We start from the raw sequence: 227,028 nt of genomic DNA, 5'->3' as shown, positions 1-227,028 counted from the left end.
TGCGGATGTTGCCCGGGTTGACCCGGACGGCCGCACAGCCGGCGTCGATCGCGGCGAAGACGTACTTCGGCTGGAAGTGGATGTCGGCGATGACCGGGATCTGCGACTTGGTCGCGATGGCCGGGAGCGCGTCGGCGTCGTCCTGGCTGGGGCACGCGACCCGGACGATGTCGCAGCCCGATGCGGTGAGCTCGGCGATCTGCTGGAGCGTGGCGTTGATGTCCGAGGTGAGCGTCGTGGTCATCGACTGCACCGAGATCGGCGACTCGCTGCCCACGCCCACGGACCCGACCTTGATCTGGCGGGTCTTGCGACGGGGAGCCAGGACGGGGGGCGGGAGCGCGGGCATGCCCAGGCCGACGGAAGTCATGCTCCCAGTCTAGGAGGCGACACCCCGCGGGGCCGACTCGGCAGGACTCCGCTCCGACCTAGCTCAGGCGCAGGGGCACCACGATGTCGGCGACGATCAGGATGACCCCCATCACCAGCATGGCGAGCCCCACGACGTAGGCCACCGGCAACAGCTTGGCCACGTCGACGTGACCGGGGTCGGGGCGTCCGCGGAGGCGGGCCAGGCCGCGCTTGAGGCCCTCGAAGAGGGCGCCGGCGATGTGGCCGCCGTCGAGCGGGAGGAGCGGCACGAAGTTGAACATGCCGATGAAGAAGTTGAAGCTCGCGACGAGGAAGAGCAGCGTGACGAGCTTGTCGGTGATCGGGAAGGCGTCGCTGGCGGCGGCTTCACCGGCGAACCGGCCACCACCGACGATCGAGACCGGGCTCTCGGGGTCTCGCTCCTGGAGCCCGACGATCGCGCGGCCGACGTCGTAGACCTTCACCGGCAGCTGGGCGAGTGCCTTGCCGGTCTCGACCGTCATCGTCCCCATCTGGATGGCGGTGTAGATCGGCCCACCGGTCGCGAGGTGGGTGTCGGGCTGCACGCCGAGGAAGCCGACCTCGGTGAGCGTGTCGTCCTCGAGCGAGGTCTGGCGCAGCGTGACGGTCGTGTTGGTGGTCAGCGTGAGGGTCTGGCCGTCGCGGCGCACCTCGATGACGGCGTCGCCGTCGGCGTTGCCGCGGATCTCCTTCTGGAAGCTGTCCCAGTCGGTGAACGGCGTGCCGTTGAAGCTGAGGATCTCGTCGCCGGGCTGGATCCCGGCCTCCTTGGCCGGCGTCGGCGGGTCGTCCGCGGTGCACGCGCGCCCCTGCTCCTCGACGGGGATCACGCAGGCGGGCACGGCGGCGACGGTCGGCTCGACGACCTCGTCGCGCGGGTTGCCGTAGGTCGCGAAGAGCAGCACGAAGAGGGAGAAGGCGATGGCGATGTTGACCATCGGCCCGCCCGCCATCACGATCACCTTCTTCCACCACGCGAGGCGGTAGAACAGCCGGTCGGTGTCGTGCTCCTTGACGTACTCCCACTCGGCGGCGCGCGCGTCGGAGATGAGCTGGGTGAACATCCCGGTGTTGGACCGGCGCACCTTGTGCACCGCCTCGCCGTCCTCGTCGTACGTCGTCTCCTCGACGAGCTCCTGCGCTCCCGGTGGGAGCATCCCGACGATCTTGACGTAGCCGCCGAGCGGGATCGCCTTGACGCCGTACTCGGTGTCGCCGATCTGCCGGCTCCACACGGTGGGCCCGAAGCCGATGAACCACTGCGGCACCTTGCACCCGAACTTCTTGGCCGGGATGAGGTGGCCGAACTCGTGCAGCCCGATGGAGACCAGGATCGCCACCACGAAGGAGACGACACCCAGGGTGTAGAGGATCGGGGTCACGAGGGGTTCCTTGTCGGGCAGGGTCAGACAGTCTGGAGACGTGTGGCGACCTCGTCGCGGGCCCACGCGTCGGCCGCGAGGACGTCGTCCACTGTCAGGTGCTCAGACGAGCGTACGTCGTGGTCGGCAAGGACCGCGGCAACTGTGGGAATGATGTCGACGAAGCGCAGGCGTCCGGTGCGGAACGCCTCGACGCACTCCTCGTTGGCGGCGTTGTAGACCGCCGGCGCGGTGGCGCCCCGCTCCCCCGCCGCGCGGGCCAGCTGCACGGCCGGGAAGGCCTCGTCGTCGAGAGGGAGGAAGTCCCAGCTGCGCGCCTGCGTCCAGTCGTAGGCCGGCGCCGCCTCCGGGACCCGCTCGGGCCACGCCAGACCGAGGGCGATCGGGATCATCATCGTGGGCGGGCTGGCCTGGAGGATGGTCGAGCCGTCGGTGAACTCGACCATCGAGTGGACGTCGCTGGTCGGGTGGACCACGACGTCGATCCGGTCGAAGGGGATGTCGAAGAGCAGGTGTGCCTCGATGACCTCGAGGCCCTTGTTGACCAGGGTGGCGGAGTTGATGGTGATGACCGGACCCATCGACCAGGTCGGGTGCTGGAGGGCCTCCTCGACGCTCACGTCGGCGAGGTCGTCGCGGGTGCGGCCGCGGAAGGGTCCGCCGGACGCGGTGAGCACGAGCCGGCGCACCTCCCCGCGCGACCCGGCGCGCAGGCACTGGGCCAGCGCCGAGTGCTCGGAGTCGACCGGCACGACCTGGCCGGGCTTCGCACGGCCGGTGACCAGCGCGCCGCCCATGATCAGTGACTCCTTGTTGGCCAGCGCCAGCGTGTTGCCGGCGTCGAGGGCGGCCAGCGTGGGTCGAAGGCCCACCGCCCCGGTGATGCCGTTGAGGACGACGTCGCACTCGCGACCGGCGGCCTCGGTCGAGGCGTCCTCGCCGAGCCCGGAGTACGCCGGCGCGAACTCGGCGACCTGTGCCTCGAACAGCTCGCGGTTCGACCCGCCGGCGGTGAGCCCGACCACCCGGAAGCGGTCGGGGTTGGCGCGGACGAGCTCGAGGGCCTGGGTCCCGATGGAGCCGGTCGAGCCGAGGATCACGATGTCGCGGACGGTCACCGGTCCAGTTTGTCAGGATGGGCGCCGTGGACGGTGGCGGGGCGGACTGGCGGGCGCTGGCCCGTGCGGAGTCGTTGCTGGACCTGCGCCGCCACGCCGAGGCCGAGGCCGCGTTCCGCGACGTGCTCTCCCGCGACCCCGGGTCGGTGCCGGCACTGCTGGGCCTGGGCCGCGCGCTCAACCACCTGGACCGCCAGGATGAGGCGGAGGAGGTCGTGCGGAGCGCGCTGGCGATGGGCCCCGAGCACCCCGGCGCTCACCACGTGCTCGTCGACGTCCTCTGCGAGCGCCACGACGGACCCGCCGCACTGGCCGCCGCCGAGAGCGGGCTCCGCCTCGCGCCGCACGACCACGCCTCGCACTACCAGCACGCGCGCGCCCTCCTCGCCCAGCCCAGGCCGCGGGTGCGTGACGCCTACGAGGCCGCGCTGCGCGCCGTCGACCTCGCGCCGCACGACCCCGACGTGCACAACCTGGTCGGCATCTGCCTCGACGCGCTGGGCAACCGACCGGCCGCGCAGCTGGCGTTCCGCAACGCCCTCGCGATCGACCCGGTCCACACGCTGGCGCAGAACAACCTCGCCGCCACCGAGATCGACTCCGGAAGGCTGCGCCGCGCCGCCGGCCTGCTGCGCGCGGCCGTCGGCAACGACCCGCAGGACAGGCGGCTGCACGACAACCTCGACGTCGTCGTGCTGGTCCTGGGTCGCCGCGTCGTCCTCTCCCTCCTCGGTGCGGCGATCGTCCTCGGCGCGCTGCTGGTCAACGAGGCGCCGTGGTGGACCCGCGCGCTCAGCGGAGCGGCGTACGTCGTCGTGGTCGCGGTGCTCGTCCGCGGTGTGCGCGACCTGCTGCCACCCGGGGTGGGTCAGTGGGGCCGCGGCATGTGGAGCCGCACCCAGTGGCGTGGGAAGTACCTCGTCGGGCTCCTCGCGCTGCTCTCGCTCGGAGTGCTGCTCCTGGCCTTCGCGCCCCATCCGGTCGCCGCGGCGGCAGGGATCGTGCTAGCGACCGTGCTGCGAGTGCTGGGGCTGGTGTGCGTCCTCGGCTGGATCGGGATGGCACTGGTCAACCTCGTGCGCGGCCGATGACCCCTCTCTAGGCTGGCGGTGTGGACGACCGACTGATCGAGAGCCTCACCGCCGCCGTCACCTCGGCACCGGCCGACCTGACCCTCCGGCTGCACCTGGCGAGCCTGCTCGTCGAGGCCGGTCGCGGGCCGGAGGCGATCGAGCACGTGGCGACCGCACTCGCCGCCGAGCCGACCTCGGTCGAGGCGCGCGAGCTGATGGCTCGGGCGATGGGGACGTCGCCGGCTCCGGCCCCTCCCTCCGCCCCGACACCTGCGGCCGAGCCGTCCGAGCCGTCCTCCGGGTTCGACTGGCACGCCGCCGAGTCCGACCTCGGGGAGCGGGTGGGCCCGATGTTCGTCGACGGCACGACCGAGGACCCCGGCCCGGCGCCGTACGACGTCGAGCAGGTCGGCGTCCGCCTCGCTGACGTCGGCGGGCTGACGGAGGTGAAGAAGCGACTCGAGGCGAGCTTCCTCGCACCCCTGCGCAACCCCGAGCTCCGCGCGCTCTACGGCAAGTCCCTGCGCGGCGGGCTGCTCCTCTACGGCCCGCCCGGGTGCGGCAAGACCTTCCTGGCCAAGGCCGTGGCGGGCGAGCTCGGCGCCTCGTTCCTGCACGTCTCGCTGGCCGACGTCCTCGACATGTACATCGGCCAGAGCGAGCGCAACGTCAAGGAGCTCTTCGAGGTCGCACGCAGCTCGGCACCGTGCGTGCTGTTCCTCGACGAGCTCGACGCCATCGGCGGCAAGAGGTCGCTCAACCGGAGCTCCGGCGCCCGCACCACGGTCAACCAGCTGCTCACCGAGCTCGACGGCGTGGGGTCGGACAACGAGGGCGTCTTCGTGCTGGCCGCGACCAACCACCCGTGGGACGTCGATCCCGCGCTGCGCCGGCCCGGGCGGCTCGACCGGACCCTCCTCGTGCTGCCACCTGACCGCGACGCCCGTGAGGCGGTGCTGCGCACGCACCTGCGCGGCCGGCCCGTGGAGCGCATCGACACCCGCAGGCTCGCCAAGGCCACGGACGGCTTCAGCGGTGCCGACCTCGCCCACCTCTGCGAGTCCGCCTCGGAGAACGCCCTGATGGACTCGGTCGGCTCAGGACAGGTGCGGATGATCGGGATGACCGACTTCGACGCCGCCCTGGCCGAGCTCCGGCCGTCGATCGGCCCCTGGATGGAGACCGCGCGCAACGTCGCGCTCTATGCCAACGCCTCGGGCGAGTACGACGACCTCGCCACGTGGCTGCGCAAGCGGCGCTGACCTGACCCGCCTGCGATGAGCGACGTCGACCACCTCCTCGAGCGCGCGTCCGCGCTGCTCGAGCTCGGTCGGCCCGCCGACGCCGAGCACGCGGCCCTGGAGGCGCTCGCCGCGGATCCGACGTCGGCGCCGGCGTTCGTGGTGCTGACGCGTGCCCTCGACGGACAGCGACGTTTCGACGAGGCGGTCGGGGCCGGCCGCTCCGCCGTCGCCGCCGACCCCGACCTCGCCGACGCCTACGTCGCGCTGGCGTGGGCGCTGGTCGGTGACGGGCGGGCCGACGACGCGGTCGCGGTCGCAGGGAGCGCAGTCGCCCTCGAGCCGCACGAGCCGGCCTGCCACCACGCGCTCGGCTGGGCGCTCCTGAGCTCGAGCCCGCCCCGTCACCAGGAGGCGCACGACGCGGCCGCCCGGGCGATCGAGCTCGAGCCGGGTGCCACACCGGCCTACAGCGTGCTCGGACTCGCCCTGGCCGGTCTCGGGCGACGCCGGGAGGGTCGCAAGGTGCTGCGGGAGGGTCTCCGGATCAACCCGCACGACCCCTACCTCCACAACAACCTCGCCAAGATCGACCTCGACCGGGGTCTCCGGATCGGACGCACGGGACGCCACCTGAGCGCGGCGGCCGGGGCGATCCCGCAGGAGCCGGTCGTGCACCGCAACCTCGACACCCTCCTGGTGCGGTTCGCGATGCGGCTGGTCTGGCCGACGCTCGTGGCCCTCTCGGTGCTGCGGCTCCAGGTCGCCCTCGACGCGCCCTGGTGGTCGCGCGCGGTGACCGGCGCGGTGTACGCCGGGCTGGCCGGCCTGATGGTCGCGTGGTTCTCCCGCCAGGTGCCACGCGGCCTGCGCTTCTGGGCGCGCGGAGTGCTGGCGCGGGTCGCCCTGCCGGTGCGCCTCATCGCCCTCGCGATGCTCGCCTTCGCCGCGTGCGTGGTCGCCACCGCGTTCGCCCCGACGTCGCTCGCCGCGGTCACCGAGCAGGCGGCCGGGGTGCTGCTGCGACTGGCGTTCGTGCTGGCCGCCGTCCTCTTGGTCGCCCACCTGGTGCAGCGGCGACGGCATCGTCGCGGCTAGGCGCCGGGCGGCTCGAACGACCAGATCTGCAGGCCGGCGACCTCGAGCAGCGTGGCGCCCGGAGGCGTCGGCGGCGTCGGGACGTCGGAGGCGCCGAGCGCGGCCAGGACCGTGAGCTCGTCACTGCCGTGCCGGGCCAGGACCGCGTCACCGCGGACGTCGGCGCAGCCCGCCGGGTCGGTGCGCCCCGCCCGCATCGCGACGTCCCACGGGATCTCGTCGCCACCGGCGGCGAAGACCACCTCACCACCGCCGGCGCGGACCACGACCTTGCCTTCGGCGCCGGGCGAGTCGTCGTACTGCACCACGGCGCCGACCCGGGCGGCCGCGAGCACCACCAGGACGCCGGTCTCGCGCGAGACCGCGCCGAGGGCGACCTGGTCGCCGGTCTCGACACCGAAGGCGCGCAGCACCCCGGCGCAGGCCGCCACCTCGGTGAGCAGGCGCGCGAAGGTGAGGTCGCTGCCGCCGACCGAGAGCGCGACGTCGTCGGAGCGGCCACGGATGACGTGGACGTCGAGGGCGTTGTAGCAGGCGTTGAGGGTGCCCGGGTCGTCGCCGGCGGGCGCCCTGAACCAGGCGATGTCCGTCATCGGCTCGGCTCAGCCGAGACCGTTGTCGGCGGTGGCCGCGGGCTTGGCCGGAGTGCGCAGCCAGGCCTCGAAGAAGGCGGTGAGGTCCTGACCGCTGACGCGCGCGGCCGTGGCCTCGAACTCGTCGGTCGCACCGTTGCCACCCTTCTGCTCCTCGAGCCAGGTGCGCACGACCTTCCAGAAGACCTCGTCCCCGAGGCGGTTCCGCAGAGCCTGGAGCGCCATGCCGCCGCGGCCGTAGACCGCGGAGTCGAACACCTTGTCCGCACCCGGGTCGCTCACCACGACCTTCCAGAAGTCCGAGGCCGCGTCGGTGTTGTCGTAGTAGCTGCGCAGGATCCGGTCGGCCGAGCGCCCTCCGTGGGTCTCGTTCCAGCGCCACTCCATGAAGGTGGCGAAGCCCTCGTTGAGCCAGACGTCGCTCCAGTGGTGCACCGCGACGTCGTCGCCGAACCACTGGTGGGCCAGCTCGTGCACCACGAGGCTGGTGTTGCTGCTGCCGACCGCCGGGTAGGTCGGGCGGGTCTGGTTCTCCAGCGCGAACCCGGGGTTGAGGCCGGTCGTCAGCCCGCCGACGACCGAGAACGGGTAGTCGCCGAGGTCCTTCTCGAGCCAGCTGACGACCTGGGGCGTCTTCTTCATCAGCTTCATGCTCGCGGCCCGGTCGGCCGGGGCGAGGCCGTCGGAGACCGCGACCAGCCACGGCAGCCCGCGGTGCTTGCCCTTCGCGATCGTGTAGTCGCCGGCGGCGAAGAACGCGAGGTAGGGCGCCATGGGCTCGTCGGCGCGCCAGTGCCAGGTGGTCGACCTCTTGCCGGTCGTGCGGCCCTTGAGCTTGCCGTTGGCGATGACCTCGCGCCCCTGGGGCACGGTGACCTTGACGTCGACGACGGCCTTGTCGAGCGGGTGGTCGTTGGCCGGGAACCACCACGGCGCCATGTGGGGCTCGTTCATCGCGACGACCTCGGTCCGGCTCGCCAGCCAGTTCTTCTCACCCGCGTAGGAGTGCCGGTCGGGGTGGTCGTCGTAGGTCACCACGACGGAGTGCTTCGACCCCGCGGCGAGGGGCTGGGTGGGGGTGATCCGCAGCTCGTGGCCACCGTCGGTCTTCGTGAAGGCGGCCTTCTTGCCGCCGACGGTGACCTTCGAGACGTCGAGCAGGAAGTCGAGGGAGAAGCTCGCGAGGTCCTCGGTCGCGGTGAGCTTCACGGTGGTGGTGCCACGCAGCCGCTTGGTCGCCAGCCCGTAGCGCACGTCGACCTTGTAGGTCGACACGTCGATGCCGCCGTTGCCGTCGAGCGGCCAGTAGGGGTCGCCGATCCCCGCAGCACCGTCGACCGGCACAGCGGCGGCCGTGGCGGGCGCACCGGCGAGTCCGGCCAGCAGCGTGGCGGACGCGGCGACGGAGAGCAGGGTCCGGGGCAGGGAGCGTGTGGTCACCGTCCGAACCTAGCGGACAAAATCGGATGCGGTGCGCGCCCAGGTGCCCCAGACTGACCGGCGTACTCCCCGGGCGGCGAGACGCGCCGCCCGTGACGTGAGAGGAGCCGTGACATGTCCATCACTGTCCTCGGCCTGCCCGCCGACCACCTTTCACACCACCGGAGTCACCGTGTCGCACACCCCGCACCACCAGTTCCCGGAGGACTTCCTCCGGCCTGACGACCGTTCGCCCACCGAGGGCATCGACGAGTCGTTCGTCTTCTCCTACGACACCTACGCCGACGAGCTCGGCGAGGGTCGACGATGGTCCCGCTGGGAGGACCTCGAGGCCCTGATGAAGGGCCCCGAGCCGCGCCCCGACTGGGTCGTGACCTCCAGCGGCGCCATCGACACCGACCTCGGCATCCTCAAGACCGGCAAGGAGGCCAACGTCTTCCTGCTCGAGCGCGAGGACCCGCACGTGTCCGGGTCCGACGTCGTGATGGCCGCCAAGCGCTATCGCGACACCGATCACCGCACCTTCCACCGCGCGGCCGCCTACACCGAGGGACGCTCGATGAAGCGCTCCCGCGACGAGCGCGCGCTCAAGCGCAAGTCGACGTGGGGCAAGCAGGTCGCGGCCGGGGAGTGGGCGATCTCGGAGTGGAACGCCCTGCGCCGCTGCTGGGAGCTCGGACTGCCCGTCCCCTACCCGGTCCAGATCGACGGGACCGAGATCCTCATGGAGTGGATCACCGTCGACGTCGACGGTGTCATCGAGACCGCACCGCGTGTGGCGCAGGTCCGCCCCGAGCGGGAGGTGGTCGAGGGCTACTACGAGCAGCTGCGCGACGCACTCGCGACCCTCGTCCAGGCCGGGCTCGTGCACGGTGACCTCTCGCCCTACAACACCCTCGCCGCGGGCGACCGGCTGGTCGTCATCGACCTGCCGCAGGTGGTCGACCTGGTCGGCAACCCCCGCGGCATGGACTTCCTGCTGCGCGACTGCGCCAACATGTGCGCCTGGTTCCGCTCGCGCGGGCTCGAGGTCGACGAGCACGACCTGTTCGGCGAGCTGATGGCGCACGCCTTCTGATCGGCCACCTAGGTTGGGCTCGTGCTGCACTCCCAGGGACGTGTCCTCGACGTCACGACGCTCGCCGACCTCGACCGCCGCCTCGCCGCCGGCGCGCGCTCCCTCGCGGGGTGGCGCGTGGTCGGGCTGGACCTGACCGCGCGGGGCCCGGACCTGTTGCGGTGCTCGCTGGCGCAGTCGCTGTTCCTCGGGTGCGAGTTCGCCGACGGTGACGACGACGCCGTACGCCGTGCGGGCGGGGTGGTGCTGCCGCAGATCCCCGGCATCCCGGTCGACCCCTACCGGTCCTCGCTCTACTCCCCCACCGACCTCTACGACGCTCCCGACTACCCCGACACCCTCGATGCCCGCGCCTACGCGTGGTCACGCAGCGGCACCCGGTCCGAGGACACGTTGGCGCGAGCGCTGCACGACCACCACGTCGACGACGCGCTGGCCGCCTGGGTCGCCGGCCGCGACGTCGTGGGCGTGATGGGCGGGCACGCGGTCGAGCGCGGGAGCCGGGCGTACGCCGATGCTGCCCGGCTCGGACACACGCTGGGCTCCCGGCTGACCGTCGCCACGGGTGGCGGCCCGGGCGCGATGGAGGCGGCCAACCTGGGGGCGTTCGTCCCCGACGACCTCGAGGCCGCACTGGACGTCCTCGCCCGGGTGCCGTCGTTCCGACCCGACATCGGCGCGTGGGTGCGAGCGGCGTTCGACGTGGTCGAGACGACTGCCGGTGGCCGGGAGTCGCTGGGCATCCCGACGTGGCACTACGGACACGAGCCGCCGAACCCGTTCGCGACCGCCATCGCGAAGTTCTTCCGCAACGCGCCGCGCGAGGCCGTGCTGCTGGAGGTCTGCAACGCTGGGATCGTCTTCCTGCCTGGCGCCGGCGGCACCGTGCAGGAGATCTTCCAGGACGCCTGTGAGAACTACTACGCCGACGAGTCGGCCGTCGCGCCGATGGTGCTGGTCGGCCGTCACCACTGGACCGAGGAGCTCCCGGCGTGGCCGCTCCTGCAGGCCCTCGCCCGCGGTCGCGCGATGGAGCCCTCCGTGCACCTCGTCGACACGGTCGACGAGGCGGTCGAGATGGTCGGGGCGCTCAGCTCGCGCGTCGGCGGCTGACGGACGGCGGCGCGCTGACGTCGCGGTAGTGCTCGACGAGCAGCTCGTTGACGGCCTGCCAGGTGCGGTCGCGCACGCTGGCGCGTGCCGCGATCGACATCCTCCGTCGCAGCACCGGCTGGGTGACGAGGCGCTCGACGTGGGCCACGAGCTCCTCGGCGTCCCCGGGCTCGTAGAGGTAGCCCGCGACGGTGTCGTCGACGACGTCGATCGGCCCACCTGCGCGGGGCGCCACGACCGGCACACCGCTCGCGAGCGCCTCCTGGGCGGACTGGCAGTAGGTCTCGTGGCGTCCCGTGTGCACGAAGACGTCCAGCGTCGCGTACGCGCGGGCGAGCTCGTCGCCGTGCAGCAGGCCGAGGAAGGCCGCGCCGGGCAGCAGCGCCCTGAGCCGCTCCTCCTCCGGGCCGCCGCCGACCAGCACCAGGCGCACACCCGGGAGCCGGTCGACGTGGGCGAGCAGCTCGAGCTCCTTCTCGGGCGCGAGCCGGCCGACGTACCCGACGAGCAGCTCGCCGTTCGGGGCGAGCTCGGCGTGGAAGGCCTCGTCCCGCTTGGCCGGCTCGAAGAGGACCTGGTCCACGCCGCGCGGCCACCGGGCGACGGCATCGATGCCGAGGCGACCGAGCTGGTCGATGCTGGCGCTCGAGGGGGCGAGGGTGCGGTCCACGCCGAGGTGGATCCGGCGGGTCAGGCCCTCCATGGCGCGGGCGCCGCCGGGAATGGCGTACCGGTCCGCGAAGCCGACGAGGTCGGTCTGGTAGATCGCGACGGTCGGGATGCCGAGCGACCGCGCCGCCCTCGCGGCCTGGTAGCCCAGCGTCGCGGGCGAGGCGATGTGCACGACATCGGGACCGAAGCGCTCCATCCCGGCGCGCAGCCGACGGCGGGTCTCCAGGCCGATGCGGAACTCGGCGTAGAACGGCAGGTTCGCGCCGCGGGCGTGGGTGACGGGAAAGCCGGCGTACGTCGCCGGGCCGGTCGGTGCGACGAGCTCGGCCTCGTGACCCTCGGCGGCGAGGTGCTCGAGCACCCGGCGCACGGAGTTGGTGACGCCGTTGACCTGGGGCAGGAAGGACTCGGTGACGACGAGGACGCGGAGCCGGCGGGCGCCGGCGGCACGGGTCAGCGGGAGGGTGAGGAGGGGTGCCGGGACGGTGCGGCTGCGACGCCGCCTCTCGAGCAGGTCCATGGCACGGACGCTAGGAAGCGTGCCGCAACGGACGCACCGCTCCACGCAAAGGACACGTGAACGCTCACCGACGCTCAGGGAGCGGGGTCGGCGCCTGCCAGCAGCTGTTCGCGCAGGATGTCGGCATGCCCCGCGTGGTGGGCCAGCTCGCGCAGCACCTGGAGCTGGAGCGCCCACACCGCCCGCTCCCCGCGGCCGGTCACCGTGTCGGCGAGCGAGAGGTCGGCCATCGTCCGTCGGGAGCGCTCGCACCGCTCCGCGTGCGCGGCCAGGACCGACTCGATGGTGTCGGCCTTCGTCAGCGTGAACGAGCGGTCGGGACTGCTCGCGATGCCGATCTCCTTCGTCGAGCGAGCGCTGACGGCCTGGTCGAACCAGACACCCTCGACGTAGGTCACGTGCTTCAGCAGTCCGAGCAGGGTGGTCTTCGAGGGCACGAGCCGGGCGCGCGCCTGCTCCTCGGTGAGGCCGTCGAGACTCGCCCGCAGTGCCGTGCGGTACTCCTCGATGAGCTCGTCGATCCGGCCGCGCAGGTCGGCGGTCCACGTCTCGGCCACGGCTACTCCTTGGCGGCGAGCTGACCGCAGGCGCCGTCGATCTCACGGCCGCGGGTGTCGCGGACCGTGGTCGGGATGCCCTTGGCCTCGAGCCGACGGACGAACTCGCGCTCGTCGGCCGGGTCGGAGGCGGTCCACTTCGAGCCCTCGATCGGGTTCAGCGGGATCAGGTTGACGTGCACCCACCCCCAGTCGCCGTAGGAGTTGAGGACGTCGGCCAACAGGTCGGCGCGGTGCGCCTGGTCGTTGATGCCGCGCATCATGGCGTACTCGATGGAGACGCGACGCTTGGTCTTGGCGGCGTAGTTCCACGCGGCCTCGACGGTCTCGGCGACCGAGAAGCGGGTGTTGATCGGGACCAGCTCGTTGCGCAGCTCGTCGTCAGGCGCGTGCAGGCTGAGCGCGAGCGTCACCGGGATGCCCTCGTCGGCGAGCTGGTTGATCCGCGGCACCAGGCCGACCGTGGAGACGGTGATCCCGCGGGCGCTCATCCCGAGGCCGGCCGGCGAGGGATCGGTGAGGCGGCGTACGGCACCGATGACGGCCTTGTAGTTGGCGAGCGGCTCGCCCATGCCCATGAAGACCACGTTGGACACGCGTCCCGGGCCGCCGGGGACCTCGCCGCGGGCCATCGAGCGCGCGCCGGCGACGACCTGCTCGACGATCTCGGCGGTCGACATGTTGCGCTCGAGGCCACCCATGCCGGTGGCGCAGAACGGGCAGGCCATGCCGCAGCCGGCCTGGCTGGAGACACAGACGGTCGCCCGATCGGGGTAGCGCATCAGCACCGACTCGACGAGTGCCCCGTCGAAGAGCTTCCAGAGCGTCTTGCGGGTGGTGCCCTTGTCGGCCTCCATGGTGCGCAGCGGCGTCATCAGGTCGGGCAGCAGAGCCGCGACCAGGTCGTCGCGCTGGGCGGCCGGGAGGTCGGTCATCTCGGCCGGGTCGTCGACGAGCCGCCCGAAGTAGTGCATGGACAGCTGCTTGGCGCGGAAGCCCTGCAGCCCCATGTCCTCGAGCAGCGCCTTGCGGCCCGCCTCGTCGAGGTCGGCGAGGTGCGCGGGCGGCTTCTTGCGCCCCCGCGGCTCCTTCATGACGAGCGGGAGGGTCTTGATGGGCTCAACAGTCTCGGACATCGCTGCGAGTCTCCCATCCCGGGCGCTGCCGGGGCGATTCAGCGCCGGGTCAGGTGCCCGCCATGAAGTAGAGCACCAGCGAGGCCACGCCGAGCGTGGCGAGCGCGGTGACGACCATGCCGATGAACATGAACTGCGCGAACCGCCGGGTCTTGCGCTTGACCAGCATCGTGATCGGCAGCACGAGGGCGATCAGCACGAGCGGGAAGAGGCTGCTGGCGGTCTCGTAGCTGAAGAGCAGCCGCAGGATTCCGATGAACGCCCCGGGCAGGGCGGTGACGAACAGCATGCCGGCGAAGAACCCGGTGATGCCGGCGAAGGTGGGGTGGCTGTGGTGCCACCACTCGAAGTGCTGCTTCTCCGGCCGCTCCACCTGCTGGGCCTCGTCCGTCTCCACGCCTCCAGACTAGGTGCTCGGAGCGGCTGCGCGCGGCGAGGCACGCGGTGACACGGATTTCCGCGCACACGCACGGAGGGTCACAGGAACTCCCGCGCACCGCGCAGGCGCGTGGAGAGCACCTGTGCGGCGAGGGTCGAGTCGAGGCGTACGTCGACGGGACCCGGGACGGCGAGCGCGACGCGGCTGGTCGGGCGCAGCGTCTCGGGATCGAGGCCGTCGCGCCGCGCGATCAGGCGGCCGAGCTCGTAGCGGCTCATGCCGTCGGCGCCCGCGACGTGCAGGACGCCGCGGACGTCGTTGCCGGCCAGCTCCACCAGGGCCTCGGCGAGATCGACCACGTGGACCGGGCACCGTCGCTCGTCCTCGAACAGGCCGCCGTCGGCCCCGGCTGCGAGCGAGCGGACCAGGCGCTCGTGGGGCGAATCACTGTCGCCGAGGATCAGCGAGGTGCGCGCCACCACCGCGGCCGGGCACGCGGCGAGGACGGCGCGCTCGGCGACGACCTTCGCCTCCCCGTAGGGCGAGACGGGATCGGTGGGAGCGGTCTCGGGATACGGCTGGTCGGCGCCGCCGAAGACGACGTCGCTGGACACCAGGACCATCCGGGCGCCGTGGGCCGCCGCCGCCGCGGCGACGTGCGCCGATCCTGTCGCGGTGACCTCCGGGTCCGCCTGGACGTAGGCCGTGTGCACGAGCGCGTCGGGGCGGAGCCGCTCGACCAGGGCGTCCACCGCCGCGCGGTCGCGTACGTCGGCGTCCGCAGACCCGACCGCCAGCACGTCGTGGCGCGCGGCCGCGGCCACCCGGACGACATGACGACCGAGGTAGCCGGTCCGACCACCCGTGACGAGCAGACGCATCGCGAGGCGCTCAGTAGACCAGGTAGTGGAGGATCAGCCAGATGGGCGCGATGGTGGCGAGCAGCGAGTCGAGCCGGTCCATCAGGCCGCCGTGGCCCGGGATCACCTGGCTCATGTCCTTGATGCCGAGGTCGCGCTTGATGACCGACTCGCAGAGGTCGCCGAGCGTGGCCATCGCCGCCGTGATGAGGCCGAGCAGCAGGCCGACCCACCAGTCGCCGCCGAGGAACGCGGTCACCAGCCACACCCCCACCGCGACGCAGGCGACGGCCGAGCCCGCGAATCCCTCCCACGACTTCTTCGGCGAGATGACCGGGGCCATCGGGTGCTTGCCGAAGAGGACACCGGCGACGTAGCCCCCGGTGTCGGAGGCGACCGTGATGGCGATGAAGGTGATGATGCCCCGCACGCCCAGGTCGTCCAGGTCGAAGCCGAGGGCGGGGCTGGTTCCTCCCTCGCCGAGCAGCAGCGCGACGAACGACCCGAGGAAGGGGACGTACACGAGGGTGAAGACCGCCGCGGTCGCGTTCTTGACGTAGCCGTCGACCCCCCGGCGCAGCAGCCAGAGCATGATCACCAGCGCGGTGACGGCGGTGGCGGTGACCAGGGCGGGCGCGCCCCAGAAGTAGGCGACGACCACCATGACGGCCCCTCCGAGCATGAGCGGCTGCTCGGGGATGTCGATGTCCTTGGCGCCCAGGCCCTTGTGCAGCTCCCAGATCGCCACGACCACCGCCGCCACGACGATGACCATGAACGCGGTCTTCCAGAAGAAGAGCGACAGCAGGATCGCGCCGATGAGCACGACCGCCGACCCGATGGCAGCAGGCAGGTCACGTCCGGCCCGACCGTGGTCCTTCGGCGGCGCGGTCGTGGGATCGGGCGCCGGCGGTTCGGATGTCGTCATGGGGGCAGCGCTCAGACCTCGAGCAGCTCGGCTTCCTTGTGCTTGAGCAGCTCGTCGATCTTGTCGGTGTGGCTCTTGGTGGATGCGTCGAGCCGCTTCTCGGCGCCCGTGACGTCGTCCTTGCCGACCTCGCCGTCCTTCTCGAGCTTCTCGAGGGCCTGCTTGGCGGTGCGGCGCACGTTGCGCACCGAGACGCGACCGTCCTCGGCCTTGCCCTTGGCGAGCTTGATGTACTCCTTGCGCCGCTCCTCGGTCAGGGCCGGGAAGACGCAGCGCAGCACACGGCCGTCGTTGGAGGGGTTCACCCCGAGGTCGGAGTCGCGGATCGAGCGCTCGATCGCGCCCATCGCGCCGAGGTCGAACGGCGCGATCAGGATGGTTTGCGCATCCTGGGAGGTGAAGCTCGCCAGCTGCTGCAGCGGGGTCTGGGTGCCGTAGTAGTCGGCCGTGATCTTCGCGAACATGGCCGGGTTGGCGCGGCCGGCGCGGATCGCGGCGAACTCCTCGCGGGTGGCCTCGACGGACTTGTCCATCTTGGCGTCGGCATCGTTCAGGACGTCGTTGATCACGGTGGCTCTCTCTCGTCGTACGTCGGGTGCGGGGCGGTCGTCGGCCCGGTCAGGCCGAGCTGCTCACCAGCGTGCCAATCTTCTCACCCCGCACGGCGCGCCCGATGTTGCCGGGGGTGGAGAGGTTGAAGAAGACCATGTCCATCCGGTTGTCACGGGCCATGGCGATGCCGGTGGCGTCGGCGACCTTGAGGTCACGCGCGAGGTACTCGTCGTAGGTCAGCTCGTCGAACTTGACCGCCGCCGGGTTCGACTTGGGGTCGGAGTCGTAGACGCCGTCCACGCCCTGCTTGCCCATGAGGATGACCTCGCAGCGGGTCTCGAGCGCGCGCTGCGCGGCGACCGTGTCGGTCGAGAAGAACGGCATCCCGGCGCCCGCGCCGAAGATCACGACGCGGCCCTTCTCCATGTGCCGGATCGCGCGCCGCGGGATGTAGGGCTCGGCGACCTGTCCCATGGTGATCGCGGTCTGCACCCGGGTCTCGACCCCGTGCTTCTCGATCAGGTCCTGGAGCGCCAGGCAGTTCATCACCGTGCCGAGCATGCCCATGTAGTCGGCTCGCGCGCGCTCCATGCCGCGCTGCTGCAGCTCGGCGCCGCGGAAGAAGTTGCCACCGCCGACGACGATGGCGATCTGGACGCCGGCCTTGGCGACGTCGGCCACCTCGGCCGCCAGGGCGTTGATGACGTCGAGGTCGAGCCCCACCTCTCCCCCGCCGAACACTTCACCCGAGAGCTTGAGGAGGACACGGTCGTAGGCCGTCACTGACGATCCCTTCACACGGCTGGGTGGGTCAGACGAAACCTACCGGCCGACGGCTCGCCGGTCGAACCCGCGTCCCCCACGCGGCGGTGCGTGCGGAGGGATTCACACCCTCGGCACGAGGGTCGGTGGAGCACCGCCCGAGATGCGAGCGGGGCCCGTACGCCGATGCGTACGGGCCCCGTCGATGCGCGGGTGGAGCGTGCGTCAGGTGTCCTGACGTGTCGGAGTGCGTGCGAGGCAAGGCGGAGGAGGGAAGGCGGGGCGGGTTTCCCCGTCGACCGACGACAACGCTGCCGCGTGCGTGCTCCGGTGCGTCAGGCGCCGACCTCGAAGCGGGCGAAGCGGGTGACCGTGGTGCCGGCGGCGTCCAGGACGGCCTTGACCGACTTCTTGGACTCGGTGACCGACTCCTGCTCGAGCAGGACGATCTCCTTGTAGAAGCCACCGAGGCGACCCTCGACGATCTTCGCGATCGCCTGCTCGGGCTTGCCCTCCTCACGGGTCTTCTGCTCCGCGATCGAGCGCTCGGACTCGACGACCTCGGCGGGGACCTCGTCGCGGGTGAGGTACTGGGCCTTCATCGCGGCGATCTGCATGGCAGCGGCGCGCGCGGCGGCCTCGTCACCCTCGAACTCGACGAGCACGCCGACGGCCGGCGGCAGGTCGGCGGCACGCTTGTGCATGTAGGTCACGGTGGTGCCGTCGAAGTAGGCGACCTCACCCAGCTCGATCTTCTCGCCGATGGTGATCGCCAGGTCCTGCACCACCTCGCCGACGGTCTTGCCGTCGAGCTCAGCGGCCTTCAGGGCGTCGGTGTCGGCGGCCTTGACCGTGTTGGCGACCTCGGCGATCTGCTGCGCCTTGGCGATGAAGTCCTCGTTCTTGGCGACGAAGTCGGTCTCGCTCTTGAGCTCGACCAGCGCGTTGCCGGCGGTGGCGACGAGGCCGGCAGCGGTCTCGCGCTCGGCACCGCGGGCGGCGGCCTTGGCCGCACCCTTGACGCGAAGCAGCTCGACGGCCTTGTCGAAGTCGCCGTCCGTCTCGGTCAGCGCCTTCTTGCAGTCCATCATCCCGGCCTGGGTCAGCTCACGGAGCTTCTTGACGTCGGCAGCGGTGAAGTTGGCCATGGTCCTTCTTCCTCGAGTTCGGGGTGCCCGCTCCCTGCGGGGGCGTCGGGCGAGTGGGTGGGGGACGACACGTACGCCGGTCACGGGCGGTGGCCCGTGACCGGCGTGCGGGCAATCAGTCCTGCTTGGCGGCCTCGGCCTCGGCGGGCACCTCGGCAGCAGCGTCGTCGGCAGGCGCCTCGGCGTCGGCAGGGGCCGCGGGGGCCGCCTCAGCGTCGGCAGGGGCCTCGGCAGCAGCGTCCTCGGCGGGGGCCTCGGTCGCGGCGTCGGCAGCGGCGTCGGCCTGCGGGGCCTCGGACGCGGCACCGGTGGCCTCGGAGGCCGGGGTCTCGGCGGCGGCGTCGCCGGTGGCGGCCGCAGCGGTCTTCTCGGCGTCACCGGCGAGGAGCTCGCGCTCCCACTCGGCGAGGGGCTCCTCGGCACCGACGGACTCACCGGCGTCGCCGGCCTTCGCGCCGGACCGGGCGATGAGGCCCTCGGCGACGGCGTCGGCGACCACGCGGGTCAGCAGGCCGACCGCGCGGATGGCGTCGTCGTTGCCCGGGATCGGGAAGTCGACGAGGTCGGGGTCGCAGTTGGAGTCGAGGATGCCGATGATCGGGATCCGCAGCTTGCGGGCCTCCTCGACGGCGAGGTGCTCCTTGTTGGTGTCGACGATCCACACCGCGGAGGGGACCTTGGTCATCTCGCGGATGCCGCCCAGGGTCTTCTCGAGCTTGGTGTGCTCCCGCTTCATCTGCAGGAGCTCCTTCTTGGTGCGACCCGAGCCGGCCACCGTCTCGAAGTCGACGTCGTCGAGCTCCTTGAGACGGTTGATCCGCTGGTGCACGGTCTGGAAGTTGGTGAGCATGCCACCGAGCCAGCGCTGGTTGACGTAGGGCATGCCGACGCGGGTGGCCTGCTCGGCGATGGCCTCCTGCGCCTGCTTCTTGGTGCCGACGAACATCACGACACCGCCCTTGGCGACGGTCTCCTTCACGAAGGCGAAGGACCGGTCGATGTAGGCGAGCGACTGCTGCAGGTCGATGATGTAGATGCCGTTGCGCTCGGTCATGATGAAGCGCTTCATCTTGGGGTTCCACCGACGGGTCTGGTGACCGAAGTGGACGCCGCTCTCGAGCAGCTGGCGCATGGTGACGACTGCCATGGGATCTCCTGTTGTTGCGGAGGCCCACTCCTCGACGGCGCAGTGCCGATGTGCGCGACCTTGGGACAGGCCGTGCCGGGAGCGTGACTCCTGTTGTTTTCAGTTGCTGCGCCCGACGGGTGCCGGGAGCCCTGACGCTCACACGCCGACCCGATCCGCACCCGCTCCGATCGACCTGGAGCTGGTGGGAACTGAGGGACGACGTCCACGGTCGGTGCGGAACCAGGGATGCGTTCCGCCGCGGTCGGTGGGCGTGCGAAGTCAGTCCGTGAGGACTGCTCCGCACATCGTAGGCCAGAGACCCGCGCCGGGCGAATCGCCGGACGCCGCCGGGCTGAGCGTGGGCTGAGCGTGGCCAACGCCTCCGCGGCACGGCCACCAACCGTCCCCGGACCGGCTCCGCGGGCCCTCCTCCACAGGCCCGGCCGGTCGGGCTGGCGGTCGGGTCGGCGACCGGTCAGTCTCGGGCGATGAGAGCCCGCCTCGTCCCTGCTCTGCTCACCCTGGTCGTCCTGCTCCCGGCGCCCGTGCACGCGGGTCCGGACGAGCCGCGCGGGGTGTGGCCCCTCAGTCCCGAGCCCGAGGTCGTGCACGGCTTCGAGCCGCCACCGAACCCGTACGCCGCCGGCCATCGCGGTGCCGACCTGGCGGGATCACCGGGTCAGGCCGTGCGGACGGCACTGCCCGGCACGGTGGCCTTCGCCGGCGCGATCGGCGGCAAGCCGGTCGTCACGGTGCGCCACGATGGTCGGCGGACGACCTACGAGCCCGTCGTCGCCTCGGTCGAGCGCGGGCAGCAGGTGTCCGCGGGCGACGTGCTCGGTCGTCTCGTCGTCCCCCACAGCCACTGCTTCCCGGCGGCGTGCCTGCACTGGGGACTGATCGAGGGCACCGGGGACGACGAGACGTACGTCGACCCGCTGACGCTCGTCGGCGGTGGTCCGATCAGGTTGCTGCCGCTGTGGCGCGACGCCCCGACGAGCACACGTCGGCCGTGGACAACCCGCTGGGCTCCCCCGATCGAGCTGTGGCGGCGTCCGGTGGACTGGGCCGCCTGAGCGACCGGTCCGATCAGGGGCTGACGACTCCGGCGGGAACGTCATGGGCGCTGGTCGGCCGGACGACCGATCGCCATGACGCTGTGGACGTACGTCATGTCGGCCGGTCGCGGGCACGACCGCCGGCCATGACGTCCCGGACGTGTCTGCGCTCAGGCGCGTGGGTGGGCCTGCTGATAGGCCCGGCGCAGGCGGTCCGTGGTGACGTGGGTGTAGAGCTGCGTCGTCGCGAGCGAGGCATGGCCCAGGAGCTCCTGGACCGAGCGCAGGTCAGCGCCGCCCTCGAGCAGGTGCGTCGCGGCGGTGTGGCGCAGGCCGTGGGGACCGATGTCGGGCGCGCCGGGTACGTCGGCGACGCGGCGGTGCACGAGGTCGCGGACCGCGCGCTGGTCGATGCGACGCCCGCGCACGCCGAGGAAGAGCGCGGCGCCGGACCCCTCGACCCGCAGGGCCGGTCGCCCTGTGGCGAGCCACCGGTCGATGGCCCGGCCGGCAGGCGTGCCGTAGGGGACCGACCGCTCCTTGCGTCCCTTGCCGAAGACCCGCACGACGCGGCGCCCGTCGTCGACGTCGTCGATGTCGAGGCCGACCAGCTCGCCCACCCGGATGCCGGAGGCGTAGAGCAGCTCGAGCATCGCGACGTCGCGCAGGCCCACCGGGGTGCCGTCGTCGGCGCGCTCGGCGGCCGCCCGGATCAGCGACTCGGCCTCGTCGGCGCGGAGCACGGGCGGCAGCGTCTTGTGCTTCTTGGGCGACCCCAGCGCGGCGCCCGGGTCGGTCGGCAGCCGGCCCGTGCGGTGGAGCCACGCGGTGAACACCCGTGCGGCGGTGGCGCGACGGGCGATCGTGGTCCTGCTGCGCCCCGTCGTCTGCATCCGGGCCAGCCAGCTCCGCAGCGCGCGCAGGTCGAGGTCGGTGACGTCGTCGAGCCCCAGCCGTGTGCAGTGGTCGAGCAGCCCGGAGACGTCGCCCAGGTAGGCCCGCACGGTGTGGGGTGTGAGGTCGCGCTCGGAGACGAGGTGGCGCTCGTAGTCGCCCAGCAGCCGGACCATCGACTCGGGCAGGCCGGGCTCCTCCGGCTCCTCGGCCGCCGGCTGACCCGTGGTCTCCTGCTCGCTCACGCTCCGAGCCTAGGCGGGCCGGGGCGGCCTCACACGTCAGGCGCGAGCCGCCATCCCTCGTCGGTGAGTCGGACGAACCTCTTGTCGCGCAACCGCCGCAACGTGCTGGTCGCGTCGCGGACGTGCATCGAGGCGAGCCGTGCGATCGAGTCCGCGCCGACGGACGCACTGACCGGCACCCACTCCAGGACGTGCTGCTCGACCTTCGTGAGGGAGTCGCGCGGCCGCTCCTCCCCGCGCGGCTCCTCCACCAGGTGCTCGCCTGCCTCGCCGATCAGCTCGAGCACCTCCGACCCGTGGGTGACCACGGTGCCCCTCCCCTGCCGGACCCAGTTGTTGACCCCTCGGGACGTGTAGCTCGTCACCGGGCCGGGGACGCACATCACCGGCCGGCTCAGCAGCTCGGCCCAGCCGGCGGTGTTCAGGGCTCCGCTGCGCAGGGCGGCCTCGACGACCACCGTGCCGCGGGTCAGGGCCGCGATCAGCCGGTTGCGGGCGAGGAAGCGCGGTCGTGTGGGTGCGGACCCCGACGGCTGCTCGGACACGACGGCGAACTCGGCCGCGAGGTGCTGCAGCAGCACACGGTTGGCCTCCGGGTAGACGCGGTCCACACCGCAGGCGAGCACCGCGACGGTGGCGCCGTGGGCGCCCAGCGTCGCGTCGTGGGCCTCGAAGTCGATGCCCAGCGCTCCACCGGACACGACCGGGATGCCGGACAGAGCCAGGTGCGAGGCCAGCATCCGGGTCATCTCCCTGCCGTAGACGGAGGACGACCGCGATCCCACGACGGCCACGGAGGTCTCGAGCTCGGTCAGGGGCATCGGCCCCTTGACCCAGATGCCCGGAGGGGTGCCACCGAAGGTGCCCTCCACCATCGCGTGGTCGAGGTCGTCGAGGCGCGTGGGCCACTCGGGGTCGCCGGGGACCAGGAACCGGATCCCGCACCGCGCGGCCTGCTCGAGGCACCGCACCGGGTCGACCTCGCGCAGCCGATCGGCGAGCCCACTGCCGGCCTTGGGGTCCAGCGATGCCTCCCGCGCCTTCTCGGCGCCCAGGTCGAGGATCATCGTCGAGGTGGTGCGGTCACCCGGCTCCACCGCGCAGCTCAGCGCGACCCGGGCGAGCCGCTCGGACTCGGTCACCGCGCCGGCCGTGGGCCCGGTCACGACGCAGCCACCGGGACGGCTCGGGTGGGAACGGGGCGGCTGGCGTCGTCGGAGCGAAGCGCCAGGGCGATGGCGGCCTCGGGCTCGCCAGGACGCGCGACACCCGCCAGGTCGGCCACCGTCCAGGCCAGCCGCTGGACCCGGGTGAGGCCCCGACGGGTCAGCCTGCCGTCGGAGAGCTCGACATCGATCGCATGCTGGCCGTCCGGTTCGAGTGGCCAGTGCTCCGCGAGCACCGGACCGGGACACGAGGCGTTCAGCAGCCACGGACAGTGGCGGAAGCGGCGCGCCTGTCGCTCCCGCGCGTCGGCCACGCGTGCCCGCACGTCGGCCGACGACTCCGGACCCGGCCCGAACGAGCCGCGCCGGCCGGCCTGGGAGCGGACCTCCATCCAGATGTCGACCCGGTCGAGGATCGGCCCGGTGAGCTTGCGGCGGTAGTGGACCCGCTGGACCTCCGAGCACTCGCACGCGCCGCCCGAGGTCCCGTGGAAGTTGCCGCACGGGCACGGGTTGGCCGCCAGCACCACCAGCGAGCGCGCCGGATAGGTCGCGGACTCGTCGCCGCGGGCGATCGACACCTCACCTGACTCGAGCGGTTGGCGCATCGCCTCGATGACGTCGGAGCGGAAGTGCGGGAACTCGTCGAGGAAGAGCACCCCGTGGTGGGCCAGGCTGACCTGCCCCGGGCGCACGCGACCCGTGCCCCCTCCCAGCACGCTGGCCGCGGTCGCGGAGTGGTGCGGGGCGAACCACGGTGGCCGGCGCAGCAGACCGCTGCCCTCCGGCAGGATGCCCGCGACCGAGTGGAGCGCGGTCACCTCCAGGGCCTGCTCGGTGCTCAGGTCGGGCAGGATCGTCGGGATCCGCTCGGCGATCGACGTCTTCCCCGTGCCACGCGGGCCGATGAGCATCAGGGGATGAGCGCCGGCCGCGGCGACCTCGACGGCGTAGCGGACGTCGTCCAGCCCGTCGAGGTCGCGCAGGTCGAGGTGGTCGAGCCGGTCGTCTCCACGCCACGTCGCGAGCGGACTCGCCGAGGGCGCTGCGACCGGGTCCGCCTCGGGGACCTCCACACCCCGCAGGACGGCCGCGACCTGCGCCAGCGAGCGCACACCGAACACGGTCATGCCCGGCACCAGAGCGGCCTCGGCCGCCTGCGGCTCCGGGACGAAGACCCGCTCGAGCCCGTGCGCCGCGGCGGCGATCACCATCGGCAGCACGCCGGGCACCGGACGCAGCCCACCCGACACCGACAGCTCCCCCACGAAGGCCCATCCCTCGAGGTGCTCGGGCAGGAGGTCCTGCTGCTGCTTGTCGGCGGCCAGCACGGCGACGGCGATGGCCAGGTCGTAGTGGGTGCCGCCCTTGGGGAGGTCGGCCGGAGCGAGCAGGATCGTGACCCGCTTGGTGGCCGGCCACCGGCCGCAGTCGTTGTTGATCGCCATCCGCACCCGGTCGCGGGCCTCGGAGAGTCCTTTGTCGACCCGTCCGATGATCGTGGTGGTGGGCAGGCCGGGTGACACGTCGACCTGCACGTCGATCACGTGCCCGTCAGCGCCCTTGAGCGCGAGCGACCGGGCGGTGGCGAAGGCCATCAGCCGATCCCCTCGACGTGCTCGACCTCGACCGGCCGTCCGGGTGGGGCCAGCACACCGACCAGGTCGATGCGGACGTCGTCGACGTGGTGGTCGTGCGCGCGCAGCCACCGGGCCCCCAGTCGTCGCAGCCGATCGGCCTTGCGCCGGTCGACCGCCTCCAGCGGTGCGCCGTAGTCGGTCGAGGAGCGGGTCTTGACCTCGCAGATGACCAGCACCCGCCCGTCGCGGAGGACGAGGTCGATCTCGCCGGCGTCACAGCGCCAGTTGCGGTCGAGCACGACCATGCCGCGACCCACCAGGTGGCGCGCGGCGATCGTCTCACCGCGCTCACCGAGCAGGCGCTTGCGCGCCGCCGCGGGGTCGGGGACGAAGGGGTGGGCGGGTGCCGGTCGAGCCATCGTGGTCGCCTTCCGGGTGCTGGATCGGGAAGGCACCAGCACATCGCGGCGCACCGACGACGCCGGCGAGGTCGGCGTACGGGCTGTGGACAGGCAGCGCAAAGGGCGGCCTGTGGACGGTTCGTGGCCCGGGATCAGTCCTTGAGCGGATCGATCTCCGCCGACGCGAGCTCCTCGACGTTCACGTCCTTAAAGGTCAGCACCTTCACGTTCTTGGCGAACCGGGCGGGGCGGTACATGTCCCACACCCACGCGTCGGTCATCGACACCTCGAAGAAGACGTCGCCGCTCTCGGAGCGGGCCTTCACGTCGACCTGGTTGCAGAGGTAGAAGCGGCGGTCGGTCTCCACGACGTACTTGAAGATGCCGACCACGTCGCGGTACTCGCGGTAGAGCGTGAGCTCCATCTCGGTCTCGTACTTCTCGAGATCCTCGGCGCTCATGCGTCCTCCTCCATGCTGTCGAGTCCGGTGCCGGTCTGCTCGGTGCCGACACTAGTGGCCCGGTCCTCGACGGGCTCGAGGCCCGCCGCGCGGCGCACGTTGACGAACCGCATCCGGTGCACGGGCGAGGGGCCGTGCTCGGCCAGGGCCGCCTCGTGGACGTCGGTGATGTAGCCCTTGTGGGTCCGGAAGTCGTACGCCGGCCACTCCTCGTGGAGGCCGACCATCAGCCGGTCGCGCGTCACCTTGGCGATGACGGAGGCCGCGGCGATGCAGGCGGCGACCCGGTCGCCCTTCCACACCGCGAGCCCGGGCACGCCGAGCCCGTCGACGGGGAAGCCGTCGGTGAGGACGTAGGACGGCCGGGTCCCGAGCCGCGCGACCGCGCGGCGCAGCGCCTCGACGTTGGCGACGTGCATGCCGAGCCGGTCGCACTCCTCGTTGTCGACCACGACGACCGACCACGCGAGTGCCCGCCGCACGACCTGGGCGTAGACGCGCTCGCGCGCGGCCTCCGTGAGCAGCTTGCTGTCGGCCAGCCCCGGGACGATGCCGGCCTTGCCGGACGGCAACACGACCGCCCCGGCGACCAGGGGCCCGGCGCAGGCGCCACGTCCCGCCTCGTCGACACCGGCGATCGGGTCGAGCCCGGCCCGGCGCAGGGCGCGCTCGTAGCCGTAGATCCCGGCGTCACGGCGTACGGTCACGCCGCCCGGCACAGGTTGGGGCGGAAGCGTCACGACGGGTCCGGGATGTCCTCGAACACGTCGGGGCGGGTGTTCCAGCGGAACCGGTCGGCGGGCCACAGGAGCACGAAGACCTTGCCGACCACGAGGTCGGCCGGCACGAACTCCTCCCCGGGCACGCACTCGGTCTCGTCGGGGCGGCACATCTTCTGCGACGAGTCGGCCGAGCGCGAGCGGTTGTCACCCATCACGAAGATGTGGCCCGCAGGGATCGGTCCGGTCTTCCAGTCCTCGTCGCAGGCGCCGTTGGTGGGCATCGGCCCGTCGCACGTCGCGCCGCCGCGGCGCACGAACGCGCTCTCGTCGATCGGCTCGCCGTTGACGATCAGCCGCCCCTGGTCGTCGCAGCACTCGATGGTGTCGCCGGCGACACCGATCACGCGCTTCACGAGGTGGCCACCGGTCGGATACAGGCCGATCTTGGCCATCACCTGGGCGACGGGGTTGGTGGGGCCGGCCGAGTCCTCGGGAGGCAGCCAGCCACCGGGATCCTTGAAGACCACGACGTCGCCGCGCTCGGGCTCCCCGCCGCCCCAGTAGGAGACCTTCTGGATGAGGATCCGGTCGTTGAGGATCAGGCCCGGCTCCATCGACTCCGAGGGGATGTAGAAGGCCTGGACGAAGAACGTCTTGATCACGACGGCGAGCACCAGGGCCACCGCCAGCAGCAGGATGGTCTCCTGCCACAGCGGGAGCTGCTTGCGCTTGGGCTTGGTCCTCGTCTTCGTCGAGCCGCTCACCGGGTCGTCCACCGGCTCCCCGGAAATGGAAGACCGCGGTTCCTCGCCCGGTGAAATGGACGAAGAACCGCGGTCATCTGAAGTCACCCGCAGAGACTAACCAGTCCCTGGTCGAGCCCGTGCCACAAGGGCCGAGGTCGCGACGATCCGGTGGGGATCAGGCCTCGCGGCGCTCCTTGATCTTGGCTGCCTTGCCGCGCAGGTTGCGCAGGTAGTAGAGCTTGGCGCGGCGGACGTCACCGCGGGTCACGACCTCGATCTGCTCGAAGATCGGAGAGTTGATCGGGAAGGTGCGCTCGACGCCGACGCCGAAGGAGACCTTGCGGACGGTGAAGGTGCGACCGATGCCCGAACCGTGGATCCGGATCACGACGCCCTGGAAGATCTGGACACGCGAGCGGCTGCCCTCGATGACCTTCACGTGGACCTTCACGGTGTCACCGGCGCGGAAGGCCGGGACGTCGTCGCGCTTGTGGACGTTGCCGAGTTCGGCGATCAGGTTGGTCATGATGTTGCTCCTCGCGAGTGCCACAGGTCAGCCGCGGACATAGTGGTGGTGTCTGTCGGTGCTCGACCCGACCGGCCGGCGCGCCCCCTGTGGCAGGTGCGGTTCGGCGGGACCCCGGGGCGGTGCATCGGTGATGCGTCCGGGCGACCCTGGTCACGAGCAGACCAAGGGTGAAGTCTGCCAGAGCGGGTCGTCAGCGTGAAATCCGCTGTCCCGCGCGCTTGGTGAGCACCACCGCTCCCGGAGGCGCCTGCCGGTCGGGCCGCATCCGGAAGCCTGCCTTCTTGTACATCCGCTGGTTGTCCAGCGACCCGGCGCCGGTGAAGAGGACGTAGGTCGCCACGTCCGGTGGCGCGAGGTCCTGGACGAGCTCGAGGAGGGCGCGACCGAGGCCGCGGCCCTGGAGGTCCGGAGCCACCATGACGCGACCGATGTCCCACTCACCGGCCGGGTCCACGTGGGTGTCCAGGCGACCACGGACGGCCCCGACGAGGCGCCCGGAGGACGGCTCGCGCACGACCCTCACGGTCCACTCCCCCAGCCCGCGGCGTACGTCGTCGAGCGACTCGTCCAGCGCCGGGATGACCACCCCGGGGTTGGCCTGGAGCTCCTGCAGCCAGCACGCGCGTTGCAGCGTGTAGAGCTCGCCGGCGTCGGCGGGCACCGCCGGGCGTACGTCGAACCCGTCGAGGCCGCGGCCCACGCCGGTCGTCGGCAGCAGGTCGGGTCGGCGCTCGGCGGTGCGGCGCTCGGCCTGCTCGCGACGCCAGGTCGCGATCCGGCGGTGGTCGCCCGAGAGCAGGACGTCGGGGACGTCGCGGCCCTGCCAGGAGGCGGGCTTGGTGTAGACGGGGTACTCGAGCAGGCCGTCGGCGTGCGACTCCTCGACGAGCGACTCGGCGTTGCCCATGAAGCCCGGCAGCAGGCGGACGACCGCCTCGGTGATCGCGAGCGCGGCGACCTCGCCGCCGTTGAGGACGTAGTCGCCGAGGCTGATCTCCCGGACCGTCCCCAGCGTCGCGGCGTGCTCGATGACGCGTTGGTCGATGCCCTCGTAGCGACCGCACGCGAAGACCAGGTGCTGGTGGCCGCTGAGCTCCTCGGCCACCTGCTGGGTGAAGGGCTCCCCGCTGGGTGTCGTGAACACGATCGTGGCGCCTCGTGCCACCGCCTCCAGCGCCTGGCCCCAGGGCTCGGGCTTCATCACCATGCCAGCGCCGCCGCCGTACGGCGTGTCGTCGACCGTGTGGTGGCGGTCGGTCGTCCACTGGCGCAGGTCGTGCACCGCGACGTCGAGGAGTCCCTTGTCGCGCGCCTTGCCGGTGAGGCTGAGCCCCAGCGGGGCGAGGTAGTCGGGGAAGATCGAGACGACGTCGATCCTCACGAGGAGACCTCGGGCACGTCCTCCGGGAACGGCGTGACCAGCCCGGGACGGTCCGCGACCACCAGCCGGCCGCCCTCGAGGTCGACCTCCGGCACCAGCGCGGCCACGAAGGGCACCAGCGCGTCACGACCGTCGGTGGTGCGGACGGTGAGGAGGTCCTGCGCCGAACCGTGCACGAGCGCCTTCACCGTGCCGAGAGCCGTGCCGTCGAGATCGACCACCGCCAGCCCGACGAGCTGATGGTCGTAGTACTCCTCGGGGTCGTCGGGCACCTCGTCGTGGGCGATCGTGGCGTGCAGGACGGTGCCGCGGACCGCCTCGGCCGCGTTGCGGTCGCCGAGCTCCTCGAAGGTGACCAGCAGCGTGCTCTGGTGCCACCGGGCGCGCGCGACGGTGAGGGTCGTGGGGCGACGGTCGGCGCCGGCCGGGGCCTGCGCACGCAACGTCGTGCCCGGGGCGAAGCGCCGATCCGGCTCGTCGGTGCGTACGTCGAGGGTGACCTCGCCGCGGATGCCGTGCGGCTTGCCGATGCGGCCGACCACGACCTCGATGCCAGCCGGTTCCAGTGCGCTCACCGGGCCAGACTAGAGGGGCCGGGACGCGCACTCGGCGTTGAGTCTCTCGGCGACTCAACGCTTGGGGTCGCCGGCACTGGGCCATGAGTCTCTCGGAGACTCAACGCCGAGAGTGGCGGCGGACGACATCGAGATCAGGGCTACGGATGTCGCGCGCCGCCACCCTCGCGGCAGAACCGAGCGCCGACCGGCGAACGCACGACGGGCGCCACCCCAGAGGGGTGACGCCCGTCGTGATGATGAAGCAGGTGCTATCGACGCCGATCGGTGTCCACGAAGTCGACCCGCGCGCCGCCCTTGCCCGCGAGGGCGGAGACGACGGTGCGGAACGCGGTGGCCGTGCGGCCGTTGCGACCGATCACCTTGCCGAGGTCGTCGGGGTGGACCCGGACCTCGAGGATCGAGCCGCGACGCAGCTGCTTGTCGCGGACCACGACGTCGTCGGGGTGGTCGACGATGCCGCGCACCAGGTGCTCGAGAGCGTCGGCGAGCACGTCGCTCACGCCTCGCTCTTGCCGGCGTCCTCGGCGGTCACGGTCTCGGCAGCCTCGGCGGCCTCGGCAGCGACCTCAGGGGTCTCGTCGGCAGGAACCGCGGCAGGCGCCTCGGACTTCTCGGCGGCAGGCTCCTCGGTCTTCTTCTCGGCCTTCTTCTTGGTGGTCGTCGCCGAGCCCTTGGGCTCGGAGGCGGCCTCCTTGAGGGCCTCGTTGAAGATGTCGAGCTTGGAGCGCTTCTCCTCCTTGACCTTCAAGGTGCCCTCGGTGCCCGACTGGCCCTTGAACTTCTGCCAGTCACCGGTCACCTTAAGGATCGCCTCGACGGCCTCGGAGGGCTGCGCACCCACGCCGAGCCAGTACTGCGCCCGGTCGGAGACGACGTCGATGAGCGACGGCTCCTCCTTCGGGTGGTACTTGCCGATCTCCTCGAGGACCTTGCCGTCGCGCTTCTTGCGCGAGTCGACGACGACGATGCGGTACTGCGGCACCCGGATCTTGCCCAGGCGCTTCAAGCGAATCTTGACGGCCACGTTTGTGGTGTCTCCTCAGAAATTGTCGTGGGTGAGCGACCCTCGCCAAGGTGGGGTACCCGGTCTGGTCACTCGATGGGCGCTGCGTCGCTCGGATGAGAGGGTCCGGGCGCGCAGGACACGAGCGGAGATTCTGCCAGACACCCGGCCCGCACGACCAATCCGGTCGCGCCGTCGCGCGCGGCGGTGCTCAGGCCTCGTCCAGGCCGATGAACGAGCGCACGGCGTCCGCGCCCGTCACCTCGATCGGCGCGTCGCCCCGCACGAAGGTCTCCGGCGTGAGCACCAGCCCCTGGTTCAGCGCGAGCTCGCCCTCGCGCCGCTTGATCCTGGTGACGGCGGTCGGCCGGTAGCCGACCTTGCGCGAGACCCCGAGGGAGGCAGGGTTGTCGAGGAACGCCGCTGAGGTGATCTCCTCGAACCCGAGGTGGTCGAAGAGCAGCTCGCAGAAGGCGCGCCGCATCGCGGTCCCGAGTCCGCGGCCCTGGAACTCACGACCGATCCACGACCCGGTCTCGCCGGTGCGGGTCACCGGGAAGTTCTTCGCCGCGACCCCCTGGGCGCCGATGACCCGGCCGTCGAGGAGCACCGCGAGTTCGAGGCAGAAGTCGTCCGGCGCGAAGGTCGAGCGCTTCCCCCAGTGGTACGCCGCGGTGTTGCGCGACAGCTGCCCGGCCGGCGCGGTCGACCACGGGACGTAGAACGGCATCCGGTCGGGGTCGTGGATGCCCGCCTCGGCGACGTCGCACAGCTCGAGGACCAGGTCGTCGGTCAGCCCCCGCAGCTCGAGCGGGCCGGCGACCACGCGCAGGCCGAAGGGCGGGTAGAGGTCGACGAGGGTGCGCATGACCACATCCCATCCCGACGGCCGCACGGACCACAAACCGGTTTCGTGCAACCGGCCTGCAGCCCGCCGCGTCCTACGGACATGACGACCGCGCACGTCGAGCCGCTGGAGCTGCCGGCCCGGCTCACCGCTCCCCCGCGCCTGACCCAGCGGCACCCGTCGCTGCTGCCCGTGGCGATGGCCGCGCACCGCGCGAGACGTCGTACGCAGTGGGTGCGGGACGCGTGGGCCGGCCGGCTCGTCTGGGCGCGGCGCCGCACCGACGTCGACCTGCCGGTGCGGCTCAAGCAGCACGGCTCCCTGCTGCTCCGCGAGCTCGCGCCCGACCAGATGCAGCTCCAGCACAACAAGGTCACCAACCTCCGCCTCGCCGCCGAGCGGATCGACGGGCTCGTGATCGCACCGGGCGAGACGTTCTCCTTCAACCGGGTCGTCGGCAGCTGCACGCGACGCAAGGGCTACCTGGACGGGATGAAGCTCTCCAACGGCGAGGCGGAGGCCGGTGTCGGCGGCGGGATCTGCCAGATCGCCAACCTCGTGCACTGGATGGTGCTGCACTCCCCGCTCACCGTGGTCGAGCGCTCGGAGCACTCCTTCGACCCGTTCCCCGACAAGGGACGGGTGCTGCCGTGGGGCGTGGGCTGCTCGATCGTCTACAACTACGTCGACCTGGTGGTCCGCAACGACACCGACCACCCGTTCCAGCTCCGCACCTGGGTCGGCGACCGCTACCTCCACGGCCAGCTGCGCACCGACGAGCGCCCCGCGCACTCCTACCAGGTCGAGGCGCGCGGCGAGCAGTTCCTGCGGCGCGAGGGGCAGGTGTTCCGTCGCAACCAGGTCTGGCGCCGCGTGATCGACCGCCGCACCGGGGACCAGGTCGGCGACGAGCTGCTCATGAGCAACTGTGCCCTCGTCGTCTACGAGCCCGGCCCGGCCGTCGCGGTCATCGACGTCCCATGAGGGCGCTGCTGGCCGTGCCCCTGACTCTGGCGTCCCTGCTCGTCGCCGGGTGCAGCGGGAGCGACGACGGCACCCTCACCTGCACCACGCCGGCCCACTCCCCCGACGACTACTCCTACGTCGACGCGGTCGCCTTCACCACCACCGACCCGGAGGACGACCTCCTGTCCGCGGTCGACGGCTGGGAGAGCGGTGACGGCATGGAGTTCCGCTACGCGACGAAGCGGATCGACGCCGGGTGGGCGGTCGTCATGGCGGTGGCACCGACCGCGGGGATACGCGACGGCCTCGACGAGCTGGAGGGCTTCGACGCCTACGGCAGCGCCGAGGTCTTCGACCGCAGCTACGAGTGAGCCCCCGGGCGTCGCGCCACGCCGCGCAGCACGACCGCTGACGGCGTGCGCAGCACCGACAGGTCGTCGACCGGGTCGCGGTCGTAGACCACGAAGTCGGCCGACGCGCCCTCGACGAGTCCGTCGACCCCGAGCCACTCGCGGGCGCGCCAGCTCGCGGCACCCAGCGCGTCGAAGGCCGACATGCCGATCCGGGCCAACGCCTCGACCTCGCCGGCGATGTTGCCGTGGCGGCTGATGCCGCCGCCGTCGGAGCCGGCGTAGATCGGCACGCCGGCCTCGTGGGCCGCCATGATCGTGGCCGGCATCCGGTCGTAGAGGTCGGTCATCGTGGCGGCGTAATCGGGAAACCGCTCCACCCCCGCGGCGGCGTGCTCGGGGAACTTGTCGAGCTGCATCACGGTCGGCACCAGGCGCGTGCCGCGCTCGACCATCGCGTCGATGAGGTCCTCGGTGAGGCCGGTGCCGTGCTCGATGCAGTCGATGCCGGCCTCGATCAGCCCGGGCAGCACGCCGTGGCCGAAGCAGTGCGCGGTGACCTTCGCCCCCTCGGCGTGTGCGGCGTCGATGGCGTCGCGGAACGCCTCGGCGGGGAACGACGGCGCGAGGTCGCCCTCCTCGCGCGAGATCCAGTCGCCGACGAGCTTGATCCAGCCGTCGCCGTTGCGCGCCTCCTGCGCGGCGTACGTCGCCAGGTCGGCCGGCTCGACCTCGTGGGCGTAGCCGCGGATGTAGCGCTTCGTGGCGGCGATGTGACGACCGCAGCGGATCAGTCGCGGCAGGTCCTCGCGGTCGTGGATCCACCGGGTGTCGGAGGCCGATCCGGCGTCGCGGATCAGCAGGGCTCCGCCGTCCCGGTCGTCGACGGCCTGCTGCTCGGTCGCCTCGTCGTCGGTGGCGCCGAAGTCGTCGAGGCCGAGGTGACAGTGGGCGTCGACCAGCCCGGGGACGATCCACCCCTGGGCGACGGTGTCGGCGCCGGCCTGCGGCTCGAACGTCACGCGTCCCTCGACGACGTAGAGGTCGCGGGGCTCGCCGTCGGGCAGGACCTGTCCGCGGTAGCGCTGGGCGGGCTGAGAGGGCATGTCGCCGACCCTAGCGAGGCGGGGGCGGACGCGGGACCGCGACCAGTGGGGTGATGCACGTCACACGGTCGGGAGCGGAAACCGCTAGGGTGCGGCGTTGTCGCCAGGTCGCCGCGAACTCGGACGCACGGCCGGCCCCCGCAGAGAAGAGTGCGCCCGTGCCGACCCCTCCCCCGTCCCGAGCGCGCGGCGGCTCGCTCGAGGACCTTCGTCGCGCCAACCGCCGCCTGATCCTCGCGCACCTGGTCTCGGACGGGCCGCGCAGCCGCGCCGAGCTGTCCCGCGCGACCGGGCTGTCGGCCACCACCGTGTCGAGCCTGGTCAACGAGATGCTCGAGACCGGGCAGATCCGCGAGACCGACCGCGGCCGTCCGCACAAGGGCGGCTCCGGCAGGCCACCGGTGCTGGTCGAGCTGGCGACCCCGCCGGGCGGGGTCGTCGGCGTGGACGTGGGCCACGGGCACGTGCGGGTGGCGGCCGCCGGCCCGACGGGCGACGTGCTCGCCGAGGACGTACGCCGCTTCGACGTCGACGCCGAGGGCCCGGCAGCGCTCGACGTGGCGGCCGCCATGGTCCGCGAGACGCTCGTCGGCGCCGGGCTGGATCCCGACGACGTCCACGGCGTCGGGATGTGCGTGGCCGCGCCGATCGACCGCGAGGACGGCGTGATGCGCACGATCCTGCCGCGCTGGCGCGGGGTCAACCCGGCGCGCGAGCTCGAGCAACGCCTCCACGCCCCGGTGATCGTCGACAACGACGCCAACCTGGGCGGGCTCGCCGAGGTGCGGCACGGTGCGGCTCGCGGCCACCACGACGTGGTCTACGTGAAGCTGTCGGGCGGGATCGGTGCCGGGCTCGTGCTGGGTGGCCGCGTGCACCGCGGCGCCACCGGCATGGCCGGCGAGCTCGGCCACGTCCAGGTCGAGGAGAACGGCGACGTGTGCCGCTGCGGCAACCGCGGGTGCCTCGAGACCCGGGTGTCCTCCCACCGGTTGCTGGCGGCGCTGCAGCCCGCCCACGACGACGACCTCACCGTGGCTCGCGTCCTGAAGCTCGAGGAGGCCGGGGACGCTGACGTGCGCCGTGTACTCGCCGAGGCGGGTGCCGCCGTGGGTCGCGCCCTGGCCGACCTCACCACGAGCGTCGACCCGTCGATGATCGTGCTCGGCGGACCCCTCGGGCGCTCACCGGCGGTCCTCGACGGCGTCCGCGGCTCGATCGACCGGTTCGCCCAGCCGGCGACGGCGGAGGCGGTGCAGGTCACGTCGGGCGAGCTGCACGACCGCGCGGAGATCATGGGCGCGGTCACCATGGCGGTGGCGATGGTCACCGCGGGCGACTGACGCCCTCAGAGCCGGTCCAGCAGCCAGGACGGGCTGAGGACCTGCGCCGGCGACACGTTGGCGGCGAGAGCCCGGTCGGCGGTCACCACCACGACCCGGTGGCCGGCGTCCGCCGCGAGTCGGGCCTGGGCGCGGATCTCGGCATCCCCGTCGCGGGCGGCGTGGACGGTGCGCACGTGAGCGTCTCGACCGGCCCGGACCCCGCCCTTGGCCTGCCCCTCGAGCACCAGCACGATCTCGTCGTACGACGTGTCCGCGACCAGCAACCGCTCGTGGAGGCGGCGGGCCGCGCCGGCACGGTCCTTCCACCACCCGTCGGGGACCGATCCGACGACGTTGGCGCCGTCGACGACCAGGACCGTGCTCACTTGAGGAACTGGGAGAAGTCCTTCGGGAGGTTGAGCTGCTCGGCAGCCTTCTCGTAGTCGATGCCGGCGCCGTCGGGGTCGCCGAACGGGTTGCCGGCCTTCTCCTTGGCAGCCGCGTCCTGGGCGGACTTCTGCTGCGCGGCCTTGGCGGGGTTGCCGGAGACCCGCTTCTTGCCCTTCTTGCCCTTCTGGGCGGGCTGGCGGGCGCCCGCGCGCTTGCCGCCGCCGAGACCGGGCATCCCCGGCATGCCCGGCATCCCGGGAACACCTCCGCCCTTGGCCATCGACTCCATCATCTTGCGCGCCTCGAAGAAGCGGTCGACGAGCTGGTTGACGTCGGAGACCTGACGGCCCGAGCCCTTGGCGATGCGGGCGCGACGAGAGCCGTCGATGATCTTGGGGTTGTCGCGCTCGGCGGGCGTCATCGACTGGATGATCGCCTGCAGCCGGTCGATCTCCCGCTCGTCGAAGTTCTCGAGCTGGTCGCGGAACTGGCCCATCCCGGGCAGCATCCCCATGATCTTGGTCATCGAGCCGAGCTTGCGGATCTGCATCATCTGCTGGAGGAAGTCCTCCAGGGTGAAGCCGCCCTTGGTGCCGAGCTTCTCCGCGGCCTTCATCGACTGCTCGGTGTCGAAGGCCTTCTCGGCCTGCTCGATGAGGGTGAGCATGTCGCCCATGTCGAGGATGCGCGAGGCCATCCGGTCGGGGTGGAACAGGTCGAAGTCGGTCATCTTCTCGCCGCTGGAGGCGAACATGACCGGCTTGCCGGTGACCGAGCGGATCGACAGGGCGGCACCACCGCGGGCGTCACCGTCGAGCTTGGTGAGCACGACGCCGTCGAAGCCGACGCCGTCGAGGAAGGCCTGCGCGGTGGTGACCGCGTCCTGGCCGATCATCGCGTCGACGACGAAGAGCACCTCGTCGGGCTGGACGGCGTCGCGGATGTCGGCGGCCTGCTGCATCAGGGTCTGGTCGACGCCGAGGCGGCCGGCGGTGTCGATGATGACCACGTCGTGGAGCTTGCGCCTCGCCTCCTCCAACGAGGCGCGGGCGACGTCGACCGGGTTGCCGGTGCCGTTGCCCGGCTCGGGCGCGAAGACCGGCACGCCGACGCGCTCGCCGTTGACCTGGAGCTGCTGGACCGCGTTGGGGCGCTGCAGGTCGGCCGCGACGAGCATCGGCGTCTTGTCCTGGCCCTTGAGCCAGAGTGCGAGCTTGGCGGCCAGCGTGGTCTTGCCCGCGCCTTGGAGGCCCGCGAGCAGGATGACCGTCGGGCCCGACTTGGCATAGCGCAGCCGGCGGGTCTCGCCGCCGAGGATCGTGACGAGCTCCTCGTGGACGATCTTGATGATCTGCTGCGCGGGGTTCAGCGCACCGCTGACCTCCTCGGAGCGGGCCCGCTCCTTCACCGCGGCGACGAACTCCTTGACGACCGGCAGCGCGACGTCGGCCTCGAGCAGCGCGATCCGGATCTCGCGCGCGGTGGCGTCGATGTCGGCCTCGGAGAGCCGACCCTTGCCCCGCAGGTTCTTGAAGGTGTCGGCAAGGCGGTCGGAGAGTGTGGCGAACACGGTGTGGGTCTGTCCCTCGCATCGGTGGTGGATCAGGGTCGTACGACGCTCCAGCCTAACGGCCAGGGCCCATCCAGCAGGTCTCGACGGCGCCCGACGGGCGTCGGCGCTCCGGCGGCGAGCGGCGGCTCAGCCCCCGAGTGCCGTGCGCACGGCGTGCGCCGCCGCTGCGGCACGCTCCTCGGTCGGGCGTACGCCGCCGACCTCCTGGACGTAGAACACGTCCACCGCCTGCGGACCCAGCGTCGAGACGTGCGCCGACGCGACCGTCAGCCCGAGCCCGGCGAGCGTCGTGAGCACCCGGTGGACCACACCGGGTCGGTCCGAGGTGCGGATCTCCAGCACGAGCGAGGCGCGCGACGCGTCGGGACGCACCTCGACGATCGGCGGCAGCTCGCCCTCGGGACGCGGGGGGAGGTCGGGGAGACGCTGGCTGCCCTCGACGACCCGGCGGATCCGGTCGCGCACGACCGACGGGTCGAGATAGGCGTCCGACACCTCCCACGCGCTGATGCCCCACTCACCCTCCGCGTCGACCTGGGCCCAGGCCCGGGCCGCGTGCACGGGCACCCGCATCGCGGCGAGGCCACCGGCGACGTCGGCGAGCAGCCCGACCCGGTCCGCGGCGACGACGGTGACGGTGGCGCCCACCTCGTGGGGGACGACCTCGACGGACACCGCGGCCGGGTCGCGTCGTACGGCGTCGGGGACGGGGAGCGACTGCGTGGGGGTCACCGGGGTGATCTCGGCGCCGAGGGCGTGACCGGCACGCGAGACGAGCCGGTCGACGAGCGAGGCCCGCCAGGTGGTCCAGGCGGCAGCGGAGGCGGCCCTGGCATCGGCCTCGGTGAGCGCGCGCAGGAGCTCGAGGCTGGCGGCGTCGGGGACGTGCGTCAGCAGCTCGGCCGTGGTGGCCGGGTCGTCCGGGTCGCGGGTCGTGGCCAGGGTCGCGAGCAGCAGGTGCCAGCGCACGAGCGAGGCGACGACCTCCGCGTCGAGGTCGGTGAACCCCATCCGGGCCACGACCTTGCGGGCCGTCGGCTCCCCGGCGACCGAGTGGTCCTGGAGCGAGCCCTTGCCGATGTCGTGGAGCAGCGCGGCGACCAGCAGCAGGTCGGGTCGTCGGACCGAGCGGATCAGCGCTCCCGCCTCCGCGCACGTCTCGACGACGTGCCGGTCGACGGTGAAGCGGTGGATCGCCGAGGCGTGCGGCAGCAGCCGGATCTGCTCCCACTCGGGCAGGAAGGTCTCGATGCCCTCGACCTCGTCGAGGGTCTCCCAGACCGGGAGCAGGCCCGGGCCGCTGGCGAGGAGTCGCACCAGCGCGTCCCGGGCGGGAGCCGGCCACGGGACCGGCAGCTCGCCGCCCTCGCGCACCAGCCGGGCCGCGGTCGTGGGGGCGAGCACGACGTCGCGACTCGCCGCCTCGGCGGCCGCCCGCAGGAGCAGGGTGGGGTCGTCGCCGGGCCTGGTGCCGGCGTCGAGGACGATCTCGCCGCGGGACAGGGCGATCCCGGGCGCGACCCGCTGGAGGGCAGGCGTACGCCGCCCCTTCTCGCCGGTGGTGCGCGCCACCACCGCGTCGGTACGTCGCCAGGCCAGGCGCGAGAGGTGCCCGATCCGACGCCCGAGCGAGCGCACGTGGCGCTGCGCGGCCTCGGCGTCGGGCAGGTCGAGGCGTTCGGCCAGCGGGCCCCACATCTCGGGAGCGATCCGGTCACTGGGCCGTCCGGCGAGGTCGTGCACCTCGTCGCGCACGTCGAGCAGCAGCTGCCGGGCCGCCTCGGACGCAGGTGTCGAGGCGTCGACGAGCCAGCTGGCCTCGATCGCCTTGAGGACGCCGGCGTCGCGGAGACCGCCCTCGGCCTCCTTCACGTCGGGCACGGACGCGTGGGCGAGCTCGCCGGTGACGTCGTGGCGCTTGTGCGTCATCGCCTTGAGCTCGGGCAGCCGCGTGCGGGCCTGGCGGCGCCAGTCGGCCAGCATCGTGGCGCGCAACCGCAGGCTCAGGCCGGGGTCGCCGGCCAGGTGGCGCGCGTCGAGCAGCCCGAGCGCCACCCGGAGGTCGGCGGCCGCCTCGAGCACCTCCGACATCGAGCGCACCGAGTGGTCGAGCCGGCGCCCGGAGTCCCAGAGGGGATACCAGAGCGTGCTGCCGAGCTCGCCGATGTCGACGCCGTCGTCGTGGACGAGGATGACGTCGAGGTCGGAGTGCGGTGCCAGCTCGCCGCGCCCGTAGCCGCCGACCGCGACCAGGGCCACCCCGGTGGCGGGCCCCGAGGAGGCGGCGTACGCCTCCCGGCAGAGCTCGTCGGCCGAGGTGGCCCTGGTCTGTCGTCGCTCAGCGGTCATGCGGGGTCCTGCGTCATGACCACGCGGGTCCCGAGAGGGAGGGTCATCAGAGTGCCGATGCGTCCTGCTCGCCGGTCCGGACACGGACGACGGTCTCGACCGGGCTGACCCAGACCTTGCCGTCACCGATCCGACCGGTCTGCGCGGTCTTCACGATGATCCCGACGATGTCCTCGGCGTCGGCGTCGTCGACGACGATCTCGATCCGGATCTTGGGCACCAGCGCGATGTCGTACTCCGCGCCGCGGTAGACCTCCGTGTGACCCTTCTGGCGGCCGTAGCCGCTGACCTCGGAGACCGTCATCCCGGCGACCCCGAAGGTCTCGAGGGCCTCGCGAACGTCCTCCCACTTGTGCGGCTTGATGACCGCGGTCACGAGCTTCATGCGTGCGCTCCTTCGTTCTTGGAGGTGGGTGCCTTCGCGGTCGGCCCCGCCGTGGCCGCGGCCAGGACGCTCGACGAGCCGCCGCTGGTCCCGGCGTGCAGGTCGTACGCCGACTCGCCGTGAGCAGCGAAGTCGATGCCGTCGACCTCGGCCTCCTCGTCGAGACGCAGGCCGATCGTGTACTTGATGGCCAGCGCGATGACCGTGGTGAGGATGCCCGAGTAGAGCACCGCCACCACGACGCCGAGCGACTGGTCGGCGAGCGAGCCGAAGCCGCCGCCGTAGATGAGGCCGTCGACGCCGCCGGCGCCGTCAGCGGTGGAGAACACGCCGATCAGCACGGTGCCGATGATGCCACCGACCAGGTGCACGCCGACCACGTCGAGCGAGTCGTCGTAGCCGAGCTTGAACTTCAGGCCCACGGCCCAGGCGCAGACGGCGCCGGCGATGGCGCCGATGGCCACGGCACCGCTGAGGTTGACCGCTCCGGCGGCCGGGGTGATCGCCACCAGGCCGGCGACGATGCCGGAGGCGGCGCCGAGGGAGGTGGCCTTGCCGTGCATGATGCGCTCGACCACGAGCCAGCCGAGGATCGCCGCCATCGTGCACAGCGTGGTGGTGGCGAAGGTGCGGCCGGTCTCGAGGGGGAACTGGGTCGTCGGGTCGTCACCGAAGACGATCGAGCCGACGTTGAAGCCGTACCAGCCCATCCACAGCAGGCCGGCGCCGAGCATGGTCAGCGTGAGGTTGTGCGGTCGCATCTGCTCCTTCGGCCAGCCGATGCGCTTGCCGAGCAGCAGCACCAGCACCAGCGCCGCGACGCCTGCGTTGATGTGGACGGCCGTGCCACCCGCGTAGTCCTGCGCGCCGATGCGACCGCAGATGAGCGAGTCGTCGGTGCAGCTGAAGACCATGTGGGCCATCGGGAAGTAGACGATCACGGCCCACAGCGGGACGAAGACGACCCAGGCCGAGAACTTCAGGCGATCGGCGACCGCGCCGCTGATGAGGGCGGCGGTGATGATGGCGAAGGTCATCTGGAACATCACGAAGATGTAGTCGCCGGTCGACACGCCGTCGAGCCAGAACAGCTCGAACGGGTTGGCGAAGAACGTGCCGTCGCCGCCGAAGCCCATCGACCAGCCGATGGCGACGTAGAGGATGCCGACGATGGCAGCCGCCACGTAGGACATCATCATCATGTTGAGCACTGACTTCGACCGAGACATGCCGCCGTAGAACAGGGCCAGCGCGGGCACCGTCATCATCAGGACGAAGGCAGTCGCCACCAGCATGAAGGCGTAATAGCCGTCCACAGGACCTCCAGGAAACGTACGTGGGTGTGGCACCGGACCAGGACGTCGCTGTCATGACGGTGCTCACGCGTTGCCCCGCAGCCTGCGGGGACGAGGTTTCACCGCGTCACGGCGGATGTTGCTGGCAGGCAACGGAATGGGCCCTTGTGTTACAGGTGTGTGAACGGACCGGGTGGCGACCGCCCCTTGTTAGTGTTCGGCCGTGTCCAGACTTGCCGTGATGGCGCACTACGACGTCGCCGGGGAGCTTCGGCCCCACGTGCGAGGTCAGGTGGAGGCGCTGGCCGCGTCGGTCGACACGTTGCTGGTCTGCACGACCGCCCAGCTGCAGGACTCCGCCCGCGCCTGGCTGTCGGAGCGGGCGGTCCTCGTCGAGCGCGCCAACTACGGCTACGACTTCTTCAGCTACAAGGTCGGCCTCGACGCCGCCGGCGACCTGACGGCGTACGACGAGGTGGTGGTCTGCAACGACACCTACGTCTTCGCCCTCGACTCCTACGAGCCGGTCTTCGCGGAGATGGCGACCCGGCCGTGCGACTTCTGGGGCCTCACCGCCGCCGAGCGGCTCGCCCCGCACATCCAGTCGTTCTTCATCGCCTTCCGCCCCTGGGTGGTCTCCTCGCGCGCCTTCACGACGTTCTGGGAGGAGATGGAGCCCATCTCCCGACGCCGTCAGGTGATCCGACGCTACGAGATCGGCATGTCGCGCCGGCTCTACGACGCGGGCTTCACCTCCGACACCTACTTCGTCGAGACGAGCGAGGACCGTCGCATCGCCCGCGAGCGGATGCGCTGGTGGGCGGCGCACCGCTCCCACTTCCCCCGCACCCGCACGGAGGTGCGGGAGTGGCGCGAACGCGCCAACGAGCCGTGGAACCCGGCCCGGAGCCTCGCCGACCGCGTGCTCGACGACGCCCGGCTCCCCTACGTCAAGATCGACACCCTGCGCTACGACCCCTACAACCTCGACGCCAAGCGCCTGCTCGACCTGTGCGAGCGACGCTTCCCCGAGCGCTTCGCGGGTGTGCGCGAGTTCCTCGACGACACCGCCCAGTACTACCCGCTGCGCGACACCGAGCGGCTCCTGCCGACCCCGCTCGCGCTGGAGCCGCTGTTCCCCCGCGTGAGGTACTCCGATGCGCGGTGAGCGCCGCCGACAGGCGCAGGTGAGGTACGACGACGCGGCCGAGGTGCTCGTCGACGCGGGCCTCGTCGACGTGGACTACGTCGCGGCCCAGCTCGGCACCACCTTCGCCTCCGCGCAGGAGGCGGCGCGGGCGGTCGTCGACGCCGGCGACGTGTCGCCACACCCCCTCTTCGAGGCACAGTGGATCGGCCGGCGCCGCTCGTGGCAGCGTCTGGGACAGCACCCGGCGCTCTGGTACCTCTCCGAGCGTCGCCGCCGCAACCGGATCGCGCCGCACCCGCTCTTCGACCCTCGGATCGTGTTCGCGGCCTACCCCGAGGCCCGGCACCACCCCTACGGCGCGCTGTCCTACTGGTTGTCCGTGACCGGACCCGGGGCAGCCCTGCCGACGCGGATCCTGCCCAAGAAGGTCTCGTGGGGCACCTACCGGGCGGCGGCGATCGGGGCGGCGGTCGAGTGGCGCGAGGAAGTCGTGCGCGAGCGGCCCGAGCTGGTCGGGCCGGCTCCTGCCCTCCCAGCCACGCTCGGCACCTCGCCTGCCGTGACGGTGGTGATGGCGACCCAGGACGAGGGACCACTCGTCCACGAGACAGTCGCGTCGCTGCAGGGACAGACCTTCACCGACTGGCACCTCGTCGCCGTCGACCGCGGCTCGCTCGACGACACCGCGGCCGTGCTGCAGGGCATGGCCGCCTTCGACGACCGGATCACCCTCGTGCGCGAGTCCCGCTGCGGGCACGCACGCGCGCTCAACGTCGCGCTCGAGCACAGCACTGCCGAGCACGTCGCGTTCCTTCCGCTGGGACGCGAGTGGCTGCCCGGGATGCTCGGCGAGATGCTCGCCCACGCCCACGAATCCGGTGCGTCGGCCGTCCTGGCAGGCGTGGGCTCCGTGGGCCGGTCCCGCGTCGAGCTCCTCGCCGGTCGACCGGTCGACCTGGCCACCGCCCTGGTGCGCCGTGCCGCGATCAAGGACGTCGGAGGCTTCGACGAGACCCTCGGCGGCTCGGTCGAGCGTGACCTGCTGCTCCGGCTCACGCGCGACCACGAGCCGCTCGCGATCGACGTCCCCGTGCTCAAGCGGCCGGACCCTGCCGCGCCCGGCTTCGGCGACGACTGGGACTCGGTGGTCCTCGAGAGCCAGCTCGTCGACTGGGACGCGGCGGCGGCGCGCCGGCACTCCGAAGACCTGGTCAGCCACGTCCTGCCCCTGGGCACGGAGCCCCGGCGCACCGTCGAGTGGCTGGGCTCGGTGCCCCGGGAGGGCTCGGAGCTCATCCTGGTCGGTGTCCGCCTGCGTCGTGCGCACCACGTGCTCGCCGCCTCCATCGCCGCCGTCATCTCGGGTGCCCGCTTCGTGTCGGTGCCGGCGAGCGTGTCGACCTCGGCGGCGACCAACATCGGGATCGCCCGGGCCGCCGGCGCCACGGTCGTCCTGGTGCGTCCCGAGGCGATGCCGCCGCGCCAGCCGATCGCCGAGCGCCTGGCCGACGTCGTGCGCGGCGGAGAGGTCGCGGTCGCCCAGCCCCTCGTCGTGGACCTCGATGGCGTCATCCTCAGCGCCGGCGCCCGCTTCGCGACAGCCAACCCGCAGCCCGACCTGTTCCTCGCCGGTCTGCCGACCAGCGACGCGGTCCGCATCGGTCCGTGCGAGGTCGCAGCGCCCGCCTCGCCCCTCGTCGCGCTGCGCACCGACACCGCGGTCGCGCTGCGCGGTCTCCGCGGGCGGTTCCACTCGGTCCTCGCGGAGACCGACCTCGGGCTGCGAGCCCGGCAGGCCGGCCGCGGCCGCTCCGTCGTCGTACCCGACGCGGTCATCACCTCGCGCACGGCGTACGCCGCTGCCGATGCGCTCATCGGCGCGATGACGTCCCTGCGCGCGAGCGCCCTGACGCCGCCGCCGGACCGGGCCGCCGAGCTCCTGGTCGGGGCGGGGCTGGAGGTGACCGACCAGCGCAACCGGCGGGTCACGGTCGATCCCGAGGACCGCTCGGCTCCCTCCGCGCTGGTCCCCGAGCTCGTCGTGCGAGCGATCGAGGGCATCCACGAGTCACCTCCGCGGCTGCGGTGGGCCGTCGACATCGCTGCACCAGCGGCCCAGCGCGGCGACCGGTGGGGCGACACCTACTTCGCACGGTCGCTCGCCGAGGCCCTCGAACGACGCGGCCAGCACGTCGCCATCGACCGGCGCGACGCCCGCGACCGCGACTCCCGCGACCTCGACGACGTGCTCCTCGTGCTTCGCGGCCTGGACCGCGTCACCCCCCGCCCGGGACTGCTCAACGTCGAGTGGATCATCAGCCACCCCGACATGATCACGCCCGACGAGGTGGCGGCCTTCGACCTCGTCTACGCCGCCAGCACGAGCTGGTCCGAACGCGTGAGCCGCGAGTGGGGCACGCCTGTCGAGCCGCTGCTCCAGTGCACCGACACCCGGTGGTTCCACCCCGACCGGGCCGAGCCCGACACCGGTCCGGCGCTGCTCTTCGTCGGGAACTCGCGCGGCGTCTACCGCTACGCCGTCCGCAGCGCGTTCGCCGTCGGGGCCGACCTGACGCTGCACGGCAACGACTGGACCGAGTTCGTCGAGCGCGACCAGATCGCCTCCGGCGGCGTCGCGAACCAGGAGGTCGGCGTGCTCTACGCCTCCGCCGGCGTGGTGCTCAACGACCACCACCTCGACATGCGGCGCGACAGCTTCGCCTCCAACCGCCTCTTCGACGCGGCCGCCTGCGGTGCCCGGATCCTCAGCGACCGCATCGACGGGCTCGAGGAGACCTTCTCCGGGCTGGCGCTGCCCTTCGACAACGAGCACGAGCTCGCGCGGCTGGTGCAGCCGCCCTACGACGCCTTCCCCGACAACGAGGCGCGCCGCCGGATCGCGATGCGGATCATGGCCGAGCACAGCTTCGACAAGCGCGCCGAGACGCTGATCGACGACGCCGTGCGCCACCTGCTCGACCGCCGCTGACCGCGGCGGGCTCGTCAGCCGAGCAGCGCGTCGACGAACGCCGCAGCGTCGAAGGGCGCCATGTCGTCGGCGCCCTCGCCCAGGCCGACGAGCTTGACCGGGACGCCGAGCTCGCGCTGGACCTGGACGACGATGCCGCCCTTGGCCGAGCCGTCGAGCTTGGTGAGCACGATGCCGGTGACGTCGACGATCTCGCTGAACACGCGCGCCTGGATGAGGCCGTTCTGACCGGTCGTGGCGTCGAGGACGAGCAGCACCTCGGTGACCGGCGCCTGCTTCTCCACGACCCGCTTGATCTTGCCGAGCTCGTCCATCAGCCCGGCCTTGTTCTGGAGCCGGCCGGCGGTGTCGACCAGGACGGTGTCCACGCCGTCGTCGATGCCGTGCTTGACGGCCTCGAACGCGACGCTGGCGGGGTCGCCGCCCTCGGGCCCCCGGACGACCTCGACGCCGACGCGCTCGCCCCACGTGGCGAGCTGGTCGACAGCAGCGGCGCGAAAGGTGTCGGCCGCGCCGAGGGTGACGCGCAGGTCCTCCGCGACGAGGATCCGGGCGATCTTGCCGACGGTGGTGGTCTTGCCGGCGCCGTTCACCCCGACGACCAGGACCACGCCGGGCTTGCCGTCGGTGCCGGTGACCTGCACGCGACGGTCCATGTCGGTGCCGACGAGCTCGATCAGCTCCTCGCGCAGGACGGCGCGCGCGTCCGGCGCCTGACCGCCCTCGACCCGCAGGCGGGCGCGGAGCTTCTCGACGAGCGCCTGGGTGGGCGCGACGCCGATGTCGGCGGTGAGGAGGGTGTCCTCGATCTCCTCCCAGGTGTCCTCGTCGAGCTTGTCACGGCTGAGGAGGGCGAGCAGGCCCTTCCCGAGGCCGCCCTGGGAGCGCGAGAGTCGCTGGCGCAACCGCACCAGCCGGGACGCCGTGCCCTCCGGCCTCTCGACCGCCGGGGGCTCCTCGACGAGCGGCTCGGCCGTGTCGACCGCCGGCTCCGGCGGCGCATCGGTGACGGTGTCGACCTCGGTCGGCGGCGGTGCGATCACGTCGGTGCCGCCCGACGGCAGGTCGCCGCGGCGGCGTCGGCCGGAGGTCAGCAGCCCGGCGAGCGTGAGCACGCCGACGACCGCGATGCCGATGATCAGATAGAGCCAGTCACCCATGGGCCCAATCCAATCAGAGGGCCACGGCGCGGCGCAGGCGGGTGAGCACCGCTCGCCTGCGTGCGGGCCGGACCGCGGCGAGCTGCGCGCGCAGCTCGTCGCTCCGGGCGGCCAGCCGGTCCGCCCGGGCGCGCGCTCGCCCCAGCTGGTGCTGAGCCTGGTCGAGGTCGGCGATCAGGGCGTCGAAGGCCGCTGCCAGGCCCGAGGCGGGGTCGCCGGGCAGCATCGGCGACACCGTCCCGCGGCCCGGGCGGACGAGCCACACCACCTCGTGGGCCATCAGGCGGAAGCGGTCCACCGCCGCCTCGCCCACCAGCGACGGCGGCGTCACCCGCGTGGAGGCGAGGCCGGCCGCCGAGAGCCGGTCGTCGAAGTCGTCGCCGTACCACCGCACGTGGTCGCGTTGCCCGAACCGGCGCGCGCACTCCTCCGGCGACGCCGTGAGGTCCTCCTCGGTGTCCACGCCCAGCTTGATCGGGACCTCGACCAGGGCGATGCCGCGCGGGCTCAGCACGCGGGCGATCTCGCGCATGGCAGCGCAGTCGTCCGGGACGTGCTCCAGCACGTGGTAGCAGACGAGGAGGTCGACCGAGCCGTCACGCAGCGGCAGGTCGGTGAGGCTGGCGAGCGCGTCGACCTCGCGGGCGTCGTAGCCGGCGTCCAGGCTGACCCGGTGCCGCGCCTCGAGACGGTCGAGCAGCAGCTTCGACTGCCGAGATGGTGCGATCTCGACGATCGTGTCGAGGTCGCGCAGCTCGGGTGCCAGCGCCCCGAGGAGCAGGGAGAGGAACCGGTGGCGTTCGAGGCTCCTGCACTTCGGGCAGGTCGCGCGCGGGCGACCGTCGGGGCCTGGGCGGAACTCGCGGGTCACCCTCTCCCCGCACGCCGCGCAGTACGCCCGCGAGACGTCCTGGCGTGAGCCGATCACCCTTCGCACGGTAGTGCGCGGACGACCGAGCGCGAGGTGCCGCGCCGGGGCGTCAGCAGGTCGTCGGGGTCAGACCCGCGACTCGGAGTCCTCCAGCACGGGCATCGAGTCGACGCCCCTGCGCATGGCGGTGCCGAGCTGCGGCGCGACCGGCAGCGCCTTGCCACGGTGGGGGAACGCGACGTAGGCGGCGACGCCGCCGGCGACCAGCAGGCCGAGGGCCATCATCAAGACGATCACGAGCACGGTGTCCTCCGAGGTGCGTGGTGCTGCAGGGGAAGTCCCTCCAACATGACACACCGGTGGTCCTCGGGTCCGCAGACCCGCGGCCCGGCTGCGTGTCGGTCAGCGCAGCAGGGGCACCACGGCCGCGCGGATGATCTCGGGCACGGGAGTCACCGGACGCTCGCCCGCACCCCGGGAGTTGTCGACGTACACGTGCACGAAGCGTCCCTCCGCGGCCGCCTCGTCCGAGGGCCCCTGGAACAGTCCGATGCGGTAGATGATCGAGCTCGTGCCGACCTTGTCCACGACCAGGCCCATCTCGACGGGCTCGGGGAAGCCGATCTCGCGGAAGTAGCGGCAGCCGGTCTCGGCGACCACCCCGATCTGCGGGAGCGCCCGCACGTCGACACCGGTCACCTCGTAGAGGTGGGCGTTGACCGCGGTGTCGAACAGCTCGTAGTAGGTCGCGTTGTTGAGGTGGCCGTAGGCGTCGTCGTCGCGCCAGCGCGTGGTCGCGGTGCGCCAGGCGACGTAGTCGTCGCGGGTCGGGACGTCCTGGGGCATCGGGCCGGCCTCAGGCTGATTCCGCGTCACGCAGACGCTGGCTGATCACCGCGGACACGCCGTCGCCGCGCATGGTCACGCCGTAGAGGGCGTCGCCGACCTCCATCGTGCGCTTCTGGTGGGTGATCACCAGGAGCTGGGAGTTCTCGCGCAGCTCCTCGTAGATCTCCAGCAGTCGGCCCAGGTTGGTGTCGTCGAGCGCGGCCTCGACCTCGTCGAGGATGTAGAAGGGCGACGGGCGCGCCTTGAACAGCGACACCAGGAACGCGACGGCCACGAGCGACCGCTCGCCACCGGACAGGAGCGAGAGCCGCTTGACCTTCTTGCCGGCCGGCCGCGCCTCGACCTCGATGCCCGTGTTCAGCATGTCGTCGGGGGCGGTGAGGACCAGCCGGCCCTCACCGCCGGGGAAGAGCCGCGCGAACGTGGAGTCGAAGGCCTTCTCCACGTCGGCGTAGGCCTCGGTGAAGACCTGCTCCACGCGAGCGTCGACCTCGTGCACGATGTCGAGGAGGTCCTTGCGGGTGCGCTTGAGGTCCTCGAGCTGCTCGGTGAGGAACTTGTGCCGCTCCTCCATCGCCGAGAACTCCTCCAGCGCCAGCGGGTTCACCCGGCCCAGCATCGACAGCGAGCGCTCCGCGGTGCGGAGGCGCTTGACCTGCTCGTCGCGGACGTACGCCGTCGGCTCGGGCGCCTCCTCCCCCTCGGGCACCTCGCCGGTGAAGGGGACGAGGGTCTCCGGGCCGTAGTCGGCGACCAGGCCGTCGGGGTCCAGGCCGAGCTCCTCGAGCGCGCGCTCCTCGAGCTGCTCGATGCGCATCCGCTGCTGGGTGCGGGCCATCTCGTCGCGGTGCACGGAGCTGACGAGCTCGTCGTGCTCGCGCCCGAGGTCGCGCAGACGAGTGCGCACGGTCATCAGCTGCTCCTCGCTCCCCCGTCGCGACTCCTCGACCGCGGCCCGCTCGTCGGCGGCCCGCATCACCGAGCGCTCGAGCTGGTGGAGCACCACCCGCACGGCGACCGCGACCGCCTGCGCGGCGCGTCCCTCGCGGATCAGGCGCTCGCGTCGCTCGGCGGCGCGGGCGCGCGACTCCCGCTCGGCCTGCGCGGCACGCAGCAGCGAGTCGGCGCGACCGTGGAGTGCACGGGCGCGTTCCTCGGCGGTGCGCAGCGCGAGCCGTGCGTCCATCTCGCCCTGGCGGGCCTCGCGGGCTGCCTCGGCGAGCCGCTCGCGCTCGGATGTGTCGGGCTCCTCGTCGGTCACGTCCTCGGCCGCGGCCAGGCGTTCTTGGAGGTCGGCCAGTCCGGCGAGGTCGGCCTCGCGGGCCTCGCGCGCCGTGGCGATGCTGCGCTCCAGCCGCTCGGCCTCGCCCTTCGCGGCGCGGGCCTGCGAGCCGTGCTGGCCGAGCTCCTCCGCCACGGCGGCGAGCGTCGCGTCCGACTCGTGCAGCTGCGCGAGCGCCACGTCGACCCGCTTGAGGGCGTCGTGGCGACGAGCCTCGAGGCGGGAGATCTCGAAGCCGAGCCGCTCCGCGGTGGCGCTCGCCTCGGCCAGCCTGGTCGTGGCCTCGTCGACGGCCGCCTGGACCTCGATCAGGCTCGGCTGGCTCGTCGAGCCGCCGGCCGCGAAGTGGGCACCGAGCAGGTCCCCCTCACGGGTCACCGCGACGACGTCGGGGAGCTCGCCGACGATCTGACGGGCCGCCACGAGGTCGTCGACGACGGCGACACGCTGGAGCAACCGCGCCAGCGCCGGGCGTACGTCGTCGGGCGCGGACACCGTGTCGATGGCGTAGCGGACGCCGTCGGGCAGGCCCGGCCAGTCGCGCTCGATCGCGGGAGCCCCGCCGAGCACCAGCCCGGCGCGTCCGAGGTCGTCGACCTTGAGGTGGCCGATCGCGTCGACGGCGGCCTGGGAGTCGGTGACCACGACGGCGTCGGCGGCCGTGCCGAGGGCCGCGGCCACGGCGGTCTCGAAGCCGTGCTCGACGTCGAGCAGCGCGGCCACGGACCCGAGCAGTCCACCGACCGTGTCGGAGGCGGCGAGCAGCGCGCCGTTGCCGTCCTTGCGGTTGAGACCGATCTCGAGCGCGTCGCGGCGAGCGACCAGACCGGCACGCTCACGGTCGGCGTGCTGGGCGTCCTCGCGCGCCGTGGCCAGCAGCTCCTCGACCTCGTCGAGGGCCGCGACGGCCTCCTCGTGCTCGGAGTCGAGGCCCTCCTCGCCGGCGTCGAGCCCCGCGACCCTGGTCTCGAGCGCGGTGAAGTCCCGCTGCGCGCGCTCGGCGCGGGTGGCGGCGTCCTCGCGGGCCTCGGTGAGGCGCTGGATCTCGGCGTCGGCGGCCTCGGCCCGCGAGGTGAGTGCGTTGACCTGTCCGGTGAGGCGGGCGAGGCCCTCGCGCCGGTCGGCGGCGGCTCGCTGGAGACCCGTGATGCGCTTCTCCTCGGCGGCGGCAGCCTCCTCGGCGGTGCGCTTGGCGACGACCGCGGCGTCGAGCGCGGAGCGGTGCTGGTCGACCTGCTCGGCGATTTGCGCCTCCTGCTCGCGCACGCGACCGGCCTGGGCCTCGAGGTCGTCGGGGTCGCGCCCGGAGTCGACGGTGTCGCCCTCGGACGCGCCGGCCGCGTTGCGGATCCGCTCGTCGGCCAGCGAGCCGGTGCCGCGCAGGCGCTCCTTCAGACCGGACAGGGCGAACCAGGTCTCCTGCGCAGCGGCGAGCCGGGGCAGGTCCTCGCGCAGGGTGGCCTCGAGGCGCGCCTCGTTCTCCCGACCGGCGCTCATCTCGGCCTCGACCTGCTCGCGCCGCTCCTTGAGCAGCGTCTCGTCGGCCATCTCCGACTCGAGGGAGGTGCGGGCGGTGACGAGGTCGTCCGCGAGCAGGCGGGCGCGCGCGTCTCGCACGTCCATCTGCACCGTCTGGGCCTGGCGGGCCACCTCGGCCTGACGGCCCAGCGGCTTGAGCTGGCGGCGGATCTCGGAGAGCAGGTCGGCGAGCCGGGTCAGGTTGCCGTCGGTGGCGTCGAGCTTGCGGAGCGCCTTCTCCTTGCGCTTGCGGTGCTTGAGGACGCCGGCGGCCTCCTCGATGAAGCCGCGCCGGTCCTCAGGCGTGGCGTGCAGGATCGAGTCGAGCTGGCCCTGTCCGACGATCACGTGCATCTCGCGGCCGATGCCGGAGTCGCTGAGCAGCTCCTGCACGTCGAGCAGCCGGCAGCCGGTGCCGTTGATGGCGTACTCCGAGCCGCCGTTGCGGAACATCGTGCGGCTGATCGTGACCTCGGCGTAGTCGATCGGCAGTGCGCCGTCGGAGTTGTCGATGGTCAGCTGCACCTCGGCGCGGCCGAGCGGTGGGCGCCCCGAGGTGCCGGCGAAGATGACGTCCTCCATCTTGCCGCCGCGCAGGCTCTTGGCGCCCTGCTCGCCCATCACCCAGGCGAGGGCGTCGACGACGTTGGACTTGCCGGAGCCGTTGGGGCCGACGATGCAGGTGATCCCCGGCTCGAGCTGCAGCGTCGTCGAGGACGCGAAGGACTTGAACCCCTTGAGGGTCAGGCTCTTCAGGTACAACGCGGGCTCCTCACCGGATCATGACTGGCGGACAGCTGCCACTGGAGTCTGGGGAAGCGCGGCGCGGCTCACCCTACCCGCGGGTGAGGCTCACCCACGGGAGGTGGGCGTCACCGCCCGAGCACGTCCTTCAGCGCGGCCAGCACGAGGAGCACGGCGTCGGGGCGGGCGTTGCGGCCCATCAGCCCGATGCGCCACACGCTGGCGGCGTACGCCCCCGCGCCCGCACCGATCTCGATGCCGTGCCTCGCGAGGAGCTCCTTGCGGACCGCGGCGGAGTCCACGCCCTCGGGCACCTTGACGGTGGTGAGCTCCGGCAGACGGCTGCCCTCGGCGGCGAACAGCTCCAGGCCCATCTCCTCCAGGCCCGCCTGCAGCGCGTCGCCGGCAGCCTGGTGTCGCGCCCAGACCGTATCGAGGCCCTCCTCGAGGATCCGCGTGAGACCGCCGTGGAGGCTGTTGACCATCGCGGTCGGCGCGGTGTGGTGGTAGGTCCGCTGGCCCGCGCCCCCGTCCTTCACACCGGCTTCTCCGACGTAGCCGCCGAGCATGCCGAGGTCGAGGTACCACGAGCGGGGCTTCTCGACGCGTCGCTCGAAGGCGCGGTCGTTGATGGTGAAGGGCGCGAGGCCCGGCGCGACGCCGAGGCACTTCTGGGTGCCCGCGTAGCCGAGGTCGATCTCCCAGTCGTCGGCCCGCAGCTCGATCCCGGCGATGGAGGTGACGGCGTCGACCAGCAGGAGCGCGTCACCCTTGCCGGCGCCCAGCGCGGCGACGTCGGAGCGCACGCCGGTCGAGGTCTCGGCGTGCACGGCCGCGATGATCGCCGGCGACGGGTGGGCGGACAGCACCCGGTCGACGTCGACCGGCCGGCCCCACTCGTGCTCGACCGCGACGACCTCGGCACCGCAACGTGCGGCCACGTCGGTCATCCGCTGCCCGAAGAGTCCGTTGACCGCGACCACGACGACGTCACCCGGGTGGACGGTGTTGACGAACGCCGCCTCCATCCCGGCCGAGCCGGTCGCGCTGAGAGGGAGCGTGCGGGTGTTCGAGGTGCCCCAGACCGTGCGGAGCATCTCGCACGTCTCGTCCATGATCCGGAGGAACTCCGGGTCGAGGTGGCCGAGCAGCGGCTCGGCGAGCGCGCGCGTGGCCTCGGGGTAGGGGTTGGACGGGCCGGGACCGAAGAGGTGGCGCTCGCGGATCATGCGGTTCTCCTGTGTCGGGAGGGGTGGCACACGATGACGGTCACGAGCCCGTGACGCCATCGATGGCTTCCCTCATGAGGTCGGCGTGGCCGTTGTGCCGCGCCGTCTCCTGGACCATGTGGGTCAGGATGGCACGCAGGTTGACCTCGGCCCCCCAGGGCGTGGTGACGACGTCGTCGAGCTCGCCGCCGGCGACCACCTCGTCCGCCCGCGCGCACGTCTGGCGGTACAGGTCGAGCACCTCCGCCGTCCGCTCGTCGTCACCGACCCGGAACTCCGCATCCGGCTGCTCGTCGAGGTGCGCATAGGGGTCCGGTGTGCCACCGAAGATGCTGAGGAACCAGCCGTGCTCGGTCACCGTGAGGTGGCGGACCAGGCCGAGCAGGCTGAGGCCGGACGCGGTCATCGCGCGCCGGAGCTCCTGGTCGTCGAGGCCCTCGAGCTTCATCAGCAGGGTCGCGCGCTGGTAGGCGAGGTGCTGGGTCAGCGCGCCGCGCTCGTCCGCGAGCCGGTCAGGATCATGCCGCGTCACAGGACCGCGCCCGGGTTGAGGATCCCGCCCGGGTCGAGGGCGTCCTTGACCAGTCGGCTGAGCGCCATGACGTCCTCGCCGAGCTGGGCAGGCAGGGCGGCCTTCTTGGTGCGGCCCACTCCGTGCTCGCCGGTGATCGTCCCGCCGAGTGCGATCGCGGCGCTGAGGATGTCGTCGAAGGCGGCACGGGCGCGACGCTCGGAGTCGGGGTCGGCGGCGTCGTAGACGATGATCGGGTGGGTGTTGCCGTCGCCGGCGTGCGCCACGGTCGGGATCTCGATCCGGTGCTCGACGGCGATCGCGGCGACCGCGGCGAGCAGCTCGGGCAGCAGCGGCACCGGAGCACCGACGTCCTCGAGCAGGAGCGCGCCGCGCGCCTCGACGGCCGGGAAGGCCAGCCGACGCGCCTGGACGAACATCTCCCCCTCGTCGGGGTCGTCGGTCACCACCACCTCGGCGGCACCCGCCGAGAGGCAGGCGGCCTCGACGACGGCGATCTCCGCCGAGCGGGCGTCACCCGGGGCGTCCGACTGCACGACCAGCAGCGCACCGGCGGTCCGGTCGAGCCCCCGCGGGGAGAAGTCCTCGACCGCGTTGATCGACGCCTGGTCCATCAGCTCCATCATCGAGGGCCGCAGCGTGCGGCGTACGTCGACCACGGCCCGCGCCGCGTCCGCGACCGAGGCGAAGGACGCGACCAGCGTCGCCGGCGGCAGGGGCAGCGGCACCAGCCGCAGGACCGCTCGGGTGACGATCCCGAGCGTGCCCTCGGAGCCGACGAACAGCTTGAGGAGCGAGAGGCCGGCGACGTCCTTGATCCGCTTGCCGCCGAGGGTCACCAGGGTGCCGTCGGCGAGCACCACGTCGAGCCCGAGGACGTAGTCGGTGGTCACGCCGTACTTCACGCAGCAGAGACCACCGGCGTTGGTGGCGACGTTGCCCCCGATCGAGCAGATCTCGTAGGAGGACGGGTCGGGCGGGTACCACAGGCCGTGCTCGCGCGAGGCGGCCTTGACCTCGGCGTTGAAGGCGCCCGGCTCGACCACGGCCACCTGGCAGTCGGCGTCGATCTCGATGGCGCGCATCCGCTCGAGGCTCAGCACGATGCCTCCGTCGACCGCGCTCGCGCCGCCGGACAGTCCAGAGCCGGCCCCCCGCGGGACGACCGGGATCCCGTGGCGAGCGGCCCAGCGGACGGCGGCCTGGACCTGGCCGGCGTCCTCCGCGCGGACGACCGCGACGGGCGTCCCGGCTCCCGCGTCGCGGGACCAGTCGAACCGGTAGTTGTCGACGGTGGCCGGATCGGTCGCGACCACCCCGTGCGGCAGGGACTCCACGAGCTCGGCGAGGATCTCCATCCGCCCATCGAACCACTCGACGGACGAGGCCGGGGAGGTCACGCGCCTGCGGACGACCCGTGCCCGTCGGTCTGGTGGTCGGCGACCTCCGCCTCGGCGGCGTGCTCCTCCACGGCCTGCTCGTCGGCGTGCGCGATGTGGCCGAGCGAGCGCCACACCAGTGCCAGCGTCAGGCCCGCACCGAAGAACGCGAACCACCACGGTGCGGTGAGCCCCCAGAAGTGTGCGATCACCCCGCCGAGCAGCGAGCCGACGAGCATCCCGCCCATCACGCAGATCATGTAGACCGATCCGACCCGCCCCTGCAGCTCGCGGGGCACGGCGCGCTGGCGCACGGCCATCGACAGCGTCCCCCACACGAACGCGTAGGCGCCGAAGAAGAACATCAGCGGGTACGCCGACCACGGCGAGGTGGTGAACGCCATGGCCAGGTGGAAGAGGACCTCCGCCAGCAGCACTGCTCGCATGAGCGTGGCCAGCGGCACCGTCCTCTCCAGCCAGCCGTAGGAGAAGGTCGCCAGCAGGCCGCCCAGGGCGGACGCCGTCGTCAGGAGGCCGAACCCGGCCTCGCCGATGCCGACCCGCTCCAGCGCCCACAGCACGAGCACCGCCCACGGTGCGGCCCAGGTGACGTTGAAGACGACGATGATGAACGCGAGCGTGCGGACCGGCGGGTTGCCCATCAGCCAGCGCACGCCCTCGGCGATGTCTTTGCGGATGTGCGTGTCGACCTCGCCGCGGACCGCTCCCGGCGCGGTGCCGATCCGCGAGACCAGCGCCACCCCGACGGCGATGCAGACGACCGTGAGCGCGAACGGCACGACCATCCCCATCGAGAACAGCAGGGCGCCGACTGCCGGTCCGACGAGCTGGTTGCCGGTGATCATCCCGGCCATCAGTCGGGAGTTGGCGATGCCGAGGTCGCGCTTGTCGACCAGCATCGGCGTGAGCGTGCCGGAGGTGGCGTCCACGAACGTCTCCGCCGTGCCGAGGAGCACCATGGCCACCAGGACCAGGGCGATGTTGACCTGCCCGGTGACGATGACGGCGCACATCGCGGCGAGGACCGCGCCGCGCACCGCGTTGGCCGCCATGATCACCTTGCGCCGGTCGAGGCGGTCGGCCAAGGCACCGGCCAGCAGCCCGAAGAGCAGCCAGGGCGTGGTCAGGGCCAGCATCGCACCCGAGACCAGGATCGGGTTGCGGGTCTGCGAGGCCACCAGCAGCGGTCCCGCGGCGATGAGGATGCCGTCACCCAGGTTGGTCGTCCAGGACGAGCCGACGAGCCAGCGGAACCCGGTGCCGAGTCGCGCCGGGAAGACGGTCTCGACGATTCGGCTCACAAGGTCGTCAGCCTACGACGGCGGCGGCCGACGTCGCACGTCATTGCGGAGGCGGGGTCGCTCGGTCAGGCGGGCTGGAGGTCCTCGGCGGCGCGCGCACGGTCGCGGGCGGCCGCCTCGAGCCGGTCGTTGTCGGCCTGGAGCCGCAGGACCATCGTCTCGAGGTCCTCGACGCGGCGACGAAGCCGCCGGTTCTCCACCGACAGGGCGGGGGTCGTACGCAGCTCGTTGGTCACATGACCCATCAGAGCCTTGGCCATGGGGCGCCTTTCGGATGTCCATCAGGTGGCAGGGCGGTGGCCGCGAAGCGGCCGTCTACAAGAGTCCCACCGCGACGGCGACGGGTCAACGTGGCGGGGGTCCGCCGCGTCGATGCTGCACCGTCCGCCGTGGCGGGCGCTGGCACCGTGGGCAGAAGTAGGACGAACGGTTCATGAACGCCACCCGCCGGATCGGGGTGCCGCAGCGTCGGCAGGGCCGGCCCTCCTGGCCGTAGGCGTCGAGCGAGCGGTCGAAGTAGCCGGACTCGCCGTTGACGTTGACGTAGAGGGCGTCGAACGACGTCCCGCCCTGCGCCAGCGCCTCTCCCATCACCGCGCGCACGTGCGCCAGCAGCTCGCGCAGCACGGGGCCGGTGAGCCGGTCCCCCGGTCGCTCGCCGTGCAGCTTCGCCCGCCACAGCGCCTCGTCGGCATAGATGTTGCCCACGCCGGAGATCAGGCCCTGGTCGAGCAGCAGTCGCTTGATGCCGGACGTACGGCGGCGGGCGCGCCGCACGAACTCCCGGTCGTCGAACGCCGGGTCGATCGGGTCGCGCGCGATGTGCACGATCTCGGTGGGGAGCTCCGCACCACCCGCCGAGACGACGAGGCCGCCGAACATCCGCTGGTCGGCGAACCGCATCTCGAGCCGGTGCGCCTGCGGGGTCACGAGGACGAAGCGGACCCGCAGGTGTCGCTCGTCCGGGGCGCCGGGCTCGTGGAGGAGCATCTGCCCGCTCATGCCGAGGTGGCCGAGCAGGGCGTCCCCGTCGTCGTGCCCGGGCAGGCGTGCGAGAGCCAGCCAGAAGTACTTGCCGCGCCGTCGGACCGCGTCGATGCGCTGGCCGACCAGCGCGGCGGTGAAGCCGGACGGCCCGCGGTGGTCGCGGCGTACGGGTCGTGGGTGGAGCACCTCGACGGCCTCGATCGTGCTGCCGACGACATGGCGCTCGAGGCCCGCTCGGACGACCTCGACCTCGGGGAGCTCGGGCACGGATGCTCAGACGTCTCAGGCGTCGGCGGCAGCGGGGTCCGCGTCGGGCGCGGGGTGGGCGGCCTTGATCTCGCGGTAGGCGGTCTCGGCGGCGCCCTGCTCGGCCTCCTTCTTGGAGCGGCCCCTGCCGTTGCCGAGGACCAGCTCGCCCACCCGGACGCGGGCGGCGAAGGTCTTCATGTGGTCGGGACCGTCGTCCTCGATGAGGTACTCCGGGACGCCGAGGCCGAGGTTCGCCGAGAGCTCCTGCAGGGAGGTCTTCCAGTCGAGGCCGGCGCCCATCGAGGCGGCCGCCTCCATCACCGGGTCGAAGAGCCGGTGGATGACCTTCGCGGCCTCGTCCATGCCGCCGCTGAGGTGGATCGCGCCGATGACGGCCTCGACGGTGTCGGAGAGGATCGAGGCCTTGTCACGGCCGCCGGTGGTCTCCTCACCACGGCCCAGCATGATGTGCTGGCCGAGCCCGATCTGCCGGGCCACGTCGGCCAGAGCGCGGGCGTTGACCACAGCCGCGCGCAGCTTCGCGAGCCGACCCTCGGAGAAGTCCGGGTGGGTGCGGTAGAGGGTCTCGGTGACCACCACGCCGAGCACGGAGTCCCCGAGGAACTCCAGGCGCTCGTTGGTGGGGATCTGACCGTTCTCGTAGGCGAACGAGCGGTGGGTCAGCGCGCGCTCGAGCAGCTCGGGATCCAGGACCGGATCACCGAGCGCCGAGCGGAGCTCGTCGGTGGTCAGAGGACCTGGCGACGGTCGGCGCGGGCGCCGTACTGGCCGCACTGGCCGCACGCGCGGTGCGGGAGGTGCTTGGCGCCGCAGGCGGGGTTGGCGCACGTCGCCAGGGTCGGCGCGACGGCCTTCCACTGCGAACGGCGGTGACGCGTGTTGCTGCGCGACATCTTCCGCTTCGGAACAGCCATGGTGTGTCTCCTGTTGCTCGTTGCTCCACCGGGGTCTCCCGGCGAGGTGGTCAGTCTGTGGGGTTCTGCAGCTGCTGGAGTCCCGCCCAGCGGGGGTCGATCGGTGCATCGTGCGCGTGGTCCGGGTCGTCCGCGAGCCGGGCACCACACTCGGTGCACAACCCGGGGCACTCGTCCATGCACAGCGGCTGGAACGGCAGTGCGAGCACCACCGCGTCCCGCAGCAGGGGCTCGAGGTCGAGCAGGTCGTCGTCCTCGAGCCGGCTGGTCTCGTCGTCGAGGTCGCGGTCGTCGTGCTCCGTGGCCTTGTCGTGCTGGTCGGGATAGACGAACAGCTCCTGCAACCGCACGTGGATCTCGTCCTCGATCGGCTGCAGGCACCGCACGCACTCCCCCTCGAGCGCGGCCGTGGCCGTTCCCGTGAGCAGCACGCCCTCCATGACCGCCTCGAGACGCAGGTCGAGCTCGACCGGCGATCCCTCGGGGACAGAGAGGACTTCGATACCTAGCTGTGCCGGCGCCGGAACCGAGAGCTCGAGCTCACGCTGGGACCCCGGGCGGCGGCCGAGCTCGCGAGTATCGAGCACGAGCGGCGCCCTCGGGTCCAGGCTGCTCACGTCGAACTCCTGCTTCTGGACACCAACACAACCTCGGAATCGTATCCGCCGTGCCACCACCGGGGCAAAACGAGTGACGGGAGTGATCGGAACGCGACTCCCCTGGACCTGCCGCGCCAGCCTAGGCGGTGCGCTCCGCGAGCCGGCGCACGAGCTGCTCGAGCACGGCGTCGGGCACCAGGCCGCGTACGTCGCCACCGAGGGTCGCGACCTCCTTGATCAGGCTGGAGGACACGAAGGCGTTGCCGACGGCTCCGGGCAGGAACACGGTCTCGACGTCGGTGAGGTGGGAGTTCATCTGGGCCATCGGGAGCTCGTACTCGTAGTCACCGGCACCACGCAGACCCTTGACGATGGCGACGGCGTCGATCTCGCGGCAGAAGTCCACGATGAGGCCCTCGAAGCCCGCGACCCGGACGTTCGCGATGCCGGCAGTGGTCTCCTCGAGCATCGCGATGCGCTCCTCGGGGGTGAAGAGCCGGCTCTTCGACGCGTTCACGCCGATCGCGACGACGACCTCGTCGAACAGCTTGGCGGCCCGCCCGACGATGTCGAGGTGGCCGTTGGTCACCGGGTCGAAGGACCCGGGGCAGACAGCGCGACGCACGGGCACGACCTTCCTTCGATCGGGTGGGGCACGAGCCCCGAGGTCAGGCAGCCGGGGTGGCGTGACCGTACCAAAGCGCGGTCTCGCCGTAGCGCTTCGTCCGCTCCCCCTCGATGCCGTCGGGCCAGGTGACGACGGTCCGCTTGACGGCCCGCTCGACGACGACGAGGGCGCCGGGGACGAGCCAGCCCTGGGCGACCAGTGCGGCCAGGTCGGCGTCGACGTCCTCGTCGGGAGTCGGGTAGGGCGGGTCGGAGAAGACGATGTCGTAGGGGGCGGCCGGTGGGGTGGCGAGCACGGAGGCGACCGCGTTGGCGATGACCCGCGCCCGGGAGAAGCCGAGGGTCGCGGCGTTGCGGGTGATGAGGGCTGCCGTGCGTCGGTCCTGCTCGACCATCGTCACGACGCCGGCACCCCGTGACCACGCCTCGAGCCCCACCGCACCGGAGCCGGCGTAGAGGTCGAGGAAGCGCAGCCCGTCGAGCGAGCCCGTGCGCGACTCGATGGCCGAGAACAGTGCCTCGCGCACGCGGTCGCTCGTGGGACGGGTCGTCTGGCCGCGGGGCGTCTCCAGGCGTCGGCCGCCGGCCGTGCCCGCGATGATGCGCGTCATGTCCCCGTGGTCAGCCCTTCTCCATGAACCCCGACACCGCGGAGCGCTCCACCTCGGCGACGGCGTCGGCCAGGGCGGGCGCCTGCTCGAGCGCAGGGTCCTCGGAGAGTAGCGCCTCCGCGGCCTCGCGGGCACGGACGATGGTCTTCTCGTCGCGCAGCACCCGCAGCGACACCAGGCTGGACCGGAAGCCCGACTGGTTCGCGCCCAGCACGTCGCCCTCTCGCCGCTGCTCGAGGTCGACGCGGCTGAGCTCGAAGCCGTCGGTCGTGGACGCGACGGCGTCGAGGCGCTCGCGCGCGGGCGAGCCGACCTCGGCGTGCGAGACCAGCAGGCACAGCCCCGGCAGTCCCCCTCGTCCGACGCGGCCGCGCAGCTGGTGGAGCTGGGAGACGCCGAACCGGTCGGCGTCCAGCAGCACCATCGTCGTGGCGTTGTGCACGTCGACGCCGACCTCGATCACCGTCGTGGAGACGAGGACGTCGACGTCACCGTCGGCGAAGGCGCGCATGGTGCGGTCCTTGTCGTCGGGAGCCAGCCGGCCGTGGAGGACGGCGGTCCGCAGGCCCGCGAGCGGGCCGGCGGCCAGCTCCTCGCGGACCTCCTCGACCGCGGCGAGCGACCGCTTCGGGGCGACCTCCTTGCCCTCGTCGTCGAGGTCCACCTGGTCGCTCTCCCCCTCCTCGGCGTTGTCCCCGGAGATGCGCGGGCAGACGACGTAGACCTGGTGGCCCTTCTCGACCTCCTCGCGGACCCGCTGCCAGACACGCTCGATCCAGGCGGGCTGCTCGGCCAGTGGCACCACGTTGGTCTGGATCGGTGCCCGGCCGGCAGGCAGCTCAGCCAGGACGGACGTCTCGAGGTCGCCGAAGACGGTCATCGCGACGGTGCGCGGGATCGGGGTCGCGGTCATCACCAGCACGTGGGGCGGCGTGCCGGCCTTGTCGGTCAGGGCCGCACGCTGCTCCACGCCGAAGCGGTGCTGCTCGTCGACCACGACGAACCCGAGGTCGGCGAACTCGACGCGGTCCTCGAGGAGTGCGTGGGTGCCGATCACGATGCCGGCCTCGCCGGTGACGATCCGCAGCATCGCCTCCTGCCGGGCGGCCCTGCCCATCGAGCCGGTGAGCAGGACGACCGTCGTGGCATCCGCCGCCCCTCCCAGCATGCCGCCCTGGGCGAGGTCGCCGAGCAGGGCCGAGATCGATCGATGGTGCTGCTGGGCGAGCACCTCGGTGGGCGCGAGCAGCGCGGCCTGCCCCCCGGAGTCGACGACCTGGAGCATCGCCCGCAGCGCGACGAGCGTCTTGCCGGAGCCGACCTCGCCCTGGAGGAGCCGGTTCATCGGATGGTCGCGGGCCAGCTCGTCCGCGACGAGGTCACCGATCTCGCGCTGGCCGCCCGTCAGCTCGAAGGGCAACCGCGCGTCGAAGGCCGTCAGCACGCCGTCGGGACGGCCCGCCCGCGACCGGGCACCCTGGGCGCGGTGTGCCGCGCGACGCCGGGCCAGCACGAGCTGGAGGACGAGCGCCTCCTCGAACCGGAACCTCTTCTGGGCCGCGCCGAGCTGGCCCCACTCGTCGGGGGCGTGGATCCAGCGGAGCGCCTGCATGATGCCCAGCAGGTCGAACCGCTCGCGCAGCTCGGGGGTGAAGACGTCGGGCACGCCGGTCACCAGGTCGAGCGCGGTCGTGACGACCTTCTGGAGGTCCCAGGTGTAGAGCTTGGCGGTGAGCGGGTAGACCGGCATCAGCTTGCTCAGCGTCGCGGCCTCGGGGCCGTCCATCGCGAAGCCGTGCGGCTGCTCGAGCTGCCAGGAGCCGCGGAACTGCTTCGCCTTGCCGGTGAAGATCGCCCGGCTGCCGGGACGGAACTCGGCCTCGTGCCGGTCGGCCTGGCCCTGGTAGGGGCTGAACAGGGTGACGGAGAAGTCGGGGCCGTCGGTGCGCAGCCGCACCGTCGTACGGAACTGGCGGCGGTTGCCGCTGAAGAAGGACGCGCTGTCGCACGAGCGGACCTCCCCGATGATCGTCAGCTGCTCGCCGACGACGGGCGTGGCGACCTCGGACAGCTCGCTGGCGGCGACGTAGCGGCGTGGGAAGTGGCGCAGCAGGTCGCCGACCGTGGCGAGCCCGAGGCCCTCCTCGGCGAGCTTGCGCTTCTTGTGGTGGGTGCCGAAGACAGCTCCGATCGGGCTCTCCGGGGTGATCGCGACCATGTGCCGATCCCGCCGCTCACTCGACGCTGACGAGCAGCGGGTAGCGGGGCTGGCCGCCGTCGTGGACCGCCACGTCGACGGTCGGGTGCCGGTCCTCGACGTGGGCGGCGACCGTGGCGGCCAGCTCGACCCCACCGTCGCCGGACACGATCGTGACGAGCTCGCCGCCACCGGCGAGGAGGCGCTCGAGCACCTCGGTGGCCACCGCCTCCAGGTCCTGGCCGACGACCGCGAAGTCACCGGCGATGACGCCGAGGGCGTCGCCGGGCTCGCAGGGGCCGGCCATGGTGATCGCCTGCCGTGCAGCGATCGTCACCGCACCGTGGCGGGCATGGCGGGCGGTCGCGGTCATCTCGCGGACGTCGGCGTCGAACCCGCGACCGGGCTCGTGGACCGAGATCGCGGCGAGCCCCTGGACCTGCGCCTGCGTGGGGATCACCTCGACCTGCACGTCGTGCTCGGCCTCGGCGGTGCGGGCGGCGATCTCGGCAGCACGGACCGTGTCGCCGTCGTTGGGCAGCACGACGACCTCGGCGGCCCCGCAGTCGATGATCGCCTCGAGCAGCTGGCCGGTCGACGGTCGCTGACCCGGACCGCCGTCCACCACCACGGCACCCGCGGACGCGAAGAGGGCCGAGAGACCCGGACCGGCGGCCACGGCGACCACCTTGCGGCCGGCGCGGGTCGAGGGTCGGGGTCGTGCGGCGGCGATCTGCTCGGCGAAGTGGGTGACGCGGATGCGATAGGGGCGACCGGCCCCGATGCCGGCCTCGATGGCGGCGCCGACGTCGTCGACGTGGACGTGGACGTTCCACAGGCCGTCGCCGCCCACCACCACCAGGCTGTCGCCGAGGCCCGCGAGGCTCGCACGCAGGGCCGGGACCGTGTCGTCGGGAGCATCGAGGAGATACATCACCTCGTAGCCCGGCCCGTCCTCGGTGAGGTCGTCGTCGGGGAGGTGGCTCGCCACCCGGATGTGGTGGGTGCCGATCGGCGCGGACCAGGGCGAGGGCCGGCGCCCCGTCGCAGTCGTCTCGACGGCGTCGAGCACCACGGTGAGGCCGCGGCCGCCGGCGTCGACCACGCCCGCCTGGGCCAGGACGGCGAGCTGCTCCGGCGTACGGGCGAGGGCGACGCGGGCGGCAGCGGCGGCTGCGGTGAAGACGTCGCGAGCGCGCGCGTCGGCGTCTTCGGCGGCTGTCACGGCGGCGTCGGACGCCGCGCGGGCGACGGTCAGGATCGTGCCCTCGACCGGGGTGCCGACCGCGGCGTAGCTGGCATCGGTGGCCGCCGACATCGCGGCGGCGATGGTGCGCGCGCGCGGAGCCTGGCCGTCGGCGCCGGCGAGGTGTGCGACGTAGGCCCGCAGCATCTGGCTGAGGATCACGCCGGAGTTGCCGCGCGCCCCCATCAGAGCGGCACGCGCCAGGAGCGCCATGCCGGCCTCGAGGCTCAGGTCGGGATCGGCCGCGCGGGCCGCGCGAAGCTCGTCACGGGCCGCGGAGACGGTGAGGAACATGTTGGTGCCGGTGTCGCCGTCGGGCACCGGGTAGACGTTGAGGGAGTCGATCTCCTCGCGCGCCGAGGACAGGGCATCGGTCGCGATGTCGACGAACCGGGCGACGCCGTCCAGGGTGATGCCGTGGCTGACTGGCTCCATCGAGTCGGTGCACTCCTGGTTCTGGTGAGGCGTCGCGGTGCGCGCCACAGAGTAGTGCCCGGCGCCGACCGTGCCTGCGATTTCATCTCGTCGCCGGACCTCGGCTACTCTTGCGCGGTTGCCTGCTGCCGCTTCTGCGGTGCAGGCCTGATCGACCTCAACCAACCTCGAACGGATCGGAGTGCACGGTGGCTGCCGTCTGCGACATCTGCGCCAAGAAGCCGGGCTTCGGAAACAACCGTCCCTGGTCGCGCAAGATCACGAAGCGTCGCTTCAACCCCAACATCCAGCGCGTCCGGGCGACCGTCAACGGCACGCCCAAGCGCCTCAACGTCTGCACCGGCTGCCTCAAGGCCGGCAAGGTCTCGCGCTGACCTGACCCAGAACTTCGTCGAAGCCCCCGTCGCTGCAGCGGCGGGGGCTTCGTCGTCCTCCGGGGATAGTCCCCTACGTTCTGGGTGCCCGGAACGTAGGGGACTATCTCGAGGTGGGGTCAGAAGTGGGTCCAGCCGGTCGGGCCGTCGTACGCCGCTCCGTCGACCGTGACGCCCTCGCCCTCGCGCACAGCGCCGACGACCTGCCAGCCGGCGGGGACCGAGGCGGTGTCGGGGAAGGTGGCGAGGAGCGCGTGGTCGTCTCCCCCACCCAGGATGAACTCGATCGGGTCGGCCCCCAAGGCGGCCCCGACCGCCTGGAGCGGCTCCGGCACGTCGAAGGCGTCACGGCGTACGTCGATCGCGACCCCGCTCGCCTCCGCGAGGTGCCCGGCCTCGGCGAGGAGGCCGTCGGAGATGTCGATGAGGGAGGTCGCGCCGGCCTCGGCGGCCTCCTTCCCGGCGGCGTACGGCGGCTCGGGGCGACGGTAGGCCTCGACCAGGGCCCGCGGTGAGCGGAACCCGCGGCCCAGGACGGCGAGCCCGCCCGCCGCCCACCCCTGGCGCCCGGTGAGGGCGAGCACGTCGCCCGGCTGCGCGCCCGAGCGGAGCACCGGCGCCTGCGTGCACTGACCCATCACCGTGACCGCGATGACGATCTCGTCGGCGCGGGTGACGTCCCCGCCGACCACGGTGGCCCCGATGCCTGCGCACTCCTCGGCGAAGCCCCGCGCGAAGTCGAGCGCCCAGGCGAGCGGCAGGTCCGCCGGCGCGGCGAGGCCGATGGTGAGGTGGCGGGCGGTGCCGCCCATGGCGTTGATGTCGGACAGGTTCTGCGCGGCCGCGCGGTGGCCCACGTCGGAGGCCGAGGCCCAGTCGCGGCGGAAGTGCCGGCCCTCGACCATCAGGTCGGTCGAGACCACCACGTGGCCGTGCTTGATGCGCAGCACCGCGGCGTCGTCGCCCGGCCCGACGAGCACGTGCTCGTCGCCCTCGAAGATCTCCACGAGCTGCGAGATGAGGCCGAACTCGCCTGCCTCACCGAGGGTTGCGTCCACGTCGAGAGCCATGTCCCCATCCCACCAGACCGGCCGGGTGACCACTGTCACCCGGCCCCTGTCGGGTGACCTGCGCCGCGCGGTAGGTTGTGCCGGTCACACCCGATGAACGAGACCGAGGAGTCCACGATGGTCGTCCAGGCCTACATCCTGATCCAGACCGACGTCGGCAAGGCCGCCGAGGTCGCCCGCGAGATCGCCCAGGTCAACGGCGTCACGCTCGCTGAGGACGTCACCGGTCCCTACGACGTGATCGTCCGCGCCGAGGCCAAGAACGTCGACGAGCTGGGCAAGCTCGTCGTCTCGAAGGTCCAGAACCTCGACGGCATCACCCGCACGCTCACCTGCCCGGTCGTCCACATCTGAGCCTGGTCCTGCAGCCCCGGACCAGGCCACACGTGCCCGAGCGACGACGCCCCGGCCCCTCGGGCCGGGGCGTCGTCGCGTCTGCGGCGTTCCTGGCGCTGGCGGCGTGCAGCAGCACGATCGAGATCGACGACCCACCCGACCTGTCCGGGTCCGACCGCGCCGCCTGCGAGGCGCTGGTCGCCGACCTGCCCGACACGCTCGCCGGTCAGGAGCGGCGCGACGTCGAGCCGGCGGGTGCGTTGGGCGCCGCGTGGGGTGATCCGGCGTACGTCCTCACGTGCGGCGTGCGGCAGCCGACCGACTACGAGCCCACGGCCGAGTGCAGCGTCATCGCCGGCGTCGGCTGGTACGTCCCTGCGGGCCAGCTCTCCGACCTTCGCGACGACGCGACACCGATCGCCCTCAGCCTGGAGCCCTACGTCGAGGTCGAGGTGCCCGCCGACTACCGCACCGACGGGATCGACCGCGCGCTGGCCGAGCTGGCGCCGGCGCTCACCGAGCACCTCGGTGAGGGCCTGTCCTGCCTCTAGCGCGTTGGGGCTCGAGGCAGGCGTCAGCGGAGGCCGGTGTCGCGGCGCAGGGCGAGCTGCACGAGCCGGTCGACCAGCTCGGGATAGGTCAGCCCGGACGCGGCCCACATCTGCGGATACATCGACGTGGGCGTGAAGCCCGGCATGGTGTTCAGCTCGTTGATCACGAGCGAGCCGTCGGGCATCACGAAGAAGTCGACGCGGGCCAGGCCCTCGCACGAGAGCGCCTCGAAGGCGCGCACCGCCATCGCGCGGAGCTCCTGCTCGGTCTCGGCCGGCAGGTCGGCGGGGATGTCGATCTCGGTCTGTTGGTCGGCGAGGTACTTCGCCTCGAAGTCGTAGAACTCGTGGTCGCCGCCGGTGCGGACCTCGCCCGGGCGGGAGGTCTCGGGCGGGCCCTCGATCGTGCCGAGCACCCCGCACTCGACCTCACGGCCGCCCTCCATCGACTGCTCGACGAGCACCTTGGGGTCGTGGCGGAAGGCCTCCTCGAGCGCCACCTCGATCTCGGAGGCGTCGTGGACCTTGCTGATGCCCATGCTCGACCCGGCTCGGGCGGGCTTGGCGAAGGAGGGGAAGCCGAGCGCCTCCACCCGTGCGCGTACGCCGACGGGGTCCTGCTTGAGCTCCGAGCGGGTGACGACGATGCCCGGGGTGACCGGGAGCCCGGCCGCCTGCAGCACGACCTTCATGTAGGCCTTGTCCATCCCGATGGCCGAGGCCAGCACGCCGGAGCCGACGTAGCGCACTGCGGCCATCTCGAGCAGCCCCTGCAGGGTGCCGTCCTCGCCCCACGGGCCGTGGAGCAGCGGGAAGACCACGTCGACCTCGCCGATGACCGACGGGACGCTGGTCGGCTCGGTGACCACGAGGTCGGTGCCGGTGGTGGCGCCCATCAGGGCGACGGGCGAGCGCTCGGCGTCGACCTCCGGGAGGTCGGTGCCACGGATCGCGAGCCGCGCGGGCTCGTCGGCCTCGAGCACCCACCGGCCGTCGGTCGCGATCCCGACGGGGACCACGTCGTAGGCGTCGCGGTCGATCGCCGCGAGCACGCTGCCGGCGGTGACGCACGAGATGCCGTGCTCGGAGGAGCGTCCACCGAAGACGACGGCGACGCGGGGCTTGCGCGGGGTCTGGTCCGGAGTCTTGTCGGCAGAGGTGTCGTTCATCGCCATGACCCTATCCACCTACGCTGGCGCCCATGGCCGCAGACTCACCGCTCAAGCCCAGCACACTGGCCCCGTCGACGTTGGCCGTGACTGCCGGCCGCCCCGACCGGGTGCCCGACGCTCCGCTGAACACGCCGATCACCATGGCCGCCACCTACGTCGCCGGTGGCGAGGTGGAGTACGGCCGCTACGGCAACCCGACCTGGACCGCGCTGGAGGACGCCCTCGGACAGCTCGAGGGCGGGCGCTGCCTGACCTTCGCCTCGGGCCTGGCCGCGGTCGCGACCGTGCTCGACCTGGTCGGCGCCGACGGCACGGTGGTGGTGCCTCGGCACGCCTACACCGGCACGGTCATGCAGCTCGCCGACCTCGAGGCCCGCGGCCGGCTGCGCGCCGAGCTCGTCGACATCACCGACACCGAGGCCGTCGTCGCGGCCTGCGCGGACGCCGCTCTCGTGTGGCTGGAGTCGCCGACCAACCCGGCGCTCGAGGTCGCCGACATCGCGACGATCACCGCGGCGGCGCACGAGGCCGGGGCCTACGTCGTGGTCGACAACACCTTCGCCACTCCCCTGCTCCAGCGCCCGCTCGAGGACGGCGTCGACCTCGTGGTGCACTCCGCCACCAAGTACCTCGCCGGCCACAGCGACGTACAGATGGGCGCGATCATGACGCGCGACGACGAGCTCTTCGGCGTGCTCAAGGGCCGCCGCGACCTCGTCGGTGCGATCCCCGGCCCGTTCGAGGCGTGGCTGACGCTGCGGGGGCTGCGCACCCTGCACCTGCGCGTGGAGCGGTCGCAGGCCAACGCCCAGGAGCTCGTACGCCGCCTGGGCGACCACCCGGCGCTCTCGGAGGTGCGCTACCCCGGCTTCGGCGGCATCGTCAGCATCGTGCTGGCCCAGGGCGAGATGGCCGCGGACCTGCTCTGCCGCAAGACCCGGCTGTGGATCCACGCCACCTCGCTCGGCGGTGTGGAGTCGAGCCTCGAGCGTCGCCGTCGCTGGAAGGCCGAGGCCGCGACCATCCCCGAGGGACTGGTGCGGCTGTCGGTGGGCATCGAGGACGTGGACGACCTCTGGGACGACCTCAGGACCGCGCTCGACGGGTGCGTCGGCTAGCACCGTGCAACGCTTCGTCGTGGCGCGACGAGGAACGGGCATGGACTCATCACCCGGCGTGCCCGCCATCGGCCGGGATCCAGACGCCTCCGAGGCGTGCTACGTCGAGCACCTGCCGTGGACAGCGCCGACGGCTATCGGTCGGGCCTGCGAGGTCGTCCGGGCGCTCGCGACGTCCTGAGAGATCCCGGTTCGGACCGCCGATTCCCATGACGTCCCGGGCCGCCGGACTCCACCCGTGGGGTAGTCCGCATCAGAGTTCCGCCAGATCGGGCATCGGGACCGGAACTTTGATGCGGACTACCCCACGAGAGTATTCAGTCCCTCTCGGCCTTGGTGTCGCGCGCGATGAACGAGCTCATCATGTCGAGCGCGGTCATCCGACCGTCGACGACGGCGTCCACCGCCTGCGCGATGGGGGCGTCGACGCCGGTGCGCTCGGCAAGGGCGAGCAGCGACTTGCACGACTTCGCGCCCTCGGCGACCTGGCGGGTGGAGCCGTAGATCTCCTCGGTCGTCATGCCCTGCCCAAGGCGCTCGCCGAAGGTGCGGTTGCGCGAGAGCGGCGAGGAGCAGGTCGCGACGAGGTCACCGAGTCCGGCCAGGCCCATCAGGGTCAGCGGGTTGGCGCCTTGCGCGGTCGCGAGTCGCGCGGTCTCGGCGAGGCCGCGGGTGATCACCGAGGCCGTGGTGTTGTCGCCGAAGCCGAGACCGACGGCCATGCCCACGGCGAGGCCGACGACGTTCTTGTAGGCGCCGCCGATCTCGCAGCCGAGGACGTCGACCGAGGTGTAGGGCCGGAACGACGGCCCGTGCGTGATCGCCTGGAGCTGCTTGGCCCGGTCCTCGTCGACGCACGCGACCACCGACGCGGCCGGCTCGCGGCGGGCGATCTCGCGAGCCAGGTTGGGGCCGCTGATCACGGCGATGCGGTCGGCCGAGGCGTCGGTGACCTCCTGGATCACCTCGCTCATCCGCATCAGCGAGCCGAGCTCGACCCCCTTCATCAGCGAGACCATCGTCGCCTTCTCGGGGATGATCGGCGCCCAGGCGGTGAGGTTCTCGCGCAGGCTCTGCGAGGGCACCGTCAGCACGACCACGTCGGCGTCCGCCGCGACCTGCTCGGGATCGGTCGACGCGCTGATCGACGGCGGCAGCTCGATGCCGGGCAGGTAGTCGGTGTTCTCCCGACGGTCGTTGACCGCCTCCACGACGTCGTCACGGCGCGCCCACAACGACACGTCGTTGCCGGCATCGGCGAGGACCAGCGAGAAGGCGGTGCCCCACGATCCGGCACTGAAGACGGCGACCTTGGTCCTGGGCTCGGTCATCGGCTGCGCTTCCTCTTCCTGGTGTGGTCCTCGTCGTCGTGGGGGTTCCCGATCTCGCGCAGGCCACGCTGGCGCGGATCGAGACGCACCGCCGGCGCGGTCCCCCCGCGGACGTCCTCCACGAGCCCGGTGATGGCAGCCATGATGCGGTCGGTGGCCACGGCGGTGGCCTCCGGGGTGTGCGGCGCCGCCACGAGGTCGGCCAGGTCGACGGGGTCCCCGGCCTTCATCGTGACGTGCTTGCGCGGCACCAGGTGCGGCGTCTTCGTGTAGGGCGGCAGGATCTCCTGAGCCCCCCACTGGCCCACCGGGATCACCGGACAACCGGTGGCGAGGGCGATCCGCGCCGCGCCGGTCTTGCCCTTCATCGGCCACAGGTCGGGGTCGCGGGTGAGGGTGCCCTCGGGATAGATCACGATGCACTCACCCTCGCCGATCGCGCGCACGGCGGCGTCGTAGGCCCCGATCGCGTTGCGGGTGAGCCGCTCGACCGGGATCTGGCCCGCCGACGTGAGGAACCCGCCGAGGTACGTGTTGGAGAACAGGCTCGACTTCGCGAGGTAGCGCGGCAGCCGCCCGTGGTCGTAGACGAAGTGCGCCGACAGCAGCGGGTCGACGTGGGAGATGTGGTTGAGCGCGACGATGCAGCCGCCCGAGGCGGGGATCTTCTCGCCGTCGATCCAGGTGCGTGAGGTCGCGGTCAGCAGTGTCGGCTTGAGGATGCCGGCGGCGACGACGAAGGCCCAGCCGCGCTTCCGCTCGAGCTTCCTGACGCGCACCCGTCAGTCCTCCCCTGTGGTGGTCACCGTGCCGACGCTCCCTGCGTCGCGAGCAGGCTACTCGGTCCCGCTGCCCGAACGACGGCGGCGGCGCGCTGGTGCGCTGGTGCGCGGTGAGAGGATCGCCACGATGTCCACGAACCCCGCACCGACCCGATGCGTGGTCGTCGTACCCGTCAAGCCACCGAAGCTCGGCAAGACCCGCCTCGTCGGCCCGATCGATGCCGGGCTGCCCGACGACGTGCGCCGCGACCTCGCCGAGGCGTTCGCCCTCGACACCGTGCAGGCCGCCGTGGCGACCCCCGGCGCCGATGTCGTGCTCGTGGTGACCGACGACTTCCGCCTGGCCGCGTCGATGCGCGACCTCGGGGCCGAGGTGATGCCCGACGGCACGAGCGACGACCTCAACGCCACCCTCGTCCAGGCCGCCGCGGAGGTCGTACGCCGGTGGCCGGGCGCCGTGCCCGTCGCACTGTGCGCGGACCTGCCGGGACTGCGGCCGATCGAGCTGGCCGGCGTCCTGCGTGAGGTCCTGGACCGGGCCTCGGCCGGCGACGCCGCGGTGTTCGTGCGCGACCTCGTCGGCACGGGAACGACGCTGTACGCCGCTCCTGGCGCGGGTTTCGCCCCGATGTTCGGGCCCGCCTCGGCCGAGCGGCACGCCGGCGCCGGCGCGGTCGAGGTCGGGACGGACGCGACCAGCGTGCGCCGAGACGTCGACGACGCGGCCGACCTCGACGCGGCCCTCGTGGCGGGCGTCGGGCCGCACACGTCCCGGGCAAGCGGAAGGCGGGCCACCCCAGAGGGGTGACCCGCCTTCCGCTGTCGCAGGACTGCTGCGGATCAGGACTTCTTCGCGGTCTTCTTGGCCGGAGCCTTCTTCGCGGGAGCCTTCTTGGCGGCGGTCTTCTTGGCCGGAGCCTTCTTGGCGGCGGTCGTCTTCGTGGCGGTGGTCTTCGCCGCCGTCTTCTTGGCCGGTGCCGACTTCTTGGCAGCCGCGGTCTTCGCGGGGGCCTTCTTGGCCGGCGCCTTCTTGGCCGGCGCCTTGGCCGCGCTCTTCTTCGTGGCCGTGGTCTTCGCCGCGGACTTCTTCGCCGGCGCCGACTTCTTCGCAGCCGTCTTGGCCGGAGCGGACTTCTTCGCGGCAGGCGCGGCCTTCTTGGTCGCACCGGCACCCGTCACCGCAGCAGCCGCAGCGCGCACGCTGGCGGGCGGCTTCGGCATCGTGGCCGCGGTCAGCTTGGGCAGCTTCTTCGCACCCGAGATGACGTCCTTGAGCTCCTTGCCCGCGGAGAACTTCGGCACGGACTTCTTCTTGGACTTGATCCGCTCACCGGTCTGCGGGTTGCGGACCCAGCGTGCGTTGCGAACGGCCTTCTCGAACGAGCCGAAGCCGGTGATCGCGACCTTCTCGCCCTTGGCCACCTCACGCGTGATGGTGTCGAGCACCGACTCCAATGCGTGTGCCGCCTGCTTGCGGTTCCCCTCGTAACGCGCGGCCAGCGCGTCGATGAGCTCTGTCTTGTTCACTAGCTTCCCTTCCAATGAACCTGGAAGTCGAGCCCGTGCTCGACCTTCTCCGTCGCACGCTAGGCACATGCAACGACGAGAACAATCACCATCGCCCTTATTCGTAGGGGTTTTTTAGACGGTGACGGGCTTCCAGCTCGGCCGCGAGGCCTCGAAGGCGGTGATGTCGGCGTCGTGGCCGAGGGTGATGCCGATGTCGTCGAGGCCCTCCAGCAGGCGCCATCGGGTGTAGTCGTCGATGTCGAAGGAGTCCTCGACGACGTCCTCACCCACTCCGGCGCGGACGGTGCGGCTCTCCAGGTCGACAGTGATCTCGCCGCCCGGGTTGTCGTCGAGCCAGTCCCACAGGCGCTGCACGACCTTCTCGTCGACCTGCGCCGCGAGGAGACCGGCCTTCCCGGAGTTGCCGCGGAAGATGTCGGCGAAGCGCGAGGAGATGACGGCCTTGAAGCCGTAGTTCTGCAGGGCCCACACGGCGTGCTCGCGCGAGCTGCCGGTGCCGAAGTCGGGGCCGGCGACGAGCACCGACCCGGCGGCGTACGTCGGGTCGTTGAGCACGAAGTCCGGGTCGCCGCGCCATGCGGCGAACAGTCCGTCCTCGAAGCCGGTGCGCGTCACGCGCTTGAGGTAGACCGCCGGGATGATCTGGTCGGTGTCGACGTTGCTGCGCTTCAACGGGACGCCGACGCCGGTGTGCGTCGTGAACTTGTCCATGGGGTCAGACCTCCTGCAGATCGGCCGGGCTGGAGAGGGTGCCGCGCACCGCGGTGGCCGCGGCGACGGGCACGGACACGAGGTGCGTACGCCCGCCCTTGCCCTGGCGTCCCTCGAAGTTGCGGTTGGACGTGGACGCGCTGCGCTCACCGGGAGCGAGCTGGTCGGGGTTCATGCCCAGGCACATCGAGCAGCCGGCGCCGCGCCACTCGGCGCCCGAGGCGATGAAGATCCGGTCGAGGCCCTCGGCCTCGGCCTGGAGGCGCACACGGACCGATCCCGGGACGACGAGCAGCCGGGTGTCGTCGGCGACCGTGCGGCCCTCGAGGATCGAGGCTGCGAGGCGCAGGTCCTCGATGCGGCCGTTGGTGCAGGAGCCGACGAACACCGTGTCGACCTTGACCTCGCGCAGCGGCGTCCCTGCCTCGAGACCCATGTACTGCAGGGCCTTCTCGGTCGCGACCTTGTCGTTGGGCTCGTCGAAGTCGTCGGGGCTCGGCACGCTCGCTCCGAGCGGAGCGCCCTGGCCGGGGTTGGTGCCCCAGGTGACGAACGGCGTCATCGTGGAGGCGTCGAGCTCGATCTCCTGGTCGAAGACGGCGTCGTCGTCGGTGCGCAGCGTCTTCCAGTGGGCGACGGCCGCGTCCCAGTCGGCACCCTTCGGCGCTTCCGGCTTGCCCTCGATGTAGTCGAAGGTGGTCTGGTCGGGGGCGATGAGCCCGGCCTTGGCACCCCACTCGATCGACATGTTGCAGACCGTCATCCGGCCCTCCATCGAGAGCTCCTCGATGGCCTGGCCGCGGTACTCGACGATGTAGCCCTGGCCGCCGCCGGTGCCGGTGTGCGTGATCAGGGTGAGCACGAGGTCCTTGGCGGTGACGCCCTCGGGCAGGCTGCCGTTGACGGTGACGGCCATCGTCTTCGGCCTGGCCTGGGTCAGCGTCTGGGTGGCCAGGACGTGCTCGACCTCGGAGGTGCCGATGCCGAAGGCGATCGCCCCGAAGGCACCGTGCGTCGAGGTGTGGGAGTCGCCGCACACGATCGTCATGCCAGGCTGGGTCAGCCCGAGCTGCGGACCGACCACGTGCACGATCCCCTGCTCGACGTCGCCGAGCGGGTGGAGGCGCACCCCGAAGTCGGCGCAGTTCTTGCGCAGCGTCTCGACCTGCGTGCGGCTGACGGGGTCGGCGATCGGCTTGTCCCAGTCGATCGTGGGGACGTTGTGGTCCTCGGTCGCGAGGGTCAGGTCCGGGCGGCGCACGCTACGGTCGGCGAGCCTGAGGCCGTCGAAGGCCTGGGGCGAGGTCACCTCGTGCAGCAGGTGGAGGTCGATGAAGAGGAGGTCGGGCTCTCCGGCGGCACTGCGGACGACGTGCTCGTCCCAGACTTTCTCGGACAGGGTCTTGCCCATGGCGCAAACTCCTTCTGCTCGTGCGGTGCGACATCGCCGACGCTACATCTTGCATCCCACTCTCTGAGATGAGAGTATCGCCATATGGACAACGGATCTGGTGTCGGCGTTCTCGACAAGGCCGCACTCGTGCTGGCCGCACTGGAGGCCGGACCGGCCACGCTGGCCGGCCTGGTGGCCGGCACGGGTCTCGCGCGACCGACGGCGCACCGCCTCGCTGTCGCGCTGGAGCACCACCGGCTCGTCGCCCGTGACATGCAGGGCCGCTTCGTCCTGGGCCCCCGTCTCTCCGAGCTCTCCGCCGCCGCGGGCGAGGACCGCCTCCTGGCGGCCGCCGGTCCGGTCCTGGCCCGCCTGCGCGACATCACCGGCGAGTCCGCCCAGCTGTGGCGCCGCCAGGGCGAGCACCGCGTGTGCGTCGCCGCTGCCGAGCGGCCCTCCGGCCTGCGCGACACCATCCCCGTGGGATCGCAGCTGACCATGAACGCCGGGTCCGCCGCCCAGATCCTGCTGGCCTGGGAGGACCCCGAGCGGATGCATCGCGGCCTGCAGAACGCCGCCTTCTCCGCCACCGCGCTGTCCGGCATCCGTCGACGCGGCTGGTCGCAGTCCGTCGGCGAGCGCGAGCAGGGCGTCGCGTCGGTCTCCGCCCCGGTGCGCTCCCCCGGCGGCAAGGTCATCGCCGCCGTGTCGGTGTCCGGCCCGCTCGAGCGGCTCTCGCGTCAGCCGGGCCGCATGCACGCACCCGCCGTCCTGGCCGCCGCCGACCGGCTCTCGGAGTCCCTGCGCCGCGCGGCCTCGGAGTAGCTGCTCGCCCACGGTGGCGGCGTACGACAGACGCGGCGCACCATCCGACGTCGTCCGCCGCCAGCCTCGCCGACCGGTGCCCGCAGTGGCGGCACCTCGCAGGCCTGACCCCTTCCCGGCAGCGATCCGCCGCAACCCTCGTCGCCACTGGCCGGAGGCGACGGGCTGCGGCAGGCTGGGCTCCATGAGCGATCTCGTGGATCTGGTTCCTGCGGGCGAACGGCTGGTGGAGGTGGCGGCCGAGGTCGCCGACGACCGGCTCGGCGCCCCGACGCCCTGCGAGGGGCGCACCGTCGGCCAGCTGCTCCAGCACCTCGTCGGCCTGACGCTCGCCTTCCGGGCCGCGGCCGACAAGGACCTCGGGCCCGTGACCGACACCAGTCCCGACGACGGCGGCTGGCCCGACGTCGAGCCGGGCTGGCGTGAAGCCCTCGCGACACAGGTGCCCGCCATGACCGCCGCCTGGCGCGACCCCGTGGCCTGGCAGGGCATGACCCGCGCCGGCGGCGTCGACCTGCCGGGCGAGGTCGGCGGACTGGTCGCCCTCGACGAGCTGCTGCTCCACGGATGGGACCTGGCCCGCGCGACCGGCCAGCCCTACACGTGCGACGACGCGACGGCGGAGGCCTGCCTGGCCTTCGTCAGCGGCTTCGACGAGTCCGGCACCCCGGGACTCTTCGGGCCTGCAGCCTCCGTCAGCGAGGACGCCTCGGCCTTCGAGCGGCTGCTGGCTCGGTCGGGTCGCGACCCACGATGGGTGCCCTCGGTCTGAGCACCCGGGCCCAGGAGTCTCGGACCCGGGCAGGGCAGGGTGGAGCCATGAGACACCTCATCGCCATCGTCGTCCGCCTCGCCGTGCTGGGCCTCGCCCTCACCGCCTACACCTGGCTGGTGGTGCCGCTGACGAGCGCGTCGGGCGACGCCAGCATCGGCGCCGGCCTCCTCGCCTTCGCCGCACTCTTCGTGGTCGGTTTCGTCGGCGCACTCGTCGACGCGCGACGGGAGGGAGCGCGTACGGCCGCCGGCTGGTGGGTGGCGGTGGCCGCCGGGCTGGCCGTCGGCTGGTGGATCGCCCTCGCGGTCCCCCGCGACTCGTCCATGTCGTTCGGCGAGCTGCTCGTTGCGGACGTCGGCACCGTCCCGTTCACCTTCGGCCTCGTCGCCTTCCCCGCCGTGGCGGGCGCGATGCTCGGTCAGGGACTGCGACGCGACTGAGCACTCGTCCGTCCGTCCTCGCCGAGGGAGAACCTCCGGTCCCGGGCGTAGTCGTCGAGACGCATCCCCAAGACCTGGGCCACCTGACCCGGCGCGTCCTCGCCGAGCAGCACCCGGAGTCGTTCGTCGTCCTCGTCGCCGACGAGGTCGAGGAGCTCCCTCGCGATCGCCCACGGATCGGTGCCACCACTGGTGGCGCCAGGCGCGACGTCCCACGGGACCGAGGCCGAGCCCAGGACCTGCTCACGCACGGCGTCGTACTCGGCGAGCGGGCTGGCGAACTGCATGCCACCGGTCCCCCATGCGGTGTCCATCCCGCCGATCTCGGCGAGCGTCACACGGATCCCGAACGGACGAACCTCGCCTGCCAGGGCCTCGGAGAAGCCCTCCAGACCCCACTTCGCGGCGTTGTAGAGCCCGAGGAACGGCATCGATCCGACGCCACCCACCGACGAGACCTGCACGACGTGGCCGCTGCGCTGCGACCGCATCACCGGCAGCACCGCCTGCGTGAGCCACAGGGGACCGAGCAGGTCCACGTCGAGGATCTCGCGGGCCTCGGACTCGCCGACCTCCTCGGCCGCGCCGACGAGCCCGTGGCCGGCGTTGTTGACCAGCACGTCGATCCGGCCACCCTCACGCACCGCCCGGGCCACCGTGTCGCGACAGGCCGTGCGATCGCGCACGTCGAGGGCGTGGGTCGACAGGCGCTCGTGGGCCTCGCCCGCGGTGCCACTGCGACTGACCGCGACCACCCGGTGACCGGCGTCGAGCGCCGTTCGCGTGAGGGCGAGCCCGAGCCCGCGGCTCGCACCGGTGATGAACCAGGTCTTCGTCTCACTCATCCCCTCATCCAAGCACAAACGAGACGCATCGTCTCGTTTGGTAGCGTGCCCTCATGGCACGCACCAGCACCGTCGTGCGGGTGCACTCCGCCGTCCTCGAGCTGGCTGCGGAGCGGGGACCGACCGCCCTGACCATGGAGGGCATCGCCGCTCGGGCCGGGGTGGGCAAGCAGACGCTCTACCGCTCGTGGCCCGGCATCCCGGCCCTCTTGTTCGACGCCCTGCTCGCCACCGGCGGCGAGCCGTCGGCACCGGGCACGGCCGACGACCTGCCGGGGCAGCTCGAGCAGATGCTGAAGGCCGCGATCACGGAGATCAGCGCCGAGCCGCACGCCTCTCTCCTGCGCGCGATCTCCGCGATCATCCAGACCGACGAGTCGGTCGCCCGGGACTATCGCGAGCGGCTCCTGGAGCCTCAGCTCGCGCACGTCCACGCCGTGCTCGCCGCGGGTGGCTCGCTCGACCCGCCGCGCGCCGCAGAGCTGCTCCTGGCGCCGATCTTCTACCGCTGGTTCATGCGGCTGCCACCGCTGTCGGGACCAGAGCTGCACCGTCACGTGCACGACGTGCTCGACCTGATCGGTGGCACTGCGGGCGGGTGAGCCTCAGAAGAGCGCGTCCTGCTCGAGCTCGAGCAGCTGCTGCTTGCGCTCGAGCCCACCGGCGTACCCGGTGAGGGTGCCGTTCGCGCCGATGACGCGGTGGCAGGGCACCACGATCGGGATCGGGTTGCGGCCGTTGGCCAGGCCGACGGCACGCGAGGCGGCATTGGTCATGCCGAGCTTGCCGGCGATCTCGCCGTAGGACGCGGTCTCGCCGTAGTCGATCTTCTCGAGCTGCTCCCACACCCGGTGCTGGAAGTCGGTGCCCACCGCCGCCAGCGGGAGGTCGAAGACGGTGAGCTCACGGGCGAAGTACGCCGTCAGCTGGCGCACCGCCTCGACGAGCAGGGGCTCGTCGTCCTGGCGGGCACCGAGCGGGCGACCGTCCGCGGGCGGGGTGAACGGCGAGAACTCGATCGCGACGATCGAGCCGTCGCGCTCGACGATGCGCAGGTCGCCGATGGGCGAGGGCATCACGGTCCACATCTCAGTTCTCCTGCGGAGCGGGGGTGTCGGGCATCAGCGGGTTCCACAGGTGCATCAGGGCGTAGCTGCGCCAGGGACGCCACCGCTCGGTGTCGACCGAGCCTCCCAGGTCGGCGAGCACCCGGCGCACGGCGAGATCGGTGGGCAGGAAGGCGTCGGGGTGGCCGAGCGCTCGCATCGCGACGTAGTCGGCGGTCCAGGCGCCGATGCCCGGCAGTGCCATGAGCGAGCGGCGTACGTCGTCGCGGTCGGGGCCGCGGTCGAGCACCACCGTGCCGTCGGCGAGCGCTGCGGCGAGTCCGACCAGGGCGCGTCCCCGCGCCCGCGGCATCGGGAGCGTCTCGGGGTCGACGTCCGCCAGGATCGTCGCGTCGGGGAACAGGTGGGTGAGTCCGGGCACCGGCGAGCCCACTTCGCGGCCGTGCTCGGCGACGATGCGACCCGCGACGGTGCGTGCCCCGGTGACGCTGACCTGCTGGCCGATGACCGTCCGGACGGCCGTCTCGTCACCGTCGACCTGGCCGGGGACGCGAAGTCCCGGCGTCGCTCGCACGAGGTCGCCCAGCACCGGGTCCGCGCCGAGGTGCTCGTCGACCGCGCGCGGGTCGCAGTCGGCATCGAGCAGTCGGCGTACGCGCTCGCTGGCGGCTGCCGTGTCGCGCAGGTCGTCGAGCCAGAACTGGGCCAACACCGAGGCGGTCCCGGGGCCGGCCGGGATGTCGGCCAGCTCGAGCCGGACGGTGCCCGGCCCGTGGGGCAGGTCGAGCGTGCGGGCGTACCACCCGGGGGCCGCGACCTCGACGCCCGGCACCAGGTGGAAGGCGAGGAAGTCGAGCAGTCGGCGGCCCGCGAAAGGCGTGCGCACCGGAAGCCGCATCGAGACGGCGCCGCCGGACGCGATGCCCGACGTCCTGTCCTTCCCGGCGCGACCTCCGAGGTCGAGGCGCAGGCGGCGCCCGCGCAGCTCGCTGGGCGAGGAGGCGTAGATCTCGCGGAGCGTCTCGTTGAACTGGCGGACGCTGGAGAACCCGGCGGCGAAGGCCACGTCGGTCAACGGCAGGTCGGTGGTCTCGATCAGCACCCGCGCGCTCTGGGCCCGACGGGCGCGCGCCAGGGACAGCGGCGTGGCGCCGAGCTCCTGGGTCAGCAGCCGACCCAGGTGCCGTGAGGTGTAGCCGACCCGGCGGGCCAGCCCGTCGACCCCCTCCCGGTCGACGAGTCCGTCGGCGATGAGCCGCATCGCGCGCCCGGCGACGTCGGCGGCGACGTCCCACTCGGGACTGCCGGGCGTCGCGTCCGGCAGGCAGCGCTTGCAGGCGCGGTAGCCGGCCGCGTGGGCGCTGGCCGCGGTGGCGTGGAAGGTCACGTTGTGCTCGGCCGGAGTGCGCGCCGGGCACGAGGGCCGGCAGTAGATCCCCGTCGTCCGGACGGCGGTGTAGAAGACCCCGTCGAAGCGACGGTCGCGGCTCTGGACCGCGCGGTAGCAGGCCTCGGTGTCGAGGTGTCCGGTCGGCGTCATGCGTCCAGTCTCTCGCGAGCACCACGGCCGCACCAGCGGAAAACGGACACGGCGGCTCGTGCGGGGCGGGCACCCTCAGCCAACGCGATAGCGCCGCTCGGGCCGTCCGGCTCCTCCGTACTGCAACCGGACCGTGGCCGTGCCGCGCGCCACGAAGTGCTCGAGGTAGCGGCGCGCCGACACCCGCGAGATCCCGACGGCGTCGGCGCACTCGGCGGCGGACAGCTCGCCGGACTCGCGCAGCGCGGCCTCGACCAGGTCGGCGGTCTCGAGGCTCAGGCCCTTGGGCAGGGCGGCGGCCGGTGCGGTCGCCCTCGCACCGAAGACCGCGTCGATGTCCTGCTGGCCCGGTGCGCCGGTGCCCGACAGGGCCAGGTGCGCTGCGCGGAAGGACTCCAGCCGGACGCGGAGGTCGTCGTAGTCGAACGGCTTGACGAGGTAGTGCACCGCTCCCCCGGACGCGGCGGCGCGCACGGTGTCGGCCTCGCGCGCCGCCGTCACGACCAGCACGCCGACGTCGTCCCCACCGGCACGCAGGCGGCGCAGCACGTCGATGCCGGTCATGTCCGGCAGGTGCACGTCGAGCAGGACGAGGTCGGGCCGCAGGCGCGCGACGTCGTCGAGGGCGGCCTGGCCGGTGCTGGCGACCCCGACCACGACGAAGCCCGGGGTGCGCTCGACGAACTGCGTGTGGATCCGCGCCACCATGAAGTCGTCGTCGACGACGAGCACGTTGACGTCGCTCACAGTGCGTCCACCTCCACGTCCTCCCACGCCCCCGGCAGCCGTACGTCGAACACGGCGCCGCTGTCGGCCCCGGACCGGACCTCGACGCTGCCTCCCCGACGCTCGCAGACCACCTGCACGAGCGCCAGCCCGACCCCCCGTCCGCCCACCGTCGGCGCCTTCGAGCTCCAGCCGCGCCGGAAGATCTCGCCGACCACCTCCGCCGGGACGCCGGGCCCGGTGTCGCTGACCGACAGGTGCACCGCGCCGTCGTCGAGCCGGAGGTCGACCTCGACGGCCGTCCCGCCGACCGACACGGAGGCGTCCACGGCGTTGTCGACGAGGTTGCCGAGCACGGTGCCGAGGTCGGTGGACGACTCGTGGTCCAGGCGTGGCAGGTCGCTGGCGTCGCTGACCCGGAGGTCGACGCCGCGCTCCGCCGCGAGACTGGTCTTGGCGATCAGCAGCGCCGCGACCGCGGGATCCTCGACGTGCGCGAGGACGGCGTCGGAGATCTCGGCCCGGCGACGACGGATCGTGCCGACCAACCGCGCCACCTCGTCGTAGTCCCCCAGCTGGACGAGACCGGAGATGGTGTGGAGCTGGTTGTGGAACTCGTGGGTCTGGGCGCGCAGCGTGTTCGTGATCGACTCGCGGGCGTCGAGCTCGCTCTGCAGCGCGAGCAGCTCGGTGCGGTCGCGCAGCGTGGTGACCGAGGCGACGCGGCGACCGCCCTCGACGACCGGGGTGCGGTTGACGACCAGCAGCCGGTCGTCGACCACCACCACGTGGTCGCGTATCTCGGCGTCGTCGGCGAGCAGCCCTCGCACGGCAGGGTCGAGGTCGAGGTCGTCGACACGCCGGCCCTCGACGTCGCCCTCGATGCCGACGAGCTCGCGCGCGCTGTCACTCAGCATCGTCACGGTGCCGTCGACGGCGACCGAGAAGACCCCCTCGCGCAGCGAGTGCAGGAGCGCCTCGCGCTGGTCGGCCAGGGCCGCGATGGCGGCGGGCTCGAGCCCACGGGTGCGGCGCCGGATGAGGCGCGAGAGGAGCAGCGACCCGGCGATCCCGAGCCCGAGGCCCAGCCCGGCCACCGGCACCACGTCGATCAGGACGCTGCGGGCCCGCTCACGCCACGTGGCGTACTCCTCGGTCACCATCGCGATGCCGACCAGCTCGAGCCGACGGTTGATGATCGGCACCTGCGCGGCGATCGAGGAGGTGCCGAAGTCGTCCACGTCGCCGGTCCACGCCCGCAGGCGCTGGGCAGGGCCTCCGAGCAGGTCGAGCCGCTCGCCGCGCCCGGCGAAGTCGCTGCTGACCAGCACCGTGCCGTCAGGTGCGGCGATGTAGACCCCGCTGGCCTGGTAGCTGTCGCGTGTCACCTGGGTGATGGTGGCCAGAGCCCCACGGTTCTCGGCGACCGTGCCGGTGCGGACGGTCGACCGGACGAACCGGTCGTTGGCCAGTCGCTCCGCAGCGTCGCGCATCGCGGCACCCCGGGTGGCTCGGAAGTCGGCGTCGCTCTGCTGCACCGAGACCACGCTCGCCACCACCACCACGACCAGCAGCACCGAGACCTGGAGCACGAGGAACTGGCCGGCGAGGGTCGCCGGACGCCATCGTGAGCGTGACCACAAGTTCCACAACCTCCATTGCTTTCCCAAGCGTGACGAGCACCACACGAAGTCTCCACCATCGTCGGGTCGGACCCTGTCGAGCCCGGCGCGAGACATCGAGACATCGAGAGATCGGAGTGCACATGGTGCGCCATCGGACGAGGCGAGCGCTCGCCACCGTCGTGGCCCTCAGCAGCGCGTTGCTCCTCGCCACCGGGTGCGGGGTCACCCGCGGTGCGGCGAGCAGCGACCTGACGATGCTGATCCCCAACAGCCCCGGCGGCGGCTACGACCAGACCGGCCGCGCGGCTGTCGCGATCATGGAGCAGGGTGACATCACCGGTGGCTCGTTCGAGGTCACCAACGTGATCGGTGCCGGTGGCTCGGTCGCCATGACCCGGCTCATGAACGCCGAGGGCGACGAGCGCACGATGATGACCGCCGGCCTCGGCGTCGTCGGCTCGCTCTACTCCTTCGGTGCCCCCTACAAGCTCGACGACGCGACTCCGCTCGCCCAGCTCATCGAGGACCAGGAGGGCGTGCTGGTCCCGGCCGACTCGCCGTACAAGACCATCGACGACCTGGTGTCGGCCTGGCAGGACGACCCGGGCTCGATCGTGGTGGGTGGCGGGTCGTCCCCCGGCGGGCCCGACCACCTCTTCCCGATGCAGCTCGCCGGCAGCGTCGACATCGATCCGCGCGACGTGCGCTACGTCGTGTACGACGGTGGCGGCCCCCTCACCAGCGCCCTTCTCGGCAACAAGATCGACGTCGGCTTCTCCGGGGTCGGCGAGTTCACGGGCCAGCTGGCCTCGGGCGAGCTCCGGCTGCTGGCTGTGTCCGGCGAGGAACGGCTCAAGGGCGAGGGCATCAGCGACTCGCCCACGCTGACCGAGTCGGGCATCGACCTGGTCTTCACCAACTGGCGCGGCGTCTTCGCGCCCCCCGGCATCAGCGAGAAGCGCCGTGACGAGCTCATCGGGATGCTCGAGGAGATGCACGACACCGACGAGTGGCAGCAGGCCCTCGCCGACAACGGCTGGATCGACGAGTTCAAGACCGGCGACGACTTCACGGCGTTCCTGCAGGAGCAGGACGAGCGTGTCGCCACCACCCTCGAGGAGCTGGACCTGCTGTGAGCACACCACTCGACACCGCCCGTCAGACACCTGACGCGCCCACGCCGGCGGCACCCGACCGCGACATGGCCCAGCTCGGCCTGGCCGCGTTGCTGATCGTGGTGGGCGCCTACACGTTCTACGACGCCACCACCTTGAAGATCGGCTTCGGCGACCCGGTCGGACCGCGTCTGTTCCCCTACGTCATCGGCGCTGTCACCGCCGCGCTCGGCGTGCTGCTCACGGTGGCCACCTTCCGCGGCAGCGTGGCCGAGGCCGAGGGCGGCGAGGACGTCGACCTGCACCAGAAGGCCGACTGGATGACGGTCGCCAAGCTCGCCGGCGTGCTGCTCTTCACCGTCCTGACCGTCTCCGTCCTCGGCTGGGCCATCAGCGGCGCGATCCTCTTCGCCGGGTCAGCGTGGTCGCTCGGCAGCCGCACGCTCGTGCGTGACGTGCTCGTCGGACTCGTGCTCGCCGTCGCCAGCTGGTACGGCTTCCACGAGGGTCTCGGCGTCATCCTCCCGGCCGGGATCCTGGACGGGGTGCTCTGATGGACAGCCTCAACCTCCTGCTGGACGGCTTCGGTGCCGCCCTCACCCCGGAGAACCTGCTCTACGCCGCGATCGGCGTCTTCCTCGGCACCTTCGTGGGCGTCCTGCCCGGCATCGGCCCGGCCATGGCCATCGCGCTGCTGCTCCCGGTCACCTACGGGCTCGATCCCGTCCCCGCCTTCATCATGTTCGCCGGCATCTACTACGGCGGCATGTACGGCGGGTCGACCACCTCGATCCTGCTCAACACCCCGGGTGAGTCCGCGTCGGTGATGACGGCGCTCGAGGGAAACCGCATGGCCAAGGCCGGGCGAGCCGCGCAGGCGCTCGCCACGGCCGCCATCGGCTCCTTCATCGCCGGCACGATCGGCACCCTCCTCGTCGTCTTCTTCGCTCCGGCGCTGGCCGGGGTGGCGGTGAAGATCGGGGCGCCGTCCTACTTCGCGCTGATGGTGCTGTCGATGGTGATGGTCACCAGCGTCCTGGGCGGGTCGTGGATGCGGGGCTTCATCTCGCTGTTCCTCGGCCTCACCATCGGCCTGGTCGGGCTCGACCTCAACACCGGCCAGTCGCGGCTCAGCTTCGACCAGCCGTTGCTCGCCGACCGCATCGACGTCGTCGTGGTCGCCGTCGGCATCTTCGCCCTCGGCGAGGCGCTCTGGGTCGCCGCCCACCTGCGCCGCAGCCCGCTGCACGTGATCCCCGTCGGGCGTCCGTGGATGGGGCGCGCCGACTGGAAGCGGTCGTGGGGCCCGTGGCTGCGCGGCACCGCCTACGGCTTCCCGTTCGGTGCGCTGCCCGCCGGTGGCTCCGAGCTCCCGACGTTCCTCTCCTACCTGACGGAGAAGAAGCTCGCCGGGCGCAGGGGCGGGGACGACGAGTTCGGCAGAGGCGCCATCGAGGGTGTCGCAGGTCCCGAGGCCGCCAACAACGCCGCAGCCGCCGGCACGTTCGTGCCGCTGCTCGCCCTCGGCCTCCCGGTGACGGCGACCTCGGCCGTGATGCTGGCCGCGCTCCAGGGCTACGGCATCCAGCCCGGCCCGGGCCTCATGACCGACCAGCCCGAGCTGGTCTGGGTGCTGCTGGCCAGCCTGCTCATCGGCAACTTCCTCCTGCTGGTGCTCAACCTGCCGCTCGCGCCGATGTGGGCCAAGCTGCTGCGCATCCCCCGTCCGCAGCTCTATGCCGGCATCCTGTTCTTCGCCGCGCTGGGTGCCTACGCCACCAACATCCAGGCGTTCGACCTCTTCCTGCTGCTGGTCATGGGACTGCTCGGCCTGATGATGCGGCGCTTCGGACTGCCGGTCCTGCCGCTGATCCTCGGCGTCATCCTCGGCCCGCTCATGGAGTTCCGCCTGCGTGAGGCGATGGCGATCTCCGGGGGTGAGGTCTCGGCGCTCTGGAGCGAGCCGCTCGCGGTGGTCATCTACGTCATCGTGGCGATCGCCGTGATCGCTCCGCTCGTCGTCCGCCGGGTGCGGCCCGCGCCCGCCGCGGTGGCGGCCGACATCGAGGAATCGACCGAAGAGGAGAAGGTGCGATGACGACCATCGTGGTGGGCTGGACGCCCGACGAGTACGGCGAGGCCGCGCTGGCCCGCGCGATCGAGGAGGCGAGGCTCCGTGAGGGCCGGGTCGTGGTGGTCAACGCCACCCGCGGCGACGCGCTCGTGGACGAGAGGTACGCCGACGACGAGCAGGTCGCCGCGCTGGCGGCCGAGCTGGGCGGCTCCGGGATCGAGGTCGACGTACGCCGCTCGATGGGCGCCGACGTCGGCGACCAGGTGCTCTCCGTCGCGGGCGAGGTGTCCGCCGACCTGATCGTCATCGGCCTGCGCCGGCGCTCGCCGGTCGGCAAGCTGCTGATGGGCAGCGTCGCGCAGCGCATCCTGCTCGGGGCCGACTGCGCGGTGCTGGCGGTGAAGCCTCCGGCCTGAGTCGGTGGAGTGCCTTCGCGTGCTCTCAGCCGAACGTGCGTTTCCTCTCAGGTAGCAGGCCTAGAACGAGAAATGTGACCGATGGTGGGCCTCGATGGGCTCGATCATCGGGTCCGGCTGGCTCTTCGGCCCCAAGGACGCACTGATCGTCGCGGGGCCCTCCGCCATCATCGCCTGGATCATCGGCGGCGTGGCCATCGTGGTCCTCGCCCTGGTGCACGCCGAGCTCGGCGGCATGTATCCCGTGTCGGGCGGCACCGCCCGCTTCCCGCACTACGCGTTCGGAGGCGTCGCCGGGGCGTCGTTCGGGTGGATCTCCTGGCTGCAGGCGGCCACCGTGGCTCCGATCGAGGTCTCGGCGATGCTCACCTATGCCGGGCACTACTCCTTCGCCGACTCCTGGATCGACCCCGAGACCTCGGTGCTGAGCGCCACCGGGATCGTCGTGGCGATCGTGCTCATGGCACTGCTGACGGCGATCAACTTCCTCGGTGTGCGACGGCTGGCGGCGACCAACAGCGCGGCGACCTGGTGGAAGATCGCCATCCCGCTGCTCACCATCCTGGTGCTCGCCATCGTCAACTTCCACCCCGGCAACCTGACCGCCGCGGACGGCTTCGCCCCGGCGGGTCTGAAGGGGATCTTCACCGCCGTGTCGACCGGCGGCATCATCTTCAGCTACCTCGGGTTCGAGCAGGCCGACCAGCTGGCCGGCGAGGCGCGCAACCCCAAGCGTGACGTGCCGTTCGCCATCATCGGCTCGGTGCTGATCGGCACCGTCATCTACGTCCTGCTGCAGATCTCGTTCCTGTTCGCCCTCCCGAGCAGCGCCATCGGCAAGACGTGGAACGCCACGGGTCAGGGCCTCTACACGACCTTCACCGGACCGTTCGCCGAAGTGGCGACGCTGCTGTCGATCGGCTGGCTGGCCACGATCATCTACGCGGACGCGATCATCATCCCCGCGGGCACCGGCCTGATCTACACCACCGGCAGCTCGCGGCTGGCGTACGGGCTCTCCCGCAACGGCTACGTGCCGTCGGTCTTCGAGTGGGTCAACCGCCGCGGCGTCCCGTGGGCCGGTCTGCTCGCCGCCTTCGTGACCGGGTGCATCTGCTTCCTGCCGTTCCCGAGCTGGCAGTCGCTCGTCGGCCTGATCACCAGCGCGTCCGTCCTGATGTACGGCGGCGCCCCGCTCTCGCTCGGCGTCTTCCGCCGACGACTGCCCGACGCCGACCGGCCCTACCGGCTGCCGGCCGCCGAGGTCCTGGCCCCGCTCGCCTTCGTCATCGCGAACCTGATCATCCTCTGGACCGGGTGGACGACCGACTGGAAGCTGGGCGTGTCCATCGTCATCGGCTACGTGATCCTCATCGCCAACCGGGTGCTGCACCTCAACGAGCACCGGCCCACGCTCGAGTGGCGTGCCGCCTCCTGGCTGCCGGTCTACCTCGTCGGGATGGGCGTCATCGTCTACATCTCCGACTTCGGACCGAACGGTGCGTCGGCGCTGGTGCCCTTCGGCTGGGACGCCGTCGTCGTGGCGGCCTTCAGCCTCGTCATCTTCTACTGGGCGATGGCCGTCGGCCTCAGCACGGAGCAGATCGAGGAGATGATCGGCGAGGTGGAGCTCCCCGAGGCCGACGAGACCGCGGCTCCGGGTCGCCGACGGCGCTGACGCCCTATCCGGCAGGTGAGGGAGCTGCCGGGGTCAGGCAGCAGGGCGCCGGCGGCGCCACAGGAGCAGCGCGCCGGCGCCCGCGACCAGCACCATCGCCAGCGGTACGACGACCGCCGCGGGGCGTCCGTCCGCGGAGGCGGCCGGTGAGGACGCAGACTCCGCGCCCTCACCGGCCGCGACAGCAGCTCCGACCTGGAAGCGGATCTCGCCGGCGACCTCGTGCCCGTCGGCCGACACCACGTCGTAGGTCAGCGTGTAGGCCCCGTCCGGTCCGGCCCAGAGGTTCTGCCGGACCTCGGCACCCCTGAGCGTCGCAGCGCCGTTGGCCACACTCCCGTCGGGGCCGGTCACCGCGACCTCGTGCACCTCGGCGACGGGCCCGGTGAACGTGAGGATCGCCCGCGACGGCAGCACCTCGAGGACCCCGGACTCCGACGGGTCGGAGTAGAGCAGCTCGTCGTGCGCCGCCGCAGGCGGCACGGGCGCCCAGACGAGGAGCAGCCCGACCACCGTCAGGACGGCGGCGACGGCACGACGCCCCCGTGAGCCCGGGGCCCGGCAGGTCGTGCGGGTCACGGCGACGGCCTCACGACGAGGTCGAGAAGGCGGCGTCGAAGGCGGCCGTCGGGGCGTCGAAGGCGAGGCGCCGGACGAACTCCAGCGCCTCGGGGGCTCCCACGAGGCGGTCCATGCCGGCGTCCTCCCACTCCACGGAGATCGGTCCGTCGTAGCCGATCGTGTTGAGCATCCGGAACGACGCCTCCCACGGCACGTCACCGTGCCCGGTGGACACGAAGTCCCAGCCCCGGCGCGGGTCCGCCCATGCGAGGTGGGAGCCCATCCGGCCGTTGCGCCCGTTGCCGACCTGGCGCTTCGCGTCCTTGCAGTCGACGTGGTAGATCCGGTCCTTGAAGTCCCAGAGGAATCCCACGGGGTCCAGGTCCTGCCACACGAAGTGCGAGGGGTCCCAGTTGAGGCCGAAGGCCTCGCGGTGCCCGATCGCCTCGAGCGCATCGACCGTCGTCCAGTAGTCGTAGGCGATCTCGGAGGGGTGGACCTCGTGGGCGAACCGGACGCCCTCGCTGTCGAAGACGTCGAGGATCGGGTTCCACCGGTCGGCGAAGTCCTGGTAGCCGGCGTCGACGAGCGCCTGGGAGGCGGGCGGGAACATCGCGACGTACTTCCAGATCGAGGACCCCGTGAAGCCGACCACGACGTCGACGCCGAGCCTGCGAGCAGCCCGGGCGGTCATCTTCATCTCCTCGGCGGCGCGTTGGCGCACGCCCTCGGCATCACCGTCGCCCCAGATCCGGTCGGGCAGGATGTCGCGGTGCCGCGCGTCGATCGGGTCGTCGCACACCGCCTGGCCCTTGAGGTGGTTGCTGATCGCGAAGACCTGGAGGTCGTACTTCTTCAGCATCTCGAGCTTGGCCGGCACGTAGGAGTCGTCCTCCACCGCCGCCCACGGGTCGAAGTGGTCGCCCCAGCAGGCGAGCTCGAGGCCGTCGTAGCCCCATCCCGAGGCGAGCTGGCACATCTCCTCGAACGGCAGGTCGGCCCACTGGCCGGTGAACAGGGTGACGGGGCGTGGCATGTGTGCTCCTTGGTGAGTGGTGTGTGGGAGATGGTGCTCGGCCAGGTCAGGTGGTGCGGGTGGACACTGGTGCGAACCGGTGCCGGGACGGAGCGCGCTGTCCCGGCACCGGCCGCGGGGAGCGGGCCTCGCGGCGCCCTCCCCCGCCCTCGACGGGTGGCCCGGCCGCCGGCCGCGTGCAGGGCCGATCCTGCACGCGCCTCGACTGCTGCACCTCGCGGTGCCGCTGACCGGGCCACCCGTCCACGGACGCTCTCTCCTCTCCTGCGATCCCTAGAGCTGCGCCTTGAGCGCGCGCGCCAGGGTCCTGAGAGCGGCTCGTGCTTCCGTGTCCTTCACCCGCTTGGTGAGCTTCTCGAAGCGCTTGAGCGCCTTGAGGGCCTGTGACGGGTTGGCACGCTTGGCCGTCCTCAGCTCCTTGGTGAGCTTGGCGCCGAGCTTGGGCCCGACCACCTTGTCGCCGACCAGTCGCTTGACGAGCCTCTTGGCTGCGCCGTTGTTCGCCACCACCTCGAAGGTGAGGGTGAGCGTCGACTGGTTGCCCGCCTCGTCGAGTGCGGACACCTCGAGACGGTGGGTGCCGGTGCGCAGCGACATCGCGTCGAGGCGCACGGGTGACTCGACGACCGCGCCGTCGAGTCGGACGACCCGCTCGGCCACGCCGGACGTGGCGTCGGCGGTGGTGACGAGCGCGCTGCGGACCACGGCTGCGCCCATCGTGGCACCGTCGGAGATCCCGCTGACGGTGACCGTGGGTGCGGTCGCGTCGATCCTGACCGTCAGGGTCTGGACCTCCGAGACCGTCCCGGCCGCGTCCGTCGCCCGTGCCTGGACCCGGGTGACGCCGTCGGCGCTGACCCGGAACGGCGCGGTGTACGCCGTCCAGGGACCGTCGCCGATGCGGTGCTCGAGTGCGATCGTGCCCTCACCACCGGCACCCGCGAGGGTGACGGTGACCGGCGAGGTGAACCAGCCGCTCCGACCGTTGGCCGCCACTGGCGCCGTGGTCAGGCCGACCGTGGGCTTCGCCGGCTCGGCGGGCTCGCCGGGCTGCGACACGACGACCTGGATCTGGCCGTTCGAGCTGTTGCCCGCCTCGTCGGTGGCGCGGTAGCGCACGACGTGGGTGCCGGGCTCGTCGAACGTCAGCGGCGCGGAGTAGGTCTTCCACGTCGTGTCGTCGCCGATCTGGTACTCGATGCCGGCCACGCCGGACGCGGCGTCGGTGGCGGTCAGGGTGACCGTCTTGGTGCTGGTGCCGGACTCGGCAGCCAGGACGCTCGGCGCTGCGGTGTCGATCTTGACCGTCTCGGTCTTGACCTGCGCCGCGTTGCCGGCGACGTCGGTCGCCCGGTACTCGACCTGTCGCGAGCCCTCACCGGTGACCGGGACCGTGATGCTGTAGGGCATCCAGTCCCCGCCGGCGATGCGGTACTCGATCGAGCCGATGCCCGACCCGTCCGCGCCGTCGGAGGCCGCGAGGGTGAACGACGGACGGGTGGTGTGCCACCCGCCGGTGCCCGTGGCCGCCGGGATCGTGAACGTCGCGGTCGGGGCGACCGTGTCGATCCTGATCGTCTGCGACTTCGTGGCCTCCACGTTGCCGGCCACGTCGGTCGAGCGGTACTCGACCAGGCGCGAGCCCTCACCGGTCACCGGGACCGCCCCTGTGTAGGGGGTCCAGGCGCCGCCGGCGATGCGGTACTCGGTCGAGGTGACGCCGGACCCGCCCGTCTCGTCGGAGGCCGCGAGGGTGAACGACGGACGTGTCGTGTACCAGCCCGCCTGGCCGGTGGCCGCCGCGACGCTGAGCGTCGTCGTCGGTGCCGTGGTGTCGGTCGGCGTGGTGCCGGGCTCGCACGTGTCGTCCTTGCCCAGCGTGAACCAGTCGAACGAGGCGGTGATGCCGGCACCGGCGGTGGTGTTGGCTGCTGCGAGCAGACCCACCTTGGGGTTGGTGATGCCGGTCAGGTTGTAGCCACCGGACATGTTCGTCCACGTCTGGCCGTCGGTGCTGTAGCTGCCGAGGACCGCGACGCCGTCCGTGCTGGTGAGGCGCAGCCAGACCGTGGTCGGGAACGTCGCACCCAGGCCCGAGGTGTTGGTCTCGACCGCGGTGCCGCCGGTCTCCCGGGCCGTCTGGATGATGTTGGACGCGGCGCTGGGATCGGTGCTGCGCCCCTGGAAGACGTGCTTGAGGTAGTTGTCGTCGTCTCCGTAGATGAGCAGCCCCGCCGACTGGTAGGACCGGTTGATCGGGGCGGTGACCTTGGTGGTGACCACGAAGGGACCGGAGGGCAGGTCGGTGAGGACCAGGTCCCGGGCGGTGTTGGTGGTCTGGTAGAGGTCGGTCGCCTCCATCGGGATCTTCACCGAGCCACCGGAGACCGTGAGGTTCCCGCTGGGTCGCACCACGCTCCACTGCGGGGAGGCCAGGGCCTGACCGCCGAACTCGTCGACGAAGCAGGACGCCGAGCACGGCACGGCCGTGTCGTCCGGGGTGAGGGTGAAGTAGTCGAACTGAGCGGTGATCGCGGGCGTCGCCGACGCCGCCGTGCTGCCCAGCGCCAGCAGACCCACCTTGGGTGCGGTGATGCCGCTGAGGTTGCGCGCCGCCGCCGGGGTCCCGCCCGAGGTGGTGATCGGGAGCCAGGTGGCGCCGTCGGTGCTGTAGGACGGGGTGACGTCGGTGCCGTTGGTGCTGGTCATCCGCAGCCACACGGTGTCGGGGAAGCTCGCGCCGAGGTTGGCGGAGTTGGTCTCCGTGGCCGCGGCGTTGACCTCCTTGGCGAACTGGATGACGTTGGCCGCCTTGTCGCCGTTGGCCGCGGTGGAGCGACCGGAGTAGACGAGCTTCAGGTAGTTGTTGTCATCGCCGTAGATCACCAGGCCGCCCTGCTGGTAGCCCTTCGTGGCCGGCAGCGTGACCTTGGTCGTGACCTCGAACTGGCCCGCAGGCAGGTCCTGCAGCACGATGTTCGGTGCCGTGTTGGTGGTCTGGTGGATGTCGGTCGCGGTGATCGGGATGTTCAGCGTCCCGTCGGCCACCGTGAGCGACTGGTTGACCCGGACGCTGCGGTTCCAGCGGTCGGTGTCCAGCGCGGCGCCCAGGAAGTCGTCGGAGCGTCCGCTGAAGCAGATGTCCTGCGCGGTCGTGACCCTGACCTGTGTCGTCCGGGTGGCCGTGGCCCCGCGGGAGTCCTTGACCGTCAGCGAGACGACGTAGGTGCCGGGCGTGGTGAACGTGTGGCTCGGGTTGGCCTCGGTGGAGGTCCCTCCGTCGCCGAACGTCCACGCGTAGGTGAGCGGGGTGTCGCCGTCCGGGTCGGTCGCCGTGCTGGTGAACGCCACCGGCAGTGGCGCGGCACCGGTGGTCTTGCTGGCGGTGATGGAGACCGTCGGCGGCTGGTTGTCGGTGATGCCCCGACCGGTGAACTCGAGGTAGTTGACGTTGGCCCCGCCGGTCGTGGCGACGAAGTAGAGCGCCTGGCTCGTCGTCGTCGCTCCCGTGAACGTGGTCTGCACGTTCTGGAAGGTCTGGGCGCCACCGGTGTTCGGCACCGAGAGGGTGCCGATCGCGGTGCCCGTGGGCGAGCCCTGGCGCACCTCGAAGGTGGCGCCGGCGGTCGTCGACGCGGCGCGCATCGTGACACCGTTGATGCCCGTCAGGTTCATGACGTCCCAGCGGAACCAGTCGCCGGTCTCCACGCCGGTGACCATCTGGCCGCCGCCGGTGTCGGTCGTCGCCTGGGTCGAGACGCCCGGCGTGCCGCCGGTGTTGCTGCCTGTGCGGCCGGTGGCGTCGAAGAACTCGGCCTCCTTGTGCTTGGTGTGCAAGATGATGCCGTCGACGCCGGTCAACGGGTTGGCGGCGCCGGCGCCGTCGTCGGTGTAGGTGGCCTTGATCGTGCCGAAGATGTTGGCGCCGACGTGGCCGCTGTCACCGGGCAGCGAGAGGCTGCCGGAGCATCCCTCGTACTGCTCGTAGTCGTGCGAGTGCTGGTCGTGACCGAGCCCGGGCTGCACCACGACACGGCTGCAGTCGATCGTCCCGTCCTCGGGGTCGGTGACCTCGACCTCGTACTTCACGGTGTCGTCGAAGTTGAAGAAGCCTCCGTTGAGCGGGAGCTTGAGCTTCACCGTCGGCGCGGTGTTGCCCACCGTGATGTCGATGTTGGTGGTGCCGGTGCGCCCGCCCTCGTCGGTGACCGTCAGCCGGGCGGTGTAGTTGCCCACGGTCGTGTAGGTGAAGGAGCCGCTCGGAGTGGTGGCTTCGGGCGTCCCGTCGCCGTCGAAGTCCCACGAGTAGGTGAGTCCCGCCGATGTGCCCGTGTCGGGGTCGAACGAGGCGGTGCCGTCGAAGGCGACGGTCAGCGGAGCCTGGCCGGACGTCTTGTCGGCGGTCGCGCGGGCCACCGGGGCGCGGTTGCCCTCGACGTAGTCGATCCGGTAGATGCCGGAGTCGGTGTTGTTGCCGTTGAAGCCGCTGCCCCACTCGATCATGTAGAGCGCACCGTCAGGACCGAACTGGAGCGCGTGCGGACGCTTCATCGGCAGCGACGGCAGGAAGCGGTTGATGTCGGTGTAGTTCGTGCCGGCCTGGTTCATCTGGACGGTGAAGAGCCGGTTGTTGTTCCAGTCGGCCCAGATCGCCTTGCTGTCGAAGTACGCCGGCCACTTGCGGTCGGAGGCGAGGTCAGGGTCGTAGGAGTAGGTGCCCGACGTCATCGGGGCGCCGCTCGCGCCGATCTCCGGGGTGCCGGTGATCGAGGCGTTGTTGCTCTGCCAGATCACGGCCTTCTTGGCCGGCGGGAGGTTGGTCAGACCGGTGTTGTTGGGCGAGTCGTTGACCGGGTTGGCACAGTCGAAGGCCGCTCCGGCCGTGCTGCTGGCGAAGTTGTAGTCGTTGTAGGGGGTGTTGTCGCCCACGCAGTAGGGCCAGCCGTAGTTGCCGGGCTGGTCGAGGATGTTCCACTCGACGCGTCCGTTGGGACCACGCGTGGCGCTCGTCGAGCCGGCGTCGGGTCCGTAGTCGGCCACGAGCAGGCGGTCGTGCTGCTCGTCGAGGCCGATCCGGAAGGGGTTGCGGAAGCCCATCGCGTAGATCTCGGGGCGGGTCTTGTCGTTGGTGTCGGCCGCCTCGTCGAACAGGTTGCCCTCGGGGATCGAGTAGCCACCCGCCGGCAGGGGCTTGATGCGCAGCACCTTGCCGTTGAGCGAGTTGGTGTTGCCGGAGGTGCGCTGGGCGTCCCAGGCCGCGCGGCCGGGTCGCTCGTCGATCGGGGTGTAGCCGCCGGAGTCGAACGGGTTGCTGTTGTCGCCGGTGGCGAGGTAGAGGTTGCCCGAGTTGTCGAACTCGAGCGCTCCACCCGCGTGGCAGCACTGGTCGCGCTGGGTGGGCACGTCGAGGATCGTCACCGCGGTGCCGAGCTGCAGCGTGTTGCCCGACATCGTGTAGCGGGAGATGCGGTCCGTCGGCGTCGAGCCCGTCGGCGAGTAGTAGAGGTAGATCCAGTTGTTGGTGGCGAAGTCCGGGTCGAGCGCGATGCCGAGCAGGCCGAACTCCTGGCCCGTGTAGACCGGGATCGTGCCCGCGGTGACCACGCTGCCGTTCTCCAGGATGATCCGGACGGCGCCGTTGCGGTCGATGTAGAAGACCCGGCCGTCGTCGGCGATGTCGAGCTCCATCGGGTTGGACGTGTTCTCGTCGAGCGCCACCTTCTCGAAGCTCGGCTCGAGGGTCGCCTTGCAGTCGGAGTCCACGACGCCTGCGGCGGTCTGGATGCCGCCGAGGATGTGCCCGAGGAACTTGGTGTCGGCGAAGGAGGCCTCGGTGTGGCCCATGCCGGTGTACCAGCTGCGGCCGCCGTCGAAGTCCTGGCACCAGGCGATCGGGTGCTCGGCGCCCATCGCGCCGCCGCCGGGAGCGTAGGTCGACTCGTCCATCGAGGCGAGGACGTGCACCTTGCCGCGCGGGTTGGTCCGGAAGTTGTACCACTCGTCCGTGCGCTGCCAGAGCGGCTCGATGCCCTTGGTGGAGGGGTGGCCCGGATCCTCGACCTTGACGGTCGCGGTCGGCGTGCCCGGCGGGTGGTTGTTGAAGTAGGAGCCGACCAGGTTGCCGTACCACGGCCAGCTGTACTCGGTGTCGGATGCGGCGTGGATGCCGGCGTAGCCGCCACCGGCCTGGATGTAGCGCTCGAACGCCGCCTGCTGGGTGTCGTTGAGGACGTCACCGGTGGTGGACAGGAAGATGACGACCTCGTACTGCTCGAGGTTGGCGTCGGTGAACGCCGTGCTGTCCTCGGTCACGGTGACCGTGAAGTTGTTGTCGGCACCGAGCTGCTGGATCGCGGCCGTCGCGACGCCGATGTTGGAGTGGCGGAACGCAGCGGTCTTGGAGAACACGAGCGCGTCGAACTGCTCCGCCGAGGCAGCCGCCTTCGCAGAGGCCTTCGGGTCGGCGGTCCACGGGACCGCGTTGCCCTCAGGGGCCTTCTCGGCCGACGTGTCGGCCTTCTTCGTGGTCGTGGCGTCCTCGTCGGCAGCCTTCTCGGAGGTGGCCGCAGCGCGCTCGGGCGCTGCGGCGGACGCAGGAGCGGCCAGCGCGATCGAGGCGCCGAGCGGCAACGACACGACCATGGCCATCGTGGAGCCGACTGCGACACGAGCGTGCCTCTGCAGTCGCGTGATGAGTGTGTTCATCACGATCCCTTCTCTGGTGACGGATTGCGCTCCATCGGATTTCCGGGGCGGGTCCCCGGGCGTTCGGCCCCTGTCGTGCGGTGGTGTCGTGCGTTGCCGACCGGCGGGTTCGGCGCCCGCCGGTCAGGTGTCCCTCAGCGAGCGCCCATCAGGTGCTCGAGGGCGAGCTGGTCGAGCGCCTCCATGCCGACGCTGCGTGTGGCGAGCCCCTCGACGTCGTACGACGCTGCGCGGAGGTCGGAGAGCGACTCGCCGTCGTCGAGGGTCGGGGTGCGCAGGGTGGGCACCTCGGCCGCCTCGAGGGCGGCGACCACCTCCGGGTCGGCGCGGAAGGCCTGCACCCGGTCGCGGAGCATGAGGAAGTTGCGCATGCAACCGCGCGCGGACTCCCACACGCCGTCCTCGGCCTCCGCACGCGGGGGCTTGAAGTCGAAGTGCACGTAGCCGTCGTAGGTCTTGCCCGTGCCGGCGCCCTGGAGGGCGTCGACGGTCCAGAACGCGCCGCGCAGGTTGCCCGCACCGAAGCGCAGGTCCTGGTCGAAGCGAGGACCGTGCTGACCGTTGAGGTCGATGTGGAAGAGCTTGTCGTGCCACAGCGCCTGGCTGATCCCCTGCGCGAAGTTGAGCCCGGCCATCTCCTCGTGGCCCACCTCGGGGTTCAGGCCGACCATGTCGGGGTGCTCGAGCTCGGAGATGAGCGCGAGGGCGTGGCCGATGGTGGGCAGCAGGATGTCGCCGCGGGGCTCGTTGGGCTTGGGCTCCAGCGCGAAGCGCATGTCGTAGCCCTGCTCCTGGACGTAGGCACACAGGAGGTTGAGCGACTCGGCGTAGCGGTCGAGCGCGGCCTGCACGTCCTTGGCCGCCCCGTGCTCGGCGCCCTCGCGTCCACCCCAGAGGACGAACGTCTTGGCTCCCAGCGAGGCGGCGAGGTCGACGTTGCGCAGCACCTTGGCCAGCGCGTAGCGGCGCACCTCGCGGTTGTTGGCGGTGAGACCGCCCTCCTTGAAGACCGGGTGGCTGAAGAGGTTGGTCGTGACCATCTCCACTGCGAGACCGGTCTCGGCCAGCGCCTTCTCGAACTTCTCCAGGACCTTCTCCCGCTCGTCCTCGTCCGGGAGCAGGTCGTCGTCGTGGAACGTCACCGCGGCTGCGCCGAGCTCGGCGAGCTTGTAGGTCGCCTCGACGGGGTCGAGGAGGGCGCGCGAGCTCGGCCCGAACACGTCGGTGCCCTGCCAGCCCACCGTCCAGAGGCCGAACGAGAACTTGTCCTCGCGGGTGGGTGTGTAGTCGGTCATGCGGAAATCTCCTGCCAGGAGTCGGTGTCGGAACTTGTCTCGACCGCGGCCAGGACGCGTTGCACCTGGAGTCCGTCGGCGAAGGAGGGGGCGGGATCGGTGCCGGCCGCGATGTCGCGGACCAGGTCGACCGCCTGGTGGACGAAGCTGTGCTCGTAGCCGATGACGTGGCCGGGCGGCCACCAGGCACCGACGTAGGGGTGGCCCGGCTCGGTGACGAGGATGCGGCGGAACCCACCGGTCTCGGCGGGGTCGGTGCCGTCGAAGAAGTGCAGGACGTTCATGTCCTCGAAGTCGAAGGCGAGGCTGCCCTGCGAGCCGTTGATCTCGATGCGGATGGCGTTCTTGCGGCCGTTGGCGAACCGGGTCGCCTCGAAGACCCCCATCGCGCCACCGGCGAAGTCGGCGAGGAAGGTGGCGGCGTCGTCGACGGTGACCCGGCCCGTGCCCGCGCCGGCCGTGCCCGACAGCCCGGAGTGCTCGCTGGGGAGCGGTCGCTCGTCGACGAAGGTGCGCAGCCGTCCCGAGACGCGCCGGATGTGGTCTCCGGTGATGAACTGCGTCATGTCGATGATGTGGGCGCCGATGTCGCCGAGCGAGCCGGAGCCGGCCTTGTCCTTCTCCAGGCGCCAGGACAGCGGCGCCTGCGGGTCGACGATCCAGTCCTGGAGGTACTGGGCCCGGACGTGGTGCAGCGTGCCGAGCCGTCCGTCCGCGACCAGCTGGCGGGCCAGGGCGATCGCCGGCACCCGCCGGTAGGTGAAGCCGACCATGGCCCGTACGCCGTCGGCCGCGGCCCTCTCGGCGGCGCGGGTCATCGCCTCGGCCTCCTCGACGCTGTTGGCCAGGGGCTTCTCGCAGAGCACGTGCTTGCCGGCCTCGAGGGCCGCGATGACGATCTCGGCGTGCGTGTGGCCCGGCGTGCAGACGTCGACCAGGTCGACGTCGTCACGCTCGACGAGCGCCCGCCACGAGGTCTCGGTCGACTCCCACCCGAGGCGCTCGGCGGCAGCGGCGACACCCTCGGGATCGCGGCCGGCCACCGCGGTCATCCGCGGGCGGAGGGGAAGGTCGAAGAACCGGCCGGCCGTGCGCCAGGCGTGGGAGTGCGCAGCGCCCATGAAGGCGTAGCCGACCATGCCGACCGACAGGTCATGCGTGCCGCCGGGGGCATCGGAAGTCGTGGTCATCGAGGGCTCCTCAGGGCAGGCCGAAGCAGGGGTGGGGTCGCGCGAGCGTCAGGTCGGGCGGTGGGTGGAGCGGTGCGTGGACCGCGGCGGCTCCCCACGGGGGTGGGAGCCGCCGCGGACCGCCTCAGGACTCGAAGGCCGTGTCGAGGTACTGGTCGACGTTGTCCGAGGTGACGACCGGGGCGAAGAGCTGCACCGTGCGCGGGACCTCGACCTCGACCAGGTCGCCCATCGCCTTCTGCTGCAGGAGCAGTCGGGCGAGCTTCACGCCGTCGGCACCCTGGGTTGAGGGGTAGATGACGGTGGCCTTGAGGACCTTGTTGCCGTCCTGGATGTCGCGCATCGCGTTGGCCGACCCGGCACCGCCGATCATGGTGAACTCGTCGCGGCCGGCGTTCTCGATGGCGGCCAGGACACCGATGCCCTGGTCGTCGTCGTGGTTCCAGAGGAAGTCGATCTTCGGCTCGGCCTGCAGCAGGTTGGCGGCGACCCGCTCACCGCTCTCGACGGTGAAGTCGGCGGCCTGGCGGGCGTCGACGTCGAGGCCGCAGTCGGACAGCGCGTCCTCGAAGCCCTGGCTGCGGTCCTGGGTCAGCGGCAGGGAGTCGATGCCGGCGATCTCGGCCACGACGGCGTCCTTGTTGCCGTCGGCCTGCTCGCAGACGTACTGGCCGGCCGAGACGCCCATGCCGTAGTTGTCGCCGAGGACGGTGACGCGCGCGGCGTTGGCGTCGTCGAACTCGCGGTCGACGTTGATGACCGGGATCCCGGCCTCCATGGCCTTGAGCGCGATCGGGGTCATCGCCGCACCGTCGAAGGGCAGCAGCACGATGGCGTCGACCTTGTCGTTGATGAAGGTCTCCACCTGGCTGATCTGGAGGTTGACGTCGTTCGTGCCCTCCGCGATCTGGAGGTCGATGTCGGGGTACTGGTCGGCGAGGTCGCGGACGTTGTTGGTGATGGCGGCCATCCAGCCGTGGTCGGCCGCGGGAGCGGAGAACCCGATCGTGACCTGGTCTCCCTCCTCGTCGTTGCTGCCAGCGGCAGCCACCGGGGCGGCGTCGGAGCTGCCCTTGTCGTCGTTGGCCGCGTCCTCGGCGCTGCCGGTGCAGGCCGCGAGGGTCAGGACGGCGACCGCGCCGACCACGAGGCCGGAGTAGCGGCGGCTCTGGTGCCGTCGGAGGGGGGTGCGCAGTCGCATGGTCGTGCTCCTTGGTGGTGTCGATGGGTGCGGTGCTGTCGCCGGCGGCGGTGCGGTGCCGGCGTGATGGTGCAGGTGGGTGTGCAGGTGGTGCAGTGTCCGAGTGCGGGGTGGTGTGGCGGCTAGGTCGAGCTCGCCCGTCGTGCCAGGCGCTGCTGGAGCAGCACGGCGACGACGATGATCAGGCCCTTGGCGACCGCCTGGGTCGAGGTGTCCTGGTTGTTGAGGGTGAACACGTTGCCGAGGGTGGCGAAGATGAGGACGCCCAGGACGGTGCCGACGATCGTGCCGCGGCCGCCGGTCAGCAGCGTCCCGCCGATGACGACCGCTGCGATGACGTCGAGCTCCATCATGAAGCCATGGGTCGACGTGCCGGTCGTGGTGCGGCTGACCAGCATCAGGGCGGCGAGCCCGCAGCAGAAGCCGACGAGCACGTAGAGCAGGACCGTGTGCAGGTTGACGTTGATGCCGGCGAGGCGCGCTGCCTCCGGGTTGCCGCCGACGGCCAGGGTGCGCCGGCCGAACGTGGTGCGGTTGAAGAGGACCCAGCCGGCGACCGAGACGACCGCGAAGATCACCACGAGCAGCGGGACGCCCAGCACGTCGGTGGAGAAGAAGTCCTTGAAGCCGTCGACGGTGACGATCTGCGTGCGTCGCTCGGAGATGATCTCGGCCAGCCCTCGGGCGGCTGCGAGCATGGCGAGGGTCGTGATGAACGGGACCACCTTGCCGTAGGCGATCACCAGTCCGTTGACCAGACCGCAGCCCGCGCCGACCGCGAGCGCGGCGAACACCATCACCAGCCAGTGCGTGTCCTGGGCCATGGCCTGGGTGGCGAAGGTCGTCGCCCACACCGAGGACAGCGCCAGGATCGCGCCGACCGAGAGGTCGATGCCGCCACCGGTGATGACGAAGGTCATCCCGATGCTCACCACCCCGATCGTGGAGGCGAAGCGCAAGATGGTGAGGGTGTTGTCGATGCTGGCGAACCGGTCGCCGGCAGTGATCACGCCCGCCGCGCAGATGAGCAGGAGCGCCAGGACGAGTCCGAGGTTGCGGCCGAACGGCCCGCTCATCAGCCCACCGCCGGCGGTGGGCTCGCTCCCCGACGCGGCGCGCTCCACCGAGATGGAGTCCTGCGAGGGGGCGAGGGGGTTCTCCACGGCGGCCACGTCGGGCCCCTTTCCGGTTCCTGAGGTCTGATCGCTCATGCGGCGCTTCCTTCCATGACAAGGTCCAGGACGCGCGACTCGTCGATCTCGGTCGCGGGACCTTCGTGCACGACACGGCCCTCGCGGACCACGAGGACCCGGTCCGCGAGCCCGAGCACCTCCTCGACCTCGCTGGACACCACGACCACGGCGACGCCGGAGTCGGCCAGCGAGCGGACGAGGGCGTAGATCTCGGCGCGTGCGCCGACGTCCACCCCCCGGGTGGGCTCGTCGAGCAGCAGCACGCGGCACTCGCGCAACAGCCACCGGGCGAGGACGACCTTCTGCTGGTTGCCGCCCGACAGGAGGCGCACGAGGCGATCGACCCCGGCCGGGCGGACGTCGAGGGACTCCGTGAGCTCGGTCGAGCGCCTGCGCTCGGCGCGGCTGTCGAGCAGCCCCAGCCGGCTGAAGCGGCTCATCGAGGACACGGTGATGTTGCTGTAGATCGCCTGGTCGAGCAGCAGTCCCTGGGACTTCCGCTCCTCCGGGCACAGGCCGATGCCGGCCTTGACGGCAGCCGGGACGGAGCCGCGGCGCAGCTCGCGACCTGCGACGCGCACGGTGCCGGCCGACGGGCGGCGGGCGCCGTACAGCGTCTCGAGGATCTCCGAGCGGCCGGCGCCGACGAGCCCCGCGAGACCGACGATCTCGCCGGCACGGACCGTGAGGTCGACACCGGAGAAGACGCCCGACAGCTCGAGGCCGCTGACCTCGAGGACCCTCTCGGCGTCGACGGGGACCACGCCGCCACGCGGCGGGAAGACGTACTCGATGGAGCGGCCCGTCATCAGCTTGATGAGCTCGCTCGTGGGCGTCTGGTCGACGGCGAGACCGGTGGCCACGGTGCTGCCGTCCTTGAGGACGGTGATCCGGTCGCCGATCTGGCGGATCTCCTCCAGCCGGTGGGAGATGTAGACCACGGCCACCCCCTCGGCGGTGAGGTCGCGGATGACCCGGAACAGGTTGTCGACCTCGCCCTGGTCGAGGACGGCCGAGGGTTCGTCGAGGACGAGCATCCGGGTGTCCTGGGAGAGCGCGCGGGCCATGCTGACGATCTGCTGGGCCGCGGGCGAGAGCCGGCCGACGGCACGGGTGGCGGGGATCTCGGGGTGGCCGAGCCGGGCGAGGAGCTCACGCGTGCGTCGGTTCGTCGTGCTGCGCTGGCTGAAGCCACCCCTGCTGAGCTCGTGGCCGAGGAAGATGTTCTCGGCGACGCTGAGGTCGGGGACCAGGTCGAGCTCCTGGTAGATCGTCGAGATGCCGAGGTCCATCGCGGCCTGCGGCGTGGACAGCGAGACGGGCTCGCCGTTCCAGAAGATCTCGCCCTCGTCGGGCTGGTAGCTGGCGGAGAGGATCTTGATCAGCGTCGACTTGCCGGCGCCGTTCTGGCCGAGCAGGCAGTGCACCTCGCCCGCGCGCACGTCGAGCTCGACGCCGCCGAGCGCCAGCACGCCGGGGAATCGCTTGACGATGCCGCGCATCGTCAGCAGCGGAGCGTCGGTCATGACGTCGCCTCCAGGGTCTGCACGGTCCGGGGGACCAGGGTCGGGTCGTCGTAGACGTGGTCGATGGCGACGGCAGCGGCTCCGTGCACGGCGGCGGAGAAGCCGAGGGCGGAGCGCGCGATCGTGGTGCCCCCTGCCTCGGGGGCGAGCACTCCGGCGGCCAGCTCGCCCTCGACGTCGGCCTGGATCCACTCGCCGATCTCGCCGAGATAGCCGGAGAGCACGATCGTGCCGGGGTTGAGGACGTTGGTCAGCAGCGCCGCACCGGTGCCGACCCAGCGGCCGACCTCGTGCAGTGCGGTCAGGGTCCGCTCGTCACCGGCGCTCGCGCGGCGGGTGATCTCCTCGACCTTGCCCTCGAGGTCGAGGTCGGCCGAGTGGAGCACGTCGGCGGTGTCGACGGCGACCAGGTCGATCAGGTGGCTGAGGCCGATGACGGTCTCCCAGCACCCCGTGCGTCCGCAGCCGCACCGGCTGCCGTCGCGGTCGACGAGCATGTGGCCGAACTCGCCCGCATACCCGCGTGATCCGGGGTAGGGGCGACCGTCGGCGATGATCCCGCCACCGATGCCCACCTCGCCGTGGAGCACGAGGATGTCGCGGCGGTCGGGGTCGCCCGGGGTGGCCTCGGCGACGGCGGCGAGGTTGGCCTCGTTGTCCACCTCGAGCAGGTAGGCGGGGTCGTGCAGCTTGGCGCGCAGCAGGCTGGCGAGCCCGACGCCCTGCCAGCCCAGGTTGGCGGCGACCGAGACGGTGCCGCGGTCATGGTCGACCAGGCCGGCCACACCGACGACGGCGGACACCGGGGTCGCGCCGAGGGCGGCGAGGTCGGCCATCGTCCCCTCGAACAGCTCGACGAGCCGGTCGACGACCTCGTCGGGCTCGAGGCCGCGGGTGTCGACCGACCGGCGCCGCTCGCTGACGACGGTGCCGGCGAGGTCCACGGCGCGGGTCGACACGTGGTGCACGTTGATCTCGGCACCGAGGCCGTAGGCGCCTGCTCCTTCGACCTCGACGATGGTGCCCGGCCGGCCGACGGCGCCGCGCTCGGCGTTGCCGTCGCGGACCAGGCCGCGCTCGAGGAGCTCGTTGACCAGGCTCGAGACGGTCGCCTTGTTGAGGCCGAGGTCGGCGGCGAGGCGCGCCCGCGAGCGACCGCCGTGCTCACGCAGGCTGCGGAGCAGGAGCGAGAGGTTCGCGCGACGGACCGTGCCCTGGTCCGAGCCGCCCGTGCTGGTCGTCGACCAGCCGTCCCTCACCTGCGACATCCGCCGCCCCTCGCCTCGGTGTGACCTGCGTCACGCACTTAGTTTGATGGACCGCCAAACTAAGTGCGTGACGACAGTCACGTCAAGGGGTTCTCTCAGGGAATGCTCAGGTGGTCCGGTCCAGGTGCTGCTCACGGCCCTCGGCGTAGCGACGGCGCACCGTGTCGTCGGGCTCAGCGACGTGGCGCGAGGTGCCCTCGCGCTCCCACGCCGGCGGGGCGTCGGCTCCGGACAGCGCCCATGCGGCCTGACGGGCGGCGCCGTCGGCGACGTACTCCCCCGGCGGCGGCACGTCCACCGGGATGCCGAGCACCTCGGCCGCGACGGTGCGCACGGCCTCGGACGCGGCGGCACCCCCCACGAGCAGCGCCCGCGCAGGCTCGACCCCGGTCGCGACGACGGCATCGAGCCCGTCGGCCAGGCTGCACAGGAGGCCCTCGATCGCGGCGCGGGCCAGCGCCGGCCGGGTGGCGGTGGCGAGGGTCAGGCCGTGCAGGGAGCCGGTCGCGTCGGGACGGTTGGGCGTGCGCTCACCTTCGAGGTACGGCACCAGCACCAGCCCTCCGGCGCCGCGGGGTGCCTCGAGCGCGAGCGCGGACAGGGTGTCGTGGTCGACGTCGAGGAGCCGAGCCGCCGCATCGAGCACGCGAGCGCCGTTGAGGGTGGCCACCAGCGGCAGGTACAGGCCGGTCGCGTCGGCGAACCCGGCCACCGAGCCGGTCGGATCGCTCGGGGCCACGTCGGTCACCGCGGTGACGACGCCGGACGTGCCGATCGAGACCACGACGTCGCCCTCCCCCGCACCCAGGCCCAGCGCCGCTGCCGCGTTGTCACCCGCGCCGGCACCCAGGACGGCCCCGGTCGCCGCAGTGGCTGCGACGGCTCCGGGCGCCACCACGCGAGGCAGGTGGGGCACCGCCCCGAAGGCGCGCTCGAGCAGGTCGGGGCGGTAGGAGCCCGTGGCGGCCGACCAGTAGCCCGTACCGCTGGCGTCGCTCCGGTCGGTGGTGAGGTCGGCGACGTCGGTGCTGCCGGAGAGCCTCCAGGTCAGCCAGTCGTGCGGCAGGCACACCGCCGCCGTACGACGTGCGTGCTCGGGCTCGTGCTCGGCGAGCCATCGCAGCTTGGTGATCGTGAAGGACGCCACCGGCACGACGCCGACCGCGTCGGCCCAGGCGCGACCACCCGCGTCGGGGCCGCCGAGCTCGTCCACCAGGTCGCGGGCGGCGCCGGCCGACCGGGTGTCGTTCCACAGCAGCGCGGGACGCACGACGGCTCCGTCCTCGTCGAGGCAGACCATGCCGTGCTGCTGCCCTCCGACGCTGATCGCGGCCACGTCGTCCAGGCCCCCGGCCTCGGCGATCGCCTCCTGCAGCGCTGTCCACCAGTGCTCGGGATCGACCTCGGTGCCGTCCGGATGGCGCGCCCGGCCCTGGCGCACGAGCGCGCCGGTCCGGGCGTCGCGGACGACCACCTTGCAGGACTGCGTGGACGAGTCGATGCCGGCGACCAGCCGGGGTCCGTCGATCATGGCCGCGGATGCTAGCCCACGGGCGTCAGGGCCGAGCCCGAGCGGCCACGGACCGGGTGCGGCGACGAGTCCGGAAATGGGTCGAGGCCCGGTCCTGGGACCGGGCCTCGTGCTGTACCCCCGACCGGATTTGAACCGGCGTTACCGCCGTGAGAGGGCGACGTCCTAGGCCGCTAGACGACGGGGGCTTGCAGGTGCTGCTCGCGAGCAGCGGGAGGAACTCTATCCGGAGATCGAGCGTGCCTCCAAATTCCGACCCAAAGGGCCAGAACTCGCTGGGGTACTAGGACTCGAACCTAGAATAACTGGATCAGAACCAGTCGTGTTGCCAATTACACCATACCCCATGGGGGTATCGGACCGACCGGGACTCGATCGACTTGACCACCATGCGGTTCCTCTCAGAACCGATCCCGAACGTTACACGCGGGGTGGCTGGCCGATCAATTCGGGGCGTCCCGACGCGGGCGGGAGCGCCCCTCCGACCGGAGGCCCGACGTTGACCAGCCCCATCGCCTTGGCCACCCAGCTGGCGAGGCCGAGGTAGACCAGCGACTGGGCGAGCGTGGAGGCGATCATCCACCAGCTGGTGGGCGCGCTCGCGTTGAGCGCCTCGGTCATGTCGCCGAACGACAGCGCGAGGCCGTAGGCGAAGAAGTTGTTGAGGACGTGCATCGCGATCGCGGCCTCGAGCCCGCCCGTGCGGATGACCAGGATGCCCGCGACCACCCCGAACGCGAAGCGGTCGAAGAAGACCGGGACGCTCTGGCCGGCACCGTGCGCGAGGGCGAAGAGCAGCGACGGGACGAGCACCGCGAGGATGAGCGAGACCCGGCGGTTCGAGACCATCGACCCGAACGCCTGAGTCAGGTAGCCCCGGAAGACGTACTCCTCCCCCGCGGCCTGCAGCGGCGTCAGCAGTGCGATGACGAGCAGGAAGTCGCGCGTCGTGCTGGTGAAGTCGTTGATCGAGCCAGAGGCCGCGGCGCCGTCGGGTGTGGGCACCACGACGGCGACGAGCAGGCTCGCGAGCAGCGCCACGACCGAGATCGGCAGGCAGGCCAGCAGGAAGCGCCACCGCAGCCGGGGCGTCACCGACGAGAGCCACCGGGGCCTGAGCCGGTGCAGGGCCCAGATGACCAGCCAGCTCGCCGGGATCGCCAGGGCCAGGATGACGTTGAGGACGGCCAGGCCGGTCGGCGAGACCTCGCCGGTGATGTCGAGGACGGCGGTGGCCTCCTCCATGCTGCTGCCGGTCGCGACCAGCACCGCGACGGCGATGCCCCCGGCGACGAGCGGCACGAGCGCGAAGACCAGCACGAGCAGCACCGCAGCGCCGACCAGCGACCGCCACCAGCCAGGACGTCCGACTCGGTGGAGCTCGTGGTAGCGGGGCCGGAAGCTCGGGTCGAGGGGCTCGATCATGGCCTCAGTCGGACTGCGAGTCGGGCTGCGAGTCCGACCGGGGGTCGGACATCGCGTCGTGGAGGCGCGCGAGCGACCGGTCGCGGCCGAGCAGCTCGAGGGACTCGAAGAGAGGTGGGCTCACCTTGCGCCCCGTCGCCGCGATCCGGACCGGGCCGAAGGCGACGCGCGGCTTGAGCTCGAGACCCTCGATCAGCGCCACGCGCAGCGCCTCCTCGATGGCCGCGGTCGACCACTCGTGCAGCCCGGCGAGGGCGTCGTACGCCGTCTTCACCACGCTCCTGGCCGTGTCGTCGAGGTCGTCGTGTCGCTCGAAGTCCGCTTCGTCGACGAACAGGAACCCGAGCATCGTCGGTGCCTCGGTGAGCTTGTTGATGCGCTCGGCGACCAGGGGCATGGCGAGCTCGAGCAGCTGGGCGTCGGCGCTGCTGACCGGGTCGCCCACGACGCCCGCGGCCTTGAGGAACGGCAGCGCCCGGTGGGTGATCTCCTCCACCGACAGCAGCCGCATCTGCGAGACGTTGATCGCCTCGGCCTTCTTGAGGTCGAAGCGCGCGGGGTTGGCGTTGACGTCACCGATGTCGAACTTCTCGACCATCTCCTCGAGGGAGAAGATGTCGCGGTCCGCCGCGATGGCCCAGCCCAGCAGCGCGAGGTAGTTGAGCAGACCCTCGGGCACGAACCCCTGGTCGCGATAGGCCAGCGCGTGCGCCTCGGGGTCGCGCTTGGACAGCTTCTTGTTGCCCTGCCCCATGACGTAGGGCAGGTGACCGTAGGCCGGGACCTCCCGCGCGACGCCCAGCTCGACCAGCGCGGCGAACAGCGCCAGCTGGCGGGGCGTGCTGGAGAGCAGGTCCTCACCGCGCAGCACGTGGGTGATCTCCATCAGCGCGTCGTCGACGGGGTTGACTAGGGTGTAGAGCGGGTCGCCGTTGGCGCGCGACAGCGCGAAGTCGGGGACGTTCTCGCTCTCGAAGGTGATGTCGCCGCGGACCAGGTCGTTCCAGGTGATCGAGCCGTCGGGCATCCGGAACCGCACGACGGGGTTGCGGCCCTCGGCCTCGAAGGCGGCGCGCTGGTCGTCGGTGAGGTCACGGCAGAAGCCGTCGTAGCCCTGCATCTTCGAGCCGCTGGCCTGTCGCCGCGCGACGACCTCGTCGTTGGTGCAGAAGCAGTCGTAGGTGTACGACGACTCGTGCAGGCGGGCCAGCACGTCGCGGTAGATCTCGCCGCGCTCGCTCTGCCTGTAGGGGCCGTGCGGTCCGCCGACCTCGATGCCCTCGTCCCAGTCGAGGCCGAGCCAGCGCCACAGGTCCAGGATCGCGTCGTAGGACTCCTGGGTGCTGCGCTCCCGGTCGGTGTCCTCCATCCGGAAGACGATCTGGCCGCCGTGGTGCCGGGCGAAGGCGTAGTTGAACAGCGCCGTCCGGATCAGGCCCACGTGCGGGGAGCCGGTCGGGGACGGACAGAACCGGACGCGTACGGGGGTGCTCATCTCTCAGGCTCCTGCTTCTCAGTTGCGCCGGGCGACCGGGTTGGTCAGCGCGCCGATGCCGGCGATCGAGATCTCGACCTCGTCGCCGACCTGCATGGGACCGACGCCCTCGGGGGTGCCGGTGAGGATGACGTCGCCGGGCAGCAGCGTCATCACCGACGAGACGTGCGCGACCAGGGCCGGCACGTCGAAGATCATGTCGGCGGTCGTGCCGTCCTGGACGACGTCGCCGTTGAGGTGGGTCTGCACCACGCGACCGTCGACGAAGGCCTGAGGGTCGAGGTCGGTCTCGATCCAGGGCCCGAGCGGGCAGAACGAGTCGAAGCCCTTGGCGCGGGTGAACTGCACGTCGGACCGCTGGAGGTCGCGGGCGGTGACGTCGTTGGCGATGGTGTAGCCGAAGATCACGTCGGTGGCCTGCTCGGCGGGCACGTCGCGACAGATGCGCCCGATGACGACGGCGAGCTCGCCCTCGTAGTGGAGGTCGCTGGTCTGCGGCGGGTAGAAGATCGGGTCGTTCGGCCCGACCACCGTCGTGTTGGGCTTGAGGAACATCAGCGGCTCGGCCGGCACCTCACCGCCCATCTCGGCGGCGTGGGCGGCGTAGTTCTTGCCGATGCCGACGACCTTGCTCCGGGGGATGATCGGCGCGAGGAGTCGTACGTCGCTGAGCCTGTGCTCCTCCTCGAGGAGCTTGATCCCCGAGTAGAGCGGGTCGCCGGCGAGCGCCACGACGACCGAGTCGTCGGCGGGCTGGCCGAACTCGTCGACCTCACCGGTCACGACCCCGAACCGCGGCTCCTCGCCCGTGCTGAACCTGCAGATGCGCATGGGCCGAGGCTATCCAACGCAGGGGCGTGCGAGCTCGCCGAGTCGGTCGAGGGCGCGCGGTCGCCGTACCGTGGGCGCGTGCAGGTGCTCTCGGAGTCGCAGTGGCGGCCGCGCGCCGCGGCCCACGCCGCGCGGATCGACGCCTTCGTCGCACCGCACCTCACGCGCCGGGCCGAGCAGGTGAAGCACCCCGTCCACGACTTCCTCTTCACCTACTACTCCCACCGGCCCGCCCAGCTGCGCCGCTGGCACCCGGGCTTCGGCGTCGCGCTGGCGGGCGCGGAGGAGCACACCGGGCTGAAGGGCTACACGAGCCTGGGTCTCGACACGCTCGGTCCGATCGCTGCTCGACCGGCGGCCGTCACCGTGTCCGCCGGCTTCGTCGAGTCCCAGCTCCCCCTCCTGCGCCGGCTCCACGTCCTGCTGACCGCGACGGCCGGGCGCGCGCCGCAGCTGGCCTGCTTCGGCCTGCACGAGTGGGCGATGGTGCACCGCTCCGCCGAGCACGGGACACGCCACGACTGGCCGCTGCGCCTGGGACAGGACGGCACCGACGCGGTCGTCGAGTCGCACCGGATCGGGTGCTCGCACTTCGACGCCTTCCGGTTCTTCACCCCGACCGCTCGGCCGCTCAACACCCTCCAGCCCGGACGCGACGACCGCCCCGACTTCGAGCAGCCGGGCTGCCTGCACGCCGGCATGGACCTTTACAAGCACGCGTTCCGGCTGAGCCCGATGGTCGCGAGCGACCTGGTCGCCGACTGCTTCGAGCTCGCCCGCGACATCCGCGAGCTCGACATGCGGGCCGCGCCCTACGACCTCGCGGACCTCGGCTTCGAGCCGGTCCGGATCGAGACCGCGGAGGGCAAGGCGGCGTACGTCGAGGCGCAGCGCGGGTTCGCCGAACGCGGCGCCCCGCTGCGGGCCCGCCTGGTCGCCGAGTGTGAGCGGCTGCTGGGCGTCGTACCCTCGCCGGTGTGAGCGACCGACCGCACGTCCGCACCGAGCTTCCGTGGCTGCGGTCCGGCCCGATCCACAAGATCCACACGAGCGCGGTGGGCGAGATGGACGCGTTGATCGAGCGGGCGGGATATCTCCGCATCGACCTCGACGGCCGTGCGATGACCTCGCGCGCGGCGGCGCACGCGGAGATCGGGCGGGCCTTCGGCTTCCCCGACTGGTACGGCCCCAGCTGGGACGGCTTCAACGACTGCATGGGCCACTTCGTCATCGAGCACGACGGCGCGCTGGTGGCGGTCGTGATCCACGACGTCGAGGCGGCGGCCGCGGCGGCACCGGTGAGCGCGATCGAGGTCGGGTGGGGCTTCCTCGAGGTGAAGTTCGGCGTCATCCCGACGCTGGGCGCCGGCCAGACCGCGACGATCGAGCTCGACCTCTACATGGTCGGCAGCGGGCCGGACTTCGACCGGCCGGACGGCGTCGGGGCCTAGAACTCGTAGCCGAAGGCCTCGATGGTGTCGGCGAAGACGTCGGCGACCCGCTGCTTGGAGGTGGCGGTGTAGAGCTCGCGGTAGTGACCGGCGGGACGGGCGTTGCCCTTGGCGCGCGGCAGGTCGGGCGCACCGGGGAGCCCGAGCTCGTCCCAGACCTCCTGGAGCTCAGCGTCGAGGCGCTCGTAGCGCAGCACCCGGTCGAGCGCCATCTTGCCGCGGATCCGGTAGAGCCGGCGGTTGTTGGAGAGCTGCTCGATCCAGATCTCCTGCACGTAGGCCTCGAAGTCGGGCAGCTCGGGTCGGTCCTTGTACTTCCAGAAGTAGAGCGAGACGACGGCGTCCCAGGGGTTCCGCTCGATCGCGAAGGTGAAGTAGTCGGCGAACGCCTCGGCGCCCACCAGGTCGCGGGTGGCCTTGGCGCCCATGTGGTTGTAGGCCTTGCGCGGCAGCGGCGGGGACTGGAAGTTCTGCGGGGGACGGCCTCCGGCGGCCTGGCGCAGGGCCTCGTCCTCGGGGCTGATCTCGGTGATGATGTCGTCGGGTCCGCACACCTTCGACAACGCGATCTCCACGCTCGTGCCCGCCGTCTTGCGGGTCTTGAGGAAGACGAAGCGGTGCTGGTGGGACGCGATCACGGGGACGACCCTATCCGTCGACCCACGGATAGCGTGGCCGCCATGACCGACCCCTGGGCTGCCACCGACCAACCCCACCGCGGCCACCACTTCCGTGGCGAGGACTGGTACGGCGACGACCTCGGCGCCGCGCGGTTCGTCGACTGCACCTTCACCGACGTCGACCTCTCGGAGGCCACCACGTCGGGCGCGCTGTTCGAGGGGTGCACCTTCCACGGCGGCCGCTTCAACGCCTCCACCCACACCGCGACGGCGTTCGTCGGCTGCGACTTCCGCCGCACGTCGTTCTTCGACGCGACGCTCGACGGCTGCAAGCTGGTCGGCAGCACCTTCTCCGAGTGCACGCTCCGCCCGCTCGACGTGACGGGCGGCTCGTGGCTCGGCGTGACGATCCGAGGCGCGAACCTGTCGCGCGTCGACCTCAGCGGCGTCGACCTGCGCGAGGCCGACCTCTCGCTCAGCGACCTCACGCTCGCCACGCTGGCGGGCGCTCGGCTGGACCGCGCGCTGCTGCGCGAGACCACCCTCGACCGCACGGACCTGCGCGGTGCGAGCCTCGGCGGCGTCGACCTGACGGCCGCGGTGCTGCGGGCGACGAGGCTCGACCTCGCCGGAGCCGTGCTGCTGGCGGAGCTCCACGGCGCCGAGGTCGACACCAGCGCCTGATATCTGAGGACGTGACGTACGGATTTGCTTCCGACTGACGTACACCACGTCCTCAGATATCCCGGGGGCGGTCAGGTCAGGGCAGGCGGGCGCGGAGGCCGTCGATGACCAGGTCGAGGCCGAGGTCGAAGTCCGGCAGCGACTCGAGGGACCGCTCGACGGCTCCGAGGCTGACCGCCTGACGCGCGGTCTGCTCCTCGAAGGCGTGGCCGAAGACGTAGTGCACGAGGGTGCGCGACGCGACGGCGACCAAGTCGTCGGGCACGTCGGCCGAGCCGAGGATCGCCTCGATCTCCTTGACCGGCGCGGCCGCACCGAGGCCGAACGCCGACACCGTGGCGACCACGTCGGCACCGTCGGTGCAGGCGAGCATCGCGTGTCGGAGCTCCGAGCAGACCTCCCGCAGCTGGTCGGGCCACTCGGCGGCCGTGCGTGGTCTCGCACCGCGGGAGAGGATCTCGTCGGCGACGGCGGCGAGAAGGGCCTGCTTGCTCGCGAAGTGGTGGTAGATCGCGCTCGGCTGGACGTCGAGCTCGGCTCCGAGTCGGCGCATCGTCAGCGCGGCGAGGCCGTGGTCGTCGAGCAGGGCGACGGCGTGGGCCAGCACGTCGGAGCGGTGGTGCGGCACGGCATACCCCCGACCTGATCATTGACGCGCGGACCCGGCGACCCTAACCTGAACACCGTTCAACTGATCACCGTTCAGGTAGAGGATCCCGCGCATGAGCACCCGTCGCAACCCCGGCACCGACATCGCCCTGGTCGCCGCGTTCGCCGCACTGATCGCGGCGTGCGCCCTGCTGCCCGCGATCAAGGTCGCCGGCCCGGTGCCGGTCACCCTGCAGACCTTCGCGGTGCTCCTGTCCGGCGCGGTGCTCGGCAGCCGCCGCGGCTTCCTCGCCGTCCTGCTCTACGTCGCCGGCGGCGCAGCCGGGCTGCCGATCTTCTCCGGCGGGGCCGCGGGTCTCGCCGTCCTGGCCGGTCCCACCGCCGGATACATCGTCGGGTTCCTCCTCGCCGCCGCGCTGTGCGGCGCGATCGTCGAGCGGCTCCCCCGCCGCTCCCTGGTCAGCCCGATCGCGATCTTCCTCGCCGGCCTGATCAGCTCGGCGGTGTTCATCCACACGCTCGGCATGGCCGGCCTCGTCCTGCGCGCCCACCTGACCTGGGCCCAGGCGTGGGACGTCGACAAGATCTTCTGGATCGGCGACGTGCTGAAGAACGTGGCGATGGCGCTCGTCGCGACGGCCGTGCACCGCGCCTTCCCCGACCTGCTCGGCCGGCCCGTCGCCGCCCGCACCGAGGCACAGCGCGAGGGCACGCCCGCCGCGTGAGCGAGATCCACCTCGAGCAGGTCACCGTCACGGTCCCGACCCACGACGGTGAGCGGGAGATCCTCCACGAGACGACGCTCCACCTGGTCGAGCAGCGCATCGTGCTGATCGGCCCCAACGGATCCGGGAAGTCGACCCTGGCGCGTCTGGTCAACGGGCTGGTCCCCGCGACCACCGGCCGGGTGCTGGTCGACGGTCTCGACGTGGCGCGCGAGGGGCGCGACGTACGGCGTCGGGTCGGGTTCATGTTCACCGATCCCTCCGCGCAGCTGGTGATGCCGACGGCGCGCGAGGACGTCGCGCTCTCGCTGCGCCGCCAGGTGAGGGACAAGGCCGAGCGCCTCGCGAGCGCCGACCGGGTGCTCGCCGACTTCGGCCTCGAGGGCTTCGGCGACCGCAGCGTCCATGCGCTGTCGGGCGGCGAGGGCCAGCTGCTCGCGCTCGCCGGGGTGCTCGCCACCGAGCCCTCGATCCTGGTCGCGGACGAGCCGACGACCCTGCTCGACCTCGGCAACAGCCGGAAGATCGGCGGGCTGCTGCTGGGCATCCCCCAGCAGCTCGTCCTCGTCACCCACGACCTCGAGCTCGCCGCGCGCTGCGACCGCGCGCTGCTGGTCCGCGGTGGCCGGGTCGAGCGCGACGGCATCCCGGCCGAGGTCATCGAGCACTACCGGCGCACTGCATGAGCGCCCAGCTCCTCGGTCTGCACCAGCCCGGCACGACGTGGCTGCACCGGCTCCCGGCCGGCGCGAAGCTGCTCGGCCTGATGGCCGCCAGCCTCGTCGTGGTCGTCGTACGCGGGCCGGGGTCGGCGGTGGCGTTCCTCGCGATCGCCACCGTGCTGCTCGTGTGGTCGGGGGCCAGGCTCGGCCTCACCCTCCGGGCGATGCGGTGGCTCCTGCTGACCGCGGCGATCCTCGGCGCGTGGACGGTCTGGCAGAACGGGTGGCCGCGCGCGGTCGAGGTCGTGGGCGACCTCGTCGCACTGATCCTGCTCGCCACCACGCTCACGGTGACGACCCCCGTCGACGAGGTGCTCGACGCGGTGGCCCGGGGGCTGCAGCCACTCCGGCGGGTGGGGGTCGACCCCGAGGCCGTGGCACTGGCGTTCTCCCTCATGCTGCGCGCGATCCCGACCACGATCATGCTCGCCGAGGAGTCGCGCGACGCGGCCCTCGCGCGCGGGCTCGAGCGCTCACCGCGGGCGCGGCTGATCCCCTTCGTCATCCGTGTCGTCGCGCGTGCTCGCGACACCGGCGACGCACTGCACGCACGCGGGATCGGCGACTGATCACCAGCCGGGCGGGCGCCTGGGCGCCAGGGGGCTGGAGTCGCCGGATATCCGGTGACCACCCCGCTTGTCACACCAGATCTCGGCCGACAAGCGGGAGACTCGGGTGCAAAGCTCGCGTCACCAGCCGGGTGGGCGCCTGTCCACCCACGGCACGGCCGCCTCGACCTGCGCGGCCACCGAGAGGAGCAGCTCCTCCTCGGCCGGTCGGGCCGCGAGCATGACGCCGACCGGGGGGCCGTCGTCGGTCAGGTGGAGCGGCAGCGACATCGCCGGCATGCCGGTGACGTTCCAGGCACTGGTCCACGGCGTGAACGCCTTCTGGTTCGCGAAGTCGCGAGCGGGGTCGGCGTCGTCGCGCAGCTCGCCGACCAGCGCGGGCGGACGGGCGAGGGTCGGCGTGAGCACCACGTCGTACGCCGCCAGCGCGGCGAGCGCGACCGCGGCGTGACGCCGCATCCGGCCGATGGCGAGGCCGAGCTCCGGACCGCTGACGGCGTGCCCGAGCCCGCCGAGCCAGCGCGTCAGGGGCCGGAGGCGGTCCTCGCGGCCGGGCGGGGCCGGCGACAGCGCGGTCAGCACCGCCCAGCAGGTCTCGAAGTCGGCCGTCGCCTCCGGCGGGATCGGCACCGGGACGTCCTCGACGTCGTGGCCGAGCTCCTCGAGCAGTCGCGACGCGCCCTCCCACGCGGTCACGCTGGTCGGGTCGACCTCGACGTCCGCGATCACCGGCGTGATGAAGCGTGCGACCCGCAGCCGGCCGGGCTCGCGGTCGCAGGCGTCGAGGAAGGGCGCAGACGGAGGAGGCGCCCAGGACGGGTCGCCGACGCGTCGCCCGGCGAGCACGTCGAGGAGGGCGGCGGCGTCGCGGACGGTGCGCGCCAGGGTGCCCGCGGTCGCCAGCCCGACCGGGTCGCCGTACATCGGTGCGCCGCTGATCCGGCCGCGCGAGGGCTTGAGCCCGACCAGGCCGCAGCAGGAGGCAGGGATCCGGATCGAGCCACCGCCGTCGGAGCCGGGGGCGACGGGCAGCAGGCCTGCCGCCACCGCGGCCGCGGCGCCGCCCGAGGACCCACCGGCGGTGCGGGTGGTGTCCCACGGCGTCACGGCGGGCGGCGCGACGTCCGGCTCGGTGTAGCACGGCGAGCCGAACTCCGGGGTGTTGGTCTTGCCCAGGCTCGGCATCCCGGCCGCCTCGACGGAGAGGACGAGGTCGTCGGACTCCTCGGGCACGAAGTCGTCGTACGCCGCCGAGCCGAAGGTGGTGCGGACGCCGGCCGTCGGGTGGAGGTCCTTGATGCCGGTCGGGACGCCCCAGAGCGGACCTGCTGCTCCCGGGCGCCCCTGCTCGGTCAGTCGTCGCGCGTGCTCGCGCGCACGATCGTGGGTGGTCGTGACGAAGGCGCCGACGTGGTCGGCACGATCGGCGTAGTGCTCGACCAGCTCGAGCGGCGACACGTCACCGTTGCGCACGGCGTCGCCCTGCTCGAGCGCGGTCAGGTCGTGGAGGGACACGCGTTCGACCGTAACCTCACCGCTGGTCGAGCAGCGAGCGAAGCTCGCGTGTCGAGGCCGAGGCCGAGGCCGAGGCCGAGGCGACTGTCCACCTCGGCTTCGACACGGGCTCGTTCCTCGTCCTGCTCAGCCAGCGGGGAGCCGGATCAGGCCGCGGCCTCGACCTCGTGGGCGACGAGGGCGTCGAGCGCGCCGAGGAAGCGCTGGATGGCCTCCTCGTTCTGCAGCGGGTCGCCCTCGACCGCGGACTCGTCGACGACGATGCCCTCGACGACGACGGCGCCGGCGATGGTGGCCGAGTGACGGGCGTGCTCGTGCGACCACTTGCCGCCGTACGGCGTGGGGGTGGCGCCGATGGCCGCGAACGGCTTGCCGACGATGGCGCCCTGGCCGTAGGGGCGCGAGAGCCAATCGATGGCGTTGTTGAGCACGGCCGGCATGGTGCCGTTGTACTCGGGCGTCACCGCGAGGACACGGTCGGCGCCCGCGACGGCCTGGCGCAGCGCGGAGGCTCCGGCCGGCACGGTGTCGCCGTCGATCTCCTCGCTGTAGAACGGGATGGTGTCGAGGCCCTCGACGACGTCGACAGTCACACCGGCGGGGGCGTGGTCGCGCAGGTGCTCGGCGATGCGACGGTTGAGGGAGCCGGCGCGGTGGGAGCCGAGGAGCACGGCGACACGGGTCTGCTTGTCAGTGGTCATACCCGCCTAAACGGACCATGGTCCGCTTTCATTCCCGGTGCGGCGATCTTTCTCGGACCCCTACCCTTGGCCGCGTGACCCACCTGCTGCCGATGGCGGACGAGCCCGCCCCGGAGCGGGCCGACGCGGCGCGCAACCGGGAGGCCATCCTCGCCGCGGCGCTGCGGCTGGTCGCGACGCGGGGGGTCGACTGCGTGACGATGGACACGGTCGCGTCCGAGGCCGGCGTCGGGAAGGGCACCGTCTTCCGACGCTTCGAGACCCGCGAGGGTCTGATGGCCGCGGTGCTCAACGAGTCGGAGGCGGCCTGGCAGGGCAGCGTGATCTCCGGTCCCCCGCCCCTCGGACCGGGAGCCCCGGCCCACGACCGCCTGCTCGCCTTCGGCCACTCGCGCCTGCGCACCAACGTCACCCACGGCGCACTCATCAAGGCCGCCACCGGCTCCCACTCGGCGAGGTCACGAGCCGCGGCGTCGTTCGCCGTGATGCACGTGCGGCACCTGCTCGGCGAGCTCGGCGTGACGGGCGACCTCGTGCTGCTCGCGACCGCGATCTTGGCGCCGCTCGACGTGATGGTCCTCGAGCAGCAGCAGGCCGACCACATCTCGCTCGACCGCATCGAGGCCGGGTGGGACGACCTGGTCCGTCGGGTCGTCGGGGCCTGAGCGACCCGACGGCCGGCTACGAGCCGACGGCGCCGAAGGTGATCAGCGCGCCGATCCACCACGTGCCGGCGGCGACCACGACGGCGACCAGGGGGACCCACCACGTCGCACGACCGCGCCGCCACCGCACCACCACCCACACCAGGGCCGCGAGGGCGACGATGATCGGCGACGTGGCCGAGGTGAAGACGCCGGTCGCGACGAGTCCGTCGTTGCACTCCGTGCCGCTGCCGCAGGAGTCGGACGCCATCGCGGTGAGCAGCCCCATGAATCCGGCAACCGGCGCGAGGACCGCGAGGCCGATCAGCAGGATGACGGTGACGACACGATCGGTCGCCCGGGTCTCCTGCGGCGCGACGGCGTACGTCGCCGGCTCGGCCATCGCGTGACCTAGCCGATCTTGCTCGCGGTGAGGTGTCGCTTCATCGATGCGATCTCGACGGCCTGGTCGGACCCGATGTGGCTCGCGATCTGGAAGATCTCGGACTCGAGCCCGCCCTCGTCGCCGCCGAGCAGGGTCTCGACCATCCTGATCGCGCCCTCGTGGTGGTGGATCATCGACTGCAGGAAGAGGCGATCGAAGCGACCGCCCGTGCTCGCGGCGAGGCGGTCGAGCTGGTCCTGCGACAACATCCCGGGCATGTCCGCGTGGTCGTGCTCGCCCGTCTCCTGCTCCCCGTGGTCGCCGTGATCCCCGTGGTCGCCGTGGTCGCTACCAGCAGCCTCGGGCTGCTGACGCTCGCTCAGCCACCCCTCCATCATCGCGATCTCGTCGGCCTGCGAGACCTCGATCCGCTCGGCCATCACGCGGAGATCGGGGTCAGCGGCGCGGTCCTCGACGAGGGCGGTCAGCTCGAGTGCCTGCTGGTGGTGCGGGATCATCATCTCGACGAACTCGATGTCCGCGGCGGTGTGGGTCGGCCCCTCCACTGCGTCGGCCTCCTCCGGCGAGAGCGTGCGTCCGGCCTCTCCCGGGCCTCCGAGCTGGACGACCGGGGCTCCACTCTCGGTGGACGACGCGTCCTCGGGCTTGTCCTCGGTGCACGAGGCAGTGCCGAGGACGACGACGAGTACCGCGCCGAGCCGGGTCAGGAGGGTCATTCGAGCTCACTTCCGCTATTCATCCAGTGTTCGCAATACGTCTTTAGTTCGTGGTGCAGGACACATCGGCGTCGCTACGTTGCTCGGCATCATAGGTCGTGCTCGGTCGTCGGATCACCCTTCCAACGATCACGGGCGCGGTCACGATTGAAAGGTCGTCACCCCCTCCATGTCGGTTCTCCGTCGCACCACATTCACGCATCGAGCCATGGGACTGGCGGCGGGAGCGCTCGTCGCCGCGTTGCTTCCCGCAGCCGCAGCCCAGGCCGCCGATGAGCCCGATCCCCGCATCGGACTCGGCCCGGGCCTCAACCCCTGGTCGGACGCCGCGAGCAACATCGAGCTGCTCGACAACTCTCCGAAGACCGGTTCGTTCCTCGCTCAGAACAACTCCGACCTCGCCTTCACCGGGGACTACGCGATCTCCGGCAGCTACAACGGCTTCCAGGTCTACGACGTCTCCGATCCGGCCACCCCCGAGCTGCGCGGGGCCTTCGTGTGCCCCGGCGGGCAGGGTGACGTGTCGGTCTTCGGCGACCTGCTCTTCATGTCGGTCGAGGAGACTCGCGGTCGCATCGACTGCACGAGCGACCCCATCACCGACGCTCCCACGCAGCGCTTCCGCGGCATCCGGATCTTCGACATCTCCGACATCGACAGCCCCCGGCAGCTTCCCGGGGTGCAGACCTGTCGTGGGTCGCACACCCACACCGTGGTGACCGACCCGAACGACGCGAGCAACATCTACCTCTACAACTCCGGCACGGCCGGCGTCCGCTCGGCCACCGAGCTCGCGGGTTGCGAGAGCGCTCCGGTCAACAGCAACACGCCCGTCACCACGGGCAACCCGGCGCAGTGGCGCATCGACGTCATCAAGGTGCCGCTCGCTGCGCCCGAGACGGCGGCGATCGTCAATCAGCCGCGGATCTTCTCCGATCCCGACACCGGCGCCTACAACGGGCTGCAGAACCTCCCGCCCAACGGCCAGCACCCGTCGGGCACCAACTACTCGCCCGCGCCCAACACCAACACCTGCCACGACATCACCGCCTACCCCGAGGTCGGTCTCGCGGCCGGCGCGTGCCAGGGCAACGGCATCCTGCTGGACATCTCCGACCCGGCCAACCCGAAGCGGACCGACGCCGTCGCCGATCCGAACTTCTCCTACTGGCACTCCGCCACCCTCAACAACGACGGCACCAAGGTGATCTTCACCGACGAGTGGGGTGGCGGCGGTGGCGCCCGGTGCCGCGAGACCGACAAGCCCGAGTGGGGCGCCGACGCCATCTTCGACATCGTCGACGGCAAGATGGAGTTCGCCAGCTACTACAAGCTGCCGGTCCCCCAGACCAACCAGGAGAACTGCGTCGCCCACAACGGCTCGCTGATCCCGGTCCCCGGACGCGACATCATGGTGCAGGCCTGGTACCAGGGCGGTCTGTCGATCTTCGACTTCACCGACTCGGCCAACCCGGTCGAGATCGCCTTCTACGACCGCGGCCCGATCTCCGGCACCAGCCTGTCCCTCGGCGGCTACTGGTCGACGTACTGGTACAACGGCAACATCTTCGGCAACGAGATCGCCCGCGGCTTCGACTCCCTGGGCCTGACGGCGAGCGAGCACCTCTCCGACGACGAGATCGCTGCGGCCAGCGCGGCCACGGTCGACGAGCTCAACGCCCAGCACCAGACCAAGCTGACCTGGACACCGAGCTTCGAGGTGGCCGGCTCCTACGTCGACCAGGCCGAGCGCTCCGGTGCCCTGTCAGGCGACCCGCTCACCTCGGTCACGGAGGGCTTTGCCACCGCCCGCGAGTACGCCGGTCAAGGCGCCTCGACGGCTCCGCTGGTCAGGCACTACCTCAATGCCGCGCTGAAGTTCCTCGGCAACAACGGGGACCAGGGCAAGGCCCGCCGAGCCATCGTCGACCTGCGCGACAGCACTCCGTGCGAGGCCGGCTGCAAGCTGCCGACGAAGGTCGCTGCGTCGCACTCCCCCGAGCCCTCGACGTTCGGCGAGGCCTCGACGGCGAGCGTGAGCGTGGAGCGCGTCGGCACCGAGGGCGCCGATCCGGCGGGCGTGGTCACCGTGTCCGACGCGTCCGGCAAGCAGCTCGGCTCCGTCGAGCTCACCAAGGGCTCGGGCACCGTCAAGCTGCCCGCCAACCTGCCGGCCGGGTCGCACACGCTGACCGCGACCTATGCAGGGGACGCGAACAACGCCACGTCCTCGGTGACCTTCTCGGTGACGGTCAACGCCGCGCCGGGCACCCCGACCCAGCCCGGCGCCGAGGCTGCCGCATCGAAGACGCGGGTGAAGGTCCAGCCCGGCAAGCCGCGCTTCAAGAAGTCCTTCAAGGTCGTGGTCGACGTCAAGGCCACCGGCGCCGACTCGACCGGCAAGGTCGTGCTCCGCATCGATGGCAAGAAGGTGGCGACCAAGCGCCTGGACGACGGGCGTGTGGTCTTCACGGTCAACAAGCGGCTCAAGGTGGGCAAGCACCAGCTCACGGTCGCCTACCAGGGCACCAAGGCCGTGAAGGCCAGCAAGGCCACCACGAAGTTCCGGGTCGTGCGCTGACCGCGGGACACGTCTGACACACCACGAGCGAGGCCCCGGCGGATGTCCGCCGGGGCCTCGGTCGTGCTCAGGTCGTCGCTGGCGGTGTTCGGCTCAGCGCTCCCGGCGACGCAGCCCGAAGGTGAAGCCGTCGACGAGGGCGCCCCACGACGCCTCGATCACGTTGGCGCCGACTCCGACGGTGACCCACGACGACTCCCCGTCGGTGGTCTCGATCAGCACGCGGGTGATCGCGTCGGTGCCGTGCCCCTGGTCGAGGATGCGGACCTTGTAGTCGATCAGCTCGAGCTTGGCGACCTCGGGGAAGGCCTGCCCGATCGCCTCGCGCAGCGCGGCGTCCAGGGCGTTGACCGGGCCGTTGCCCTCACCCGTGACGACGTACCTCACGCCCTCGGCCCGCAGCTTCACCGTCGCCTCGGAGACCGCCTCGCCGTCGGTGCGGGTCTCGGTGATCACCCGCCACGACTCGACGTCGAAGTACGACGGCCGCACGCCCTCGACCTCCTCGGCGAGCAGCAGCTCGAAGGACGCGTCGGCCGCCTCGAAGGTGTAGCCGCCCTGCTCGAGCGCCTTGACCCGGTCGGTGACGCGGGTGACCAGCCCACGGTCGTCCGAGAGGTCGTATCCCAGCTCCTTGCCCTTGAGCTCGATGGACGCGCGCCCGGCCATGTCGGAGACGAGCAGCCTCATGTCGTTGCCGATGTCGAGCGGGTCCATGTGCTGGTAGAGGTTCGGGTCGACCTTGATCGCGCTGGCGTGCAGCCCGGCCTTGTGCGCGAACGCCGACGTGCCGACGTAGGGCTGACGCGAGGCCGGCGGGACGTTCGTGACCTCGGCGACGGCGTGGGCGATGCGCGTCGCCTCGCGGAGCAGCCCCTGCGGCAGGACGGCCCTGTCGAGCTTGAGCTCGAGGTTGGCGACCACGGTGACGAGGTCGGCGTTGCCGGTGCGCTCGCCGTAGCCGTTGATGCAGCCCTGCACGTGGCTCGCGCCGGCGGCGACGGCTGCGAGCGAGTTGGCGACCGCGCAGCCGCTGTCGTTGTGGGCGTGGATGCCGACGCGCGCGCCGGTCGTGTCGATGACGTCGAGGACGACGTCGGAGACCCAGTCGGGCAGCATGCCGCCGTTGGTGTCGCACAGCGCGACGACCTCGGCGCCGGCCTCGGCCGCGGTGCGCAGCACCTCGAGGGCGTACGTCCGGTTGGCCCGGTAGCCGTCGAAGAAGTGCTCCGCGTCGAGGAACACCGTCTGCCCCTCCTCACGCAGGTGGGTGACGGTGTCGCGCACCATCGCGAGGTTCTCCTCGAGCGTGGTGCGGAGCGCGAGCTCGACGTGCCGGTCGTGCGACTTCGCCACGAGCGTGACGACGCCGGCACCCGAGTCACGCAGCGCCGCCACCAGCGGGTCGTCGGCAGCGCGTACGCCGGCACGGCGGGTGGCGCCGAACGCCGCGAGCTTCGCGTGGTCGAGACGCAGCTCGTCCTGGGCGCGCCGGAAGAACTCGGTGTCCTTGGGGTTGGCGCCCGGCCAGCCGCCCTCGATGTAGCCCACGCCGAGCCCGTCCAGCTGGCGGGCGATGCTCAGCTTGTCGGCGACCGAGAGGTTGAGGCCCTCCTGCTGGGCGCCGTCGCGCAGGGTGGTGTCGTAGACGTGGAAGGCGCCGTGCAGGTCCATCGGTCTTCTCTCATCGGGGTTGGTCCGGGCGGGGGCACAAAAAAACCTCCTGGGGTGCAGGAGGTGGGCGCGACGGGTGCTCCGTCGCGCTAGGCAATGATGATCGTGCTGCTGGTCACGAGCCCATGGTGCCACCCACCGCGCCCTGGTGAGACCGAAGTCTCGGGATGCGGGCGCCCGGACGGCCCGGCGGCGAGGTCCCGGGGGCACGGCGACCGACGTGCCAGAGTGGACCCCATGATCACGGTCGATCACCTCACCAAGACCTATGGCGGCTTCACCGCGGTCGACGACGTCAGCTTCACCGCCCAGCACGGCCGGGTGACCGGCTTCCTCGGTCCGAACGGGGCCGGGAAGACGACCACCATGCGGATCATGGTGGGGCTGACGCCGGCGACGTCCGGCAGCGTCCGGATCGGCGGGCGGGACTACCGCGACATCCCGAACCCCGGCCTGCACGTCGGTGTCCTGCTGGACGCCTCGGCGCAGCACGCCGGCCGGACGGGCCGCGAGGTCCTGATGATCGGGGCCAAGACGATGGGCCTGCCGGACTCGCGCGTCGACGAGATGCTCGAGCTGGTCTCGCTCACCCCCGCCGAGTCCAAGCGCCGGGTGCGCAACTACTCGCTCGGCATGCGCCAGCGGCTCGGCATCGCCCACGCGCTGCTCGGCGATCCGTCGGTGCTGATCCTCGACGAGCCCGCCAACGGGCTCGACCCGGCGGGCATCCGCTGGATGCGTCGCCTGCTCAAGTCGTACGCCGACCAGGGCGGGACCGTGCTGCTCTCCAGCCACCTGCTCAACGAGGTCGAGCTCATCGCCGACGAGATGATCCTCATCGGCCGGGGCACGATCGTCGCCTCGGGCACCAAGGAGTCCCTGCTGTCGGGCCAGGCCAGCAGCACGCTCGTCCACTCCGAGGACAACGACGCGCTCGGGCGTCACCTGACGGCGGCAGGCCATGCGGTCGCCGTCGAGGCCGGCGGGCTGCGCGTCGACTGCGACTCCCCCACCGTCGGACGGGCCGCGCTGGAGGCCCAGGTCGTGCTCACCGAGCTCCGGTCCGGGGCGGCCGGCCTCGAGGACCTCTTCCTCGCCCTCACCGAGGACACCCAGCGCGAGGGTCGTCCCGCCGCCGCGACCGCCCAGGGAGGCACCGCATGAGCGCCAACGCCACGTCCGAGGTCCTCGACGTCTCCGGCACCCCGCGCGTCCCGTTCAGCCGTCTGGTGAGCGTCGAGGTCCGCAAGGCCCTCGACACACGGGCGGGTCGCTGGTTCTCCGGCTCGATCGTGCTCCTCAGCCTCGCCGTCGTGGTCATCTACGCGTTCGCGGCGCCCGAGGGCAGCCGCGACTTCGGCGACGTCATCACCGTCTCCGGTGGCGTGCTGGGCTACTTCCTTCCCATCTTGCTGATCCTCATGGTGACCAGCGAGTGGAGCCAGCGCACCGGCCTGACGACGTTCACCCTCGAGCCGCACCGCGGTCGCGTGGTGGGCGCGAAGCTCTGCGGCGGTCTCATCCTGGGTGCGGGCCTGATCCTCGTCGCCATGGGGGTCGCCGCGATCGGCACGCTCCTCGGCGGCGGCGCATGGTCGATCACCGCCGACGTGCTCGTGAAGGGCTCCCTGGTGGCCAACCTGATCGGCATCCTGACCGGCTTCGCGATCGGGATGCTGCTGATGAACAGCCCGGCCGCGATCGTCACCTACTTCATCTACTCGCTGGTGCTGCCGATCGCGGTCAACGTCCTGAGCGCGTTCCAGGAGTGGTTCGCCGACCTCGCGCCGTGGATCGAGTTCAACACCGCTCAGGGCCTGATGTTCCAGGACGAGGGCGCTCCCGGCGGCACGCTGCTGGCCCAGCTCCTCGTGTCGGGCACGATCTGGCTCGTCGTCCCGTTCGTCCTGGGCCTGCTGCGCCTGCTCCGCGCCGAACCGAAGTAGGCGGCGTACGCCGACGCGGCTCAGGTCTGGTCGGCGCCCGGGAACCCGCGGAAGGCGAGGTGCTCCTGCACCCGCTCGACGTCGGCCTCGGAGGGCACCTCGTCGGTCACCTTGGTGATCGAGACCGCGATGTCGGTGCCGTCCGCGGGGAGCATGCCCTCGTCGGCCAGCTCGGTGGCGATCGCCGCCACCTCCTCGTCGGTCAGGCGGCGACGGAGGAGGGCCAGCAGGGCGACGTAGTCCTGCGCCGGCACCCCCGTCGGGTAGCCCTCGCGGAGCCAGGCCACGACACGGTTCAGCAGCACGGGCACGGCGTGCTCCTCACTTCTCCACCAGCGTGGGATAGATGTGCTCGAAGCTCAGCGCGTAGCCGAAGCCCGAGGCGACGATGAAGGCGATGCCGAGGGCGACCCCGGCCAGCACGACGGCGAAGCAGACGCCGGCACCGAGCCGGCCGAGCAGGTGCGGGCTGCCGCCCTCGACCTCGGCGGCGCCGCCGGTTCCCCACGCCAGGGACCGGATGCCGACCGCGAAGACGGCCGGCAGGCCGGCGCCGAGGACCAGTCCCGCCAGCAGGACCCGCCAGGCGCCGTCGAGGGCGTAGCCGAAGTTGTCCATCGTCGTCTCCTGGCTCAGCCGGCGGTCGTCGCGGGGGCGGGGACGCTGGTGGACGTGGCGCCCTCCCAGTCGTCGTTGACGTTGGAGTGGTCGACCGGGGCCCGGCGGGAGCGGACGTACATCGCCGACGACAGGCCGACGAGGATCGCGAACACGGCGAGCGCGCCCGGCAGTCCGCCGACCAGGTTGCCGATCCACCACGTGACGGCTCCGGCCACGGCCGCCATCGGGAAGGTGATCATCCAGGCGAGCACCATCCGACCTGCCACGCCCCAGCGGACCTCGGCGCCTCTCTTGCCGATGCCGGTGCCGAGGATCGAGCCGGTGGCGACGTGGGTCGTGGAGAGCGCGAAGCCCAGGTGGCTCGAGGCGAGGATGACCGCGGCCGACGAGCTCTCGGCGGCCATGCCCTGGGGCGAGGAGATCTCGACCAGCCCCTTGCCGAGCGTGCGGATGATCCGCCAGCCGCCGAGGTAGGTGCCGAGGGCGATCGCCAGCGCGCACGAGAGCTTGACCCAGAACGGGATGGAGCCGGTGTCGGACCACTCCCCCGACGCGATCAGCGCGAGCGTGATCACGCCCATCGTCTTCTGCGCGTCGTTGGTGCCGTGCGCCAGGGAGACGAGCGACGCCGAGCCGATCTGCCCCCAGCGGAAGCCGCTCTCGCGGTAGCGCTCGGTGACGCCGTCGGTGATCCTGTGGATCAACCAGGTGCCGACCGCGGCGACGACGAGGGCGATCACCGGGGACAGCAGCGCCGGCAGCAGCACCTTGCCGACCACCCCGTCGAGCTTCGAGCCGTCCCCGGCCCAGTTGACGCCGGAGAGGCCCAGGCCCGCGATCGTCGCGCCGACGAGTCCTCCGAAGAGTGCGTGGGACGAGCTGGACGGAAGGCCGAGGAGCCAGGTGAGCAGGTTCCACAGGATGCCGCCGACCAGGCCGGCGAGGATGATCAGCAGCAGCGCCTGGCCCCCGTCGGCGAGGAACTGCTCCCGCGGCGCGCCGTCGGAGTCCTGCACCTTGATGACCGCGTTGGTGACGGTGAGCGCCACCTCCACGGACAGGAAGGCGCCGACGAGGTTGAGGGTGCCGGAGAGGGCGACGGCGACCTTGGGTCGCAGGGCGCCGGTGGCGATGGACGTGGCCATCGCGTTGCCGGTGTCGTGGAATCCGTTGGTGAAGTCGAACGCCAGGGCGGTCACCACGACCAGCCCCAGGATGACGAGCTCGGGGGTCACGCCTCGACTGTTCTCCTCGATCCGCGACGTGGCGAGACCCCGGCGGCGGTGTTCAGCCGCTGTTCATCTCGCCGAGCTCCGGCCCCTGTGCGAGACACGCTCGAAGACCGGTCCGACGAGCCGGTCCCAGACCCTCGGCGTGACGACGAACGCGGCGATCAGCGCGTAGTTGACCATGGACGACTGCACGCTGCCGCCGCCTCGCCCTCGCCCTCGCCCTCGGTCGATGACGCGGACGATGACGGCGGCGACCTGCTCCGGGGACTGCATCGGCGGCGGAGGCGAGTTGACCGCACCGGCGCTGTCGAGGGCCTCGTCGTAGATGTCGGTGTCGACACTGCCGGGCGACACGTGCACGATGCCGACCCCGGGCAGGTCCACGTTCTCGATGCGCAGCTGCCGCGCCAGCGCGCGTACGCCCCACTTCGAGACGACGTAGGGGGTCATGCCGGGCACGGCGATGTGCCCGAGCAAGGAGCCGACCAGCACCAGGGTGCCCTGACGCTGCTCGCGGAGCACAGGCACGACGTGCCGGGCCACGGTCATGGCGCCGAGGAGGTTGGTCTGCACCACCTGGCTGGCGTGCTCGGCGTCCGCGTCCTCGATGCGCCCGTAGGTCACGATGCCGGCGCAGTGCACCACCGCGTCGATGCGCCCGTGCCGCGCACGGGCATCGGCCACCGCGTCGGCGACCTGGCCGTCGTCGACCACGTCGCACGTCGTGACCCATGCCGAGCCAGCACCGGCGGAGCGGCACGCGAGGGCGGCGTCCTCGAGCTCGTCGACCCGCCGGGCCAGCAGGCCCACGTGATGGCCTCGCGTGGCGAGCTCGAGCGAGACGGCACGACCGATCCCGCTGGAGGCACCGACCACGACGACCACGGCCGGCCGCTCGTCGGCGCGCGAGGAGGTCAGACGCATGCGAGCCTCCTGGTGATCACGGTGGGCGCCCGGGCGGCGCTCGGGCACGCGAGCCGTCCGGAGGATCAGGCGGGAGGCAGGGCCGGTGCCGGACGTGCCCAACGTACGCGGGTGGTCCGGCTGGTGCACCGTTCCCAGGGGTGGGCGACGGAGGGCGTCAGACGCGGAGCGCTGCGCGACGCCGTGCGCCGGCGAGCGGTGGATCCGACCGCGGAGCGATCCGGCCGCACGCCGCGGCAACCAGGGCCACCACCGCGGACACGACGAACGCGCTGGACAGCCCCCGACCGCCCGCCAGCGCACCCGCCAGCGCGGAGCCGGCTGCCTGGCCGAGCACCAGGGCGACGAACAGCGCGGAGGTGCCGGCCGCGTCCCGCCCCGGCACCGCGCGACCGGCCCACGCGATGAGCGCCGAGCTCGCTGCGACGAAGCCCCAGCCGAACCCGGCGCACGCGACGACGTACGCCGGGAGCGGTGCCGTTGGCAGTCCCAGTGTGGCCGTGGCCACCGCGACGACGCCCGCAGCCAGCATCCAGGCGCTCCGGGGCGACAGGGCCGCCAGGCGGCGCGAGGTGAGCACGGTGGCGGTGCCGCCGACGCCCAGCGCGATCCAGGCCACGACCGTCGCCGTGTCGCTCGCGCCGGTGGCTGCCACCTGCGTGCGGCCGTAGGTCCAGGTCACCGCCGAGGCCGCGCCCAGCAGCACCGCCCCGAGAGCCGGGACGCCGAGCGCGAGCAGGGACGCCAGCGCGAGGTCCGGCTCGTCGTCCGCCGAGGCGGCGGGCGTCGGAGCCGAGCGGCCCTCGTCCCGGTCGAGGAGCAGCACCGCACCGCCGGCGAGGGCGGTGACGACGGCAGCCAGGACGAAGGCCGTGCGCCAGTCGGGCAGCGCGAGGGCGAGCAGGCCCGCGGCCACCAGGCCGGGGCCCGTTCCGGCGTTGACCGTCGCCTGCGCCGCGGCACCGCGCGACGCCGTGACACTGCGCGCGACGACGCCCACGAGACCGGGCGAGGCCAGACCGGCGCCGGTGGAGGCGACCACGACGGCCGGCCCCAGGACCGCGAGGGTCGGCGCCAGCGCCAGGAGCACCGCGCCGCCGGACGCCGTGGCGACGGCAAGGAGCACCAGCACGCGAGGGCGGGCGGCCAGCAGCAGCCCGACCAGCGCTCCGACGCAGTACGCCGCCGAGGCACCCGAGGCGATGTAGCCGGCCGTGGCGGTGCCCATGTCCACTGCGCGCGAGATGTCCGGGAGGAAGAGCCCGTAGGCCAGGCGCACCAGGCCGTAGGTCCCCGCGATCAGGCCGGCGCCGGCAACGACGAGCAGCGCTTCCCGCGCATCCGCAAACAATAACGTTCGTTTCACTTCTTCAACCTACACTGGACCCGTGGCCACCCGGGACTCGACGCTCACCAGGCTCCTCGACGCGGTCGACGAGGTGGTCTTCGCGGGTGGCGACGCGCACGCCCCCGTCGACGTGATCCTCGCGCGGGCCCACGTCTCGCCCGCCACGCTCTACCGGGCGTACGGCAGCAAGGACGAGCTCGTCGCCGCGGCCCTCGACCGACGCCACGCCGAGTGGATCGAGGTGTGGGACTCCGCGCTGTCGCGGGCGGCGACCGACCGCGATCGCCTGCTGGCGGTGTTCGACGCGATGGACGCCTTCCAGCGACGGGAGTCGGGCGCCCGGTGGTGCGCCTTCCTCGGCACCGCCGCCGGGCACGCCGATCCGCCGCAGGTGCTGGCGACGGCCGTCCAGCGGGAGACCGACACGGCGAGGATGCGGCTGCGCGAGCTGGCCGAGCCCGTGGTCGGGACGTCGGCGCGGACGGTGGCAGAGGCGCTGCTGCTCCTCTACTCGGGCCGGCTGGCCATGCGCCTGCGCCCCGCCGGCCGCGGTGTCCGGGCGCCCGACGTGCGTCTGTTGGCGGAGCTCGTGATCGACCATCCGGAGCAGGTCGAGTCGTGAGCGGCGCCGCACTCCCGCCGGCGAGGACTCAGCCCGCGACCTGGGTGGCGTGCGGTCGGCCGGGATCGTCGAGGACCGGCTCCGCCTCACCGGCACGCAGCGCCTCGAGCTGGGCGCACACCGCGATGCCGTAGAACAGGGCGATCGACGACAGGAGCGCCCACAGCAGCAGGGCGACGATGCCCGCGAGCGGGCCGTAGACGGCGTCGAAGGACCCGCTGAGCAGGACGTAGCCCGAGAGCCCGGCCGTGGCGACGCCGCTGAGGAGCACCGCGACGCCGGCACCGAGGGCGAGCCACGAGAGTGCCGGCTGGCGACGGCGCGGGACGTGGTCGAGCAGCACGGCGATCGTGGCGACGAGCAGGGCGAGACCGACGGGCCAGCGCAGCACGTTCCACCAGCGCTCGGTCGTCGACGACCAGCCGTAGACCTCGACCATGGCCTCGCCGATCGCGCTTCCGCCCACGATCATCACGAAGCCCACCCCGACCGGACCCGCCAGGACCACGGTCAGGACGGCGGCGCGGCCGTACTTCGCACGAGCGGGACGATCTCGTCTGATGCCGTAGATCCGGTTCGCGCCGCGCTCGACCTGGGCCATGGCGGTCGTCATCGAGACGAGGGCGAACCCCAGCCCGAGGAACAGGGCGATCTCGCCTGCCACCTCCGACTGGTCGGACGACTCGACCGCCGAGGCCAGCGCGTCACCCTCCCCCGAGCCGGGCGAGACGCTGTCGACGACGTGCGCGACCACGCGCGCCGGCCGCTCCTCGTCGAGGTCGGCCGCGAGCCCGGTCAGCGCGAGCAGGAACGGCACGACGGCCAGGCACGCCTGGAGCGCGAGCGCGCGGGAGTTGGTGAAGCCGTCGCCGTAGCGGAAGCGGACGAAGGACTCGACGGCGATCGCGCGCAGCCCGTGCTCGCGTGCGAGGTGCCAGGCGTCGATCGCGTCGAGCTCGTCGCCGTCCATCTCGGTGGTGACGGGCACGGTGCGGGCGGTGGTCACCGCGCGAGCATGTCACCCTGGCGGTCGCGGTGCGCTCGCGACACCTGCATCGGCGGCGCGCCGGAGGTCAGAGCCAGCCGGGCAGGCGTACGCCGGAGAACGGCGCGGCGTCGCTGGGCGACCAGCTCGTCCCCTGCGCGCCGGCGGCGCCACCGAGGCCGGTGCCGAGGGCCGCGACGAGCAGCGTGACCAGCAGCCACGGAACGCCGCGCCGGGCGAGCGGGTCGACCACGCGGTGGACAGGAGACCTGACCCGCTCGGAGCCGGGACCCCACCAGGTGGCCAGCACGAAGGTCGCGCCGACGACCCCGAGCGAGGTGGTCATCGAGATCGACGCGGCGAAGCACAGGAGGGCGATCGCGCACGCGATCCCGATGCTCCAGAGGAACAGCAGCAGGGCACCGCCGAGGCCAGCGACGGCGTGCCAGGGCGCGGACAGCAGCACCTGGATCCCGTCGTACCACTTCACGCCGCGACGGTCGCGACGGAGGCCGGCGGACGACGCAGCCATCGAGCCGCTGCGCAGCAGCCACACCGCGACGAGGAGGACGGCGAGGGTGACGTAGGGCGCGAGCGCGAAGCCCCCTGTCGCCACTCCTCCGACGGCGAGGAGGGTGAGCCCCCGACGCAGGCGCTGGCCGGCGGGGACGCGCTGGCGGACGGGCGGGCCGTAGTCGGCGACGTACTCCGTCGAGCCGTCGGGCAGGACCCGGGTCTGGCGGTGCGGGAGGGTGCTCGCCTCGCCCCAGCCCTGGGTGGGGCGCTGTTCGTACGTGTCGTCGCCGCGGTCGTCGTAGAGGTCCTCGATCGGCGACTCGGTGGGCGAGGTCCAGTCCTGCGACCAGTGCACCGGCTCATCCACCGGCGGGACCACGGGCTCGAGCGGCGCGGCGGGCGCGAGCGGCGCGACCGCGGCCTCGGCGGTGCCCAGGCGGGTCGGCGCGTCGTGCTCCTGCTGCGCCGCGGCGGCGTAGGGCAGGGTGACCGGGCTCGCGCTGGGCTGGCTGCGGCGATCGACCGACACCCCGCCGGCGAGGGCCTCGAGCCAGTCGCGCGCCTCGTCGAGCGTGGGCCGGTCGGCCGGGTCGGGCGCGAGCGCGTCCTCGACGAGCTCGAGCACGTCGGGGTCGAGGCCTGTCAGGTCGTGCTCGCCGCGACGGACCCGGTCCATGATCGCCACGGACGGCCCGCGGCCGTAGGGGGCGCGGCCGGTGCCGGCGTACGCCACGGTGGCGGCCCAGGCGTGGACGTCGGAGGCCGCGCTGGCGTCGTCGCCGTAGAGGATCTCGGGCGCGAGGTATCCCGGCGTGCCGAGCAGCCAGCCGTTCATCGTGATGCGCGAGTCCTCGGCGACCCGGGCCAGCCCGAAGTCGATGAGGATCGGCGTGCGGCCCTCCATGATCACGTTGGAGGGCTTGATGTCGCGGTGCAGCACCCCGACGGAGTGAACGGCCTCGAGCGCCTCGGCCAGGCAGTCGGCGAACCACACCAGGTCGTCGCCGGACAGCCCACCCTCCTCCTGCACGTGGTCGTGCAGCGACAGTCCGGGGACGTAGCGGGTGGCGACGAACGGGATCTCGCCGAACGGGTCGGCGTCGACGATCTCGGCGATGCGGCGGCTGCGCACCCGGCTCAGCGAGCTCACCTCGCGGGCCAGCCGGCGCCGCGCCTCGTCGTCACCGACGATGTGCGGCCGGAGCACCTTGATCGCCACCGGGCGCTCCCCCGGCCTCTGGCCGAGGTGCACCACACCCATGCCGCCCTCGCCGAGGCGGGCCCGCAGCGCGTAGCCGCCGACGGTCAGCCCGGGCGGCGGCGCCTCGGTGCCGGTGCGCGCGTGGGTGGGGGTCGTCACGGCACGAGGATACGGCCGGGGCCCGGCGAACCCGGTGATCCCGGTGTCGCGCGGCGGGCTGTCGTGGGCCTGGTCCATCATGTCCGGATGGACGAGATGCGGCGCCGGTTGGTTGCCGAGCGCGACGCGACGCTCGCCCGCCTGTCGTCCCTGACCGGTGACCACGCGTCGATCGTGGCCGCCTCGCTCGACACCAACGCCGACGACGAGCACGACCCCGAGGGGGCGACGATCGCCTTCGAGCGCTCACAGATCGGGGCGCTCGTCCGCCAGGTCCGTCACCACCTCGACGAGCTCGACGCCGCGGTCGCGCGCCTCGACGCCGGGTCGTACGGCGTGTGCGAGGGCTGCGGCGCCGCCATCGCCGACGCTCGGCTGGAGGCACTTCCGGCGACCCGCACCTGCATCGCGTGCGCGTCCGCCGGACGCTGACGTCCGCTCCCGGACCCGTCGTTGCGCCCCGCACTCTCCGGGTCGCCTCCCGGATGACGGATCAGGCCCGCAGGGCCGGGATCACCTGTCGACGGGAGGCCGCACGCCCGGCGAGTGCCCCGACGACTCGAGCGCCGCGATCAGGCTGCGCGCGTCGAAGGGTCCGACGTGGCGGAGGTCGCCGATGAAGAACGTCGGCGTGCCGCGGACGCCGCTCTCCTCCGCCGACGCGACGTCGTGCGCCACGTGCCGGGCGACGTCGTCGTCCTCGAGGTCACGCATGAACCGCTCGACGTCGAGGTCGAGCTGGGCGGCGTAGCCGACGAGGTCCTCGAGCTCGAGCTCGTCCTGGTGGGTGAAGAGGACGGCGTGCATGTCCCAGAAGCGGCCCTGCCGCGCCGCCGCCTCCGAGGCCAGGGAGGCGAGCTCGGCGTGCGGGTGGTTCGGCAGCGGCAGGTGCCGGACGACGTAGCGCAGTCGGTCGCCGAAGTGGTCGCGGAGCTCGTCGCCCACACCGCTGACCCGGGCGCAGAACGGGCACTCGTAGTCGAGGTACTCCACCAGGGTGAGCTCGGCGTCGACCGGTCCGACGACGTGGTCGCGCTCGGGGTCGACCGGCCGGCTGAGGACGCGAGGCAGCGCGGCGTCGTCCTGACCGAGGACGCGGGCGGAGAAGCGGAACGCCATCCAGCCGGCGAGGCTGGCCAGCACCGCCGCGAGCAGCACCCCCACCCGGGCCTGGTCCTGCAGGCGCGCGGAGTCGAAGGCCAGGCTGATGATGAGCAGCGAGACCGTGAAGCCGATGCCCGAGAGCGCGCCTCCGGCCAGGGTGTGCCCGAGCCCGACGCCCTGCGGCAGCCTCCCCCAGCCGAGACGGATGCTGGCGAAGGCCCCGACGAAGATGCCGAGCGCCTTGCCGACCACCAGGCCCAGCACGATGCCCCACATCAGCCGCGAGGTGAACGCGTCGCCGAGGACGCCGTCGCGCAGGTCGACACCGGCGTTCGCGAGCGCGAAGACCGGGACGACGACGTGGCTGGTGGGGGTGTGGAGCGCCTCCTGCAGCCGCTCGTTGACCGAGATGGCGCGAGTCAGCGAGCGCCGCGCAGCCCGCTGGACACCCGGCATGGGCGACTGCCGGAAGGCGCGGAACGAGCGCGCGGCGTCCTCGACGTCGGACCGGCGCGGGTCCAGGGCCGGCACCAGCAGCCCGCTGACCATGCCGGCGATGGAAGCGTGCACGCCGGACTCCAGGGTCGCGATCCACAGCACCAGCACAACGAGGACGTAGGGCGCGGCCTGCCAGACACCGACGCGGTCGAGACCGACGAGCACGGCCAGGCACGCGGCCGCGACGAGCAGCGCACCGATCGAGAGATCGTCGGAGTAGACGACGCCGATCACGCTGACCGCGACGATGTCGTCGATCACCGTCAGGGTCAGCAGGAAGATCCGCAGCTGGGTGGAGACCGCGGGCCCCACCAGCGCCATCACGCCGAGCAGGAACGCGGTGTCCGTGCCGATGACCGCACCCCAACCCGCCGCCTCCTCACCGGAGGAGTTGAGCGCGAGGAAGATGCCGGCGGGCACGAGCATGCCGGTGATGCCCGCGACGAGCGGCACGACGATGCGGCTGCGGTCGGTGAGCTCGCCGATGGCGAACTCCTTGCGGACCTCGAGGCCGATGACGAAGAAGAAGACGACCATCAGGCCGTCGTTGATCCAGTGGTGCAGGTCCATCGTCAGCCCGCCGCTGCCGAAGCGGATCGCCAGCTCGGTGTGCCAGAGGTCGACGTAGGACTGCGACCACGGCGAGTTCGCCCAGACCAGCGCGATCAGCGCTGCGGCGACCAGCATCCCGGCGGAGCCGGACTCGGTGCGCATGAAGTCGCGCAGCGACCGGGGGCTGGCGGCCTCGAAGGCTTGCGATCCCTTGCAGGAGGACTGGTCGGGATCCGTCTTGACCTCGGGCGAACTCACTGCCCGAGTTTATCGGCGCGCTGGCCCGCGCCGGGCCGATCGAGCGTCAGCCGACGGCGAACACCCGTCGTCAGCAGACCTGGTGCATCCAGCCGAACGTGTCCTCGGCCCGGCCGAACTGCATGCCCACGAGGGCCTCGCGCAGCTGCATGGTCAGCTCGGTGCTGGACGGCGCCGGCGTGACTCCGCTCGGCGAGCGCAGCTCGCCGACGGGCGTGACGACGGCGGCGGTGCCGCAGGCGAAGACCTCGGTGATGTCGCCCGAGGCGACGCCGTCGCGCCACTCGTCGATGGAGAACTTGCGCTCCTCGACCGCATGTCCGAGCTTGCCGGCCAGCTCGATGATCGAGGCGCGGGTGATGCCCTCGAGGATGGTGCCGGTCTCGGGGGTGACCACGCGACCGTCGGCGTGGACGAAGAAGAGGTTCATCCCGCCGAGCTCCTCGATGTAGCGGAACTCCTGGTCGTCGAGGAAGACCACCTGGTCGCAGCCCTGCTCGATCGCCTCACGCTGCGCGGCCAGGGACGAGGCGTAGTTGCCACCCGTCTTGGCCGCACCCATGCCACCACGGCCGGCACGGGTCAGTGTCTCGGACAGCCACAGGTTCACCGGCTTCACGCCGCCCTTGAAGTAGGCGCCGGCGGGCGAGGCGATGACCATGAAGGTCACGTGCTGCGATGGCCGGACGCCGAGGAACTTCTCCGAGGCGAACATGAAGGGACGCAGGTAGAGCGACTTCTCGCCGCCCTCGCCCGAGTTGTCCGGCACCCACCGCTGGTCGGCCTCGACCAGAGCGTCGACGCACGCGACGAAGTCGTCGACCGGCAGCTCGGGGAAGGCCAGGCGCTGTGACGAGCGGATCATCCGCGCGGCGTTCTGGTCGGGACGGAAGGTCCAGACCGAGCCGTCCTCGTGACGGTAGGCCTTCATCCCCTCGAAGGTCTCCTGCGCGTAGTGCAGCACCGCGGTCGCCGGGTCGAGGGTCAGCGGGCCGTAGGGCTCGATGCGCGCGTGGTGCCACCCTGTGTCGGGCGTCCACTCGACCAGCAGCATGTGGTCGGTGAAGTGCGTGCCGAAGCCGGGGTTCGCGTGGATCTCGGCGAGCCGGGCGTCGTCGACGGGTGTGGCGTTGGCGGTGGTGCTGATCTGCATGGGGTCAACCTATTCCAGTGGCCCGGCGCGGGCACTCAGAGGCGCGCGGCGATCGCGTCGCCGACCTCGCTCGTGCGACGACTCGTGCCCGGTGCGCGCTCGCTGAGGTCGGCCAGGACGGCCGCCTCGATGCGGGCCGCCGCCTCGGGGTGGCCGAGGTGGTCGAGGAGGAGCGCGCCGGAGAGGATCGCGGCGGTCGGGTCGGCGACCTGCTGGCCGGCGATGTCGGGGGCCGAGCCGTGGACGGGCTCGAACATGGAGGGGGCCGTCCGGTCGGGGTTCACGTTGCCGGAGGCGGCCAGCCCGATGCCGCCGGTGATGGCGGCGGCGAGGTCGGTGACGATGTCGCCGAAGAGGTTGTCGGTGACGATCACGTCGAAGCGGGCGGGGTCGGTGGCCAGGAAGATCATGGCCGCGTCGATGTGGATGTAGTCGGTCGTGACGTCGGGGTGCTCCGCGGCGACCTGCTCGAAGAGGCGCCACCACAGCGAGCCCGCGTGGGTAAGCACGTTGGTCTTGTGGACCAGCGTCAGCTTCTTGCGCGGGCGCTTCTCGGCGCGGGCGAACGCGTCGCGCACGACCCGCTCGACGCCGTACGCGGTGTTGACCGACACCTCGGTCGCGATCTCGGCCGGGGTGCCGACCCGGAGGGCGCCACCGTTGCCCGTGTAGGGGCCCTCGGTGCCCTCCCGCACGACGACGAAGTCGATGTCGCCCTTCGCCAGGACCGCCTCCGAGAGCGGCGAGGTGGAGCCGGGGAAGAGCCGCGACGGGCGCAGGTTGACGTAGTGGTCGAGCTCGAAGCGCAGCCGCAGCAGCAGTCCCCGCTCGAGGATGCCCGGCGGCAGGTTCGGGTCGTTGGGCTTGCCGCCGACGGCTCCCAGCAGGATGGCGTCGTGCCCGCGGATCTCCGCGAGCACCGAGTCGGGCAGCACCTCGCCGGTCGCGAGGTAGCGCTCGGCGCCGAGGTCGTAGCGCGTCGACTCGAACGTCACCGGGGAGGCGACCTCGAGGACCTTCAGGGCCTCGGCGGTGACCTCCGGGCCGATGCCGTCGCCGGGGATGATGGCGAGGGCCTGGCTGCCGGTGCTCGTGGGTGCGGACTGCTGGGTGTCGGACATGCGGCAGACGTTAGTTGTCGTCCGGCCGCTGGCTGCCGTTGTCTCGCAGGTCAAGCGCGGTCTGGACGGCCATGGCCGTGTTCTCGGCGCTGCGCGGGTTCTCGGGGTCGTGGGCCGCAGGGCCCCAGCTGTCCGGGTACAGGTCGTACATCGATGTTCGCTCCTCGGGTGTGTGCACCTGGTGCACGTGATGGGGAGTCCGAAGCCACCGACACCGCGGCGGGTGGGGAGGCGGGAGTGCGGGGATCACCCGGGGCCCGACCGCCGGCCAGGCGAGCATGCGGATCGCGCAGGAGCTGCGTGGACCCGCCACGGAGGCGACGGCTTCGAACTCGAGAGCAGAAGCTCTCTGGAGTGAAAGGCCGGGCGGCGGAACCTCGTCAACGCCGAACACCGCGACGAGGTGGCCTTTTCTTGTCAGGCCTCGCCGCGGCAGTCGATAAGTACGAAGACGCTCCGCATGGTGAGGCGACTCTACGACCGTGCGCCGGCGCCGTGCACCCGGTTTGTCGAAACGTGTCAGATCGTGAGATGTCGGATCGACCCGTGGGATTCCCGGCCAGTGGTGACAGACTCGGCGACCTCATGTCTGCCCCTCCCGAACTCCCCGACATCGTCCAGCGCGCGTTCGACGTGTGCCGCCAGGCCGGCTACGTCGCGTTCTGCCGCAACGAGACCGGCCGGTTGCTGGCCACCCTCGCGGCGACCCGGGGCGGGACGATGGCGGAGTTCGGCACCGGCTGCGGCGTCGGCACCGCGTGGTTGCGCAGCGGCGTACGCAACGGGGCGCGGATCCTGACCGCCGAGCTCGACGAGTCGCTGGCCGGCGCGGCCGCCGAGATCTTCACCGACGACGGATGCGTCGAGGTGCTGGCCGCGGACTGGAGCGTGCTGCGCGAGCACGGCCCGTTCTCCCTGCTGTTCCTCGACTCCGGCAGTCCGTCGGAGGTCGGCGTGGACGCGATCATCGACCTGGTCGAGCCGGGCGGGATCGTCGTGCTCGACGACTTCGCACCGTGCGAGTCGTGGCCGCCGATCGCCTACGGCCGCGTGGACACCCTGCGCGAGCAGTGGCTCACCGATGAGCGGTTCACCGCCGTCGAGGTGATGGTGGCCGCCGACGCCTCCACCATCATCGCGACCCGCCGCTAGCCGGATCCCCGGCTGCGACCGTCAGTCGTAGAAGTTGGTGTCGCCGAGCACCACGCCGGCGGCGGCCGGGTTGGGCTTGCCGCTCGGGTCGTGCTGGATGCCGATGACCTCGCGCTCGCGGGTGCCGTCGGCGTACGACAGCTCGATGATGCCGGTGGCGACGACCTTGTAGGTGCCGCGCTGGTCGGCGGGCGCGCTGCTCCAGCTCTGCCCCAGACCCGGCCAGCTGCCGACCGAGAACCCGCCCTCGACGAACTTGTTGGTGCGGTCCATGGTCAGGTAGTCGGTGTAGGAGGTGCAGGTGATCGCGCAGTAGCCCGACCAGTTCTGGTGGTAGAGGTCGAGGGCGAGCTTGGTCCCCTTCTTCGGCAGCGTCAGCGGCTCGACGCGCAGCTTCTCGTCCTTGTAGGCCGGGTGCTTGAAGGTGAATCCCTCGGAGGTGACCTTGGCCCGCTGCTTTCCGAGCTTCACCGTGCCGGTGCGCGGGTTGTAGGAGTAGCGCACGCACTCCTTGACCTTGGCCGAGCAGCGCGGCTTCTTGCCCTCGGCCCACCCGGTGTGCGCCCACTTCTTGTCGACGAACCAGATGGAGTGGTTGATCCATCCGGCCCGGGACTGGAGGTTGGTGGACTCCCAGCCCCACCAGTAGGTGCCGGTGAGCTTCTTCGGGATGGTCGGCTTGGGCGTCAGGACGACGGTGACCTGGGCCGTGGCGGTGGCAGCCGCTGGGTCGGTGGCGGTCAAGGTCAGCGTCCGCGGCTTCAGCTTCGCCTTCTTCCCCTTCTTGCCCTTCGGTGCCTTGAGCCGCACCTGGACGTCGAGGTACTCCGTCGACCGGGCGTCCACGGCGCCGGAGTAGACGTTCGTGCTCCGGACGTCGATGCCCTTGCCCGTGGCGGTCAGCCGGACCGAGCTCGCCGGACCGCGCGAGGTGTTGCGCAGCTCGAGGCGGACCTTGGCCCACTTGCCCGCCCGGGCACCGACCATCTTGTCGTCGGGCTCGACCTCGAGGACGGGCTTGTAGCTGTCCTCCAGGTCGTCGGCGTAGGCCGTGCTCAGCGTCGCGCCGCCGGGCGTGTTGACGCTCACCCGCGCGAAGGCGCACTCGAACGGGGTGTTGCGCAGCCGCGGGTGGGCAGCCGTGCTGATCGTCACCTGGTTGCCCTGCGTGGTGCTGGTGACGCCGACCTGCTCGCCGTCGGCGAACTGGCCTGCCCCCTGGGCCACACCGGGGGCCGCGCCCGCGACGAACCCGGTCACGCAGGAACGGCCGTCCCACGTGCCGACGTAGACCGCGACGGCAGCACCGGGGTCGGGTGCCGCATTCAGGGTGGCGGCGCCGGTCATCGTCTGCGCCTCGACGTCGACGGTGACGTCGACGGAGGCGAGCTGCTGCGAGGGGCTCGACGCCGGCTCGTTGCCGATGTTGGTCAGTCGCGCCGTGCGGCGTACGACGCCGTCCTCCGCGGTGTCGGCGCGGAGCAGCGCCGCGCCCTGGGCCGCGCGCTCACTGCGCTCCGGCACACGGAGCTCACCCCCGTCGCCGGCTGCGACGGCGGGTGCACCACCTGCCGCCACCAGCGCCAGCAACATCGGAACGGACACGACGACGCGACGAACACGCATGATTCCCCCACCACTAACGATCACGGTCGACCTCTTCCTACCCTGCGCGCGATCGAGGAAACAACCGTCCAAAGACTGACCGGAACGTTCCGTCACCCACCAGCTGCCCGAGCCGCCTCCGCCTGACCCCCACACGTGTCCGAGAGATCGCCCTCGGACACGCGATCCGAGGGCGACGTCGCGGACACGTGTGGCGCCCGCGCCGGCTCCCGTCACGGCCGGGCCTGGGACTCGATCGACGGCGTGCCCTGCTTGGATGAAGGACATGGCGAAGAAGAAGGCCCGGCCGAAGCGCGAGGCGCTCCTGATGGCTCGTGGCATCACGAGGAGGTTCGGGGACCGGACGATCCTCGACGGGGTCGACCTCGACGTCGCGGCCGGCGAGGCCGTCGGCGTGGTGGGCCCCAACGGCAGCGGCAAGTCGACGCTGCTGAGGTGCATCGTCGGAGCCGACGAGGCCGACTCCGGGGAGACCACCCTGGCCGGACGCGAGCTCGACGAGCGGAGGCCGGAGATCCGCCAGGACCTGGCCGTGGTGATGGACGACATCGACTTCTTCCCGGACCTCTCCGTGGTCGAGCACCTCGACCTGATGGCGCGGGCGCACTCGCAGCCGGATGCGGAGGAGGTCGTCAACGTCGTGCTCGACGAGGTCGGGCTGATGGAGGTCTCGGGCCAGCTGCCCTCGACGCTGTCGTCGGGCCAGCGCCGTCGGCTGGCCCTGGCCAGCGCCTTCGTCCGGCCCCGCAAGCTGCTGGTCCTCGACGAGCCGGAGGCCAGGCTCGACGTCGAGGGCGTGCGGTGGCTCGGCGACAAGCTGGTGGCGGAGAAGCGGGCCGGCCGCGCCGTGCTCCTGGTCAGCCACGACCCCGGCCTGGTCGAGCGGGTGTGCGACCGGGTCGTGAGGCTCGGCCCGGCGCCCGAGCCGGCACCGGACGCGACCGATGTCCACTGACCTCGACACCGCCGTCCCGAGCGCCCGCGAGGTCCGCCAGGAGATCCGCGACTGGCGCCGGGGCCGGGCCGAGCTGAAGTGGGGCGAGGCGATCTCGGACGCCTACGTCGCCCTGTTCTGCGTCGTGATGGTCGGCGCGATGGCCGGCAACGTCGTGCTCAACCTGCGCCAGCTGGCCGACGAGACGTGCGCCGGGACCTGCAGCGAGGTCCGCTCGGCGGCTCCGTGGCTGGTCGCCCTCGCGGTGTCCCTGCTCGCGCTCGGCCTGGCCCGCCTGCTCGGCCCGGTCTTCAGCCCGCCGGCGGCCAACGGCTGGCTGCTGAGCACCCCCGTCGACCGAGGCGCCCTGCTGCGCCCGGGTTGGCTGCGGACCGTCGCGCTGACGCTCACCGGCGCCGTGCTCGCGTTGGTCGCACCCGCGATCCTGGGCGGCTTCTCCTGGGGCGAGGGACTGGCGTTCCTCGTGGGCGCGAGCGCGGCGGCGCTCGCGTGCGTGGCGATCGCCGCGCTGTCCCAGGTCCACGAGAGCCCGGTCGCGCGCTGGCTCACCTGGCTGGTCACGCTGGCGCTCTGGGTGGCCCTCGGGCTGGCGGCGACCCGGGAGCTCAGCGCGGTGCCGAGCGTTCCCCCGGCGCTGGCCCTGGTCCTCACCGCGCTGGTGGTGCTCGTCGCCGCGGCGCTGGTCGTCCGCGCGCGCATCTCGGTCGGTCGGGTCTCGCGTCGGGTCCTGGCCTACACCGAGCACCTGTCCCCCAGCCTGTCCGGCGCGCTGTCGTCGGTCGACCTGGGCCTGATGTACGACGTGCTGCTGGCCCGCCGCTGGGGCCGCTTCGCGCACGTCCGCACCCGCACCGGCGGCCCGCTGGGGTGGGCGGCACTGGTGCACCGCGACTTCCTGCGCGCACTGCGGTCCCCGCAGCCCTACGTCCTGCTGGCCGGGCTCGTCCTGGTCCCCTACGCCGCCTCCGAGGCGGACGCCGGCCGGGCGGTCGTGCTGGCCACGACGCTCGCCGGTCTGCTGGGCGGACCCGCGCTCTGCTCCGGGCTGCGCGTCGTCGTGCGCACCCAGAGCCTGGCGCGGATGTTGCCCTTCCGGCGCCAGACGCTGCTGCTCGCGCACCTGGTCGTGCCGGGTGCCGCGCTGATGGTCTTCGCCCTCGCGACCACGCCGACGCTCGTCGACGAGATGCCGGACGGTGGCGCGATCAACCTCGCGATCGCGTGCGGCCTGTCCTCGATCGCGGCCACCGTGCGGTGGGTGACCGGCAAGCCACCCAACTACGCCGCACCGATGGTGAGCACCCCCGGCGGCGGGGTGCCGACGGCGGTGTTCGGGAGCGTGGTCCGCGGCTTCGACGTGTGGGCCATCAGCGCACTGCCGCTGATGTTCGGGCAGACCGGGATGCTGGTCTCCTCGCTCATCAGCATCGGGGTGATCGCCTACCTGGTCTCGGACAACGCCGGCTGACCCGACGCGTCAGGGCTCGACCGGGAGCGCGTCGACCGGGCCCCTCAGGTCGACGGTCAGCCAGGGCAGCATCAGCTGGGTGAGCGGGCCGATGGCCAGCGCATAGACCACCGTGCCGATGCCGAGCTTGCCGCCGAGCAGGAGGCCGATGACCACGACGACGACCTCGAGACCGGTGCGGACCAGCCGCAGGGAGAGGCCGGTGCGGCGGTGCAGTCCCGTCATCAGGCCGTCGCGGGGCCCGCGGCCGAGCTGCGCGCCGATGTAGAGAGCGCTGGCGAAGCCGCACAGGACCACGCCGCCGAGCATCAGCCCGACGCGGCTCGCGATCGCGTCCGGCCGGGAGAGCACGGCGAGGGTCGCATCGGCGGAGAGGCCGACCACCAGGGCGTTGCTGATGGTGCCCAGGCCGGGCATCTCGCGCAGCGGGACCCACAGCACCAGCACGACGAAGCTGAACAGCACGACCGCCTGTCCCAGCGTCATCGGCACGTGCTGGATGAAGCCGGAGTGGAGCACGTCCCACGGGGCGAGCCCGAGCGCGCCGCGCACCATCAGCGCGAGCGACACACCGTAGAGGAACAGCCCGACGTAGAGCTGGGGCAGCCGGCGCGCCAGCCGGCCGGCCCGCAGCTGGGCGAGGGGGCCGAGGTCTGCCAGGACGGGACGGGGTGCGCGGGTGGTGGGGGTCGGGATCGTGCTCATGCCCACCATCCTCACCCCAATTGGCCTTGTCCGACATATCCAATCGTGGAACAGTGGCCTGCATGAGCCGCTTGATCAGCGCCCAGCGCGTGGCCACCCTGGTCGGTGACTTCCCGCGGTCCCCTGCCTACCTCGGGCTCGCCGACAGCCTCCGGGTCCTCATCGGCGACGGCCGCATCGGCGTCGGCGTCCGACTGCCGAGCGAGCGCGAGCTGACCGGTGCTCTCGACGTCTCGCGCACCACGGTCACGCGCGCCTACGAGGTGCTCCGCGAGTCGGGGTACGCCGATGCGCGCCGCGGGTCGGGCACCTTCACCGTCGTGCCGGGTGGGCAACGACGCCAGGACCGGGCCCTGATGCCGGGCCCGGGGGGTGACGACGTCATCGACCTCAACTGCGCGGCGCACTCCGCACCGCCGGGGCTGGTCGAGGCCTACCAGCGGGCCACCGACGAGCTCCCGGCCTACCTCAGCGGCCCCGGCTACTTCCCGCTCGGGGTGCCGGTGCTGCAGGCGCGGATCGCGGCGGCGTACGACGCGCGGGGGCTGCCGACCCTGCCCGAGCAGGTGATGGTCACCGCGGGCGCGCTCGCGGCTGCGTCGATCGTCGCCCAGGCGTTCACCGCCCCCGGCGAGCGCGCGGTGGTCGAGTCCCCGACCTATCCCAACGCCACCCAGGCGGTCCGGCAGGCGGGCGCGCGGATCGTGGCCGCGGACGTCGACCCCGACGGCTGGGACCTCGACGCGCTGTCGGCGACGCTGCGCCAGACCTCGCCGCGGCTGGCCTACCTGATCCCCGACTTCCAGAACCCGACCGGCCACCTCATGTCCGACGCGCAGCGCGAGGAGGTCGCGGGAGCGCTGGCTCGCACGCGGACGACCGTCGTCGCCGACGAGGCCCACCATGCGCTCGCCCTCGCCCCCGGCCTCGCCGATGCGATGCCCCGTCCGCTGGCGGCGTACGCCGAGGGCGCGATCACGATCGGCAGCGCGAGCAAGTCCTACTGGGGCGGCCTCCGCCTCGGGTGGGTGCGCGCTCCGCTGGCCGACATGGATCGGCTGGTCCAGGCGCGGATCGGGCTCGACCTCGGCGCGCCGGTCCTCGAGCAGCTCGTCCTCGCCGACCTGATGGACCGCGCCGACGAGGTGTTGCCGGTGCACCGCGAGCGGCTGGTGGCCGGCCGCGACGCGCTCGTCGCGGCGGTCCGCGAGCACCTCCCGCAGTGGCGGTTCCGGGTGCCCGACGGCGGGCTGGCGCTGTGGTGCGAGCTGCCCGAGCCTCTCGGCACCGCGACCACGGTCGAGGCCGAGCGTCGCGGCGTCGTCGTCGCCCCGGGGCCGCTCTTCGCCGTCGAGGGCGGGCTCGACCGCTTCGTCCGGATCCCGTGGACGACGTCGCCGGAGACCCTCACCGAGGCCGTACGCCGCCTCGCGGCCGCATGGGACCACGTGTCCACGGACGCGGCCCGGACGGCGTCGGGCCGGGCCGCGTCCCAGCGCGGAGGCACCGGGCGTGTCATGGTCGCCTGAGGCGACGACCACCTGCCTCGGGTCGGATCAGGTCAGGTCGACCGCGCGCACCGCGTCGGCCTCGATCGCGCCCTGCAGCTCGGCGAGCGTGTCCGCCGGGATGGCCGAGTCGACGCTGAGCGCGACCAGCGCCGCGCCACCCTTGTCCTGGCGCGAGACCTGCATGCCGGCGATGTTGACCGAGGCGTCGCCCAGGATGCCGCCGATGACGCCGACCATGCCGGGACGGTCCTCGTAGGTGAGGAACGCCAGGTGCGTGGTGGGCTCGATGTCGACCGCGAAGCCGTTGACCTCGACCAGGCGCTCACGCTGACCGATGCCGACCAGGGTGCCGCTGACCGACACCTGCGTGCCGTCCGCGAGCGTGCCGCGGATGGTGATGAGGTTGCGGTGGTCGGGGCTCTCGGCGTCGGTCACGAGACGGACCTCCGTGCCGCGCTCGGCGGCGAGGAGCGGAGCGTTCACGTAGGAGACCTGCTCCTCGACGATGTCGGCGAAGACACCCTTGAGCGCGGCCAGCTCGAGCACCTTGACGTCGTACTCGGTGATCTCGCCGCGGACCTCGACGTCGATCTGCTGGGCGGCCTCGCCTGCGAGGGCGGTGAAGACGCGGCCGAGCTTCTCGGTGAGCGGGATGCCGGGGCGCACGTCCTCGGCGATGACGCCGCCCTGCACGTTGACCGCGTCGGGGACGAGCTCGCCGCTGAGGGCCAGGCGCACCGACCGCGCGACGGCGATGCCGGCCTTCTCCTGCGCCTCGTCGGTGGACGCCCCGAGGTGCGGGGTGGCGACGACGTTCTCCAGCTCGAAGAGCGGGCTGTCGGTGCACGGCTCGGTCGCGAAGACGTCGAGGCCGGCGGCCGCGATCTGGCCGGTCTTGAGGGCGTCGAACAGGGCTGCCTCGTCGACGATCCCGCCGCGCGCGGCATTGACCAGCACCAGGCTGCCCTTGGCCCGGGCGAGCTGCTCGGCGCCGATGAGGCCGATGGTCTCGGGGGTCTTGGGCAGGTGCACGCTCATGAAGTCGGACTCCGCGAGCAGCGTGTCGAGGTCGACGAGGCGTACGCCCATCTGCGCGGCGCGGCCGGCCTGGACGTAGGGGTCGTAGGCGATGACCTTCATGCCGAAGGCGCTGAGGCGCTGGGCGACGAGCACGCCGATGCGGCCGAGGCCGACGATGCCGACGGTCTTCTCGTAGAGCTCGATGCCGGTGTACTTCGAGCGCTTCCACTCCCCACCGCGGAGGGCGGCGTGGGCGGGGCTGATGTGGCGCGCGGCGGCGAGCATCAGCGCGACCGCCAGCTCGGCTGCGCTGACGATGTTGGAGGTCGGCGCGTTGACGACCATGACACCCGCCTGGGTGGCGGCCTTGACGTCGACGTTGTCGAGGCCGACGCCGGCACGGGCGACGATCTTGAGCCGGTGGGCCGCGGCGAGCGCCTCGGCGTCGACCTTGGTCGCCGAGCGGACCAGGATCGCGTCGACGTCCGCGATCGCGGGCAGCAGCTCGGCGCGGTCGGCGCCGTTGCAGGTGCGGATCTCGAAGTCCGGGCCCAGTGCCTCGATCGTGGCGGGGCTCAGCTCTTCGGCGATGAGTACGACGGGCTTGGCAGGAGTGCTCACAGCGGGGTCCTCGGGGATGTTCAAGGGTTGTGCGGGACTGCACGACGCTGTGCGCGATCCAGCGTACCTGCGGCACCGACTGCGGTCATCGGGTCCCCACATGTCGGACCGGCACGTCCCGTGCGCGGTGTCGTGGCTCAGCCCTAGCCTGGGGCGCATGGGTGTGATGGACGAGGCGGAACGGCTGGAGGCGGGCTCCGTCGCCGAGTGGAGCTCGTGGCTGCACGAGCACCACAGCCAGCCCTCCGGCGTGTGGCTGGTCAGTCGGCGACGCGCCGCCGAGCGCGCGATCTCCTACGAGGAGGCGGTGCTCGAGGCGCTGCGCTACGGGTGGGTCGACTCGACCGTGAAGCCCGTCGACGAGGAGCACGCGATGATGTGGTTCGCGCCGCGCCGCAAGGGCAGCATGTGGACCCGCATCAACAAGGGTCGCATCGCCCGTCTCGAGGAGGCCGGGCTCATGCAGCCGGCCGGCGCGGCCGCCGTCGCGGTCGCGAAGGAGACGGGCATGTGGACCCTCATGGACGACGTCGAGGACCTCGTCGTGCCCGACGACCTCTCCGAGGCCTTCGACCGCCACCCGGGCTCGCGTGAGCACTGGGTCTCGTGGTCCGCATCGGCGCAGAAGATGATCCTGACCTGGATCGTGCTGGCGAAGCGTCCCGAGACCCGCGCGGCACGGGTCGCCACGACCGCCGAGAAGGCAGCACAGGGCATCAAGTCCCAGTAGGTCTCGCGCCGGTGGGACGGCGCCGGTCAGATGGCGCGGTCGTCAGATGGCGCGGTCGTCAGATGGCGCGGTCGTCAGATGGCGCGGTCGTCAGATGGCGCAGCCGTCCGGGCCGCACTCCTCGCCGCTGTCGGCGCCGGTCGCGAGGACCTCGATCTTCGGGCGCGACTCCGACCACGCCTTCTCCAGCACCTGGCTGAACACCTCGGTCGGCTGCGCGCCGGAGACGCCGTACTTCTCGTCGATCACGAAGAACGGCACGCCCGTCGCGCCATAGGCCTGTGCCTGCTCGACGTCGGCGTACACGTGCGCGGTGAACTCGCTGCCGGCGAGCACCTCGTCGACCCTCGCCGCGTCGAGACCGGCGGCGACCGCGACCTCACGCAGCACCTCGTGGTCGGCGACGTTGCGCGCCTCGGTGAAGTACGCCTTCAGCAGGGCCTCCTTCACCTCGCCCTGCAGCTCGTTGCCGCCCTGCTCGTGGGCGAGGTGGATCACGCGGTGGGCGTCCACGGTGTTGAGGTGCATGGTCTCGGAGAGCCGGTAGACCAGGCCCTCCTCGGCCGCGACGGCCTCGACCCGGTCCTGCATCTGCTTCGCGCCGTCGGGCGACTGGCCGTACTTGCGGGCCAGCATGGCGCCGGTCTTCTCGGTCGGCACGACGGGTGCGCCGGGGTCGAGCTGGTAGGAGCGCCAGTGCACCTCCACCTCGTCGGCGTGCGCGAACTCGGCCAGGGCGTTCTCGATGCGACGCTTGCCGATGTAGCACCACGGGCAGACGACGTCGGACCAGATCTCGATCTTCACGCCGGCCTCAACAGCGCGGCCGCGCGGGGTGTTCCCGGCGACACTGGGCCATGAGTCGCCCAGAGACTCAACCCGCAGTCCGGGCGTGTCGGGGCGCGTCAGCCCGGCTCAGGACTCCTGGCGCTGGACGGTGGACCGGCGCAGGAGGTAGCCGCCGACGAGACCGATCAGCAGGGCGACGAGCACGCCGATGTTGGCCGAGGCCCAGATGCCGTCCTTGCCACCGAGGCCGAGCGGGCCGAGGAGGTAGCCCTGCCAGTTGTTCCACGACGCGTCGTCGGTGAAGAGGTTGATCACCAGGCCCCATCCGACGACGGAGGCGACGGCCATGGTGCCGATGGAGGTCCAGTCGACGTCGCCGTAGCGTCCGCCGGCGTCGAAGAGGGCGTCCTCGTCGTAGTCGCGCCGGCGCAGCGCGAGGTCGGAGATCATGATCCCGGCCCAGGCCGCCAGCGGCACGCCGAGCGTGATCAGGAAGCTCTGGAACGGGTTGATGAAGTTGTCGGCGACGAAGACGACGTAGATCGTGCCGATCGTGAGCAGCACCCCGTCGACCGCCGCGGCCTGCGGGCGCTTGAGTCGTACGCCGAGCGAGAGCAGGGTCAGGCCGGAGGAGTAGATGCCGAGCACCGCGCCGCTGACCAGCGACAGGATCGCGGCCAGCAGGAACGGCACGAGGAACCACGTCGGCAGCAGGGTGGCCAGCGTGCCGATCGGGTCTCCCGCGACGCCGTCGAGGATGTCGGTCGAGGAGCCCGCCAGCGCCAGACCGTAGAGCACGAGCACGACGGGCGCGAGGGCACCGCCGAAGGTGTTCCAGGCGACGATCGACGGTCCGGACGCGGTGCGCTTCTGGTAGCGCGACCAGTCGGCGGCGATGTTGATCCAGCCCAGGCCGAAGCCGGTCATGACCATGACGAGCGCGCCGATGACGGCCTGCGTCGACCCGGCGGGGACGGCCTGCACGGCCGACCAGTCGATGTCCTTGAGCGTGAGCACGATGTAGAGCACGGTCACGGCGCCGGTGATCCAGGTCAGGATCGACTGCATCCGCATGATGATGTGGTAGCCCGCGACGCTGGCCGAGACGATCAACGCCGCGACGACGACGGCGGCGATCACCTTCGTCCCGTTGCCGCCGCCCCAGCCGAGCCGGGTGAACACGGTCGAGGTGGCGAGCACGGCGAGGATCGCGAGGAACGTCTCCCAGCCGATCGAGACCAACCACGAGATGACCCCGGGCACCTTCTGGCCCTTCACGCCGAACGCCGCCCGGCTGAGGATCATCGTCGGCGCGGAGCCGCGCTTGCCGGCGATGGCGATGACGCCGCAGAGCGCGAACGACACCACGATGCCGAGGACCGAGACGAGCACGCCCTGCCAGAACGAGATGCCGAAGTAGAGGACGAACGAGGCATAGCTCAGCCCGAAGACCGACACGTTGGCCGCGAACCACGGCCAGAACAGGTCCTGCGGGCGCGCGGTGCGCTCGGACTCCTCGATGATCTCGATGCCGGTGGTCTCGACGCCGAGTCGACGGGTCTGCTCGAGGCCCGACGGGGTCGCTGTGTCGCTCATACGGGAATCGTCGCGCACCTCGGGCCCGGGAGGAAGCACCGCACGCGTGGCGGACCACTCAGTCCGGTGCCAGCTCCGGGTGCTCTCCCAGACCGGTGCGACGCCGCGCGAGCCCGATCACGTCCTCGGTCAGCTGCCGGGAGAGCTGGACGTGGTCGCGCTCGTCCAGCGTCTCGTCGGCCACGTCGACGAACACACCGAGCCGCCGGCCCGTCACCCGGCCGCGCACCCGCGTGCGCGAGGCCTGGTAGGCGACCTGGACCTCCAGGACCCGCAGCCCCGCTTCCGACCACCAGGACTGGCCCGCAGGTGACTGGATGCGGCCCATGTCCTGGCTGAACACCTCGTGGAAACGCCTGATCGTCGGCGTCTGGATCGGACCGCCGCCGACGAAGGTGGCCCGCGGCGGGGCTTCGTCGGCCGTCTCCCCGCGACCGACGACGCTCACCTCGAGCGGAGCGAGTGTCGGGTCGCCACCGGGCACGGGCCGTACGTCGTAGCGGTCGACCACGGTGCTCGTCCAGGCGTCACCGGACCTCGTCAGTGACACCTCCCCGCCGCTCCAGGCCGGCGCTGAGCCGTACGGCGTCATGGCCACCCGGTCCTTGCCGTGCCACCTGAGCGTCTTCGCGGCGCGCAGGAAGCCCTGTGGTGTGCAGTACGCCAGCGCTTCGCCGGAGGTGGCGACCTCGGCGCCGTCCAGCGTGCGCACGATGACGAGCCGGGCCCGGCCGTAGCCGTCCGGCATCATCCGGAACTCGGCGCGGGCTTCGTGGCGACGGCCCGGAGAGGTCTTCGCAGGAGCGGTCCAGCGGTGCTCGAGGTCGCGGTCGACGACGTGCTGGCGGCACTTCTCCAGCAGCGAGGCGTCCCAGCCCCGGGCCTCACCGAGTCGGAGGACCATGCCGTGCACGACCTCGAGCAGCGCCTCCGCGCGAGCGCGAGGCGTGTGGTCCACGAACGATTCCGGGACGAAGACGGTCCCGGACTCCCAGCCCTCCGACAGCGGGTCGACGTGGACCGATCCGTGCACGCCGTCTCGCTGCTCGGTGCGGGCTGTCACGAGTCGCAGCTCGGTGGTCCGGTGCGGGATCGCCACCTCACGGAGCGCCTCGCTGTAGAGCGCGGCCACCGACCGGCACGCGCGGATCGCGACGTCGACCACCGGATCATCGTCCGTCGGCCGATCGGCACGATGCTGGGCGGGCCAGGGATACACGAGCGACAGCACCGGCATGCGACGCATGGTGCCATCCGCCCGGGCCGTGCGTCAGGCGAACAGCGCCTGGCCGACGTGCTCCCCCGGGCCGATGCCGGGCGGCACCGCGAAGAGCGCGGAGCCGGTGAACCTGAGGTACTCCGCGAGCGCGTCGGTCTTCGACATCGCCAGCTGCACAGGGATGAAGTGGGTGTCGGGGTCGCGGACGTAGGCGATGAAGAACAGCCCGGCGTCGAGGCCTCCGAGCGCGTTGGAGCCGTCGACGAAGTTGTAGCCGCGACGCAGCATCCGCACGCCGCCGTTCATGTCCGGGTGCACGACGCGCACGTGGGAGTCGACCGGGATGACGGGTTGGTCGTTGCTGCCGGGCATCGAGAAGTCGGGCTCGGTCATCTCCTCGCCGCCCGAGAGCGGCGCGCCGGTGCCCTTGGTGCGGCCGACGAAGGACTCCTGGTCGCCGAGCGGCTGCCGGTCCCAGATCTCGATGTTCATGTTGATCCGCCGGGCGACGAGGTAGGAGCCGCCGGCGAGCCAGCCGGCGGCGTCGTCGTCGCCGGACCCGACCCAGACGTGCTCGTCGAGCGCGGCGGTCTCCTCGGCCTTGACGTTGGCCGTGCCGTCCTTGAAGCCGAAGAGGTTGCGCGGGGTCGACTGCGAGGTCGAGGTCGTCGACGTACGCCCGAAGCCGAGCTGCGACCAGCGGACGCTGACCGTGCCGAACCCCATGCGCGCGAGGTTGCGCACCGCGTGCACGGCCACCTGCGGGTCGTCGGCGCACGCCTGGATGCACAGGTCGCCGCCCGAGCGCTCCGGGTCGAGCACGTCGCCGGGGAAGTGCGGCAGGTCGCGCAGCGCGCTCGGCAGTCGGTCGGCGATGCCGAAGCGGTCCTGGCCGTCGGCGTCCCGGAAGAGCGAGGGTCCGAAGCCGAAGGTGATCGTCAGCCCGCTCGCGGGGAGGTCGAGCGCCTCGCCCGTGTCGTCGGGTGGCAGGTAGACGTCGCCGTCGACGGCACCGGTGCCGGTCGGCTCGCCGGTGCTCATCTGCTCGGCGGCGACGGTCCACCTCTGGAGCAGGTCGACGAGGTCGTCGCGCGAGTCGGTGACCACGTCGAACGCGGCGAAGTGCAGCCGGTCCTGCGCCGGCGTGACGATCCCGGCCTGGTGCTCGCCTCGGAAGGGGTATGTCGCCGAGCGGGCGCCGTCGCTCACCGCCGGCGTCGCCGCGTCCGCGGTGGCGCGCCCGGCGACGTACGCCCCCGCGACCCCGGCCACGGCGACGCTCCCGCCCAGCAGGCCTCGTCGGGTGAGGTTCCTGCCGGGCTGGGGGTTCGGCGTCCCGGTCAGGACAGCACCGCCGCGGTGAGGCGCGACAGCGGCTCGGAGAGCGCGTTGACCGCGTCGGAGAGTCCCTTGACCTGGGCAGGGGTCAGGTCGTCGTAGGAGACGAACCCCTCCCCCCTCCTCTGCTCGTCGAGGAGCTTCTGCAGGTCGGCGAAGCGAGTGGTGAGCTGCTCGGCGAGCGCGGGGTCCTTCTGCTCGACGATGGGCTCGACACCTTCGAAGCCCACCCGGGCGCCGTCGACGTTGGCCTGGAAGTCCCACAGGTCGGTGCGCGACCAGTACTCCTCCTCACCGGTGACCTTGCCGGTGGCGACCTCCTCGAGCAGGCCGCGCGAGCCGTTGGCGATGGAGTCGACGGTGTAGGTCAGGTCCTGCACACGGCCGTCGAGGTCCTCGGTGTTGGCGAGCAGGTCGTCGGCGTAGGTGGCGCGCTCCTGGTCGGTGAGCGGCGTGTAGTCCTCGGCACGCTGGGGCCAGAGGTCCTTCTCGATCAGGTGCCAGCCGGTCCACTCCTGGCCGGGCTCGAGGTCGGCCTCGCGGGCGTCCATCATCGGGTCGAGGTCGCCGAAGGACTCCGCCACGGTCTCGATGCGCTCCCAGTGGGTGCGCGCGACCGGGTAGAGCGCACGCGCGGCCTCGTCGTCGCCGGCCTTGTAGTCCTCGACGAACTCCTTCGTCTTCTCCAACAGCTGGGCCGACTGGTCCTGGACGTAGGCGGCGTAGTTCTTCTGCGCGTCGTCGACGAGCTGTGCCTCGTCCTCGCTGACCGCGGGCTCCTCGTCGGACGCGGTCACGGTGAAGTCGGCGCGGATGCCCTCGCCGGTCATGCCCGGCTTGCAGGCGGTGACGTACGACCCGGCCGGCGCATTGACCGTCAGCGCCCGGCTGATGCTCGGACCGACGTTCTCCACCTCGGCCACGATGCGCAGGCCGTCCTCGCCGAGCAGGTAGAACTCGGTGACCTGGTCGCCGGAGTTGGTGACGTCGAAGGTGAGCGTGCCGGCCGGCGCCTCGGTCGCCGAGAGCGTGCAGGCGTCGGAGGAGGAGTCGACGGTGAGCTTGCGGGCGTCGGTCGTGGCGCCGCCCGCGGAGTCACCGGCGTCGGCGTTCTCGGTGCAGGCGGCGAGGAACGGTGTCGCGAGCAGGAGCACGGTCATCGGTGCGACCAGGGTCGTCGTGCGCATGGAGGTGTCGCTTTCGTGAGGACTGTCTAGGTCGGGGGAGGTCGGTGTGGTCAGGCCGCGGGGGTGGTCGACACGGGCGCCTCACCCGGACGCTTGGCCGGCGGCGCCGCTGGACGACGGCGGATGGTGAGGACGAACATCGTCATCACCGGCACCGCGTAGAGCAGCCACGCCGCTGCCTCGAGCACGGTGGTCGCCGGGGAGAAGTTGAAGACGCCCTTGAGGAGGGTCCCGTACCAGCTGTTGACGTCGATCGTGTCGGAGACGTCGAAGGCGAGGGTGCCGAGCCCGGGCAGGAACCGGGCCTCCTGCAGGTCGTGCACGCCGTAGGCGAGCACGCCCGCGGCGACCAGGATCAGGAAGGCGCCGGTCCAGGTGAAGAACTTCGTCAGGTTGATGCTGATCGCGCCGCGGAAGATCAGGTAGCCGAGCAGGACCGCGGTGGCGATGCCGAGCGCGGCCCCGGCGAGCGGCTCCCAGGTCGGCGTGGAGATGCCGGTGGCGCGGGTGCCGGCCTGGGTGGCCGCCCAGAGGAACAGCGCCGTCTCGAGGCCCTCACGGCCCACGGCCAGGACCGCGACGACGACCAGCGACCACCGGGAGCCGTCGGCCGCCTCGTCGATCCTGCCCCGCAGCTCACCGCTGAGGCTGCGCGCGGCGCGGGCCATCCAGAAGATCATCCAGGTGACGAACCCGACCGCGACGATCGAGAGGGTGCCCCCGATCAGCTCCTGCGCCTCGAAGGTCAGCCCACGCGGGCCGTAGGTCAGCACTGCTCCGAACGCCAGGCTCACGGCCACGGCCAGAGCGACGCCGGCCCAGATCCGTGGGAGCAGGTGGCGGCGGTCGGTCTTGACGAGGTAGGCCACGAGGATGCTCACCACGAGGGCCGCCTCGAGGCCCTCGCGCAGCCCGATCAGGTAGTTCGCCAGCACAGCCGATGAGACTACACCTAAGGTTAGGCAGTCCTAATACTTTGGGTCGAGGAACGTCAGAGTCCGAGGGCCGTCAGCCGCTCGTCGTACTCGTCCTCGATCTCCTCCTCGTCACGACCCGACGCCCACAGTGCGTCGAGAGATGCCCTGGTGTCCGCGTCGAGCGCCTCGTAGTCCTCCCGCCACTTCTCGGCGTCCTCGATCCAGTAGCCGACGGACTTGTAGGCGACCGCCGGGAGGCCGAGCACGTGGCGCAGGTGCCTGCGGACGCCGCGCAGCGCCTTGCTCTCCCCCGCCACCCAGACGTAGCCCGGGCCATCGGGGCGGGTCAGCGACCGCACGACGTCGGGGAGCCGGCTGGGACCGTGACCGTTGCCGGCCACGATGCGTACGACGTCGAGGCCGGGGTGCTCGGGCAGCGGCACGCCGGACTGCTCGTCGGGCAGCTCGAGGACGACGCGGGTGCGGACCTCGGCGGGAGTGTTCTCGATGATCCTCGCCAGGGCGGGCAGGGCGGCCGCGTCGGCGGCGAGGACCTGCCAGGTCATGTCCGCCGGGGCGTCGTACATCGCGGTGGGGCTGTTGAGGCCGACCACGTCGCCGGGCTTCGCGCCGCGCGCCCAGGTCGAGGCGACGCCGCCCTCGTGGACGACGAAGTCGATGGTGACCTCCCCGGCGACCGGGTCGTGTGCGCGCACGGTGTAGGTGCGCAGCAGCGCGAGGTCGACCTGGGCGAAGTCGAAGACGCCGTCCTCGACGACGGGCAGGTCGGGTTCGGTCGCGCCCTCGGCGGGGAACATCACGCGGAGGTACTCGTCGCCGACCCCGGTGCTCTCGAAGTCGGCGAGGCCGGCACCGCCGAGCACCACCCGGCGCAGCCACGGGGTCAGCTCCTCGACGCGGACGACCTCGGCGCGGTGGACACGCATCGGGACCTGGGGCAGGGCGGGCATTAGGCAAGCCTAACCTGAAGACGTACGACGAGCGCGGCCTTCCCTCCTCGGGGAGGGCCGCGCTCGCGCATCGAGGACCAGGTGCCGGGTCAGCGGGCGGAGGTGCCCTCGGTGTAGTCGGAGTCGTGCGACTTCACCCAGGCCATGAGCTTGCGCAGCTCGCGACCGGTCTGCTCGATGGGGTGCGACTCACCCCGCTTGCGGAACTCGGTGAACTCCGGGGAGCCGTTGTCCATGTCGGTGATGAAGCGCTCGGCGAACGCACCGCTCTTGATGTCGGCGAGGACGGCCTGCATGTTCTCCTTGACGCGCTCGTCGATGACGCGCGGACCGGAGACGTAGTCGCCGAACTCGGCCGTGTCGGAGACCGACCAGCGCTGCTTGGCGATGCCGCCCTCGTACATCAGGTCGACGATGAGCTTGAGCTCGTGGAGGCACTCGAAGTACGCCACCTCGGGCTGGTAGCCGGCCTCGATCAGGGTCTCGAAGCCGTACATCACCAGCTGCGAGGCGCCACCGCAGAGGACGGCCTGCTCGCCGAAGAGGTCGGTCTCGGTCTCCTCGGTGAACGTGGTCTTGATGCCGCCGGCGCGCAGGCCGCCGATGGCCTTGGCGTAGGAGAGCGCGAGCGGCCAGGCGTTGCCCGACGCGTCCTTCTCCACCGCGACCAGGACCGGCACGCCACGTCCGTCGACGTACTCGCGACGCACGAGGTGGCCGGGGCCCTTGGGCGCGACCATGAAGACGTCGACGCCCTCGGGCGGGGTGATGTAGCCGAAGCGGATGTTGAAGCCGTGGCCGAAGACCAGGGTGTCACCGGGGGTGAGCGCGGGCTCGATCTCCTCGGCGTAGAGCTTGCGCTGGTGCTGGTCGGGCGCGAGGATCACGATCAGGTCGGCCTCCTCCGCGGCCTCGCGGGGGGTGATGACGCGCAGGCCCTCGGCCTCGGCCTTGTCGCGGCTCTTCGAGCCCGGCTGCAGGCCGATTCGCACGTCGACGCCGGAGTCGCGCAGCGACAGCGCGTGGGCGTGGCCCTGGCTGCCGTAGCCGATCACCGCGACGTTCTTGCCCTGGATCAGGCTCAGGTCGGCGTCGTCGTCGTAGAACATCTCAGCCACTGGGGGCTCTCCTTCGGTTTGCTTTTCTCGGGTCTGGACTGGTGGGTCAGGGGACGATGGCGGATGCCGGGGCGGGCACGGCGACCGGACGCTGCGAGCGCTCGCTGATGGAGCGTGAGCCGCGGCCGATGGCGACCATCCCGGACTGCACCAGCTCGCGGATGCCGAACGGCTCGAGCACCCGGAGGAAGTCGGCGATCTTGCCCGCGTTGCCGACGATCTGGATCGTCACCGCGTCGGGCGCGACGTCGACGACCTTGGCACGGAACAGCTGCACCGCGTCGAGCACCGCGCCGCGGCTGGTCGCGTCCGCACGGACCTTGACCAGCAGCAGCTCGCGGTTGACCGAGCCGGGGCCGTCGAGCTCGACGATCTTGATGACCTCGACGAGCTTGTTGAGCTGCTTGGTGACCTGCTCGAGCGGGGAGTCGTCGACGTTGACCACGATGGTCATCCGCGAGACCTCGGGGTGCTCGGTCGGCCCCACCGCGAGGCTGTCGATGTTGAAGCCGCGGCGCGAGAACAGGCTCGCGATGCGCGCCAGCACACCCGGCTTGTTCTCGACCAGGACGCTCAGCGTGTGCTTGCTGGAGTCGGCGCTGCTCATCGACGTCCTCGCTTCGCTCCGGGCGCCGACGAGGCTCCGGCGGCACTGTGCTTGATGGTGGTCTCGCTTCGCTCATCCACTAGATGTCGTCCTCGTCGAACTGGGGCGCGAGGTCGCGCGCGTACTTGATCTCGTCGTTGCTCGAGCCAGCGGCGACCATCGGCCACACCATCGCGTCGCGGTGCACCCGGAAGTCGACCACGACCGGCTGGTCGTCGATCGCCATGGCCTTCTCGATGGTGGCGTCGACCTCGTCGGGCGACTCGCACGCCAGGCCCACGCACCCGTAGGCGTCGGCGAGCTTGACGAAGTCGGGGATCCGCTTGGAGTGCAGGTCGGTGTTGGAGTAGCGCTCGTTGTAGAAGAGGGTCTGCCACTGCCGCACCATGCCGAGCGACTCGTTGTTGATGATCGCGACCTTGATCGGGATGTCGTTGATCGCGCAGGTGGCCAGCTCCTGGTTGGTCATCTGGAAGCAGCCGTCGCCGTCGATCGCCCAGACGGTGGAGTCCGGCATGCCGACCTTGGCGCCCATCGCGGCGGGCACCGAGAAGCCCATCGTGCCGAGGCCACCGGAGTTGATCCAGGTGCGCGGGTTCTCGTAGCCGACGAAGTGGGCCGACCACATCTGGTGCTGGCCGACGCCCGCGACGTAGATCGAGTCCGGCCCGGCGATCTGGCCGAGCCGCTCGAGGACGTACTGCGGGGCGAGGGAGCCGTCGGCGGGCGTGTCGTAGCCGAGCGGGTAGCTCTTCTTCACACCCGCCAGGAAGGCGACCCACGCCTCGTAGTCGCCGTCGGCGCCCTCCGCCTGCAGCAGGGACACCAGCTGGGCGATGACCTCCTTGCAGTCGCCGACGATCGGCACGTCCGCGTGGCGGTTCTTGCCGATCTCGGCCGGGTCGATGTCGGCGTGGATGACCAGCGCCTGGGGTGCGAACGAGTCGAGGTTGCCGGTCACGCGGTCGTCGAAGCGGGCGCCGAGACTGATGATCAGGTCGCTCTTCTGCAGCCCGGCGACGGCGGCCACCGTGCCGTGCATGCCGGGCATGCCGAGGTGCTGCGGGTGGCTGTCGGGGAACGCGCCGCGTGCCATCAGGGTGGTGACGACCGGGATGCCGGTCAGCGCGGCCAGCTGGGCCAGCTCGCGCGAGGCGTCGGCGCGGATCACGCCGCCGCCGACGTAGAGCACCGGGCGCCGGGCGTCCTTGATGAGGCGCACGGCCTCCTTGATCTGCTTGGCGTGAGGCGTGGTGACGGGACGGTAGCCGGGCAGGTGCAGCTCGCTCGGCCACTCGAAGCTCGTCATCGACTGGAGGGCCGACTTCGCGACGTCGACCAGCACCGGTCCGGGGCGTCCGGTGGAGGCGATGTGGAACGCCTCCGCGATCGTGTGCGGGATGTCGCGGGGGTCGGTGACCAGGAAGTTGTGCTTGGTGACGGGCATCGTGATGCCGCGGATGTCCGCCTCCTGGAAGGCGTCGGTCCCGATCATCGCGGCGCTGACCTGGCCGGTCACGGCCACCATCGGCACCGAGTCCATGTGCGCGTCGGCCAGCGGCGTGACGAGGTTGGTCGCCCCGGGGCCGGAGGTCGCCATGCACACGCCGACCTTGCCCGTCGCGGCGGCGTAGCCCTGGGCGGCGTGTCCGGCGCCCTGCTCGTGGCGCACCAGGATGTGCCGGATCCGCGTGGAGTCCATCAACGGGTCGTACGCCGGGAGGATCGCTCCACCCGGGATGCCGAAGATGTCGGTGACGCCGGCCGCCTCCAGTGACGTCACGAGGCTCTGCGCCCCGGTGACCTGCCCGCCCTGCTCCGTCATGGTTGTGTGTCCGTCTTCTTCCGGTCTGGTCGTGCTCTGCCCAACAAAAAACCCCTCGGCCCGGTGGGCGACGAGGGGTGACGCGCGTGCGTTCGGTCGAGTGACCTCAGCTCACGCGTCGCGTGCGTACAAGAAGAATGATCTCGGTGCGCATGCGACAACCGTCGCCGCCGGGGTGGTTCGGCGTCAAGCCAGTGTGACAGTCGTCCCAACATCTGGAACGCGAGTCTCGCGATGTGGCGGCCGCAGCACTCAGTCGCGACCGAGGCCCGTCGTGAGGCAGGCCTGGTTGCCCTGCGGGTCGGCCAGCACGACGAACGCCGGCGCGTGCTCCTCGCTCACCAGCCTCCCGCCGGCGGCGAGCGCGGCCTCGATCCTCGGACGCACCAGCTCGGGCGGGACCCGGACGTCGAGGTGGAACCGCTGCCGCGGCACGTCGTGCGGGTCGGTGTGCTGGAACCACAGCGCCGGGCCGGTGCCGGCCAGGTCGCGGACCTCGCGGTCGTGGAGCGGGTGGTCCTGGTAGCCCAGGACCGCGCGCCAGAACGGCTTGACCTCGGCGTGGTCGGGCGTGTCCAGGGCCAGCTCGACGACCTCGATGCCGGTCGGGTCGGCCCGCAGGCCCAGCGCCTCCGCGGCCGCGCTGATCCCGCGCGCCAGCTCGAGGTCGCGCCGGGTGACGCCGAAGACGTCGCGGCTGATCACCCGCACGTGCACCGTGGTGGACCGCAGGTCCAGCTCGGGAGGATGGCCGATCTCCTCCGCGACCTGGCCGATGCGGCCGGCCAGCTCCAGTCCGCGCGCGAAGCCGCCGACGACGAACCGCGCCTCGAGGGTCTGGAACATCATCCGCCAGTCGTCCAGCCCCTCCTCGGCCTGGACCTGGGAGAACGTCAGGGGCGTCGCGTCGTCGGTCACGGGTCCTCAGCCTCGGTCGAGCGGGGTGCAGATGCAGGAGCGGTTGCCGTCGGCGTCCTCCACCACCCAGAACGCCGGCGCCTCGGCGTCGCTGACCAGCGTCCCACCGGCGGCGAGCACGGCGGCCAGGCGTCGCTCCCCCTCGTCATGCGGCACCCAGACGTCGAGGTGCCAGCGCTGCTCGTGGTCCTGCGCCGGCAGGTCGGACGCGCCGCGCTCGCCCTTCTGGAACCACAGGCCGGGCACCTGCCCGCTCGGGTCCACCGGCTCGCCGCCGTCGCTGACCTCGCCGCCGAGCAGGGCGGCGTAGAACGCTCCGAGGTGCTGCGGGGCCGCCGAGTCGAGGCCGGGCTCGAGCGCGGTGAGCCCGGCGGTGTCGGCCTCGGCTCCGAGCTCGGCGGCGAACCCGCTGATGGTGCGGGCCAGGTCGATGTCGCGGCTGGTGATGCCGCCGACGTCGTGGCTGCTGAGCGTCACGATGACCTCGGGATAGGTCAGCGAGACCTCGGGATGGTGGTCGGCCTCGTCGGCGGCGGCACCGATCCGGTCGACCAGCGCCACGCCGGTGGCGAAGTCGCCCGTGCGGAAACGCGCCCGGAGCCGGTTGAGCACCTTGCGCCAGTCGTCGAGGCCGGCCTCGAGGATCTGGTCGTGGCTGAGTCGCGCCTTCGGGTCTGTCGCACCATCGCTCATGGACCCGACCCTGCCACCGTGCGCCGACAGCTGCCACCCCTCCCGCCGCCCCACCCGCCTCGCCAACCGCGTCAGGCGAGGGTCTGGGTGATCTCCCGGACCTCGCCGTCGACCACGACGTGCGCGAGCGCGCCGTTCACCAGAGGCAGGTGCGGCGGCACGTGCCCGATCTCGAGGTCCCACACGATCGGGAGGCCCAGGCGCCCGAGGGCGTCGAGGACCGCACCGCGCTGCGTCAGGTCGCGGTGGTCGGGTGCGACCGTGCTGCCGACCAGTACGGCCGCCGCACGGTCGAACCAGCCGGCGAGCCGCATCCCGTGGAGGTAGCGGCAGATGTTCACCGCGTGCTCCTCGCACGCCTCGACATAGACGATCGTGGGCTCGTCGAACGTCTCCGCCCACGCCCGCACGTCGCCGTACGGCGTGCCGGCGAGGTTCACGATCGTCTCGACGCAGCCCCCGATCAGCCGCCCGGTGACGTCGAGGTCGCCGCCGCCCTCGAGCTCCCACTCCCCCGTGCCCACGCGCTTCCACTCGGTGGCGCGCGGATCCTCCTCGAAGCGCCACCAGTCGGTGACCAGCCCGGAGCCGCGCTGGACGAACGGTCCCTCGCCGCCGACGAGGTCGAGCCAGTGCAGCAGGCCGTCCGGGACGGCGTACGGCGTGTCGGCGAGGTTGTCGCCGTGGATGCTCGCCCAGCCCAGGCGGGTGGTCACCGGCACGAGCACGGTCGAGAGGTCGGAGAAGCCGACCAGCCAGGTCGGATCGGCGTCGGCGAGCCGCTCCCAGTCGACCAGGTCCACCAGGTCGATGGCGGTCTCGCCTCCCCACGGCGGCAGGACGCAGCGGATGTCGGGGTCGGCCAGCATCCGGGTCAGCTCGGCCGCCCGCTCCCGCGCCGGCGCGGAGGTGAGGCCCGCGCCGTCCATGCAGTCCCCCACCACGACGTCGTACCCGCGGGCGCGGAGCCACTCGACGCAGAAGTCGATGCGCGTCGCGGCGGCATCCGCGACGCCGGCGGACGGCGAGGTCACACCGATGCGGTCACCGGGGCGGACCGGACGTGGGAAGCGCAGGGGCGGCTGGCTCATGGGCCGAGTCTGTCAGCGCGTGTCCATGGAATTGTGTGCCCATGGGACTCCGCGACCTCGGGCAGCAGGCGATCCACGCATCGACCGTGGTGCCACGGCTCTGGACGGCCGCGACCCGGGCCGGCGTCGGCCCCTCGGGCGCGGTGACGGCGCTGCTCGTCTCGCAGGCGGCGCTGAGGACCGCGGCCGTGCACGGTGCGGGCGTGCCGGGTCGCACCAACGCACTGCGTCACTTCCTGTGGCAGGCCGTGCTGACGGCGCGCATCGGCCGTGAGGCGGCGGCGGCGATCGCCGTGGCCCAGGAGGCCGGGTCGCCCGCCGTGAAGGACTCCCGCATCGACGTGCACAACAACGCGGTCGGACAGGACTACGGCGCCGCGCACGCGGCCGAGCTCGCTCAGGGGTCGGCGGCGGCAGCGGTCGAGCGCCTGGTGCCGGTGGCGATCGAGAAGTGGGACGCCGACGAGCTCATCTGGATCCGCCCGCACTGACGTCCACTACGGCGTCAGCATGCGGCGTACGACGTCGCGCAGGGTGGCCTGCTGGGCCGCGGCGGTGAAGTCGGCGTCGACCGCGAGCCGGGCGAGGAAGCCGTCGAGGACGACCAGGAGCCACACCGTGAGGTCGTGCGCCGAGATGTCGGCGCGCACCTGGTCAGCGGCCTGGGCGCGGGCGATCCAGGGCTCGAGTCCCTCCTCCAGCACCCGGGTGTCGAGAGCCAGCGCGGCCTCGACGTCGGGCTCCCCCATCACGGCACCGACCGCACGGACGAACCCGGCGAGCCGGGGGTCGGACATCTCGTCGACGGTGTGGTCGAGGTAGGCCTCGACGACCGAGAGCGGGTCCTCGTCCTCGGACCGCACGGCGAACCAGTCGCGCGTCTCGTCCGTGCCGTAGGCCAAGATCGCGAGCAGGAGCGACTGCTTGGTCGGGAAGTAGTGGAAGAACGTGCCCGAGCCGATCCCGGCGCGCTTGCAGATCGCGGCGGTGGAGGTGCCGGCGTAGCCGGTCGCCGCGAAGCAGGTCAGTGCGGCGTCGATGATGACCAGCCGCCTGGCCTCGTGCTTCTCGGGGTCTACGGTGCGAGCCACCTGTCGCCTTCCCTTTTCTGGAGTGACTGCTCTAGTATTGCACGCATGGGGACGACCGAACGCTGGCACCTGGCCCGCGGGGGCCACGACCACCTCGTCGAGGTCCAGCAGGGCGCGCTGGTGCGCACGGTCGTGTGGTCGCGCGACGGCGCCGAGCTGGGCCGGAAGAGGACCTCCGACGAGACGATCGTCCTCGCGCCGGACGGTGCGGCCGCCGCCGTGCGCCTGAAGTTCGGCTGGGTGGGACCGGCCCGTCGGGTCACCCTGCACGACTCCGAGACCGAGGCGCACACGGGCCTCGGGGGCACCGACCTCGAGCCGGAGGCGGGCTCGAGGGCCGCCGCACGGGCCGAGTGGATCGGACGCCACCCACACCTGCACACCGCGCGGCAGACCGCGATCGCGGCTGCGGGGGTCGGCCTGCCGATCCTGCTCATCTGGCTGCTGACCCTCGTGCCCTGGCCGAGCATCGACCTCCCGTGGCCGAACCTGCCGTCCATCCCGTGGCCGAACCTGCCGTCGATCCCGTGGCCCGACGTCCACCTGCCGTCGATCCCCTGGCCGTCGATCCCCTGGCCGGACATCTCCCTGCCGTCGCTGCCGGCCTGGACCGAGCCGGTCCGCAAGTTCCTCATCCCGGTGCTGATCGCCTTCTTCATCGCCCGCGGTGAGGTGAGGCGCCGGCGCAGGGCCGAGGCCGAGGCCGAGCAGTCCGAGCAGGCCGAGAACGCAGAGCAGGCCGAGGACCGGACTAGCGACTCCACGCGGTGAGGCCCTCGCGGTCGTGCTCGCCCTCGGGCCAGACCGCGCGGACGACGCCGGCCGCGGCGAGTGCCTTGCGGCACCCCGGGCACGGTGGGTCGGTGATGTAGGCGGTGGCGCCCTTGGTGTCGCGGGTCGCGAAGAGGAGTGCGTTGACCTCGGCGTGGATCGCGATGCAGAACCCCGGCGTCCCGGGTCGGTCGTAGTCACCGAGCCCCGGGACATCGTCGTAGCCGAGCATCCCGCGTGGGCAGGCGCCCATCAGGCAGTCGTCCTCGCCGGGCGCGGCGCCGTTGTAGCCCGTCGCGATGATGCGGTGATCGATGGTGAGGACGGCGCCGACGCGTCGTCGGGTGCACTTGGCGCGTGCGGACACGGCCGCCGCGATGCCCAGGAAGTAGTCGTCCCACCCGGGGACGGTCTGCGTGTCGGTGCTCACGGGAGCACAGACTGCCCGATCTCCTGGGGGTTGTAGGCCACTTCCCACCGGAAGCCGTCCGGGTCGGAGAAGTAGCCGCTGTAGCCGCCCCACTCCCGCTGGCTCGCCTCGCCGATGTGCGGGGCACCGGCGGCGCGGGCCTGCTCCAGCACCGTGTCGACGCCGTGGGTCGTGGCAAGGTTGTGGGACAGCGTGATCGGGGGTACGCCACCGCGCGCGGGCGCCTCCCCGACCTCGGCGACGAACCCGCCCTCGACCCAGAGGCTCAAGATGACCTTCTCCGCCACGCGGAACATCAGCACCTCGCCGACGACATCGACCTCGGGCTCCCAGCCGAGCCCCTCGACGTAGAACTTCCGGGTCGCCTCGAGATCGGTCACGACGAGGGTGATGAAGCTGACGCGCTGGTCCATCTCACTGCTCCTTCTTCGGGTCCGTCTCGGGCGGTCGGGCCGCGAGGCGGACGCGCTGGCGACCCATCGCGTCGAAGTTGCGCTCGTCGAGCCAGTCGTCGAGGGCCTGTCGCACCCGCGGCCACTCGCGGTCGGTGATCGAGAACCAGTCGGTGTCGCGGTTGCGGCCCTTGTAGACCACGGCGTTGCGGAAGCGCCCCTCCCAGATGAACCCGAGTCGGATGGCGGCCCTGCGCGAGGGGGCGTTGAGGCTGTCGCACTTCCACTCGTAGCGCCGGTAGCCGAGGTCGTCGAACACGTGGCGCATCAGCAGCGCCATCGCCTCGGTGGCGGCGCGACTGCGCTGCAGCTGCCGCCCGAAGGCGATGCCGCCGATCTCGATGGAGCCCATCTCCGGGTCGAGCCGCATCAGCGAGCAGAAGCCGACCGCACGAGCGGTCTCGACGGCCACGATGGCGTACATCACCTGACCCTCGTCGCCCGCGCCGCGCTCCACGATCGCCGCCATCTCTGCGCGGTCTCGCGGACGATCCCAGAAGAGATAGGTCCACAGCGCGTCGTCGTCCTCGCCGCAGACGCTGGCGACGAGGTCGTCCACGTGCTGGGGGCCGATCGGCTCGAGTCGCACGCCCTGTCCCTGGAGGGCGATCCTCTCGGGGCGCCGTGCGCCGCTCCAGTCGACGGGCCGGCCGAGACGCTGACCGTGCTCGTTGGTCGTGGGGAGCTGCTGCTGGGTCATCGCGCCGTCTCCGTCAGGGACTGCGCCACGGCGGCCATGCCCCGCTCGACCTCGTCGAACGACGTCGACAGCGGCGAGAGGCCGATCCGCAGACCTCCCGGGTCGCGATAGTCGGGGATGACGTCGCGCTCCCACAGGGCCGCGGTGACCTCCCGCATCCGGTCGTGGTGCAGCGTGACGTGGCCGCCACGCTGCGCAGGGTCGCGCGGGGACGCGAGGGTGACCTCGGGCAGCGTCGCCTCGGCGAGCTCGACGGCGTACGACGTCAGCGCGACGGACTTGGCGCGGATGTTCTCGATGCCGGCCTCCTCGACCAGCTCGAGCATCGCCTGCATGGCGACCATGCCGAGGATCGGCGGAGTGCCCGAGATGAAACGGCGGATGCCCCGCGCCGGGGTGTAGCCGGGGCCCATGAGGAACGGGTCGGCATGGCCCATCCATCCCTGGATCGGCTGGGTCAGGTCGTCCTGGAGGCGGGCCCTGACGTAGCCGAAGGCCGGCGAGCCGGGTCCGCCGTTGAGGTACTTGTAGGAGCAGCCGACGGCGAGGTCGGCATCCCACTCGTCGAGCGCCACCTCGACCGACCCCGCCGAGTGGCAGAGGTCCCAGAGCACGAGGGCGCCGGCGTCGTGGGCGATCCGGGTGAGCTCGGGTCCGTCCGCGAGCCAGGCCGAGCGATAGGCGACGTGGGTGAGCACGACGAGGGCGGTGCGCTCGCCGACGGCCTCGCGCAGCTGGTCGGGGGTGACGCCGGCGGAGGTGTCGACCTCGATCCAGCGGAGCGTCAGCCCGCGTTCGGCGGCGATGCCCTCGGCGACGTAGCGGTCGGTGGGGAAGTTGTCGGTGTCGATGACGATCTCGGTGCGGCCCGGGTCGGTGCGCACGGCGTGGTCGACCGCGGCCCGCATGAGCTTGTAGAGCCACACCGTCGTCGAGTCACCGACGGCGATCTGGCCGGCGGCGGCCCCCAGGACGACCCGTCCGAGCTCGTCGCCGAGGGACGTGGGCAGGTCCATCCAGCGCTCGTCCCAACCGCGGATGAGCCGACCACCCCACTCCTGGTGCACGAAGTCGTGGAGCCGGTCCGCAGCGGCCGCCACGGGGCGGCCGAGGGAGTTCCCGTCGAAGTAGACGAGGTCGGTGGAGGCGCCGACGAACCGCTCGCGGAAGTGCGCGAGGGGGTCGGCGGCGTCCAGCTGCGCAGCGGTGTCAAGGTTCACCACGGCAACCTATCCGCCGGCCCCGCCGCCGCGTACGTCAGTAGCAGACAGCGCCGTGGGCAGCCGACTGGACGACCTTGCGGTACTTGCCGAGCACGCCGCGGGTGTACTTCGGCGGCAGCGGCTCCCATCCGACCGCCCGCTGGGCGAGCTCGGCCTCGTCGACGTGGACGTCGAGGGTCATGTTGGCCACGTCGAGAGTGATCTGGTCGCCGTCGCGCACGAACGCGATCGGTCCACCGTCGCTCGCCTCGGGGGCGATGTGGCCGACGCAGAGTCCGGTCGTGCCGCCGGAGAAGCGTCCGTCCGTGATGAGCAGGACGTCCTTGCCGAGGCCGGCGCCCTTGATCGCTCCGGTGATGGCGAGCATCTCGCGCATGCCCGGACCGCCCTTGGGACCTTCGTAGCGGATGACCACCACGTCGCCCGGCTTGATCGCGCCCTCGGTCAACGCGTCGAGCGCCTTGCGCTCGCCGTCGAAGACCCGAGCGGTGCCGGTGAACGTGGAGTCGTCGAATCCGGCGCTCTTGACCACGGCACCGTCCGGGGCCAACGAGCCCTTGAGGATCGTCAGGCCGCCGGTGGCGTGGATGGGCTTGCCGAGCTCGCGCAGGATCACGCCGTCGAGCGGCTTGGGGTCGAGCTCGGCGAGGTTCTCGGCCATCGTCTTGCCGGTGCAGGTCAGCACGTCGCCGTGCAGGTGACCAGCGTCGAGGAGTGCCTTGAGCAGCACGGGGATGCCGCCGACACGGTCGAAGTCGGTCCACACGAACTTGCCGAACGGCTTCATGTCGGCCAGGTGCGGGACCGTCCGGCCGATCCGGGTGAAGTCGTCGAGGGTCAGGTCGACCTCGGCCTCGCGGGCGATCGCGAGCAGGTGGAGCACCGCGTTGGTCGAGCCGCCCAGGGCCATCGCCATCGCGATCGCGTTCTCGAAGGCGGGGCGGGTCATGATCTGGCGCGCGGTGATGCCCTGGCGGAGCATCTCGACCACGGCCTCGCCGGACTTGTGGGCGAACCCGTCGCGGCGACGGTCCACGGCCGGCGGGCTCGAGCTGCCGGGCAGCGACATGCCCAGCGCCTCGGCGACGCTGGCCATCGTGTTCGCGGTGTACGCCCCGCCGCAGGCGCCCTCCCCCGGACAGATCGCGCGCTCGATCTCGTCGACCTTCTCGCGGGTGATCTTGCCCGCCAGGCACGCGCCGACGGCCTCGAAGGCGTCGATGATCGTCACGTCCTTGCCGTCGACCTGGCCGGGCATGATCGTGCCGGCGTAGAGGAAGACGCTGGCCAGGTCGAGCCGCGCCGCCGCCATCAGCATGCCCGGCAGCGACTTGTCACAGCCGGCCAGCAGCACCGAGCCGTCGAGCCGCTCGGCCATCATCACGGTCTCCACCGAGTCCGCGATGACCTCACGGCTGACGAGGGAGAAGTGCATGCCCTCGTGGCCCATGGAGATGCCGTCGGAGACCGAGATCGTGCCGAACTCCAGCGGATACCCGCCTGCGGCGTGCACGCCGCTCTTCACGGCCTTGGCGAGCCGGTCGAGAGACAGGTTGCAGGGAGTGATCTCGTTCCAGCTCGACGCGACGCCGATCTGCGGCTTGGCCCAGTCGTCGTCGCCCATGCCTACCGCCCGGAGCATCCCTCGCGCGGCGGTCGCCTCGAGGCCGTCGGTGACGGCTCGGCTCCGGGGCTTGATGTCGGGGGCGTCGGATGCGTCGGTCATGCGCCTCAGGCTAGTGCTCCGTCCCGGGCACGGGTCACGCTGTCTCATCCGACCCGCACCGACTGCCCGAGCCGCGGCCTGTCCGCCCGGGGACTCAGGCAGCCAGCCGCCCAGCCCGACGTGACGCCCGCAGGTCGTCCTGGTGCTGGGCCTCGGCCACGCACTGGGTAAGGGACGGATGGTCGACCGGCGTGCCCCGGACGTAGCGCTCGATCCGGCGCAGGTGCGGACTGATGCGCGCGCGGACCATCGGGTCGCGTCGCGCCCGCGACGTGTCCTGCCACGCGTAGTAGGCCGCCATCGTCGAGACCACGCCCGGTGGCACGCGCCAGCCGTTCACCCGCGGGTCCGTGTGCGCGGGGAAGCGGCTCCCCGACCGCGTGCGCACACCGTCGTTGCGCATCGGCTCGACCTGCTCCCCCGTCTTCTCGTCGACCACCAGCGCGCCGAGCCCGGCCATCTCGAAGAGGCGCTCCATGACGCTCGAGCGCGGACTCGTCCGCCCCGTCTCCCAGCGCGCCACCACCGACTGCGACACGCCCAGCAGCGCGGCCAGGCCTCGTTGCGACACGTCGAGGATCCGCCGTACCCGCCGCACCATCCCCGGGATCTCCCCGCCGAAGGGCCCGAGGCAGAACCACGCCCACTCGTCATCGGTCCACTCCGAGCGACTCTCGAGCCACCGCACCCTGCTCTCGCGCCGCGCGCGCTTGTCGTCGAACCTCTCCCTGAGACGCTCCGTCAGCTCGTCTTTCTGCGCGCCTCCCTGCGTGCCCGTCCGCGTGTCCATCAAGCCGTCCCGGTCGATGACCATGTCTCTCCCCCGCTCTCGCCGGTCGATGTCGTCAGCCCATTCCAGAGCGAGTCACCGACGCCGGAACGAACCTGTCCACAGCGCACCGGCGTACGTGCCGTCAGCCACCCCTGTGGACGATTCGTGGCCCGGCTCGGGGCCGGAGCCTCCGCGACCGGATCCGGCGGCGCCACCACCGTCGCCCGCCCCGACACTGGCTCATGAGTCCCTCAGAGACTCATCGCGCAGGACGCGGTGCGACACCCGCGCCCACCGGTTGAGTCGCTCAGAGACTCACGGCCGAGGGTCGGCGACGGGGATGCGAACGAGGCCCCGGGCGGCGACCGCGGCAGATGGCATCGAGGCTCCTGGGGCGAGGGAGCCGAGGGTCAGGCGCGCTCGGCTTCCCGCTTGAGGGAGGCCAGCCCCTTCTCGAAGTCGCCTCCGATGGCCTTGTCGAGGAAGAGCTTGCCCAGGACGCCCATCGCGGCGTTGCGGCGACCCGTCATCGTCCAGGTCACGTCGGTCACATCGGTGGCTCCGGCCGCCGGCGCGAGACTGAAGGTCGTCACGTTCGTGGCCTTGAACGGCTTGACGAACTCCAGGTCGACGACGACGGCCGACGGCGTCGACTCGGTGATCCGCATCTGGCCCTCGCCGGCCTTCTTGTTGCCCGACCAGCGGTACGTCGATCCGACGCCGTGGTCGGGGCCGGCGTACTCGCGGTGCAGCTCGGGGTCGACGCCCTCCCACGGCGACCACTTCTGCCACTCGCGGAAGTCGTCCACGAGCGCGTGGACCTGCGTGGGACCAGCAGCGACGCGGGTGCTGCGGGAGAGCGAGAAGTCGGCCATGGCGGCGAGCGTAGACCTCAGGGAAGCTGCGCGGCGCGGACGACGAGTACGTCGGGGAGGTTCTCGTTCACCTGGCGCCAGGACTCGCCCTCGTCGGGCGAGGCCCACACGCCGCCGTTGCGACCGCCGAAGTAGAGACCGACGCGGTCATGGTCGTCGACGCACATCGCGTCGCGCATCACGGCCGTGTAGTAGCCGTCGGGCAGCACGCCCTCGCCCAGCGGCGCCCACGAGGCGCCCGCGTCGGTGGTGCGGTAGACGCGCGCCTTGCCGTCGACCGGCCACCTGGCCTCCGCGCCGGTGATCGGGAAGCTGTACGCCGTGTCCGCACGGTGCGGGTGCGCCACCATCGCGAACCCGAACTCGGTCGGCAGGCCCGGAGCGATGTCCTGCCAGGACGATCCGCCGTCGTCGGAGCGGTAGACGCCGCCGTGGTTCTGGAGGTAGAGGCGATCGGGGTCGGCCGCGTCACGGGCCACCTTGTGCACGCACTGGCCGAACTCGGGATAGTTGCGCTCCCCCGGGAAGAACTCGGCCTTCACCCCGGTGTTGGACGGCGCCCAGTGCTCGCCGCCGTCCGCGGTGGCGTACACCCCGCCGGTCGACAGCGCGGCGAGCACGTGCTCGCCGTCGCGCGGATCGGGCAGGATCGTGTGGAAGGCCTGCCCGCCGAATCCCGCGTCCCACTCGGCACGGTGAGGGTGGTCCCACAGGCTCCGGACGAGCGAGAACGTCTCACCGCGGTCGGTCGAGCGGAACACGGCCCCGGGCTCGGTCCCCGCCCACACCACGTCGTCCTCGAAGCCCGGCTGGAGCTGCCAGACGCGGGCGAGGGACGCGCCGGTGTCCTCGGGGAAGCGGGCCGCGCCGTTGGGCGTGCCGTCCCACGTCGTGCCCAGGTCGTCGGAGCGCCACACCTGGGGCCCGAGCCAGCTCGACGAGGCCCCGGCGAGCAGCCGCGGCGTCGGTCCTCGCCGGTCGATCAAGACGGAGTAGACCTCTTCCATCGGGAAGTGCGGTCCGGTCCAGTCCCAGGAGGTCCGGGCCTCGTCCGAGGTCCCGAGCCACATGCCCTTGCGGGTTCCGACCATGAGCAACGTGCGCGACATGGGTATCTCCTTCGGGGATCGTTGCGGGTGGGGTGTCGTGCAGCGGGTCATTGCATCGTGCGGTTGCGGAAGACCTTCAGCGCGAGCGGTGCGACCACGGCGGTGATCGCCACGGTCCACAGGACGGTGAACAGCACCGGGTGCTGGAGCGGCAGGTGGGCATCGGCGGGCGCCGGGCCGGTGTTGCCCCAGAGCTCGCGCACGGCCTGGACGAGCGCGGAGATCGGGTTCCATTCGGCGATGGCGCGCAGCACCGGCCCCATGGCCTCCGAGGGCGCGAACGCGTTGGAGAGGAAAGTCAGCGGGAACATCGTGGTGAACATGACCCCGTTGACCGCCTCGACCGACCGCATCGAGGAGCCGACGAGGATGCCGACCCAGATCATCGCGAAGCCCCACAGCAGCAGGAGGCCGTACGCCGCCAGCGCGTCGAGGACCGAGCCCCGGATCCGCCAGCCCACGATCAGCCCGGTCAGCGACATCACGACGATGCCGATGAACGAGTGCGTGATGCTCGACATGCTGCGCCCCACGAGGATCGCGGCCGGGTTGATGGGCAACGACCGGAACCGGTCGACGATCCCCTTGTCGATGTCGGCGGTGAGACCGATGGCGACGACGAACGAGGCGAACGCGATCGTCTGTCCCATGATCCCGCCGAGCAGCCACTCGCGGTAGCCGGTGGGCGCCGCCACCGCGATCGCACCCCCGAAGACGTAGGCGAAGAGCAGCACGAACATCACCGGTTGGATGGTGACGTCGAGGAGCATCTCCGGCATCCGCTTGATGTGGATCAGGTTGCGCCGGAAGATCGTCACCGACTGGTGCCACAGCGACGTGTGCCGGATCTCCGGGCGCTCGATGGCGCGGCGGGTGGTGGGGCTGGTCTGGCTCATGCGCGCACCTCCGCGGGCGAGGAGGACTGGTCCTCGATGTCGGCGCCCGCGTCCTCGTCGGCGCGATGGCCGGTGAGGTTGAGGAAGACGTCGTCGAGGCTGGGGCGCTGGAGCCCGAGGTCGTCGATCTCGATGCCACTGCCGTCGAAGATCGCAGCGATCCGGGTGATGTCGTGCAGTCCCTCGGCCGGGGCGGTGATCCGGCGTGCCGGCTCGTCGACGTGGGCCTCGAGACCGGCTCCCCGCACCCGCTCGACGGCGGCCGCGAGGTCCTCGGCGCGCGAGACGGTGACGACGAGCGAGGCCTTGCCGGAGGCGTCCTTGAGCTGCATCGGCGTGCCGTGGGCGATGATCGTGCCGCGGTCGATGACGACGATGTCGTCGGCGAGCTGGTCGGCCTCCTCGAGGTACTGCGTCGTCAGCAGCAGCGTCGTGCCGTCGTCGACCAGGTCGTGGAGCACGTCCCAGAGCTCGACGCGGCTGCGCGGGTCGAGGCCGGTCGTCGGCTCGTCGAGGAACAGCACGGGCGGGGTGGCGACGAGACTCACCGCGAGGTCGAGACGTCGGCGCATGCCCCCGGAGTACGTCTTGACCACGCGCCCCGCGGCGTCGGTGAGCGAGAACCGCTCGAGCAGCTCCTCGGACACCCGGTCGATCGTGCGCCGGTCGAGCCCGTAGAGGCTGCCGATGAGCCACAGGTTCTCCCGACCCGTGAGCAGCTCGTCGACCGTGGCGGACTGACCGGTCAGGCCCATCGAGCGGCGCACGGCCGCCGGGTCCTCGAGCACGTCGTGGCCGGCCACGCGCGCCGTGCCGCGCGTCGGCCGGGTGAGCGTCGTCATCATCCGGACGGTGGTCGTCTTCCCGGCGCCGTTGGGCCCGAGCAGCCCGAGCACGGATCCTCGCGGCACCTCGAAGCTGACGTCGTCGACCGCCAGCGTGTCGCCGAACCGCTTGACCAGCCCCACGGCCTCGATCGCATGGTCGTGTCCCACCGGATCCCCCGTCGTCGCGCCTGCGTGACTATTCCGATTAGGAACACTACTCTTCGGCGGAGATGAGTCAAGACATCCCGGTGACCGGATACGCGATCCTCGGCCTGCTGACGTTCGGCGACGAGCTGACCGGCTACGAGGTCAAGCAGCGCGCCGACATCACGCTGCGCTTCTACTGGGTCGCACCCGCGATGAGCCAGATCTACACCGAGCTGCGCCGGCTCACCGACCACGAGCTGGTGGCTGCCCGTGCCCGGCACGACGGCGGCCGCGAGGTCACGACGTACGCCATCACCGACGCGGGCCAGGCGGCGCTGCGCGCGTGGATGGACCACACCCCTGCGGGTTTCCCGGTCCTCAAGCACACCGTGCTGCTGCGCCTCCTGATCGGTCACGTCACCGCGCCGGACGAGACGCGGCGGATGCTGCACGAGTACGTCGACGAGCTGGCGCGGGCCAGGGAGGACCTCACCGGCGTGCGCGAGATGCTCCGGGGCGCCGACGAGCCCGGCGAGCCGTTCCGCTTCCCCTCGCTGGTGGCCGACTGGGGGCTCGACTACTTCGCTGCCGAGACCCGGCACGCGCAGCGCGCCCTGGAGAGCCTGGCCACGCACGGCCCCGGGGACGGCGACGGTGAGACCAGCGGCGAGGGCACCGACTCCCCTGCCTAGGCTTGGCCCGTGACCCAGCGAGCGAGCCGAGAGCTGCTCGGCCCCGTGGGTCTGGTGCTCGTCGGCATCGCGTCGGTGCAGGTCGGCGCCGCGATCGCGAAGAGTCTCTTCGACGAGATCTCCCCGACCGCGATCGTGTGGCTCCGACTGATGACCAGTGCACTGGTCCTCGCCCTGGTCGCCCGACCCCGCCTGACCGGGCGCACCCGCCGGGACTGGCTGGTCGTCCTGGGGTTCGGCGCCAGCCTGGCCACGATGAACTGGGGCATCTACCAGTCGTTCTCCCGGATCCCCCTCGGCATCGCGGTCACGATCGAGTTCATCGGGCCGCTCACCCTGGCCGTGCTCGGCTCGCGGCGCGCCCGCGACCTGGTCTGGGTGCTGCTGGCCGGGTGCGGCGTCGTCCTGCTCGGCTTCCAGCGGTCCGACCTGGACCTCCTCGGCGTGCTGTACGCCCTGCTAGCCGGCGCGGCGTGGGCGGCGTACATCCTGCTCAGCGCCAGCACCGGCCGGCGGTGGGCCGGCTTCGACGGCCTCGCGGTCGCCAGCGTCGTCGCAGCGCTCGGCATGACGTTGCCCGCCCTCCTGGCGAGCGGCACCGGACTCTGGGACGGACGGATCCTGCTGATCGGCGCACTCGTCGGCCTGCTGAGCTCGGTCATCCCCTACAGCTGCGAGCTCGTTGCCCTGCGCAGCCTGCGTCCCGCCGTCTTCGGCATCCTGATGAGTCTCGAGCCCGCCGCGGCGGCGCTCGCAGCCATCGTCGTGCTCCACGAGCACCTCTCCCCGGTCCAGTGGCTGGCGATCGCCTTCGTGGTCGCCGCGTCGATCGGCGCGACCCGCTCGGGAGCTCCGCTCGGCGACCCTCCCGGCCACGAAGAGGGCGAGCGTTCGACCGCACCGGGCACAATCGCCACATGAGATCGCGCCCGCCCGTCTCCTCGCCGGCCCCTCGGCGCGCACTGTCCGCGCTGGCGCTCACGCTGGCCGTCGCCACCGGGTGCTCCAGCAACACGCCCGAGCCGATCCCCCGCGTCACCCAACCCACGGACCAGCCGAGCCAGCCGACCCCGAGTGACGCACCGACGGACGAGCCGGGTGACGGCGACGGCCGCACCGCCGAGCCCGAGGCGCTCGGCACCCTCGTCGACCAGCTCGAGGTGCCCTGGGGTGTCGACTTCCTGCCGGACGGCAACGCCGTGGTCACCGAGCGGATGACCGGGCTGGTCCTCGAGATCACCCCGGACGGCAAGCGCAGCCGCCTCGGCGGCCTCGGCGCGGTGGTCCCGCAGGGCGAGGCCGGGCTCCTCGGCGTCGCCGTCTCCCCCGACTACGAGACCGACCGGACCCTGTTCTTCTACGTCACCACCGGCTCGGACAACCGGGTCGTCAAGGCCGTCGTCGACGACGACCAGCTCGGCGACCCGACGGTCATCCTCGACGGCGTCCCCGCCGGCTTCATCCACGACGGAGGCCGGATCGCGTTCGGCCCCGACGGCTACCTCTACGTCACCACCGGCGAGACCGGTGATCCCGAGCTCGCCCAGGACCCGGACAGCCTGGCCGGCAAGATCCTGAGGATCACCGTCGACGGCGAGGCCGCCCCCGGCAACCCGACGAACGGCTCGCCCGTCTGGTCGCTGGGTCACCGCAACGTCCAGGGCCTGGCCTGGGACGACGAGGGCCGGCTCTGGGCCTCGGAGTTCGGTGACTCGGAGTTCGACGAGCTCAACCTCATCGAGAAGGGCGGCAACTACGGCTGGCCCGAGGTCGAGGGCAGCGGCGGTGGGCCGGAGTTCATCGACCCCCAGCTGGTCTGGCCGGTCGACCAGGCCTCCCCGAGCGGGTTGGCGTACGCCGACGGGCGGCTGTGGATGGCTGGCCTCCGCGGGCAGCGGCTGTGGCGGATCGACATCGACAGGGCCGGCGACGCCGTGCGGCCGAAGGCGTTCTTCACCGAGGACTACGGCCGGCTGCGCACCGTCGTCACGGCTCCCGACGACACCCTGTGGCTGACCACGTCGAACAAGGACGGCCGCGGCAACCCGACTCCCGCCGACGACCGGATCATCCGGATCCGGCCCTGAGTCTCTCCGCGACTCAACCGGGTCGCACGACCGCGCGGCGTGCGGCGCGGCGCAGGGTGGTCAGGATCGCCGGCCCGAGGACGACGATGGCGACGCCCGTCGTGATCGCGCGACCGGTGTCCCAGCCGCCGGTCGACGTCAGCAGCGTGTAGACGAGGAAGCGGTGGGCGTTCTCGAGGACAGGGGCACCGGCGACGTACGCCAGCGAGCCCTCGTGGCCCGGCACGACGATGCCGAGGGTGAACGGCCAGGAGCTGAGGTTCATCAGCAGGCCGTAGAGGTAGGAGGCGACGACGGCGTAGGCGACCAGCATCGCGATCTCCGCGCGACCGGTGACCCGGCGCGGCAGCAGTCCGGCGAACATCCCCACCCAGGCCGAGCAGATCATCTGGAACGGCAGCCACGGGCCCACCCCGGCGGTCAGCAGGGCCGAGGCGAACAGCGAGGTGCAGCCCAGGACGAACCCGAACCCTGCGCCGAACACGCGACCGCCCAGCACGAGCAGGAAGAACACCAGCTCGATGCCGGCGGTGCCGGCGCCCAACCCGCGCATCACCGCGTTGATCGCCGACAGCACCCCGAGGACGGCGAGGACTCGCGAGTCAATGCCTCCCTCGCCCATCTCGGCGAGCACGACGACCATGACCAGCGGGAGCAGGGCCAGGAAGACGAACGGTGGCTCGACCCGCTCCCCCGGTTGCGCCGCGAGCAGCAGCGGCCAGCAGAGCATCATCAACCCGGCCAGCGAGGCCAGGACCAGCACGACCGCGGTCCGGGGACCGATCGGGAGGGCGACGCCCGGCACCGCCCGCTCCGCGCGGGTGGACCGTTCGACCGTGCTCATGCCCGAGCCTCCCCGAGCGCGGCGGCGACTTCCTCGACCACGAGCCAGGGAGCGCCCAGCACCTTCGTCACCTGCGGGGCGAACGACGGCGACTCGGCGAGCACCCGGCGCGGAGGGCCGGACGACACGACCTCGCCGTCGGCCATCACCACGACCTCGTCGGCGACGTGGGCGGCGAACTCGACGTCGTGGGTCGCCAGCATGATCGCGCGTCCCTCGGCGGCCAGGTCGGCGACGATGCGGGCCAGCTCGCCCTTCCCGGCGTAGTCGAGCCCGCGGGTGGGCTCGTCGAGCAGCACGACCGGCGGACGGGCGCTGAGCACGATCGACAGCGCGAGGGCGAGCCGCTGCCCCTCGGAGAGGTCGCGGGGGTGCGAGGCCTCGTCGATGCCCGGCGCGAGTCGGTCGAGCAGCCCGCGACAGGTCCCGGAGGCAGCCTCCGCGCCGGCATCGGCGGCGGCGCACTCCTCGGCGACGGTCTCGAGGTAGAGCAGGTCGGCGGCGGTCTGCGGGACCAGCCCGACGTGCGTACGCCGCTCGGCGGGCGCGAGGTCGGCCGGATCGTCGCCGGCCACGTCGACGGTGCCCGAGCGGCGCCTGCCTGTGCCTTGGAGGGCCCAGATGAGGCTCGACTTCCCGGAGCCGTTGCGACCCATGAGCGTCGTGACCCGGCCGGCGGAGAGGGTCAGGTCGACCTCCCGCACCGCGACGTGGTGGCCGTGCACGACGCTCACGCCGCGGGCGAGCACCAGCGGGTCCGCTGCGGGCAGCCGCTTCGGCGACGGAGCAGCGAGCGCGGGAAGCGATCGGGCCTGCCGCCGCGCGTCGCGCACCGTGAGCGGGAGCGGGTCCCAACCGGCGAGCCGCCCCAGCTCGACGAGCGGCGGTGCGATCGGCGAGTCGGTGAGGATCCGGTGCGGGGTGTCCACGCGGATGCTGCCGTCCCCCGTGACCAGGCAGATCCGGTCGGCGAAGGGCAGCACCCGCTCGAGACGGTGCTCGGCGAGCAGCACCGTCAGGCCGAGGTCGTGCACCAGCCTGGTGAGGGTGGCCAGCACGTCCTCGGCCGCGGTCGGGTCGAGGGCAGAGGTGGGCTCGTCGAGGACCAGGACGCGCGGGTGCATGGTGAGGACGGAGCCGATCGCGACGCGCTGCTGCTGACCCCCGGAGAGGGTGCGCAGGTCGCGCGAGCGCAGGTCGGCGATGCCGAGCAGGTCGAGGGTCTCCTCGACGCGGCGGCGCATCGTCTCGGGCGCGATGCCGACCTGCTCCATGCCGTAGGCGAGCTCCTCCTCGACGGTGTCGGCGACGAAGCCGGCCAGCGGGTCCTGCCCGACGTAGCCCACGAGGTGCGCCCGCTCACGCGGCGGCTGGTCGACGATGCTGGCACCGTCGAGCAGCACGTCGCCGCTGAGCACGCCGCCGGTGAAGCGCGGCACCAGGCCGGTGACGACCCCGAGCAGCGTCGACTTGCCGACGCCCGTGCGGCCGGACACCAGGACCAGCTCGCCCTCCTCGAGGGTCAGGTCGACGTGGCGGAGCACCTCGTGCTCGTCGTAGCGGAACCCGATGTCGCGAAGGTCGATCACCCCGAGCCGCGGCGTGCCGTGCTCGATCACGCGGCGACCTCCCGGCGGACGACGGCGCTCGCCGGGACGGGGGTGGCGACGGCAGGCACCGTGCCGAGGATCCCGACCACGAGAGCGAGGGGAGAGAGGTACGGCGCGACGTCGACGCCCGGATAGGCGACCACGACCTGGGTGTGGGCGACATACCACCCCAGGGCGGCCACCGCCAGACCGGTGACGACCGCGACGACCTCACCGGCGCGCCACGGGTCGGGGCGGTAGCGGGTGCGCTGGACCCGGCGACCGGCACTGACCAGGCCGACGACGGCGACGACGCCGCCAGCGCCGAGCATCGGGAGCGCGAGCACGCGTGGTGCGGTCGGGTCGAGCCAGGCGTACGTGCCCACGCAGATGCCGGTCAGGGCGAGGAGGAGCAGCGAGCCGGTCAGCCGCCGCTCCCGGGTGGTCGCTCCACCGGAGCGACCGTAGCCCCGGGTGTCCATGCCCGCAGCCAAGGACAGCGACCGCTCGAGCGCGTCCTCGAGCACCGGCACCAGGAAACGGCGCAGCCGGCCCACCCCCGTCGTGGTCCCCCCGCGCAGGGCCTGGGCGGCGCGGACCCGCCGGGCACTGTCGGCGAGCTGGGGGAAGATCGTGACCGCCACGACCAGGGCCGTGCCGATCTCGTAGAGCGCCGGCGGCACCGAGGCGAGCAGCCGCTTGGGGTTGGCCAGGGAGTTGGCGGCGCCCACGCAGAGGATGACCGCGGCCAGCCGGAGCCCGTCGTAGAGACCGGCGAGCAACGCCTCGCTCGTGACGGGGCCGAGCAGCCGCACTCCGGCGGCCCAGTCCGGCAGCGGGATCTCCGGCAGGTCGAGCAGCACGCGTCCGATCTCCTGGCCGCCGAACACGATCCGGAACCCCACGCGCACCACGACGGTCACCGCGGCCAGCAGCGCGTACAACCGGAACGAGCGGCCGAACGGGTGCCCCGAGCGCCGTGCCATGACCACCACGGTCGCCGAGCCCATGAGCAGGAGCAGCAGCAGGGGGTTCGTGGTCAGGGAGGCTGCCGTGGCCAGCCCGATCGCCCAGGTCCACCAGGCGATCGGGTGCAGGTCACGCGGCAACGCTCCTGACGTCAGGGCCGGTCCGGTCACGCGGGTCAGGCTCCCCGCCGTCGACGGGCCACCAGCGCGCTGACCAGGATCGCGCCGGCGAGCAGCACGAACACGGCCCAGGCGAGCGGTGCGGGCACGCGACCGGGCGGGTCGGCGGACGGCTGAGCCGCCTCGGAGGACGGCGCGGGCGTTGAGTCTGTCGGAGACTCAGACGTCGATGCGGACGGCTCCGCGCCCTCGCCCGGACCGTCACTCGGGGCCGCACCGGGAGTCGAGTCTCCAGGAGACTCACCCTTGCGATCGCCGCCGGCACCCCCTCCGGAGCCGCCACTGTCGGTTGAGTCTCCCGGAGACTCAACCTCCAGTGGCGCCACGGACGGGTCGCTGGAGGCCGAACCGGACGGGGTCGCCGACGCGGTGGGGCTCGAGCTGGGACTGGCGCTGGGCGTGGGGCTCGGGCTGGGACTCGGACGACCGCCCTTCTTGCCGCCGTCCTTGCCACCCTTCCCGCCGTCCTTGCCGCCCTTCCCGCCGCCGGCTGGACCATTCCCCGTGCCACTGGTCGGGCTGGCGGAGGGCGAGGCGGTGGGGCTGGAGGCCGGACTGGGAGCAGCGACCGGCGGCGCGACAGCCGGCGGGACGACCGTGCTCGGAGTGCGGCCCTGCTGCCAGGACCAGCCCACAGACCCACCCGCCGGAACGACGAGGCCGCCGACGCCGGCGGAGGCGTACGTCCACGAGCCGCGCGTGCCGTCGGACCACCAGAGACCCCAGTACGCGTCTGGCGGAGAGGTGTTCACGCACGGAGCGTCTGCAGGTGCTCCGCCGACGCGGCAGACGAAGCCCGGCTGTCGCTGGGCGTAGTCGATCGTGACGCCGACGGACGCGAAGATCGCCGCCGCGCTCTGGCCCCCGCCGTTCTCCAGGCAGGCGGTCACGGCGCTGGCACCGAGCTCTCGGAAGTCGACGACGACGCTCACGCCCCCGCCGGAGGCGCAGGTGGCTGCCGAGGCCGTCGGCGTCATCGACGAGGGTGCGAGCAGGACCGACCCGAGCACGAGCACGATGCTCGCCAGAGTCCTGGCGAGGATGCGGTCCATGGGTACCTCCCTCACTGCGACAGCGAGGAAGGCGGTGGCCGCTCCCCGCTGCGTTCCGCGACAGCGATGGTGTTCAGGACGCGTCGAGGCGGGTGTTCCGGCTCGCACGGGTGCTCCCCGTGCCCACGGTTGCGGGTCAGCGCCGGATTCGGACCGGCTTTCCCCAGCTCGGGCGTGTGCGGTGCCGGCCCGGGCGGGCACGGCCTAGGAAGGGTAACCCCGGTGGCCCGCAGACGCACTTCGGCCCGGCGTCGCGAGGACGCCGGGCCGAAGGAGTCTCACCACGTGCCGTGGCGGGACGGGTGGATCAGTTGCGCACGCGGATCGACGTACGAGCCTCGTCGCTCGAGGTCTTCACCAGGGCCACGCGGCGCTGGTTGCCGACCGGGAGCTTGAGCTTGCGGACGATCGCGCCGCCCGAGGTCTTGCCCTTGATCGCCTTGAAGTCACCCTTGACCTGCATGCAGGCGCTCTCACCGGGGGCGATGCCGAACACGCGGAACTGCGGACGGTCGCCCGCGCGGGCCTCCTTGCGCACCGACTGGATGCGGAACACGTCGTTGCTGGCCGGGGCGAACTGCAGGCCGAGCACGGCCTGGGCGGTCGCACGACGCCACTCGTCACGGGTGTCGGCGGTGAGGCCGGTGGTCGTCGAGGCGTTGATCCGGTCCTTGCGGTAGGCAACGGCGCCCGTGTCCTTGGTCAGCGCCGTGCGGCACTTGTACTTGTAGACGGGCTGGTTCTTGCGCACCCACAGGGCCGCCTTCATGGCCGGGCCGCGGTTCTTCAGCAGACCGAACGCGTAGGCCGCCAGAGAGGTCGTGTTGGTGTTGATCTGGGCGTCGGTGCCAGCGCTGCGGACGGCACCGCTGCCACGCTGACGAGCCGCCAGCCATGTGTTGGCCTTCGCGAGCGCGTCCTTGACGGCCTGGCTGGTGTCACCGGACTCGACGAGGTTGATCATCGCCAGCGCGGTGGCGTCGGGGTCGGCCTCGCTGCCGGCCACGCCGTCGGTGCACGACTGGTTCGGCACGTCGGCCTTGGCGAAGTTGAGGCGGAAGGCACCCGAGGAGCACTGCTGCTTGAGCAGGAAGTCGCGGGCAGCCGCGGCCTCGGTGGACTTCGCGAGCGTCAGGGCACGCACGGCGTAGGACTGGCCCACGACGTTGGCGAAGTTGCCCGACTCCGACTGGTCGAAGATGCGACCGGCGTAGGCCGCCTCCTGCGGCTTCGCCGCAGGGTCGGCCGGCACGTCGGCGGTGCGCTGCTCGAGCTCGGTGACCAGGTTGCGGCCGCCGAAGCTGGTCGGGTTCTTGGCAGCCACGCGCACGAAGGTCGCCGCCTTCGCCAGGGCACCGGCGTACGACTCCTTCGTGCCGTCACCGACGTAGTCGGCGAGGCGCGTCTCGAGGGCGTTGGAGATCGCGGTGATGTGCACGCCCTGGCGCGGAACGGTCGACAGCGCCATGCCCGCGTCGAGCGTGAGGCCGATGTCGGGCCCGTTCTTGGTGATGATGACGCCGTTGGTCAGCTCACCGGCCAGCCACTCGGCGGCGACGGTCGAGGGGGTGCTGTCGGTGCCGGCCATCGCGGGCGAGGGCGCCGCGGTGGCCGAGGGGGCAACCAGCAGACCCGCGGAGAGAGCACCTGCGGAGAGGGCTACCGCGGTCATGCGGATGGGACGATTGCGGTGGTTCATGACTTCCTTCCGGCTCGCGGGCACACGACGACGAACCGTGCGGTGCCCTCCCGAAGGGCGCGAGCGTTGAGTGGGTGATGTGACCGGTGTGACTCGCGATGACCCTAACAAGTTGTCTGGACCACTCAAATCGAGCCAGATCATCCGAAAGTCGGTGCCGAGCCCTCCTGCCGGGTCGGCAGCCGAACCGGTCAGCGCCCCAGGGTCAGCCCAGCTTCTCGAGGATCAGCTCACGCACCCGACCGGCGTCTGCCTGGCCGCGCATCTGCTTCATCACCGCACCGATGAGGGCACCGGCGGCCGCCACCTTGCCGTCGCGGATCTTGTCGGCGACGTCGGGGTTGGCGGCGATGGCGTCGTCGATCGCCGCACCGAGGGCGCCGTCGTCGGAGACCACGGCGAGGCCACGGCTGGCGACGACCTCGTCGGGCGAGCCCTCGCCGGCGAGCACCCCCTCGAAGACCTGCCGGGCGAGCTTGTCGTTGACGGTCTTGTCGTCGACCAGGGCCTGGATGCGGGCCACGTCGGCAGGCGTGATCGGCAGGTCGACGAGGTCGACGCCGTCCTCGTTGCTGCGTCGCGCCAGCTCGCCGAGCCACCACTTGCGGGCCGCCTGCGGAGCGGCCCCCTCGGCCACGGTCTCGATGACCAACCCGAGCGCGCCGGCACCGACCGTGTCGCGCATCTCCATGTCGGTGAAGCCCCACTCGGCCTGCAGCCGGGCGCGGCGCACCGTCGGGTTCTCCGGCAGCGTGCCGCGCAGCTCCTCGACCCACTCGCGGCTCGGCGCGACGGGCACCAGGTCCGGCTCGGGGAAGTAGCGGTAGTCCTCGGCGTCGGACTTCTCCCGACCACTGGTCGTGATGCCGGTGTCCTCGTGCCAGTGGCGGGTCTCCTGGAGGATCGAGCCGCCGCCGTCGAGGATCGCCGCGTGGCGCTGCATCTCGTAGCGCACGGCTCGCTCGACCGAGCGGAACGAGTTGACGTTCTTGGTCTCGGTGCGGGTGCCGAGCACGCCGCTCCCCTTGGGCGAGAGCGAGAGGTTCACGTCGGCGCGAAGGTTGCCCTGGTCCATCCGGGCCTCAGAGACACCGAGTGCCACGATCAGCTCGCGCAGCTGGGCGACGTAGGCCCGGGCGACCTCGGGTGCCCTCTCCCCCGCGCCCAGGATCGGGCGGGTGACGATCTCGATGAGCGGGATGCCGGCGCGGTTGTAGTCGACCAGCGAGTAGTCGGCGCCGTGGATGCGGCCGGTGGAGCCGCCGACGTGCAGCGACTTCCCGGTGTCCTCCTCCATGTGCGCGCGCTCGATCTCGACGCGGTAGGTCTCGGTCTCGCCCGCGTCGTTCTGGAGGTCGACGTCCATCCAGCCGTCGAAGCAGATCGGCTCGTCGTACTGAGAGGTCTGGAAGTTCTTTGGCATGTCCGGGTAGAAGTAGTTCTTCCGGGCGAAGCGGCACCACTCGGCGATGTCGCAGTTGAGGGCGAGCCCGATGCGGATCGCGGACTCGACGGCCTTGCCGTTGACGACCGGCATGGCGCCGGGAAGCCCCAGGCACGTCGGGCAGGTGCCCGCGTTCGGCTCGCCGCCGAAGGTGGCCGGGCAGCCGCAGAACATCTTGGACGCCGTGTTGAGCTCGACGTGCACCTCGAGGCCGAGGGCGGGGTCGTAGGTCGCGAGGACGTCGTCGAAGGGGACCAGGTTCGTGGCGGTGGTGGAGGTCATCGTGCCGACTCCTTCGTGGTCGAAGTGGCGAGGGCGGGCGCCCGGTCGAGCAGCGGGCCACCCCACTCGGCGGCGTGGAGCGCCTCCAGCGCGGCACCGACGCGGTAGACGCGGTCGTCGGCGAGCGCGGGTGCGAGGACCTGGAAGCCGCTGGGCAGGCCGTCCTCGTCGGCGAGGCCGTTGGGCACCGAGATGCCCGGGACGCCGGCGAGGTTGGCGGGGATGGTGGCGAGGTCGTTGAGGTACATCGCCATGGGGTCGTCGAGCTTCTCGCCCAGCTTGAACGCCGTGGTCGGCGCCGTGGGCGAGACGAGGACGTCGACCTGGCCGAAGGCCGCGTCGAAGTCGCGGCTGATCAGGGTGCGGATCTTCTGCGCCTGGCCGTAGTAGGCGTCGTAGTAGCCGCTGGAGAGGGCGTAGGTGCCGAGGATGATCCGACGCTTGACCTCGTCACCGAAGCCGGCGTCGCGGCTGGCGCGCATGACGTCCTCCGCGCTGGGGTTGCCCTCGGGCGTGACCCGCAGGCCGTAGCGCATCGCGTCGAACTTCGCGAGGTTGCTGGACGCCTCGGCCGGCAGGATCAGGTAGTAGGCGGCGAGCGCGTGCACGAAGGACGGGCACGACACCTCGACGACCTCGGCGCCCGCCTTGACCAGCGCCGCGACCGACTCGTCGAAGCGAGCCATCACGCCGGGCTGCCAGCCCTCGCCGGCGAGCTCGGTGATGACGCCGACCTTCACCCCCGTCATGTCGCCGGTCGAACCGGCCCGAGCGGCCTCGGTGAACGAGGGCCACTCCTGCTGGATCGAGGTCGAGTCGCGCGGGTCGTGGCCGCCGATGACGTCGTGGAGCAGCGCCGCGTCGAGGACGGTACGGGTGACCGGGCCGGCCTGGTCGAGGCTGTTGGCCAGCGCGACGAGACCGTAGCGGGAGACCCCGCCGTAGGTCGGCTTCACGCCGACGGTGCCGGTGACGGCACCGGGCTGGCGGATCGAGCCACCGGTGTCGGTGCCGATGGCGAGCGGCGCCTCGAAGGCAGCCACTGCGGCGGCCGAGCCGCCACCCGAGCCGCCCGGGATGCGGTCGAGGTCCCACGGGTTGCGGGTCGGGCCGTAGGCGGAGTGCTCGGTGGAGGAGCCCATCGCGAACTCGTCCATGTTGGTCTTGCCGAGGATCGGCAGTCCGGCCTCGCGGAGCCTGGTCACGACGGTGGCGTCGTAGGGAGAAATCCAGCCCTCGAGGATCTTCGAGCCGCAGGTCGTCGGCAGGCCGCGGGTGGCCAGCACGTCCTTGACCGCGATCGGTACGCCGTCGAGCGTCCCGCGTGCCTCGCCGCGGGCCCGGCGGGCGTCGGACTCGGCGGCCTCGGCGAGTGCGCCGTCGCGGTCGACGTGGAGGAAGGCGTGGACTCCCCGGCCATCGGGGCGAGTGTCGACCGCAGCGATGCGGTCGAGGTGGGCCTCGGTCAGCTCGACCGAGCTGACGTTGCCGGCGGCCAGCTCGTCGGCGAGAGCGGCAGCGGTGCTGCGGACGACGTCGTTCATCAGGCCTCCTCACCCAGGATGCGCGGGACGGAGAAGCGCTGCTCCTCCACGGCCGGGGCACCCGAGAGCGCTTCCTCGGCGGTCAGGCCCGGCACCACGACGTCCTCGCGGAACACGTTCGTCAGCGGGATCGCGTGCGACGTGGGCGGCACGTCGTCCCCCGCGACGCCGTTGATGGAGGCGACGGACTCGAGGATGACGCTCAGCTGCGGCGCCAGGTGGTCGAGCTCGGCGTCGGAGAGGTCGATGCGGGCGAGGGTGGCGAGGTGGGCCACTTCCTCCCGGGAGATCTCAGGCATGGCTTGATCCTAGGAGAGCGACCGCGGTCCGCCGCGCCGGGGACGGGTGCGCTCAGCAGCTGGACCGCTTCTCGGCGTTCTTGCAGGTGTCGTTGCCGCCGCGGCCGCGGGCGATGTCGAAGCCGCTGCCGCCGTCGAGGCGGTCGGGCTGGCTCGACCCGGTCATCACGTCCGCACCGCCGCGGCCGTAGATCTTCACGCGGTGGTCGGGGCTCGCGGTGATGATCTCGGAGTCGTTGCTGCCCTTGAAGATCGACAGGGCGCGGGCCGGGAGCTGGACGTCGGTGAACCCGGTGATCCTCCCCTCGAGGGTGAACGGCTGCAGGCTGCGGATCTTCGTCCTGCCGAGCTGGTCGATCCGCACGGTCGGCTTGAGCGCCGGGTTGGAGCTGGGCAGGAGACGCAGCCGGTCCTGGCCCCCGTGGCCCTTCGCGACGAACCCGGACTCGACGGGGAGCGGGAAGGCGACCGTGTCGATGCCGCTGCCGCCGCGGATGACCTGGTGCAGCTCCGACGTCGAGGTCAGGGTGTCGCTCCCGCTGCCGCCCACCAGCGTGTCGGATCCGGCCGAGCCCGTCAGGACGTCGTCGCCGGCGTCGCCGTAGAGCCGGTCGTTGCCGATCGCACCGGCTGTGTCCGCCACGATCGTGTCGTCACCACCGCGACCGAAGATGGTGTCGTCGCCACCGCGCGCATAGATCGCGTCGGCCTTGTTGGTGCCCTTGATCGTGTCGTTCAGCGCCGAGCCGTAGATCCGGATGCCCCCGTCGAACCCGGTGACGGTGTCGTTGCCGTCCGCCGCGATCGGGACGGTGGCGGCCGCGCGGAGGTCGACGACGACCGGCGCCGGGGCACTCGCGTAGGAGATGCCGTCGACCCGGACGGCTGTGTCCTCGCTCGCGGGGCGCGGGTCGTAGCCGAGGTCGATGACGTCGTCGCCGGCGCCGCCGGTGATCGTGTCGCCCTTCTTGACCACCCGGCCGAAGGGGTCGATGCGCAGCAGGTCGGCCTCGCCGAAGATCCGGTCGTCGCCGTCGCCGCCGTAGATCGTGTCGGCACCCTCACCGCCACAGATCACGTCGTTGCCGCCGAGTCCGCGGATGACGTCGTTGCCGCCCCGGGCGACGATCACGTCACGCTTCGGGGTGCCGGTGATCTTGTTGGCCCTGTCGTTGCCGACGATGGTCGCCCGAAGACCTCCGCACGTCTGCGGCGCGGCCTGCGCCGGCGCACCGAACCACACGGCGGGAGCGACCATCACGGTGAGGGTGGCAGCGGCGAGGAGCTGGCTGCGGGTCCTGGGAGTCATCTGACGACCTTTCGCTCACGCGTGCCCGAGTCGGCATCGTGGAGGTGTGACCCGGCAGCAGCGGCAAAAGTTGCCGGTCGCGGCTCACCCGTCGCTCGGGCGCTCCGGGAGGGCGTCGGGCCCCTCCTCCAGCAGCAGGGTGAACTGCTCCTCGTCGAGCACCGGCAGACCGAGCTGCTCGGCCTTGTCGGCCTTCGACCCGGCGTTCTCGCCGACCACGACGTAGTCGGTCTTCTTCGAGACCGAGCCCGACGCCTTGCCCCCGCGGCTGATGATCGCCTCCTTGACCGAGTCGCGGGTGAAGGTCTGCAGCGACCCCGTGGCCACGATCGTGAGGCCCTCGAGGGTGCGTGCGATCGACTCATCGCGCTCGTCGGCCATGGTGACGCCGGCGGCGGCCCAGGTGTCGACGATCGCGTTGTGCCACGCCGTGTTGTCGCCGACCTCGTCGGACACCTGCTCGGGGTCCGGATCCCCGTCGCTGGCACCGTGGAACCACTCGCGCACCGAGGCGGCGATGGTCGGCCCGACCCCGTCGGTGGCAGCCAGCGCCTCCTCGGAGGCCTCCCGCACCGCGCGCATCGAGCCGAGCTCGGTCGCCAGGGCTCGCGCGGCCGTCGGTCCGACGTGCCGGATGGACAGCGCGACGAGCACCCGCCACAGCGGGACCGCCGTCTTGCGCTCGTGGAGATTGGCCAGCAGGCGTACGCCGTTGGCGCTGAGCTGAGGGCCTTCCTCGCCCTTCTTGGGGGCGCGGGTGAACAGCGGTGCGGTCAGCAGCGCCGCCTCGTCGAGGCCGAACAGGTCGCCCTCGTTGACGATGGCGCCGGCGTCGAGCAGCGCGACGGCCGCTTCGTAGCCCAGCCCCTCGATGTCGAAGGCGCCGCGACCCGCGACGTGGAAGACGCGCTCGCGCACCTGCGCGGGGCACTTCTCGTGGTTGGGGCAGCGAAGGTCCTTGTCCCCCTCCTTCTGCTGGGCCAGCGGCGTCCTGCACGCCGGGCACCTGGTCGGCATGCGCCACGGCTTCAGGCCCTTCGGCCGCAGCGCCAGGACCGGGCCGAGGATCTCCGGGATCACGTCGCCGGCCTTGCGCAGGATGACGGTGTCACCGGGCCTGACGTCCTTGCGCTTGACCTCGTGCGCGTTGTGGAGGGTGGCGTTCTCCACCGTGGAGCCGGCCACCTTCGTCGGCTCCATCACGCCGTAGGGGGTGACCCGCCCGGTGCGGCCGACGTTGACCTCGATGGACCTGAGGAGCGTGTTGACCTCCTCGGGCGGGTACTTGAACGCGATCGCCCAGCGGGGCGCACGGCTGGTGGAGCCGAGGCGTCGCTGGAGCGACACGTCGTCGACCTTCACCACCAGGCCGTCGATCTCGTAGCCCACGATGGTGTGGCGGTGCTCGCCGACGTGCTCGACGAACGCCTCCACGTCGGCCATCGTCGCCACCACCCTGACCTGGTCGGAGACCGGCAGCCCCCACGCCTGCAGGGCGTCGTACGCCGCGCTCTGCGCCGTCGGCTCGAAGCCCTCGCGTGCACCGATGCCGTGGCACACCATGCCGAGGTCGCGGGTGGCGGTGACCCGGGGGTCCTTCTGCCGCAGCGACCCGGCGGCGGCGTTGCGGGGGTTGGCGAACATCGGCTTGCCCGCCTCGACCATCGAGGCGTTGAGGCGCTCGAAGGCCTCACTGGGCAAGAACACCTCGCCCCGGACCTCGACGAGCGCGGGGACCGGGTGGTCGTCGGAGCCGGTCAGCCGGTGCGGCACGGAGGCGATGGTCTTGACGTTGGGCGTCACGTCCTCGCCGGTGCGGCCGTCGCCCCGGGTGAGCGCGCGGACCAGGCGGCCGTGCTCGTAGAGCAGGTTGATAGCGAGCCCGTCGACCTTGAGCTCGCAGAGCAGCGCCGGCGCCTCGACGCCCTCGCGCAGGATCCGGGAGTACCACGACGCGAGCTCCTCGCTGGTGAACGCGTTGTCGAGGCTCTCCATCCTCTGGAGGTGGTCGACGGCGGTGAAGTCGGTCGAGACCGCACCGCCGACCCGCTGCGTGGGCGAGTCGGGCGTGCGGAGCTCGGGGAACTGCTCCTCGAGTCCCTCGAGCTCGCGCAGCCGCACGTCGAAGTCGGCGTCGGACAGCGTGGGGTCGTCGAGCACGTAGTAGCGCCACCGGGCGTCGTCGATCTGCTCGCTCAGCTCGCGGTGGCGGTCGCGGGCCTCCGGCGGCGCGGTCGCGACGGGAGTCTCCCCAGCCGAGTCGACGGCGGACGGGTCGGGCGTGCTCATGCGCACATTCTGCCGGTCCCCGCCGACACCGGCGGCGGCCTCCTCGCCCGGCACAGGTCTGGACCGGATGAAACTCGTTTGTTCCGTCGGAATAGACCTGCATACGCTGCGGTTGAGGAAACGAAACCGTTTCGTTTCATCGTGACCGCCGTCACAACCCCGTCCCACCCGCACCAGCCAGAGACCGAAGGACCGCGACGACGCATGACCCCGACCGAGACCGGCACCCGCCCCCGTGTGGAGGGCGAGCGCGAGCTGGAGATCCTCGAGGCGACGCTGCACGTCCTCGACGAGGTCGGCTACGACCTGTTCACCATGGACGCCGTCGCCACCCGCGCCAAGGCGTCCAAGGCGACGCTCTACCGCCGCTGGAAGGGCAAGCCCGAGCTGGTCGTCGCCGCGATCATGGCCCACAAGGGCGAGGCGGTCGTCCCCGACACCGGCAGCCTGCGCGGTGACCTGCTCGAGGCCTACTGCGGCAGCGGCGGGCCCAGCGACCCGATGGCGCAGTCCGTGCTCGCGGCCGTGGTCACGGCGATGACGCGCGACCCCGAGTTCGCCGAGGTCTACCGACGCGACTTCATCGCCCCCAAGATCGAGGCGTCGCGCGCGATCTACGAGCGCGCCAGGGATCGCGGCGAGCTGCACCCCGACGCCGACCTGTCGATCCTCGCGCCGTCCCTGATCGCGATCCTCATGCACCGCAGCTTCCTGCTCGGCGAGGTGATCACCCCCGAGCTCATCGCCCGGGTCCTCGACGAGGTCGTCCTCCCGGCCGCCCTCCACGGGCCGGTCTAACGACCGGCTCCCAGCCCGACCTCCTGACCACACCGCCTCCCGCTTCCTGCCCGAACCACCTGCTCCACCCGAGCTCGACCCACACTCCTGAAGGAATCCCATGACCGACCTCGCCCCCGCTGCCGTCGAAGAGGTGACCCCCGAGCAGCACAAGCGCCTGCGCTGGGCGCTCGTGCTCATCTCGCTCGCGCAGCTGATGGTGGTGCTCGACAGCACCATCGCCAACATCGCCCTCCCGTTCATCGGCCGTGACCTCGACATCAACCAGGCCAACCTGCAGTGGATCGTCACCGGCTACGCCCTGACCTTCGGCGGGTTCCTGCTGCTCGGCGGTCGGTTGGCCGACCTCTACGGCCGCCGTCGCATCTTCATGGTCGGCGTCGTCCTCTTCGCCGTCGCGTCCCTCGTCGGTGGTGCCGCACAGAACGAGGCGATGCTCCTCGGCGCCCGAGCGTTCCAGGGTCTCGGTGCCGCGATGGCCTCGCCCGCCGCTCTCGCGCTGATCGCCACGACGTTCCCCGCCGGCAAGGAGCGCAACCGCGCCTTCGCCGTGTACGCCGCCATGGCGGGCGTCGGTGCTGCCGTCGGCCTGGTCCTCGGCGGCTGGCTCACCGGCCTCGACTCGCCCCTCGGCATCGAGGGGTGGCGCTACACCTTCCTCATCGTCGTGCCGATCGGCCTCGCTGCCGCGTTCTTCGCCCCGCGCTTCTTCGACGAGTCCGAGCGCCACACGGGCTGGCTCGACGTCCCCGGCGCCATCACCGGCACCTTCGGCCTGCTCGCCATCGTCTTCGGCCTCAGCCGTGCCGGCGAGGCCGCCTACGGCTGGGACGCCCCCAGCACCATCCTGAGCCTCGTGGTCGGCGTCGCGCTGCTGGTGGTCTTCGCCGTCATCGAGACCCGCGTGCAGCACCCGCTCCTGCCGTTCCGCATCTTCGCCAGCCGCAACCGTGCGGCCGCCTTCGCGGTGATGATGATCGTCCCGGCGGCGATGTTCGCGATGTTCTTCTTCCTCTCGCTGTTCATCCAGCTCGTGGTGGGCTACTCCCCCCTCCACACGGGATTCGCGTTCCTGCCGTTCTCCATCGCGATGATCATCTCGGCCACGGTGGCCTCGAAGCTCGTCAGCACCGTCGACCCGCGCTACCTGTCGGGCATCGGCACGATCCTGTCCGCCATCGCGCTCTTCGGCTTCAGCCGGCTGTCGGTGCCCGAGAGCGCGTCCGGCATCATCGGCGCGGTGTCCAACGGACACCTGGGCGACGGCGTCAACTACTGGACCCACGTCCTGCCCTACATCGTGCTGATGGCCTTCGGCATGGGTCTCAACTTCGTCCCGCTGACCCTGGTCGCCGTCCACCGCCTCCGCGCCGAGGACTCCGGCATCGGCTCGGGCGTGCTCAACACGATGCAGCAGGTCGGCGGCGCGCTGGGCCTGGCCACGCTCAGCACGGTGGCACTGCACTTCACCACCAACCGGACCCAGGAGATCGCGCCGCAGATCGGCGCCGCGGCGCAGGGTCAGCTGTCGCAGGCCGACGTGGGCAACCTCGCCTACCTGTCCGGCTTCACCGAGGGCGCGACCCACGCGTTCCTGGTCGGCTCGATCATGATGCTGGCCGCCTCTGCGGTCGTGTGGATCTTCCTCAACGTCAAGCACGAGGAGCTCGCGACCGATGACGCACCCGAGGGTGTCGCGGTCCACTGAGCCCACCCGGAGCACGCGCGCGAGGGAGGATCTCCACGACGGAGGTCCTCCCTCTCCCGTTCCCGCCCATCCGAGGCCGCACCTGCTCCGAAGGAGAGTCGTGAGCGACCCGCACCTGACGACGTACGACGCACCCGGCCGCACGCAGGCGATGGTGCTGGTGCTGCACGGCGGCAAGCCGCGTTCGCGCCAGGCGGTCGACGGGCGCAGCGCGTCGTGGCGTCGTGCCCACTGGCTGCAGCGCACCCTCGCACCACGGATCCAGGAGGCGGGTGCCGGCGTGTGGATGCTGCGCTACCGCGAGCGCGGCTGGAACGGTGGGCCCGACCGCTCCGACGACGCGCGCTGGGCCCTCGACCGCGTCCGCGCCGACCACGGCGACGTCCCGGTCGTGCTCCTCGGCCACTCGATGGGCGCCCGGGTCGCGGTGCACGTGGCCGACGACCCGTCGGTGCGCGGCGTCGTCGGGCTGGCGCCGTGGTGGTCGGCCGACGACCCCGTCGACACCATCGCCGGGAAGACGCTCCGCGCGGCCCACGGGCGGCGCGACCGCATCACCTCGTTCCGCGAGACCGCCCGCTACGTCGAGCGGGCTCGCGTGGTCGCCGACAGTGTCGAGCTCCGCGACATGGGCGCCCTGGGCCACTACATGCTCAGCGGGTCCGCCCGCTGGCACGAGGTCGCCGGCGACCTGGTGCTCGACGTCCTCGCGGCGGACGTGCCCGACCGGCCCGGCCGTGGCGGCCGGGCCGGCTGAGCGATCAGCCGACCGGCGTCCCGGCTGCGGTCAGGTCGACCAGGCCGGGCAGCTGCGCGAGCGTGGCGCGCTCGTCCCTCGCACCGCCCTTCGTGCCGTCCCCGCACGTCGCGTCGAGCGCGGTGTAGGCGAACTTCTGGACCAGCTTGGCCTGGGACAGAGCCGTGTCCTCGGTGTATCCGCGTCCCGTCAGGGCGATGGTCACCTGGCGGTTCCGCCCGAGGCCGACCGAGAACGTGAGCGTCCCGAAGCTGGCGCCGTCATGTCCCTGGACCCAGCCGGGGCCGGTCGCGCAGGGGCTGGGCAGCCGGTAGCTGCCCAGCGCGTAGGGCAGCCCGCCACCGTCGCTCACCGGCTCCTGCATGACACGTACCAGACGGCGCGGGATCAGCTCTCCCCGCTCCAGTGCCCTGCGGAACCGGTTGAGGTCACCGGCGGTGGAGACCAGCGCACCGGCCGAGGAGAAGAGCGACGGCTCGAAGGTGCCGAGGTCGAGGGTGCGCGCCGGGAAGCGCGCGTATTCGTGCAGGCCGGGCGCCGGCTGGTTGCGACGCAGCGCGAACGTGCTCGCGGTCATGCCGGCGGGGCGCAGCACCCGCTTCGCGACCAGGTCGCGCACCGATGACCCGGTGGCGCGCTCGAGCATCTGGCCGATCACGACGTAGCCGGTGTTGCTGTAGCCGAAGACACCCGGCTCGCCCCACGGCAGGCTCTGTCCCGCGGCGATGATGCGGCGATCGGTCCAGCGCTTCGAGACGGCGTCGACGAGCTGTGGGCCGGTCGTCGCGCTGCCGACCACCGCGGGCAGGTAGTCCGGCATCCCGCTGGTGTGGCTGAGCAGCTCGCGCAGGGTGACCGACTCGCGACCCGGCCACAGCGCGGGGTCCACGTCGCCGATCGCGGTGTCGAGGGTCCACCGGCCCTGGTCGACGAGCTGGAGCGCGAGCACCGAGACGAGCTGCTTGGTCAGGCTGGCGGCGCGGAAGGTGCTGCCGGGCTCGGCCGGGCGGGCGGGTCCTCGCTGTGCCTGGCCGGCGTCGAACGCCCAGGTGCGGGCGCCGCGGCGGACCTCGGCCGTCACGGCGACCGCCTTGCCCTCCGTGCGCAGGCGCTGCACCAGCCGTTCGAGCTTGCGCACCGGCATGCCGGCCGTGTCGGCGGGGGCGGTGGCGGGTGCGCTGCGGGCCCCCTCGACGACGGCGTGGGCCGCTCCTGCGGGCGCGGTCACGACCGCCAACGGGCCCAGCGCGACCGACGCGGTCACGGCGGCCGCCAGTGTCCGGCGACGACTGGCGTGTCCCGATCGATGGTGTGGGGCGGATGGACGATCGGTCACGGTGCGGTCTCCCTCGCTGGTGGATGTGGGTCCACGACTACCAGCCGCTACGAAAGGATGAGGCCCGGCGCGGCGGGCGGAGGTCAGCGCCGCGGCACCAGCTGGCCCTCGAGCGCGCGCAGGTCGGCCGTGTCCGCGCCCTCGAGGCGACCGACCGAGACGGCGCCGACGCGGTGGGGACCCGGGTCGAAGGCCCGGGCCCGGCGCACCATGACCGCGACGATGGCCGCACCGAGGACGATCACCACCACCACCAGGACCGGTGGCACTGGCCCCTCGACCGGCGAGAGCTCCTGCCGGCTGAAGATGTGCCGGTCCTCCAGCCAGACGAGTGTCGCTGCGAGCCACCCGAGCAGCACGACCGACCACCAGACGGCCACCCACCAGTCGCGCCGTCCGGCCGCGACGGTCCCCGGAGAGGCGGACCGCCACCAGCGCCCCACCCCCACCATCCCGACCGCCGTCGCCGTGGCGAGCAGGGGCATGGCCTGCATCAGGTAGCGGTCGTGGAAGCCACCGCCTGCCCGCATGAAGCCCACCAGGCTCCCCAGGGTCAGGCTCGCGTGCACGAGCAGGAGGCACCACACCGGGTCCCAGCGAACGCCGTGGCGACGGACCGACGCCCGGAGCGCGAGCGGGATCAGCACCAGTGCGGCCACGAGCGCGAGCGAGGTCGCGACGACGGGCTGCTCGAGCGTGCGGATCGTGAACAACCGGTCCACCGGGACCGGGGACCGCTCGAACTTCTCCAGCAGGGCGTCCTGTCCTGTGACGTCGCCGTAGAGGCGGCGGTTGCGGACGTAGAACCATCCCCAGGCCGCCGCCGGGACTCCTCCGACGAGCGCGAACACCGTCAGTCCCGGCCGCCAACCCGCCCAGGGGCCCCGGTGCCGACGTGCCAGCGCGACGAGCAGCACCGTCGAGCAGAGCGCGACGACGAGCACCCCCTGGGCCCGGGTGCCCGCCGCGATCGTCCCGGCGGCCACCGCGATGGCGACCCGCTGCGGCGTGACCTCCTCGCGCAGCATCCGCACGGTCATCAGGAGCAGGAGCACCGCTGATGCGGCTGCCCAGCCGTCGTTCTGCAGGTAGGACGAGCGCAGCACCAGCGTGGGAGCCGTCGCCACCACGACCGCCAGGGCCGCGACGGCCGGCCGGGCGGGCACGAGGTGGCGCGCGAGGATCCCGACCAGGTAGAGCCAGACGGCGAACCCGATCGTGTTCGCGATCCTCATCGTGATGACCATGCCGCTCTGGTTGACGTCGTGCAGCGCCCACCACACCGGCACCATCGCCAGGTGGAACAGCGGCGGGTGGTTCGCCGTCCAGATGTCCCCGTGCGCCTCGTCGCGTCCGGAGAACTCCTCCGCTGTGAGGGGGAACCGCGAGGGGTCGTCGACGATGTCGGTGTCGATGGTCGGCAGGCGTCCCTCGGCCAGCGAGGCGACGTATCCGACGTGTGCGGGCTCGTCGTTGGCCCAGCTGGGGACCCGCGACATCAGGGCGACCTGCACCCCGACGAAGAGCAGCAGACCGGCGGCGAGCAGCGGCAGCGCGTCGGGCCGGTCGGCGACCGCGCGGGCGGTGCGGCGGATCCTGGCGATCACGAAGTGCCTCCCATGGGTGTGGTCGTCGACGCGCTGGCCTCCGCGACGCGCACCGGGACGGCGCCGCGCGGACCGCGCGTGCGAGCGGCGTACGCGGCCAGGCCGGCGACCAGGAAGTCCGCGAGGGCGTGGGCGACCCGCGAGAGGAGGGCCACCGCAGCGGCCTCCGGGACGCCGAGCGCGGGCGAGAGCAGCGCGACGAGGACGGCCTCCCGAGCGCCGACGCCGGCCGGCGCGACGACGACGAGCACGCCGATGGCATGGGCGAGTGCGAACGCAGCCGTCACGCCGACCAAGCCTGGCGTGCCGCCGGCGACGGGCACCACGAGCAGGAGCGAGGCGCCGTAGAGCACCCACACGAGCGCCATCAGCCCGACCGTGCGCAGCAGCTCCGCTCCCCCGAACACCGCGCGGACGTCGTTGCCGGCGAGCCTGTCGGCGAGCCAGCGCACCACGGGCGGTGCCAGCAGAGCCGCACCGGCAGCCATCGCGCCCCACGCCCACGCGACGGCGACGCCGCGCGGCAGGTCGACGGCCCCGAGCGCGGACAGGAGCCCGCCGACGAGGAGGCCGCTGGCGGTGTGCACGAGGAGGAACAGTGCGGATGCCGTGACGCTGGAGCGGGCGGGCACGTCGTGACGCCGGCCGAGCTGGGCCTGCGCGGCGACGCTCCACAGCGAACCGGGGACGTACTTGCCGAGCTGTCCGACGAAGAAGACCGCGGCCGCATCGCGGGCGCCGACGTCCGAGCCGACCCAGCGCAGCAGCAGCCGCCACAGGAGGCCGGTCAGGGCGAGCCCGGCGGCGGCGCACAGAACGGCGCCGACCGACCGGAGCGGACCGACGCCGGACGCCGCGTGAGCGATCTCCCCCCAACGGCCGCGGAACCCCCACCAGGCCAGGGCCAGGGTCAGCAGGACGAAGAGCCAGCGGGCCGCGCTGAGGGCTCGCTGCCGGGTCACGCGACCCCTGGGGGCGACGAGTGGAGGAGGGCGGTGCGGGTCGGGTAGGGCAGTGCCGGGGTGAGCCCCCGGGTCATCGTCATGGTCAGCCGGTCCCCCGCGGTCGCCAGCGCGGTGTCGATGGCGTCGACGTAGCGCCGGCGGTCCACGTTGTCGAAGACGATCACGCCGCCGGGCGCCACTCGCTCGACGGCGCGAGCCAGGCACGCCTCGCGGGCGCGGCCGTCGATGACGACCAGGTCGAACTCCCCCGGTACGTCGTCGATGGCGGCGACGTAGTCGGCGAAGTCCATCCGGTCGTGGCCGGGCTTGGCGGACGCGACGAGCGGCGCATCGGTCGTGACCGGCTCGACGATCCGGAGGTCGACGTGGGCCGGCAGCCGGGGCGCGAGCACCTGTGCCCAGCCGGCGTGGTGCTCGACGGAGTGCACGGAGCCGGAGCGGGCGGCGAGCCACAGCGTCGAGGCTCCCGAGCCCCACTCGAAGACCCGGGCACCGGGGTGCTCACGCAGCCAGGTCTCGACCCGGTCGGCGGAGTCGAAGGTCCACCACGGCACGTCGAGCCGGCCGAGCCCGTCGACGTCGTGGATCGCGAGGAGCGAGACCAGCCAGGTGGCCGTGCGCGACCGTGGCGCGCGGCGCTGCAGGAGGGACAGCACGCCGAGCACGCGCAGGGGCGCCTCGAGCGCGCGCACGAGCCGGACGTAGAGCGCCTTCACCGGATGCCCGCCTGCCCGTGCCGGTGCCGCACCGCCGGCACGGGCCGCTCGATCGACGGCGTGGCCGGCACGCGCAGGATGTCGTAGCGGGCGCGCTTGGTGTGCTCGAGGTTGGTCTCGATCAGGGCGCGGTTGGTGCGGATGAGGTCGGAGACGATGCCGAGCATCGCGCACAGGGACGACACGACGACGAGGGCGGCGCCCACCAGGAGCGACTGCACGTGCCCGCCCCCCTGCCCGGCCGCGGCCAGGACGGCGTACCTCACGTAGGGCGCGATGCCGAGCAGCCCGAAGAGCACTGCCATCGCGCCGAAGATCACGTAGGGGCGATACATCACGTAGGCGCGCACGATCGCCGCGCCGGAGCGGAAGACGTGCTGGCGCGTGGAGGAGAAGAGCCGCGACTCGCGCGTCTTGGCGTTGGTGATCACGGGCAGGCTCGTGATGGCGAGGTTCTTGTTGCCCGCCTGGATGATCGTCTCCATGCAGTAGCTGAACCGGGTGACGGTGTTGAGCCGCATCAGCGCCTCGCGCGAGTAGGCGCGGAACCCGCTGGCCGCGTCGGGGAGCTCGGTGCGGGCCGCGACGTTGACGACCTTCGAGCCGAAGCGCTGGAGCGCCTTCTTGGCCGGGGAGAAGTGGTCGATGAGGCCCACCTGCCGGTCCGCGACGACGATGTCGGCCTCACCTCGCAGGATCGGCTGGACGAGGTCGGCGATGCGCTCCTGCGGGTACTGGTGGTCGCCGTCGGTGTTGACCACGATGTCCGCACCGATCGCGAGCGCGTGGTTGACGCCGTCGGTGAAGGACCTGGCCAGCCCCTGGGTGCGGTGGTGCCGCACGATCTCGGTCACGCCGAAGGACCGGGCCACCTCGACGGTCCGGTCGGAGCTGCCGTCGTCGATGATGACGACGACGATCTCGTCGATGCCGGGGATCGAGTCCGGGATCGAGGAGAGGACGAGCGGGAGCGTCTCCTCCTCGTCGAGGCAGGGCACCTGCACCACGAGCTTCACGTCGGCGACGCTAAGCACGTCCCGGGACCCGCGAGCCTCGCCCAGGTGACGCGTCGGCGAACGGTGGGCGAGCGCTCGGCCACAGGTCTCGATCCGGTCACGATCCGTGTGGACAATGACGCGCATGCCCCGGCGGCTGCTCCCCCTCGTGCTGTTCGCCCTCCTCGCGTGCGTCTACGCCCTCACCACGAACCCCGCTCCGAGCCCCGATGCGTGGACCGCGGAGTTCGCCGCGCGCCACATCGCCACGACCGGCGACCCGGTCCCCGAGATCTCCGACTTCCCGCTGCTCGACGACAACGTCATCCGCGAGACATGGCTCGTCGAGACCGCCGACGGCCGCGAGGCGGTCGGCCGGTCGCCGGGCGTGATCGCGGCGGTCGTCCCGGCGTACGCGCTCGCGCGACCCGCGACGGTCGACCCGTTGCCCGGCGGCCTGACCGCGGCACTGCTCACCGCGCTGGCCGTGGTGCTGTTCTTCCTCAGCGTGCGCGACCGGATCGGCACCCACGCCGCGCTGGTGGCCGCTGGCATCCTCGGCTTCGCGACGCCGGTGTGGTCGGTCTCCGCCGACGCGATCTGGCCCCACACCCTGACCACGCTCGGCATCCTCGGCACGGCGTGGGCGGCCGACCGGAGCCGCTGGTGGCTGGCCGGTCTGTTCGGGGGCGTGATGCTCTGGGGTCGGCTGCACGCGGCGGTGGTCTGCGCGGTCGTCGGGCTCGGGCTCGCGTGGTCGCGGCGACGGCCCGGGATCGCCCTGCGGACGGGCATCGTCGCGCTCGCCTCGCTCGGTCTGGTGTCGGTCTGGACCCGCTGGATGTACGGCTCGTGGGACCCGACCTCGGCCTACCGGGCGGGCGACTTCACCAGCGGCGCCGCGGGGCACGCGCTCGACCCGCTCAACTGGCTCGGCTTCGTGCTCTCCGCCGACCGCGGACTGCTGTGGTGGGCGCCGCTCCTGCTGGTGCTCGGCCCCACCGCGTGGCGGCACCGGCGCGAGCTGCCCGACTGGGCGCGCTGGCTCGCGGCGGGCGGGGCGTCGTACACCCTCGGCCAGGCGGTGCTCAACCGCTTCAGCGGCGGCGACCACTTCTACGGCTACCGCACCAGCCTCGAGCTCGTGGCGAGCCTCGCCCCGGCGCTGGCGCTCGCGGCGCCGTGGCTCTCGGAGCGGGCGCGGAGGTGGTTCGTGCCCGTGGCGGTGCTGCAGGTCGTGCTGGTCGCCCCAGGCGCGATCTCCGACGACATGTACACCCCGGTCCGCGACGTGTGGTGGCGCAACGCCTTCGTCGACGCGCTCGTGACCCGGCCGACCGAGCTTCTGCCGCTCGTCGCCGGCACGATGGTCGCGACCCTCGTGGTCGTCCGTCTGCTGCACACCACCCGGGTGACGCAGTGGCTCGACCGGGCCGATCGGTCGGGCGCGACCCTCAGAGGTTGCGCGCCACCGTCGCCGCCAGGCGGACCGCTCGTGCCGCCCATCCCGGAGTGGCGCCCGCCAGCCCGCAGGTAGGGGTCACGAGGAGGTGGTCGCGCACGCCCTCCGGGTCGAGGCCGAGCATGTCGAGCCAGCGCTGGACACGCTCGGTGAGCCGCGCGTCCGAGGGCTCCGTGGCCGGGTCGGTGGAGGGTACGACGCCGAGGGCGGCGCTGCGACCGCTCTCCAGCACCTCGGCGAAGGTGTCGAGGTCGGCGGGTCCGAGCACGTCGAGGTCGGCGGAGAGCCCGTGCGCACCGGTCCCGGCGACGAGGGACCACGGCGTCTGCGGCGCGCAGGAGTGGACCCACGCCTCACCGCCCGCGTCGGAGATCGCCGCGACCATCCACTCGAGATGGGCGGACGCCTCGGGCAGGTCGACCCGGCGGTGCCGGCCGAACCCGCTCGCGGTCGGGACCTGGGCGTTGACGACGGCCGCGAGGGCAGGCTCGTCGACCTGCACGATCCAGCGGTCCACGCCGCTGATCCGGCGCCGGAGGTCGGCGAGGTGGACCGTGATGCCCTCGGCGAGCGCCTGCGCGAGCTCGCGCCGGGCGCCGTGGTCGCTGAGCACCTTGTCGCCGCGGGGCTTCTCGACGGTCGCGGCCAGGGTCCACGGCCCGGCGACCTGGGTCTTGAACGTGCCGGTGTAGTCCTGCGCGAGCTCCTCGACGGTGTCGAGGTCCTGCGCGAGCAGGGACCGGGCGCGACGGTGGTCGACGCCGCTGGTGTCCGTGAGCCGCCAGCCGGCCGGCTGGAGGTCGGCGGCCAGACCGTCGACCACGGCGAGCGCGCGACCGGTCATCGCGGCGGTCACGCCGCGACCCGGCAGCTCGGGGACGTGCGGGAGGTCGGGCAGCTCGCCGAGCACGAGCCGGACCGCCTCGGCGTACGCGTCGTCGGAGTCGCCGGGCATCGACCCGACGCCGGTGGCAGTCGTCATGCGTCGCTCATCCGGGCAGCTGCGACGGGCCGGGTGGCGGCGATGGTGGCCGAGCCGACGACGCGGGTGCCGTCGTAGATCACCGCGGCCTGGCCGGGCGCGATGCCCTCGGCCGGGTCGAGCAGCTCGATGTCGACCTCGTCCCCCTCGACGGTGACGACCGCGCGGTGCTCGCGGCCGTGGGCGCGCAGCTGGACGGTGCCGTCGACGCGCTCGGGGACGGTGCCGCACCAGCGCGGCCTGATCCCGGAGACGTGGTCCACCGCGAGCCGCGCGCGCGGGCCGACGGTGACGGTGCCGGTGACCGGCTCGATGTCGAGGACGAAGCGCGGCTTGCCGTCGGCCGCCGGGACGCCGAGCCGGAGACCGCGACGCTGGCCGATGGTGAAGCCGTAGGTGCCGGTGTGGCTGCCGACCGTCTCGCCCGTGGTCGCGTCGACGATGTCGCCGCCGTGGTTGGGTGCGCGGTCGCCGAGCTTCTCGCGCAGCCAGCCGGCGTTGTCGCCGTCGGCGACGAAGCAGATGTCGTGGGAGTCGGGCTTGTCGGCGACGAGCAGCCCGCGGCGCTCGGCCTCGCGGCGCACGGTGGGCTTGTCGGTGTCGCCCAGGGGGAACATCGAGTGCCGCAGCTGGCCCTGGTCGAGCACCCCGAGGACGTAGGACTGGTCCTTGCCGTGGTCGACCGCGCGGTGCATCTCGATCAGCCCGTCGGTGCCGGTGCGGAGCTGCGCGTAGTGGCCGGTCGCGACGGCGTCGAAGCCCAGCGCGAGCGCCCGGTCGAGGACCGCGGCGAACTTGATCTTCTCGTTGCAGCGCAGGCAGGGGTTCGGCGTGCGGCCTGCGGCGTACTCGTCCATGAAGTCCTCGACCACGTCCTCGTGGAAGCGGTCGGAGAGGTCCCAGACGTAGAACGGGATGCCGATGACGTCGGCGGCGCGGCGGGCGTCGTTGCTGTCCTCGATGGTGCAGCAGCCGCGGGCCCCGGAGCGGTACGACGCCGGGTTGCGGCTCAGCGCGAGGTGCACGCCCGTGACGTCGTGGCCCGCCTCGACGGCGCGGGCGGCGGCGACAGCGGAGTCCACCCCGCCGGACATGGCGGCGACGACACGCATCAGCGGTCCGCTCTCATCGCGACTTCGCCGCGCGGGCGCGCTCCACGACCGGGCCGATGGCCGCGACGAGCGCGTCGACGTCGGCGGGCGTGGTGGTGTGGCCGAGCGAGAAGCGCAGCGAGTGCCGGGCCTCGTCGTCGGTGCAACCCATCGCAAGAAGGACGTGGGACGGCTGCGGTACGCCGGCCGAGCAGGCCGAGCCTGTCGAGCACTCGATGCCCCGGGCGTCGAGCAGCATCAGCAGCGAGTCGCCCTCGCAGCCGGGGAAGCCGAGATGGGCGTTGCCGGGAAGCCGCAGCGGACCGGTCGGAGCACCGTGCAGGTGGGCGTCGGGCACCACCTCGACCACGCGGCGGACCAGGTCGTCGCGGAGCTCTGCGATCCGGATCGCGTGGTCGTGCTGGGCCTTGACCGATGCCTCCACCGCCGCCGCGAGACCCGCGATCGCCGGGACGTCGAGGGTGCCGCTGCGGATGTCGCGCTCCTGCCCGCCACCGTGCACGAGGGCACTCACGGCCAGGTCACGGCGTACGACGAGGGCGCCGACGCCGTAGGGGCCGCCGACCTTGTGCCCGGTGAAGGTCAGGGCGTCGACGCACGACGCGGCGAAGTCGACCGGCACCTGCCCGACCGCCTGCACGGCATCGGTGTGGACCGGGATCCGGTGCTCGGCGGCGAGGGCGACGACCTCGTCGATCGGCTGCAGCGAGCCGACCTCGTTGTTGGCCCACATGACCGAGATCAGGGCCACCGAGCCCGGGTCGCGCGCGATGGATTCGTGCAGGACGCTGATGCGCAGGCGGCCCTCGGAGTCCACCGGCAGGAGCTCGACCTCCGCACCGTCGGTCTCGGCCAGCCAGTGCAGCGGGTCGAGGACGGCGTGGTGCTCGATCGAGGTCGACAGGATGCGGGTGCGGCGGGGGTCCTCGGCACGGCGCGCCCAGAAGATGCCCTTGAGCGCGAGGTTGTCGGACTCGGTGCCGCCGGAGGTGAAGACGACGTCGGCGGGGCGCGCGCCGATCATCCCCGCGATGGACTCGCGCGACTCCTCGACGACGCGTCGGGCACCACGGCCCGAGGCGTGGAGCGAGCTGGCGTTGCCCACCCCGGCGAGCTGCCGCGTCATCGCCTCGACGGCGACCGGCAGCATGGGCGTGGTCGCGGCGTGGTCGAGGTAGACGAGCGGCTGGGTCATGACCTGCCAAGCCTACGCGGCCACCTCCGCGATCCCGCCCCGCGTGGCCACCTTCACACCCCGTTCGCCCGGACGGAGGAACCACGTCCGCGTCCGGACCCCGGAGGAGCGCCGGCCGTACGCCGAGCGCCTGGCCGCCGCGCTGGACCTTCCCCGCTCCTTCGGCTGAGGACGTCGCTGCGGCAGGATCACGGCCATGGAGTTCCAGCAGATGCAGGAGCGAGCCCGATCGGTGCGCGCGCGGTACGCCGAGGTCGAGGCGAACGCCTACGGGCGCTCGTGGACGACCGAGGAGATCATGCTCGGCTTCCTCGGCGACGTGGGCGACCTGGCCAAGCTCGTGCAGGGCAAGGCGGGCGTGCGGCCTCGCGATGACCTCGACGAGGCGCTGGCACACGAGCTGGCCGACTGCCTCTGGAGCGTGCTGACCCTCGCCGACGCCTACGACGTCGACCTGGCTGCGGCGTTCGGCAGCACGATGGACGAGCTCGACGAGGTCCTCGCGGCTCCGGACTAGAGCAGCACCAGGTCGTCGCGGTGGATGACCTCGCGCTCATAGGCCGCGCCCAGCGCGGACTTGAGCTCACTGGTCGAGCGCCCGAGGAGGGTGGGCAGCTCGTCGGCGTCGAAGTTCACCAGCCCGCGGGCGACGACGGTCCCGTCGGTGGCCAGCAGGTCGACGGCGTCGCCGGCCACGAAGGTCCCGCCGACGGCGGTGACGCCGGCCGCGAGCAGCGAGGCGCGACGTTCGACGACGGCACGCACCGCGCCGTCGTCCAGCGTGAGCGTGCCCTGGCCCGAGGTCGCGTGCGCCAGCCACAGCAGCCGGGTCGGACGCCGCTTGCCGGTGGCCTCGAAGTGGGTGCCGACCTCGGCGCCCGACAGCGCGGCCGCGGCCTGGTCGGCCGAGGTGAGCAGCACGTCGATGCCGGCGCCGGTGGCGATCCGTGCGGCATCGACCTTCGTGGTCATCCCGCCGGTGCCGACGCCCGAGGAGCCGGCAGAGCCGATCACCACCGAGGCGAGGTCGGCGTCGGAGTGCACGACCGGGACGAGCCGGGACCCCGTGCGGCTCGGCGGGCCGTCGTAGAGGCCGTCGACGTCGGAGAGCAGGACGAGGAGGTCCGCGTGCACCAGGTGGGCCACGAGCGCAGCGAGCCGGTCGTTGTCACCGAAGCGGATCTCCGAGGTCGCGACCGTGTCGTTCTCGTTGACGATCGGGAGGACACCGAGCTCGATCAGCTTGGCGAAGGTGTTGTGGGCGTTGCGGTAGTGGGCACGCCGGGTGACGTCGTCGACGGTCAGCAGGACCTGTCCGGTCACGATGCCGTGGCGGGCGAACTCCTCCTGGTAGCGGTGCGCCAGCAGACCCTGGCCCACCGACGCGGCGGCCTGCTGCGCGGGCAGCGCGCTCGGACGCTTCTTCAGCCCGAGAGGCGCGAGACCTGCCGCGATCGCACCCGACGACACCAGGACCACCTCCGCGCCGGCATCGCGGGCGGCCGCGAGAACCTCCACGAGCCGGCGCACCCGCCCCGGGTCGATCCCACCCGCGGCGGTGGTCAGCGACGACGAGCCGACCTTGACCACGATGCGCCGAGCAGCGCGCACCAGCCCCGCGCGGTCGCTCACTCCGAGTCCTGCTCCCCGCCCCAGTCGGGGTCGTCCTTGCTGCCGATCTCGTAGGACATCGGACCGACGCCCGAGCTGCCGGTGCTGCGCGTACGGCCCTTCTTGCCCTTCGCCTCGTCGAGGCGGCGGGCCACGTCGGCGCGCGCCTCCTCCTCGGCCTTGGTCTCCATCGCCTCCGCGATGTCGCGGCGACGATCACGCGCGGGTCGGACCTCACGCAGGCGCTCGTCCTCACCACGACGGCCGAGCATCTCGGCACCCGCCTCGATGCTGGGCTTGAAGTCGAAGACGACCGAGTTGTCCTCGGGGCCGATGAGGACGGTGTCGCCCTCCTCCGCGCCGAGGGCCACCAGCTTGTCCTCCACCCCGAGCCGGTTGAGCCGGTCGGCGAGGAAGCCCACGGCCTCCTCGTTGCTGAAGTCGGTCTGTCGCACCCACCGCTCGGGCTTGGTGCCGCGCACGCGCCACCCGTCCTCGGTCGCGACGACCTCGAAGTCGGCACCGCCGTCGACGGCCTGCGGGCGCAGCACGATGCGCTGGGCCTCGACCGCGGGCTGCTCCGCACGGGCGGCGGCCACGATCTCGGCCATCGCGAACGTGAGCTCACGCAGGCCCGACCCGGAGGCGGCACTGACCTCGAAGACCCGGAGGTCGCGGGCGCGCAGCTCCTCGACCACCATGTCGGCGATGTCCTGGCCGTCGGGCACGTCGACCTTGTTGAGCGCGACGAGACGGGGCCGGTCCTCGAGCCCGCCGTAGCGCGACAGCTCGCCCTCGATGATCTCCAGGTCGTCGAGCGGGTTGCGGCCCGGCTCGATCGAGGCGGTGTCGACCACGTGGACGAGGGCGGCGCACCGCTCGATGTGGCGCAGGAAGTCGTGGCCGAGGCCGCGACCCTCCGCAGCACCCTCGATGAGGCCCGGCACGTCGGCGACGGTGAAGGTCGTCTCGCCCGCGGTGACCACACCGAGGTTGGGCACCAGCGTGGTGAACGGGTAGTCCGCGATCTTGGGCCGCGCGCGCGAGATGGCGGCGATCAGTGAGGACTTGCCGGCGCTCGGGAACCCGACCAGGCCGACGTCGGCGACGACCTTGAGCTCGAGGCGTACGTCGAGCTCGTCCCCGGGCTCGCCCAGCAGCGCGAATCCCGGGGCCTTGCGCTTGGAGGAGGCGAGGGCCGCGTTGCCCAGTCCCCCACGACCACCCGCCGCGATGACGAGGGTCGTCCCCTGGCCCACCAGGTCGGCCAGCACGTTGCCTCGGCTGTCCTTAACGAGGGTGCCGTCGGGGACCACGAGGGTCAGGTCCTTGCCGTTGCCGCCGTTCTTGTGGTCTCCGGCGCCCTGGCCACCGTTCTCCGCGCGTCGCTTGGGGCTGTGGTGATAGTCGACCAGGGTCGTGACGCTCGTGTCGACCTCCAAGATGATCGACCCGCCCTGACCACCGTTGCCGCCGTCGGGGCCACCGAGCGGCTTGAACTTCTCACGGTGGACCGAGGCCACACCGTTGCCACCTCGTCCGGCTGCGAGGTGCAGCGTGACGTGGTCGACGAACGTCGGGATGGCCATGGGATTCCTTCAATTCTCTCGGTGGTTGAGGTGCGAGCGGAGCGAGCCTCGAAACCACAAAGGGCGCCCCGATCGGGGACGCCCTGTGGTGGTCGGACTTCAAGACGAGTCGCTCAGCTCCTCGCAAGCTCGGATCTGAGCCGAGCTCTCCTCAATCTCCCGCCCTTGTGTCGACTTCGCAGGCTCAGTCGACGGGCGTGATGTTGATGACGCGGCGACCGCGGCGGGTGCCGAACTCGACGGCACCGGCCTGCAGGGCGAACAGGGTGTCGTCGCCGCCGCGACCCACGCCGGTGCCCGGGTGGAAGTGCGTGCCGCGCTGACGGACGATGATCTCGCCGGCGCCGACGACCTGGCCGCCGAAGCGCTTCACGCCGAGGCGCTGCGAGTTCGAGTCGCGGCCGTTCTTGGTGCTCGCGGCACCCTTCTTGTGAGCCATTGTTCAGTCCTTCTGGAAGAGACGAGTCGACCTCGAGCGAGTGCTCAGAGGGAGATGTCGGTGACCTTCACCTGGGTGTACTTCTGGCGGTGACCCTGGCGCTTCTTGTAGCCGGTCTTGTTCTTGTACTTCTGGATGATGATCTTCGGGCCCTTGGTGCGGCCGGTGACCTCGACGGTCACGCTCGCCTTGTCGAGGCCGGTCGCGGTGACCTTGTCGCCGTCGACGACCATCACCACGGGCAGGGTGAGGGTGTCACCGGCTGCGGCCAGCGCGTCGATCTCGATGACGTCGCCGACGGCAACCTTCTGCTGCTTGCTGCCACTGCGCACGACTGCGTACACGGCGAGTCACTCTCCTCGATGCGTTGCTGCGGGTTTGACGACTGGTCTGAAGAAACGGGTCTGCGCACGACACCGCCGTGAAGTCCATGTGGAGCTTCGGGCGACTACGCCGCGGGGCGGGCGCGCAGGGAAGGTGTGCTGGACACCGACGGTCAAGAGTACGGGATCGGGTGGCGACCGGGCAAAACGACGTCCGCCGCCCGGTGCCACGTCGTCATCGCTTGCGCGAGCCCTTCTTCTTGATCGGGACGTGCTCGACCACGGGGGCGTCAGCGGCGCTCGACTCCGCGTCGGCGCTCGGCTCGACGTCCGCCGTGCCCGGCTCCACGGTGCCCGACGAGGGCACGACGCCCACTCCGGACGCCGCCGGCAGGTCGGGGACCACCGGGGGGCCGGCCGGCCGGCTGGCGGAGCGACGGCGCGTACGCGTGACGACGCGCGGCTTCTCCGGCTCGGTCACTGCCTGCTCCGGCTCGGCCGGGGCCTGCTCGGTCACCGCCTGCTCCGGCTCGTCAGCTGTCTGTTCGGCCGCGACGTCCTCGGCGGGAGCGTCCCCCGTCGCAGCGTCCTCGACCGCGGTGGCGTCGTCCGCGGACCGGGTGGGTCGCTCGACCGTGTCGACCTGGGTGGACACCTCGACAGGAGCGCCGGCGGCGTCCTCGTCGGCGTCGGCAGAGGTGTCCTCGCTCGGCTTCTCGTGACGTGCCATCGCGGCCACGTCCTTCGGCGACGGTGCGTGGTGCTCGGCCGGCCTCCCGTTTCCGTTGCCGTTGCCGTTGCCGTTGCCGTTGCCGTTGCCGTCACCGGACGCGTCCGCGTCCGACGAGCCACGGCGACCGCGGCGACGGTTGCTGCGACGGCCCTCGCCGCCGGCGTCGTCGGCCTTCGCGTGGGGGTCGACCGGCTGGTCCTTGATCACGACGCCGCGGCCGTGGCAGTGCTCGCAGTTCTCGCTGAACGACTCGAGCAGTCCGGTGCCGATGCGCTTGCGGGTCATCTGGACCAGGCCGAGCGAGGTGACCTCGGCGACCTGGTGCCGGGTGCGGTCGCGGCCCAGGCACTCGACCAGCCGGCGCACGACCAGGTCGCGGTTGGACTCCAGGACCATGTCGATGAAGTCCACGACGATGATGCCGCCGATGTCGCGCAGCCGCAGCTGACGCACGATCTCCTCGGCGGCCTCGAGGTTGTTCTTGGTGACCGTCTCCTCCAGGTTGCCCCCGGAGCCGGTGAACTTGCCGGTGTTGACGTCGACGACCGTCATCGCCTCGGTGCGGTCGATGATCAACGAGCCGCCCGAGGGGAGCCAGACCTTGCGGTCGAGCCCCTTGTGGATCTGCTCGTCGACCCGGTAGGTGGCGAAGATGTCGCCGCCCGTCGCGCCCCGCTCGAACTTCTCGACGCGCTCGGCGAGGTCGGGGGCCACCGACTCCACGTAGTCGCGCACGGTGCCCCAGGCGTCGTCGCCCTCGATGACGAGCTTGACGAAGTCCTCGGTGAAGAGGTCACGGACCACCTTCAGGGTGAGGTCGGGCTCCCCGTAGAGCAGCTGCGGGCCGGATCCCCGGTTGGTGGACTTCTTCTCGATGTCCTCCCAGCGCGACTTCAGGCGCTCGACGTCGCGGGTGAGCTCCTCCTCGCTGGCGCCCTCGGCCGCCGTGCGCACGATGACGCCGGCGGTGTCGGGGACGATCTCCTTGAGCAGGGTCTTGAGGCGGTTGCGCTCGGTGTCGGGAAGCTTCCGCGAGATCCCCGACGTGGTGCCGTCCGGGACGTAGACGAGGAACCGGCCGGCGAGGCTGACCTGGCTGGTCAGGCGTGCGCCCTTGTGGCCGATCGGGTCCTTGGTGACCTGCACCAGGATCATCTGGCCGCTGGACAGGACCGACTCGATCTTGCGCGGCTGGCCCTCCTTGTGGCCGAGGGAGGACCAGTTGACCTCGCCGGCGTAGAGCACGGCGTTGCGGCCCTTGCCGATGTCGATGAAGGCGGCCTCCATCGACGGCAGCACGTTCTGCACCCGGCCGAGGTAGACGTTGCCGATGAGGGAGGTCTGCGACTCGCGGGCGACGTAGTGCTCGACGAGCACCTTGTCCTCGAGGACGCCGATCTGGGTGAGGTCCTCGCGCTGGCGGATCACCATCACGCGCTCGACGGACTCGCGGCGGGCGAGGAACTCGGCCTCGCTCACGATCGGGGCACGACGTCGGCCGGCCTCCCGTCCCTCGCGGCGGCGCTGCTTCTTGGCCTCGAGGCGGGTCGAGCCGGAGACCGCGGTGATCTGGTCCTCGGCGGAGCGGCCCTTGCGGACCCGCGTCACGGTGTTGGGTGCGTTGTCGTCCGACCCGCCGTCCTCGCCGGCACGGCGACGACGACGGCGACGCCGTGACGTCCCCTCGCCACTGCCCTCGGAGCCGTCGGGCTCCTCGTCGGTCGAGCTGCCGGCATCGCCGGAGTCCTCAGTGGTGTCGTCCGAGCCGCCCTCAGCGCCGTCGGTGCCGTCGGACGACTTGCGACGGCGACGCCCACCGCGGCGGCGACGGCGGCGGGCGTTGCCGCCCTCGCCGTCCGAGCCGTCGTCGTCCGTGTCGGCCTCGGAGTCCGACTCGGAGTCCGTCTCGGAGCCGGTCGCGGACTCGCTGTCCGGCTGGTCGCCCTGGGCAGCCGTCCCCGTCGACGACTCGTCGTCCTCGTCGTCCTCGATCGCGGGCACCTCGACCGGGGCGTCCTGGGCGCTCCTGCGGCCGGACGTGCGGCCCTTGCCCGACTTCGCGGGCTTCTCGCTCGCGTCGGCCGCGGCGGGCTTCTCGCTCGCCTCGGCCGCGTCGTCGGCCTGCTCGGCCTCGGCGGGGGTCGGAGCGGCCTTCTTCGCAGCCCGCTTGCGCGGCGCCCTCTTGGTGGGCGCGGCGTCGACGGTCCCGTCGGCGCCCGCGTCGGCGGACTCTGCCGTCTCGTCACTCTCGGCGGTCTCGACGGGGACGGGGGCGGGCGCGGCCTTCTTGCGCGTGCGGCGGGTGGTCGTGGTGACGACCGGCGCCTGGAAGAGGACGGCGTGGCCGGTGGCGGCGTCGTCGGTCTCACCGGTGTCGTCGGCGGCTGCGGCATCCTCCGCGGCGGCAGGCGCCTCGGCGGCCTTCTTGCTCGTGGCGCGCTTCGCCGGGGCCTTCTTGGTGGCCGACCTGCGCGTGGTGGCCCTCTTGACCGGGGCGGCGGACTCGGCCGCCTCGACGGCCTCGATCGTGGCAGCGGTCTCGTCCGGGACCTCGTCCGCGGCGGCGGGCGCCGCCTTCTTCGCCGTGGACTTGCGCGCGGCGCTCTTGCGGGCGGGCGCCTTCTTGGCGGCGGCCTTCTTCGCCGGCGCCGCGTCGGGCGCGGCGTCCGTGGCTGCGTCGGCGCCCTCGTCGGCCGGCGCCGGGGCGGCGACCTTCTTGGCAGGCGCCTTGCGCGTGCGACGCGTCACGACGGGCGCGGGGGCCTCGGCCGCTGCCGTCGAGCCCTCCGGCGCGGCCGGCGCCTCGCCGCTGGAGTCGGTCCCTGAGTCGGTGCGGCCGGGCTGGTCTTCATCGAGCATGTGGTGCTCCTCGGGCACCGAGACGGTGCCGATACGGCGTCCACCGTCCTCGCCGGGCGAGAAGGGAGACGCAAAGCTTCTGTGGCGGCGACCCCTCCGCAGGATGCGTCTCCGAGAAGCTGATCCATCACCTGCCGCGGTCGCCGGGCCACCACGGAGTCGCTGTCACCGACTCCTGCTGGCCGCGTCGCGGTCCGGTGACGTCCACCCGCTCGGGGTGCCGCCCACACCTGGCAGGCAGCGAGAACGTCGTCGGCTCGACGTATCCCGGCTCTCGTCGGGGCGTCGAACGTGGCGAGTATCGCACACGATCCGTGCGGATCCCTAGGTGCGAACCGCCAGCGGGTCGCCGATGTCGCCCGAATCGGTCAACGGCCCCTGGGCCAGGCGGGTCATCAGCGGCGACTCCCCCGCCTCCAGCGACGCCACCGAGGCCAACCCCCGGAGCACGTCGTCCGGACGCACCGCCGGAGTGCCGTGGCGCAGCACGACCTCGATCGACGTCCGTCCCTCGGGCGCGTCGTCGGCGGGCAGGACCACCAGCGAGACGACGGCTCCGCGCGCGTCGAACTCACGCATGCCCTTCTTGGTCATCCGCTCCACCAGTGCCTCCTCGGCGTCGAGGAAGCGAGCGACGGCACCCACCGTGGTCCCACGGTCGGCGGCCAGGTCGATGCGCCACCGGCTGCCCTCGAGCAGGTCGGCCAGGGAGCCGCCCGGCGACTCGACGACCTCGATCACGTCGAGCCCGGGCGGGAGGGCCTCGTCGAGCATGGCGTGGACGTCGGCCGGCACGACGACCTCGGCGAGCGCCAGCTCGAGGTACTCGGCCTCGCTGGCCGAGCCGGTGGGCGCCGCACCGGCGTAGGAGATGCGCGGGTGCGGGTTGAACCCGGACGAGTACGCCATCGGCACCCGCGCCCGGAACACCGCGCGCTCGAAGGCGCGACTGAAGTCGCGGTGACTGGTGAAGCGGAGGCGGCCGCGCTTCGCGTAGCGCACGCGGAGGCGCTGGACCGGCGGGGCTTGCTGCTCGGGTTGCTGCTGGGGCACGGCTCGGGACTGCTCTCTGGTGGGTCAGGCGGGCTTGCGCGCGACGAGGCAGAACTCGTTGTAGGGGAAGAACCGCCCGGCGAACCTCGGGAACGGGAAGCTGTAGTTCTTCTCCACCACGAGCCCGAGGCGTTCGGCGAAGGCAGCCATCTGGGCCCCGTCGGTGAAGTGCACGTGCGTCGCGTCGGTGGTGTAGCCCTTCTCCTGCGGGCAGATCATCATGACCTTGCCGCCCGGCCGGAGATAGGGGAGGTAGGCCGACACGACCCCCTCCCAGTGCTCGGGCTCGATGTGCTCGAGCACGTGCGCGACGAGCATGCCGTCGAAGGACTCGGGCACGGCGACCTCCGCGCCGCCCATCCACTCCTCGGACGTGTAGGCCTCGAGGCCGCGTGCGCGGCACTCGGCCACCGACTCCGCGTTGTGGTCCACCCCGACCGAGCCGGCGCCGAGGTTGAGCAGGTTGCGGCCGATCCCGCAGCCGACGTCGAGAGTCCTGCCCAGACCCTGTCGGTGGAGGTTCCAGCGATAGGGCCGCTGCACGTCCAGGACCTGCTTCCAGCGCGCCCCGCTCAGGTCGCGCAACCGGTCCGCGTACTCCTGCGACCGGGTGTCGGGCGCGTGGTGGTCGGGCTGGTCCGCCGAGGGATTGCTCATGCGCCGCACCCTAACGCGTGCCCACCGGCCCGGACACACACATCCGCACGGTCCCCACCGGCCGCCGATGGCGGATTTTAAGGGACCTCACGGCTTCGTTAGGGTCCGGTCCATGAACGGTGTTGCGGACGCGGGTGCCTCGTCGGGACCGAAGCCCGCCTGGTGGCGACGGCGGGGCGACCTGCTCGCCGTGCTCGCGCTCATCGTGGCGTCGTTCGTCTTCACGACCGACCAGGTCAACGAGCACGAGATGCTGTCCCCGATCGACGAGTACCAGTACATCGGCTACTACGCGAACGTCGCGGACCACGGCATCGTGCGTCGTGGCGAGGCGATGCCGTTCTTCGCACGCAAGTACGTCGTCTGCCACGGTGTGCGCAACATCCCCGAGATGCAGGTCAACCCGGCCGCGTGCCGCAAGCCCAACAGCGTCGGATACCCCATCGAGGGCGGCACCACCGCCGATCTCTACACACCGCTGTACTTCGGCGTCACCCGCGTCCTCGCCCAGCCCCTCATCTGGGCCGGCGTGGACTTCGTGAGTGCGGGCCGCATGGTCGGCGGCGCCTGGCTCGCGCTCGGCGCGGTGCTCCTCTACCTCGCGATGCGGCGCCGCAACGTCCCGATCCCGGTGGCGGTGGGCCTGAACCTCGTCATGGTGGGATCGCTCGCGGCCTACTGGGGGAACACCTACATCTCCACGGACGCCACGGCTCTTGCCGCAGGTGGTCTCGCAGCCCTGCTGGCGATGCAGGCACTCGACGGCAGAAGACGGGCGCTGGTCCTCCTTCCACTGGCGGGCGCCCTGGCCACCCTGTTCAAGCTGCAGAACCTCATCGGCTTCGGCGCCGCCGCGCTGGTGCTGATGCTCACCGCGGCCTACGAGGCCTCGCAGCGCCCCGACGGGCCCGCCTCGCGCCTGCGCGGATTCGTCGTCGACCGGCGCACGGTCTCGGCGTTGGCGACCATCGTCGTCTCTGTCGTCGCCCAGGGCTGCTGGATCGCCCTGCGGTCCGCGCTCGCGGTCGGCGAACAGCCCAAGTTCGGCTTCGGGGAGCCGCTCAAGGGCAGCAACCTGGTCGTCGAGCTGGGCAACTTCCTGCCCAGCATGGGTGGCGGAGCACTTGCTCCGTACGCCACGGGCGTCACCAGCCTGCCCGTCTACATGGTCGCCACCGCCCTCGCCATCGGCGGGTGCGTCGGCCTGGCGCTGTCGGGCGGCACAGCCCCCGTTCGCCGCATCGTGGGCGCCAGCACCGTGCTGGTCGCCGTGCTGGCTGCTCCCGCGCTCGCGATCGTCGTCGGGTTCGTGGAGAACAACTACGTGCCGCTCCCCAGCCGCTACGCCCACTCGTTGCTCCCGTGGGCGCTGCTGTCCGCCGCGCTCCTGATCGACCGGCCACGCCCGTGGCTGCGCTACGTGCTGCTGGCGCTCGGCGTCGTCACCTGGGGCCTGGCCCTCATGATGGGTGAGGCATGACGCGTCCGGACGATCGGCGCACCGTTGGTAGCATCGCGGGCGTGCCGCAAGGACCTGAAGGGCTTCGGGTCCTGGTGATCGTGCCTGCGTGGAACGAGCAGGACAGCATCACCGGGACCCTGGACGAGATCCGCGAGTGCGTTCCGTGGGCCGACCTCCTCGTGATCGACGACGGCTCGGGCGATCGCACCGCGGCCGTCGCGGAGGCCGCCGGGGCCACGGTGTGCCGCCTCCCGTTCAATCTCGGTGTGGGCGGAGCGATGCGCACCGGCTACCGCTACGCCTTGCGCAACGGCTACGACGTGGCGGTGCAGATCGACGCCGACGGCCAGCACGACCCTCGCTACCTCGTCGACCTCATCGACCTGATGGGCGACGCCGACGTGGTCATCGGCGCGCGGTTCGCGAAGGCCGACGACCCCTACATCGTGCGCGGACCGCGCCGCTGGGCGATGGTGCTGCTCGCCTGGGTGCTCTCCCGGCTCGCCCGTACCCGCCTCACCGACGTCACCTCGGGCTTCCGGGCCTCCAACCGACGCGCGATCGCCCTGTTCGCCCAGCACTATCCGGCCGAGTACCTCGGCGACACGGTCGAGTCCCTCGTGATCGCGGCCCGGGCCGGTTGTCGGATCACCCAGGTGCCGGTCACGATGCGGGCGAGGACCGCGGGCCGTGCGTCCCACTCGCCGGTGAAGGCGGCGATCTATCTCTGCCGCGCCATCGTCGCCCTGCTCCTCGCCCTCGTCCGCGACTGGCCGGCCCAGCTCGAGGAGGGCGCCGAGATGCCACCGTCCCCCGCAGCCCCCGGGCCTGCGACCAGACCGTCCGGGGCTCGTCCGGAGGCACGACCGTGAGCGGCAGCACCATCCTCGGCGTCGTCGGTTCGGCGGTCATCCTGCTGACCCTGTTCGAGATGATGCGCCGGCATCGGCTGCGCGAGAAGTACGCCCTGATCTGGGCGCTCGTCGCCGTCTCGGTGATCACGGTCGCCCTCTTCCCTGTCCTGCTGTTCGAGGCCTCGGACGCCGTCGGGCTCGCGGTGCCGGCCAACCTGCTGTTCTTCTGCTCCGCGATCGTGATCCTGGTGCTGACCCTCCAGCACAGCTCGGAGCTGAGCAGGCTCGAGGAGCGGACCCGCACCCTCGCCGAGGAGCTCGCGCTGCTCCGCCTCCAGGTCGACCGGAACCACCGGGCCGAGCAGCAGCACGATCCCTCGCACGACGAGTCGACCAGTTGACGGCCGAGCCCGCCGACCGGTTGGAGATCTTCGTCCCCTACTGGGGTGACCCCTCCCTGCTGCGGACGACGATCGACAGCGTGCGCGCGCAGGACGACGACCGCTGGACGCTGACGGTGGTCGACGACTGCTATCCCGATCCGTCCGTCGCCGACTCCTTCGCGCGCGAGGGCGACCCCCGCATCCGCTACCGACGCAACGACGAGAACCTCGGGATCGCCGGGAACTTCCAGCGCTGCCTCGACCTCGCCTCGGGTGATGCCGTGGTCTTCCTCGGCTGCGACGACGTCCTCGAGCCGTCGTACGTCGCTCGCGCGCACGCCCTCCTGGCCGCCTACCCGTCGGCCGACATCTTCCAGCCCGGCGTCCGGGTGATCGACGCCGACGGGGAGGCGTCGTCACCGCTCGGCGACCGGGTCAAGCGATGGCTGACCCCCCGCACGCCCGTGCCCCTGCTGCTCTCCGGGGAGGACCTGGCGGTCAGCCTGCTGCGCGGCAACTGGCTCTACTGGCCGTCGCTCATGTTCCGGACGGCTCAGGTCAAGCGCCAGGCCTTCCGGCAGGACCTGCCGATCATCCTCGACCTCGCCCTGGTCATGGACATGGTCACCGACGGCTCGTCCCTGCTGCTGGATCCCCAGGTGACCTTCGCCTACCGCCGTCACGAGACCAGCCTCTCCGGCACCGCCCTGAGCGACGGGAGCAGGTTCGCCCAGGACCGACGCTACTTCGCCGACGCCGCCGCGCAGATGCGCCGCACCGGCTGGCGGAGGGCCGAGCGGGAGGCGAGGACGCGCTGGACCTCGCGCCTGCACGCGATCACCTTGGCTCCCGACGCGCTGCGATCGCCTGACGACAGGGCCGGAGCCCTGCGGCAGGTCGTCAGGCACGCGTTCGCGCGGTGACCCCCCGCTAGGTCGGCTCAGCTGCGTCGGGCGAGGCCGCCGCCGACGTGGACGGCGATCCCCGCCAGGGGACCGGCCGCGAGGGACCAGAGCACCCGGCTCTCGAGGCTGCCGGGCAGCAGCAGGGTCAGCGCCGCGACGGCGGTCGCCACCAGCCATCCTGCCAGGTACGTCGCGTGCCGGTCGAGTGCGACGGTGGCCGCACCGGTGATCGTGAGCGCGGCCACCAGGCCGGCGGTCAGCACCAGACCGGCGAAGACCTGACCCGACACGTCGTAGTGCGGGTTGATCACGTGCAGGAGCCACGGACCCGCCCACCAGGCGGCCGCACTGCCGACTGCGGCCACGACACCCAGCCCGCCGACGATGGGACGCAGCACCTGCAGTCCGTCACGGATCACCCTGGTCACCAGGACGTTCTGGTAGATCCCCAACGGCACCAGCAGGGGAGCTCGGGACAGGGAGACCGACAGCACGATCGGTGCGGCCCCGGCGAAGACGTCTGCGGGCGTGGTCACCCGGAGCAGGACCGGATATCCCACGAGCAGCAGGGCGGACGACCCCGTCGCCGCGCACGCCACCAGCATGCGGCGCGCGAGCCCGGACCGGGACCCGGAGATCCGGACGCGGACGAAGCGGCGGTAGTCGCGTCGAGCGAGGACCCACCCGATCCACGTGCTGCACGCCAGCACCACGGCCCAGGCCAGGCCGACCAGGTGCCCGCCGACCACGGCGGCCACCGTGCACAGGACCAGACGCATAACGGCCTCTGAGCCGAGCGACAGGCTGTACGCCGTCCACGAGGAGGTTCCGGCGGCGGCTCCGTTGAGTCCGGACTGCAGGCTGAACAGGACGATCCCCGTCACCATCGCGAGCAGCAGGCCCGACCACGCGTCGCCGAAGAGCAGCGGCGCCCACCAGACGCCCGACACGCCGACCAGTGCGGCCGCTGAGCCGCCGATCCCGATCAGCACGGGGAACACCGCGGTCGATCCGCGGTCGCCGGACGAGAAGACCGCCCGGGTCGTCTCGGTCGTCAGCCCGACCAGCGCGCCGAAGGCGGCGTAGACGGCGCCCCAGAAGACGAGGAACGAGGCGTTGACCGCGGGGTCGAGCACGCGCGCGGCGAGCACCAGCACGACGTAGCCGGCCACACCGCTGATCCCGGCTGCCGCCATCACCGGCACCAGTGACCTGCTTCTCTCGGACGACTGGCTCAAGGACACGAGAGGCGATCCTAGGTGCAGGCCCTCACGAGTGGGCCGGTCGGGACCCTGCCCCGTCAGGCGCTGCGTCGAGCAGCCTGGCCCCGCTTGGCGGGCGCCCGGCGGTGGTCGGGCACGAAGGGGTCGTCGTGGGGCAGGCCCCAACGACCACGCACGATGTCGCGCTCCCAGTCGTGCACCGCGCGCTCCCGGCTGCGTGACTCGAAGTGGTAGAGCTCGACCGGCGCCACGAAGACGATGCGCTGGCCGTGGCGACGCACCTTGTAGCAGAGGTCGACGTCGTTGAAGTTGGCAGGGAGCGCCTCGCAGAACCCTCCCACCTCGACGAAGGTGTCACGCCGCATGGCCGCGCACGCCGCCGTCACCCCGCTCGCCTCACGGTTGATGATGAGCGCGCCGAACGGCCCGTAGGACTGGCGCGGCAGGTCCCTGAAGGGGTGGAGGTAGTGACCACGGCCGTAGGCGTGGCCGGCGTGCTGGACGGTGTCGTCGCTGAAGTAGAGGCGCGCACCGGTCATGCCCACGTCGGTCTCGTCCAGGGGCGCGACCAGCTGCTCGAGCCACCCGTCCGAGATCACCTCGACGTCGTCGTTGAGGAAGACCAGTCGCTCACCGGTGGCCCGGAGGCAGCCGACGTTCATCTTCTCGCTGTAGTTGAACGGTCGTGTGAAGCGATGCAGGACGAGCTTGTCGCCCGCGACCTCCTCCAGGTCGCGCAACACCTGCTCCGGCGTGGGCTGGTCGTAGACGACCACGACCTCCAGGTTGTCGTGGCTGGTCCTGGCGAGGAGGGAGCGCACCGCCTCGACCACCATCACGCGTCGTGATCCCCAGATCAGGTCCGACTGGCCGATGGTGGGGATGACGACCGAGACCCGGACGTCGGGATCCAGGCGGCGGGTGATCCGGTAGTGGCCGGGGACCGGCCCCTGCCCCACCTCGGCCGCGAGACCGAGCCGGTCCAGGTGGTCCTGGACGGCCTTGGCGCCCGCGATCGTGGCGTACGGCTTGGCGTTGATGTCGGCCGAGGCGGACCCGGCCACGGCCCTCCAGTGGTAGAGCACCTCGGGGATGTGGACGACGCGACGGGCCACCTCGCTGACGCGGAGGGCCAGGTCGTGGTCCTGGGACCCGTCGTAGCCCTCACGGAATCCACCCACCCGCCGGACCACCTCGGTGCGCATCACGGAGAGGTGGGAGGTGTACATCTGACCGCGCAGGCGCTCGGGCGACCAGTCGGGCTTGCGGAACTCGTCGTAGAGGTTCCCCTCGGCGTCCACCTTGTCCTCGTCGGAGTACAGGTAGTCGACGTCGTCGAAGGTGCGGATGCGCTCGGCGTTGACCGCCAGCGCGTCGGGCGTCAGCAGGTCGTCGTGATCGAGCAGCACGATGAACTCCCCGCGGGCCGCGTCGATGCCGTCGTTGGACGCGGCGACGATGTGACCGTTGGTCTCCCGCTCGACCAGCCGGATCCGCGGGTCCCGGGCGGAGTGGTCGCGGATGAGGTCGCGGACCGCCTGCGTGGGCGAGCAGTCGTCGACCAGGATCCACTCCCAGTCCTCGCACTCCTGTGCCAGGACGGAGGCGATCGTGTCGCCGAGGACGTCGACCGGCGGCTCGTAGACCGGCGTGACGATGGAGAAGAGGGGTGCGTTCACCGGCCCAGCACCTTGCGTGCCGCTCGACGGGCGAACGACGGACGCGACCGCAGTGCCGCCGCCTCGTCGGCGAGCCGGCGGTTCTTCCGCTCCAGGGTCTGGGCGCGCTGGCGGACCTGCTTGAGACGTCCGCGCACGTTGCCCAGCTGCTTGCGCACGCGGGTGAGGTCACCGCGGAGCTTCTTGTTGTCGAGGGTGAGGCGGGTGACCTCGGCCTCGGCGCCCACGACGTGGTCGCGGGTGGTCAGCAGGTGGTGGCGGGCGTCGAGCACCTCGGCCTGCCACCGCTCGACCAGCTCCGCCTGCTGGGCGACCTTCCCCGACACCTGCGACTCGAGCTGCTCGTTGAGGGAGCCGATGCGCCGGTGCGACTCGAGAAGGGCACTGCGCTTCGCCACCAGCTCGGTGTTGACGCGCGCGAACTGCTCCTCGTAGCGCTGCACGATCGCGTGGGCCGTCATGTCACTGCGCTGGAGGAGGACCGCCCACGGTGACACGAACGACAGGTCGACGTCGGTGCGCCGGAAGAAGCCGCGCTCGGCGAACCAGGCGGCCCACTGAGCGGTGGGTCGGGTGTTGACGTGCGTGGCCTCGTCGTGGTCGACGGGGCTGGAGGAGAACAGCACCAGGTCGGTGGCGGCGGCGATGTTGTCGATCGCGGCCTGCGCGTCGAGCGGGCTCATGTGCTCGAGGACCTCGATGCAGGTCACCAGGTCATACCTCGCGTCGAGCGGCTCGGTGGCCGACGCCACCCGGAGACGGGCGCGGACGTCGTCGTGCGCGCTCTCGACGGCGTGCTCGGAGATGTCGATGCCGGTCGCGTCGACGTGCCGGTTCACCATCGCCTGGACCAGGAGTCCCCGCGCACATCCGACGTCGAGCACCGTGCGGGGGTTGACGATCCCCACGACCCGCTCCGCCAGCGACAGGAAGAACCCGCGCCACTCGTCGTTGTCCCACGAGTAGTTGTCGTAGCCGCCGAGGTGCGCATCGTCGTAGTAGGTGCCGGAGTAGTCCTCCGAGCGCGTTCCCTCGCTCATGTGAGCTCCCCTGTCTGACGGCGGGCGATGTGCGGGGCACACGCTATACGTTGCGGCACCCGCTCCCGCGCTCCGGTCACGGGCGCGGCACGATCCCTCGCCGGCCCTGCCAGGCGCCGTGCTCGGAGAGCGGTCGGAAGCGGTAGGTCGCGAACTCGTGGTGGAAGTCGCGGCGCTCGCGCTCCGCCATCGCGTCCACGTGCCGGGCCGCGGCAGGCACGGCGGACCGGCCGTGCACCATCTCCTCCATCTCCTGCACCGAGCGCCAGACCGAGAAGGTCGAGATCGTCCGTGGCGGTCGCACGGCGGCGAGCGCCAGCGTGGTGCCCGGGTGGTCACGGACCAACCGTTCGACCGGCTTTCCCCACCGGAGGAAGCGCGGCACCTCGCCCAGGCGCATCCGGGCGACCGTGACCGCCACGACGGGCTCGTCCTGCTCCCACGGACCGGCCCGGACCGGTAGCCCCGGCAGCGCCGCGAGGGTCGACCACCGTCGCAGGAACTCCAGGCGCACGTGCCACCCGTGCGCGAGCACCGTGCCGAGCGCGTCCCGGTCGAGGAAGCGCTCCAGCGCGGCCTCGTCGCGCCACTGCGCGAAGACGGCCAGCCGGCGCAGCTGCAGCCGGTCGAGCGAGAGCGTCGGCGCGCCGAGTCGCATGAGCGAGAGGCACTCGAGGTGGTCGAGGCCCGCGACGCCCGTGGCTGCGGGGTTGCGGAGGAGCGCCCGGGCACCGACGTGCGCGGGCACGTCGGCCAGGTGGAAGGAGTGGACGGTCACGGCCGGCGACCGAGCTTGTAGTGGAGGCGGACCACCGACGCGTTCCACATCCGCAGCTCGTGGTCGGTGCGGAGCACCCCGTCGGGGTCGACGTAGACGTGGAACGTCTCGTGCAGCGGCACTCGCGCGGCGTGGTCACCGCGCTCGCGCACGACGACGTACGCCCCGTCCTGGCCGAAGCGGCCGCGCGGCGAGGTGAGCAGCAGTCCGCCTCGGTCGACCACGGAGGGTCTCAGGAAGACCTGGAGGTTGCCGGACTCGAGCGGGAACGCGACGTGCACGCTCGCCCGGTCCGCGCCGGGCAGGCTCCTGGCCGAGTAGGCGCCGGTGAACACCGGTCGCCCGCTGTCGCGCAGGGTGCGCGACCACGCGGCGGCAACCTGGGTCCCGGTGCCGTCCCGGATCGGCGTCACCCGGCTGTCCATCCCGTGCGCGACGTCCAGGGGACGCATGGGCAGGGCCAGCTGCTCGACCCGTCGCCCCCACAGCCGGGACACCACCTCGCCACCCGGCCAGAACCACGGCGACCAGCCGGTCCACACCTCCATCTGCCACTGCGCGGTGTGCTCGTAGAAGTCGCGGATCGCCGGCTGGAGCCGTCGTGCGTCGAAGCCCGGTCCGTCGAGCACCGACATGTCCGGCAGCAGGCCACCGTCCGGGTCGTCGGGCCCGAGCACTCCCCCGTGGCGTGCCGCCTCGGCCTCCAGCCACGCGGGGTCGACCCGCGCCGAGGCGCTCACCGGCGCGTTCAGCCACTGCTCACGCCCGGCGAGGTCGATCCTGCGACCGGTGGCGCGCCAGAACGTGCGCGACCCGAGATCGAGGAGGTGCGGCACGGACGAGATTGTGCCTCAGACGACGCTGAGCGGGAGCAGCTTCTGGCCGGTCGGGCCCACCTGGATCTCGGTGCCCATCTCGGGGCACACGCCACAGTCGTAGCACGGTGTCCAGCGACAGTCCTCGATCTCGATGTCGGCGCCGTCGGCGGCCGCGAGGGCGTCCTCCCAGTCACCCCACAGCCAGTCCTTGTCGAGGCCGGAGTCGAGGTGCTCCCACGGCTGCACCTCGTCGTAGTCGCGCTCGCGGGTGGTGTACCAGTCGACGTCGACACCCGTCCCGGCCAGCGCCTTCGCGGCGGAGTCCATCCAGCGGTCGTAGGAGAAGTGCTCGCTCCAGCCGTCGAAGCGACCGCCGTCGCGCCACACCTCCTCGATGACGCGACCCACGCGGCGGTCGCCGCGCGAGAGCAGGCCCTCGACGATGCCGGGCTTGCCGTCGTGGTAGCGGAAGCCGATCGCGCGAGCGTACTTCTTGTCCTGACGCACCACCTCGCGCAGCTGCCGCAGCCGCTCGTCGGTGGCCTCGTGGTCGAGCTGTGCGGCCCACTGGAAGGGGGTGTGCGGCTTGGGCACGAACCCGCCGATGGAGACGGTGCAGCGGATGTCGTTGCGGCCGGAGACCTCGCGGCCCTTGGCGATGACGCGCTTGGCGAGCTCGGCGACCTGGAGCACGTCCTCGTCGGTCTCGGTCGGGAGCCCGACCATGAAGTAGAGCTTGACCTGCCGCCAGCCGTGGGAGTACGCCGCCGCGACGGTGCGGATCAGGTCCTCCTCGGTGACCATCTTGTTGATCACCTTGCGCATCCGCTCCGAGCCGCCCTCGGGGGCGAAGGTCAGGCCCGAGCGGCGACCGTTGCGGGAGAACTCGTTGGCGAGCGTGATGTTGAACGCGTCCACGCGGGTGCTGGGCAGCGAGAGCGAGACGTTGGAGCCCTCGTAGCGGTCGGCCAGCCCCTTGGCGACCTCGCCGATCTCGGTGTGGTCGGCGCTGGAGAGCGAGAGGAGGCCGACCTCCTCGAAGCCGGACTTGCGGATGCCGTTCTCGACCATGTCGCCGATCGTCTTGATCGACCGCTCGCGCACCGGGCGGGTGATCATCCCGGCCTGGCAGAACCGGCAGCCGCGCGTGCAGCCGCGGAAGATCTCGACGGAGAACCGCTCGTGGACGGTCTCGGCCAGGGGCACCAGCGGATTGGCCGGGTAGGGCCACTGGTCGAGGTCCATCAGGGTGTGCTTGCGGACCCGGAACGGGATGCCGGGGCGGTTGGGCACGACGGCCTCGATCGCGCCGTCCTCGGCGTAGGCGACGTCGTAGAAGTGCGGGACGTAGATGTTGCCCGTGACGGCGAGGCGCCTCAGCAGCTCGTCGCGACCACCCGGGCGGTCCTCGAGCTTCCACTCGCGGACGATGTCGGAGATCGCGAGCACGACCTCCTCTCCGTCGCCGAGGACCGCGGCATCGATGAAGTCGGCGATCGGCTCGGGGTTGAACGCCGCGTGACCGCCGGCGATAACGACCGGGTCGTCCTCGCCGCGGTCGACCGCGTGGAGCGGGATGCCGGCCAGGTCGAGGGCGTTGAGCATGTTGGTGTAGCCGAGCTCGGTGGAGAAGCTCAGGCCGAACAGGTCGAACGCGCCGACCGGTCGGTGGCCGTCGACGGTGAACTGCGGGATGGGCCCGTGCTCGTCGCCGGTGCGCATCACCTGCTCCATGTCGGCCCACACCGAGTAGGTGCGCTCGGCCAGGATCCAGTCGCGCTCGTTGAGCACCTCGTAGAGGATCTGCACGCCCTGGTTGGGCAGGCCGACCTCGTAGGCGTCGGGATACATCAGCGCCCACCGCACCGTGGGGCCGCCGGTCTCCGACGAGGCGGCACAGTCCCAGTCCTTGACGACGGAGTTGAGCTCGCCGCCGACGTACTGGATGGGCTTCTGCACCGACGGCAGCTTGGCCTCCAGCCGGGGGAACACCGACGTGACGGACATGACGAGAGCACCTCACTGGGAACGGGCTGGGGACAGGTCGGGCAGACGGGCGGGTCCACGGGCCGGGTGGGGATCGGTTGGCCCGGTGCGCGATCATCTAGGTTACTTCGCCGCGCCAGAGCGGCCTAACCATCGATCCCCACCGACGACGGAGTGACAGAGCACGATGAAGCGGCGCGAGGAAGGCCTGCGCATCGCCGCCGTCGTGCTGATCCTGGCGGCGATCGCCTTCCTCTTCCTGCGCGACCACGACGCCGAGGAGCCCTCGGTCGAGGAGCCGACGCCGTCGGCGACCACGCCGACGGACTCCCCCGAGGTCGTCGAGCCGACGGACCCGCCGGTCACCGACGCCATGCCCTCGCCGCCCGAGGGACTCGCCGAGCTCGTCTGCCAGGAGTTCAGCCAGCCGCGCCGCCTGCGGCTGCTGTCCTTCAACACCCATCGCTCGACGGGCACCGTCAACGCGATCGCCGAGGAGATCCTCGAGCTCGATCCCGACATCGTGCTGCTCCAGGAGGTGGACCGGAAGATGCTCCGGACCGGCTCGGTGGACCAGGCGGAGGTCCTCGCCGACGCGGTCGGCATGGACGGCTCGTTCAGCGCCAACCTGGTCCGCGGCTCCGGTGAGTACGGCACGCTCGTGCTGAGCCGGTTCGACATCGTCCAGCAGGGCCGGATCGCCCTCGCGAGCGCTCCCGGGGCCGAGGCGCGCGGACTGCAGTGGGTGACGCTGGACGTCGCGGGCCAGCCGGTGCGGGTCTACAACACCCACCTCGAGTCCACCCGTCCCGCCGTACGCCTCGCGCAGGCCGAGCAGGTCGCGGACATCCTGGCCGAGGACGACCTGCCCACCGTCCTCGGTGGCGACCTCAACGCGTGGCCGGCCTCGGGCGCCGTGGCTGCGATCGGGCGCGAGCTCACCGACACGTGGACCGCAGCAGGGCAGGGCCGCTCGGCCACCAGCAGGGGCGGTCGGAAGATCGACTACCTCTTCGTCCGCGGGATGCGGCCGATCCTGAGCCAGGTCGCGCCGTCCGGCGCCTCGGACCACGACCGGCTGTGGGCGGACGTGAGGCTCCCGGCGCCCGAGGGCTGCGACCAGGACTCGCCCTAGCCGTCGCCAGCCGCGTGGCCGGGTGCACCTAGCGCGTCGGGCTCGTCGACCTCAGGTGGATGTTCTGCAGCAGGCCGAGGGCGAGCATCCCGGCGAACAGCGAGCTGCCGCCGTAGGAGACGAAGGGCAGCGGCACACCGGTGACCGGCATGATCCCCAGGCACATCCCGATGTTCTGGAAGGCCTGGTAGCCGAACCAGCAGGCGATGCCCGCGGCGGCGACACGTCCGAACAGGTCGCCGGCGCCGGCGGAGATCGCGAGCGCTCGCCAGATCACCACGGCGAGCAGCAGGATGAGCACTCCCGCACCGACCAGCCCGAGCTCCTCGCCCGCGACCGTGAAGATGAAGTCGGTGTGCTGCTCGGGCACGAAGCCCGAGCGGGTCTGCGAGCCACCGAAGAGCCCCTGACCGAGGAGTCCGCCGTTGCCGACGGCGATGCGTGCCTGCTCGGTGTTGTAGCCGGCTCCGCGGGGGTCGAGCCCGGGGTTGGTGAAGGCGAGGAAGCGGTCGACCTGGTAGGGCTTGAGCACGTCCATCGAGACGGCGACGACCGCACCCACGACGGCGGCCAGCGAGAGCCCGGCGAGCCAGGCCCGACCTGCGCCGGCGATGGCCAGCACGCCGAACACGGTGGCGGAGAGCACGAGCATGGTGCCGAGGTCGGGCTGGAGCAGGATGAGCGCGGCCGGCAGGCCGGCGATGGCGAGCATGGCGACCACCTCGAGGCTGCCGACACGGCGGCCCCATCGCCTCTCGGTGCGCTCGGCGACGACGAGCGCCATGCCGATGACGACGGCGAGCTTGGCGAACTCCGACGGCTGGATCGACATCCCGCCGACCTGGAGCCACGAGCGGGAGCCGTTGATGGTGGTGCCGGCGACGAGCACCATCACCAGCCCGCCCACGCTGGCGACGTAGGCCAGCGGGGCGAGGATCCGCACCCACCGGTGGTCGGTGGCGGTCACCGCGACCATCAGCACCAGGCCTATCGCGACGTTGACCAGCTGCTTGCGCAGGTAGGCACCGGGATCGCCGCCGGTGAGGTCCGCGCGGGTGGAGGTCGCCGACCAGACGAGCAGCGAGCCCATCGTGATCAGGGCCAGCGAGGCCGCCATCAGGACCCAGTCGAGACCGGGTGCGCGGAAGCTGCTGGTGGCTTGGCCCGGGCGGGCGGGGCGGTTGGTGGTGATCGTCATCGGGTCACTCCCCCACGGCCGGCGGCATGATCGACCCGTCGTCGAGGAACTGCGGCAGCTTCGCCGGCGGCAGCGTGCCCGGCGTCGCGGCCCTCGCGGGGCGCACGTCCTCGCCGTCGATGCCGTACAGCGCCTCCCAGATGGCTCGGATGCCGTCACCGGTGGAGCCCGAACCGGTGCCGGCCTGGCTGATCATCATCACCACCACGTAGTCCTTGGTGTAGGACGCGACCCACCCGGTCGACTGCTTGCCGTAGACCTCGGCGGAGCCGGTCTTGGCACGGACGGTGACCTGGTCGAGCGGGAAGCCGCCCATCTTCCAGGCCATCGTGCCCTCGCGCGACACGCCCTGCAGGGCGCTGTCGATGAAGTCGAGGTACTTCCGCGGGACGTCGAGCTGGGCCTGCTTGTGCGGCGCGATCCGGCGCAGCACCTTGCCCTCGGGGCTGACGATCGCCTTGGCGACGGTGGGCGTCCACAGGGTGCCGCCGTTGCTGATCGCGGCGTAGCCGCGGGCGAGCTGGAGCGGAGTGACGATCGTGTCGCCCTGACCGATCGAGAAGTTCACGGCGTCGCCGGCACGGTAGAGGTTGCCCTCGAGGCAGAACTCGCGGGCGAACGTGTAGACGAAGTCGCTCGTCCCCTCGGCCTGCGGCTTGGCGCTGATGTCGCAGTAGTAGTCCTTCTGCGACTCGTAGTAGGCCTGCTTCCACTTCCGGTCGGCGATCCGGCCGGGTGCCTCGCCCGGCAGGTCGACCCCGGTGCGCGAGCCGAAGCCGAACTTCTTGGCGATCGCGACGAGCGGGTCCTTGGCGTCGATGTCGGCGGGGTCGCTCCCGAAGCGCTGCCAGAAGTCGTAGCCGATGCGGTAGAAGAAGGTGTTGCAGGAGACCTCGAGCGCCTTGGTGAAGCCGATCGTGCCGTAGGCGCCGGACTCGTGGTTGCGGAAGACCCGGTTGCCGACCTGGAACCCCGAGGAGCACGGCAGCATCGTGTCCATCGAGTAGCCGTTGGTCAGCGCGCCGGCGGTCATGAACGGCTTCCAGGTCGAGCCCGGCGCGAACTGGCCCTGCGTGGCCCGCGAGAGCAGCGGCGTGCCGGCGTCCTCGGAGTAGAGACGGGCCAGCTCGGACTCGCTGATGCCGCCGGTCCACACGTCGGGGTCGTACGTCGGCTGGCTGGCCATCGCGACCACCCGGCCGGTCTTCGCGTCGAGCACCACCGCCGCACCCGAGTCGGCCTCGTAGTTGCGACCCGTCACCGGGTCGAAGGTGGCGCGCTGGACCTTGATCCGCTCGGCGAGCTGCCGCTCGACGACGGCCTGCACCTTGGCGTCGATGGAGGTGACGAGGGTGTCACCGGGCGTGCTCTCGATGGTCGAGTCGTCGCCGAGCACGCGGCCCATCGAGTCGACCGCGACGCGGCGGTAGCCGGGCAGCCCGCGCAGCCACTCGTCGTACTGCTTCTCGACGCCGGCACGCCCGACGACGGACGCGCCGTTGAGCGACTGGTCGTCCTTCTCGACAGCGACGTCGTACTCGTCCTCGGTGATCGGGCTGAGGTAGCCGAGCACGTGGGCGAGGTTGATGCCGTAGGGGCGCGGGTAGGAGCGCACGCTCTGCTGCTCGGCGAGCACGCCGGGGTAGTCCTCGGGCTGCTCGAGCACCCGGAGGGCGACCTCCTTGGAGACGTCGGTGGCGACGGGCACGGGCTGGTAGGGCGAGCCGTTCCAGCACTTCTCCGGGACGCTGCCGGGGTCGCCGCAGGTCACCAGCCGGGCCTCCACGGCGGCGGGCTTGGCGTCGACGGCGACGGCCACGCGGCGCACCAGCTCGGTGCGCGAGTCCTCGTCGAGCTTGCCGAGCAGGGTGCGGTCGACCGAGATCGCCCAGGACGTGCGGTTGGCCACGAGCGGCCGGCCCTGGCTGTCGACGATCAGGCCGCGCTGGGGCTGGACGACGATGTCGCGGACCGACTGGTTGGCGGCCTGCGCCTGGTAGGACTCGCCGCCGATGACCTGGAGGTAGTAGAGCCGGACGAAGAGGGTCGCGAAGAGGGAGAACGCCAGCACCTGCACGACGACAAGGCGCAGCCGGCTCCTGCTCGTCGCGGCCGTGCTCGTGGACGTGGTCCGGGGGCTCACGGGGTGGCCCACTGGGGGCTGGTCCGGGCGAAGAGCCTCATCAGCGGAGGCAGCACGAACGGGGTGAGCAGCACGTCCCACACCACGGCGACCAGCACCACCTCCAGGAGGCCCGCGACCGACATGGCCGGGTCGTTGAGGAGCACCCCGGTGAGCGCGAAGAGCGAGGTCGCCACGAACGACGCCGCGGCCACGGTGCCGACGACCGCGAGCGCGCTCGGCTTCTGGTCCTGCCGCACCCGGGCGGCGAGGAAGGCCGCGATCGTCAGGGCGAGCGCCCAGCGCCCGGCGACGTGGTCGGCCGGCGGCGCGAGGTCGAGGGTGAGGCCGGCGACGAAGCCCAGCACCAGCGCGAACGGCGCCTCGACGGTGAGCGCCGCGGCCACGACGACGAGGAGGCAGAGGTTGGGCACGATCCCGTGCCACGCCACGTGGGGGAAGAGCGAGACCTGGAGGACGATCGCGACCACGACGGCACCGAGGGCGACCGCCCACCGCAGGCCCTTCACCGCAGGCTCCCGTCCGCCTCGATCACCGCTCGGTCGCTCTGCGACCCGCTGGGCACCATCACGCCGACGAGATCGAGCGCGGAGAAGTCGACGAACGGCTTCACGACCGCGCGCTGGGACGCCTCGCGCAGCGAGCTGTAGACCTCGGTGATGGTGCCGATGGGCACCCCGGGGGCGTAGGGGCCGGTGCTGCTCCCCCACGTCACCACGGTGTCATCGTGGGCGGGCACCGAGGAGTCGTCGACGAGGCGCAGGTCGAGGGAGGCGTCGGAGGTCAGCGAGCCGCTGCCGGTGACGAAGCCGATCTTCATGCTCGAGCCGACCCGGCCGCCGACGGTCGAGTCGGGATCGACGATCAGGAGCACGGTGGCGGTGCTGCGGGTCACCCGCAGGACCCGCCCGACCAGGCCGTCGTTGTTCACGACCGTCATGTCGGGGCCGACGCCGGCGTCGGAGCCGGCGTCGATGGTGACGGTGAAGCTCTGCGACTGCCGGGAGCCGACCGCCACCACGCGGGCGGGGACGAGTGCCGAGCCGAGGTCGGCCGCGGCGGTGGTGAGGCCGTCGTACTGCTCGAGACGGTTGCGGTCGAAGCCCGCGAGCTCGACCTTGCCGCGCAGCTC

Annotated in this window: 215 protein-coding genes, 2 tRNA genes and 1 pseudogene (2 of these 218 only partly in view); 59 read left to right on the top strand and 159 right to left on the bottom strand. The window is 71.9% G+C overall.

Features of this window, described 5'->3' with window-relative positions:
- The 3 genes in view from ispG to IEZ25_RS01690 are tightly spaced (at most 58 nt apart) and all read right to left on the bottom strand, a layout consistent with a single transcriptional unit that may run on beyond the window.
- Positions 1-370, bottom strand: partial view of a flavodoxin-dependent (E)-4-hydroxy-3-methylbut-2-enyl-diphosphate synthase gene (gene ispG, locus IEZ25_RS01700; protein WP_191197655.1) — the start only. It extends 782 nt beyond the left edge of the window; only the first 370 of its 1,152 coding nucleotides appear in the window; the start codon lies at positions 368-370; its stop codon lies beyond the left edge, outside the window.
- Between the two features lie 58 nt (positions 371-428).
- Positions 429-1,775 (bottom strand): M50 family metallopeptidase, encoded by a 1,347-nt coding sequence (locus tag IEZ25_RS01695; RefSeq protein WP_191197654.1) that lies wholly within the window; start codon positions 1,773-1,775, stop codon positions 429-431.
- Positions 1,776-1,798: 23 nt separating this feature from the next.
- Positions 1,799-2,893, bottom strand: coding sequence for a 1-deoxy-D-xylulose-5-phosphate reductoisomerase (locus IEZ25_RS01690; protein ID WP_191197653.1), 1,095 nt, complete (start codon positions 2,891-2,893; stop codon positions 1,799-1,801).
- Positions 2,894-2,910: 17 nt separating this feature from the next.
- Here IEZ25_RS01690 and IEZ25_RS01685 point away from each other — a divergent pair, with 17 nt between their 5' ends.
- Genes IEZ25_RS01685 through IEZ25_RS01675 form a run of 3 tightly spaced genes read left to right on the top strand, consistent with a single transcriptional unit; the run spans position 2,911 to position 6,305 of the window.
- Positions 2,911-3,984, top strand: a complete 1,074-nt coding sequence (locus IEZ25_RS01685) for a tetratricopeptide repeat protein (protein WP_191197652.1) — start codon at positions 2,911-2,913, stop codon at positions 3,982-3,984.
- Between the two features lie 20 nt (positions 3,985-4,004).
- Positions 4,005-5,228, top strand: a complete 1,224-nt coding sequence (locus IEZ25_RS01680) for an AAA family ATPase (RefSeq protein WP_318151983.1) — start codon at positions 4,005-4,007, stop codon at positions 5,226-5,228.
- A 15-nt stretch (positions 5,229-5,243) separates the two neighbouring features.
- Entirely contained in the window at positions 5,244-6,305 is a 1,062-nt protein-coding gene (locus IEZ25_RS01675; RefSeq protein ID WP_191197651.1) for a tetratricopeptide repeat protein, read from the top strand.
- Here the strand turns inward: IEZ25_RS01675 and IEZ25_RS01670 are convergent.
- Positions 6,302-6,898 (bottom strand): AMP-binding protein, encoded by a 597-nt coding sequence (locus IEZ25_RS01670; protein ID WP_191197650.1) that lies wholly within the window; start codon positions 6,896-6,898, stop codon positions 6,302-6,304. The genes IEZ25_RS01675 and IEZ25_RS01670 overlap by 4 nt on opposite strands.
- A gap of 9 nt (positions 6,899-6,907) precedes the next feature.
- The gene (locus tag IEZ25_RS01665) at positions 6,908-8,338 is read right to left on the bottom strand and encodes a M1 family metallopeptidase (RefSeq protein ID WP_191197649.1); all 1,431 of its coding nucleotides are present in this window, start codon (positions 8,336-8,338) and stop codon (positions 6,908-6,910) included.
- 172 nt (positions 8,339-8,510) lie between these two features.
- On the opposite strand from IEZ25_RS01665, the gene IEZ25_RS22065 reads away from it, so the two are divergent.
- Positions 8,511-9,416, top strand: a complete 906-nt coding sequence (locus IEZ25_RS22065) for a serine protein kinase RIO (protein WP_191197648.1) — start codon at positions 8,511-8,513, stop codon at positions 9,414-9,416.
- A 21-nt stretch (positions 9,417-9,437) separates the two neighbouring features.
- The gene (locus IEZ25_RS01655; protein WP_191197647.1) at positions 9,438-10,529 is read left to right on the top strand and encodes an LOG family protein; all 1,092 of its coding nucleotides are present in this window, start codon (positions 9,438-9,440) and stop codon (positions 10,527-10,529) included.
- Here the strand turns inward: IEZ25_RS01655 and IEZ25_RS01650 are convergent.
- The 10 genes from IEZ25_RS01650 to rpsB form a co-directional block, all read right to left on the bottom strand.
- The gene (locus IEZ25_RS01650) at positions 10,507-11,721 is read right to left on the bottom strand and encodes a glycosyltransferase family 4 protein (protein ID WP_191197646.1); all 1,215 of its coding nucleotides are present in this window, start codon (positions 11,719-11,721) and stop codon (positions 10,507-10,509) included. The two genes, IEZ25_RS01655 and IEZ25_RS01650, sit on opposite strands and share 23 nt — an antisense overlap.
- A 74-nt stretch (positions 11,722-11,795) precedes the next feature.
- Positions 11,796-12,278, bottom strand: coding sequence for a DinB family protein (locus IEZ25_RS01645; protein WP_191197645.1), 483 nt, complete (start codon positions 12,276-12,278; stop codon positions 11,796-11,798).
- Positions 12,279-12,280: 2 nt separating this feature from the next.
- Positions 12,281-13,414 carry a 23S rRNA (adenine(2503)-C(2))-methyltransferase RlmN gene (rlmN, locus tag IEZ25_RS01640; RefSeq protein WP_191197644.1) on the bottom strand — a complete coding sequence of 378 codons (1,134 nt, stop codon included), beginning with the start codon at positions 13,412-13,414 and terminating at the stop codon, positions 12,281-12,283.
- 49 nt (positions 13,415-13,463) lie between these two features.
- On the bottom strand, positions 13,464-13,811 hold the full coding sequence (locus IEZ25_RS01635) for a hypothetical protein (RefSeq protein ID WP_224748262.1): 348 nt from the start codon (positions 13,809-13,811) through the stop codon (positions 13,464-13,466).
- An 80-nt stretch (positions 13,812-13,891) separates the two neighbouring features.
- Complete coding sequence (locus IEZ25_RS01630; RefSeq protein ID WP_191197643.1) at positions 13,892-14,674, bottom strand: SDR family oxidoreductase; 783 nt, start codon at positions 14,672-14,674, stop codon at positions 13,892-13,894.
- Between the two features lie 10 nt (positions 14,675-14,684).
- Positions 14,685-15,581, bottom strand: a complete 897-nt coding sequence (locus IEZ25_RS01625; RefSeq protein WP_191197642.1) for a phosphatidate cytidylyltransferase — start codon at positions 15,579-15,581, stop codon at positions 14,685-14,687.
- 11 nt (positions 15,582-15,592) lie between these two features.
- Positions 15,593-16,147 (bottom strand): ribosome recycling factor, encoded by a 555-nt coding sequence (gene frr, locus IEZ25_RS01620; RefSeq protein WP_318152025.1) that lies wholly within the window; start codon positions 16,145-16,147, stop codon positions 15,593-15,595.
- Positions 16,148-16,199: 52 nt separating this feature from the next.
- A complete protein-coding gene (gene pyrH / locus IEZ25_RS01615) occupies positions 16,200-16,916 on the bottom strand; it encodes a UMP kinase (protein ID WP_191197640.1) in 717 nt (238 codons plus the stop codon).
- 314 nt (positions 16,917-17,230) lie between these two features.
- Complete coding sequence (tsf, locus tag IEZ25_RS01610; RefSeq protein ID WP_191197639.1) at positions 17,231-18,043, bottom strand: translation elongation factor Ts; 813 nt, start codon at positions 18,041-18,043, stop codon at positions 17,231-17,233.
- 115 nt (positions 18,044-18,158) lie between these two features.
- Complete coding sequence (gene rpsB / locus IEZ25_RS01605; RefSeq protein ID WP_191197638.1) at positions 18,159-19,190, bottom strand: 30S ribosomal protein S2; 1,032 nt, start codon at positions 19,188-19,190, stop codon at positions 18,159-18,161.
- Between the two features lie 470 nt (positions 19,191-19,660).
- On the opposite strand from rpsB, the gene IEZ25_RS01600 reads away from it, so the two are divergent.
- Positions 19,661-20,248 (top strand): M23 family metallopeptidase, encoded by a 588-nt coding sequence (locus IEZ25_RS01600; RefSeq protein ID WP_191197637.1) that lies wholly within the window; start codon positions 19,661-19,663, stop codon positions 20,246-20,248.
- 152 nt (positions 20,249-20,400) lie between these two features.
- Here IEZ25_RS01600 and IEZ25_RS01595 read toward each other — a convergent pair whose 3' ends face one another.
- From IEZ25_RS01595 to IEZ25_RS01535, 13 genes are all read right to left on the bottom strand, one after another.
- Positions 20,401-21,300 (bottom strand): tyrosine recombinase XerC, encoded by a 900-nt coding sequence (locus tag IEZ25_RS01595; RefSeq protein ID WP_191198092.1) that lies wholly within the window; start codon positions 21,298-21,300, stop codon positions 20,401-20,403.
- Positions 21,301-21,398: 98 nt separating this feature from the next.
- Complete coding sequence (gene dprA / locus IEZ25_RS01590; protein ID WP_191197636.1) at positions 21,399-22,535, bottom strand: DNA-processing protein DprA; 1,137 nt, start codon at positions 22,533-22,535, stop codon at positions 21,399-21,401.
- Positions 22,532-24,133, bottom strand: coding sequence for a YifB family Mg chelatase-like AAA ATPase (locus IEZ25_RS01585; RefSeq protein WP_191197635.1), 1,602 nt, complete (start codon positions 24,131-24,133; stop codon positions 22,532-22,534). Before IEZ25_RS01585 ends, dprA begins: the two co-directional genes overlap by 4 nt.
- Positions 24,133-24,534 (bottom strand): YraN family protein, encoded by a 402-nt coding sequence (locus IEZ25_RS01580; RefSeq protein ID WP_191197634.1) that lies wholly within the window; start codon positions 24,532-24,534, stop codon positions 24,133-24,135. Before IEZ25_RS01580 ends, IEZ25_RS01585 begins: the two co-directional genes overlap by 1 nt.
- A gap of 134 nt (positions 24,535-24,668) precedes the next feature.
- The gene (locus tag IEZ25_RS01575) at positions 24,669-24,977 is read right to left on the bottom strand and encodes a DUF2469 domain-containing protein (RefSeq protein ID WP_191197633.1); all 309 of its coding nucleotides are present in this window, start codon (positions 24,975-24,977) and stop codon (positions 24,669-24,671) included.
- On the bottom strand, positions 24,974-25,684 hold the full coding sequence (locus IEZ25_RS01570) for a ribonuclease HII (RefSeq protein WP_191197632.1): 711 nt from the start codon (positions 25,682-25,684) through the stop codon (positions 24,974-24,976). The genes IEZ25_RS01575 and IEZ25_RS01570 overlap by 4 nt, the downstream gene beginning before the upstream one ends.
- A gap of 29 nt (positions 25,685-25,713) precedes the next feature.
- Entirely contained in the window at positions 25,714-26,463 is a 750-nt protein-coding gene (lepB, locus tag IEZ25_RS01565) for a signal peptidase I (protein WP_318151982.1), read from the bottom strand.
- Between the two features lie 157 nt (positions 26,464-26,620).
- Positions 26,621-26,971, bottom strand: coding sequence for a 50S ribosomal protein L19 (gene rplS / locus IEZ25_RS01560; RefSeq protein ID WP_191197630.1), 351 nt, complete (start codon positions 26,969-26,971; stop codon positions 26,621-26,623).
- A 193-nt stretch (positions 26,972-27,164) separates the two neighbouring features.
- Complete coding sequence (gene trmD, locus IEZ25_RS22060) at positions 27,165-28,355, bottom strand: tRNA (guanosine(37)-N1)-methyltransferase TrmD (protein ID WP_191197629.1); 1,191 nt, start codon at positions 28,353-28,355, stop codon at positions 27,165-27,167.
- A complete protein-coding gene (gene rimM / locus IEZ25_RS01550; RefSeq protein ID WP_318151981.1) occupies positions 28,352-28,930 on the bottom strand; it encodes a ribosome maturation factor RimM in 579 nt (192 codons plus the stop codon). Before rimM ends, trmD begins: the two co-directional genes overlap by 4 nt.
- Before the next feature lie 251 nt (positions 28,931-29,181).
- Positions 29,182-29,424 carry an RNA-binding protein gene (locus IEZ25_RS01545; RefSeq protein ID WP_191198090.1) on the bottom strand — a complete coding sequence of 81 codons (243 nt, stop codon included), beginning with the start codon at positions 29,422-29,424 and terminating at the stop codon, positions 29,182-29,184.
- 5 nt (positions 29,425-29,429) lie between these two features.
- Positions 29,430-29,957: a 30S ribosomal protein S16 gene (gene rpsP, locus IEZ25_RS01540; protein ID WP_191197628.1), complete on the bottom strand. Its 528-nt coding sequence runs from the start codon at positions 29,955-29,957 to the stop codon at positions 29,430-29,432.
- Positions 29,958-30,147: 190 nt separating this feature from the next.
- Complete coding sequence (locus IEZ25_RS01535) at positions 30,148-30,804, bottom strand: GNAT family N-acetyltransferase (protein WP_191197627.1); 657 nt, start codon at positions 30,802-30,804, stop codon at positions 30,148-30,150.
- An 81-nt stretch (positions 30,805-30,885) separates the two neighbouring features.
- On the opposite strand from IEZ25_RS01535, the gene IEZ25_RS01530 reads away from it, so the two are divergent.
- Together IEZ25_RS01530 and IEZ25_RS01525 are read left to right on the top strand one after the other, a co-directional pair.
- Entirely contained in the window at positions 30,886-31,767 is an 882-nt protein-coding gene (locus IEZ25_RS01530) for a VanW family protein (RefSeq protein WP_191197626.1), read from the top strand.
- Entirely contained in the window at positions 31,764-32,120 is a 357-nt protein-coding gene (locus IEZ25_RS01525) for a hypothetical protein (protein ID WP_191197625.1), read from the top strand. The genes IEZ25_RS01530 and IEZ25_RS01525 overlap by 4 nt, the downstream gene beginning before the upstream one ends.
- Here the strand turns inward: IEZ25_RS01525 and IEZ25_RS01520 are convergent.
- Positions 32,111-33,205 carry an amidohydrolase family protein gene (locus IEZ25_RS01520; RefSeq protein ID WP_191197624.1) on the bottom strand — a complete coding sequence of 365 codons (1,095 nt, stop codon included), beginning with the start codon at positions 33,203-33,205 and terminating at the stop codon, positions 32,111-32,113. The two genes, IEZ25_RS01525 and IEZ25_RS01520, sit on opposite strands and share 10 nt — an antisense overlap.
- Before the next feature lie 158 nt (positions 33,206-33,363).
- On the opposite strand from IEZ25_RS01520, the gene IEZ25_RS01515 reads away from it, so the two are divergent.
- Positions 33,364-34,548, top strand: a complete 1,185-nt coding sequence (locus IEZ25_RS01515) for an ROK family transcriptional regulator (protein WP_318151980.1) — start codon at positions 33,364-33,366, stop codon at positions 34,546-34,548.
- Between the two features lie 5 nt (positions 34,549-34,553).
- On the opposite strand, the gene IEZ25_RS01510 is transcribed toward IEZ25_RS01515, so the two are convergent.
- The 5 genes from IEZ25_RS01510 to IEZ25_RS01490 all read right to left on the bottom strand — a co-directional run bounded on the left by IEZ25_RS01510 (position 34,554) and on the right by IEZ25_RS01490 (position 40,543).
- A complete protein-coding gene (locus tag IEZ25_RS01510; protein ID WP_191197622.1) occupies positions 34,554-34,916 on the bottom strand; it encodes a PIN domain-containing protein in 363 nt (120 codons plus the stop codon).
- The gene (ffh, locus tag IEZ25_RS01505) at positions 34,913-36,490 is read right to left on the bottom strand and encodes a signal recognition particle protein (RefSeq protein ID WP_191197621.1); all 1,578 of its coding nucleotides are present in this window, start codon (positions 36,488-36,490) and stop codon (positions 34,913-34,915) included. The genes IEZ25_RS01510 and ffh overlap by 4 nt, the downstream gene beginning before the upstream one ends.
- A 129-nt stretch (positions 36,491-36,619) precedes the next feature.
- The gene (locus IEZ25_RS01500) at positions 36,620-38,842 is read right to left on the bottom strand and encodes a [protein-PII] uridylyltransferase (protein WP_191197620.1); all 2,223 of its coding nucleotides are present in this window, start codon (positions 38,840-38,842) and stop codon (positions 36,620-36,622) included.
- A gap of 46 nt (positions 38,843-38,888) precedes the next feature.
- On the bottom strand, positions 38,889-39,227 hold the full coding sequence (locus IEZ25_RS01495) for a P-II family nitrogen regulator (protein WP_191197619.1): 339 nt from the start codon (positions 39,225-39,227) through the stop codon (positions 38,889-38,891).
- Positions 39,224-40,543 carry an ammonium transporter gene (locus tag IEZ25_RS01490; RefSeq protein WP_318151979.1) on the bottom strand — a complete coding sequence of 440 codons (1,320 nt, stop codon included), beginning with the start codon at positions 40,541-40,543 and terminating at the stop codon, positions 39,224-39,226. The genes IEZ25_RS01495 and IEZ25_RS01490 overlap by 4 nt, the downstream gene beginning before the upstream one ends.
- Before the next feature lie 202 nt (positions 40,544-40,745).
- Here IEZ25_RS01490 and IEZ25_RS01485 point away from each other — a divergent pair, with 202 nt between their 5' ends.
- Both IEZ25_RS01485 and IEZ25_RS01480 read left to right on the top strand, forming a co-directional pair.
- Positions 40,746-41,690 (top strand): rhamnan synthesis F family protein, encoded by a 945-nt coding sequence (locus IEZ25_RS01485; protein ID WP_191197618.1) that lies wholly within the window; start codon positions 40,746-40,748, stop codon positions 41,688-41,690.
- A complete protein-coding gene (locus tag IEZ25_RS01480) occupies positions 41,680-44,661 on the top strand; it encodes a glycosyltransferase (protein WP_191197617.1) in 2,982 nt (993 codons plus the stop codon). Before IEZ25_RS01485 ends, IEZ25_RS01480 begins: the two co-directional genes overlap by 11 nt.
- A gap of 14 nt (positions 44,662-44,675) precedes the next feature.
- Here the strand turns inward: IEZ25_RS01480 and ftsY are convergent, their stop codons facing one another.
- The 18 genes from ftsY to IEZ25_RS01390 form a co-directional block, all read right to left on the bottom strand.
- Entirely contained in the window at positions 44,676-45,821 is a 1,146-nt protein-coding gene (gene ftsY, locus IEZ25_RS01475) for a signal recognition particle-docking protein FtsY (RefSeq protein ID WP_191197616.1), read from the bottom strand.
- Positions 45,822-45,834: 13 nt separating this feature from the next.
- A complete protein-coding gene (locus IEZ25_RS01470; protein ID WP_191197615.1) occupies positions 45,835-46,749 on the bottom strand; it encodes a class I SAM-dependent methyltransferase in 915 nt (304 codons plus the stop codon).
- A 69-nt stretch (positions 46,750-46,818) separates the two neighbouring features.
- The gene (locus IEZ25_RS01465) at positions 46,819-46,995 is read right to left on the bottom strand and encodes a hypothetical protein (protein WP_191197614.1); all 177 of its coding nucleotides are present in this window, start codon (positions 46,993-46,995) and stop codon (positions 46,819-46,821) included.
- A gap of 99 nt (positions 46,996-47,094) precedes the next feature.
- Positions 47,095-47,538, bottom strand: a complete 444-nt coding sequence (locus IEZ25_RS01460; protein WP_191197613.1) for an acyl-CoA thioesterase — start codon at positions 47,536-47,538, stop codon at positions 47,095-47,097.
- A 10-nt stretch (positions 47,539-47,548) separates the two neighbouring features.
- The gene (gene smc / locus IEZ25_RS01455; RefSeq protein WP_191197612.1) at positions 47,549-51,103 is read right to left on the bottom strand and encodes a chromosome segregation protein SMC; all 3,555 of its coding nucleotides are present in this window, start codon (positions 51,101-51,103) and stop codon (positions 47,549-47,551) included.
- 110 nt (positions 51,104-51,213) lie between these two features.
- Positions 51,214-52,314: a pyridoxal-phosphate-dependent aminotransferase family protein gene (locus IEZ25_RS01450; protein ID WP_191197611.1), complete on the bottom strand. Its 1,101-nt coding sequence runs from the start codon at positions 52,312-52,314 to the stop codon at positions 51,214-51,216.
- A gap of 40 nt (positions 52,315-52,354) precedes the next feature.
- On the bottom strand, positions 52,355-52,846 hold the full coding sequence (locus IEZ25_RS01445) for a DinB family protein (protein WP_318151978.1): 492 nt from the start codon (positions 52,844-52,846) through the stop codon (positions 52,355-52,357).
- A complete protein-coding gene (locus IEZ25_RS01440; RefSeq protein ID WP_191197610.1) occupies positions 52,843-54,204 on the bottom strand; it encodes an FAD-binding oxidoreductase in 1,362 nt (453 codons plus the stop codon). Before IEZ25_RS01440 ends, IEZ25_RS01445 begins: the two co-directional genes overlap by 4 nt.
- A gap of 38 nt (positions 54,205-54,242) precedes the next feature.
- Positions 54,243-55,547: an MFS transporter gene (locus IEZ25_RS01435; protein WP_191197609.1), complete on the bottom strand. Its 1,305-nt coding sequence runs from the start codon at positions 55,545-55,547 to the stop codon at positions 54,243-54,245.
- A gap of 65 nt (positions 55,548-55,612) precedes the next feature.
- The gene (locus IEZ25_RS01430; RefSeq protein WP_191197608.1) at positions 55,613-55,807 is read right to left on the bottom strand and encodes a hypothetical protein; all 195 of its coding nucleotides are present in this window, start codon (positions 55,805-55,807) and stop codon (positions 55,613-55,615) included.
- Between the two features lie 85 nt (positions 55,808-55,892).
- On the bottom strand, positions 55,893-56,801 hold the full coding sequence (mutM, locus tag IEZ25_RS01425; protein WP_191197607.1) for a bifunctional DNA-formamidopyrimidine glycosylase/DNA-(apurinic or apyrimidinic site) lyase: 909 nt from the start codon (positions 56,799-56,801) through the stop codon (positions 55,893-55,895).
- 15 nt (positions 56,802-56,816) lie between these two features.
- Positions 56,817-57,578, bottom strand: coding sequence for a ribonuclease III (gene rnc, locus IEZ25_RS01420; RefSeq protein ID WP_191197606.1), 762 nt, complete (start codon positions 57,576-57,578; stop codon positions 56,817-56,819).
- Positions 57,533-57,718 carry a 50S ribosomal protein L32 gene (gene rpmF, locus IEZ25_RS01415; protein WP_090972061.1) on the bottom strand — a complete coding sequence of 62 codons (186 nt, stop codon included), beginning with the start codon at positions 57,716-57,718 and terminating at the stop codon, positions 57,533-57,535. Before rpmF ends, rnc begins: the two co-directional genes overlap by 46 nt.
- 50 nt (positions 57,719-57,768) lie before the next feature.
- Positions 57,769-58,335, bottom strand: coding sequence for a YceD family protein (locus tag IEZ25_RS01410; protein ID WP_191197605.1), 567 nt, complete (start codon positions 58,333-58,335; stop codon positions 57,769-57,771).
- A 121-nt stretch (positions 58,336-58,456) separates the two neighbouring features.
- Positions 58,457-58,942 (bottom strand): pantetheine-phosphate adenylyltransferase, encoded by a 486-nt coding sequence (gene coaD / locus IEZ25_RS01405; protein WP_191197604.1) that lies wholly within the window; start codon positions 58,940-58,942, stop codon positions 58,457-58,459.
- Positions 58,943-58,985: 43 nt separating this feature from the next.
- The gene (rsmD, locus tag IEZ25_RS01400) at positions 58,986-59,555 is read right to left on the bottom strand and encodes a 16S rRNA (guanine(966)-N(2))-methyltransferase RsmD (protein WP_191197603.1); all 570 of its coding nucleotides are present in this window, start codon (positions 59,553-59,555) and stop codon (positions 58,986-58,988) included.
- A 10-nt stretch (positions 59,556-59,565) separates the two neighbouring features.
- The gene (locus IEZ25_RS01395; RefSeq protein WP_191197602.1) at positions 59,566-61,773 is read right to left on the bottom strand and encodes an ATP-dependent DNA helicase RecG; all 2,208 of its coding nucleotides are present in this window, start codon (positions 61,771-61,773) and stop codon (positions 59,566-59,568) included.
- Between the two features lie 16 nt (positions 61,774-61,789).
- Entirely contained in the window at positions 61,790-63,433 is a 1,644-nt protein-coding gene (locus IEZ25_RS01390) for a DAK2 domain-containing protein (protein WP_191197601.1), read from the bottom strand.
- A 188-nt stretch (positions 63,434-63,621) separates the two neighbouring features.
- Between IEZ25_RS01390 and rpmB the strand changes: the two genes are divergently transcribed.
- Positions 63,622-63,807: a 50S ribosomal protein L28 gene (gene rpmB / locus IEZ25_RS01385; RefSeq protein WP_056602600.1), complete on the top strand. Its 186-nt coding sequence runs from the start codon at positions 63,622-63,624 to the stop codon at positions 63,805-63,807.
- Between the two features lie 119 nt (positions 63,808-63,926).
- On the opposite strand, the gene IEZ25_RS01380 is transcribed toward rpmB, so the two are convergent.
- Positions 63,927-64,877: a thiamine-phosphate kinase gene (locus IEZ25_RS01380; RefSeq protein ID WP_191197600.1), complete on the bottom strand. Its 951-nt coding sequence runs from the start codon at positions 64,875-64,877 to the stop codon at positions 63,927-63,929.
- Positions 64,878-64,994: 117 nt separating this feature from the next.
- Here IEZ25_RS01380 and IEZ25_RS01375 point away from each other — a divergent pair, with 117 nt between their 5' ends.
- Both IEZ25_RS01375 and IEZ25_RS01370 read left to right on the top strand, forming a co-directional pair.
- Positions 64,995-65,231, top strand: coding sequence for an Lrp/AsnC family transcriptional regulator (locus IEZ25_RS01375; RefSeq protein ID WP_090972075.1), 237 nt, complete (start codon positions 64,995-64,997; stop codon positions 65,229-65,231).
- Between the two features lie 32 nt (positions 65,232-65,263).
- A complete protein-coding gene (locus IEZ25_RS01370) occupies positions 65,264-65,764 on the top strand; it encodes a DUF3515 domain-containing protein (RefSeq protein ID WP_191197599.1) in 501 nt (166 codons plus the stop codon).
- A gap of 23 nt (positions 65,765-65,787) precedes the next feature.
- On the opposite strand, the gene IEZ25_RS01365 is transcribed toward IEZ25_RS01370, so the two are convergent.
- Positions 65,788-66,933, bottom strand: coding sequence for a D-alanine--D-alanine ligase family protein (locus IEZ25_RS01365; protein ID WP_191197598.1), 1,146 nt, complete (start codon positions 66,931-66,933; stop codon positions 65,788-65,790).
- A 32-nt stretch (positions 66,934-66,965) separates the two neighbouring features.
- Here IEZ25_RS01365 and IEZ25_RS01360 point away from each other — a divergent pair, with 32 nt between their 5' ends.
- Both IEZ25_RS01360 and IEZ25_RS01355 read left to right on the top strand, forming a co-directional pair.
- Positions 66,966-68,054, top strand: a complete 1,089-nt coding sequence (locus IEZ25_RS01360) for a trans-sulfuration enzyme family protein (RefSeq protein WP_191197597.1) — start codon at positions 66,966-66,968, stop codon at positions 68,052-68,054.
- 40 nt (positions 68,055-68,094) lie between these two features.
- Positions 68,095-68,235 carry a hypothetical protein gene (locus tag IEZ25_RS01355; protein ID WP_191197596.1) on the top strand — a complete coding sequence of 47 codons (141 nt, stop codon included), beginning with the start codon at positions 68,095-68,097 and terminating at the stop codon, positions 68,233-68,235.
- A gap of 136 nt (positions 68,236-68,371) precedes the next feature.
- Here the strand turns inward: IEZ25_RS01355 and IEZ25_RS01350 are convergent, their stop codons facing one another.
- Positions 68,372-69,385 carry an NAD(P)H-dependent glycerol-3-phosphate dehydrogenase gene (locus tag IEZ25_RS01350; RefSeq protein ID WP_191197595.1) on the bottom strand — a complete coding sequence of 338 codons (1,014 nt, stop codon included), beginning with the start codon at positions 69,383-69,385 and terminating at the stop codon, positions 68,372-68,374.
- Positions 69,382-70,164 (bottom strand): lysophospholipid acyltransferase family protein, encoded by a 783-nt coding sequence (locus tag IEZ25_RS01345; RefSeq protein WP_191197594.1) that lies wholly within the window; start codon positions 70,162-70,164, stop codon positions 69,382-69,384. The genes IEZ25_RS01350 and IEZ25_RS01345 overlap by 4 nt, the downstream gene beginning before the upstream one ends.
- 130 nt (positions 70,165-70,294) lie before the next feature.
- Here IEZ25_RS01345 and cofC point away from each other — a divergent pair, with 130 nt between their 5' ends.
- Positions 70,295-70,975, top strand: coding sequence for a 2-phospho-L-lactate guanylyltransferase (gene cofC, locus IEZ25_RS01340; protein WP_191197593.1), 681 nt, complete (start codon positions 70,295-70,297; stop codon positions 70,973-70,975).
- A 32-nt stretch (positions 70,976-71,007) separates the two neighbouring features.
- Here cofC and IEZ25_RS01335 read toward each other — a convergent pair whose 3' ends face one another.
- The 3 genes from IEZ25_RS01335 to leuC form a co-directional block, all read right to left on the bottom strand.
- A complete protein-coding gene (locus IEZ25_RS01335) occupies positions 71,008-71,694 on the bottom strand; it encodes an HU family DNA-binding protein (protein ID WP_191197592.1) in 687 nt (228 codons plus the stop codon).
- Between the two features lie 114 nt (positions 71,695-71,808).
- Complete coding sequence (gene leuD, locus IEZ25_RS01330; RefSeq protein WP_191197591.1) at positions 71,809-72,408, bottom strand: 3-isopropylmalate dehydratase small subunit; 600 nt, start codon at positions 72,406-72,408, stop codon at positions 71,809-71,811.
- Between the two features lie 4 nt (positions 72,409-72,412).
- Positions 72,413-73,819 carry a 3-isopropylmalate dehydratase large subunit gene (gene leuC, locus IEZ25_RS01325; protein WP_191197590.1) on the bottom strand — a complete coding sequence of 469 codons (1,407 nt, stop codon included), beginning with the start codon at positions 73,817-73,819 and terminating at the stop codon, positions 72,413-72,415.
- Between the two features lie 84 nt (positions 73,820-73,903).
- Between leuC and IEZ25_RS01320 the strand changes: the two genes are divergently transcribed.
- The 3 genes from IEZ25_RS01320 (at position 73,904) to IEZ25_RS01310 (ending at position 75,841) form a co-directional block, all read left to right on the top strand.
- Complete coding sequence (locus IEZ25_RS01320; protein ID WP_191197589.1) at positions 73,904-74,626, top strand: IclR family transcriptional regulator; 723 nt, start codon at positions 73,904-73,906, stop codon at positions 74,624-74,626.
- Between the two features lie 184 nt (positions 74,627-74,810).
- Positions 74,811-75,398 (top strand): TIGR03086 family metal-binding protein, encoded by a 588-nt coding sequence (locus IEZ25_RS01315; RefSeq protein WP_191197588.1) that lies wholly within the window; start codon positions 74,811-74,813, stop codon positions 75,396-75,398.
- Between the two features lie 47 nt (positions 75,399-75,445).
- Positions 75,446-75,841 (top strand): hypothetical protein, encoded by a 396-nt coding sequence (locus IEZ25_RS01310; protein ID WP_191197587.1) that lies wholly within the window; start codon positions 75,446-75,448, stop codon positions 75,839-75,841.
- On the opposite strand, the gene IEZ25_RS01305 is transcribed toward IEZ25_RS01310, so the two are convergent.
- Entirely contained in the window at positions 75,820-76,686 is an 867-nt protein-coding gene (locus IEZ25_RS01305; protein WP_191197586.1) for an SDR family NAD(P)-dependent oxidoreductase, read from the bottom strand. The two genes, IEZ25_RS01310 and IEZ25_RS01305, sit on opposite strands and share 22 nt — an antisense overlap.
- Positions 76,687-76,739: 53 nt before the next feature.
- On the opposite strand from IEZ25_RS01305, the gene IEZ25_RS01300 reads away from it, so the two are divergent.
- Positions 76,740-77,288, top strand: a complete 549-nt coding sequence (locus IEZ25_RS01300) for a TetR/AcrR family transcriptional regulator (protein WP_191197585.1) — start codon at positions 76,740-76,742, stop codon at positions 77,286-77,288.
- 3 nt (positions 77,289-77,291) lie between these two features.
- On the opposite strand, the gene IEZ25_RS01295 is transcribed toward IEZ25_RS01300, so the two are convergent.
- The 4 genes from IEZ25_RS01295 to IEZ25_RS01280 all read right to left on the bottom strand — a co-directional run bounded on the left by IEZ25_RS01295 (position 77,292) and on the right by IEZ25_RS01280 (position 81,662).
- Entirely contained in the window at positions 77,292-77,774 is a 483-nt protein-coding gene (locus IEZ25_RS01295; protein WP_191197584.1) for a methylated-DNA--[protein]-cysteine S-methyltransferase, read from the bottom strand.
- Position 77,775: 1 nt separating this feature from the next.
- Positions 77,776-79,293: an AlkA N-terminal domain-containing protein gene (locus tag IEZ25_RS01290; RefSeq protein ID WP_191197583.1), complete on the bottom strand. Its 1,518-nt coding sequence runs from the start codon at positions 79,291-79,293 to the stop codon at positions 77,776-77,778.
- A 75-nt stretch (positions 79,294-79,368) separates the two neighbouring features.
- Positions 79,369-80,040 carry a response regulator gene (locus IEZ25_RS01285; RefSeq protein ID WP_318151977.1) on the bottom strand — a complete coding sequence of 224 codons (672 nt, stop codon included), beginning with the start codon at positions 80,038-80,040 and terminating at the stop codon, positions 79,369-79,371.
- A complete protein-coding gene (locus IEZ25_RS01280) occupies positions 80,037-81,662 on the bottom strand; it encodes a sensor histidine kinase (protein ID WP_224748260.1) in 1,626 nt (541 codons plus the stop codon). The genes IEZ25_RS01285 and IEZ25_RS01280 overlap by 4 nt, the downstream gene beginning before the upstream one ends.
- 122 nt (positions 81,663-81,784) lie before the next feature.
- Here IEZ25_RS01280 and IEZ25_RS01275 point away from each other — a divergent pair, with 122 nt between their 5' ends.
- The 5 genes from IEZ25_RS01275 to IEZ25_RS01255 all read left to right on the top strand — a co-directional run bounded on the left by IEZ25_RS01275 (position 81,785) and on the right by IEZ25_RS01255 (position 86,927).
- On the top strand, positions 81,785-82,780 hold the full coding sequence (locus IEZ25_RS01275; protein WP_191197581.1) for a Bug family tripartite tricarboxylate transporter substrate binding protein: 996 nt from the start codon (positions 81,785-81,787) through the stop codon (positions 82,778-82,780).
- Positions 82,777-83,313 (top strand): tripartite tricarboxylate transporter TctB family protein, encoded by a 537-nt coding sequence (locus IEZ25_RS01270; RefSeq protein WP_318151976.1) that lies wholly within the window; start codon positions 82,777-82,779, stop codon positions 83,311-83,313. Before IEZ25_RS01275 ends, IEZ25_RS01270 begins: the two co-directional genes overlap by 4 nt.
- A complete protein-coding gene (locus tag IEZ25_RS01265; RefSeq protein ID WP_191197580.1) occupies positions 83,313-84,857 on the top strand; it encodes a tripartite tricarboxylate transporter permease in 1,545 nt (514 codons plus the stop codon). Before IEZ25_RS01270 ends, IEZ25_RS01265 begins: the two co-directional genes overlap by 1 nt.
- The gene (locus IEZ25_RS01260; protein WP_191197579.1) at positions 84,854-85,249 is read left to right on the top strand and encodes a universal stress protein; all 396 of its coding nucleotides are present in this window, start codon (positions 84,854-84,856) and stop codon (positions 85,247-85,249) included. The genes IEZ25_RS01265 and IEZ25_RS01260 overlap by 4 nt, the downstream gene beginning before the upstream one ends.
- A gap of 94 nt (positions 85,250-85,343) precedes the next feature.
- Positions 85,344-86,927 (top strand): APC family permease, encoded by a 1,584-nt coding sequence (locus IEZ25_RS01255; RefSeq protein WP_191197578.1) that lies wholly within the window; start codon positions 85,344-85,346, stop codon positions 86,925-86,927.
- Between the two features lie 33 nt (positions 86,928-86,960).
- On the opposite strand, the gene IEZ25_RS01250 is transcribed toward IEZ25_RS01255, so the two are convergent.
- The 15 genes from IEZ25_RS01250 to IEZ25_RS01170 form a co-directional block, all read right to left on the bottom strand.
- A complete protein-coding gene (locus IEZ25_RS01250) occupies positions 86,961-87,506 on the bottom strand; it encodes a copper resistance CopC family protein (protein WP_191197577.1) in 546 nt (181 codons plus the stop codon).
- Between the two features lie 10 nt (positions 87,507-87,516).
- Complete coding sequence (locus IEZ25_RS01245) at positions 87,517-88,524, bottom strand: sugar phosphate isomerase/epimerase family protein (protein WP_191197576.1); 1,008 nt, start codon at positions 88,522-88,524, stop codon at positions 87,517-87,519.
- Positions 88,525-88,797: 273 nt separating this feature from the next.
- Entirely contained in the window at positions 88,798-95,229 is a 6,432-nt protein-coding gene (locus IEZ25_RS22055; RefSeq protein WP_318151975.1) for a ThuA domain-containing protein, read from the bottom strand.
- Between the two features lie 134 nt (positions 95,230-95,363).
- Complete coding sequence (gene xylA, locus IEZ25_RS01225; protein WP_191197575.1) at positions 95,364-96,524, bottom strand: xylose isomerase; 1,161 nt, start codon at positions 96,522-96,524, stop codon at positions 95,364-95,366.
- Entirely contained in the window at positions 96,521-97,714 is a 1,194-nt protein-coding gene (locus tag IEZ25_RS01220) for a Gfo/Idh/MocA family protein (protein ID WP_224748259.1), read from the bottom strand. The genes xylA and IEZ25_RS01220 overlap by 4 nt, the downstream gene beginning before the upstream one ends.
- A 124-nt stretch (positions 97,715-97,838) precedes the next feature.
- The gene (locus IEZ25_RS01215) at positions 97,839-98,915 is read right to left on the bottom strand and encodes a substrate-binding domain-containing protein (protein ID WP_191197574.1); all 1,077 of its coding nucleotides are present in this window, start codon (positions 98,913-98,915) and stop codon (positions 97,839-97,841) included.
- Between the two features lie 122 nt (positions 98,916-99,037).
- Complete coding sequence (locus IEZ25_RS01210) at positions 99,038-100,126, bottom strand: ABC transporter permease (protein ID WP_191197573.1); 1,089 nt, start codon at positions 100,124-100,126, stop codon at positions 99,038-99,040.
- The gene (locus IEZ25_RS01205; RefSeq protein WP_224748258.1) at positions 100,123-101,634 is read right to left on the bottom strand and encodes a sugar ABC transporter ATP-binding protein; all 1,512 of its coding nucleotides are present in this window, start codon (positions 101,632-101,634) and stop codon (positions 100,123-100,125) included. The genes IEZ25_RS01210 and IEZ25_RS01205 overlap by 4 nt, the downstream gene beginning before the upstream one ends.
- Positions 101,631-102,902 (bottom strand): ROK family transcriptional regulator, encoded by a 1,272-nt coding sequence (locus IEZ25_RS01200; protein WP_191197572.1) that lies wholly within the window; start codon positions 102,900-102,902, stop codon positions 101,631-101,633. Before IEZ25_RS01200 ends, IEZ25_RS01205 begins: the two co-directional genes overlap by 4 nt.
- Before the next feature lie 106 nt (positions 102,903-103,008).
- Positions 103,009-104,433: a xylulokinase gene (xylB, locus tag IEZ25_RS01195; RefSeq protein WP_191197571.1), complete on the bottom strand. Its 1,425-nt coding sequence runs from the start codon at positions 104,431-104,433 to the stop codon at positions 103,009-103,011.
- A gap of 115 nt (positions 104,434-104,548) precedes the next feature.
- Positions 104,549-104,621 (bottom strand) — tRNA-Glu (locus IEZ25_RS01190).
- Between the two features lie 87 nt (positions 104,622-104,708).
- Positions 104,709-104,780: transfer RNA gene (locus IEZ25_RS01185), tRNA-Gln, on the bottom strand.
- 73 nt (positions 104,781-104,853) lie between these two features.
- Positions 104,854-105,858: a CPBP family intramembrane glutamic endopeptidase gene (locus IEZ25_RS01180; protein WP_191197570.1), complete on the bottom strand. Its 1,005-nt coding sequence runs from the start codon at positions 105,856-105,858 to the stop codon at positions 104,854-104,856.
- 4 nt (positions 105,859-105,862) lie between these two features.
- The gene (gltX, locus tag IEZ25_RS01175) at positions 105,863-107,353 is read right to left on the bottom strand and encodes a glutamate--tRNA ligase (RefSeq protein ID WP_191197569.1); all 1,491 of its coding nucleotides are present in this window, start codon (positions 107,351-107,353) and stop codon (positions 105,863-105,865) included.
- An 18-nt stretch (positions 107,354-107,371) separates the two neighbouring features.
- The gene (locus tag IEZ25_RS01170; RefSeq protein ID WP_191197568.1) at positions 107,372-108,184 is read right to left on the bottom strand and encodes a fumarylacetoacetate hydrolase family protein; all 813 of its coding nucleotides are present in this window, start codon (positions 108,182-108,184) and stop codon (positions 107,372-107,374) included.
- Positions 108,185-108,262: 78 nt separating this feature from the next.
- Here IEZ25_RS01170 and IEZ25_RS01165 point away from each other — a divergent pair, with 78 nt between their 5' ends.
- Positions 108,263-109,165, top strand: coding sequence for a 3-methyladenine DNA glycosylase (locus tag IEZ25_RS01165; RefSeq protein WP_191197567.1), 903 nt, complete (start codon positions 108,263-108,265; stop codon positions 109,163-109,165).
- A complete protein-coding gene (locus IEZ25_RS01160) occupies positions 109,162-109,635 on the top strand; it encodes a barstar family protein (protein ID WP_191197566.1) in 474 nt (157 codons plus the stop codon). The genes IEZ25_RS01165 and IEZ25_RS01160 overlap by 4 nt, the downstream gene beginning before the upstream one ends.
- On the opposite strand, the gene IEZ25_RS01155 is transcribed toward IEZ25_RS01160, so the two are convergent.
- Positions 109,632-110,273: a sulfotransferase family protein gene (locus IEZ25_RS01155; RefSeq protein ID WP_191197565.1), complete on the bottom strand. Its 642-nt coding sequence runs from the start codon at positions 110,271-110,273 to the stop codon at positions 109,632-109,634. The genes IEZ25_RS01160 and IEZ25_RS01155 overlap by 4 nt on opposite strands.
- Before the next feature lie 42 nt (positions 110,274-110,315).
- Between IEZ25_RS01155 and IEZ25_RS01150 the strand changes: the two genes are divergently transcribed.
- Positions 110,316-110,939 carry a pentapeptide repeat-containing protein gene (locus IEZ25_RS01150; RefSeq protein WP_191197564.1) on the top strand — a complete coding sequence of 208 codons (624 nt, stop codon included), beginning with the start codon at positions 110,316-110,318 and terminating at the stop codon, positions 110,937-110,939.
- Between the two features lie 76 nt (positions 110,940-111,015).
- Here IEZ25_RS01150 and IEZ25_RS01145 read toward each other — a convergent pair whose 3' ends face one another.
- Positions 111,016-111,567 (bottom strand): TetR family transcriptional regulator, encoded by a 552-nt coding sequence (locus tag IEZ25_RS01145; RefSeq protein WP_191197563.1) that lies wholly within the window; start codon positions 111,565-111,567, stop codon positions 111,016-111,018.
- A 94-nt stretch (positions 111,568-111,661) separates the two neighbouring features.
- Between IEZ25_RS01145 and IEZ25_RS01140 the strand changes: the two genes are divergently transcribed.
- From IEZ25_RS01140 to IEZ25_RS01130, 3 genes are read left to right on the top strand one after another with little or no spacing between them, the layout of a single operon-like run.
- Positions 111,662-112,273 carry a biotin transporter BioY gene (locus tag IEZ25_RS01140; RefSeq protein WP_191197562.1) on the top strand — a complete coding sequence of 204 codons (612 nt, stop codon included), beginning with the start codon at positions 111,662-111,664 and terminating at the stop codon, positions 112,271-112,273.
- Entirely contained in the window at positions 112,270-112,959 is a 690-nt protein-coding gene (locus IEZ25_RS01135) for an energy-coupling factor ABC transporter ATP-binding protein (RefSeq protein WP_191197561.1), read from the top strand. Before IEZ25_RS01140 ends, IEZ25_RS01135 begins: the two co-directional genes overlap by 4 nt.
- Positions 112,956-113,564 (top strand): energy-coupling factor transporter transmembrane component T family protein, encoded by a 609-nt coding sequence (locus tag IEZ25_RS01130; RefSeq protein ID WP_191197560.1) that lies wholly within the window; start codon positions 112,956-112,958, stop codon positions 113,562-113,564. The genes IEZ25_RS01135 and IEZ25_RS01130 overlap by 4 nt, the downstream gene beginning before the upstream one ends.
- Before the next feature lie 120 nt (positions 113,565-113,684).
- On the opposite strand, the gene IEZ25_RS01125 is transcribed toward IEZ25_RS01130, so the two are convergent.
- Positions 113,685-115,079 carry an amidase gene (locus tag IEZ25_RS01125; protein ID WP_191197559.1) on the bottom strand — a complete coding sequence of 465 codons (1,395 nt, stop codon included), beginning with the start codon at positions 115,077-115,079 and terminating at the stop codon, positions 113,685-113,687.
- Between the two features lie 146 nt (positions 115,080-115,225).
- Positions 115,226-115,780, bottom strand: coding sequence for an NAD(P)H-dependent oxidoreductase (locus tag IEZ25_RS01120; protein ID WP_191197558.1), 555 nt, complete (start codon positions 115,778-115,780; stop codon positions 115,226-115,228).
- A 74-nt stretch (positions 115,781-115,854) separates the two neighbouring features.
- On the opposite strand from IEZ25_RS01120, the gene IEZ25_RS01115 reads away from it, so the two are divergent.
- Positions 115,855-116,445: a TetR/AcrR family transcriptional regulator gene (locus tag IEZ25_RS01115; RefSeq protein ID WP_318151974.1), complete on the top strand. Its 591-nt coding sequence runs from the start codon at positions 115,855-115,857 to the stop codon at positions 116,443-116,445.
- 16 nt (positions 116,446-116,461) lie between these two features.
- On the opposite strand, the gene IEZ25_RS01110 is transcribed toward IEZ25_RS01115, so the two are convergent.
- Both IEZ25_RS01110 and IEZ25_RS01105 read right to left on the bottom strand, forming a co-directional pair.
- The gene (locus IEZ25_RS01110; protein ID WP_344056943.1) at positions 116,462-116,875 is read right to left on the bottom strand and encodes a DUF6264 family protein; all 414 of its coding nucleotides are present in this window, start codon (positions 116,873-116,875) and stop codon (positions 116,462-116,464) included.
- Positions 116,836-117,546, bottom strand: coding sequence for a DUF305 domain-containing protein (locus tag IEZ25_RS01105; protein ID WP_191197556.1), 711 nt, complete (start codon positions 117,544-117,546; stop codon positions 116,836-116,838). The genes IEZ25_RS01110 and IEZ25_RS01105 overlap by 40 nt, the downstream gene beginning before the upstream one ends.
- A gap of 208 nt (positions 117,547-117,754) precedes the next feature.
- Between IEZ25_RS01105 and IEZ25_RS01100 the strand changes: the two genes are divergently transcribed.
- Positions 117,755-120,127 carry an Ig-like domain repeat protein gene (locus IEZ25_RS01100; protein WP_191197555.1) on the top strand — a complete coding sequence of 791 codons (2,373 nt, stop codon included), beginning with the start codon at positions 117,755-117,757 and terminating at the stop codon, positions 120,125-120,127.
- A gap of 93 nt (positions 120,128-120,220) precedes the next feature.
- Here the strand turns inward: IEZ25_RS01100 and cimA are convergent, their stop codons facing one another.
- Positions 120,221-121,801, bottom strand: a complete 1,581-nt coding sequence (gene cimA / locus IEZ25_RS01095; RefSeq protein WP_191197554.1) for a citramalate synthase — start codon at positions 121,799-121,801, stop codon at positions 120,221-120,223.
- 237 nt (positions 121,802-122,038) lie between these two features.
- Here cimA and IEZ25_RS01090 point away from each other — a divergent pair, with 237 nt between their 5' ends.
- Positions 122,039-122,965, top strand: coding sequence for an ABC transporter ATP-binding protein (locus IEZ25_RS01090; protein WP_191197553.1), 927 nt, complete (start codon positions 122,039-122,041; stop codon positions 122,963-122,965).
- Entirely contained in the window at positions 122,962-123,747 is a 786-nt protein-coding gene (locus IEZ25_RS01085) for an ABC transporter permease (RefSeq protein WP_191197552.1), read from the top strand. Before IEZ25_RS01090 ends, IEZ25_RS01085 begins: the two co-directional genes overlap by 4 nt.
- Before the next feature lie 20 nt (positions 123,748-123,767).
- On the opposite strand, the gene IEZ25_RS01080 is transcribed toward IEZ25_RS01085, so the two are convergent.
- The 5 genes from IEZ25_RS01080 to IEZ25_RS01060 all read right to left on the bottom strand — a co-directional run bounded on the left by IEZ25_RS01080 (position 123,768) and on the right by IEZ25_RS01060 (position 127,890).
- Entirely contained in the window at positions 123,768-124,058 is a 291-nt protein-coding gene (locus IEZ25_RS01080) for a DUF3349 domain-containing protein (protein WP_191197551.1), read from the bottom strand.
- Between the two features lie 10 nt (positions 124,059-124,068).
- Positions 124,069-124,365, bottom strand: coding sequence for a hypothetical protein (locus IEZ25_RS01075; RefSeq protein ID WP_191197550.1), 297 nt, complete (start codon positions 124,363-124,365; stop codon positions 124,069-124,071).
- 14 nt (positions 124,366-124,379) lie between these two features.
- Positions 124,380-125,603 (bottom strand): inorganic phosphate transporter, encoded by a 1,224-nt coding sequence (locus IEZ25_RS01070; protein WP_191197549.1) that lies wholly within the window; start codon positions 125,601-125,603, stop codon positions 124,380-124,382.
- Between the two features lie 63 nt (positions 125,604-125,666).
- The gene (locus IEZ25_RS01065) at positions 125,667-126,524 is read right to left on the bottom strand and encodes an SDR family NAD(P)-dependent oxidoreductase (protein ID WP_191197548.1); all 858 of its coding nucleotides are present in this window, start codon (positions 126,522-126,524) and stop codon (positions 125,667-125,669) included.
- A gap of 157 nt (positions 126,525-126,681) precedes the next feature.
- Complete coding sequence (locus tag IEZ25_RS01060; RefSeq protein WP_191197547.1) at positions 126,682-127,890, bottom strand: MFS transporter; 1,209 nt, start codon at positions 127,888-127,890, stop codon at positions 126,682-126,684.
- A gap of 22 nt (positions 127,891-127,912) precedes the next feature.
- Here IEZ25_RS01060 and IEZ25_RS01055 point away from each other — a divergent pair, with 22 nt between their 5' ends.
- Complete coding sequence (locus IEZ25_RS01055; protein WP_191197546.1) at positions 127,913-128,494, top strand: TetR/AcrR family transcriptional regulator; 582 nt, start codon at positions 127,913-127,915, stop codon at positions 128,492-128,494.
- Positions 128,495-128,522: 28 nt separating this feature from the next.
- Here IEZ25_RS01055 and IEZ25_RS01050 read toward each other — a convergent pair whose 3' ends face one another.
- The gene (locus tag IEZ25_RS01050) at positions 128,523-129,500 is read right to left on the bottom strand and encodes a YihY/virulence factor BrkB family protein (RefSeq protein ID WP_191197545.1); all 978 of its coding nucleotides are present in this window, start codon (positions 129,498-129,500) and stop codon (positions 128,523-128,525) included.
- A 67-nt stretch (positions 129,501-129,567) separates the two neighbouring features.
- Complete coding sequence (locus IEZ25_RS01045) at positions 129,568-131,355, bottom strand: serine/threonine-protein kinase (protein WP_191197544.1); 1,788 nt, start codon at positions 131,353-131,355, stop codon at positions 129,568-129,570.
- An 87-nt stretch (positions 131,356-131,442) separates the two neighbouring features.
- On the opposite strand from IEZ25_RS01045, the gene IEZ25_RS01040 reads away from it, so the two are divergent.
- The gene (locus IEZ25_RS01040) at positions 131,443-131,787 is read left to right on the top strand and encodes a TraR/DksA family transcriptional regulator (RefSeq protein WP_191197543.1); all 345 of its coding nucleotides are present in this window, start codon (positions 131,443-131,445) and stop codon (positions 131,785-131,787) included.
- A gap of 81 nt (positions 131,788-131,868) precedes the next feature.
- On the opposite strand, the gene nhaA is transcribed toward IEZ25_RS01040, so the two are convergent.
- The 4 genes from nhaA to IEZ25_RS01020 all read right to left on the bottom strand — a co-directional run bounded on the left by nhaA (position 131,869) and on the right by IEZ25_RS01020 (position 136,192).
- Positions 131,869-133,767 carry a Na+/H+ antiporter NhaA gene (nhaA, locus tag IEZ25_RS01035; protein ID WP_318151973.1) on the bottom strand — a complete coding sequence of 633 codons (1,899 nt, stop codon included), beginning with the start codon at positions 133,765-133,767 and terminating at the stop codon, positions 131,869-131,871.
- A gap of 70 nt (positions 133,768-133,837) precedes the next feature.
- The gene (locus IEZ25_RS01030; RefSeq protein WP_191197542.1) at positions 133,838-134,920 is read right to left on the bottom strand and encodes a branched-chain amino acid aminotransferase; all 1,083 of its coding nucleotides are present in this window, start codon (positions 134,918-134,920) and stop codon (positions 133,838-133,840) included.
- 35 nt (positions 134,921-134,955) lie between these two features.
- Complete coding sequence (locus IEZ25_RS01025) at positions 134,956-136,041, bottom strand: 3-isopropylmalate dehydrogenase (RefSeq protein ID WP_191197541.1); 1,086 nt, start codon at positions 136,039-136,041, stop codon at positions 134,956-134,958.
- Positions 136,042-136,051: 10 nt separating this feature from the next.
- Positions 136,052-136,192, bottom strand: a complete 141-nt coding sequence (locus tag IEZ25_RS01020) for a hypothetical protein (protein ID WP_191197540.1) — start codon at positions 136,190-136,192, stop codon at positions 136,052-136,054.
- A gap of 434 nt (positions 136,193-136,626) precedes the next feature.
- Between IEZ25_RS01020 and IEZ25_RS01015 the strand changes: the two genes are divergently transcribed.
- Positions 136,627-137,193 carry an O-methyltransferase gene (locus IEZ25_RS01015; protein WP_191197539.1) on the top strand — a complete coding sequence of 189 codons (567 nt, stop codon included), beginning with the start codon at positions 136,627-136,629 and terminating at the stop codon, positions 137,191-137,193.
- Between the two features lie 21 nt (positions 137,194-137,214).
- On the opposite strand, the gene IEZ25_RS01010 is transcribed toward IEZ25_RS01015, so the two are convergent.
- Positions 137,215-138,798, bottom strand: a complete 1,584-nt coding sequence (locus IEZ25_RS01010; protein WP_191197538.1) for a COG1361 family protein — start codon at positions 138,796-138,798, stop codon at positions 137,215-137,217.
- Between the two features lie 286 nt (positions 138,799-139,084).
- Between IEZ25_RS01010 and IEZ25_RS01005 the strand changes: the two genes are divergently transcribed.
- Positions 139,085-139,774: an ABC transporter ATP-binding protein gene (locus IEZ25_RS01005; RefSeq protein WP_191197537.1), complete on the top strand. Its 690-nt coding sequence runs from the start codon at positions 139,085-139,087 to the stop codon at positions 139,772-139,774.
- Positions 139,764-141,242 (top strand): DUF6297 family protein, encoded by a 1,479-nt coding sequence (locus IEZ25_RS01000; RefSeq protein ID WP_191197536.1) that lies wholly within the window; start codon positions 139,764-139,766, stop codon positions 141,240-141,242. Before IEZ25_RS01005 ends, IEZ25_RS01000 begins: the two co-directional genes overlap by 11 nt.
- Positions 141,243-141,251: 9 nt before the next feature.
- Here IEZ25_RS01000 and yczE read toward each other — a convergent pair whose 3' ends face one another.
- On the bottom strand, positions 141,252-141,947 hold the full coding sequence (gene yczE, locus IEZ25_RS00995; RefSeq protein ID WP_191197535.1) for a membrane protein YczE: 696 nt from the start codon (positions 141,945-141,947) through the stop codon (positions 141,252-141,254).
- A gap of 62 nt (positions 141,948-142,009) precedes the next feature.
- Between yczE and yczR the strand changes: the two genes are divergently transcribed.
- Positions 142,010-143,476 (top strand): MocR-like transcription factor YczR, encoded by a 1,467-nt coding sequence (gene yczR / locus IEZ25_RS00990; protein WP_191197534.1) that lies wholly within the window; start codon positions 142,010-142,012, stop codon positions 143,474-143,476.
- A gap of 27 nt (positions 143,477-143,503) precedes the next feature.
- On the opposite strand, the gene serA is transcribed toward yczR, so the two are convergent.
- Positions 143,504-145,099 carry a phosphoglycerate dehydrogenase gene (serA, locus tag IEZ25_RS00985; RefSeq protein WP_318151972.1) on the bottom strand — a complete coding sequence of 532 codons (1,596 nt, stop codon included), beginning with the start codon at positions 145,097-145,099 and terminating at the stop codon, positions 143,504-143,506.
- Between the two features lie 157 nt (positions 145,100-145,256).
- On the opposite strand from serA, the gene IEZ25_RS00980 reads away from it, so the two are divergent.
- Positions 145,257-145,829, top strand: a complete 573-nt coding sequence (locus IEZ25_RS00980; protein ID WP_191197532.1) for a YdeI/OmpD-associated family protein — start codon at positions 145,257-145,259, stop codon at positions 145,827-145,829.
- A gap of 90 nt (positions 145,830-145,919) precedes the next feature.
- Here the strand turns inward: IEZ25_RS00980 and IEZ25_RS00975 are convergent, their stop codons facing one another.
- The 13 genes and pseudogenes from IEZ25_RS00975 to IEZ25_RS00915 all read right to left on the bottom strand — a co-directional run bounded on the left by IEZ25_RS00975 (position 145,920) and on the right by IEZ25_RS00915 (position 160,098).
- Positions 145,920-146,636 (bottom strand): DsbA family oxidoreductase, encoded by a 717-nt coding sequence (locus IEZ25_RS00975; protein WP_191197531.1) that lies wholly within the window; start codon positions 146,634-146,636, stop codon positions 145,920-145,922.
- A 108-nt stretch (positions 146,637-146,744) separates the two neighbouring features.
- Positions 146,745-148,214, bottom strand: a complete 1,470-nt coding sequence (locus tag IEZ25_RS00970) for a purine-cytosine permease family protein (protein WP_191197530.1) — start codon at positions 148,212-148,214, stop codon at positions 146,745-146,747.
- A gap of 58 nt (positions 148,215-148,272) precedes the next feature.
- Positions 148,273-149,460: a hypothetical protein gene (locus tag IEZ25_RS00965; RefSeq protein ID WP_191197529.1), complete on the bottom strand. Its 1,188-nt coding sequence runs from the start codon at positions 149,458-149,460 to the stop codon at positions 148,273-148,275.
- A 24-nt stretch (positions 149,461-149,484) separates the two neighbouring features.
- Positions 149,485-150,777, bottom strand: a complete 1,293-nt coding sequence (gene efeB / locus IEZ25_RS00960) for an iron uptake transporter deferrochelatase/peroxidase subunit (protein ID WP_191198079.1) — start codon at positions 150,775-150,777, stop codon at positions 149,485-149,487.
- Positions 150,774-151,958, bottom strand: coding sequence for an iron uptake system protein EfeO (gene efeO / locus IEZ25_RS00955; RefSeq protein ID WP_224748256.1), 1,185 nt, complete (start codon positions 151,956-151,958; stop codon positions 150,774-150,776). The genes efeB and efeO overlap by 4 nt, the downstream gene beginning before the upstream one ends.
- 50 nt (positions 151,959-152,008) lie before the next feature.
- Positions 152,009-152,893 (bottom strand): iron uptake transporter permease EfeU, encoded by an 885-nt coding sequence (gene efeU / locus IEZ25_RS00950; protein WP_191197528.1) that lies wholly within the window; start codon positions 152,891-152,893, stop codon positions 152,009-152,011.
- Positions 152,894-152,949: 56 nt separating this feature from the next.
- Complete coding sequence (locus IEZ25_RS00945; RefSeq protein WP_224748255.1) at positions 152,950-153,846, bottom strand: siderophore-interacting protein; 897 nt, start codon at positions 153,844-153,846, stop codon at positions 152,950-152,952.
- Between the two features lie 89 nt (positions 153,847-153,935).
- Positions 153,936-154,964, bottom strand: coding sequence for a ketol-acid reductoisomerase (gene ilvC / locus IEZ25_RS00940; RefSeq protein WP_318151970.1), 1,029 nt, complete (start codon positions 154,962-154,964; stop codon positions 153,936-153,938).
- A gap of 46 nt (positions 154,965-155,010) precedes the next feature.
- Positions 155,011-155,571 carry an acetolactate synthase small subunit gene (gene ilvN, locus IEZ25_RS00935; protein ID WP_191197527.1) on the bottom strand — a complete coding sequence of 187 codons (561 nt, stop codon included), beginning with the start codon at positions 155,569-155,571 and terminating at the stop codon, positions 155,011-155,013.
- Between the two features lie 79 nt (positions 155,572-155,650).
- Positions 155,651-157,414, bottom strand: a pseudogene (locus IEZ25_RS00930) (acetolactate synthase large subunit); the annotation flags it as partial.
- 234 nt (positions 157,415-157,648) lie between these two features.
- Positions 157,649-158,314 carry a VOC family protein gene (locus IEZ25_RS00925; RefSeq protein WP_318151969.1) on the bottom strand — a complete coding sequence of 222 codons (666 nt, stop codon included), beginning with the start codon at positions 158,312-158,314 and terminating at the stop codon, positions 157,649-157,651.
- A gap of 6 nt (positions 158,315-158,320) precedes the next feature.
- Positions 158,321-159,007 (bottom strand): 4a-hydroxytetrahydrobiopterin dehydratase, encoded by a 687-nt coding sequence (locus tag IEZ25_RS00920; protein WP_191197525.1) that lies wholly within the window; start codon positions 159,005-159,007, stop codon positions 158,321-158,323.
- A gap of 71 nt (positions 159,008-159,078) precedes the next feature.
- Complete coding sequence (locus tag IEZ25_RS00915; RefSeq protein WP_191197524.1) at positions 159,079-160,098, bottom strand: S66 family peptidase; 1,020 nt, start codon at positions 160,096-160,098, stop codon at positions 159,079-159,081.
- 41 nt (positions 160,099-160,139) lie between these two features.
- On the opposite strand from IEZ25_RS00915, the gene IEZ25_RS00910 reads away from it, so the two are divergent.
- Positions 160,140-160,589: a DUF6973 domain-containing protein gene (locus IEZ25_RS00910; protein ID WP_191197523.1), complete on the top strand. Its 450-nt coding sequence runs from the start codon at positions 160,140-160,142 to the stop codon at positions 160,587-160,589.
- 6 nt (positions 160,590-160,595) lie between these two features.
- Here the strand turns inward: IEZ25_RS00910 and IEZ25_RS00905 are convergent, their stop codons facing one another.
- A complete protein-coding gene (locus IEZ25_RS00905) occupies positions 160,596-161,189 on the bottom strand; it encodes a TetR/AcrR family transcriptional regulator (RefSeq protein WP_318151968.1) in 594 nt (197 codons plus the stop codon).
- Positions 161,190-161,234: 45 nt separating this feature from the next.
- On the opposite strand from IEZ25_RS00905, the gene IEZ25_RS00900 reads away from it, so the two are divergent.
- Complete coding sequence (locus tag IEZ25_RS00900) at positions 161,235-161,960, top strand: hypothetical protein (RefSeq protein WP_191197522.1); 726 nt, start codon at positions 161,235-161,237, stop codon at positions 161,958-161,960.
- On the opposite strand, the gene IEZ25_RS00895 is transcribed toward IEZ25_RS00900, so the two are convergent.
- The 10 genes from IEZ25_RS00895 to IEZ25_RS00850 form a co-directional block, all read right to left on the bottom strand.
- Positions 161,941-162,390 (bottom strand): deoxycytidylate deaminase, encoded by a 450-nt coding sequence (locus tag IEZ25_RS00895; RefSeq protein ID WP_191197521.1) that lies wholly within the window; start codon positions 162,388-162,390, stop codon positions 161,941-161,943. The genes IEZ25_RS00900 and IEZ25_RS00895 overlap by 20 nt on opposite strands.
- Complete coding sequence (locus IEZ25_RS00890; RefSeq protein ID WP_191197520.1) at positions 162,387-162,803, bottom strand: VOC family protein; 417 nt, start codon at positions 162,801-162,803, stop codon at positions 162,387-162,389. The genes IEZ25_RS00895 and IEZ25_RS00890 overlap by 4 nt, the downstream gene beginning before the upstream one ends.
- Before the next feature lies 1 nt (position 162,804).
- Positions 162,805-163,542 carry a GNAT family N-acetyltransferase gene (locus tag IEZ25_RS00885; protein ID WP_191197519.1) on the bottom strand — a complete coding sequence of 246 codons (738 nt, stop codon included), beginning with the start codon at positions 163,540-163,542 and terminating at the stop codon, positions 162,805-162,807.
- Positions 163,539-164,762, bottom strand: coding sequence for a kynureninase (gene kynU, locus IEZ25_RS00880; protein WP_318151967.1), 1,224 nt, complete (start codon positions 164,760-164,762; stop codon positions 163,539-163,541). Before kynU ends, IEZ25_RS00885 begins: the two co-directional genes overlap by 4 nt.
- A 37-nt stretch (positions 164,763-164,799) precedes the next feature.
- Positions 164,800-166,491 carry a dihydroxy-acid dehydratase gene (gene ilvD / locus IEZ25_RS00875; RefSeq protein WP_191197517.1) on the bottom strand — a complete coding sequence of 564 codons (1,692 nt, stop codon included), beginning with the start codon at positions 166,489-166,491 and terminating at the stop codon, positions 164,800-164,802.
- Between the two features lie 94 nt (positions 166,492-166,585).
- Positions 166,586-167,281 carry a helix-turn-helix domain-containing protein gene (locus IEZ25_RS00870; RefSeq protein WP_191197516.1) on the bottom strand — a complete coding sequence of 232 codons (696 nt, stop codon included), beginning with the start codon at positions 167,279-167,281 and terminating at the stop codon, positions 166,586-166,588.
- 392 nt (positions 167,282-167,673) lie between these two features.
- Positions 167,674-168,138: an SRPBCC family protein gene (locus IEZ25_RS00865; RefSeq protein ID WP_191197515.1), complete on the bottom strand. Its 465-nt coding sequence runs from the start codon at positions 168,136-168,138 to the stop codon at positions 167,674-167,676.
- Between the two features lie 17 nt (positions 168,139-168,155).
- Positions 168,156-169,247, bottom strand: coding sequence for a WD40/YVTN/BNR-like repeat-containing protein (locus IEZ25_RS00860; RefSeq protein WP_191197514.1), 1,092 nt, complete (start codon positions 169,245-169,247; stop codon positions 168,156-168,158).
- Positions 169,248-169,294: 47 nt separating this feature from the next.
- Positions 169,295-170,143 carry an ABC transporter permease gene (locus IEZ25_RS00855; RefSeq protein WP_191197513.1) on the bottom strand — a complete coding sequence of 283 codons (849 nt, stop codon included), beginning with the start codon at positions 170,141-170,143 and terminating at the stop codon, positions 169,295-169,297.
- Positions 170,140-171,138, bottom strand: coding sequence for an ATP-binding cassette domain-containing protein (locus IEZ25_RS00850; RefSeq protein ID WP_191197512.1), 999 nt, complete (start codon positions 171,136-171,138; stop codon positions 170,140-170,142). The genes IEZ25_RS00855 and IEZ25_RS00850 overlap by 4 nt, the downstream gene beginning before the upstream one ends.
- A 62-nt stretch (positions 171,139-171,200) precedes the next feature.
- Here IEZ25_RS00850 and IEZ25_RS00845 point away from each other — a divergent pair, with 62 nt between their 5' ends.
- The 3 genes from IEZ25_RS00845 to IEZ25_RS00835 are packed head-to-tail and all read left to right on the top strand — an operon-like array spanning position 171,201 to position 173,896.
- Positions 171,201-171,809 (top strand): PadR family transcriptional regulator, encoded by a 609-nt coding sequence (locus tag IEZ25_RS00845; RefSeq protein ID WP_191197511.1) that lies wholly within the window; start codon positions 171,201-171,203, stop codon positions 171,807-171,809.
- Positions 171,810-171,818: 9 nt separating this feature from the next.
- Positions 171,819-172,730, top strand: coding sequence for an EamA family transporter (locus tag IEZ25_RS00840; RefSeq protein WP_318151966.1), 912 nt, complete (start codon positions 171,819-171,821; stop codon positions 172,728-172,730).
- On the top strand, positions 172,727-173,896 hold the full coding sequence (locus IEZ25_RS00835) for a PQQ-dependent sugar dehydrogenase (protein ID WP_191197510.1): 1,170 nt from the start codon (positions 172,727-172,729) through the stop codon (positions 173,894-173,896). Before IEZ25_RS00840 ends, IEZ25_RS00835 begins: the two co-directional genes overlap by 4 nt.
- A 13-nt stretch (positions 173,897-173,909) precedes the next feature.
- Here IEZ25_RS00835 and IEZ25_RS00830 read toward each other — a convergent pair whose 3' ends face one another.
- The 10 genes from IEZ25_RS00830 to ligA all read right to left on the bottom strand — a co-directional run bounded on the left by IEZ25_RS00830 (position 173,910) and on the right by ligA (position 187,395).
- Entirely contained in the window at positions 173,910-174,740 is an 831-nt protein-coding gene (locus IEZ25_RS00830) for an ECF transporter S component (RefSeq protein WP_191197509.1), read from the bottom strand.
- A complete protein-coding gene (locus IEZ25_RS00825; RefSeq protein ID WP_191198073.1) occupies positions 174,737-176,329 on the bottom strand; it encodes an ABC transporter ATP-binding protein in 1,593 nt (530 codons plus the stop codon). The genes IEZ25_RS00830 and IEZ25_RS00825 overlap by 4 nt, the downstream gene beginning before the upstream one ends.
- 26 nt (positions 176,330-176,355) lie before the next feature.
- A complete protein-coding gene (locus tag IEZ25_RS00820) occupies positions 176,356-177,468 on the bottom strand; it encodes an energy-coupling factor transporter transmembrane component T (RefSeq protein WP_318151965.1) in 1,113 nt (370 codons plus the stop codon).
- Between the two features lie 5 nt (positions 177,469-177,473).
- Positions 177,474-178,529, bottom strand: coding sequence for a hypothetical protein (locus IEZ25_RS00815; RefSeq protein WP_191197508.1), 1,056 nt, complete (start codon positions 178,527-178,529; stop codon positions 177,474-177,476).
- A 307-nt stretch (positions 178,530-178,836) separates the two neighbouring features.
- Positions 178,837-180,201, bottom strand: coding sequence for a prenyltransferase/squalene oxidase repeat-containing protein (locus IEZ25_RS00810; RefSeq protein ID WP_191197507.1), 1,365 nt, complete (start codon positions 180,199-180,201; stop codon positions 178,837-178,839).
- 232 nt (positions 180,202-180,433) lie between these two features.
- Positions 180,434-181,954 carry an Asp-tRNA(Asn)/Glu-tRNA(Gln) amidotransferase subunit GatB gene (gene gatB / locus IEZ25_RS00805; RefSeq protein ID WP_191197506.1) on the bottom strand — a complete coding sequence of 507 codons (1,521 nt, stop codon included), beginning with the start codon at positions 181,952-181,954 and terminating at the stop codon, positions 180,434-180,436.
- Positions 181,951-183,498 carry an Asp-tRNA(Asn)/Glu-tRNA(Gln) amidotransferase subunit GatA gene (gene gatA / locus IEZ25_RS00800; RefSeq protein ID WP_191197505.1) on the bottom strand — a complete coding sequence of 516 codons (1,548 nt, stop codon included), beginning with the start codon at positions 183,496-183,498 and terminating at the stop codon, positions 181,951-181,953. Before gatA ends, gatB begins: the two co-directional genes overlap by 4 nt.
- Positions 183,498-183,797, bottom strand: coding sequence for an Asp-tRNA(Asn)/Glu-tRNA(Gln) amidotransferase subunit GatC (gene gatC, locus IEZ25_RS00795; protein WP_129400616.1), 300 nt, complete (start codon positions 183,795-183,797; stop codon positions 183,498-183,500). Before gatC ends, gatA begins: the two co-directional genes overlap by 1 nt.
- A 52-nt stretch (positions 183,798-183,849) precedes the next feature.
- Positions 183,850-185,106: a calcium-binding protein gene (locus IEZ25_RS00790; RefSeq protein WP_191197504.1), complete on the bottom strand. Its 1,257-nt coding sequence runs from the start codon at positions 185,104-185,106 to the stop codon at positions 183,850-183,852.
- An 84-nt stretch (positions 185,107-185,190) separates the two neighbouring features.
- Positions 185,191-187,395 (bottom strand): NAD-dependent DNA ligase LigA, encoded by a 2,205-nt coding sequence (ligA, locus tag IEZ25_RS00785; protein WP_191197503.1) that lies wholly within the window; start codon positions 187,393-187,395, stop codon positions 185,191-185,193.
- Between the two features lie 204 nt (positions 187,396-187,599).
- Between ligA and IEZ25_RS00780 the strand changes: the two genes are divergently transcribed.
- The 3 genes from IEZ25_RS00780 (at position 187,600) to IEZ25_RS00770 (ending at position 190,658) form a co-directional block, all read left to right on the top strand.
- Entirely contained in the window at positions 187,600-188,193 is a 594-nt protein-coding gene (locus IEZ25_RS00780) for a TetR/AcrR family transcriptional regulator (protein ID WP_191197502.1), read from the top strand.
- Positions 188,194-188,293: 100 nt separating this feature from the next.
- Entirely contained in the window at positions 188,294-189,901 is a 1,608-nt protein-coding gene (locus IEZ25_RS00775) for an MFS transporter (protein WP_191197501.1), read from the top strand.
- Positions 189,902-190,001: 100 nt separating this feature from the next.
- Positions 190,002-190,658 carry an alpha/beta hydrolase gene (locus tag IEZ25_RS00770; RefSeq protein ID WP_318151964.1) on the top strand — a complete coding sequence of 219 codons (657 nt, stop codon included), beginning with the start codon at positions 190,002-190,004 and terminating at the stop codon, positions 190,656-190,658.
- A 4-nt stretch (positions 190,659-190,662) separates the two neighbouring features.
- Here the strand turns inward: IEZ25_RS00770 and IEZ25_RS00765 are convergent, their stop codons facing one another.
- The 5 genes from IEZ25_RS00765 to IEZ25_RS00745 all read right to left on the bottom strand — a co-directional run bounded on the left by IEZ25_RS00765 (position 190,663) and on the right by IEZ25_RS00745 (position 196,298).
- Positions 190,663-191,922 (bottom strand): serine hydrolase domain-containing protein, encoded by a 1,260-nt coding sequence (locus IEZ25_RS00765; RefSeq protein ID WP_191197500.1) that lies wholly within the window; start codon positions 191,920-191,922, stop codon positions 190,663-190,665.
- Between the two features lie 155 nt (positions 191,923-192,077).
- Positions 192,078-193,601 (bottom strand): DUF2142 domain-containing protein, encoded by a 1,524-nt coding sequence (locus IEZ25_RS00760; protein ID WP_191197499.1) that lies wholly within the window; start codon positions 193,599-193,601, stop codon positions 192,078-192,080.
- The gene (locus IEZ25_RS00755) at positions 193,598-194,563 is read right to left on the bottom strand and encodes a lysylphosphatidylglycerol synthase domain-containing protein (protein WP_191197498.1); all 966 of its coding nucleotides are present in this window, start codon (positions 194,561-194,563) and stop codon (positions 193,598-193,600) included. Before IEZ25_RS00755 ends, IEZ25_RS00760 begins: the two co-directional genes overlap by 4 nt.
- Positions 194,560-195,282 (bottom strand): class I SAM-dependent methyltransferase, encoded by a 723-nt coding sequence (locus tag IEZ25_RS00750; RefSeq protein WP_191197497.1) that lies wholly within the window; start codon positions 195,280-195,282, stop codon positions 194,560-194,562. The genes IEZ25_RS00755 and IEZ25_RS00750 overlap by 4 nt, the downstream gene beginning before the upstream one ends.
- Positions 195,279-196,298, bottom strand: a complete 1,020-nt coding sequence (locus IEZ25_RS00745) for a glycosyltransferase family 2 protein (RefSeq protein ID WP_191197496.1) — start codon at positions 196,296-196,298, stop codon at positions 195,279-195,281. The genes IEZ25_RS00750 and IEZ25_RS00745 overlap by 4 nt, the downstream gene beginning before the upstream one ends.
- Positions 196,299-196,422: 124 nt before the next feature.
- On the opposite strand from IEZ25_RS00745, the gene IEZ25_RS00740 reads away from it, so the two are divergent.
- Positions 196,423-197,814: a hypothetical protein gene (locus IEZ25_RS00740; RefSeq protein ID WP_191197495.1), complete on the top strand. Its 1,392-nt coding sequence runs from the start codon at positions 196,423-196,425 to the stop codon at positions 197,812-197,814.
- Here the strand turns inward: IEZ25_RS00740 and IEZ25_RS00735 are convergent.
- From IEZ25_RS00735 to IEZ25_RS00725, 3 genes are read right to left on the bottom strand one after another with little or no spacing between them, the layout of a single operon-like run.
- Complete coding sequence (locus IEZ25_RS00735; RefSeq protein ID WP_191197494.1) at positions 197,732-198,721, bottom strand: uroporphyrinogen decarboxylase/cobalamine-independent methonine synthase family protein; 990 nt, start codon at positions 198,719-198,721, stop codon at positions 197,732-197,734. The genes IEZ25_RS00740 and IEZ25_RS00735 overlap by 83 nt on opposite strands.
- On the bottom strand, positions 198,718-199,833 hold the full coding sequence (mnmA, locus tag IEZ25_RS00730) for a tRNA 2-thiouridine(34) synthase MnmA (RefSeq protein ID WP_191197493.1): 1,116 nt from the start codon (positions 199,831-199,833) through the stop codon (positions 198,718-198,720). Before mnmA ends, IEZ25_RS00735 begins: the two co-directional genes overlap by 4 nt.
- Before the next feature lie 13 nt (positions 199,834-199,846).
- The gene (locus IEZ25_RS00725; protein ID WP_191197492.1) at positions 199,847-201,028 is read right to left on the bottom strand and encodes a cysteine desulfurase family protein; all 1,182 of its coding nucleotides are present in this window, start codon (positions 201,026-201,028) and stop codon (positions 199,847-199,849) included.
- Between IEZ25_RS00725 and IEZ25_RS00720 the strand changes: the two genes are divergently transcribed.
- A complete protein-coding gene (locus IEZ25_RS00720; protein ID WP_191197491.1) occupies positions 201,027-201,197 on the top strand; it encodes a hypothetical protein in 171 nt (56 codons plus the stop codon). The two genes, IEZ25_RS00725 and IEZ25_RS00720, sit on opposite strands and share 2 nt — an antisense overlap.
- A 27-nt stretch (positions 201,198-201,224) precedes the next feature.
- Positions 201,225-201,545: a nucleoside triphosphate pyrophosphohydrolase family protein gene (locus tag IEZ25_RS00715; protein ID WP_191197490.1), complete on the top strand. Its 321-nt coding sequence runs from the start codon at positions 201,225-201,227 to the stop codon at positions 201,543-201,545.
- On the opposite strand, the gene proB is transcribed toward IEZ25_RS00715, so the two are convergent.
- The 7 genes from proB to IEZ25_RS00680 all read right to left on the bottom strand — a co-directional run bounded on the left by proB (position 201,542) and on the right by IEZ25_RS00680 (position 210,292).
- Positions 201,542-202,660 carry a glutamate 5-kinase gene (proB, locus tag IEZ25_RS00710; protein WP_318151963.1) on the bottom strand — a complete coding sequence of 373 codons (1,119 nt, stop codon included), beginning with the start codon at positions 202,658-202,660 and terminating at the stop codon, positions 201,542-201,544. The genes IEZ25_RS00715 and proB overlap by 4 nt on opposite strands.
- Positions 202,657-204,228 carry a GTPase ObgE gene (obgE, locus tag IEZ25_RS00705; RefSeq protein WP_224748253.1) on the bottom strand — a complete coding sequence of 524 codons (1,572 nt, stop codon included), beginning with the start codon at positions 204,226-204,228 and terminating at the stop codon, positions 202,657-202,659. The genes proB and obgE overlap by 4 nt, the downstream gene beginning before the upstream one ends.
- Positions 204,229-204,412: 184 nt before the next feature.
- The gene (gene rpmA / locus IEZ25_RS00700; RefSeq protein WP_191197489.1) at positions 204,413-204,667 is read right to left on the bottom strand and encodes a 50S ribosomal protein L27; all 255 of its coding nucleotides are present in this window, start codon (positions 204,665-204,667) and stop codon (positions 204,413-204,415) included.
- 44 nt (positions 204,668-204,711) lie between these two features.
- Positions 204,712-205,011 (bottom strand): 50S ribosomal protein L21, encoded by a 300-nt coding sequence (rplU, locus tag IEZ25_RS00695; RefSeq protein WP_191197488.1) that lies wholly within the window; start codon positions 205,009-205,011, stop codon positions 204,712-204,714.
- Positions 205,012-205,225: 214 nt separating this feature from the next.
- Entirely contained in the window at positions 205,226-208,582 is a 3,357-nt protein-coding gene (locus IEZ25_RS00690) for an Rne/Rng family ribonuclease (protein WP_191197487.1), read from the bottom strand.
- A gap of 324 nt (positions 208,583-208,906) precedes the next feature.
- Positions 208,907-209,635, bottom strand: coding sequence for a TIGR03936 family radical SAM-associated protein (locus tag IEZ25_RS00685; RefSeq protein ID WP_191197486.1), 729 nt, complete (start codon positions 209,633-209,635; stop codon positions 208,907-208,909).
- A 24-nt stretch (positions 209,636-209,659) separates the two neighbouring features.
- Positions 209,660-210,292, bottom strand: a complete 633-nt coding sequence (locus IEZ25_RS00680; protein ID WP_191197485.1) for a class I SAM-dependent methyltransferase — start codon at positions 210,290-210,292, stop codon at positions 209,660-209,662.
- Positions 210,293-210,404: 112 nt separating this feature from the next.
- Between IEZ25_RS00680 and IEZ25_RS00675 the strand changes: the two genes are divergently transcribed.
- The 4 genes from IEZ25_RS00675 to IEZ25_RS00660 are packed head-to-tail and all read left to right on the top strand — an operon-like array spanning position 210,405 to position 213,914.
- Complete coding sequence (locus tag IEZ25_RS00675; RefSeq protein WP_191197484.1) at positions 210,405-211,772, top strand: hypothetical protein; 1,368 nt, start codon at positions 210,405-210,407, stop codon at positions 211,770-211,772.
- A gap of 41 nt (positions 211,773-211,813) precedes the next feature.
- On the top strand, positions 211,814-212,626 hold the full coding sequence (locus IEZ25_RS00670; RefSeq protein ID WP_318151962.1) for a glycosyltransferase family 2 protein: 813 nt from the start codon (positions 211,814-211,816) through the stop codon (positions 212,624-212,626).
- Positions 212,623-213,009, top strand: a complete 387-nt coding sequence (locus IEZ25_RS00665; RefSeq protein WP_191197482.1) for a DUF2304 domain-containing protein — start codon at positions 212,623-212,625, stop codon at positions 213,007-213,009. Before IEZ25_RS00670 ends, IEZ25_RS00665 begins: the two co-directional genes overlap by 4 nt.
- Complete coding sequence (locus IEZ25_RS00660) at positions 213,006-213,914, top strand: glycosyltransferase family 2 protein (RefSeq protein WP_191197481.1); 909 nt, start codon at positions 213,006-213,008, stop codon at positions 213,912-213,914. The genes IEZ25_RS00665 and IEZ25_RS00660 overlap by 4 nt, the downstream gene beginning before the upstream one ends.
- Before the next feature lie 17 nt (positions 213,915-213,931).
- On the opposite strand, the gene IEZ25_RS00655 is transcribed toward IEZ25_RS00660, so the two are convergent.
- The 6 genes from IEZ25_RS00655 to IEZ25_RS00630 form a co-directional block, all read right to left on the bottom strand.
- Complete coding sequence (locus tag IEZ25_RS00655; protein ID WP_191197480.1) at positions 213,932-215,140, bottom strand: hypothetical protein; 1,209 nt, start codon at positions 215,138-215,140, stop codon at positions 213,932-213,934.
- Between the two features lie 56 nt (positions 215,141-215,196).
- A complete protein-coding gene (locus IEZ25_RS22050) occupies positions 215,197-216,798 on the bottom strand; it encodes a glycosyltransferase family 2 protein (protein ID WP_191197479.1) in 1,602 nt (533 codons plus the stop codon).
- Positions 216,795-217,838 (bottom strand): class I SAM-dependent methyltransferase, encoded by a 1,044-nt coding sequence (locus tag IEZ25_RS00645; RefSeq protein ID WP_191197478.1) that lies wholly within the window; start codon positions 217,836-217,838, stop codon positions 216,795-216,797. The genes IEZ25_RS22050 and IEZ25_RS00645 overlap by 4 nt, the downstream gene beginning before the upstream one ends.
- 76 nt (positions 217,839-217,914) lie before the next feature.
- On the bottom strand, positions 217,915-218,616 hold the full coding sequence (locus tag IEZ25_RS00640; protein ID WP_191197477.1) for a hypothetical protein: 702 nt from the start codon (positions 218,614-218,616) through the stop codon (positions 217,915-217,917).
- The gene (locus IEZ25_RS00635; protein ID WP_191197476.1) at positions 218,613-219,452 is read right to left on the bottom strand and encodes a hypothetical protein; all 840 of its coding nucleotides are present in this window, start codon (positions 219,450-219,452) and stop codon (positions 218,613-218,615) included. The genes IEZ25_RS00640 and IEZ25_RS00635 overlap by 4 nt, the downstream gene beginning before the upstream one ends.
- 15 nt (positions 219,453-219,467) lie before the next feature.
- The gene (locus IEZ25_RS00630; protein ID WP_191197475.1) at positions 219,468-221,441 is read right to left on the bottom strand and encodes a TIGR03960 family B12-binding radical SAM protein; all 1,974 of its coding nucleotides are present in this window, start codon (positions 221,439-221,441) and stop codon (positions 219,468-219,470) included.
- A gap of 166 nt (positions 221,442-221,607) precedes the next feature.
- Here IEZ25_RS00630 and IEZ25_RS00625 point away from each other — a divergent pair, with 166 nt between their 5' ends.
- Positions 221,608-222,555 (top strand): endonuclease/exonuclease/phosphatase family protein, encoded by a 948-nt coding sequence (locus tag IEZ25_RS00625; RefSeq protein ID WP_191197474.1) that lies wholly within the window; start codon positions 221,608-221,610, stop codon positions 222,553-222,555.
- 28 nt (positions 222,556-222,583) lie between these two features.
- On the opposite strand, the gene rodA is transcribed toward IEZ25_RS00625, so the two are convergent.
- The 4 genes in view from rodA to mreC are tightly spaced (at most 4 nt apart) and all read right to left on the bottom strand, a layout consistent with a single transcriptional unit that may run on beyond the window.
- A complete protein-coding gene (gene rodA / locus IEZ25_RS00620) occupies positions 222,584-223,753 on the bottom strand; it encodes a rod shape-determining protein RodA (protein WP_191197473.1) in 1,170 nt (389 codons plus the stop codon).
- 4 nt (positions 223,754-223,757) lie between these two features.
- Complete coding sequence (gene mrdA / locus IEZ25_RS00615) at positions 223,758-225,896, bottom strand: penicillin-binding protein 2 (RefSeq protein ID WP_191197472.1); 2,139 nt, start codon at positions 225,894-225,896, stop codon at positions 223,758-223,760.
- Positions 225,893-226,405: a rod shape-determining protein MreD gene (mreD, locus tag IEZ25_RS00610; RefSeq protein ID WP_191197471.1), complete on the bottom strand. Its 513-nt coding sequence runs from the start codon at positions 226,403-226,405 to the stop codon at positions 225,893-225,895. The genes mrdA and mreD overlap by 4 nt, the downstream gene beginning before the upstream one ends.
- On the bottom strand, positions 226,402-227,028 hold the 3' portion of the coding sequence (gene mreC, locus IEZ25_RS00605) for a rod shape-determining protein MreC (protein ID WP_191197470.1). 309 nt of this gene lie beyond the right edge of the window; 627 of the gene's 936 nt are visible here — the last part of the coding sequence; its start codon lies off the right edge, out of view; it ends in the stop codon at positions 226,402-226,404. Before mreC ends, mreD begins: the two co-directional genes overlap by 4 nt.

This window comes from Nocardioides hwasunensis (genome assembly GCF_014779665.1).
Lineage (GTDB): Bacteria > Actinomycetota > Actinomycetes > Propionibacteriales > Nocardioidaceae > Nocardioides > Nocardioides hwasunensis.
Note: the sequence above shows the minus strand (reverse complement) of the source record. Positions and strands in the feature narration are given on the sequence as shown.

Excerpts from the sequence above, each read along its gene's own strand:
- IEZ25_RS01685 (WP_191197652.1), top strand. The coding sequence starts at position 2,911 with ATGGGCGCCGTGGACGGTGGCGGGGCGGACTGGCGGGCGCTGGCCCGT.
- IEZ25_RS01675 (WP_191197651.1), top strand. The coding sequence starts at position 5,244 with ATGAGCGACGTCGACCACCTCCTCGAGCGCGCGTCCGCGCTGCTCGAG.
- IEZ25_RS01670 (WP_191197650.1), bottom strand. The coding sequence starts at position 6,898 with ATGACGGACATCGCCTGGTTCAGGGCGCCCGCCGGCGACGACCCGGGC.
- IEZ25_RS01650 (WP_191197646.1), bottom strand. The coding sequence starts at position 11,721 with ATGGACCTGCTCGAGAGGCGGCGTCGCAGCCGCACCGTCCCGGCACCC.
- rlmN (WP_191197644.1), bottom strand. The coding sequence starts at position 13,414 with ATGTCCGAGACTGTTGAGCCCATCAAGACCCTCCCGCTCGTCATGAAG.
- IEZ25_RS01630 (WP_191197643.1), bottom strand. The coding sequence starts at position 14,674 with ATGCGTCTGCTCGTCACGGGTGGTCGGACCGGCTACCTCGGTCGTCAT.
- IEZ25_RS01625 (WP_191197642.1), bottom strand. The coding sequence starts at position 15,581 with ATGACGACATCCGAACCGCCGGCGCCCGATCCCACGACCGCGCCGCCG.
- tsf (WP_191197639.1), bottom strand. The coding sequence starts at position 18,043 with ATGGCCAACTTCACCGCTGCCGACGTCAAGAAGCTCCGTGAGCTGACC.
- rpsB (WP_191197638.1), bottom strand. The coding sequence starts at position 19,190 with ATGGCAGTCGTCACCATGCGCCAGCTGCTCGAGAGCGGCGTCCACTTC.
- IEZ25_RS01600 (WP_191197637.1), top strand. The coding sequence starts at position 19,661 with ATGAGAGCCCGCCTCGTCCCTGCTCTGCTCACCCTGGTCGTCCTGCTC.
- IEZ25_RS01595 (WP_191198092.1), bottom strand. The coding sequence starts at position 21,300 with ATGGTCCGGCTGCTGGGCGACTACGAGCGCCACCTCGTCTCCGAGCGC.
- IEZ25_RS01585 (WP_191197635.1), bottom strand. The coding sequence starts at position 24,133 with ATGGCCTTCGCCACCGCCCGGTCGCTCGCGCTCAAGGGCGCTGACGGG.
- IEZ25_RS01580 (WP_191197634.1), bottom strand. The coding sequence starts at position 24,534 with ATGGCTCGACCGGCACCCGCCCACCCCTTCGTCCCCGACCCCGCGGCG.
- IEZ25_RS01575 (WP_191197633.1), bottom strand. The coding sequence starts at position 24,977 with ATGAGCGCCGAGGATCTCGAGAAGTACGAGACCGAGATGGAGCTCACG.
- rplS (WP_191197630.1), bottom strand. The coding sequence starts at position 26,971 with ATGACCAACCTGATCGCCGAACTCGGCAACGTCCACAAGCGCGACGAC.
- IEZ25_RS01535 (WP_191197627.1), bottom strand. The coding sequence starts at position 30,804 with ATGCGCACCCTCGTCGACCTCTACCCGCCCTTCGGCCTGCGCGTGGTC.
- IEZ25_RS01530 (WP_191197626.1), top strand. The coding sequence starts at position 30,886 with ATGACGACCGCGCACGTCGAGCCGCTGGAGCTGCCGGCCCGGCTCACC.
- IEZ25_RS01525 (WP_191197625.1), top strand. The coding sequence starts at position 31,764 with ATGAGGGCGCTGCTGGCCGTGCCCCTGACTCTGGCGTCCCTGCTCGTC.
- IEZ25_RS01520 (WP_191197624.1), bottom strand. The coding sequence starts at position 33,205 with ATGCCCTCTCAGCCCGCCCAGCGCTACCGCGGACAGGTCCTGCCCGAC.
- IEZ25_RS01500 (WP_191197620.1), bottom strand. The coding sequence starts at position 38,842 with ATGACCGCTGAGCGACGACAGACCAGGGCCACCTCGGCCGACGAGCTC.
- IEZ25_RS01495 (WP_191197619.1), bottom strand. The coding sequence starts at position 39,227 with ATGAAGCTCGTGACCGCGGTCATCAAGCCGCACAAGTGGGAGGACGTT.
- IEZ25_RS01480 (WP_191197617.1), top strand. The coding sequence starts at position 41,680 with ATGCGCGGTGAGCGCCGCCGACAGGCGCAGGTGAGGTACGACGACGCG.
- ftsY (WP_191197616.1), bottom strand. The coding sequence starts at position 45,821 with ATGGGTGACTGGCTCTATCTGATCATCGGCATCGCGGTCGTCGGCGTG.
- IEZ25_RS01460 (WP_191197613.1), bottom strand. The coding sequence starts at position 47,538 with ATGCCCCAGGACGTCCCGACCCGCGACGACTACGTCGCCTGGCGCACC.
- IEZ25_RS01450 (WP_191197611.1), bottom strand. The coding sequence starts at position 52,314 with ATGATCCGCGAGCGCCACCTCTTCGGTCCCGGCCCGTCCAACCCCTAC.
- IEZ25_RS01440 (WP_191197610.1), bottom strand. The coding sequence starts at position 54,204 with ATGGAGATCCTCGCCGAGCTCGTGGAGTCCCTGCCGCACGGGGTGGTC.
- IEZ25_RS01430 (WP_191197608.1), bottom strand. The coding sequence starts at position 55,807 with ATGGCCAAGGCTCTGATGGGTCATGTGACCAACGAGCTGCGTACGACC.
- rpmF (WP_090972061.1), bottom strand. The coding sequence starts at position 57,718 with ATGGCTGTTCCGAAGCGGAAGATGTCGCGCAGCAACACGCGTCACCGC.
- rsmD (WP_191197603.1), bottom strand. The coding sequence starts at position 59,555 with ATGACGCGCATCATCGCGGGCACGGCCGGCGGCCGACGCCTGGAGACG.
- IEZ25_RS01395 (WP_191197602.1), bottom strand. The coding sequence starts at position 61,773 with ATGGTCGCGATCACCCCGGAGAGCCCGATCGGAGCTGTCTTCGGCACC.
- IEZ25_RS01390 (WP_191197601.1), bottom strand. The coding sequence starts at position 63,433 with ATGGAGCCAGTCAGCCACGGCATCACCCTGGACGGCGTCGCCCGGTTC.
- IEZ25_RS01380 (WP_191197600.1), bottom strand. The coding sequence starts at position 64,877 with ATGGCTCTCGACGTGGACGCAACCCTCGGTGAGGCAGGCGAGTTCGGC.
- IEZ25_RS01375 (WP_090972075.1), top strand. The coding sequence starts at position 64,995 with ATGGTCGTCCAGGCCTACATCCTGATCCAGACCGACGTCGGCAAGGCC.
- IEZ25_RS01365 (WP_191197598.1), bottom strand. The coding sequence starts at position 66,933 with ATGAACGACACCTCTGCCGACAAGACTCCGGACCAGACCCCGCGCAAG.
- IEZ25_RS01360 (WP_191197597.1), top strand. The coding sequence starts at position 66,966 with ATGGCCGCAGACTCACCGCTCAAGCCCAGCACACTGGCCCCGTCGACG.
- IEZ25_RS01355 (WP_191197596.1), top strand. The coding sequence starts at position 68,095 with ATGGACTCATCACCCGGCGTGCCCGCCATCGGCCGGGATCCAGACGCC.
- IEZ25_RS01350 (WP_191197595.1), bottom strand. The coding sequence starts at position 69,385 with ATGACCGAGCCCAGGACCAAGGTCGCCGTCTTCAGTGCCGGATCGTGG.
- cofC (WP_191197593.1), top strand. The coding sequence starts at position 70,295 with ATGTCCACGAACCCCGCACCGACCCGATGCGTGGTCGTCGTACCCGTC.
- leuD (WP_191197591.1), bottom strand. The coding sequence starts at position 72,408 with ATGGACAAGTTCACGACGCACACCGGCGTCGGCGTCCCGTTGAAGCGC.
- leuC (WP_191197590.1), bottom strand. The coding sequence starts at position 73,819 with ATGGGCAAGACCCTGTCCGAGAAAGTCTGGGACGAGCACGTCGTCCGC.
- IEZ25_RS01320 (WP_191197589.1), top strand. The coding sequence starts at position 73,904 with ATGGACAACGGATCTGGTGTCGGCGTTCTCGACAAGGCCGCACTCGTG.
- IEZ25_RS01315 (WP_191197588.1), top strand. The coding sequence starts at position 74,811 with ATGAGCGATCTCGTGGATCTGGTTCCTGCGGGCGAACGGCTGGTGGAG.
- IEZ25_RS01310 (WP_191197587.1), top strand. The coding sequence starts at position 75,446 with ATGAGACACCTCATCGCCATCGTCGTCCGCCTCGCCGTGCTGGGCCTC.
- IEZ25_RS01305 (WP_191197586.1), bottom strand. The coding sequence starts at position 76,686 with ATGAGTGAGACGAAGACCTGGTTCATCACCGGTGCGAGCCGCGGGCTC.
- IEZ25_RS01300 (WP_191197585.1), top strand. The coding sequence starts at position 76,740 with ATGGCACGCACCAGCACCGTCGTGCGGGTGCACTCCGCCGTCCTCGAG.
- IEZ25_RS01295 (WP_191197584.1), bottom strand. The coding sequence starts at position 77,774 with ATGTGGACCGTGATGCCCTCGCCCATCGGCGACCTGCGCATCGTCGAG.
- IEZ25_RS01290 (WP_191197583.1), bottom strand. The coding sequence starts at position 79,293 with ATGACGCCGACCGGACACCTCGACACCGAGGCCTGCTACCGCGCGGTC.
- IEZ25_RS01275 (WP_191197581.1), top strand. The coding sequence starts at position 81,785 with ATGGTGCGCCATCGGACGAGGCGAGCGCTCGCCACCGTCGTGGCCCTC.
- IEZ25_RS01265 (WP_191197580.1), top strand. The coding sequence starts at position 83,313 with ATGGACAGCCTCAACCTCCTGCTGGACGGCTTCGGTGCCGCCCTCACC.
- IEZ25_RS01260 (WP_191197579.1), top strand. The coding sequence starts at position 84,854 with ATGACGACCATCGTGGTGGGCTGGACGCCCGACGAGTACGGCGAGGCC.
- IEZ25_RS01255 (WP_191197578.1), top strand. The coding sequence starts at position 85,344 with ATGGGCTCGATCATCGGGTCCGGCTGGCTCTTCGGCCCCAAGGACGCA.
- IEZ25_RS01245 (WP_191197576.1), bottom strand. The coding sequence starts at position 88,524 with ATGCCACGCCCCGTCACCCTGTTCACCGGCCAGTGGGCCGACCTGCCG.
- IEZ25_RS22055 (WP_318151975.1), bottom strand. The coding sequence starts at position 95,229 with ATGAACACACTCATCACGCGACTGCAGAGGCACGCTCGTGTCGCAGTC.
- xylA (WP_191197575.1), bottom strand. The coding sequence starts at position 96,524 with ATGACCGACTACACACCCACCCGCGAGGACAAGTTCTCGTTCGGCCTC.
- IEZ25_RS01220 (WP_224748259.1), bottom strand. The coding sequence starts at position 97,714 with ATGACCACGACTTCCGATGCCCCCGGCGGCACGCATGACCTGTCGGTC.
- IEZ25_RS01215 (WP_191197574.1), bottom strand. The coding sequence starts at position 98,915 with ATGCGACTGCGCACCCCCCTCCGACGGCACCAGAGCCGCCGCTACTCC.
- IEZ25_RS01210 (WP_191197573.1), bottom strand. The coding sequence starts at position 100,126 with ATGAGCGATCAGACCTCAGGAACCGGAAAGGGGCCCGACGTGGCCGCC.
- IEZ25_RS01205 (WP_224748258.1), bottom strand. The coding sequence starts at position 101,634 with ATGACCGACGCTCCGCTGCTGACGATGCGCGGCATCGTCAAGCGATTC.
- IEZ25_RS01200 (WP_191197572.1), bottom strand. The coding sequence starts at position 102,902 with ATGTCGCAGGTGAGGGACGGCTGGTCGACGACCAGCACGGGCGGCTCG.
- xylB (WP_191197571.1), bottom strand. The coding sequence starts at position 104,433 with ATGATCGACGGACCCCGGCTGGTCGCCGGCATCGACTCGTCCACGCAG.
- IEZ25_RS01180 (WP_191197570.1), bottom strand. The coding sequence starts at position 105,858 with ATGATCGAGCCCCTCGACCCGAGCTTCCGGCCCCGCTACCACGAGCTC.
- gltX (WP_191197569.1), bottom strand. The coding sequence starts at position 107,353 with ATGAGCACCCCCGTACGCGTCCGGTTCTGTCCGTCCCCGACCGGCTCC.
- IEZ25_RS01170 (WP_191197568.1), bottom strand. The coding sequence starts at position 108,184 with ATGCGCATCTGCAGGTTCAGCACGGGCGAGGAGCCGCGGTTCGGGGTC.
- IEZ25_RS01150 (WP_191197564.1), top strand. The coding sequence starts at position 110,316 with ATGACCGACCCCTGGGCTGCCACCGACCAACCCCACCGCGGCCACCAC.
- IEZ25_RS01140 (WP_191197562.1), top strand. The coding sequence starts at position 111,662 with ATGAGCACCCGTCGCAACCCCGGCACCGACATCGCCCTGGTCGCCGCG.
- IEZ25_RS01130 (WP_191197560.1), top strand. The coding sequence starts at position 112,956 with ATGAGCGCCCAGCTCCTCGGTCTGCACCAGCCCGGCACGACGTGGCTG.
- IEZ25_RS01120 (WP_191197558.1), bottom strand. The coding sequence starts at position 115,780 with ATGACCACTGACAAGCAGACCCGTGTCGCCGTGCTCCTCGGCTCCCAC.
- IEZ25_RS01105 (WP_191197556.1), bottom strand. The coding sequence starts at position 117,546 with ATGACCCTCCTGACCCGGCTCGGCGCGGTACTCGTCGTCGTCCTCGGC.
- IEZ25_RS01100 (WP_191197555.1), top strand. The coding sequence starts at position 117,755 with ATGGGACTGGCGGCGGGAGCGCTCGTCGCCGCGTTGCTTCCCGCAGCC.
- cimA (WP_191197554.1), bottom strand. The coding sequence starts at position 121,801 with ATGGACCTGCACGGCGCCTTCCACGTCTACGACACCACCCTGCGCGAC.
- IEZ25_RS01090 (WP_191197553.1), top strand. The coding sequence starts at position 122,039 with ATGATCACGGTCGATCACCTCACCAAGACCTATGGCGGCTTCACCGCG.
- IEZ25_RS01085 (WP_191197552.1), top strand. The coding sequence starts at position 122,962 with ATGAGCGCCAACGCCACGTCCGAGGTCCTCGACGTCTCCGGCACCCCG.
- IEZ25_RS01075 (WP_191197550.1), bottom strand. The coding sequence starts at position 124,365 with ATGGACAACTTCGGCTACGCCCTCGACGGCGCCTGGCGGGTCCTGCTG.
- IEZ25_RS01065 (WP_191197548.1), bottom strand. The coding sequence starts at position 126,524 with ATGCGTCTGACCTCCTCGCGCGCCGACGAGCGGCCGGCCGTGGTCGTC.
- IEZ25_RS01040 (WP_191197543.1), top strand. The coding sequence starts at position 131,443 with ATGGACGAGATGCGGCGCCGGTTGGTTGCCGAGCGCGACGCGACGCTC.
- IEZ25_RS01030 (WP_191197542.1), bottom strand. The coding sequence starts at position 134,920 with ATGCAGATCAGCACCACCGCCAACGCCACACCCGTCGACGACGCCCGG.
- IEZ25_RS01025 (WP_191197541.1), bottom strand. The coding sequence starts at position 136,041 with ATGTCCGACACCCAGCAGTCCGCACCCACGAGCACCGGCAGCCAGGCC.
- IEZ25_RS01020 (WP_191197540.1), bottom strand. The coding sequence starts at position 136,192 with ATGTACGACCTGTACCCGGACAGCTGGGGCCCTGCGGCCCACGACCCC.
- IEZ25_RS01015 (WP_191197539.1), top strand. The coding sequence starts at position 136,627 with ATGTCTGCCCCTCCCGAACTCCCCGACATCGTCCAGCGCGCGTTCGAC.
- IEZ25_RS01005 (WP_191197537.1), top strand. The coding sequence starts at position 139,085 with ATGGCGAAGAAGAAGGCCCGGCCGAAGCGCGAGGCGCTCCTGATGGCT.
- IEZ25_RS01000 (WP_191197536.1), top strand. The coding sequence starts at position 139,764 with ATGTCCACTGACCTCGACACCGCCGTCCCGAGCGCCCGCGAGGTCCGC.
- yczE (WP_191197535.1), bottom strand. The coding sequence starts at position 141,947 with ATGAGCACGATCCCGACCCCCACCACCCGCGCACCCCGTCCCGTCCTG.
- yczR (WP_191197534.1), top strand. The coding sequence starts at position 142,010 with ATGAGCCGCTTGATCAGCGCCCAGCGCGTGGCCACCCTGGTCGGTGAC.
- IEZ25_RS00980 (WP_191197532.1), top strand. The coding sequence starts at position 145,257 with ATGGGTGTGATGGACGAGGCGGAACGGCTGGAGGCGGGCTCCGTCGCC.
- IEZ25_RS00970 (WP_191197530.1), bottom strand. The coding sequence starts at position 148,214 with ATGAGCGACACAGCGACCCCGTCGGGCCTCGAGCAGACCCGTCGACTC.
- IEZ25_RS00965 (WP_191197529.1), bottom strand. The coding sequence starts at position 149,460 with ATGCGTCGCATGCCGGTGCTGTCGCTCGTGTATCCCTGGCCCGCCCAG.
- efeO (WP_224748256.1), bottom strand. The coding sequence starts at position 151,958 with ATGCGCACGACGACCCTGGTCGCACCGATGACCGTGCTCCTGCTCGCG.
- IEZ25_RS00945 (WP_224748255.1), bottom strand. The coding sequence starts at position 153,846 with ATGCCCGCCCTGCCCCAGGTCCCGATGCGTGTCCACCGCGCCGAGGTC.
- ilvN (WP_191197527.1), bottom strand. The coding sequence starts at position 155,571 with ATGAGCAGCGCCGACTCCAGCAAGCACACGCTGAGCGTCCTGGTCGAG.
- IEZ25_RS00920 (WP_191197525.1), bottom strand. The coding sequence starts at position 159,007 with ATGAGCGATGGTGCGACAGACCCGAAGGCGCGACTCAGCCACGACCAG.
- IEZ25_RS00915 (WP_191197524.1), bottom strand. The coding sequence starts at position 160,098 with ATGAGCCAGCCGCCCCTGCGCTTCCCACGTCCGGTCCGCCCCGGTGAC.
- IEZ25_RS00910 (WP_191197523.1), top strand. The coding sequence starts at position 160,140 with ATGGGACTCCGCGACCTCGGGCAGCAGGCGATCCACGCATCGACCGTG.
- IEZ25_RS00900 (WP_191197522.1), top strand. The coding sequence starts at position 161,235 with ATGGGGACGACCGAACGCTGGCACCTGGCCCGCGGGGGCCACGACCAC.
- IEZ25_RS00890 (WP_191197520.1), bottom strand. The coding sequence starts at position 162,803 with ATGGACCAGCGCGTCAGCTTCATCACCCTCGTCGTGACCGATCTCGAG.
- IEZ25_RS00885 (WP_191197519.1), bottom strand. The coding sequence starts at position 163,542 with ATGACCCAGCAGCAGCTCCCCACGACCAACGAGCACGGTCAGCGTCTC.
- ilvD (WP_191197517.1), bottom strand. The coding sequence starts at position 166,491 with ATGACCGACGCATCCGACGCCCCCGACATCAAGCCCCGGAGCCGAGCC.
- IEZ25_RS00870 (WP_191197516.1), bottom strand. The coding sequence starts at position 167,281 with ATGGACACGCGGACGGGCACGCAGGGAGGCGCGCAGAAAGACGAGCTG.
- IEZ25_RS00865 (WP_191197515.1), bottom strand. The coding sequence starts at position 168,138 with ATGGCCGACTTCTCGCTCTCCCGCAGCACCCGCGTCGCTGCTGGTCCC.
- IEZ25_RS00860 (WP_191197514.1), bottom strand. The coding sequence starts at position 169,247 with ATGTCGCGCACGTTGCTCATGGTCGGAACCCGCAAGGGCATGTGGCTC.
- IEZ25_RS00855 (WP_191197513.1), bottom strand. The coding sequence starts at position 170,143 with ATGAGCCAGACCAGCCCCACCACCCGCCGCGCCATCGAGCGCCCGGAG.
- IEZ25_RS00845 (WP_191197511.1), top strand. The coding sequence starts at position 171,201 with ATGAGTCAAGACATCCCGGTGACCGGATACGCGATCCTCGGCCTGCTG.
- IEZ25_RS00835 (WP_191197510.1), top strand. The coding sequence starts at position 172,727 with ATGAGATCGCGCCCGCCCGTCTCCTCGCCGGCCCCTCGGCGCGCACTG.
- IEZ25_RS00830 (WP_191197509.1), bottom strand. The coding sequence starts at position 174,740 with ATGAGCACGGTCGAACGGTCCACCCGCGCGGAGCGGGCGGTGCCGGGC.
- IEZ25_RS00815 (WP_191197508.1), bottom strand. The coding sequence starts at position 178,529 with ATGGACCGCATCCTCGCCAGGACTCTGGCGAGCATCGTGCTCGTGCTC.
- IEZ25_RS00810 (WP_191197507.1), bottom strand. The coding sequence starts at position 180,201 with ATGACCGCGGTAGCCCTCTCCGCAGGTGCTCTCTCCGCGGGTCTGCTG.
- gatB (WP_191197506.1), bottom strand. The coding sequence starts at position 181,954 with ATGACCTCCACCACCGCCACGAACCTGGTCCCCTTCGACGACGTCCTC.
- gatA (WP_191197505.1), bottom strand. The coding sequence starts at position 183,498 with ATGAACGACGTCGTCCGCAGCACCGCTGCCGCTCTCGCCGACGAGCTG.
- gatC (WP_129400616.1), bottom strand. The coding sequence starts at position 183,797 with ATGCCTGAGATCTCCCGGGAGGAAGTGGCCCACCTCGCCACCCTCGCC.
- IEZ25_RS00790 (WP_191197504.1), bottom strand. The coding sequence starts at position 185,106 with ATGACTCCCAGGACCCGCAGCCAGCTCCTCGCCGCTGCCACCCTCACC.
- ligA (WP_191197503.1), bottom strand. The coding sequence starts at position 187,395 with ATGAGCACGCCCGACCCGTCCGCCGTCGACTCGGCTGGGGAGACTCCC.
- IEZ25_RS00780 (WP_191197502.1), top strand. The coding sequence starts at position 187,600 with ATGACCCCGACCGAGACCGGCACCCGCCCCCGTGTGGAGGGCGAGCGC.
- IEZ25_RS00775 (WP_191197501.1), top strand. The coding sequence starts at position 188,294 with ATGACCGACCTCGCCCCCGCTGCCGTCGAAGAGGTGACCCCCGAGCAG.
- IEZ25_RS00740 (WP_191197495.1), top strand. The coding sequence starts at position 196,423 with ATGCCCCGGCGGCTGCTCCCCCTCGTGCTGTTCGCCCTCCTCGCGTGC.
- IEZ25_RS00735 (WP_191197494.1), bottom strand. The coding sequence starts at position 198,721 with ATGACGACTGCCACCGGCGTCGGGTCGATGCCCGGCGACTCCGACGAC.
- mnmA (WP_191197493.1), bottom strand. The coding sequence starts at position 199,833 with ATGCGTGTCGTCGCCGCCATGTCCGGCGGGGTGGACTCCGCTGTCGCC.
- IEZ25_RS00720 (WP_191197491.1), top strand. The coding sequence starts at position 201,027 with ATGACCTGCCAAGCCTACGCGGCCACCTCCGCGATCCCGCCCCGCGTG.
- IEZ25_RS00725 (WP_191197492.1), bottom strand. The coding sequence starts at position 201,028 with ATGACCCAGCCGCTCGTCTACCTCGACCACGCCGCGACCACGCCCATG.
- IEZ25_RS00715 (WP_191197490.1), top strand. The coding sequence starts at position 201,225 with ATGGAGTTCCAGCAGATGCAGGAGCGAGCCCGATCGGTGCGCGCGCGG.
- obgE (WP_224748253.1), bottom strand. The coding sequence starts at position 204,228 with ATGGCCATCCCGACGTTCGTCGACCACGTCACGCTGCACCTCGCAGCC.
- rpmA (WP_191197489.1), bottom strand. The coding sequence starts at position 204,667 with ATGGCTCACAAGAAGGGTGCCGCGAGCACCAAGAACGGCCGCGACTCG.
- IEZ25_RS00690 (WP_191197487.1), bottom strand. The coding sequence starts at position 208,582 with ATGCTCGATGAAGACCAGCCCGGCCGCACCGACTCAGGGACCGACTCC.
- IEZ25_RS00680 (WP_191197485.1), bottom strand. The coding sequence starts at position 210,292 with ATGAGCAATCCCTCGGCGGACCAGCCCGACCACCACGCGCCCGACACC.
- IEZ25_RS00675 (WP_191197484.1), top strand. The coding sequence starts at position 210,405 with ATGAACGGTGTTGCGGACGCGGGTGCCTCGTCGGGACCGAAGCCCGCC.
- IEZ25_RS00645 (WP_191197478.1), bottom strand. The coding sequence starts at position 217,838 with ATGAGCGAGGGAACGCGCTCGGAGGACTACTCCGGCACCTACTACGAC.
- IEZ25_RS00630 (WP_191197475.1), bottom strand. The coding sequence starts at position 221,441 with ATGTCCGTCACGTCGGTGTTCCCCCGGCTGGAGGCCAAGCTGCCGTCG.
- IEZ25_RS00625 (WP_191197474.1), top strand. The coding sequence starts at position 221,608 with ATGAAGCGGCGCGAGGAAGGCCTGCGCATCGCCGCCGTCGTGCTGATC.
- rodA (WP_191197473.1), bottom strand. The coding sequence starts at position 223,753 with ATGACGATCACCACCAACCGCCCCGCCCGCCCGGGCCAAGCCACCAGC.